Here is a 182,317-nt window from a genome sequence, read left to right as displayed (position 1 = left end):
CACCGCAATCGGAACCTCGCGGGCGATGGCGCGCCATCCCGTCCAGCGATGGAATTGCGCCAGATTGTCGCTCCCCATCACCCAGATGAAGTGCGTCCTGGGGTAACGGCGTTTGAGCGCGCGCATTGTATCGATCGTGTAGCGCGTGCCGAGCCGCGCCTCGAACGTGCTCGGCCGGATCGGCGCCCGCCGCGCCATCCGGCGGGCGGACGCGAGCCGTGCGGCCAGCGGGTAGAGGTAGAAGTCGCCGAGCTGTTCGCGCGCTGCGCTCTCGGTGCCTGTCACGGTCCGCGTCGCCCGCCGCCGCCGCCTCCACCGGAGGACCTCGGCGACCTGAAGCTCTACCGAGTCCCGGCACCCACCACCGTGGCCGCGCGCGCGCAGAAGCAGGTGGCGCTGCTGGCGCAAGGGCCGGTGCCGTTCGAGCGGCGGTACCGGCGACCGATCTATCCAGGCGAGCGGGTCGACGCCGCGCCCACGGCGATCGTGTTGGTGCTGAAGAACGAGAAGAAGAATGGCCTGGGTGTGCCGCTGCCTGCCGGCAGCACCGCGCTTTATGCCCGGCGCGGTGGCGAGCGGCTCTTGCTCGGGCTAGGGGCGATCACGGACCGCACCGTCGGCGAGACCTTCCGCTTCGCGGCTGGCGTGAGCACCCAAGTGACGGTGACGCAGGTGAACGCAGCTCCGCGCGAGCCGGTTCTGGTGACCCGCACCGCTGCAGGTTCGCACGAGGCGATGCTGACGGCGAGCAACGCCAATCCCTTTGCGGTGACGCTCGACGTGCCGATCGGCACCGCGGGGCAGAAGATCGAGGCCGAAGGCCAGGAGGTCGCCCATATGGACGGGATTGCCACCTGGTCCCCGACGCTGCCGCCGGGCGGCCGGGCCGAGCTGCGCTACCGTTATTAGATCACGTAGGACACGGGCATAGCGCTTGTTCACCGACGGTGCGGCGGCTGGGTAGCCGTTGCGAGTGACCCTATGACGGTCGTTCGTGGCCGGATCACCGCTTCCCGGAAAAGCGGACGTTGGTTCATGCGCGTCGCGATCTCGGCGGCGCGTCGGCGGTCCGCAGGCGCCGGACGTCTTGCGCCCCGGTCCTTGCGCGTCCAAGCCTCGCGGGACGGCCTGCAAGAGGCCCGCACAGGAGGAACGATGCCGAGTTTGTACGAGATCACCGTGCCGGTCTTCACCCGCATGTTGGGCAACCTCGACCATCTGCTGGCCAAAGCGGCGGAGAGCGGCGTGGACGAGCAGAGCCTGCTCGACGCGCGGCTGGCGCCGGACATGCTGCCGCTGACCAAGCAGATCCAGATCGCCTGCGACACCGCCAAGCTCGCGGTGACTCGGATCGCGCAGGCCGCGCCCCGCCCCATGCCGGATGAGGAAACGAGCCTGGCCGAGCTGCGCGACCGCATCGCCCGGACGATCGCCTATCTGCAGGAAACCGACCCCGCCGCGTTCGAGGGCCGGGAAGCGGCCGAAATCACGCTCAACTTCCCGAACATGGAGATGACGTTCACCGGTCAGAGCCTCGTCACCGACTTCACGCTGCCCAACTTCTTCTTCCACGTCACGACCGCCTATGGCCTGTTGCGGATGAAGGGGGTCACGATCGGGAAGATGGATTACCTCGCGGGCGACCGGACCGAGCGCTGATCGGGCGGCGGACGTGAGCGACGATACGGCCCTGCCCCCTGCGGCGTTCGCCAAGGACGATCGCGGCGACGACCGCGCATTCTACGCATCGGCGCGGCTGGTCACGCACGTCGACGACGACGCGATCGCGGCGCTGACCCGTCTCTACCGCGATCGGCTACCGGTTGGCGCGCGCGTGCTCGACCTGATGTCCAGCTGGGTCAGCCATCTTCCCGACGACCGGCGCTACGCCGAGGTCGTGGGCCACGGCATGAACGCGGACGAGCTCGCCGCCAATCCGCGGCTGGATCGCTGGTTCGTCCAGGATCTCAACACCGATCCCGCGCTGCCGCTCGACACGCGGGCCTTCGACGCCGCCCTCTGCTGCGTCGGCGTGCAGTATCTGCAACAGCCCTATGAGGTGTTCGCCGAGGTCAGGCGCGTGCTCGCGCCCGGCGCGCCATTCATCGTCAGCTATTCGAATCGTTGCTTCGCGACCAAAGCGGTCGCGGTCTGGCGATCGCTGGACATGAACGGGCAGGCCTCGCTGATCGGCCACTATCTCACGCATGCCGGCTTCGGCGAGATGGAGGCGCGCCTGCTCGCCGACGGCGCGCGCGGTGATCCCCTCATCGCCGTGGTGGCCCGCGCCTGACGCTCGGCCTTCGGCAGTGCGACGTGCTGCCGTTGGATCGACCCCCCCCCCGCAGAGGGCGCCCCCGTCCGCCGCCTCCCCGGACAGGCATGCCTTAATTCGATCCACGCCCCCGCGCGGAGGGCGACAGCCGGGGCGCCGTCGAGGTTATTTCCCTGCCGCTGTTTCGATCCACGCCCCCGCGCGGAGGGCGACGCCACGCCTCTCGGGATCGCCGCTGCGACGATGGTGTTTCGATCCACGCCCCCGCGCGCAAGCAGATCAAGACGACCACTGATCGGAAAGATTGCTTCATAACGGACACGCAACCCTGTCCGTCACCATGCACAGCGCCGATCCGGGTGGCGGTTCGCTGCTGTTTGCGCCCGGATCGCGCCCACGTCCTGGTAGGCTAGGGCTGCCCGATCAGTTCAAGGTCGCGATCAGCAGCTCCGCCGTATCCGCAGGACAGATCGACGATATCCTCTATCTGAACGGCTCGAAGCCGCGACGCGGGGGACTGGCGGCCTGCGTGTGAAGATGCTGGAACGCGTCGCGCCGACCGTGCGTGTCGAAGCTCGATGCTCACCGCTTCCGCTCGAAGACAGTGCTTGCTGATTTGGATCCGACGGCAAGACCGCCGTCGTGTATCGCCGCTCAGTCTCTGCAAGAATTGGTCGGGGCGACAGGATTCGAACCTGCGACCCCCACACCCCCAGTGTGATGCGCTACCAGGCTGCGCTACGCCCCGACCGAGGGCAGGCCGACGCCGTCGAACCTGCCCGAGCGGCGCGCACTACGCGCAGGCACCGCGCGATGCAAGCCGTTCCGTTCGTCGGCGATCCCGTCCTCTTTCGCCCGATGCCCACGTCGCAGCAAACATTGCGCAGGCGACCAACCGATGATAGCGGGCGAGCCATCCGCGCGGGCGTAGGCCGTCCGCCGACCAGACACGTCGGGATCCCATGCTCATTTCCCCCGCCTACGCCCAAGCCACGGGCAGCACCGCCGCCGGCGGCGCCGCCGGCATGATCCAGTTGTTCGCGCCCTTCGCGCTGATCTTCGTGGTGTTCTATTTCCTGATGATCCGCCCGCAGCAGAAGCGGCAAAAGGCGTTCCAGGCGATGCTCGCCGCGGTGAAGAAGAACGACACGGTCGTCACCGCCGGCGGCATCGTCGGCAAGGTCACGCGCGTCGAGGATGCGCATGTCGAGGTGGAGATCGCCCCCAACACGCGCGTCCGCGTGGTGAAGGCGACGCTGACCGACATCGTCGGCGCCAATTCCGCCAAGCCGGCGAACGACTGAACCGATGCTCGATTTCCCCCGCTGGAAGGTCGCGTCCATCATCGGCCTGCTGGCCGTGCTGTGCGCGCTTGCGATCCCGAGCTTCCTGCCCGAATCGGTCACGAACCGCTGGCCGGTCCACCCGCGGATCAACCTGGGGCTCGATCTGGCGGGCGGCAGCTATCTGCTGCTCGAGGCGGATACGAACGATCTCGCCAACGCGCGGATCGAGACGATGCGCGAGCAGATCGCGACCGAGATGCACCGCGGCACGCCCGACATCGCGATCGGCGACATCTCGACGCGCGGCGGCCAGCTCTCGTTCCTGCTGCGCGACCCCGGCCAGGTGGATGCGGCGCGCGAGCGGCTGCTGACGATCACCGGCAGCGGCGCGGGCATGTCGGGCCAGCGCGAATGGGACATCAGCGTCGTCGACAGCTCGCGCTTCGTGCTGCGCCCCACCGCGGTAGGCCTGACCCAGGCGATCGAGACCGCGATGAAGGACGCGACCGAGGTCGTCCGCCGCCGCATCGACGAACTCGGCACGCGCGAGCCGACGATCGTCCAGCAGGGCACCGACCGGATCGTCGTCCAGGTGCCGGGCCTGCAGAACCCGCAAGCGCTGAAGGACCTGCTCGGCAAGACCGCGAAGCTCGAATTCAAGCTGGTCGACCAGAGCGCCGATCCCGCGCAACTCGCCAAGGGCATCGCCCCGATCGGCAGCCAGGTGCTGCCTTATCCCGGCAACCCGCAGGGCATTCCCTTCATCGCGGTGAAGCGCGCGACGATCATCTCGGGCGACCAGTTGACCGATGCGCGCCAGGAATTCGAGCCGCAGACCAACGCGCCGCAGGTGTCGATCACCTTCAACAGCCAGGGCGGCAGCCGCTTCGCGCGGGTGACGCAGGCGAATACGGGCAAGCCGTTTGCGATCATCCTCGACAACAAGGTGATCTCGGCGCCCAACATCAACGAGCCGATCCTCGGCGGCCGCGCCTCGATCTCGGGCAACTTCACGGTCGAGAGCGCGAACCAGCTCGCGATCGCGCTTCGCTCGGGCAAGCTGCCGATCGCGCTGAAGGTGATCGAGGAATCGACCGTCGGCCCCGATCTCGGCGCGGATTCGATCCATGCCGGCATCCTCGCCTCCGCGGTCGCGGTCGCGCTGGTGGTGGCGTTCATGCTGCTCACCTATGGCCGCTTCGGCGTCTATGCGAACCTCGCGGTCGTCATCAACGTCTTCGTGATCCTGGGCGTGCTGGCGCTGCTCAACGGTACGCTGACGCTGCCGGGCATCGCAGGCTTCGTGCTGACGATCGGCACCGCGGTGGACGCCAACGTGCTCATCAACGAGCGGATCCGCGAGGAGCGGCGGCGCGGGCGCAGCGTGATCCAGTCGGTCGAACTCGGCTACAAGGAGGCCTCGCGGACCATCTTCGAGGCGAACATCACGCACGGCATCTCCGGCGTCATCATGCTGGTGCTCGGCTCGGGCCCGGTGAAGGGCTTCGCGGTCGTGCTGCTGATCGGCATCGTGACCAGCGTGTTCACCGCCGTCACCTTCACGCGGATGATGGTCGTGCTGTGGATCCGCAAGAACAAGCCGAAGACGATCAACATATGACCGGCCTTACGTCACCCCAGCACAGAAAGACCCCAGCTTGCGCTGGGGTGACGGGGATTTGAAATGAAGCTCCTGAAACTCGTCCCCGACGACACCAACATCGACTTCGTCGCCCTGCGCAGGATGGCGTTCGCGCTCACGCTCGCGCTGTCGATCGCCGCGGTCGCGCTCGTCTTCGCGCGCGGGCTCAACTTCGGCGTCGATTTCGCCGGCGGGCTGATGATCGAGGAGAAGTTCCCCTCGCCGCCCTCGGTCGATGCGGTGCGCAGCGCGGTCGACCGGCTCGGCGTCGGCGAGGCGTCGCTCCAGCAACTGGGTGGCAACAATTCGGTGACGATCCGCCTGCCAACGCAGAAGAGCGCCGACGAGGGCGCGACCAACGCCGTCGTCAAGAAGGTGGAGACCGCGCTCGCGCAGCAATTCCCCGGCGCCACCTTCTCGCGCTATTCGACCGTATCGGGCAAGGTTTCGGGCGAGCTGGTGCAGCACGGCCTGCTCGCGGTGTTCCTCGCGATCCTGGGCATCGGCCTGTTCGCGATCTTCCGCTTCGAATGGCAGTTCGGCGTGTCGACCATCGTCGCGATCATCCACGATCTGCTGATGACGCTCGGCTTCTTTGCGCTGACGCACCTCGAATTCGACCTCAACATCGTGGCCGCGGTGCTGACGATCATCGGCTATTCGATCAACGACAAGATCGTGATCGACGACCGGATCCGCGAGAATATGCGCCGCTATCGCAAGATGGACATGCGCCAGATCATCAACCTGTCGGTGAACGAGACGCTGCCGCGTACCGTCATGACCTCGGCGACGATCCTGCTGGCGCTGGTCGCGCTGCTGCTGCTCGGCGGCCATGTGCTGCGCGGGTTCACCGCGGCGATGATCCTGGGCATCTTCGTCGGCACCTATTCGTCGATCTACGTCTCGTCGTCGCTGCTCATCACTCTGGGCCTGCGCGCCGAGCCGAACCGTGCCAAGCCGGGCACGCTCGACAATGCGGAGCGCGTGGGGCCGCGCGAGAAGCGCTGATGCGGATGGAGCGGGGCCCCCGCACCGACGGCCCGATGATCCAGGCGATCGGGCCGCAGGGGTTCAAGGTGGACGAGGGCTATTATCCCGCGCTGCTGCTGACGCCGACGCGCGCGGACGGGTGGACGCCGCCGCCGATCGCCGCGCTCGAGATCGCCGCGCTCGAACCGATCCTCGGCGCATCGCCCGAATTCGTTCTGCTCGGCACCGGGCGCACGCTCGTCCAGCCGGCACCCGCGCTCCGCCGGGCGCTGGAGGCGCGCGGGATCGGGATCGAGGCGATGGACAGCCGCGCCGCCGCGCGCGCCTGGGGCGTGTTGCGCAGCGAAGGCCGCGGGATCGCGGCGGCGCTTTACCCGCTCTGACGCGCGGCCACCAGGCCGGCGAGATGCGCGTGGAGCCCGGCCGCATTCGTCGCCCAGGAATAACCCGCCGCCGCCGCCTTCACGGCCTGGGTGCAGGGCGGCGCGCGTAGCAGATCGGCGATCGCCGCGGCAAAGGCCGCCGGGTCGCGCGCGACCACGCGCCCCGCCTGCTCGTCGCTCAGCAGCTCGCGTGCGCCGCCGGCATCGGTGACGACGATCGGCGTCCCCGCCGCCAGCGCCTCGACCCAGGCATTGGCCAACCCCTCCGAGGCCGACGCCAGCGCCATCACATCCGCCGCCGCCAGCAGTCGCGGCAGATCGTCATGCGCGACGCCGCCGAGCAGCTGCACCCGGTCGCCGATCCCGGCGCGGGCGATGTGAGCCTCAAGACGGCCGCGCTCCGGCCCCTCGCCCGCGATCCACAGGGCGACGCCCGGCAGCCGCGCCACCGCGTCGATCACCACATCATGCCCCTTGCGCGGGATCAGCGCGCCGACCGCGACGATCAGCGGCCCCGTCACGCCGAGCGCTGCGCGCGCCACCGTGCGGTCGACCGCGCCGAACCGCGCATGATCCACCCCGGTGCGGTGAACCCGGATCGCTTCGGCGGGCATGCCCAGCGCGATCATGTCGCCCCGCATCGCCGCCGACACCGCGAGCAGCCCGTCCGCGCCCTGCCCCGCCTGCGCCACCTGCCGCGCGGTGGCCGGTGCGCGGCCCCAATGATGGACATCAGCGCCGCGCGCCTTGATCGACACCGGCACGCCGTAGCGCCGGCCCAGCCGCACCGCCGCCACGCCGTCCGGGAAAAAAAAGGAGGCGTCGATCACGTCGAACGCCAGCGCATCGAGCACGGGCACGATCGCACGTTCCATTGCCCGCGCATGGAAGCGACCGCCGGTGAACGGCAGCGCGGCGAAGCGCGGCCGATGGACGTCGAGGCCATGCCACCGCTCGCGCAACGGCAATCGCCCGAGCGCGGCATGACGGGCGCCGCGCGACAGCGGCCAGAGCGGCATCCCGATTGGAGCGACCACCGTGACGGCAACGCCCGGCAGCGCGGCGAGCGCCGCCGTCTGTCGCTCGACGAAGACGCCGAAATTGGGCCGCGTCGCGTCGGGAAACAGCGTCGAGAGGGTCAGCACGCGGAGCATGGTGCGCAGGGCTAGCGGGAAAGGGTAAAGGACGCGCCTATTTCACCCCTCCCCGACCATTATCCGCCCGCCCGCATGACCGATTCAGATCCGCTTCGTGCCGGGATAGGCGAACAGCATGTCCGCATCGTCGCTGGCGCTCACCGTTTCGCGGCCCGTCACGGTCGCGCATTCGCCGGCCTTCACGCTCACGCCGGCGACCTCGCCCGATCCCTTGATCGGCACGATCCAGCCCGTCTTGCCCTCGGGCAAGCTTACCGCGTGGCTGCCGCCCGTCCAGCGTTCCAGCACGAACTTGGGCCCTTCCACCAGCACGGTGCGCTCGGCCTCCACCCGGCCGGGCGACACGATCGGTACATAGGGCACCGGGTTCGCCACTGCGATGCCGTCGTCGAGGTGAAGCTCGCGGTCGCTGCCGTAATCGTAGAGGCGGTACGTCGTCTCGGAATTCTGCTGCACCTCGATGCAGGTGATGCCGCCGCCGATCGCGTGGATCGTGCCGCTGGCGCAGTACATGAAATCGCCCGCCTTCACCGGGTGCCAGTCCAGCAGATCCTCGATGCTGCCATCCTCGGCCGCCTTGCGCAGCGCGTCGCGTTCCACCGGCTGCTTGGTGCCCACCGCGATCTTCGCATCGGGCGTGGCGGCCAGGATCGTCCAGCATTCGTCCTTGCCGCGCGGCAGGCCGCGGGCATGCGCCTGGTCGTCGTCGGGATGGACCTGCACCGACAGCTTCTCGCCGGTGAACAGATATTTGATGAGCAGATCGGGCGTGGTGTCGCCCGGCTCCTGGAACCACACCTCGCCCACGGGCGGCGCGTCCTTCGCCGGATCGGGGAAGCCCGGCCACAGATCGTGGCGGCCCCAGGGTTTTTCGACGCGGTGGGTGTGGAGCAGCGTGGCGGGCATGCGGGATCCTCGGAAAATGGGTGATGGCGAACGACGCCAACGCCCCACCCTGCCCCCGCGATCCCTCCGGCGTAAAGGGGCCGACGCCTGTTTGAAGGGGCCAAGGCGGGTGAGGCGCCAAGCTGCGTAAGGGGATTGTTCGTGGGCGGCCGCTTACGCTAAGGAGCGATCCGATGCGTATCCCCCAGTCTCGCGCGATCACCCTCGCGCTCCTCGCCGCGCTTGCGCTCCCCGTCGCCGGCTGTGCGCGCAACAAGGCGAAGGGCGACACGCCCTACATCGCGCGCGATGTGGGAACGCTGTATTCCACCGCCAAGAAGCGGCTGGATCAAGGGCGTTACAAGGAGGCAGCGGTGCTGTTCGACGAGGTCGAGCGCCAGCACCCCTATTCGATCTGGGCGCGCCGCGCGCAGCTCATGAGCGCGTACAGCTATTATCTCGATCGCAGCTACAGCGAATCGATCCAGTCGGCACAGCGCTTCCTGGCGGTGCATCCCGGCAACCACGACGCGCCCTATGCCTATTATCTGATCGCGCTCGGCTATTACGAGCAGATCAAGGACGTGACGCGCGACCAGAAGATCACCCGCCAGGCGCTCGACGCGCTCGGCGAGCTGACGCGCCGCTATCCCGACACGCGCTATGCGGCGGATGCGCGGCTGAAGATCGATCTGGTCAACGATCACCTCGCGGGCAAGGAGATGGAGGTCGGCCGTTTCTACGAACGGCGCGGGCAGTGGCTCGCCGCGACGCTGCGCTTCCGCACCGTGATCGACACCTATCAGCAGACGACGCACACGCCCGAGGCGCTGATGCGGCTGACCGAGACCTATCTGTCGCTGGGCGTGCCCGGCGAGGCGGAGAAGGCGGCGGCGGTGCTGGCGCGCAACTATCCGGGCAGCGACTGGTATGGCCGCGCCTACAAGCTGATGCAGGCGCATCCGTTCAAGCCGGTGCCGCCGCTCGCGCCGGGCCAGCTGATCGTGCCGCCGGGAACGCCGGGGTCAGTCGCCGCGGGCGCGCCGGGCTCGACGCCCGCCACCCCCACCCCGGCCAAGGCCGATGCACCGGCCACGCCCAAGGCGGAAGCGCCGGGCACGCCGACGCCCGCCTCGCCGGGATCGGCCGTGCCGGGTTCGCCGGGTGGCGGCACGACGGGCACGCCGACGCCGACCACGACGGGATCGACGCCGGGCTGATCCGACCTTCAAACGGTCCGGGTTCTCACACCGAACATCGGGCGTGATCCCTGCGCTTTCCACCCTTCATGTTCCCCGGCGGAGGCCGGGGCCCAGTTGGGGAGCGATGGCGAGGAGCGTTGCGCGTCATCACATGAGTTCTCCCAACTGGACCCCGGCCTCCGCCGGGGAACGAAGGTGAGCGAACGCCGCCCGCTACCCATTTGAGCCGGACCGGTTTTGTTCTAAGGGAACGGCCATGCTGACCGCTCTCTCCATTCGCGACGTGGTGCTGATCGAGGCGCTGGATCTCGATTTCCGCGCCGGGCTGGGCGTGCTGACCGGGGAGACGGGCGCGGGCAAGTCGATCCTGCTCGACGCGCTGGGACTGGCGCTGGGCGCGCGCGGCGACAGCGGGCTGGTGCGGCACGGCGCGGCACAGGCCGCGGTGACGGCCACCTTCGATCCGCCGCCGCCGCCGCTCGCCGCGCTGCTCGACGAGAATGGCTATGAGGTGGAGCCCGGCGAGCCGCTGATCGTGCGCCGCATCGTGAAGGCCGATGGCGGTAGCCGCGGCTTCGTGAACAGCCAGCCGGCATCCGCCGCGCTGCTGCGCGAGATCGCGCCACAACTGGTGGAGATCCACGGCCAGCACGACGATCGCGGCCTGCTGGCGCCCGCCGGCCACCGCGCGTTGCTCGACATGTTCGGGCGCATCGACTCGGCCGAGGCGGCGCGCGCCTGGGCGGTGCTGCGCGAGGCGGAGGCGGCGCTGGCGGCGGCGCGTGCGGAGATCGACGCCGCCGCGCGCGACCGCGAATGGCTCGAACACACCGTCGGCGAACTCACCGCGCTAGCCCCCCAGCCGGGCGAGGAGGAGACGCTCGCCGACACGCGCCGGTCGATGCAGCGCGCCGAAAAGGTGGCATCCGAGCTGACCGCGATTGACGATTATCTCGACGGCTCCGACGGCGGTCTCGCGCGGCTGCGCCAGGCGGCGCGCGTGCTCGAGCGGATCGCCGGGGAGCATGACGGGCTGGCAGAGGCGCTCGCCGCGATCGATCGCGCGGTGATCGAGGCGGCGGTCGCCGAGGAGCGGCTGCGCGACGCACGCGCCGCGCTCGCTTATGATCCCCGCGCGCTGGAAGAGGACGAGGCGCGGCTGTTCGAGCTGCGCGCCATGGCCCGCAAGCACCGCGTCCAGCCCGACGATCTCGCCGCGCTCGCGCAGGAGCTGCAGGAGCGGCTGGAGCGGCTCGAGGCGGGCGAAGGCGGCATCGCGCTGATCGAGGCGCGCGTCGCCGCTGCACGCGCCGATTACGACGCCGCTGCCGGGATGCTGAGCGAACGCCGCCGCGCCGCCGCCGCGCGGCTGGACGCCGCCGTGGCGGGCGAACTCGCGCCGCTGAAGCTCGATGCGGCCCGCTTCCGCACCGATATCGGCCCGCTTGGCGCGGAAGGCTGGTCGGGCGCGGGCAAGGACCGGGTCGAGTTCGCGATCTCCACCAATCCCGGCGCGCCGTTCGCGCCGCTCGCCAAGATCGCCAGCGGCGGCGAGCTGTCGCGCTTCATCCTCGCGCTGAAGGTGGCGCTCGCCGAGACCGGCGGCGCGGCGACGATGATCTTCGACGAGATCGATCGCGGCGTGGGCGGCGCGGTGGCCAGCGCGATCGGCGACCGGCTCGCGCGGCTGGCCGATCGCACGCAGTTGCTGGTCGTCACGCACAGCCCGCAAGTGGCCGCGCGCGGGCGGCAGCATCTGCTGATCGCCAAGGCGCATGACGGCATCGTGACCCGCACCGGCGTCCGCACGCTGGACGAGGCGGAGCGGCGCGAGGAGATCGCGCGCATGCTGTCGGGCGCCACCGTGACCGACGAGGCGCGCGCGCAGGCGGCCCGGCTGCTGGTGGACTGAGCGAGACGACGTTGGTTCGTCCGATCTTCGAAGCCGTTCGCGCCCGACCCTGCCGAAGCACGCTCGCCGCAGTCGACCTTGGCGGCGGAAAAGGCCCTTCGACAAGCTCAGGGCGAACGGAGCGACCTAAGATCATAAGCCTTTAAACCCGCGTGCATCCCGCCCAAAGCCGAGCGACAAGCGGCCTGGGCGCGGCTATGCTGGGGGCGCCCGTTCGGATCGGGCGCGGAACACAGGAGAGCGACGATGGGCTTGTTCGACGGATTGCTCGGCCAGATCGCCGGAAGCACGGACGTGGCGAATCTCGCGGCCAAGGTGGGGCTCACCCCCGAACAGGTCGAACAGGCGATCGCCGCACTCGGCCAGCAGCACACCGCCCCCGGCGACACGGTCGCGGGTGCGGCGGATCAGACCGGATTGCCCACCGATACGCTGCAACAGATCCTCGGTCATCTCGGTGGCGAGGGTGCGCTCGGCAAGGTCGCGGCGATTCTCGGCGGCGGCGAACTGGGTGGCGCGGAACAGGGCGGCATCGGCGGGATCCTGGGCGGGCTGTTCGGCAAATCCTGAGCCGTCCGCGTCCTAGTATCTCACGCGCAGGCCGGTGTAGGCGGCGCGGATGATTCGAAGGAACGCGCGATGACCGGCCACGCCCACCATCATGGCCATCAGCATGACGGTCACGACCACGCCCATGGCCATGGGCATTCGCACGGGCATGGCCATTCGCACGGCCACGGCCATGTCCATGCCCCCGCCAATTTCGATCGCGCCTTCCTGATCGGGATCTCGCTCAACATCGCCTATGTGCTGGGCGAGACGATCGTCGGCCTGCACGTCTCGTCGGTCGCGCTGCTGGCGGATGCGGGGCACAATCTGTCCGACGTGCTAGGGCTCGCGGTCGCCTGGGCGGGCGCGACGCTGGCGCGCTCGGCGCCCTCCAAGCGCTTCACCTATGGGCTGAAGGGTTCGACGATTCTCGCCGCGCTGATGAACGGGCTGCTCCTGCTGGTTGCGCTGGGCGCGATCGTGCTGGAGGCGGCGCAGCGGATCGGCGACCCGCATCCGACGGCGGGGCTCACCGTCTCGGTGGTCGCTGCGGTGGGCATCGCGGTCAATCTGGGCACCGCGCTGCTGTTCGCGCGCGGGCGCAAGGGCGATGTGAACGTGCGCGCGGCGTTCCTCCACATGGCGGGCGATGCCGCGGTGTCGGCGGGCGTGGTGATCGCCGGCATCGTCATCTGGCGGACGGGGCTCGGCTGGATCGATCCGGTCGTCAGCATCGTCATCGCGGTGCTGATCTTCTGGCAGACCTGGGGGCTGCTGCGCGAGACGGTGGAGATGACGCTGGCCGCGGTGCCGCGCGGCATCGATTTCGACCGCGTCGAGGGCGCGCTCGCTGCCCTGGCGGGCGTGGACCGCGTCCACGATCTCCACATCTGGCCGATGAGCACCACCGAACCCGTGCTCACCGCGCATCTGGTGATGCCCGCCGGCCATCCCGGCGACGATTTCCTGCGCGCGGCCGAGGCGCTGCTGCACGATCGCTTCGGGATCGGCCATGCGACGATCCAGGTCGAATGCGGCGACTGCGCGCTGGCGGCGCCCGGCACCGTCTGAGCGGTCAGAAGGCGTTGCGGTGGAACACGACCCCCGCCGTGCCGATCAGGATCCGGATGTCGCGCCAGATCGACCAGCCGCGCATATAGGCGACGTCGGCGCGCAGGCGGTTCTGCAGATCGCGTTCGGCGACGGTGGCGCCGCGAAAGCCGTGGACCTGCGCGAGGCCGGTGATGCCGGGCTTGATGGCGTGCCGATCCCAGTAATGCGGATCGACCTCCCAGAACAACCGATCGCCCGCCAGGCTGCCCAGCGCATGCGGCCGGGGGCCGACGATGCTCATGTCGCCGATCACGACGTTCAGCAACTGCGGCAGTTCGTCGATGCTGGTCGCGCGGATGATCCGGCCGACGCGGGTGATCCGCGGGTCGCCGCGCTCGGTCGATCGGTCGCCCGCGCGGTCGCACAGATCGTCGCGCATGCTTCGGAATTTCAGGATCGCGAACAGCCCGTTGCCGCGGCCCATGCGCGGCTGGCGGAAGAAGATCGGCCCCGGGCTGTCGATCCGGATCGCGACGGCGACCACGAGCAGCAGCGGCCACAGCAGCGCCAGCGCGGCAAGCGCGACGGTCAGGTCGAACGCGCGCTTCAGCAGGCGGTTCATCGTGTCGAGCGGGCCGAGCGATACCACCGCCGTCGCGCATTCGCCGAAGCGCGAGGCGCGCAGCATGCCGATCGCGGCGAGTTCGGGCAGCACGATCTCGCCCTGCACGTTCGCGCCCTTCAGCGCCGCGGCCCAGGCTTCGCGCCGCGCGGGCTGGCATGCCACCACCACGCGCTCGGCGCCGCCGATCGCCGCGCACAGCCGGTCGAGCGCATGAGGATCCTTCAGATCGGGGCGCAGATCGTAGAGCGCGGCGTCGATCACCGGCGATCCCGCGGGCGCGTCGATCGCGACGCCATCGACGAGCATCATGGTGGCGATCGGCGGCCCGCTGGCGATCGCCTCGGCCAGTCGGCGGAGGGCCCAGCGGCTGGTCACGAGCAGGACGCAGCCGAACGGACCGGCAAGCGGCACCACGCTGCGCGAGATCGGCGTTTCGGCATGGATGTACACCGCCACGAACATCGCGACCGCGATGGCGGTCACGAACGCGGTGATCGAATCGCGTGCGGTGCGGCGCCAGTCGAGAAAGAAGCGCGCGCTGTACGGCTTTCGCTGGACGACGATGCCGTAATAGATCGGCAGCATCACCACCAGGCTGATGAGCGCCGAGGGGTCGACCACCGGACCGAACCGAACAAGATCGCCGAGCAGAAAGGCGAGCGCGAGCGCGAACCCGTCGCCGAGTGCGAGCAGCGCGTAGATCGCGATGCGCCGCGTTCGCGGCGCGGAGCCGCGCCTGCTGGGATAGGACAACGCCACCGCATCGACGGTGGTAGGCGGCCGATCGGGTCTCACGCGGCGGCCCGGCACGACGGCGCGACGCGGGGCGGCAGCGGGCTCGGCACGCAGGCGCGCTCGCCATGCGCGTCGATCGCGGCCTTCATCACGGCGACGCTGAGATCCGCATGGCGGCGACGCACCGACACGCCGTTGAAATGATGATCCGCGCGGTCGAGCAGCACCATTCGCGCGGGCGCGAACGCCGCCAGCCGACGCGCCTTGCGGCCGAACTTCATGCTCATCTCAGGGAGGCCCGGATCCTCGTCGCTGAAGACGAGCGTGGAATGCACGCCACGCTCGGCCAGCGTGCGCATCTGCGCGCGGACGATCGCGATCTCCGAGTCGGGCGCAGGCGGCAACAGGCTGCGGAGCGCGTGCGCCGCCCGCAGACCACCGCGCTTGGCGAGCACGCGCGCGATCCCCTTCAGGTCCGCCTCGCCCGACAGCGCGCGGCGCCATTCGCCGGGATTGCGCATCGCGCGCAGATACGCCTTCAACGAGCGCTTGTTGTCGCGCACCGCGACGCGGATGTCATCGCCATAATGCCAGACGAACTTCTGGAGGTTGACCACGAAATTGCCGACCACGCGGCGGTCCGCCAGCGTCACCTGCAAGGCGGTGTGCGCACCCGAGCACAGCCCGAACGCCACCACGCCGGCAAAGCCCGCCTCCGCCAGCCGGTCGATCCCGGCGACGCCCTCGGCGATCCGCTCGGGGTCGTAATGGGGGTGACGGGCATTGTCGCCGGCCGGGCTGTCGCCCATCCCTGTCAGGTCCATGCGCAGCGAGGCGGTCCCCTCCCCTGCCATCCGCCGCGCGAGCGCGACATAGGCGCCGCCATTGCCGATATGATGCGTGCTGCCCTCGTGCAGCAGCAGCGCGGCGATCGAGGCCGCCGGCGCGGCGCGCGGCCGGCACAGGATGCCGAACAGCACGCCGTCCGCACCGAAACGCACCGGCTCCTCGACGAAGTCATCCGCCTCGAGCACCGGGGTGACGGCGACGGCCGCAGCGCTGCGGCCGGACGACACCGGCATGGCATGCTCCACCAGCCACGCCGCGATCGCGGCGAAGCTCGCCTGCGGGATCTGGCTGGTGGTGGGATCCTGCATCCAGCCTTCGTAATCGGCGAACGGCCGCTCGGTGACGGCCATGCCCGCCGCGCGCCATGACGTGGCAAGCTTGGCGGTGCGGCGGTCGCCGCGTGCCGGGTTCATCATCACCGGGCAGGCGGGCGGCGCCTGAAGGTCGATCGCGGCGACCGCGCGCTGGAACGCGGCGGGCCAGTGAAAGCCGTTGGTGTTGAGCGCGTGGTCGCTTTCGATCGGCATCACCGGATCGAGCCCCGACAGGCTCGCGACCGCGGCCGCCGCGCGCGTCTCGCGCAGAAAGGCCTGGCCCGACAGCACCGGCGCCATCAGCACCAGCGCGCTCGCCTCGCCCATCCGCTCCGCCGCCAGCGTCGCCACTGCCGCACCGAGGCGCAGGCCGACCATCGCGACCGCCTCCACGCCGCAGCGCTGGCGCAGGCAATCGGCCGCGCGGACCGCGTCGTCCACCAGCCCGTCGAGCGTCGCTTCGGCCGCCACGCTGTCGCCGGTGCCGCGCGGATCGAAGCGGAGGGTGGGGAAACCCGCCGCCGCCAGCCGTTCGGCCAGCGCCATCATCCCGTAATGGGTGCACACCTCTTCCTGCGCGAAGGCGGGGCACAGCACCACGCCGGGACGCGCGGCACCACCCTGCGCTTCGTGCAGCCAGCCGAAACAGCCGTCGAAATAGATCGGGGTCACAGCGCCACGCCCGCGCCGGCCCGGATCAGTCGAGCCCAAGCGTCGCGCGGACGCTTGCGGGCCAGTCGGACAGTTCGAAGCCATGATGGCGCAGCATCGCGAGCACCAGCCGCTCCATCCCGAAGGCGCAGCATGCGGTCTGCGCCGGCTGGCCGTCCGGCGTGCGGATGTCCCAGGTGTCGCCGAAATAGCTCATATGATAGTTGAAGCTGAGGCACGCGGTCGGCCCCGCGCCGTCGTTCACCGGCACCAGCAGCTCGAATTTCAGGTTCTGCATGCGCTGGCTGTCGGCCATCAGCTTGCCCGCGCGGCCGAAGAACGGATCGTTCGCCACGTCCACCTCGAACGGCAGCCCCAGCGAGCGCGCGAACGCCTGACCGCGCTCCATCCAGTCCTCGCGAAAGGCGAGCACCTGTTCGGGCGTACCGATGCGGACATATTCGCGCATCCGGAAAAGCTGGAGTCGGGTCGGCTCCAGCGACGGTTCGTGGCGGAAGCAATAGGAGGCGACATCGACCAGATGCCCCTCCGTCGCCAGCACGCCGCGCTGCGCCACGATCGGATAGACCGAGTAGCAGGCGGCCGGCGTCAGCACGAGATCGGCGGGCTGCTGATTGCCCATCCAGTCCTCGCCGCGCTCCATCTGGCCGAGCAGCGCGTGGTGCGCGCGGTCGTCGCCGCAGAAGCAATGCACCGTCCCCGCGAAATGCGGGAAATTCTTCATATAGCCGCTCTTCTCGAACGTCTTCTGCGCCATGGCGGGCGGAAAACGCATCACCTCGGGCGCATCGGCGAGCCCCGCGCGCGTGATCGCGCGATCGATCCCGTCATGGATCGCCTCGAAGACGCCGTTGCGCCCCCACAGCCCGTCCACCCCGGTCGGAAACAGGATGCCGGCCGCGACCAGCCGCGATCGGAAACTCGTCTGCATATCCATCACAAGGTCCCCAATTCGGTGCGTTGCGCGAGCAGCAGCGTGCCGGTGTTCGCGGCAATCCGGTCGTTCGAGATCATGAGCTGCGCCGACAGGATGTCGCGCAGCATGCGGCCGATGCTGAATTCGGTGCCGTTCTTATACCCGGCCATGCCGCAGATCAGCAGCGCCTGGAGCACCACCTGGTGGCACATCTCCGACACGTCGTGCTTCAGCGTATTAAGCGTGGCGGCGCGCGCCATGCCGGCCGGCCATCCCGCCTCGTCCGCGCCGACGACCGTGCGCTCGCTGCCGAGCGTATGACAGGCATCGAAGCGGCCGATCAGATCGTGGAGCCGCGCCTGCATCAGATCGAGCTGCCCTGCCGCGCGCATCAGCCGCGCCGCACCCGGCAGGACGACGCCCGGCTGGCGCCGCGCCTGCGCGCGCAGGAACTGGCGCGCGCGAGACAGCGCCTCGACCGCAATCCCGGTCCACACCGCGCCCCAGAGCAGGTGCGAGACGGGCACCATCGAATCGGCGGCGATCTCGGCAAACGGCACGGGCAGGATCTGCGCCGCCACGCCGTCGCCGGCGAAGGTGAAGGCCGTGCTGCATGTGCCGCGCATACCGAGCGCATCCCAGTTGCCCGTCGCCTCGACGCGGCTCTGCGCCTTGAGGATGGTGACGAGTACCTGATCCGAGGCGGGCGCCTCCGCATCGCGGCGTGCGGTGACCAGATAGGCATCGGCCTGCTCGCCATAGGAGACGGTCGGCGCCTGTTTGACGATCGCCACGCGGCCGTCGACGGCGGGCGCCGCGCACAGGCTGGAGCGCATGTCGCCGCCGATCCCCACTTCGGAGGTGATCGAGGCCAGCAGCAATCCCTCGGCGGCGATCCGGCCGGCGAAGTCGCGGTGCCAGGGCTGGTCCAGACCGTGCGCGACGATGCACGCCACCTGGATCTGGTGCATCGCATAGATCATCGCACTGGACGAACAGGCGCGGCCGAGCCGCTGCGCCTGATGCGCGATCGTCGCGAGCGTGGCGCCATGGCCGCCCAGATGCACCGGCACCATCGCGCCGAGCAGCCCCTCCTCGCGCAACGCCGCGATCGCCTCGGCCGGGAAGCGCCCTTCGCGATCCACCGCATCGGCATGGTCCGCGGCGATCCGCGCCACGCGCTCGATCCCCGTCAGCGGCACTTGCCCGGGCAGACGCGTGTCATGCAGCACGCGACTGGGCTCCCAGACCCGCGATCACGGCAGAGAGCGAAGCGATGCTCTGAAAGGTGGAGCGCACCAGCAGCGCATCGGGAAAGGCGACGTCGAATTCATCCTCGATCGCCAGCATCACGCCCACCGTCGCGAACGAGGTGAGCCCCGCGGCGAACAGGTCGTCGCGCGGCGCGAGATCGGCCGCCGGCTTCGACAATCCCGCCACTTCGTCGAGGATCGTGCGCAGTTGCTGTTCCAATGGACTATCCTCAAGGCTCGGTCGGCGCCCGGATTAGGGCTGTCGGGGTTAAGATCGGGTAAGGAGGTCAGCGGCCGCGCAGATCGGCGACCGCCGCGCGCAGGAAGCCGAAGGCGCTGGGGCCGTAGCGGCGCAGCATCCGCTTGGGCTCCAGCGCGATGCGCCACAGCCATTCGAGGTTCAGCCGCACCATCAGCGCGGGCGGCGGGGTCGTCTGGCCGAGGATCAGCCGGAACGACTGGCCGACGCACAGCGCCCAGCAGGGCGGCAGCAGCGCGCGGTGACGGTGCACGAACAACTCGCTCTTGGGCGCGCCGATGCACAGGAACAACAGGCTGGCGTCGAAGCTGCGGATCGCGTCGGCGAGACCGATGCCATAGGCCAAGTCGCGGTCGAAGCCGAACGGCGGCACATGAGTCTCGCACGCAAAGCCCGGCAGCGTTTCGGCCCCCCAGGCGGCGATCGCCGCCGCGCTATCGGCGCTGTCGACCACGAAGAAGCCGCGATGCCCGATTAGCGCGGCGGGATTGGCGAACATCGCCTCCACCACCTCGCGCCCCGTCACCCGGCCGGGCAGATCGAGCCCGCGCAGCCGGGCGAAGCGATAGACCGGAAAGCCGTCGGCCACGACGATCTGCGCCCCGCGCAGCGCGGCGGCGAATTCGGGATCGGCGTTCGCCAACGCGACGTGCTGGATATTGGGGGTGGCGAACAGCCCGACGCCCTCGGCCGCGCTGCGCCGGACGGACAGCATGCGCTGTGCGCTCTGCGCGACGTCGAGATCGCCGATCCGCATCCCGAACACGGGCTTGCGCCGCCGCCGTTCGATGCCGCCGTGCTGGAGGTCCATGCCGTTTCGTCTCCTCGGCCGCCGGCTACCCGCTCGGCGTTAACATCCCCTCACCGCGAAACTGCGCGTGCGTTAACCGACGTGAAGCGCTTGGCCGCTATGCCCGGCGCGTGATCCTGAGCGCGCAAGACCTAACCGGCCCCGAGGCCCTGTCCGCCGACATCTGCATCGTGGGCGCGGGCGCGGCGGGCATCGCGCTCGCGCTCGCGCTCGGCGATGCGGGCCGCGACGTGCTGCTGGTGGAGGCGGGCGGCACGCGGCACGACGCCGCGGTGCAGGACGCCTATCGCGGCACCGTGACCGATCCCGCGCTTCACCCGCCGCTCGACGAATATCGCGAACGCCGGCTTGGCGGCAGCACCACGATCTGGGGCGGGCGCTGCATGCCGCTCGACCCGATCGATTTCGAACCGCGCAACTGGATTCCCGAAAGCGGTTGGCCGATCGGGCCCGAGGCGCTGGCGCCCTATTACCCGAAAGCCAACGCGCTGTGCGAGGCGGGCGCGTTCGATTATCGCGCCGACACCGCGCTGCGCCCTGGCGCACGGCCGATGATCGCAGGCTTTCGCGGCACGCATTTCTCGACCGACCGGCTCGAACGCTTCAGTTGCCCGACCGATTTCGGCACGCGCTACCGCGACCGACTCGCCGCCTCGCCGCGCATCCGCCTGCTGCTGGATGCCGCGGTCGCCGATATCCGGCTCGATCCGGACGGCACTTGGGTGGAAGCGCTCGACCTGCGCCGCCGCGACGGCACGCCGATCGCCGTATCGGCACGGCAGTTCGTGCTCTGCGCCGGCGGACTGGAGACCGCGCGGCTGCTGCTCGCCAGCCGCACCGTTCACCCGAACGGAATCGGCAACCATCATGACGTGCTCGGCCGCTATTATATGAGCCATCTGGCGGGCACGATCGGCAGCTTCGTGCCCGCGGGCGGCCGCGATGCGGTCTGGCACGGCTATGACGTGGCCGAGGACGGCACCTATTGCCGCCGCCGCCTTGCGCTCGCCGAGGATGCGCAGCGCGCGCACCGGATCGGCAATTTCGTCGCGCGCCTCCACCATCCGCGCATCGCCGATCCGTCGCACGGCACCGGGCCGCTGTCGGCGCTGATGCTTGGGAAGGCACTCGTGCCCCGCCGCTACCGCGCGCGGCTGGCGGACGATGACGGGGACGCAGGCCTCGGCCGGCTGCTGCACCACGCGCTCAACGTCGCTCGCCAGCCGCTGGCGGTGGCGCGCTTCGCGACCACCATGCTCGTCGGCCGCCGGTTCGCGACTCGCAAATATCCGTCCGTCGTGGTGGTGCCGCGCAACGGGCGCTACAGCCTCGACTTCCATGCCGAACAACAGCCGAACCGCGACAGCCGGGTGTATCTGGGCACCGATCGCGACGCATGGGGCATGCCGCGGCTCGTCGCCGACTGGCGCCATGCGCCGGGCGATATCGAGACCGTGCGCGTGGCGCTCGCACTGCTCGCCGAGGATCTCGAACGCTCGAGCTGCGGGCGCTTCACCTATGATCCCGATAGCGTCGCGGCGGAGGTGATGCGGTACGGCGCCTATCCCGGCCACCATATCGGCACCGCACGGATGGGCACCGATCCGCGCACGAGCATGGTGGACGGCGACGGCCGGGTCCACGGGATCGCCAATCTCCACCTCGCCGGCGCGGCGGTCTTCCCCACCTCGAGCCAGGCCAACCCGACGCTCACCGCGGTCGCGCTGGCGCTGCGGCTGGCGGATCGGCTGGCGGCGGCGTGATGCAGGTGCTGGTGCTGGGCGCGGACGGGTTCGTCGGGCGCCGAGTCGTCGCCGCGCTGGCGCTGGCGGACTGGGCGACGCCGATCGCGGGCGTGCGCCGCGACGGATCCGCCACCCGCCGCGTGCTCGACGCCACCGACGAAGCCGCGATCGCGGGCGTGCTGCCGGGGATCGATGCGGTGGTGAACTGCGTCACCGGCGACCGCCGCACGATCGTCCGCAACGCCGCCGCGCTGTTCGCCGCGGCGCGCGATCGCCGGATCGTGCATCTCAGTTCGATGGCGGTCTATGGCGCGGCGACCGGCCGGATCGACGAAGACACCCCGCTTTGCGGCCGATCGGACGGCTATGCCGCGGCCAAGATCGCGGCGGAACGGCTGGCGCGCGGCATACCCGACACCGTCCTGCTGCGCCCCGGCTGCATCTATGGCGCGGGCAGCACGCAATGGTCGCTGCGCATCGCGCGGCTGCTCGCCGAGGGGCGGATCGGCGATCTGGGCGCGGGTGGCGACGGCTGCAGCAACATCGTCCATGTCGACGACGTGGTGGCCGCGATCCTCGCGGCGCTGGCGGACGCCGAGCAGCGCGGGCCGTTCAACCTGGCGATGCCCGACGCGCCGCGCTGGAACGGCTATTTCCGCGCCTTCGCGCACGCGCTCGGCACGGTGCCGATCCGCCGCATCCCGGCGTGGCGGCTCGATGTGGAGGCCAGAGCGCTCGCGGTGCCGCTGAAGCTCGCCGAGTCGCTCACCCGCCGCGCGCCGCCGCCCATCCCGCCCTCGCTGGTGCGGTTCTGGCGGCGCGACGCGACGCTCGATTCCGCCCGCGCCACGCGCGCGCTGGGGGTCGGCTGGACGCCGCTCGACACCGGCGTCGCGGAGGCGGCCTATTGGTGCGCGACGCGGCTCGGGCGGCGCCACGCACCGTAGAGCGCGCCGAGCGGCACGAAGCCCAGCTCGCGGCGGCACACCAGGGTCACGCCGATCGCGTTCACCACCATCGTCGCCGCGGTCGCCAGCGCGGCGCCGTTCGCTCCCAGCGGCCGTGCGAAGCAGACCAGCCCCGCGATCAACGTGAAGAGCGCCAGCGCGTTGATCCGCAACAGCGATCGCGCATAGCCGGTCATGCCGAGCAGTTCGGGCGTGGTGGTCGTCAGCGTCGCGGCGAGCTGCCCCACCAGCAGGATGCGCAAGGCGGGCGCGGCCGGCTCGAACTGGCTGCCGAACAGCATGAGGATGCGCGCGGGCTCCAGCGTGACGAGCAGGATGGGCACGATCGCCAGCGTCAGCGCAAAGCCGATCGCACGGCCCGCCTCGCGCACCAGCCCGGCGCGATCCTCCAGCACATAGAGGCGGGCGAAACGCGGCGACACCATCGAGGCCACGCCGCTGACGAACATGTAGATCACGAGCACCACGCGCCACGCGATCGCATACAGGCCCACCTGCTCGGCCGACGACAGCGCGCCGAGCACGAAGGGCGGCGCCGCGCTGATCGCGAGCTGCACCAGCTCAAGGCTGAACAGCGACAGGCCGGTGGCGAGCAGCGGCGTCGGCGCGGGCTCGGCCTGCCCGGCCACGCCGTTGCGCCGTGGCAGATCGCGGACGAGCATGATGCCGCCGATCAGCGTCGCCAGCGTCATCGCGACCGCCACCGCCGCCAGCGCGTGCGCCGCGCTCAGCGGCAGCAGGAAGGCGGTGACGCAGAACAGGCCGGGCCACAGCCAGGTATAGACGATCTGGCTCTGCGTGACGCGGTGCAGCCCCGCCAGCGCGCCGGCGATCGCATTGCCCATGTTCTGCGGCACGATCAGCAGCGCGCCGATCAGGAACAGCGGAACCATGTCGGGCTTGTGCATCACCCACATCGCCAGCGGCCAAGCGGCGGCGGCGGCGATCGCGGTCAGCCCCAGCGACAGCGCCAGCACCACCGCGAACGCACGGATCATCGACGCGCGGGCGGAGGCGGCATCGCCGCCCGCCAGCACGCGTGCCATCTCGCGGGTGAGCGCGCGGTCGATGCCCAGCCGCCCCAGTCCCGACAGCAGCAGCATCGTGCCGAAGACGATGTAGAAGGCCCCGACCTGCGCCAGCGGCAGGCGCAACGCGATCATCAGGTGCATGCCGTATCGGCACGGCACGTCGATCAGCCGCGTGCCGGTGGTGACGAGCGATCCGCCATATTGGCGGCGCAGCCGGCCCAGACGATCAGCGCGCATCGGGGTTCAACGCGAACAGCGTGACGCTCTGCGGCGGCAGGACCGCATCGGCATGGCCGCCGGCATAACGGGCCGGTGCGAGCGGAGCGAGCCGCCCGGCGGCGAGCCGCGTCCCCGACAGCGTGCCGGACGCGCCCAGATGGGTCAGCGCCAGCGTCACCGGCGCCGCCGCATCCGCGCGCTTGTTGATCGCGATCACCGTCAGCACCCGGCCGCGCAACGCGGCGAAGGCGGAGACGGTGTCGGGATCGGGCACCCGCGCCGCGACGCTCGTGTCACCGAAGCCGCCGCCGCGTCCGTCCGGATTGCGGAAGAGCTTCATCGCCAGATAGACGGGACTGCCCGGCGGCGGCGTCATCCAGCGCGCCGCCATATCGAGCCCCTCGCGCCCGAAGATACCCAGGATATCGGCTTCCGCCGTCGCGCCGTTCATGTGGTTCGGCGCCCCCCAGTCGTATTCGGTAATCGCGATCGGCGTGCCCGGATCATAATAGCGCGTCACCCATCCGCGCAGCCGCGGGATCAGCGCGACGCGATCCTTGATCCAGCTTTCGTCGATATAATCGGGGTCCCAGAGCGACCGGGTCGAGCGGTTGCGCCGCGCCTGCATCGCGGGCGACACATCGTCGTCGCCACCACCGCGAAACTCGCCGCCCTGCGGATAGACATGCACGCTGACCACGTCGACCGGGTGGCCGGCGCGCTTCCACTGCATCAGCAGCCACGGGATCAGGTCCATGCCGCCGGTTTCGCGCGTCCGGTCGGGCAGGTTCGCATAGCCATGCGCGTCGCCCGCCTGCTGGTCGAAGCCGCTGTAGCGATAGCCGCCCCAGCCCCAGGCCTCGGGTGCCACCGTCTTCGCGGACGGGTCTATCGCCTTCACCATCCGCGCATAGTCGATCGTCAGTCGCGCCTGCTCGCTGGCGTGCAGCCCCACGGGATGAACGTCGCGGTGGATGTCATGCCAGCGCGTCGGCTCGTTATCCATCAGGTAGAAGGGAATGCCGCCCCGCGAGGCGGGGCCGAAGCGGGCGACGAGGCCGCGCACCCATTCGCGCCGTTCGTCGATCCCGGCCGGGCGTGCGGCGTCGCGCGGATCGTTGCCGGCGACGGGCGTTCCGTCCGCGCGCACGCCATTGCCCGCATCGGGCAAGCCCGCCGCGTCATGGTCCGCCTGCGCGCCGTAACGCGAGACCGCGAACGCCGCCTGCTTGCCGCCGCGGGGCGCGAGCGCCGCGGCCCAGCCGATCATCGGCACGCTGACCATCGGCGCGGCGCCGCCTGCCCGCGCGGACTCGACGAAGCGCGCACCATATTGGGCGGGTTCGTCGGCGCCGATCGGCATGCTTTCGAAATACCAGTCGCGCCCGGCGCCGCGCGCCTCGGTGCGCGGATCGTAGAGCGAGGCGCTGTTGCCGCCCGATCGGTCGAGCGCGAGGCGCAGGTCGCGCGCCGCCACCGGGCCGGCGAAGCTCGCGCCATAGATCAGCGGGCTGATCGGGTGACGGTCCGCGCCGGCGTCGATCGCGATCCGGACGACCCCGTCGCCAGGCGCGGGCGAACCCGCCAGCGCTGCCAGCGACAGCGCGCCCGCACCCACGACGGCGATGCCGAGAAGAAGCGCGTGCCTCACCACCGGACTGCCCGCGATGCGGTGGCCTCTTGCCGCAGATCGGCCAGCCGGTGGGCACCGACCGCCAGGATCAGCGCGAGTTCGCCCGGCGCCATCGTCATGGGAAACATCTCCGAGATCAGGATCGCATAGACCAGATAATCCTGCAGCGCGGCGACGAAGGGGTCGTCGCGCATCCGTCGCAGCACCGCGAAGATCAGGATCCCGCGCACCGGGATCGCGAGGATCAGAAGCGCCCCCACCAGCCCGAATTCGAACAGGATCCCCATCCAGGTGATGTCGGCCAGGAAGAAGAAATGGTTGAAATAGGTCATCATGCCCGCCGGATCGACCGGGCTGATCGAGCCCACGCCGAAGATCCAGCGGAGCGGATCGGTGCCGAGGAACGCGATCGCCTTGACGGTGGATATCCAGCGCACGTCGAAGGCGAATGCCTTGTCGGTGCTGAAGATCGACGCCATGAACGGCACCGAAAACACCGCGGCGACGGCAAACGGCAGCAAGCCGACCAGGATGATCTTCATCCGCGGGCTCGCCGCCAGGAAGATGTTGATCGTCGCCATCAGCATCAGCCCGAAGATGATCGACCGCATCCGCACCAGCGCGAAGATCAGGCCGAACCCCGCGCCCCAGGCCGCCAGCCAGCCCGGCCGCCAGTGCGCGAGGAAGCGGCGATAGGCGTAGAGCAGCCCGACGATCCCGAAGAACATCGGCAGGCGGATCCGGTTGCCGCGATTGTCGGCGCCGAGCAGCGGCGCGTCGCCCGCCACGTAATGCGCGGCATAGGCCGATTGCGGCGCGAGCGCCCAGATCACCAGCAACAGGACGAAGCTGACGACCGCGCAGACCAGGAAGCCGGCGGCGAGTTCGCGCATCGTCGGCCGCAGCCAGCGCAGCAGCCCCAGGAACGAGAAGAAATAGAGCAGAGGCAGCAGCTTCACCTGCGAGGTGAGCGCGACGAAGAAGGTCTGCTGAAACGTGCCGAGCGCGATGAACGTCGGCACCAGCGCCAGCCACAGGAAGCTCAGCAGCATCTGCCGCGCGCCCACCGGGCGCGCGCCGGCGAACAGGAACAGCGCGAGCGGCAGCGAGATGATCGGAAACGCCTTGGACATCGCCCACAGCGCCGGCACCGTCTTCACATAATGGAAGCTCTGCCCGAACAGCGGCAGCAGCAGCGTGAACACCAGCACCCGCATCCAGCGCAACTCGCGTAGCGCCTGCCACGCGCGGCGCACCGGCACGGACGCGAGGTCAGGCGCCGCGGCGGCGGGTCGCAGCGGACCGGACGCGATCCGCGTTGCCACCTAGCGCCCGATGACCGCGTTGGTGCCGAGGCTGTAGTTGAGGCTGCGGCTGAACGGCAGCAGCTTGTTGATATGCTGGTCGATCCACAGATCGGCCTCGGCGATCGAGGAGCGCGGCACGAACACGATGTCCTGCGGCCGAAGCGCGATCCCGGTCCCTACGCCGCCATGCGCATAGGCGCGCAGATCGGCATAGGATTGGACGATCGTGCCGTCGGAGTTGCGATGGATGACGACGATCCGCTTCGACTTGGCGGTCTCGAGCGCACCGCCCGCGCTGATGACCGCCTGCAGCGGATCGAGCGAGCCATTGAGCTTCACCGCACCCGGCGTCTTCACCTCGCCGCCGACATAGACCACCGCGCCATATTGGCGGATCGCGACGGTCGGCCGCGCATCCTCAACCACGCCCTCGCGGCGCAGCGTCGCGGAGATCAGCGCCGCGGTCTCGTCGATCGTCCGGCCGCCCAGCGCCACGTTGCCGACGATCGGGATCGCGAACCGGCCGTCCGGCCCCACCGGCCCGGCATGATCGAGTTCGGGATTATAGGGAAAGGTGACGGACACCTCGTCGCCCGGGCCGATGCGATACGCGTCGCCGGCCTGCGCGCCCGCTGACCCGGCGCAGGCCAGCAGCGCGGCGGCACCGGCGATCCGCATCTTCGCCATCATCGCTGTCGTCGCGCCGTTCGGCATCGCGGGTTCCTGTCCGTGGTTCGATGATCTGCGCCTAACTCCCAAGCCTTAATGGAACGGTAAGAGCATCGGCGGATAAGCGGCGCCACGCCACGATCGGTGCGCGGACATGGGGACGGTGCAACCGCGATGCTCGATTTCACCGCCCGAACGGCGGCACATGACGGCACGATCGCGACGGGCCCGTTCGCGTTGCGCGACCTGCTGAACGGCCTGTTCTATTACCGGCGCGCCGCTGCGATCGTGGCCGGCACGATCGTCGCGATCGGCGTCCTCGCCGCCCTGCTGATGCCGCCGACCTATAGCGCGGAGGCGCGGCTGCTGCCGCTGAGCGCTGGGATCTACAACGTGACGGACGCAGGCGCCGCGCCGCAGCCGGGCCAGGTGCTCGACCCCGCCGCGGTGGTGAACGTCGAATTGCAGCTCCTCGACAGCCTCGAACTCCACCGCAACGTCGTCCGCCGCCAGCTCGGCCCCGTCGCCACGCCGGCGCAGGTTAACGCCGCGCTCGATTCGTTCGAACGGCATCTGCACGTCACCAAGGCGAACGAGGCGAACGTCATCGAGCTGACGTTCACCGCCAACGACCCGACCGTCGCGGCGAACGCGCTCCACGATCTGATCGGCCAGTATTTCGAGAGCCGCGCGAACGTCCTCACCTCGGGCCGCGTCGCTTTCCTCCAGGAGCAGCGCGACAAGGTGAAGGCGCAGCTCGACCGCGCGAACGCCGCGATCGCCGTCTTCCAGCAGCAGAACGGCGTGCTCGACATCGCAGCGCAGGTGGCCGGCGCGGTCGCGCAGGACGATCTGCTCCACCGCAACCGGCTCGAGACCGAGGCGACCTTGGCCGATGGCCGCAAGAGCCTCGCCACGCTCGGCAGCGAAGCGCATGGCGTGCCGAGCGACGTCGTCCTCTACAGCGACAACACCGAGGCCGCGCGCGCGCTGGGCGAGATGCAGACGCAGTTGCTGACGCTGCAGGCCAAGCGCGCCGATCTCGCCTCGCGCTTCATGAAGACCTCGCCGCAGGTGGGTCAGGCGGACCGCCAGATCGCTGCGTTGCAGGCGACGATCCGCCAGCAGCAGGGCACGCTTGTCACCACGCGGCGCACCGGGCGCAACCAATTCTTCGATTCGACGCGCGACCGGCTGGCGCAGGCCCGCGCCGGGGTGGAGGGCGCCGCCGCACGCCGCGCCGAACTCGACGCCCAGATCGCCGCCTCGGGCGCGCGGCTGAAGCAGCTGACCGCGGTGGCGGATCAGCTCGCCGCCATGAAGCTCGATCGCGACGTGCTCGCCGACAGCTTCAAGTCGCTCTCGGCCCAGGTCGAGCAGGCGCGCGTGCAGCTCAACCAGACCACCGATGCGGGCAGCCCCAACGTCCGCATCATCGAGGCGCCGACGCCGCCCGCCAAGCGCAGCAACCCGCCGCTGCTACTGATCGCCGGCAGCATCGTCGCCGCGCTGCTGATCGCGGGCGCGACGCTGTTCGTGCTCGACAGCTTGCGGGAGGTGTTCCTGTCGCCGGTCGAGACCGAGCGCGCGCTGGGGGTTCCCGTGCTGTCCGCGCCGCTGGAGGATCCGGACGACGGCGGCGGGATCAGCGCTTCGACGCGGCGCGAATATGGCCGGATGATCGCCGCGATCGATTCTAGCGGCGTCGGCGGCACGCATGGCGGCCGCGCCGTCCTGCTGCTCGCCCCCGATTCGCGGATGAGCCTGCAAAAGGCGGCGCTGGGCCTGGGCCGCGCGATCGAACGACGGGGGATCGGCCGCGCGGTGCTCGTCCGCTTCGGCGACGACGCTCCCCTCCCCGCGCCCGACGGCACGATCGCGATCGAATATCTGGGCGAACTGGCGACGACGGTGATCGCGATGGCCGCCGCGCGCGGCATGCCCGGCGAAACCGATCCGATCGCCGCGCTCCGGTCGCATTACGACTATGTCGTCGTCACCGCCCCGCCGACATCCGAAGGCTATGAGAGCATCGAGCTGGCCACGCTGGTCGACCTCGTCGCGCCCGTCGTGGAAGCCGAGCGCACCCGCCGTCCCGTCATACGCAGCCTGTTGAAGCAACTGGATGAGATCGGCGCGCGGACGCTGGGGCTCGTGCTGCTGGAACGCCGGTCGCACATTCCGGGGTGGCTCTACCGGCTCCTCATCGAACGGCGCTTCGCCCGAAGCTGAGCATCAGGCGCCGACATCCTCCACCTGCGCCACGTAATCGCCATAGCCCTGCGCCGCCATCTCGTCGCGCGGCACGAAGCGGAGCGAGGCCGAATTGATGCAGTAGCGCAGACCGCCACGATCGCGCGGGCCGTCGTCGAACACATGGCCCAGATGGCTGTCGCCATGTTTCGAGCGCACCTCGGTGCGCGTCATGAACAGCGAGCGATCGGTGAGTTCGGCCACGTTGGCCGGCTCGATCGGCTTGGTGAAGCTCGGCCAGCCGCAGCCCGATTCATATTTGTCGGCGCTGGCGAACAGCGGTTCGCCCGAGACGATGTCGACATAGATGCCGGGCGCCTTGTTGCCCAGCAGTGCGCCGGTGCCGGGGCGTTCGGTGCCGTTCTGCTGGGTCACGCGGCGCTGCTCGGGCGTCAACGCGGCGATGGCTTCGTCGGTCTTGCGATAGATGGTCATGATGTCCTCCGGTTCGCCCGGAGATGGGGAGCGCGGCCCGCACTGTCGAGGCCGGTGCCACGACGGTTGACATCGCAGGCCTGCTGACTAACGAGGCCGGTTCGCAAACCCCAATACCCCAATGGCGCGACATCGGCGCTCCGCCGGCTCGCCGGCGCGGGTCGAAGGCGGCAGGGCTCGCCCGGACAGGATGCCGGACACGATGCCCGCCGACGCTGCGACCAAGGATTTCGAGGACCGTTCATGACCATGACCAGCCGAACCCCGACCCGCATCCCGGAACAGGCGGCGTTCCAGACGGTGGAGGTGCGCTGGGTGCGTCACTGGAACGAGCATCTCTTCAGCTTCGCCGTCGAGCGGCCGGCGAGCTTCCGCTTCCGTTCGGGCGAGTTCGTCATGATCGGCCTGCCGGGCGAAGGCGACGGCAAGCCGCTGATGCGCGCCTATTCGATCGCCAGCCCCGCCTGGTCGGACGAGATCGAGTTCCTGTCGATCAAGGTGCCCGATGGCCCGCTGACGTCGCGCCTTCAGGGCGTGCAGGCCGGCGACCAGCTCTATATGGGCCGCAAGCCGACGGGAACGCTGGTGCTCGACGCGCTGCTCGGCGGGCGGCGGCTGTTCCTGCTGTCGACCGGCACGGGCCTGGCGCCCTTTCTCAGCCTCGCGCGCGATCCCGATGCCTATGCGCGCTTCTCGCAGGTGGTGATCGTCCATTCGGTGCGCCGGGTGAGCGATCTGGCCTATCATGACGAGCTCGCCGCGCAACTGGCGGACGATCCGCTGGTGTCCGAACAGGCGCTGGAGCAGTTCCACTATGTGCCCACCGTCACCCGCGAGCCGTTCCGCACCAACGGGCGGATCGAGGCGCTGATCGCGGACGGCCGGCTCTTCGCGCCGCCCGTGGTGGGCGAACCCCGCTTCGATCCCGAGCATGACCGGGTGATGCTCTGCGGCAGCACCGCGATGATCCGCGAAACCGCCGAGATGCTCGACGCGCGCGGCTTCACCGAGGGATCGAACGCCAATCCCGGCCAATATGTGATCGAGCGCGCCTTCGTCGGCTAGCGGCGCGCAGCGCCGTCGCCGTCGCCGTCCCCGCCCAAGGGCTCTTGCAGGAGAGCCGGCGCCGTGGAATCATCCTCCGGGGAACGATGTTCGGGGGGACGACGGATGGCACGCGTGGCACGAAACGCATTCAGGACGGCCGTGCTCGCCGCCGCTGCGCTGGGCCTCGTACCCACCGCGACGCATGCGGCGCAGTGTCATCTGTCGAAATATGTCGACATTCCGGTGACGATGGCCGGGCGGCGGCCGGTCGTCACCACCCAGATCAACGGGCGCGACGCGCGCTTCATCCTCGACAGCGGCGCGTTCTTCAGCACGATCGCCAAGGCCAACGCGCTGGAATACGGCCTGAGCATCCGCGAGCTCGGCGGCGGTGGCGCGCGGCTGAAGGGCATCGGTGGCGACAGTTCGCTGGGCGTGACCACCGCCAAGGAGTTCCGGATCGCGAACATCCCCATTCCCCGGATCGAGTTCGCGGTGGGCGGCAGCGACACCGGCTATGCCGGGCTGATCGGCCAGAACATCCTGGGCCTCGCCGACGTCGAATATGATCTGCCGCACGGCTTCGTCCGGCTGATGAAGGGGCAAGGCTGCCGCGGCGAAGCGATGGCTTATTGGGCGGGCACCAAACCGATGACGCTCGTCCAGCTCGAGCCGATGGGCGTCGGCCAGCGCCACACGATCGGCACCGTCCATATCGACGGCAAGCCGATCCGCGCCGTATTCGATACCGGCGCCGAGGGATCGATGCTGACCCTGGCGGCGGCCAAGCGCCTCGGCATGGCGCCGGGCGACGACGCCCATGGCTATTCCTACGGCCTGGGACAGAAGCGCGTCCGTTCCTGGCGGATGCGCTTCGCCTCGATCGACATCGGCGGCGAGGCCATCGCCAAGCCGTGGATCGAGGTGGCCGACGACACGCTGGACGGGCCCGACATGCTGATCGGCATCGACTTCTTCCTCACCCACCGGATCTATGTCGACAACCAGAACCACCGGATGTTCATCACCTACGAGGGCGGCCCGATGTTCGGCCTCAACCCGAAAGGCGCGGTCGACAACAAGGGCAAGGGGCTGGACCTGACCGACCATAGCGGCGAGCCGACCACGGCTCTGGGCTACAGCCAGCGCGGCGCGATCCTCGCCACCAACGGCCGCTTCGACAACGCCATCGCCGATTTCGACAAGGCCGTGGCGCTCGCGCCGGCGGACCCGCATTATCTCTACCAGCGCGCGATGGCGCGGCTCGGCAACCACCAGCCGTTACTGGGCGCGGCCGATCTCGACCGGGCGATCGCACTGGCGCCGACCGACGCGGAGGCGCACCTCGCGCGCGCGCGGCTGCGGCTCGGCGCACACGATCAGGATGGCGCCATGGCGGATCTGAAAGTGGCCGACGCCGCGCTCGCGCCCTCTTCGGACATGCGCAAAGGGCTGGCATCGATGTACGACGCCGCCGGGGTGCCCGAAGCCGGGCTGGCGAGCTGGGACGCATGGCTGAAGAGCCATCCCGAGGATAACGGCCGCGCCACCGCCTTCAACGGCCGATGCTGGGCGCGCGCGCTGATGAACACCGCGCTCGACAAGGCGCTGGCCGATTGCGACTCGGCGCTGCGCCTCCATCCCGGCGAGGCGGCGTATCTCGACAGCCGTGCGCTCGTCCGGCTGCGTCGCGGCGAGTGGGATCGCGCACTGGCGGATTACGACGCCGCGCTGGCGGTGCAGCCGCGCAACGCCTGGTCGCTTTATGCCCGTGCCATCGTCGAACAAAAATTGGGTAAGGCCGCGCAGGCCGACAGCGATCGCGCCAAGGCGTTCGCAATCGATCCGCATGTGGAGGATCGCGCCAAACGTTACCATGTCGGGGCATGAAGCGGTTGATTGCAAAAACTGCAATCGCGGATGTCGGTCTTTGCAGTTGCGAGAGTTCGTGATGCAGTGCAAAAAAACTGTGCCTTTCAGGCATCCTCTCCTAAAAACTTATCGGCCGGTCTCTGACCGGCCTTTTTTTGTGCCCCGTCTTCGGGCATGCCGCTCGCGTTGACGTCGCCGGGCATAAAGATATGCGCAGGAGCGGAGCCGCCGGTCGAACCGGCACCCGGTCGGCGGTTGCGTTGGGGGATCGAGCGGGCATCGCTCTCCCCCAATTGCCGTTAGCCCGCACCCGCCGCTTCGGCCTTCAGGGCCATCGAGTCATTCGCGCCGTTCGAAGACCAGCAGCGTCGAGGTGGCCGAGGCGCACAGCCGCCCCTCGCCATCGAACAGCTTCGCTTCGGCAAAGGCCACCCGGCGGCCCATCGTGACGACGACGCCCTCGGCCCGGACGCGTCCGCTCCGGTCGCTCAAGCCGCGATGATAGGCCACTTTGAGTTCGAGCGTCGTATAGCCCTGCCCCACCGCGAGCCGCGAATGCACCGCGATCCCGCACGCGCTGTCGAGCAGCGTCGCGGCATACCCGCCATGGACCGACCCGATCGGGTTGTAGACGCTGCGCCCCGGCTCGCCTTCGAACACCGCGCGGCCAAGCTCCACTTCGGCCAGTACGAAGCCAAGCGTTTCCCCGATCGGCGGCTGCCGCCCCGATGCCTGCATCGCACGGAGTTGCGCCAATCCATCGAGCGCGGCGAAATCGCTGTCGGTCATGGCATCACTCCGGGGCTTGCAGAGGTTGGATCGCGGTGAACCCACCGATACGCTGCCATCGATCAGCGGGCCAGCGGCGACGCGTCATACTCGGCCAGCAACGCTGCGACACCGTCATAGATCGCCACCGCACCGGCCAGCGCATCGTCCGAAAAGCCGCCCGACCGAACCGCGACCGTCGCCGCGCCGGCCTTGGCCGCGGCCTCCACGTCATAAGGCGTATCGCCGACCGCCAGCACCACCGCGGGCGGGATCGACCCCAATTTGGCGATGGCCGCCGCGAAGATGTCGCCCGCGGGCTTCGACGTGGCGACGTCGTCGATACTCGTCTGCGCATCGAGGATGTCGGCGATGCCCAGCAGCCGGGCATAATGTTTCAGCTCGCGGCGCTCGGCGGAGGAGGCCAGCACCACGCGCTGCCCGGCATCGTGCACCCGCCGCACCAGCGCCGATGCCCCCGGAAACGGACGGACCCGATCGAGATAGCGGGTGTGGAAGATCTCGCCATGCGCCTTGGCGATCGCCTGCTGCACCGCCTCGGGCGCATGGGGCATGAGCGCGGGGACGAGCAGGTCGCCGCCCTTGCCGATCTGGCCGCGGATCACCGCGCGGTCGATCGGGTGATCGGCGTCGCGAAACGCCTCGTCCCAAGCCTCGACATGATAGTCGTTGCTGTCGACCAGCGTGCCGTCGAGATCGAACAGCACGGCCTGGATCCGGCCCGGCGCCGGCGTGCGCTGGCGGGTGAGCCACGCCGCACCCGCCGCGCAGGCCAGCAGCGCCATCCCCGCACGCGCGCGGCCGCGGCGGCGGATGAGCGCCAGGCCGATCGTCGCCACGCCGGTTTGCAGCATCCCGGCCTCGCGCAAGCCCGCGACTCGTGCCGTCACCCGGCCGGCGGCATAATACGCCGCCAGGGAGTGACGGGGCTTCGCGGCTTCGGGCACGATCCCGGGAGCGGGGGCAGGCGTCTTCTGCACTTCGAATTCGGCATTCAGTTCGGCGCCGAACAGCAGGATATAGCTGGAAAGATACAGCCAGGTGAGCAACACCACGACCGCGCCCAGAGACCCATAGGTCGCGTTGTAATTGCCAAAATTGGCGACGTAGATGCCGAAACCGAGCGTCAGCCCAAGCCAGAGCAGCGCGGCGAGCGCCGATCCCGGCGTCAGCCACACCCAGCGCGTCTCGGCGCGCGACGGGCCATAGCGGTAGAGCGTGGCCGCACCCGCCGCCGCTGCCAATGTGAGCACCACATAGGAGATCACCTTCCCAATCGCGATCAGCACAGCCGGGGCGCCCGGTACCAGCGCGCGCAGATGCCCGAGCGACGCGACCGCGACCAGCGCGAGGATCGCAATCATCACCGCCACCGCAGTGATCGCCAGCGCGAGCAGGTTCACGCGCACGAAGCTGCGCGTCTCCGTCTCGTCATAGGCGATGTTGAGCGCGGTGACGACCGCCCCCGCGCCGTTGCGCGCCCCGAACAGCGCGAGCGCGAGCGCAAGCAACAGCCCCAGCCCTTTCTTGCCGTCCGAAGTGTGGACCACGTTCAGCAATTGTTCGCCGATCAACCCGGCCGCGGCGTGCGGCATGATGGCGGTGAGCGCGTTTACGTCGTGCACCACCGTGACGGGTTCGGCGACTAGCCCATAGATCAGCACGATGGCGCCGAGCAGCGGCACGAGCGCGAGGAAACCGTAGAAGGCGACGCCCGAAGCGATGAGGCCGATATTGTCCTTGCCGGTGTCGTTCCACGCGCCGACGAACGCGGTCTTCCACGCCGCGAGGCCGAGCGACCAGGGATTGGATGCCCCATGCGGGCCCGATGCGCGTCGATCGATGGCGTTGGTCATGCGGCGTGCCCCCTTGCGGCGACAATGGCGCGCGCGAACCTAACCCGCCGGGGGCGAAGGCGTTCCGATCCGCACCGCCTCGACGATCCACGACGCCGTCCGCCGCCCCTCGCCCACCGCGAACTCGCGGCCGATCCCGGCCAGGAACCGGCCATGGATGCCGGCGGCGTGCTGCGCGAAATCATAATAATCGATCCGGTGATGCGCCAGGACGAGGCGGCCGCCCGGCCGCAACGCGCGCCCGACATCCGCCGCGAGCGCGGCCATCGCACGCGGCGTCAGATAATAGAGCAACTCCGCCACCACGATCGCGTCATAGGTGACGCGCGGAAACCGCCCAGGCAGCGCCAGCACCGAGGCGCACGCACGGGGCCAGCGCGCGATCGCGCGCGCGGTGAGGCGCGTGCCCTCCTCGGTGCCCTCGGTCGCGTCGAGCCGCAGTGCGCGTGGCGCGATCGCGGCGCTGTTCGATCCGTTCCCGCTCGCCAGTTCCAGCACGCGGCCGATCGGACCGGGGCCGAGCGCATGCAGGATCGCCGCGCGCTTCGTCGCTTCGTCGCGACCCGCGAACGTGTCCCAGGGATCCCCGTCCGCCGCGAATTTGGCGGCGAAGCCATCGAGTCCGATCGCCGTCATGCCCGCACCACCGCGAACCGCTCGACCGGGCGCGCGAAGGCGGCGAACTCATGGACCGCTATCGCGAAGCCCGCCGGGTCGTCGGCGATCGCGCCCATTTGCGTCCGATAGCCACGGATGATCGAGGCGCGCGCCAGCCGGGCATGCGGATGCGGCAGCAGCCGGTCGCCCGCCGCTCCCGTCCGCGTCGGCGGCCAGACGCGATAGGCGAGCCGCCGCCCGGCAAAGGGGGCCGCCGCCAGCGCCTGCGCCACCATGCGGTGATCGGGATGCGCGTCGTCCGCGACCGGTCCGACCAAGAGATCCAGCCGCGGCCGGCGAGCGACCGCGCGCCGGATGGCGGACCGGCAGGCGGCCGGCGATGCGGACAGCGCACCGTCGGGCAGCCCCAGGAAATGCACCCGCGTCGTCGTCAGCCCCAGCCGGCGCATCGCCCGGCGCGTCTCGCGGCGCCGTTCCGCGACGAGGCGCGTGCGTGGCCAGCGAAGGCTGTTCGGATGCGACGCCGCGCCGTCGGAGACGACCAGCACGTCGACGCGCACGCCGCGCCGCCGCAGCGCGCCGATCAGCCCGAACGCGCCGATCGCCTCGTCATCGGGATGCGGCGCCACCACCAAGGCCGCGCGCGGATGGCCGATCCCGAGCCTCACAGGTCGACCGTCAGCGCGCCGTCCGCCACCGCCGCGCCGACGCGTAGTCGCTGCGCATCGGGCCCGGGCTGGCGCAGATACACCGCGAGATCGGACAGTATCGCCGCCAGCGGGTGCGCGACGAACATCCCGCTCAGGCCCACCGCCTCGCGCGCGATCGTCAGCGCGCGCTCGGCCGCATCGAGCACCGCCAGCCGCGCCGCCGCCACCTCCGGCAGGCGAGTCGCATCGGGCGTGGCGAACCATCCCGACGCGGTGTCGCGCACCACCCCCGCCGCCCGCGCCGCCAGCATGTGGAGCTCGGCCAGCCGCGCGGCCTGAAACGGATCGGCGGCGCGCGCCGTCTGGCCGAGATGATCGCGCGTGCGGTCGAGCAACGCCGCGACGCCGCCCGCCTGCACCGCCACGAAGCGGAGAGCACCACCGCTGAACCACGGCTCGCGCGCATAGTCGCCAGGCTGGCCGATGCAGTCGTCGGGTTGGATCATGGCATCGTGCCAGCGGACGAGATGAGTCTCGGAGCGCTGCATCCCCGTCATCCGCCACCAGGTCCGATCGATCGCGGGCACCACGCGGTCGAGTGGCAGGAGCAGCAACTGCGCACCCGCGCCGCCGTCGGCCGTGACCAGCGCATGGGTCAACACGCCAGCGCCCGAGGCATAGGCCTTGCCCCCCGACAGCCGATCGCCACCGAGGCGCAGCGGCTCGCCCGGCAGCCCGGCATTCCACACCCCGAGCATCGCGCCCGCACCGATCGCTGCCGCAAGCCCGGCACGTTGCGACGCATCGCCATAGCGATGGACGATCTGCACCGCATCGACATGCCCCTCCAGCAAGCGCCCGAGCGGCAGGTCGAGGCGCCCCGTCGCGTAGAGCGCGCGAAGCAGCGCGTGCAGGTCGTCGCCGTTCGAAGGATCCGCCATGCCGATCCCCGATGCGCCCAGCCGCTCGATGGCGGCACGCAGATCGGTCGCCATGTCCAGGCTCATGCCGCTTCCTCCATCGGCGCGCGCTCCAGCACCGCAAGCGCCTGCTCGGCGACGCCCAACGGCACCGGACGCTCGCCCGCGGGGCAGGCCGGCACGATCCGCATCGCGAAGGCCTCGGCATTGGGGCAATCGCGCGCGACGCCCAGCACGTGATCGCCCGACAGGCCGATCATCCGCCCGAAGCCCGACCGCGTCGCGGCCGAGGCCCGTCGGGCGAACGCCCGGCGCGCGGCGGCGTGCGCACGATATTGCCACGCCGCGCCTTCGGGATGCGCGACCACGGTCTCGTCGCCATCATCGGCCCGCCGCAGATCATGCGCCAGACCGCCCGGCGCGCGCCCGATCCGGCGCGACGACGTCTCCACCACCATCGCGCGCGCGCGCCGCACCCGCATCCCCGCGCGCCCCGCCGCGTCGATCAGCGCGGCATCCTCGCCCGAGGGGAGCGGCGCACATCCGCCAAGCGCGGCATAGCCGTCGGCACGCATGGCGAGATTGGCACCCCCGGTGAAATGATGCCCCTCGTCCGGCTCCCACACGACCGGATCGATCCGCCGCCGCAGTCGATAGAGCCGGTCGTAATAGGCCTCGATCCGGTCCTGCGGCGCGTCGCGCGCATCGCCCGGCCGCACGATCAATCCCGCGGCGATCTCCACCGCGCCGAGCGCGGCGGCGGCGGCGCGCACCCAATCGGGCGCGGGCATGCTGTCGGCATCGGTGGTGAGCAGCAGCGCGCCCGGTGCGCCGGCGACGCGCTCCAGCCCGATCGCCAGCGCATCCCGCCGGGCGGCGCCCGCATTGCTGGGCCGCACCGCCGTGCTGCGCGCAACGGACCATGGCAAGTGCGACCCGCCAAGCGTGTTTTCGATCACCGCCCCGCTGTCGTCGGTGCAACTGTCGAGAAAGAAACAGGCGTGAAAAGGCGGGGCCGCCTCCTGCGCCAGCAGCGCGCGGAGCAGACGTGGCAGGACGGCCTGTTCGTTCCGAACGGGCACGCAGACGGCAATAACCGGATTAGGCAGCCCAGTCTCCCTTCGAACCCTGTTCTTGTCCGACCGCCGACCCTAACATGGTGAGAGGCCGCCGCCTTGCGCTCGATCAATCGCCGGGTCGCAGCGCCGGTAGCACGCCGTGGCCGCCGATCCATCCCGATTGCGGCGCGCCCGCGCTTGGTGCACATGGTCAGAATCGCTTACCCTTACCGCCGTTCGGCCCTGGAGACCTGCCTGTGACGATGCGCCTCGTGCTGATGACCTCCGTGTTCGCGCTGGGCGCGGCGATGCCGCTCGCCGCGCATGAACCGCATGCCTGCCTCGACGATGGCTGCACCGTGCAGTCGATCGTTCCGCAGGACGCAGGTGCCGGCGCCGATGCCGCCACGGCGACCCATTATGGCCGCTGGGGCTTCGACCTGACGGGCATGGACCGCAGCGTGAAGCCCGGCGACGACTGGTTCGATTATGTGAACGGCACCTGGGCGAAGAACACGAAGATCCCGGCCGACCGATCCTCCTATGGCGCGTTCGCGGTGCTGCGCGACTTGTCCGAGGCACGGCTGCGCACGCTGATCGGAGGCTATCGCACCGACGATGCCGCACACCCCGATCGCGCCAAGGTGGCGACGCTGTACGACGGCTTCATGGACACGGGGACGATCGAGCGGCTCGACGCGGCACCGCTGACGCAGCGCCTCGCGGCGGTGAAGGCGGTGACGACCAAGGACGAGATGGCCGCGCTGATGGGCCGGTCGATCGGCGGCTTCGGCGCGAGCTTCTTCGGATCGGGCGTCAGCGACGATGCCAAGCAGCCCGATATCTATGCGCTCTATCTGCGCCAGTCGGGCCTGGGGCTCGGCGACCGCGACCTGTATCTCGACGCCAAGTTCCACCCGCAGGTGGTGCGTTATCAGCAATATGTCGCGCAGATGCTAGGGATGGCGGGCTGGCCCGATCCGGAGGGCGCGGCGGCGAAGATCGTCGCGATGGAAACGCGCATCGCCGAGGCGCATTGGACGCGCGCGCAAAGCCGCGATCGCGACAAGACCTATAATCTCACGACGCTCGCACAGTTGCAGGCGCAGGCGCCGGGCTTCCCCTGGGCGACCTTCTGGAACGCCGCCGGCATCGCCAGGGCCGAGCGCGCGATCGTGGCGCAGAACACCGCCTTCCCCAAGATCGCCGCGGTGTTCGCCGCGACCGATCTCGACACGCTAAAGGCCTGGGAGGCGTTCCGCACCGCCGACGACATCGCGCCGCTGCTGTCGAAGCGCTTCGTCGACGCGCATTTCGATTTCCGCAGCAAGTTCCTGAACGGCCAGCCGCAGCAGCGCGACCGCTGGAAGCGCGGCGTGGCCTATGCCGAAGGCGCGATGGGCGAGGCGATCGGCCGCGATTATGTCGCGCTCTATTTCCCGCCCTCGTCCAAGGCCAAGATGGACCAGCTCGTCGGCAATCTGCGCATCGCGCTCGGGGGCCGCATCCGCAATCTCGAATGGATGGGCCCCGCGACCAAGCAGGAGGCGCTGGCCAAGCTCGCCAACTTCAACGTCAAGATCGGCTATCCCGACAAGTGGCGCGACTATAGCGCGCTGCAGGTGGTGCCCGGCGACGTCGTCGGCAACGAGGAACGCGCGCAGCGGTTCGAATGGGATTATCACCGCAACCGTATGGGCAACCGCGTCGACAAGGCCGAATGGGGCATGACGCCGCAGACCGTGAACGCCTATTACAACTCGGTGAAGAACGAGATCGTCTTCCCCGCCGCGATCCTGCAGCCGCCCTTCTTCGATCCCGATGCCGATCCCGCGATCAACTATGGCAGCATCGGCGGCGTGATCGGGCACGAGATCAGCCATGGCTTCGACGATCAGGGCCGCAAATCGGACGGTCACGGCGTGTTGCGCGACTGGTGGACGCAAGCCGATGCCGCCAAGTTCGAGGTGCAGGCGACGAAGCTCGGCGCGCAATATGAAGCCTACAGCTTCGAGGGGCTGCCCGGTCTCCACATCAACGGTCGTGCGTCGATGGGCGAGAATATCGGCGATCTGGGCGGCGTGCTGATCGCGCTCGACGCCTATCACACCTCGCTCGGCGGCAAGCCCGCGCCGGTGATCGACGGCTTCACCGGCGACCAGCGCTTCTTCCTCGGCTGGGGCCAGGTGTGGCGCACGCTGTTCCGCAACGAGGCGCTGCGCCAGCAGCTCGTCAGCGATCCGCATTCGCCGGGGCAGATCCGCGCGGTGAACCCGCTGCGCAACGTCGATGCCTGGTACAAGGCGTTCGACGTGAAGCCGGGCGACAAGCAATATGTCGCGCCCGAGGACCGCGTGCGCATCTGGTGAACGGCCAGCCGGATCGGTGCCCCCGCGCGCCGATCCGGCTGGAACTGCCGCGCCACTTCGCCTATCCGCCCCGGATGACCGACCCCCGCGTACCAAGCCGCGTCTTCCCGCGCGCCGCCGAGGATGCCCAGTCCGCCAAGGACTCGGTTTCCACGCCCCAGACCGAAAATCCGGCCTATCGGCTGGCGTTTCAGGACATGGATTTCCTGCTGCGCGAAGACCTGCGCCCAGTGCGTTTCCAGCTCGAATTGCTGAAGACGCAGTTGCTGCTGGACGAGGCGAACATCGCCTCCACCTTCGTCTTCTACGGTTCCGCGCGCATCCCTGAGCCCGCCAAGGCGCAAGCGATGCTCGAGCTCGCCACCGACGACAAGAGCCGGCGCATCGCCGAGCGGCTGGTCGAGAAATCGCGCTATTACGACGTCGCGCGCGAACTCGCGAGCAAGGTCAGCGTGCTGCCCCGCGACGAGGCGGGCAAGCGCCAGTTCGTGGTGTGCTCGGGCGGCGGCCCGTCGATCATGGAGGCGGCCAATCGCGGCGCACACGATGTCGGCCAGGAATCGATCGGACTCAACATCGTCCTGCCGCACGAGCAGGCGCCCAACCCCTATGTCACGCCCGCGCTGTCGATGCAGTTCCACTATTTCGCGCTGCGCAAGATGCACTTCCTGCTCCACGCGCGCGCGCTCGCGGCGTTTCCGGGCGGGTTCGGCACGTTCGACGAGCTGTTCGAGCTGCTGACGCTGATCCAGACGGGCAAGATCGATCCGATCCCCGTCCTGCTCGTCGGCCGCGCCTTCTGGGACCGGGTGGTGAATTTCCAGGCGCTGGTCGAAGAGGGCGTGGTGAGCGAGCGCGACCTCGGCATCTTCACCTATGTCGAGACAGCCGACGAGGCGTGGGACGCGGTGCAGCGCTTCTACCGCGAGCGCGCCGCCAAGGAAGACGCCGCGGGCTGATGGTCCGTCCCGCCGCCATCCCGCACGATGGGGATGGCGGCTAACGGCTTATTTCGTCGTGCTGCGCGCGCCCTTGCGGGCGGCTTCGGGATCGACCGAAGGCGCGCCCGATGCGGGCGTGCCGGTGTTGGCGATGTTGTTGGTCGGCGCGCCCTTCGTCGCGGCGGCAGCGGCGGCATTGGCGGTGGCCGGCTGGCCCTTGGCGCCCGTGGCGGCGGGCGCGGCTCCGGCGGCGGGTGCCTTGGGCAGCGGCAGGTTGGAGCCCTGCTGGTTGAGATAGAGGATCACGTTCGCGCGGTCCTGCGCGTTCGACAGGCCGGCAAAAGTCATCTTGGTGCCGGGCGCGAACTTGCGCGGCGAGGTCAGCCAGGCGTTCAGCTTGTCGAAGTCCCAGGTGCCGCCCACCGCCTTCAGCGCATCGGAGAAGGCGAAGCCGCCCTTGCCCTGCGCGATCCCCTCGCCGACCGTGGCGTACAGATTGGGGCCGATGCCGTTCGGGCCGCCCTGCGCGATGGTGTGGCAGGCGGCGCATTTCTTGAAGACCTCGGCGCCCTTGGCCGCGTCGGCGGTGGGCAGCAGGGTCGCGATCGGCACCGCGGCCGCCTCGCCGCCGCCCGCCGCATCCTCGACGCCCTCGATCGCATAGCCCATCTTTTCGGGGCGATGGCCCTCGAACACCATGCCGCCGACGATCGAAAGCCCGAGCGCCGCGCCGCATCCGGCGAGCACCCAGCCGGCGATCGTGTTGGTCCGATTGTCCATGATGCGACCCGCCCCCGACTTATGATTGCCCCTGCAATAGAATAAGCCGGCCACCCTCTGCAAGCACGCTTGCCGAAGCCCCCTGCGCGATCCTATCGCAGCCGCCATGCAAGCCTTCGCCGCCCCCGCCCAGGCGCTCGTCGCCCGGATGACCGCCGCCGCCGCCGCCGAACCGCACCGCGCCGTCGCCTTCCAGGGCGCGCCCGGCGCCAACAGCCATGTCGCGGCGAACGAGGCGTTTCCCGACGGCCTGCCGCTACCCTGTTTCGATTTCGCCGACGCGATCGACGCGGTGAAGGACGGCCGTGCCGATTGCGCGATCATCCCGATCGAGAATTCGCTCCACGGCCGGGTGGCCGACATCCACTTCCTGCTGCCCGAATCCGGCCTCGTCATCACCGGCGAACATTTCCTCACCATCCGCCACGCGCTGATGGGCACGGGTACGCGCGACGCGGTGCGCGAGGCCATGAGCCACCCCCAGGCGCTGGGCCAATGCCGCCACTGGCTGCGCGCGCACGGCATCCGCCCGGTGAACTATCCCGACACCGCGGGCGCCGCGGCACTGGCGGCGGAACGCGGCGATCCCGCCGTCGCCGCGCTCGCCCCGCCGGGCGCCGCCGCGCTCTATGGCCTCAACCTGCTGGCCACCGACATCGCGGATGCGGACCACAACACCACCCGCTTCGTAACGCTGGCGCGTGGCGGCCGGCCGCCGGTCGGGCCGGGGCCGTGGATGACGACGCTGATCTTCGCGGTGAAGAACGTGCCCGCCGCGCTCTACAAGGCGATGGGCGGCTTTGCGACCAACGGCGTCAACATGACCAAGCTGGAAAGCTACCAGGCCGGTGCCAGCTTCGCCGCGACCGAATTCTATGCCGATGTGGAAGGCAAGCCCGGCGATCCCGGCCTCGACCGCGCGATCGAGGAACTCGGCTTCCACGCAAAATGGGTCCGCGTGCTTGGCACCTACGCCTGCGCGCGCGAGCGGGGCTGAGGATTAGCCGATCGGGCCGCGGCTCACCTCTCCCCCACCCAAGCGTTCAGCAGCGTATAGGCGATGGCGTAGGGCGGGGGTGGCACGAACGGGCCCTCGCCGCCCGCCAGCACCTGGGCCACGATCGCGCGGGGCACCCAGATCGCATCCTCCAGCTCGTTGGTGTCGAGCGTGATCGCGTCGTCCTCCGCCTCGGCGATGCAGGCCAGCATCAACTGGGCGTGGGGAAAGGGCCAAGGCTGGCTCGCGACATAGCGCACGCCGCCGACGCGCACGCCGGTTTCCTCGGCCACTTCGCGCGCGACCGCCTCCTCGATCGATTCGCCCGGTTCGAGAAAGCCCGCTAGCGCCGAATAGCGGCCCGCGGGCCAGCCCTTGCCGCGGCCGATCAGCGCGCGGCCGTCATGTTCGGCGATCATGATGACGACCGGGTCGACGCGGGGGAAATGCTCGGCATGGCAGTGCGGGCATCGGCGGCCCCAGCCGGCACGGAAGAGCGCGGTGGGCGTGCCGCAATTGGCGCAGTGGCCGTGGCGCGCATGCCAGTGAAGCACGCTGCGCGCCGCCGCATAGATCGCCGCCTCGCCCGGCGCCAAGGCGGCGAGCGCCGCCATCAGCGCGGGGCTGCGCATCGCCGGCGCGGTGTCGGTGCGCAGGCCGGGAATCGCCGCCGCGAAACAGGGCCGGCCATCGTCGAGCCCGAGCAGCACAGGCTCGGCACCGTCAGGCAGGTCGGCCATGCTCGTCCAGGCGAGGCGGCCGTCGTCGGTCGTGCCGGGCATCAGCCCGTCCAGCCGCAGCAGCCGGGCGCGCCAGTCGACCGTCGCGGCGGCGAGCGCCGCGGCATCGTGGCGCAGCGCATCGGCGCGGTCGAGCGGGTTTCCGGTGAAGCCGATCACCGGGCGCGTGCCCGGTCGCGGCGCAGGGCGGCGGGGATCTCGGTGCGAAGCGGCCATTGGTTGGCGGGAAAATAATTCACCATCACCGTGCCGCGGGTTCGAAGACCGGGATTGACCCAGGCGAGCGTGCCCGCCGCGCCGGACCATCCATAGGTTCCCTTGGCCGGTCCGCCCGGCATATCCGCCAGGACGACCGATCCGCCCGCGCCGAACCCCATCGGCGCCGTGGCGTCCGGGCTGCCGAAGGTGACGCCCGCGGGCAAGAGGTTGGACGTCATCAGCGCGATCGTCGCGGGGCTGGCGATCCGCACGCCGCCCAGGCTGCCCCCGTTCTGGATCATGTGCAGAAACCGGTCGTAATCGCGCGCCGACGATACGAGGCCGGCGCCGCCATAAGGGAAGCTCGGCCGCTGGAGGAACACCGATGTCGCGGCGGGATCGAGCGGGGTGCGCGTGCTGCCGACGATCGCGTAGTTGCTCGCCAGCCGCGAGGCGGCATCGGCGGGCACCTGCCAATAGCTGGACGTCATCCCGAGCGGTGCGAAGATGCGCGTATTTACAAACCGGTCGAAGGGCTGGCCCGACGCCACCTCGACCACGCGGCCCATCACGTCGAGCCCGATCGAATAGCTCCATTTGGTGCCCGGATCGGCGATCAGCGGCAGCGTCGCCACCCGATCGGCAAAGGCCGCCAGCGTCGCGGGGCGCACCTTGCGCATCTGCACCTCCAGCGGCGCGTTCACCGCCGCGGGCAGGATGCCGAGCCGCTCATATTCCTTCAGAAGCGGCCCCTTGGTCACGATGTTGTAGCCCAAGCCCGCGGTATGCGTCAGCAGGTTGCGGATCGTGATCGGGCGCGCGGCGGGGCGGCTGGCCAGGCTGTGCTCGGGATCGGTCAGCACGCGCATGTTGGCGAAGGCGGGGATATAGTTCGAAACCGGATCGTCGAGCCGGATCCGGCCTTCCTCGATCAGGATCATCGCCGCCATCGCCGTCACCGGCTTGGTCATCGAATAGACCCGCCAGAGCGAATCGGCGCCGGCGGCAGGCGCGTTCGGCTCGTCGCCGATCCGGCCGGCGGCGACGAACAGCGTGGGCCCGTCGCCGAACCCGAAGGCGCCGACGATCCCCGGCATCTTGCCGCTCGTGACATAGGAATCGAACAAGGCCTGCGTGTTCGGCAGCAACGCCGATACCGGAATCGGCATCCGGGGAGAGGAACGCAGCGTCGGCTGCGCTTGGGGTGCCGGCTGGCTCTGCGCCGCGAGACCGGTGCCGAGCCCGGCGAGCGCAACGGCGCAAACGAGAGAGACGCGCTTCATGAACTGCTCCGTATCGCGGCGGCGGCCTTGGCGAACAGCGTCGGCAGCCCGGCCGAGGCGAGGTCCGCGATCGGCCACCATGAGCCGGGGTGATGCGCGTCCACGCGCGCTACCGCAAGCGCGAGTTCGAGGTCCATATGCGTGAAGCCGTGCGTGACGGTCGTGGCGAGCAGCCGCCAGTCGGCCTGGACGGGCGCGCCTTCCAAACCTGGTGCCTGCTTCTCCCAGGGCCCCGTCGGCAGCGCGCGCATGCCGCCCAGCAGCCCGCTGTCGGGCCGGCGGACGAGCAGCACGTCGTCGCCGCGCTCCAGCCAGAAGATCGTACCGTAGCGCTGCTTGCGCGCCGCCTTCTTCGCCTTCACCGGAAACATCTCGGGCGCACCGGTCGCGAAGCCGGCGCAATCCATGCGCAGGGGGCAAAGCAGGCATTTGGGCGCGCGCACGGTGCACAGCCCCGATCCCAGATCCATCATCGCCTGCGCGAAGTCGCCCGCCCGTTCGTCGGGGGTGATCGTGTCCGCCGCCGCGCGGATCGTGGGCCGCGCGGCCGGCAGCGGCGTGTCGATCGCGAACAGCCGCGCGACGACGCGTTCGACATTGGCGTCGACCACCACCGCGCGCCGCCCGAACGCGATCGCCGCCACCGCCGCGGCGGTATAGGCGCCGAGCCCCGGCAGCGCGCGCAATTGGGCTTCGGTGTCGGGAAAGCGCCCGCCATAGTCCGCGGCGACGACGCGCGCGGTGGCGACCAGGTTGCGCGCGCGGGCATAATAGCCGAGCCCCGCCCAGGCCGCCATCACGTCCGCCTCGTCCGCCGCCGCCAGGCTCGAGAAATCGGGCCAGCGCGCCGTCCAGGCGGCGAAGCGCGGCGCGACCGCGGCCACCGTGGTCTGCTGGAGCATCACCTCGGACAGCCACACGCGATAGGGATCGGCGGGCGTGCCCGGCGGCGCGCGCCACGGCAGCGCGCGGGCGTGCACGTCGTACCAGCCGAGCAGCCGGTCGGCGACGGTCGAAGAGCGCTTGGCGTCCATGGGCGCGCTATGCCATGGAGGGCGCCATGAGCAAGCGCGGCCGCGCCCCCGAAGAACCCCAGCGTGCGAACCGGTCCCGTGCCGTCGCCGAGCTGCTGCCCGCGATCGGCGGCGCGGCGTTCCGGCGATTCGGCTTCGTGCAGGGCGCGATCGTCAGCCGCTGGCGCGAGATCGTCGGCGAACGCTATGCCGCGGTCAGCACGCCCGAATCGATCCGCTTTCCGGTGGGGCGCAAACAGGACGGCACGCTGACGCTGACGGTGGCGGGCGCACACGCCCCGATGATGCAGCATATCGCGCCCGAGATCGTCGAGCGCGTGAACCGATTCTTCGGCTATGCCGCGATCGTCCGCGTGACGATCCGCCAGGGCGAGGTCGCCACCCCCGCGCCGCGCCGTGCGCCGCCCTCGATCCGCACCGTGCCCCATGAACTCGGCCAGAGCCTGAAGACGATCGCCGATCCCGAGCTGAAGGCGGTGCTCGAATCGCTTGCCGCCGGTGTCGCGGCGACGCGCGGGCTGCCCCGGATAGGATGACGATCCCGATGATCCGCCCCCTTCTCGCCCTGATCGGCATCGTGCTGCTGACCGCCGCCGCGCCGGTGCGCGACTGGTCGTCAGTGGTCACGCGGACGCCCGCGGGCACGTTCCTGATCGGCAACCCCGCCGCGCGCGTGAAGCTGGTCGAATATGCGAGCTACACCTGCCCCCATTGCGCTGCCTTCGCCAAGGAATCGGAGCCGGTGCTGAAGGCGCAGATGATCCGCTCGGGCTCGACCAGCCTCGAATTCCGCAACCTGATCCGCGACCGGCTCGATCTCGCCGCGTCGCTGCTTGCGCGGTGCACGGGCGTGCGCGATTTCGCCGGCACCAACGCCGCGATCTTCGCCGCGCAGGGGCAATGGCTCGAACGCGGCTTCGACTATCAGGAAAGCAACGGCGCACGGCTCGGCATGTATCCGGTGCTCGCACAGCTTCGCGCCTATGCCGACGGCGCGGGGCTGACCGCCCTGGTCCAGGCACGCGGCCTGTCGCCCAAGGCGATCGACGCGTGCTTCGCCGACCAGGCCGAGGTCGACCGCATCCTCGCCATCTCGTCCGCGGTGCCCGCCGGCGTCGCGGGCACGCCCGCCTTCTTCGTCAACGGCAAGGCCATCCCCACCGCGGCATGGGCCGGGCTCGAACCCGCGCTGCGCGCCGCCGGCGCCAAGTGATTCCTATGGAGACCTCCCCCATGAAAGCGTTTCTCGCCCTGCTGGCCCTTCCGCTCGCCCTCGCCGCCTGTTCGAAGGGCGATACCGGCGGCAATGCCGCACCGGCCGGCCCCGTTGCCGCGGCGGCGGCACCGGCGGGCCAGGACTGGACGCAGACCGTCTCGACCACGCCCGAACATGGCTATGTGATGGGCAACCCCAATGCGCCGATCAAGCTGGTCGAATATGGCTCGCGGCTGTGCCCCACCTGCGGCGCCTTTGCGAACACGGGCATGAAGCCGCTCGAGAACAGCTATGTGAAGAGCGGCAAGGTCTCGTACGAATTCCGCGACTTCATGGTGCACGGCGCGCCCGATTTCGCGCCCGCGCTGCTCGGCCGCTGTGCCGGCACCGCACCGTTCTTCCCGTTGCTCGAACAGATGTTCGCCGCGCAGCCGACGATTCTGCCCAAGCTGGAGAATGCGCAGAGCTTCAACGCCTCGCTGCAGGGCAAGCCGCCGACCCAGGTGTCGACCGCCTGGGCCGAATATCTCGGCTTCATCGATTTCGTGAAGCAGCGCGGCATCCCCGAGGCGCAGGCGCGTGCGTGCCTGGGCGACATGAAGCAGAACGAACTGCTCGCCACGATGACCGACGAGGCCGGCCGCGAGAAGAACGTGACCGGCACGCCCAGCTTCTTCCTCAACGGCCGCAAGCTGGACGCGGTGTCGTGGCCCGATGTCGAGGCGCAGTTGAAGCAGGCCGGCGCCTGATCCGCCGCTGCGCCGGGCGGCCGATCCCGTCTTGCGGAGGAATGCGGTGCGCGGTGACGTGACCGGGGCGGAGGATACCGGGCCCGGCGCCGCGGGCATGCAGATCAAGCGGCTCCGGATCACCGGGTTCAAGAGCTTCGTCGAGCCCGCCGATCTCCGCATCGAGCCGGGCCTGACGGGCGTCGTCGGTCCCAATGGCTGCGGCAAGTCCAACCTGCTCGAGGCGCTGCGCTGGACGATGGGCGAAGGCAGCGCCAAATCGCTGCGTGGCGCCGGGATGGACGATGTGATCTTCGCCGGCACCGCGACGCGGCCGCCGCGCGATTTCGCCGAAGTGTCGATCCTGGCCGAGGTGAACGGCGACGAGACCGAGATCGTCCGCCGGATCGAGCGCGGCGCCGGCTCCGCCTACCGGATCGACGGGCGCGACGTGCGCGCAAAGGACGTGGGGCTGCTCTTTGCCGATGCCGCCACCGGCGCGCATTCCCCGGCCCTCGTCAGCCAGGGTCGGATCGGCGCGGTGATCGCCGCCAAGCCCGCCGACCGGCGCGCGATGCTCGAAGAGGCGGCGGGGATCGCCGGCCTCCACGTCCGCCGCCGCGACGCCGAGCAGCGGCTCCACGCGACCGAGGCCAATCTCGCGCGGCTGGGCGAATTGATCGCCGAACAGGATGTCCGCGCCGCCGCGCTGCGCCGCCAAGCCCGCGCCGCCGATCGCTATCGCACGCTGTCCGAGCAGATCCGGATCGCGGAAGCCCGGATGATCTTTGCGCGCTGGCGCGAAGCTGCCGCTGCGTCCGATATCGCCAAGGCCGAGGCGAAGGCGACCGAAGCGGGCGTCGTCGCGGCCACCGCCGCCGAACGCGTCGCCGCCGAAGCGCAGGCACACGGGGTGGAGCGGGTGGCCGCCGCCCGCGCCGCCGCCCGAACCGCGCGCGACCGCGCCGGCGAAGCCGGGCACGCACTGGCCGCGCTGCGCACCGAACGCGCCAATGCGGTGCGCCGCCAGACCGACCTCGCCGCCACCGCCGCGCGGATCGTCGACGATCGCGCGCGCGAAGACCGGCTCGCGCGCGACGCCACCGACGCCATTTTGCGGCTGGGCGCGGAGGCGAGCGCGCTGGCCGCGGCGATCGAGACCGCGAGCGGCACGGCGCCTGCGCTCGACCGGACGCTGACCGACGCGGAGCGCCGCGCGCGCGATGCCGAAGTGGCGCTCGCCCGCATCCTCGCCGAACAGGCGGGCGAGGCCGCCGACCGCCGCATTGCCGCCGCCGCCATCGCTGCCGCGCGCGCGCGGATGGATCGCGCGGATCGCGACGCGGCGCAGGCACTGGCCGCGCTCGCCGCGCTTCCCGACCCGACCGGGCTGCTGGCGGAACGCGACGCGGCAGCGGCCGCGCGCGAGGGGGCGCTGTGCGCGGCGACCAAGGCGGCCGATGCGCTCGCCTGGGCCGAGGCGAGCGGCACCGAAGCGCGCGAGGCCCGCGGCCCGGCCGAAGCCGCGCGCGCCACCGCCATCGCCGCGCTCGCCGGGCTCGACGGCGAGATCGCGGCGCTCACCCAGGCGAACGCGCGCGGCGACGGGCGTTTGCTCGATTCGATCAGCGTCGTGCCGGGCTTCGAACGCGCGCTCGCCGCGGCGCTGGGCGACGAGCTGCAATCGCCGCCCGACGCCTGGACCGGCTCGCCGATCGCGCCGCACGATCCGCCGCCGCCTCCGGGCACGCTGCCGCTCGCCGAGCGGATCACCGCGCCGCCCGCGCTCGACCGCCGGCTGGCGCAGATCCTGCTGGTCGAGGTCGATTCGGGTCAGGAGCTGGCGGTCGGCCAGCGGCTGGTCACGCGCGAGGGCCGGTTGCGCCGATGGGACGGCTATACCGCCGATGGCGGCGGGGCGGCCGCGGCCGAGCGGCTGGAACGCGCGAACCGCCTCGCCGCGATCGAGGCGGAGCGACCTGCCGCGCAGGCCGCGGTCGACCGCGCCGAAGCCGCGCGCGCCACGCTCGACGAACGGATCGCCCGCGCCGCCACCGCCGCGCAGGGCGCGCGCACGCTGCTGCGCACAAGCGAGGGCGAGGGCCGCGACGCGCAACGCCGCGAGGATCGCGCCGCCGCCGCGCTGGAACGCGTGGAGGCGCAGCGCAGCGAAGGCGAGGCGCGCCGCACCCGGCTGATCGCCGAACGCAACACCGCGGCGGACGAACTGGCGCGCGCCGAAACCGATGCCGCCGCGCTTCCCGACGGCCGCGCGCTGGCCGCGACGCTCGCGACGCTCCAGCACCAGGCCGAGGATGCCCGCGCCGCGGTCGCCACCGCACGTGCCGCACGTCTCGCCCACGACCGCACCCTGGCCGCCAGCCGCGAACGCCGCGCCGCGGTCGAGGCGGAGCTCGGCACCTGGCGCGCACGCGCCGGCGATGCCGCCGGCCGTATCCGCGACATGGGGCAGCGCGAGGCGGAGCTGGCGGGCGAAACGGACGCGCTCGCCGAACGCACCACCGCGCTCACCGCCGCGATCGCCGCCGCCGAACGCGACTCGGGCGAGGCTCGCCTGGAGGCCGACACGCGCGCCGCCGCCGAAGCCGCCGCCGAAACCGTGCTGCGCGGCGACGAGGCCGCGCACCGCGCCGCCGCCGAGGCGCTGTCGCTGGCGCGCGAGGCGCGCGCGGGCGCCGTCATCCGCGCCGAACATGCCGAATTGCGCCGGATCGAACTGGGCCGGGTCTCGGGCGAACGGTTCGAATGCCCCGCGCCCGTGCTGCCCGAACGCACCGGGTTCCTGGCCGCCGAGGTCCGCAGCCCTGCCGAGGAATCCGCCGCGCACGAACGGATGGCGGCGGAGCGTGAGCGGATCGGGCCGGTCAATCTGGTGGCCGCGCGCGAACTCGCCGAATTGGAGGCGGCAAGCGGCGGCAATGCGGCCGACCGCGACGAGCTGGCAGAGGCGGTGCACCGCCTGCGCGGATCGATCGGCACGCTCAATCGCGAGGGTCGCCAGCGGCTGCGCGCGGCGTTCGAGGCGGTCGATGCGCATTTTCGCACGCTGTTCGCCACGCTGTTCGACGGCGGTGCGGCGCACCTGGCGATGATCGATTCGGACGATCCGCTCGAGGCGGGTCTCGAGATCATGGCGCAGCCGCCGGGCAAGCGGCTGCAATCCCTCACGTTGCTGTCGGGCGGCGAACAGGCGCTGACCGCGGTCGCGCTCATCTTCGCGCTGTTCCTCACCAACCCCGCGCCGATCTGCGTGCTGGACGAGGTGGATGCGCCGCTCGACGATGCGAATATCGAACGCTTTTGCGACCTGCTCGACCGGATGAGCCGCGACACCGCGACTCGCTATCTGGTCGTCACGCACAACGCGGTGACGATGAGCCGCATGCACCGCCTGTTCGGCGTGACCATGGTCGAACGCGGAGTCAGCCGGCTGGTCTCGGTCGACCTACGCGCCGCCGAGGGCATGGCGCATTAAAATCAGGCGACGTTATCCTGCTCCGTTCGCCCTGTGCTGGTCGAAGGGCTTGCGCTGAATGCGAACGTTCGCCAGCGGAGAGCGTGCTTCGACAAGCTCAGCACGAACGGATTGGGCGGCCAGGTCGAACGGACGCCATCCCCTCTCCAGGCGCTTTACGCCGGCCGCTGCCAGGCCGGCATCGCGTTCAGCGCCTGGCCGACACACAACAGGCACAATTGGTGATGAATGGCGGCGACCTTCGCTTCGCTCGCCTGAATTGCGCGGATCGCCTCCTGTTCGGAGCGGCGGAGCCAGTGCGCGGTCTCGTGAGTCATGGCGGAACGTCCTTCTCGTCGATCCCCTGCCCCATCTTCTACACCGCAGATGTTGCAGCGGTGCGTCGGCTCAATGTCGATTTCGTCAGCTTTCTCTGCGTCTTCGTAAACCTCGATCACTCGACGGCGCAGGGTGCGGAACGTATATCGAACGCATGGCCCAACTCGACACCCGGCAGAAGCTGGCGATCCTGGCGGACGCCGCGAAGTATGACGCGTCCTGCGCATCGTCGGGCACCGCCAAGCGCAACAGCCGGGACGGCAAGGGGCTGGGCTCCACCGAGGGCATGGGCATCTGCCACGCCTATGCGCCCGATGGCCGCTGCATCAGTCTGCTCAAGATCCTGCTGACGAATAGTTGCATCTTCGATTGCCATTATTGCATCAACCGCAAGAGCTCGAACGTCCGCCGCGCGCGCTTCACCGCCAAGGAGGTGGTCGATCTCACCATCGCCTTCTACAAGCGCAATTATATCGAGGGGCTGTTCCTTTCGTCCGGGATCATCGGCTCTTCCAATTACACCATGGAGCAGATGGTCGAGGTCGCCCGCTCGCTGCGCGAGGATCATCTTTTCCGCGGCTATATCCACTTGAAGACGATTCCCGATGCCGATCCCGAACTCGTCCACCGCGCTGGGCTGTTTGCCGATCGCGTCTCGATCAACGTCGAGCTGCCGACCGCCAGCGGCCTGAAGCGGCTGGCCCCCGAGAAGGACGGCGCCCGCATCGAAACCGCGATGCGCGAGGTGAAGGCGTCGATCGTCGACGGCAAGGACGCGCGCGCCAAGTACAAGTCGGCCCCGCGCTTCGCGCCCGCCGGTCAGTCGACGCAGATGATCGTCGGCGCGGACGCCGCGACCGATGGCGATATCGTCACCAAGGCGTCGACCCTGTACGACCGGTTCGGCTTGCGACGCGTCTATTATTCGGCGTTCAGCCCGATCCCGGATGCGAGCGCGGTGCTGCCGCTTCAGCGACCGCCGCTGATGCGCGAGCACCGGCTGTATCAGTCCGACTGGCTGATGCGCTTCTACGATTATACGCCCGCCGAAGTGATCGCCGCGGCGGACGATGCGACGGGCATGCTGCCGCTCGACATCGATCCGAAACTGGCCTGGGCGCTGAAGTTTCGCGCCAGCTTTCCCGTGGACGTGAACCGCGCGCCGCGCGAGATGCTGCTGCGCGTACCCGGCCTGGGGGTGAAGGCGGTGAACGCGATCCTGCGCACGCGCCGCTGGCGGCGATTGCGGCTGGACGACGTGGCGCGGCTCACCGTCTCGGTCGCCAAGGTCCGCCCGTTTCTGATCGCGGAGGATTGGCGCCCGATCGCCCTGTCCGACGCCGCCGAACTGCGCCCGATCGTGATGCCCAAGCCCCGGCAGATGGAGCTGTTCGCGGCTTGACGCGCCGGAACAACCCCGTGTCGGCGGAGTAGGGCCAGGATGCGCGTCGTAACCTTGTCCGAACCCGATGACTTCGACGGTTGGCGCGATGCGGCGCGCGGGCTGATGACGCAGGGCGTGCCGCCCGAGGACGTCGTGTGGCAGGTGGGCGACGCGCCCGGCGATCTGTTCGCCGCCGTCCCAGCCTCCGCCGCTCCCGTACCCGCCCTTTCGGCACCCGACGCCCCCGCTTTGTCGGTCCCCCGCGCCTTTCTCGATCTGGCGCGCAGCGCCATCCTGGCGCGCGATCCCGAACGCTTTGCCCTGCTCTACACGCTGCTCGCACGCCTGCGCCGCGAACCCAAAGTCGTCGAGGACCGCGCCGACCCGCTCGTCCGCCGGCTGGAGACCATGGCCAAGGACGTGCGCCGCGACATCCACAAGATGCGCGCCTTTCTGCGCTTCCGCGAAGTGGCGGACGAGGACGGCACGCCGCGCTTCGTCGCCTGGTTCGAGCCCGACAACCACATCGTCCGCGCCAATGCGGCCTTCTTCGTCAACCGGTTCGCGAGCATGCGCTGGTCGATCCTGACGCCCGCCGTCTCGCTCCACTGGGACGGCGCGACGCTGGCGCAGGGCCCCGGCGCGGAAAAGGCCGACGCGCCCGACGGCGATCCCACCGAAGAGGTGTGGAAGACCTATTATGCCAGCATCTTCAACCCGGCGCGCGTCAAGATCGGCGCGATGCTGAAGGAGATGCCGCGGAAATATTGGAAGAACATGCCCGAGACCGCGCTCGTCCCCGCGCTGATCGCGGGCGCACAGGCGCGGGAGAGCGGCATGATCGAGACGGCGCGCACGGCGATGGGCGGCAATGCGCAGGCGGCCTGGGCGGCATTGCGCGACGAAGCCGCGGCATGCACGCGCTGCCCGCTCCACGCCCCCGCCACGCAGACGGTGTTCGGCGAAGGGCCGGTCGATGCCGCGATGATGTTCGTCGGCGAACAGCCGGGCGACCAGGAGGATCTGGCCGGCCACCCGTTCGTCGGCCCCGCCGGGCAGATGTTCGATCGCGCCATGGCCGAGGCGGGCGTCGACCGGTCGCGCGTTTACGTCACCAACGCGGTGAAGCATTTCAAGTTCGAACAGCGTGGCAAGCGCCGCATCCATGCCAAGCCCGGCGGACCCGAGATCGACGCCTGCCGCTGGTGGATCGAACAGGAACAGGCGATCGTCCGGCCCAAGGTGACGGTGGCATTGGGCGCGACCGCGGCGCGTTCGCTCTTCGGCCGGGTGATGACGATCGGCCGCGAACGGGGCCGCGCACTCGAACTGCCCGGCGGCGGCGGGGAAGCGTGGATCACCGTTCACCCGAGCTACCTCCTCCGCCTGCCCGACAAGGCCGCAGCCGAGGCGGAATATGCCCGCTTCGTCGAGGACCTGCGAACGGCAGCGGCGCGGGTGGAGGCGTGATCCGGGGTTAGCGCAGTCATGCGCCCCCAAGGAGTGGCTGGTTCGGGCGAAGACGCGAAGATGAGAGCAAGGACGGTCGCGCGGAGGCGCGGAGTTATAGTGGCAGGGCGCAGCGCTCGATCGGCGGATCATGATAATGACGGCGTCTGCGGTCGAACGCTCCGACTCCGCGCCTCCGCGCCTCCGCGTGAAATGCTTCTTAGCGTCTTAGCGCAAACGGTTACGCCGCCGCGATCGCGCACTCTCCAAAACGATCGGGAAAGCCGCCCTCCTCAAAGCTCGCGAGGATCCGGCCCGATCCGGCCATCGGGAGCGTCCATCGCATCGATCGCCGCGACGTCGTCGGCATCCAGCGTCAGGTCGGCGGCGGCGAAATTGTCGGTCAGGTGATCGGCGTCGCCCGCCTTGGGGATCACCGACAGCCCCTTGGCGAGGTGCCAGGCGATGATGACCTGCGCGGGCGAGCGGTGGTGGCGGTCGGCGATCGCGACGATACGGTCGTCCTTCAGCGTCGCGCCCTGGCCAAGCGGGCTCCAGCTTTGCGTCACGATGCCGTGATCGGCATCATAGGCCTGCACATCGCGCTGCTGGAAGCTCGGGTGGAGCTCGATCTGGTTGACCGCGGGCGTCACGCCGGTGGCGTCGATGATCCGGTCGAGATGCTCGGGCAGGAAGTTGCACACCCCGATCGAGCGCGTCTTGCCCGCGTCGCGCGCCGCGATCAGCGCCCGCCACGCCTCGACATAACGGTTCTCGCGCGGGATCGGCCAGTGGATCAGATACAGGTCGATGCTGTCGCGCCCCATCAGCGCCAGACTCTCGTCTAGCGCGACGGCGGCGTCGCCATGGCGATCGTTCCACAGCTTGGTCGTCACGAAAGTGTCCGTGCCGTGCACGCCCTCGCCCACGCCACGCTCGTTGCCGTAGAAGGCGGCGGTGTCGACGAGGCGGAAGCCGATATCGATCCCCTTGCGGACGATCGCCGCGGTCTGCGGCTGGGGGATCTTGTACACGCCCATGCCGAGCTGGGGCATAGTGCGGCCGTCGTTGAGCGTGAGGTCGGTCATGCGCGTGTCAACCGCCGCATGGCGGTCGGGGTTCCGGTTGACGGCTTCCCCGGGCTCGCGCAAGCGCGGTCGCCATGATCGAAACCATCCTCGGCGCGCTCGCCGCCATCCTCTTCGGCGTGATCGCCAACGGCGGCTATCTCGGCGTGGCGCTGCTGATGGCGATCGAGAGCGCATGCATCCCCCTCCCCTCCGAACTCATCATGCCGGCGGCAGGCTATCTCGTCTCGACCGGCCGGTTCGACCTGTATCTGGCGGCGACGGCGGGCGCGATCGGATGCAATCTGGGATCGATCGTCGGCTATGAGATCGGCAAGCGCGGCGGCCGGCCGGCAGCCGAGCGCTGGGGCCGGTATCTGCTGATCGGCCCCGGCGAACTCGACGCCGCGGACCGGTTCTTCGCGCGATTCGGCGGCGCGGCGGTGCTGATCGGCCGGCTGCTGCCGGTGATCCGCTCGTTCATCGCCTTTCCCGCGGGCGTCGCGCGGATGCGGCTGGTGCCGTTCCACCTCTACACCTTTGTCGGATCATGGCCGTGGTGCTTCGGCCTGGCATGGCTGGGCATGACGCTGGGCGATCGCTGGCACAGCGATCCGCGCGTCAAGGCCGCGTTCCACCGCGCCGATCTCGCCATCGGGGTCGTGCTGGTGGCACTCGTCGCCTTCTATGTGTGGCACCGGCTACGCGGGCTCAGGCGCTGAGCCGGTCTGCCCGGCATGCCGCGCGCGCGAGCAGCAGGAGCGCGGGCACGGCAAGGGCGACGTAGAGCGCGAACCCGGTCCATGGCGACCACCCGAGCCATTCGCTCGGCCAGGTGCGCATGTCGCCCTGCAGGAAACGGTCGCGGATCACTGCGCTCCAGATCGGGAAGGTGAATTGCGGCGGGCTCAGGATCTCCGCTGCCGCGATCACCGCGTTGAGCACGATCGACAGCCCCATCACCGCCAGCGCGGCGATCCGCGCGCCCCTGCTCCGCAGCGCCGCCCAGAACGGCGCGAATCCGATCGCCAGCGCGCCGATCAGCGGCATCGCGTGGCGCGGCCCCGTCGCGTTGCCGCCATCCCAGTAGTAATAGGCCGCGTTCACCAGCAGCACGATCGCGACGACCGCCGCCGCCGTGCGCGCCAGCCCTTGCGTCGCGGTGCAGCGCTCCAGCATCGCAAGGCCCCGCAGCGCCATCAGCAGCGCGGGGGCGATCCAGAACAGCCCCTTGTGCACGCCGAAGGTGATCTCCCACAGCAGCACCGGCCGCGGCAGGCCCAGCCCGAACAGCCCGTGGCGCATGCCCTCGTAACCGACCACGCCCGAATAGCCGATCCGGAACACCGTGCCGAAGGCGACCCCGTTATACGCCGCGATCGGCACCGCCGCGATCAGCCCGCCAAGCAGCATGGCGGCATAGAGCCGCCAGTGCGCCGGCCGGTGCCAGGCGCGCCACACGATCCAGATCCCGATCGCGGCACCCGCCAGCACCGCCTGATATTCGATACCCACGGCCCAGCCAAGCGCCAGCCCCGCGCAGAAGCCATGGCGAAGGCGTGGTCCCTGCCAACCAGCCCACAGCGCCACCACATAGAGCGCCGCGACGGAGGAATGGCCGAACACCGTCGTCGACCACCCCCAGATCGGCGCGCCGAGCGCATAGCCGATCGCCGCGAACAGCCCCGCCGCCGCGCTACCCGTAATTGCGATGCCGATCTCGTACAGCAACACCGCGGCAAGCGCGGTGAGGAGCGCCGGCCCGGTCGCCACTGCCAGCCGCAGCCGCAATCGGTAGTAGCGCGCCAGCCCGTGATCGTTGACGTCCGCCGGGTGTGCCGCCTCGCGATCCTGCGTAAGCGCATCCGCCAGCGCCACCGCGGGGAGCGCCATCAGCGTCATGCCCGGCGCCTTGTCGAGATAGAAATGCGCGCCGAAGCGCGACTTGTCGATCGTCGTCGCCGCCATCCGGTCGATCGCCGCCGATCCGCGCTCGACCAGCCCGACGCTGGCGAACAGCCGAGTCGCGTTGTTGGGATTGAACTCCCAGGATCCGAACCAGCAGCACGATGCCCAGACGAACAGGAACAGCGCCACCCGCATGCGGGCGCGGGTCATGCGCGCCCCCCCTCGCTCATGGCGCGCACCGCCGCCGCACGAAGCCGGGCGTCGCGATCGGGCGCGGCGCGCGCCGCCATGGCCCTGAACCGCGCGACGGCCTCGCTACCCGCGCGTTCCGGAGACCCCGAGTCGAACGGCGGCGCCGGATCATATTCTAGCCTTAGCTGAAGCAGACGCGCATGCGCCTCGCCGCGGATCGCCGCGACCAGCGCGAGGCCAAAATCGATCCCCGCTGTCACACCGCCTCCCGTCACCCGATCGCGATCGAACACCACGCGCGCGTGCACCGGGATCGCGCCGAACGCGGCGAGGTGATGATGCTGCGCCCAGTGGCATGTCGCGCGGTAGCCGCGCAGCAATCCCGCCGCCCCGAGCAGCAGCGACCCGGTGCACACGCTGGTGATCCAGGTGGCGTGATTGGCGGCCCGCGCCACCCATGCCATCGTCTCGCCATCCTCTATCGCGTCGGTGATGCCCATGCCGCCCGGAATGCAGAGAATGTCGGGCATCGCCGCCTCCGCGAAGCTCGCGGTCGGCAGCAGCGCGAAGCCGGCATCGGTGGCCACTGGCGCGCGACTCCCCGCAACGAGATCGATCGTCGCATCACCTAGCCCCGCCAGCATCTGCGCGGGGCCGGTCAGATCGAGTTGGGTGACGTTCGGAAACAGGAGGAACGCGACGCGGATCGGCGATGGCTGGGGCATGCGGGTCTCCTTGGCATAGCGGGTACCCAGGCGAGCGGCATGGTCGTGCGACGCTCCCCCGTGGTGCTCCACGCTTCGCCAGTCACGTCGGGCGCAAGGCTAGTCGGCTCGGCCGGCCACCGCAAGCACCGGTAGCCCTACTGCCCCTCGGTCTGCGCCGCCTTACGTTCCGCGTTCTGCGCGCGGGTCGCGCGGCCCTGCACGGCGAAGCAGCCCGACTGGCCGCCCGCACCCACCGCCGAGCAACTGCCGACGCCGTTCACGCCGGTGCCGACGTCCAGCGTAGCCTGTGCCTTGGCCGCCCAGGCGGCATTTTCGGGCGTCACCTGGAAATTGCGCAACTCCTTGGGAACGCGGAACTGTTCCGACGCGCTGCGCCGCTCGCACACAACGACTTCGTCACCATCGGTATTCGTCGGGCAGCGCTGGTTGCCATAGAGGACGAGCACGCCGTTGACCGGCGCTCCCTTCGCCATCTCGGCCGGCGGCATCACCGGCTTGGGTCTGGCGGCGCCCGGCAAGGCGACCTGCTGCGCGAGGCCGGGCGTGGCGACCATCGCCAGCCCCATCAGGATCAGGTTCCGCATGTTCACTCCATCACACTCGCTTGGCCGCTCCGATCGCGACCTTGCAGCCGAGCCGGATCAGCGCGCTGAGCACGGGATAGCCCGGCGTGTTCTCCGCGCCCGCGGCCAGCGCATGCTCGCGGTGCTCCACCTCCTCGGCCTGGAAATCGGCGATGGCCGCGGAAAGTTCGGGATCGCTGTCGCCCAGCGCGACGATCTGTTCCTCGTAATGTTTGTCGATCTCGGTTTCCACCGCCGCGGTGCAGGCCATAGCGGCATCGGGACCGAAGGCCGCGGTGACCGCGCCGAGCGCGAAGCCCGCCACCGTCCAGAATGGCTGGAGCAAGGTGGGCCGAACGCCGCGCCGCACGATCATCGAATCGAAAAACGCGCGGTGGCGTTCCTCCTGACCCGCCATATGATGGATCGCACGCGCCGCGGGATGCCGGTCGCCCAGCACCGCGAGCTGCCCCGCATAGATGCGCGTCGCACCATATTCGCCCGCCTGATCGACGCGGATCATCGCATCGGTCGGCTCGCGCCGGTCGCCGGGGCGCCAGCGGTTCATCGTGGTTTCCTCAAGAGCGACGCGATTACCGCAGCCCCACCCAGCGACAGGATAGCGTTGAACCCCGCCAGCGAGATGCCGAAGAGCGTCCATTGCGGCACGTCGCAGCGGATCACCGGCGCGGCCATCAGCGACGCCAGCCGCTCGGCCGCAGTGGCGCCGACGATCGGCGCGGTCGCGGTGCAGGCGGTGTGCAGCGTCCACCAATGATATTCGCCGCCCGCCTGATAGACGCCGATCACGCCGCTGATCGCGATCAACACGGCAGCAGCGAGCACCAGGAAACGACCCGGCCGCGGCCAGGGGGCAGCCAGCGCCAGCAGCGCCACGACGAGCGCGGCATAATGCGGCCAGCGCTGCCAATGGCACATCTCGCACGGGATCAGCCCGCCGAAGAGCTGGCCGCCCCAGGCGCCCGCGAGCAACGCGGCCGGGAGCAGCAGCGCGAGGCCGCGCGCCGTTCGCTCATTGGCGGTCACTTGGGCACCACGGGCGAGGCGACCGGCGGCTTGGTCGCGGCCGCGACCTGCGCCGCGCCGCCGAGCCGCGCGACCGTCTTCAGCGCATAATAGAGCTGGAAATCGACGATGCCCGCCTTCTTCAACTGATCGGCGGTCTGCGAGAAGCGCGGATCGGTCTTCGCGTCCTCCTCCAGCACCGCATTGTCCGGCTTCATCTCGTTGATGAGATGCCGGCGCAGATCGGCCTCGCGGAACACCGGCTTGGTCTTGAAGTCCGGATCGCTGATCTGCGGCACCGCGATGTCGGGTTCGATCCCGCCTTCTTGCACGCTGCGGCCCGACGGCGTGTAATAGCGCGCCGTGGTCAGCCGCAGGACGGTCTCGGGGCCGAGCGGCAGCAAGGTCTGCACCGATCCCTTGCCGAAGCTGCGTTCGCCCATCACGAGCGCCCGGTGCTGGTCCTGCAGCGCGCCGGCCACGATCTCGGACGCGGACGCGGTGCCCGAATCGGTCAGCACCACGACGGGCAAACCGTGCGCATCGTCACCGGGATGCGCATAGTAACGCTCGATATCCGTCTTCTCGCGGCCACGCTGCGAGACGATCTCGCCATGATCCAGGAACGCGTCGCTCACCTCGATCGCCTGGCTCAGCAAGCCGCCGCCATTCTCGCGCAGATCGAGCACGTAACCAAGCGGCCGATGCCCGAGCGACTTGTCGATCGCCATGATCGCGGCGCGGGTGTCGGCGCCGGTCTGTTCGGAGAAGGTGTTGATGTCGATATAGCCGACATCGCCGCGCACCTCCCACTTCACCGGCTTCTGCACGATCACCTCGCGAGTCATCGTCAGGTCGAGGGGCTTGTCGCGACCGGGGCGGACGAGGCCCAGCGTGATCTTGGTGCCCGCCTTGCCGCGCATCAGCGCGATCGCCTCGTCGAGCGACTGGCCATAGATCAGCTTGCCGTCGATATGCGTGATATAGTCGCCCGACTTCACGCCGGCTCGCGCGGCCGGCGTCCCCTCCTGCGGCGCGATCACCTTCACCGCACCGTCTTCCATGGTGACGGTGAGGCCGAGGCCGCCATAATTGCCCTCGGTCATGATCTGGAGGTTCTGGTAATCGAGCGCGTCGGCATAGCTCGAATGCGGATCGAGGCTCGCGAGCATGCCCTGGATCGCGCCCTTGATGAGCGTCTTGTCGTCCACCTTGTCGACATAGTTCGCCTTCACCCGGTTGAAGACGTCGATGAACTGATCGAACTCGCGATAGGTGTCGGTATCGGAAGCGGCCATCGCCGCGGTGGCGAGCGGAACGAGGGCGAGCGCGCCGACGATCGCGGTGGCGGCAAGCAGGGGACGGGGCATCGACTTCGGTCTTGGCACAAGGGAGTCCTGGACAGGCGGGATGGCGTTCGCCCTCCCTAGCCGCTTTGGTCGGTGCGATCAAAGCAGCCTCGGGGTGAACGGGCGATGAGCAGATCAGCCAATCAGCGCGGCGATATCCATCGGCCGGCCGCGGCGGCGCAGCTCGACGCCCACCTGCGGATCTGGGCCCGTGCCGGCATGGCCGACGATCTGGCCGGCGCGGACGATGGCACCGGGCGCGACGCTCGCTTGCGACAGGCCGGTCAGCAAACTGGTCCAGCCATCGCCGTGATCGAGGATCAGGATCGTCCCATAGCCGCGGAACACGCGCGCGTAACGCACCCGCCCCGCTGCCGGCGCGACGACCGGCGCGCCAGCCGCGACCGAAAAGCTGAGCCCACGCGCGCGATAGCCGGCGTCGGCGATCTCGTCGAACCCCGTCAGCAGCCGCCCCGTCACCGGCAGCCGGTACGCGCCCGCGGGCCGCGGCGGCGGCACGACGCCCCGCGCGACGGGCCGCGGCAATGGTCCCGGCAGCGTCTCCAGCGTGGCGATGGCCGCCTGGGCGCTGCCCTCCTCCTCGAGCCGATCGACCAGATCGCGGGCCTGTTCGCCCAGTGCCAGTGCGCGGTCCGATTCCCCGATCGCGCTTCGGCCCAACGCCTGTGCCCGGCCGCGATGCCGCGCCTCGAGCGACGCCAGCGCGGCGCGTTCGCGCTCCAGGCGGCCATGGCCATCGCGTAGCACCTGCGCCGCCAGCGCGGCGTTGGCCTGCAGGCGCCGCGTCTCGGCCAACTCGGTCCGCACCCCTTGCGTCTTTATCCTGACGGCCGGCACGGCGCTGCCGAGCACGGCACGGACATGGACGAGGTCGTCCACCGATCCGGGCTGCGCGACCGCGGCGATCATCGGCCGGGAGGCGAGCGATTCGAGCGCGGCGAGCAACCGGGCGATCGGCACCTGCGCTGCGCCCAGCCGCGCGCGCTGATCCGCGAGCAGACGGTCCGTCACCGCCACGCGCGCGCTCGCCGTGGCGAGATCAGCCTGGGCGGCGTCGACCCGGGCCGCCAGCGCCTCTTCGTCGGCGCGCGCCTTGCGCGCCGCGTCGCGCTCGCCGGCCGCCTGGCGTTCAAGCACTGCCGCCCGCGCCGCTGCGGCAGCTCCGTCGCGGCGGGCGATGGCGAGGCGCCGCTGTTCCTGGACGAGTGGCGATTGTGCGATGATCGGCATGGCCGACACGAGCGCCGCCGCCGCGCCGATGGCCGCGATCGCGGTGCGGAGCCGCCCCCGCCCGCCGCTGCCGAGCTCCGGACGATCGGCGGAACGACCTTTCCGGTCGCTGATGGCCGCGTCCATCACCCCTCGCGGTGATAGGGATGGTTGGCGAGGATGCTGACGCTGCGGAAAAGCTGTTCCGCCAGCATCGCGCGCGCCAGCAGATGCGGCCAGGTCGCGCGGCCGAACGACAGCAGCAGATCGGCTTCACCGCGCGCGGCATCGTCGAAGCCGTCCGCCGGCCCTAGCTCGAACCGCGCTTCGCGGACGCCGTCGTCCCGCCAGCGCCCGATCAGGCGCGCCAGTGCGGTCGAGGACAGCGTCTCGCCGGTCTCGTCGAGCAGCACGCGCCTGGTCTGCGGCTCGACCGCCGGCACCTTGCCGCCGGCGTCGGGCAGTTCGGTCAGCTTCGTCGGCCACGCGATCCGCTTCATGTAGCGGGCGACCAGTTCGCCTTCGGGCGATCGCGCGATCCGGCCGCGGGCGACGATGTGCAACAGCATCGCCGGCTGCGCGTCAGGCTTGCGAGATGGCCGCCGGCGCGGGCGGCGCATCGCCGAACGCCCACATCCGCTCCAGATTGTAGAAGGAGCGCACCTCGGGGCGGAACAGGTGAACGATCACGTCCCCTGCGTCGATCAACACCCAGTCCGCGGTGGGCAGGCCCTCGATCCGCGTCTGGCGGTGCAGTTCGCCCTTGATCTTCTCGGCGAGCTTGCCCGCCATCGACGCCACCTGACGCGTCGAGCGACCGCTCGCGATCACCATGTGATCGGCGATGCTCGATTTGCCCGCGAGCGGGATCGAGATCACATCCACCGCCTGATCGTCGTCGAGGCTTTCGAGCACGAGGCGGTGAAGCGCCTCCACCTCGGCCGGGTCGGTCGCGCGGGGGGCATTGGGGGAAGTGGCCAAGAGATCTCCTAGGGTGGTGCGTCGGGCAGAAATTGCCGGAACCAGGCAGGATTTCCGGCCCGAACCTGCGTGGCGGACATGGGGTCGGGACGGAAACGCAACAGCACGAAGGCTGGCAACTCCCACGTCGTCCACCGGTTCGCCTGGCCTGCGGGTCGCCGGAAACGCCGCAGCCAGCCCGCCGCTGGTGAGGCGGAGGCGCGGCCTTCATAACCCGGCCGCGCAATCACCGCAATCGGAACCTCGCGGGCGATGGCGCGCCATCCCTTCCAGCGATGGAATTGCGCCAGATTGTCGCTCCCCATCACCCAGATGAAGTGCGTCCTGGGGTAACGGCGTTTGAGCGCGCGCATTGTATCGATCGTGTAGCGCGTGCCGAGCCGCGCCTCGATCGTGCTCGGCCGGATCGGCGCCCGCCGCGCCATCCGGCGGGCGGACGCGAGCCGTGCGGCCAGCGGCGCCATGCCCTGTTCGGGCTTCAAGGGGTTACCGGGCGATACCAGCCACCACGCCTCGTCCAGCGCCAGCGCGTGGATCGCGGCCAGCGTGATCCGGCGATGCCCGGCATGCGCGGGATTGAACGATCCCCCGAGAAGCCCGACGCGCGTCACGCGCGATCCGATGATCCATGGTACGGCACAGGGCGGCGCGCGTCAGCCGCGCACCTGACCGCTGCCCCGGCCGATCCATTTGTACGTCGTCAGGCCCTCGAGCGCGACGGGGCCCCGCGCATGAAGGCGCCCGGTCGCGATCCCGATTTCCGCCCCCAACCCAAACTCCCCGCCATCGGCGAATTGCGTCGACGCGTTCCACAACACGATCGCGCTATCGACACCCCCCAGGAACCGCTCGGCCACCGCAGCATCCTCCGCCACGATCGCATCGGTATGATGCGAACCATGGCGTGCGATATGCGCCATCGCCCCCTCGACCCCGTCGGTGATCGCCACCGACGCGATCGCGTCGAGATATTCGGTGTCCCAATCCGCCGCTTGCGCCGCCGCCACATCGGCCATGGCGCACACCGCGGCGTCCCCGCGCACCTCGCACCTCGCCGCCGACAACGCCGCGATCAACGCCGACGCATGCGGATAGGCGCGATCGATCAGCAGCGTCTCCATCGCGCCGCAGACGCCGGTGCGCCGCATCTTGGCGTCGACCACGATCGCCGCCGCCATCGCCGGATCGGCCGAGGCATCGACATAGACGTGATTGATCCCGTCGAGATGCGCGAGAACAGGCACGCGCGCCTCGGCCTGGACGCGCGCGACGAGGCTCTTGCCGCCGCGTGGTACGATCAGGTCGATCGCGCCCTCCGCCGTCAGCATCGCGCCCACCGCCGCGCGATCGGTGATCGGCACGAGTTGCACCGCATCGACGGGCAGACCGGCCGCTGCCAGCCCTTCCACCAGCGCGGCGTGGATCGCGCGGTTGCTGCGCACCGCCTCGCTTCCGCCGCGCAGGATCACCGCGTTGCCCGAACGAACGCACAAGGCCGCCGCATCGGCCGTCACGTTGGGCCGGCTTTCATAGATGATCCCGATTACCCCGATCGGCACGCGGGTGCGCGTGAGGATCAGCCCATTGGGCCGCGTACGCGTGTCGATCACCTGACCCACGGGATCGTCGAGCGTCGCGACCGTCGCGATCGCGTCCGCCATCGCGGCGATCCGCGCCGGATCGAGCGTCAACCGGTCGCACAGCGCCGCCGACAGGCCGGCCGTCCGCGCCGCCGCCACATCCTCGGCATTGGCGGCGAGGATATCGGCCGCCGCGACGCGCACGCGACCGGCCGCCGCCTCGAGGCCGCGCGCCTTGGCCGCGTCGCTCATCGTCGCGAGCACTGCCGCAGCGATGCGCGCGCGCTCGGCCATGGCGGCGATCAGTTCAACGGCGTCCACATCCATCGTGCCGGGCTAGCATGACCCATGCCGTCCGCTCAATGGCAGGGATAGGTCTTGGCCAGGACCTTGGCATAGCCGTCCTTCAGCGGCAGCCGCTTTTCGGCCGGCGACAAGGCGGCAAGGCCGTCGAGCATCTGCATGATCCCGATCGACTGACCTTCCGGCGGGCAGGCGATCGGCGGCTTGCCCGCAGCCTTGCGTGCATCGCGCTCCGCCTTGAGCTGCGCGGTGGCCGCCTGCGCTTCGCCTTTCAGGACAGGAAAGTCGGGCGCCATCAGCGCCATGGGGCCTTGCGCCTTCAACGCATCGGCGCGGGTCAGAAAGTTCTGCACCGTAATCGCCGCGCTCGCGGGCGCGGCAGCCAGAACGAGCGCAAGCCCCGCGATACCCATCATCTTCATCGAAAACACTCCACCTCGGTTTCGGCAGTGATTACCGAAACCGAGGTGTCGCCGCCATGAACGGCATCACGCGCCGGCGGGCGCCGGGTTGCCGAACGGCCCCTGCGGACGGCGGGTCTTCGGGATCGACGTGCCGGCCGCCGGAACCGAACGCGTCGTCGCACCCGGATCGGGACGGCCGATGTCCTCGCCAGCGATGAGGCGCTTGATCTCGTCACCCGTCAGCGTCTCGAATTCGAGCAACGCACCGGCCACCGTATGAAGCTGGTCGATATGATCGCTCAGCAACTGCTTGGCGCGGTTGAGGCCGCCTTCGACGATCGTCTTGATCTCGTCGTCGATCAGTTGCGCGGTCTGGTTCGACATGCGCACCGGCTGGCTGGACGAATAGCCGAGGAAGGACTCGCCTTCCGGCTGCGCATATTCGACCGGCCCGACCTTGTCCGACATGCCCCATTTGGTGACCATGTCGCGCGCCAGACCCGTGGCATATTGGATGTCGGACGACGCGCCGCTCGACACCTTGTCGTAACCGAAGATCACCTCTTCGGCCACGCGCCCGCCCATCGACACCGCCAGATTGGCGTACATCTTGTCGCGGTGATAGCTGTAGCTATCCCGCTCGGGCAGCCGCATCACCATGCCGAGCGCACGGCCGCGCGGAATGATCGTGGCCTTGTGGATCGGATCCGATGCGGGCTCGTGGATCGAGACGATCGCATGCCCCGCCTCGTGATAGGCGGTCATCCGCTTCTCGTCGTCGGTCATCACCATGGAGCGGCGTTCCGCGCCCATCATGACCTTGTCCTTGGCCTCTTCGAACTCGGCCATCGCGACCAGGCGCTTGCCCTTGCGTGCCGCGGTCAGCGCCGCCTCGTTGACGAGGTTGGCGAGATCCGCGCCCGAAAAGCCGGGAGTGCCGCGCGCGATGACGCGCGCATCGACGTCCGGCGCCAGCGGCGTCTTCTTCATATGAACTTCGAGGATCTTGATCCGGCCCTCGATATCCGGACGCGGCACCACGACCTGGCGATCGAAGCGGCCCGGGCGGAGCAAAGCGGGATCAAGCACGTCGGGGCGATTGGTCGCCGCGATGATGATGATGCCTTCGTTCGCCTCGAACCCGTCCATCTCGACCAGCAACTGGTTGAGCGTCTGTTCGCGCTCGTCATTGCCGTTGCCGAGCCCCGCGCCGCGATGCCGGCCAACGGCGTCGATCTCGTCGATGAAGACGATGCAGGGTGCGCTCTTCTTGGCCTGTTCGAACATGTCGCGAACGCGGCTCGCGCCGACGCCGACGAACATCTCGACGAAATCCGAACCCGAAATGGTGAAGAACGGAACGCCCGCCTCGCCCGCGATCGCGCGCGCCAGCAGCGTCTTGCCCGTACCGGGCGAACCGACGAGCAGCGCACCCTTGGGGATCTTGCCGCCCAGCCGCGCGAACTTGGTCGGGTCCTTGAGGAACTCGACGATCTCCTCCAGTTCCTCGCGCGCCTCGTCGATACCGGCGACGTCGTCGAAGGTAACCTTGCCCTCCTTCTGCGTCAGCATCTTCGCGCGGCTCTTGCCGAAGCCCATAGCGCCCGAGCCCGAATTCTTCTGCATCTGCTTCAGCACGAAGAAGGCGATGCCGAGGAACAGCAGGAACGGCAACGACTGGTAGAGCAGCACCATCCAGATCGACGGGACATCCTCGGGCTTGGCCGAGATCGACACGTTCTTCTCGCGCAGCTTGGGCACCAGCCCGGCGTCGTAGATCGGATAGGCGCGGAACTTCTCGCCCGACGACAGCGTGCCGGTGATGATGTCCTTGGAGATGTTGACGTCCTTGACCGTTCCCTCGTCCACCTTATCGAGGAAGGCCGAATAGGCGATCGTGTTGCCGCCGGCTGTCGCCGAGCGTCCGTCGAACATCGTGACGAACATCGCCAGCGCAAGCAGGATTCCCACCCAGATGAGCAGGCTCTTCATCCAGGGATTGCCCCCGCCGCCGCCATTGTCGCTCGAGCCGGGCTTGTCGTTGTCGTTCATGGAGTACCTTTCCGAGCACCCAAGATAAGCGCGCGCAGGTTAATGGCAATGGAACAGATGCACGCGCCCGCCACTCAATGCGCCCGACGCGGCGGGGCAACGCGGAAGCGCCACGTCTCGCCGCGCGTGCTCGCCACGAGCCCCGCCTGCGTCGCCTGGCTGCCGCGTTCCAGCGCGTCGAGCAACGACTCGATGTTGGCGGCATCGGACCATTCGGGACGCAGGATGCCATGGGCGGCGCGAACCTCGCCGATCGCCCGGCGGACGAGCCGGCGGCGCAGTTCGCGCGGCAGGCCCTCGACCGAAAGCCGGACGTCCTCCCGCCCCTGCGCGCGCGTCGACCACAACCATTGGGCCACGGCCCGCAGGTCGGCATCCGCCTCCGCGAGCGCGGCGGCGGACCGCGCCAGCCGTGGCGGATCGAGCCACTCGTTCGCATCCAGCAGCGCGCGGAATCGGGTGCGGTCGTAGCGGAGATCGTGGTTGGACGGATCGTCGATGAACGGCAGTTCCGCGCGGCGCACGATCGCGCGCAATTCGGCGCGGCGCCATTCGAGTAGCGGGCGGACGACGGCGATCCCGTCGATCGGTGTGCGGGCGCGAACGCCGGCCAACCCCGCCAGCCCCGCCCCGCGCGCCGCTCGCATCAGGAACGTCTCGGCCTGATCGTCCGCATGATGCGCGGTCGCGATGCACGCCACGCCGATCGCGCGCGCCTGCGCGGCGAGCAGCGCATAGCGGACGGCACGCGCCTGCGCCTGAAGGCTGGCACCCTCGATCGGGGCATCGGGGACGAGCGTCGCGTGAGGCAGCCCCAGCGTCGCGCATTGCGCCGCGACCATCGCCGCCTCCCCGACCGACTCGTCGCGCAGCCGGTGGTCGACCGTCGCGACCGTTATGGCCGGCACGCCGGCACCGTGCGCCAGCGCCAGCATCGCCATGCTGTCCGGGCCGCCCGAGACGGCGAGAAGCAGACCCGTCGGCATTTCACCGCACACCCGCGTCAGATCGGCAAGGAAGCGGTCGGTATCGGTGCTCACGCGCCTCGCCTTCAGGTCAGCCGCACTTGGCGGCGGCGCGTCCCTTGACCATGTCCGCCTTCATCGCGGCAGACAGCTTGGCGCCATACACATCGTCGAGTTCGCCATAGACCTTGCACGCATCGGCGGGCTTCTTCAGCGTCATCAGCGCCTTGCCGAGATACAACAGGCTCTCGGGCGCGCGCTCGCCATCGGGCATCTTCTTGTAATTCTCATAGAAGGCCATCGAAGCGAGGCTGGGCTTGCCGTCATCGAGATAGCTGCGGCCGAGCAGATTCTGCGCATAGCTCGCGCGGCGGTTCTTCGGATAATCCGTCACCACCTTCTTCAACTGCGCCTCGGCCTCCGGGTAGAGTTTGGCCTGCCAGAGACGATAGCCGTAGAGATATTCGTCCTCGGGCGTGTCGCCGCTGGATGGCCGCTCCACCGCATCGACCAGTTTCGCCCGCGCCGGCGTGGTGGAAACGGGTGTCGGCCGGGAGGCCGCGCCGGTGGCGCGCGCGGGCCGGTCGATCGCCGAAGGCGCGGCATCGTCCCGCGCCGGTGCGTCCCGTGTGGCGCGCGGGCTCGCCGAGCGCGGCGTGGGCATGTCGCGCGGCATGGGCGAGTCGGGCGAGGAAAGCCCCGCCGGCCCGGCGTCGGGCGAAGCGCCGGCCGCGAGCGTCGCCAACCGGGCATCGGTGGCGCGGCGATAGGTGTCGAACTGTTCCTGGAGCAGCCGGAGCTTGTAGCCGTTCTGCTCGCTCTGCCCGGTCAGCGTCGCCATCTGCTGTTCGAGCGAGGTGACGCGCGCGGTCACGTCGGCCAGCGGGCTCGAGGCGGGCGTGCCGGCCAGATCGCCGCGCGGACGATCGGGGGCGACGATCTCGGGCTGGAGCGTCTGCCCCGCGCCGCCCGGAAACACCTTGCGCTGCACCGCGCGCATCTCGCTCTCGAGCTTGCCGACACGGCCCTCGACATTGGATTGGGCGTTCGCCGCCACCGGCATCAGCGCGGTTCCGGCCAGCAGGACGATCGAGAATACGCTACGCATGGGATACACCCCCCGGTGTCGATGAGGCCATCGCTATAGCGACAAGCCGATGCCTGTCGCCAGCCTTTACACGTCCTAGACCCTCAAGGCGTCGAAGCGTTTCCAGGCGGTGGTGGCGATGCCGCCGCATCGAGGTTCGCGCGCTGCGTTTCGCTCAGCTTGGGCTTGGCGGGCGCACTCCGCTTCGCGGTCTTCGTCCGCCCGGCATCATGCGTCGGAGACGACGTAGCGGTGGGCGTCGGCGATGCGCCGGATGTCGGCTGCGCCGCACCGGCGGCGCGCGCGGCGATGGCGGCGCCACTCACCTTCACGTCCTTGATCGCATGCTCACCCGTGCCGAGCGGGGCCACCGCTGAACCGTTCAGCGTTACGGTCAGCTTGTCCGCCCGGCCGACGTTGATCATCGGATCCTTGGCATCGGCGGGCACGGTGTAGGATTCGCCCTGCTTCATCGTGCCGAGGTACAGCGTCTTGTTGTCGGCATCATAGACGCGCATCCACACTTCGTCCCGGGCGGTCAGCACCACCTGGCCGCCGGTGGGCGCGATGGGACTGGGGCGCGCGGCGGGAACGGGCGCCACGACGGCAGGTGCACTCGCGACCGAAGCCGGAGCCGATGCGCCTTGTCGGAACAGGTCGGTTCCATACCAGAGTCCCACCAGGATCAGCACCGCCAGCGCCAGGCCCAGCCCGACGATCGCCACGCCGCGCGACGGCACCCGCGCGGGATCGGCCATCTGATAGGGTTCATATTCGGGAATGCGGCGACCAAGCAGATCGACCTCGGCGCGCACCATCGCCCCGATCGCGACCGCATCCGCACCGACCGCACGCGCATAAGCGCGCGCAAAGCCGACCGCATAGGTGGGCGACGGCAGACCGACATAGTCGCCCGCCTCGATCGCTTCGAGATGACGCAGGGGAATGCGGGTGCGCTGCCCGACCTCGGCGATGCTCAGCCCCTGGGCTTCGCGTGCCTGGCGCAGCAGGTCACCGGCGCGCACGGGCGGCGCGCCCGGTATCGGCTCGCCGGGTTCGACCTCGTCCATTCCTGTCTCCGCTCGCGCTCTCGTGGCCACGTCTCCCAGAGCACCGGGGGCGTGTCAACGCGCTCTACAAACCTTTGGTCGCGCTTCAGGCGGTCTCCACCCCATTCTCCGCCGCCCATGCCGCAAGCGCGGCTCGGGGATCGCGCGGCGGGGCGGCCAGCAGAGTCGCCATGAAGCCACGAAGCGCACCGCGATCGAGCGACCGCACCATTGCCTTGATCGGCCCGATCGCCGCCGGCGTGATCGACAGGCGCTCAATCCCGAGGCCGATCAACGCCATCGCCTCCAGCGGCCGGCCGCCCATTTCGCCGCACACCGCAAGCGTGACGCCCGCGTCGCGGCACGGCCCCACCAGCCGTGCGAGAAAACGCAGGATCGAGGGGCTGAGCCAGTCGTAACGCTCGGCGAGCTTGGGGTTCGCGCGATCGGCGGCGAACAGGAACTGCGTCAGATCGTTGGTGCCGACCGACAGGAATTGCAGCTTGGGCAACAGGATGTCGAGCTGCTCCGCCAAGGCGGGCACTTCGAGCATCGCACCATAGCGGACCTCCGCCGGGCCCTTGCCTCCGCGCTGCGCCATCCAGGCACGCTGCGATTCGAACAGCGCCTTGGCCTCATCGAATTCCCATGGCTCGCTCACCATCGGGAACATGACGTTCAATGTCCGTCCGGCCGCCGCCTCGATCAGCGCGCGCGCCTGCACCTTCATCAGCCCGTCGCGCTCCAGGCTCAGGCGCAGCGCCCGCCAGCCCATCGCCGGGTTTTCCTCGACGCCCGATTCCTCCTTCAGATAGGGGAGCGCCTTGTCGCCGCCGATATCGACCGTGCGGAACACCACCGGCCGGTCCCCGGCGGCATCCAGCACCTCCTTGTAGAGACGCTGCTGGCGCTCGCGCTGCGGCAGCGTCGCCGAAACGAGAAACTGGAATTCGGTGCGGAACAGCCCGATCCCATCCGCGCCCGTCACGTCGAGTGCCGCGACGTCGTCGCGCAACCCCGCATTCACCAGCAGCGTCAGCCGGTGCCCGTCCTTCGTCACCGGCGGCACGTCGCGCAGCGCGGCAAACGCAGCCTTACGCTTCTGCCGCAACTGCAGACGCGCCTCGAACGCTTCCTCCATCGCGAGCGATGGGCGCACGAACACATTGCCTTCGATCACGTCGAGCAACAGCAGGTCGCCCTCCGCGATCAGCCGCCGCACGTCGCGAACGCGACCGAGCACGGGAACGCCCATCGCCCGCGCGACGATCGTGACATGCGCGGTCAGCGATCCCTCTTCCAGGATCACGCCCTTCAGACGGCGCTTGTCATATTCGAGCAGTTCGGCAGGGCCCAGATTGCGCGCGATCAGGATCGTATCCTGGCGCAGCCCCAATTGGGCGGCGGTGCCCATCTGGCCCGAGACGATCCGCAACAGCCGGTTCGACAGATCCTCCAGATCGTGCATCCGGTCGGCGAGCAACGGATCGTCGATCTGGCGCATCCGCTGGCGGGTGCGCTGCTGCACGCGCTCGATCGCCGCCTCCGCGGTCAATCCGGAATCGATCGCCTCGTTGATCCGCCGCGCCCAACCCTCGTCATAAGCGAACATCTTGTAGGTCTCGATGACCTCGACATGCTCGCCCGCCACGCCGAATTCGGCCTCGCGCGCCATCTTGTCGATGCCCTGGCGCATCTTGTCGAACGCGGCGTAGACGCGGTGGCGCTCCGCATCGATGTCCTCGGCGACGGTATGTTCGATCGTGATCCGCGGCTGGTGGAACACGGCATGGCCCGAACCCATGCCGTCGACCAGTTTCTGCCCCGCGATCCGGACGGCGGCCGTGGACTGGACGCGGTCCTGCCCGCTGGCGGCGGTATCGATCAGCCCGGCATTGGCAATGAGTTCGGAGAGCACCATCGCCACCGTCTGCAACGCCTCGATCTCCACATCGGCATAGCGGCGCGGATCGCTGTGCTGCACCGCGAGCACCCCCACCGCGCGTTCGCGACGGATGATGGGGACGCCGGCGAAGCTGTGATAGCGATCCTCGCCGGTTTCGGGTTTATAGGCGAAATCGGGATGGCTTGCCGCCTCGTCGAGGTTCAGCACCTCCACCTGCTCGGCGATGGTGCCCACCAGCCCCTCGCCCAGCGCCAGCTTCGTCACGTGCACCGCGTCCTGATCGAGCCCGCGGGTGGCGAAGAGTTCGAGCACCCCCTCGCGCAGCAGATAGATCGAGCAGACCTCGCTGCCGATCGCCTCGGCGATGATGCCGACAACCGAATTGAGCTTGGATTGCGCCGGGCTGCGCGCCGCCATCACGTCGTGCAGACGGACGAGGATCTCGCGGGCGGAGGCAGCGGCGGATACGGGCATGAGGGAAGCGTAGCAGGCGCGCGGGCGCAGTGTCATGCGGATTTGGATCGATACGCGCGTGAAAACGGGCAGCGCGGTGAAGCGCGCCGAAGCGACCCACCGGCCGATCCTCGCGATCGATGCCGGTGGGTCAAACTTACCGGATCATGCCGCCTCGCGAAGCTCTTCGGACGGCGCTTCGATACGGTCGTTCGTCGCCGATCCATCACGAATCGCGATCTTGCGCGGCTTCATCGCCTCGGGGACGACGCGCTTCAGCTGGATGGTAAGCAAGCCGTTTGCGAAACCGGCCTCTCCCACCTCGATATGATCGGCAAGCTGGAAACGCCGTTCGAACGGACGCGCGGCGATCCCGCGGTGGAGATACTGGGCCTTGTTCTCGTCGTCGGCACGCTTGCCGATGACGGTGAGCTGATTCTGCTGCGCGACGATTTCTATATCGTCCGGGCGAAAGCCTGCCACCGCCAGCGTGATCCAGTAACGGTCCGTGCCATCCGTCGCAATGTCGAACGGGGGATAGCCGTCCGCGGTTTCGCCGCGCGCACCCGTTTCGAGCAGATCGAAGAGATGATCGAACCCCACGGACGAACGCCGATAGGGCGTGAAGTCAAATCCGGTTCTCATTTCCAAACCCTCCTGATGAAGCAATCTGGGCGTGAGAAGCGCCGGAGGGAGCCGGCACCCTCTATGTCCCACCGGGCCCACCAGCGGCGCCCGGCAGAAAAAATCTAGGTTTGCGATCGCCCCGGTCAAGCATCCCGACCGCTTTTTTCGCTGTCTTAGTCGAACAGTCCATCCTGCGATCCGGCGGGTGGATTGAGCCCGAGATGCTTCCAGCCGCCCGCGTTCAGGCAACGCCCGCGCGCGGTGCGCGCGACGAGGCCGAGCTGGATCAGATAGGGTTCGATCACCTCCTCGATCGTGTCGCGCGGCTCGCTCAGACCCGCGGCCAGCGTCTCCACGCCCACCGGCCCACCGCGATAGATGTCGGCGATCATCGTCAGATAGCGCCGGTCCATCGCGTCGAGCCCAAGCGCGTCGACCTCCAGCCGGTTGAGCGCGGAGTCGGCAGCCTTGGCGTCGACCACATCATGCCCCGCCACGCTCGCGAAATCGCGCACCCGCCGCAGCAGCCGCCCCGCGATCCGCGGCGTACCGCGCGATCGCCGCGCGACCTCCACCGCACCGTCGGGAGCGATGGCGAGCCCCAGCAGCCCCGCCGCCCGCGTCACCACGCGCGTGAGTTCCTCGATGGTGTAGAATTGCAACCGCACGGGAATGCCGAACCGGTCGCGCAGCGGCGTGGTGAGCAGCCCCTGCCGCGTGGTCGCGCCGACGAGGGTGAAACGCGGCAGGTCGATCCGCACCGACCGTGCGGACGGCCCCTCGCCGATCATCAGATCGAGCGCGCGGTCCTCCATCGCGGGATAAAGCACCTCCTCGACGGCGGGCTGGAGACGGTGGATCTCGTCGATGAACAGCACGTCGCCGTCTTCGAGATTGGTCAGCAGCGCCGCCAGATCTCCCGATTTGGCGATGACGGGCCCCGATGTCGCGCGGAACCCCACGCCCATCTCACGCGCGACGATCTGCGCGAGCGTGGTCTTGCCGAGGCCGGGCGGCCCGAAGAACAGCACGTGATCGAGCGCATCGCCGCGCTCGCGCGCCGCCTGGATGAACACGCGCAGATTCTCTCGCGCCGCCTTCTGCCCGACGAATTCGTCGAGCGATTTGGGGCGAAGCGCCGCGTCGACATCCTCGGGCTTGCGGGCGGCGGTCAGGAGGCGATCGTCGGTCAAGGCCTGTCCCGAAACGCACGAACGACGTCGCGTGCGTGATGGATGATACGAACGATCAAAACATTTTCCTCGTCGTCGATGCGGTAGAATATCCGGTGCGGATGGTGCGACAAGCTGAGGATATCGTCCTGATGGAATTCGGGGCGCTCCTGCCTCGCCCGAGGATTGTCGCGCAACAGCCGGACGAGGCGTTCGAAGCCACTCACACGCGCCGCGGACGCCGTTGCACCATGATCCCGAATACCGATGGTCCTGATCTGCCGCAGATCCCGCGTCGCCACGGCGGTCAGCCGAACCCTACCCATGCGGGTCGGCGATCTCCGTCACGATGTCCCGCAAGACATCCTCAGGCTCGCGATCGATGATTCCCGAAGCGATACCTTCGTCGATCAACGCCTGGACCCGCCGAACATCCGCCTGATAGAGACCCTGATCGCGTTCGACCAAGTCGCGGAGATAGGCAGCGGGGTCCACGAACCCCTCGGCGGATACGCGGCCATCGACGTAGCGCTGAAGTTCAGGCGGAAGGGAGACGTGGAGCAGCGCCATGTTCCCGATATAGTCCCCCGTGCATGGGCCGTCCAGCGCGACTACTTCGCCGCCTTGCGAAGCGCCAGCCGCACCAGCGCATCCAAGCCGGTGCCCGCGCCCAGTTCCTCCTCGGCAGCCGCCACGGCATTCGCGGCCTCGGCCGGGCGGAACCCCAGGTTCAGCAGCGCCGAGACCGCATCCGCCGCCGCACTGCCTACAGGCGCCACGACACTCGCCCCGGCCGGGCCGATCGCGATGCCGCCCACCTTGTCCTTCAACTCACGCACGATCCGCTCGGCGAGTTTAGGGCCGACGCCGTTCGCGCGCGCCACCGTCGCCTTGTCCTGCGCCATCACCGCGCGACCGAGATCGGCAGGCTCCAGCGCGGACAGGATCGCGAGCGCGACTCGCGCGCCCACGCCCTGCACGCCCGTCAACAGGCGGAACCAGTCGCGCTCACCCGCGCTGGAGAAGCCGACCAGGCGCAGGAAATCCTCGCCCACCAGCATCTCGGTATGCAGCATCACCGCCTCGCCGACCGGACCGATGCCGGCGAGCGTGCGGCTCGATGCACCGACCAGATAGCCGACGCCGCCGACATCGATCACGGCATGGTCGATCCCGGTCGAATCGAGCCGCCCCTTCAGATGCGCGATCATGCGGTCACCCGCGCGCGCCGCGCCATGCCCTCGGCGCTGGCGAGATGATGCGCGTGGCAGATCGCCACCGCCAGCGCGTCCGCCGCATCCGGCCCTGCCAGCTTCGCACCGGGCAGCAGCACCCCCATCATCGCCTGGATCTGCCTCTTCTCAGCGCCCCCTGTGCCGACCACCGCCTTCTTCACGGTCGAGGGATGATATTCGCCGATGTGCAGCCCCGCCCCCGCCGCCGCCAGCAGCACCACGCCGCGTGCCTGCCCCAGCTTCAGCGTCGATTGCGCGTTCGAATTGCCGAGCACCTCTTCCACGGCCGCGCCCGCCGGGCGCTCGGCACGGATCACGTCGATCAGCGCGGCATAGAGCGCGGACAGGCGACGTGGCAGCGCCATCGACGGATCCGTCCTGATCTGGCCGTTGGCGACATGCGTCAGCCGGTTGCCCTCGGCCCGGATCACGCCCCAGCCCGTGGTGCCGAGACCCGGATCGAGGCCGAGGATCATCACGCGGCCGTCATTCCCGCCAACGCTCCGACCCGCGTCAACCCAGCTTCTCCATCACCGCATCGGGCACTTCGTAATTGCCCCATACGGTCTGCACGTCATCGTCGTCGTCGAGCACGTCGATCAGCTTGAACAGCGTGGCGGCGTCGTTCTCGTCGACCTCGACCATCGTCTGCGGGCGCCAGGCGAGCTTGGCCCCCTCCGCCTCGCCCAGCACCGGCTCGAGCGCCTTCGAGACTTCGTGGAGATCGCCGACCGCGGTCCAGATCTCGTGCCCGTCCTCGCTGGACGTCACGTCCTCGGCACCGGCTTCCAACGCGGCCTCGAAGACCTTTTCCGCATCGCCGGCACGCGCCGGGTACGAGATCAGCCCCATCCGGTCGAACGCGTGGCTCACCGAACCCGGCGCGCCGAGATTGCCGCCGTTCTTGGAAATCGCGGTGCGCACGTTGGTCACGGTGCGGTTGCGGTTGTCGGTCAGCGTCTCGACGATCAGCGACACGCCGCCGGGGCCGAATGCCTCGTAGCGGATTTCCTCGTAATTCTCGGCATCGCCCTTCGACGCCTTGTCGATCGAGCGCTGGATATTGTCCTTGGGCATCGACTGCGCCTTGGCGGCGTTCACCGCAGCGCGCAGGCGCGGGTTCATGTCGGGATCGGGCAGGCCCATCTTGGCCGCGACGGTGATTTCGCGGCTCAGCTTCGAGAACATGCCCGAACGTTTCTTATCCTGCGCACCCTTGCGGTGCATGATGTTCTTGAACTTGGAATGGCCTGCCATCGACGCCTCTTTGAATGATGGCCGGCTTTAGGACGTGGGCGGGGATTTCGCCAGAGCGTCGATCTTGGCCTCCAGCGCGGCAAGCCGGTCGAGCACGATATGATCCAGCTTCTCGTGGACGCGCAGGATGTCGAGCTCCGATCGCAAGTTGGTTTCGTAGTCGAGGCTGGCGGCCAGCCGGTCCTTCGCCGATTGCCGGTTCTGGCTCATCATGATAACCGGCGCCTGTATCGCGGCCACGGTCGAGAGCATCAGGTTGAGGAAGATATAGGGGTAGGGGTCGAACGCCGCGCCGAAATGCGCGAGCACGTCCGAATTGAGCAGCATCCAGCCGAGCAGCACCACGGTGAAGGCGATGATGAAGCCCCACGAACCGCCGATCGCCGCGACCTTGTCCGACAACCGATCGCCGAAATCGGAGCGTTCATCGGCGACGTCAGCGGCGTCGCGGCTGACGGTGCGCCCCGACTCGATCCCGGCGAGGACGCGGCGCTCCTCCTCGTCGAGTTCGGCGGGCTTCTTGCCGAGCAGGCGATGCGCCATCTCCGCGAGCGCGGTGGCCGATATGCGGACGGCCGAGGCCATGGCGTTTCCCCTGATCGCGTGTCTCGCCGCCCCTTAGGACGGCGTCAGCGCGCCGCAAACCCCTTGCCCGCCCGGTCGCCGGCCTGCAAACGCACCCCCATGACGGTAAGCGTGGACATGGGGAGCGACGAGCGCGGTGGTTCGGTGCCGATCGACCTGGAGGAGCTGCTCGCGACGCGCCTGCTCGTCCAGGGTAATTCCGGATCGGGCAAATCGCATCTGCTGCGCCGCCTGCTCGAACGCTCGGCAGGCCAGGTTCAGCAGGTCGTGATCGATCCCGAGGGCGATTTCGTGACGCTCAGCGGCGCTTACGGCCATGTCGTGATCGAGGCGGGCGATTACAGCGAACGCGAGATCGCGCGGTTCGCCACACGGCTGCGCGAACATCGCGCGTCGGTCGTGCTGAGCCTCGAAGGGCTGGAGGTCGAAGGGCAGATGCGCTGTGCCGCCGCCTTCCTGTCGGCGATGTTCGATGCCCCGCGCGAACATTGGTACCCAGCCCTCGTGGTGGTCGACGAGGCGCAGCTCTTCGCGCCGGCCGCCGCGGGCGAGGTGACCGAAGAGGTGCGCCGCGCATCGCTGTCGGCCATGACCAACCTGATGTGCCGCGGGCGCAAGCGCGGCCTTGCCGGCGTGATCGCGACGCAGCGCCTTGCCAAGCTGGCCAAGAACGTCGCCGCCGAGGCCTCCAATTTCCTGATGGGCCGCACCTTTCTCGACATCGACATGGCGCGCGCCGCCGATCTGCTCGGCATGGATCGTCGCCAGGCGGAGACGATCCGCGATCTGCAGCGCGGCACCTTCCTGGCGCTCGGCCCTGCGGTGTCGCGGCGGCCGATCACGGTGCGGATCGGCGCGGTCGAGACGTCCGCGCGCAGCGGCAGCCCCAAGCTCACGCCCCTGCCCACCGCGACCCCGCCCGAGGACATGAAGGACCTGCTCTTCGCGCCCGAGCCGGTGGTGGATCAGCCCGGATTCGCCTTCGACAGCCGGCCGATGGCGGTGCCGCCCGACCGCGTGATCGCGCAGCTCGGCCGCAGCGTTCCCGAGCCGCTCACCGCCACCGAGCGCGACCCGCAGGAGGTGGAGGCGATCGTCGCGGAGGTGATGCGCGCGATCGTGGCCGATGCCGAGGCGGCGCTCCGGCCGCCCTCGGTGCTGTTCCAGGATTTCCAGGTGCGCTGCCGGATGGCCGATCTGGCGCGGCCGCCGCTCGATCTCGCGGGCTTCACCCGGCGGCTCAGTTGCGCGCGGGCGGGCATCTTCGATCTGGCGGACGAAGCATGGACCACCGCGCTCGACGTGGCGGGCGGCCTGCCCGACGATATGCTGGGCGCGTTCCTGCTGGTCGCCCGTGCCGCGCGCGAGGGCGCACCCTGCCCGTCCGACGCGCAGATCGCCGAGACCTATGGCACCAGCTCGCTCGGCCGCGTGCGCCGCCTGATCGGCTATATCGAGCAGCGCGAGCTCTTCGTGTGCCGCACCGACCTGACCGGCAAACGCTCGATCACGATCCCCCGGCTCGGCTGGACGACGCAGGCGGCCGAAGCGGCCTGAGGGAAGCCCGCGCACGGACGATTTGCCAGCCTGCCCGCGCCATGCTTCAACGTCCGCCACCATAGGACAGGAGCAGGACAATGGATGCGAAGGACACGAAGGTGTCACGTAGAATGGTGGTGGCCGGGGCGGCGGTGGCGGGTATCGCCGCGATGCTGCCTTGGGCGCAAGTGGCCAGGGCACAGGACGGTTCGCTCTACGTGATCGCCGAGCTGGTCGCCAAGAAGGGCCAGGAGGCGGCGCTGCGCGACGCGTTGATCCCGTTCGCGCGAGGGGCGACGCAGGATCGGGGCTGCCTGTCCTATCATTTGCACGAGGACATCGCGCATCCGGGCCGGTTCCTCACCTTCGAGAGCTGGACGAGCGAGGCGGATCTGGCGGCACACCTCTCCTCGCCGGCGATGGCGGCGGCGCGGCCGACCATGGCCAAGCTGCTCGGCAAGCCGTTCGCCTTCACCCGGCTGCGGCGGCTCGTCTGACGATGCGGGGGCGCCCGGCCCGCGTAGCGGCCATCGCGGCGGTGCTGCTGCTCGCCGGGTCCGGCGCCGCCGCGGCGCTTACCTCGCCGCCGGGATTGTTGAGCTTTCTCGATGGTTTGGAGGGTGGCGGCGTGGGCGCGGACAGGGTCGCGCGCGCGGTGCCGTTCGGCGATCATGGGCAAGCGCTCGACGTCTGGCGGCCGGCAGGCGCGCGGGCGAAGCCGCTGCCGGTGGTGATCTTCTGGTATGGCGGCGGCTGGGTGAACGGATCGCGCGGCGCCTATGCCTTTGCCGCGCGCGCCTATGCCAAAGCGGGCTTCGTCGTGGTGGTGCCCGATTACCGCAAGGTGCCGCAGGTGCGCTTCCCCGCCTTTCTCCAGGACGGCGCGCAGGCGGTGAAATGGACGCGCAACCATGTCGCGTCCTATGGCGGCGATCCGGCGCGGATCGCGCTCGCCGGGCATTCGGCAGGCGCCTATACCGTCGCGATGCTGACGCTCGATCCGCGCTGGCTGCGCGCGGAGGGCGTCGATCCGGGGATCGTCAAGGCGGCAGTGGGGCTGTGCGGCCCCTATGACTTCTATCCCTTTACCGTGAAGCGATCGATCGATGCGATGCAGGGCGTCGCCAATCCCCAGATGACCCAGCCGCTGCATTTCGCCCGCGGTGATGCCGCGCCGATGCTGCTGATCTCGGCCGGCGACGACGTGCAGGTCCATGCGCACAACGCCGTCAACCTCACCGCGCGGATCGCGCAGCTAGGCGGGCGGGTGACTCATATCGATTATCCCGGAATCAGCCACGAGAACGTCGTCATGGCGCTATCCGTGCCATTTCGCGGAAAGGCCCCCGTACTGCGCGACAGCGTGGCGTTCCTCGATCGCGCAATGCCCGCGCCCCGGTAACCCCGCTCGCATCCACCGCCCCGATCGCGGCGGTGCCGGCTTGTTCGCCAGCTTATTCGGGCGTGTTGGCCAGCGTGAAGATCCCGCGCGGATCGGTGGGCCCATGCTGCGCCAGCACGACGGGCGCGTCGAGATCGCTGCCCTTGGGCGCATGGCCCGAATAGATGAAGCCGTTGGTCGGATAGGCGCTCGTGCCCAGATCGCCCTGCGGCGCATACCAGACCTTCACCATCGACCAGTCGCCATTGGTGGACACGTCGACCGCACGGACGTCGGTTTCGACCTTGCCGGGGCGCGACCAGTTGGCGTGGGTGAGAAGCACCTCATGGTCGTTCACGATCTTCGACACCATCGCGACATGGCCGACGCGCATCCGGTGGCTGGCGGCAAAGGCGAGAACGGCGCCGACTTTGGGCGCATGGCCACGATCGTAGCGGCCGGCGGCCTGGCCCCACCAGGTGTTCGCGTTGCCGCGGATATCGATCCCCGAAATCTCGCGGGCATAGGGCGCGCACTGCCAGAACTGGGCGGCAGCTGGAGCGGCCGTCATCAGGCCGCACGATACCACCAGCGCAAAACGCGCTGCCAAAGCCTTGAAATTCATGGACCCCCCGAAAGGTCGGTGAAAGCGATGAATTTTGGCTAGAGGCGCGCGATTTTTTTGGAAAGCCCCGCGGGAACCTTATCCGACGAAGCGTGTTTGCGGGGCGATGGCCGGGTTGAAATGAGGCGGGTGACCGTTGTTTCGGGGTATCGCCGACCCGCCGAACCGGTCGAATCTCAGCGGATGCTCTCCAGAATCGAGAAGAGCGAAGGCTGGCTGGCATCCCAGCTCGCGCGCGTGCCGATCGTCAGGCCGCCGTCGATCACGATATGCGTTCCCGTCACGAACGACGCATCGTCACTCGCCAGATAGGCGACCGCGGCGGCGATGTCCTCAGGGCGGCCGGTGCGGCGGATCGGCTGCGCGTCCGCGGCGACATGCGCGATGACGCCGTCCGCCCTGGCCTTGCCGGCGGCGTCGATGCCCAGCGCGCTGGTGAAGATGTTGGTGGCGATGAAGCCGGGGACGACGGCGTTCACCCGGATCGCATGCCTGGCCAGATCGGCCGCCGCCAGCCGCGTCAGATGGAGTACCCCGGCCTTGGCGGTCGAATAGGCGGTGGGCGCGTAGCCGCTGCCGAGCGCGGACACGCTGGAGGTGTTGACGATCGCCCCGCCGCCGCGCCTGGCCATCAACGGTGCCGCGTGGCGGATGCCGAGCGCCACCGAGCGCAGCAGCAACGCCTGCGTCCGATCCCAGTCGTCGGCGGAGATGGTATCGATCGGGTCGCGCGATCCGCCGGCGCCGGCATTGTTGAACAGGATGTCGAGGCCGCCCGCCGCGTCGGCCAGTGCCAGCAGCGCGACGATGTCGCCTTCTTGCGTCACATCGGTGCGGTGGAAGACGATCCGGCCGTTCGATTCGTCGGCGAGCGCCTGCCCCGCCTCCGCATCGATATCGCCGACGAAGACCTGCGCGCCTTCGTCGACGAAGCGGAGCGCGGTGGCGCGCCCGATGCCCGATGCGCCGCCCGTCACCACCGCGTTCCTGCCCGACAACCGCATTCCACTCTCCTCGCTTTTGCCAATCATAGTATGGCATGTCTGCCGGTCAATCGGCGGTCGTTCGAACGTGCGGTTTGGCTTGCGGGCAATCCCGCAGCGCTCTACCCACGCCCTGGAACATCGTCACGGAACCCGCCATGCCCCTTGATCCCGAAACCTTTGACGCGCTGATCGATACGGTGCGCCGCTTCGTCGCCGAACGGCTCCGCCCGCTGGAGGCGGAGGTGGAGGCGAACGACGCGATCCCCGCCGCGGTGATCGCCGAGATGCGCGACATGGGGCTGTACGGGCTGTCGATCGCCGAAGATTATGGCGGCCTGGGGCTGGCCATGATCGAAGAGGTACGCGTTGCGATCGAACTGGGTCGAACGACGCCCGCTTTTCGTTCCACTTTCGGCACCAATGTGGGCATCGGCAGCCAGGGCCTCGTCATGGCGGGTACGCCCGAACAGAAGGCTGAGTGGCTGCCGCGGATCGCAAGCGGCGAGATCATCACCAGCTTCGCGCTTACCGAGCCCGATGTCGGGTCCGATTCCGGATCGGTGAAGACGCGCGCGGTGAAGGCCAAGGATGCCCAAGGCAACGACGTCTATCGCCTGTCGGGCACCAAACGCTACATCACCAATGCCGACAAGGCGGACCTGTTCACGGTGATGGCGCGCACCGGCGACGCGCCGGGCGCACGCGGCGTGTCGGCATTCCTCGTGCCCCGCGATCTGCCGGGCGTGTCGATCGGCGAGCCCGAAAAGAAGATGGGGCAAAAGGGCGCGAAGGTCGCAGACGTCATCTTCGACGACGTGGCCGTCCCCGCTGCGAACCGGCTGGGCGCAGAGGGTGAAGGCTTCAAGATCGCGATGCGCGTCCTCGATCGCGGCCGGCTGCACATCGCGGCGGTGTGCGTGGGCGTCGCCGAGCGGCTGATCGCGGACTGCGTCGCCTATGCGAGCGAGCGCAAGCAGTTCGGCAAGCCGATCGCCGAGCATCAGCTGATCCAGGCGATGATCGCCGATTCCAAGACCGAGGCGCTCGCCGCGCGCGCGCTGGTGCTGGAAACCGCGATGGCGAAGGATGCGGAGCGCGACGTGGTGCTCGAATCCGCCGCGGCCAAATATTACGCGTCGGAGATGGTCGGCCGCGTCGCGGACCGTGCGGTGCAGATCTTCGGCGGGGCGGGCTATATCGCCGATTACGGCATCGAACGGCTGTACCGCGACGTGCGGCTGTTCCGCATCTACGAAGGCACCAGCCAGATCCAGCAGATCATCATCGCCCGCGAAACCATCAAGCGCGGCGGCTAAAGGAGCAACCATGGACACGACCAATCTCTTCCGCCTCGACGGCCGGGTCGCGCTCGTCACCGGCGGTTCGCGCGGGATCGGCAAGATGATCGCGGCGGGCTTCATCGCGCAGGGCGCGAAGGTCTATATCTCGTCGCGCAAGGCCGCCGCCTGCGAGGAAACCGCCGCGCAGCTCGGGCCGAACTGCATCCCCCTGCCCCAGGACGTCTCGAGCGTCGCCGGCTGCAAGGCACTGGCCGAGCAATTCGCGGCGGTGGAGGACGGGCTCGACATCCTGGTCAACAATGCGGGCGCGGCCTGGGGCGAGCCGTTCGAGAATTTTCCCGAGATCGGCTGGGACAAGGTGATGGACCTGAACGTCAAATCGCCCTTCTTCCTGACGCAGGCGCTCTACGCGCCGCTGAAGGCGGCGGCGTCGCGCGAACGCCCGGCCAAGGTCATCAACATCACCTCGATCGACGGCCAGCGGCTGAACCCGTGGGAGACGTACAGCTATCACGCCTCCAAATCGGCATTGATCTACCTCACCAAGCGGATGGCGGCGCGGCTGGTGCAGGATTCGATCAACGTCACCTCGATCGCCCCCGGCGCGTTTGCCAGCGAGATGAACAAGGCCGCGCGCGACCACGGCGAGACGATCGCCAAGGGCATCCCCGCCAAGCGCATCGGCGTGGACGAGGATATGGCCGGCACCGCAATCTTCCTGGCGAGCCGCGCGGGCGATTATGTGGTGGGCGACACGATCACCGTCGATGGTGGCCTGGTGAACGCGGCGCTGGGGACAAGTATCGACGCGTGACGGTCAGCGGGCGAGCAGGCGCACGTCGAGACCAAGCGCCTGCCCGGCCGCTGCCATCGGGCCGTCGAGCGTCCACAGCGTGGCACCCGCATCGGCGGCGATCGCCAAGTGCAAGCCGTCCGCAGCACGCAGCGGCTTCGTACTGCGGGCGAGCAAGTCCGCAGCCGACGCGAAATGCCGTGGTTCGACTGAAATCAGAGTCATAGTGTCGCGCAACAGACTGCGTACGATCATCAACAGCCGCTGCCGTTCGGCAGGAGCGATGATGCCAGCCCGCGTCTTGGCTCGCAGCGCCGACGCCATCTCCGTTTCACACCAGAGACTGGCCATCATCTCTTCATCGGCCGAGGAACGAAGCCAATTCTCCGCAACCTCCGAATATAGTTCTTCGGTGTACGCGCTGACGAGGATCGACGTATCGGGATAAAGCGGCATCAAAGCTGATCTTCGAGGCGCATCCGCGAGACGAACGAGAGACCGTCGGGATCGACATAAGGCTTGGACAGTGCGCGCACCCGCCGCATCTCTTCGAAATCGATCGGTTTGCGCGGGGGCGTCTCCGGGACCAGCCGAACGACCGGCTTGCCGCGCTTGGTGATCGACACGGTCTCACCCGCCTCGACGCGCTCGATCAGCTCGCTCAACCGTGCCTTCGCGTCGGCCAATGCCACTGTCACCATCACCGCTTCCTGACCAATTACCTAGTCAGATATGGATCCGTGACCGTCACCGCGCAATCCCGCCTGCGGCGAGCACCGCGAGCGTCACCAGCTCGCTCGCCGTGCTGGTCATCGGCGCGACCTGGACGGGCTTTTCCATGCCGATCAGCATCGGCCCGATCACCGAATCGCCGCCCAATTCGCGCAGCAGCTTGGCCGAGATATGCGCCGACTGGAGGCCGGGCATGATGAGCACGTTGGCGGGCCCCGACAGCCGCGCGAACGGGTAGTTGGCGAGCTGCTTGGGATTCAGCGCCACGTCCGGCGCCATCTCGCCGTCATATTCGAAGCTCACGCGGCGCCCGTCCAGCACACCCACCGCGTCGCGCACATTGTCGACCCAGAAGCCCTTGGGGTTGCCGAAGTTGGAATAGCTGAGGAACGCGACGCGCGGCTCGTGGCCCATTCGGCGTGCGACCGCGGCGGTCTGCTCGGCGAAATCGGCGAGTTCCTCGGCGCTCGGCCGCTCGTTGATCGCGGTGTCGGCGATGAAGACGGTGTGGCTCTGCCCCACCAGCAGGTGGATACCGAACGGCGCCTTGCCGCGCACCGGGTCGATCACGCGTTTGATCTGGCGCATCGTCTCGGCATAGGTGCGGGTGATGCCGGTTATCATCGCATCGCCTTCGCCGAGCTGCAGCAGCAGCGCGCCGAAGATGTTGCGATCCTGGTTCACCATCCGCTCGCAGTCGCGGCGCAGATAGCCGCGGCGCTGCAGTCGGGCGTAGAGGAAATCGACCATCCGCGGCACCAGCGGCGAGACGCGGCTGTTGTGCAGCTCGAAGCTTTCGGGATCGGTGACGCCCAGCGCGCGCAGCCGATCGGGCACGTCGTCGCGGCCGACCAGCACGGGCGTGCCATAGCCGCCCTCGCGGAACGCGATCGCGGCGCGCAGCACCACCTCCTCCTCGCCCTCGGCGAAGATCACGCGCTTGGGATGTGCGCGCGCACCCTCATAGGCGAGCGTCAGCACCGATGTCGTGGGGTTGAGGCGCGCGCGCAGCGACTGGCGATACGCCTCCATGTCGAGAATCGGCTTGGTCGCCACGCCCGAATCCATCGCCGCGCGGGCCACCGCCATCGACACGACCTCCATCAGCCGCGGATCGAACGGTGCGGGAATGATATAGGCAGGGCCGAAGCTGTGGCTGACGCCATAAGCCAGCGCGACCTCCTCGGGAACGCGCTCGCGCGCCAGTTCGGCGATGGCATTGGCGGCGGCGATCTTCATCGCATCGTTGATGCCCGTCGCGCGCACGTCGAGCGCGCCGCGGAAGATGAAGGGAAAGCAGAGCACGTTGTTGACCTGGTTCGGATAATCCGAACGGCCCGTCGCCACGATCGCGTCGGGGCGTGCAGCCATCGCCAATTCGGGGCGGATCTCGGGCTCGGGATTGGCCATCGCGAAGATGATCGGTGCATTGGCCATATCCTTGACCATCTCGGGCTTGAGCGCACCGCCTGCGGACAGGCCCAGGAACACGTCGGCGCCTTCCAGCGCCTCGGTCAGGGTGCGACGCGTGGTCGCGGCGGCATGCGCGGATTGCCACTGGTTCACGTCGTCGCGGCCCTGATAGATCACGCCCGTCTTGTCGCACATGATGACATGATCGGAGCGCACGCCCATCGCCTTCACGAGCTCGGTACAGGCGATCGCCGCCGCGCCCGCGCCGTTCACCACCATCCGGATCTCGTCGAGCCGCCGCCCCGTCAGGCGGCACGCGTTGATGAGCCCGGCGGCGACGATGATCGCGGTGCCGTGCTGGTCGTCATGGAAGACCGGGATGTTCATCCGCTCGCGAAGCGACTGTTCGATGATGAAACATTCGGGCGCCTTGATGTCCTCGAGGTTGATGCCGCCGAAGCTCGGCTCCATCAGTTCGACCGCGTCGATGAAGCGATCGACATCCTCCGTCTTCAGCTCGATATCGATCGAATCGACGTCGGCGAAGCGCTTGAAGAGCACCGCCTTGCCCTCCATCACCGGCTTGGACGCCAGCGCGCCGAGATTGCCCATGCCCAGGATCGCGGTGCCGTTCGAGATCACCGCGACCAGATTGCCCTTGGCGGTATAATCATAGGCGGTCGCAGGATCGTCGGCGATCGCGCGCACCGGCACCGCAACGCCCGGCGAATAGGCGAGCGCCAAATCGCGCTGCGTCGCCATCGGCTTGGATGCGATGATCTCGATCTTGCCGGGGCGGCCCTCCGAATGGAACAGCAACGCCTCGCGTTCGGAGAATTGCAGGTTGTTTTCGTCGGACATGGGGCCTCGCACGGCTGGGGAGATGAACGGTCTTTACGGCGCGCACCCCGCTTCGTCACCCTTGCTGAAGCCGTAGCGGCGGTGGCGGGTTGAACGACGGGGCGGGCGATGTATCAGCGGGCATGGCCTCCCCTCCCCCCACGCCGATGATGGCCCAGTATCTGGCGTTGAAGGCCGAGGCCGAGGATTGCCTGCTGTTCTACCGGATGGGCGATTTCTTCGAACTGTTCTTCGACGATGCCCGCGTGGCGGCCGCCGTGCTCGACATCGCGCTGACCGCGCGCGGCGAACATGACGGCGAGAAGATCCCGATGTGCGGCGTGCCCGTCCATGCCGCGACCGCCTATCTCCAGCGGCTCATCAAGGCCGGCCACCGCGTCGCGATCGCCGAACAGACCGAAAGCCCGGCGGAGGCCAAAAAACGCGCCGGCAAGACGCTCGTGTCGCGCGCGATCGTGCGCGTCGTCACCGCCGGCACGCTGACCGAGGAGGCGCTGCTCGATTCGCGCGCCGACAATTGGTGCGTGGCGATCGGCGAAGCGGCGGGCGGCGTGGCGATCGCCGCCGCCGACGTTTCCACCGGCCGGTTCGAGATCGTCGAGACCGATGCCGGCGGCCTCGACGCCGAACTCGCCCGGCTGGGTGCGGCGGAGGTGATCGCCAGCGAAGGCGGCATGGGCGCGGACCGTGCCACCACGCTTCGCCCGCGCGCCGATTTCGACAGCGGCCAAGGCGAGGCACGGCTGTTGCGGCTGTACGGCGTGGCGACGCTCGACGGCTTCGGCCAGTTCGGCCGCGCTGCGCTGTCGGCGGCCGGCGGGCTCGTCGCCTATCTGGATCATACCGCCAAGGGCGCGCTGCCCTTTCTCCGCCCCCCGCGCGCGGCACGCACGGCGGAGGTGATGGCGATCGACGCCGCGACGCGCGAGAGTCTGGAGCTGACCTGCACGGTCGGCGGCACGCGCAAGGGCAGCCTGCTGGATGCGGTCGACCGCACCGTGACGGGTGCGGGCGCGCGGATGCTCGGTGGCGACGTCGGCGCGCCGCTGATGGACCGGGCGGCGATCGAGGCGCGGCTCGATCTCGTCACCTATCTCCACGACGATGCGGGCCTGCGCGAGCGGCTGCGCACGACGCTGCGCACGCTGCCGGATATCGGCCGCGCGATCGGGCGGATCGCCGCCGGTCGCGGCTCGCCGCGCGATCTCGGCCAGTTGCGCGATGGGCTGGACGGCGCCTGGGCGCTGGGCGAGCGGCTGGACGGGGTCGCCGAACCGCCGGCACTGCTGCGATCGATCGTCCCCCGGCTGCGCGGCCATGGCAGCCTGATCGACCTGCTCAAACGCGCGCTCGTACCCGCGCCGCCGATCGACGCGTCGGACGGCGGCTATATCGCCGGCGGCTATGACGTGGCGCTCGACGATTTGCGCGACACCGGCGCGGGTGGGCGGCGGGCGATCGCGGCGCTCGAGGCCGAATTCCGCGCGAACACCGGCATCGCGGTGCTCAAGATCCGCCACAACGGCGTGCTCGGCTATCATGTCGAGGTACCCGCGCGCGCCGCCGATGCGCTGATGAAGCCCGATAGCGGCTTTACCCACCGCCAGACCCTGGCCGGCGTGGTGCGCTTCAACACGCCGTCGCTCCACGACGTGGCGGCGCGGGTGGCGCAAGCCGGCGCGCACGCGCTCGCCGCCGAGGCCGCGCATCTGGAGGATCTGGTCGCCGCCGCGCTGGCGAGCCGCGAGAGCATCGCCGCCACCGCGGATGCGCTCGCCCGGCTCGACGTCGCCGCGGGCCTCGCCGAACGGGCGACCGAAGGCGGCTGGGCTCGCCCGGCTCTGGTCGATCACGCCTGTTTCGACATCACGGGCGGGCGCCACCCGGTCGTGGAGGCGGCGGTGGCGCGCAGCGGCGGGCGTTTCGTGGCGAACGACTGTATGCTGTCCGAATCGTCGCGGCTGTGGCTCGTCACCGGACCCAATATGGGCGGCAAATCGACCTTCCTGCGGCAGAACGCCTGCATCGCGGTGCTGGCGCAGGCGGGCAGCTATGTCCCGGCCGCCAGCGCGACGCTGGGGCAAGTCGATCGCCTGTTCAGTCGTGTCGGCGCGTCGGACAATCTCGCACGCGGGCGCTCCACCTTCATGGTCGAGATGGTAGAAACGGCGGCCATCCTCGCACAGGCGACGCCCAGATCCTTCGTGATCCTGGACGAGGTCGGCCGCGGCACCTCGACCTATGACGGGCTCGCCATCGCCTGGGCGGTGGTCGAGGCGATCCATGAGGACAATCGCTGCCGCTGCCTGTTCGCGACGCATTATCACGAACTGACCCGGCTGGCCGAGCGCTGCGACGCGCTGTCGCTCCATCACGTCCGCGCGCGCGAATGGAAGGGCGAGCTGGTGCTGCTCCACGAACTCGCCGAGGGGCCCGCCGATCGCAGCTATGGCATCGCGGTCGCGCGGCTGGCGGGAATGCCGCCCGCGGCGGTCGCCCGCGCCAAGGCGGTGCTCGCCAAGCTGGAGGCGGGGCGTGCCAAGACGGGCGGCCTCGCGGCGGGGCTGGACGACCTGCCGCTCTTCGCCGCAGCGGCGCAGGCGGTCGAGAGCGCGCAGGCCGAATGCGACGCGATCCGCCGCGAGGTGGAAGCGCTGGATATCGACGCCCTCACCCCGCGCGAGGCGCTCGACACGCTGTACCGTCTGAGGGCGCTCGCCCGGGACGAATGACCCCGCCATCGCCCTGCGGGGTGACGGGCAGACATAATCGTGGTTAAGCCCGTTGACGCGTTGGATGACGCCGATAAGGCGCGCGCCGACGCTCTTTCAGGATTGCAAGCCGATGGACACCTATCTTCAGGCGCTCGACCTGATGCTGCGCGCATCCGACCTGATGGAGCAGCGCGGCGAAACCGCGCTCGTCGCGCATATGGCGATGCCGATCGCGTTGCTGTCGGAACGCGTGCGCGGGGCGAGCGGCTATCCGCAGCCCGCCTGACCGGGCGATTAGACGCCGGGCGCGGGAGCCTCTATCGCAGGGCCATGCCGCTTCGTTTCGATCCGATCCCGAACCGCCGCGCGATCATCGATCATCGCGCGCTGGCCGATACGCTCGCCGCGCTGGATGCGCCTGGTAGCGTCGCGCTGCGCCGGGCCGCCGTGCCGGTGCTCAAGACCGCGCTCGACGCCGGCCGCGCCGAGATCGCGCGGCGGCTGATCGAACATCCCTCGCGCGGGCTGGAGATCGCGGGTGCGCAGGCCTATCTCACCGACCGGCTGCTGCGCGCCGCGCTCGACTTCACGCTGGCCCGTCTCCATCCACTCGCCAATCCCACGCGCGGCGAGCGGCTGACGCTGATCGCGGTGGGTGGCTATGGCCGCGGCGAGATGGCGCCGCATTCGGATGTCGACATCGGCTTTCTCACCCCCGGCAAGCAGACGCCCTGGGCCGAGCAGGTGATCGAGTCCCTGCTCTACACGCTGTGGGATCTGGGGCTGAAGATCGGCCATTCCAGCCGGTCGCTGGACGAGATGATCCGCCAGGCGAAGGCCGACATCACGGTGCGCACCGCGCTGCTGGAGGCGCGCTACGTCTGGGGCGACCGCGATCTGTATGCCGACGCCGCACGTCGCTTCAAGGCGGAGGTGCAGGCCGACACCGCCGGCAAGTTCATCGCCGACAAGCTGGCGGAGCGCGACGTGCGCCATCGCAAGATGGGCGACAGCCGCTATGTCGTCGAACCCAATGTGAAAGAGGGCAAGGGCGGCCTGCGCGACCTGCACGCGCTGTTCTGGATCGGGAAATATATCTATGACGTGCAGCGCGCCGCGCAGCTCGTCGAAACCGGGCTGCTGACCAAGGCCGAATATCGCCTGTTCCACCGCGCCGACAATTTCCTCTGGGCGGTGCGCTGCCACCTTCACGCGCTGTCCGGGCGGGCCGAGGATCGGCTGACCTTCGACATGCAGCGCGAGATCGCCGATCGGATGCGCTTCTCCGATCGGCCGGGCAAGTCGAAGGTCGAGCGGTTCATGCAATATTATTTCCTGCAGGCGCGCGCCGTGGGGAATCTGACGGGCGTGTTCCTCGCGCATCTGGACGAGAAATTTGCCAGCCGCGGGCGGCGCTTCGGCCTGCCGCACCGGCAACGCGCGCCGGGGCGGCTGAACGGGTTCGTACTTGATCGCGGGCGCCTTGCCCTGCCCGACGACGGCTTCTTCGCCGCCGATCCCGTCCGGCTGATCGAGCTGTTCGCGCTGGCGGACCGCTACGAGCTGGAGATCCACCCGCTCACGATGCGCGCCGCCGCGCGCGATGCCAAACTCGCCGACGAGATCCGCACCGATCCACGCGCGAACGCGCTGTTCCTCGACGTTCTGGCATCCCCCCGCGATCCGGAAACGGTGCTGCGCTGGATGAACGAAGCCGATGTGTTCGGCCGCTTCGTGCCCGATTTCGGGCGCGTCGTGGCGCAGATGCAGTTCGACATGTACCATCATTACACCGTGGACGAGCACACGATCCGCGCCATCGGGCTGCTCAGCCGGATCGAGCGCGGGCTGCTCTGCGACGATCATCCGCTCGCGTCCGATATCTTCGGCCAGATCGTGTCGCGTCGGGTACTCTACGTCGCCGTGCTGATCCACGACATCGCCAAGGGACGGGGCGGCGATCATTCCATCCTGGGCGCGGAGGTCGCCTGCCGGCTCTGCCCGCGGCTCGGCCTGACCGCGGCCGAGACGGAAACCGTGTCATGGCTGGTGCGCCATCACCTGCTGATGTCGGCGACGGCGTTCAAACGCGATCTGTCGGATTTCAAGACGATCCTCGATTTCTGCGACGTGGTGCAGAGCCCCGAGCGGCTGCGGCTGCTGCTGCTGCTCACCATTGTCGACATCCGCGCGGTGGGCCCGGGCGTGTGGAACGGGTGGAAGCGCCAGCTTCTTGCCGATCTCTACGAATCCGCCGAAGAGGTGCTGCGGCTGGGGCACAAGCAGCGCGGGCGCAGCGAACGGGTGGCCGCCAAACAGGCCGCGCTCGCACAGGCGCTGGGCTGGGACCCCGAGCGCTTCGCCGCGCTCGTCCACCGCCTGCCCGAGCCCTATTGGGTCGCCGAGCCGGACGACGTGCTGGTGCACAATGCCCAATTCATGGCGCGCGCAGGCGACGCGCCGCTCGCGATCGACGTGCAGGTCTATCCGCAGCGCGGCGCGACGCTGGTGACGATCCATGCCGCGGATCATCCCGGCCTCTTCTACCGGATCGCGGGCGCCATCCATGTCGCGGGGGGCAACATCATCGATGCGCGGATCCACACCACGCGCGACGGCATGGCGCTCGACAATTTCCTCGTCCAGGATCCGGTCGGCCGCCCGTTCGACGACACCGCGCAGCTCGAACGGCTGCAGACCGCGATCGCCGATGCGCTCGCCAATCGCGGCAAGCTCGCCGACCGGCTCGTCGCCAAGCCGCTGCCGCGCAAGCGCGCCGAGGCGTTCGACATCGTGCCCAACGTGCTGATCGATCCCCGCGCCTCGAACCGGTTCACGGTGATCGAGGTGAATGCCCGCGACCGGCCCGCCCTGCTCAGCCAGCTCGCCAACGCGCTGTTCCAGTCGAAGGTGACGATCCATTCGGCGCATGTCGCCACCTATGGCGAGCGCGCGGTCGACACCTTCTACCTGACCGACCTGACCGGCGATCCGATCGTCGCGCCGGCGCGGCTCAAGACGCTGGAGAAACGGCTGCTGGAGGCCGCCGCCGGCACGCCGCCCGCGCTCGCCGCCTGATCCGGGCGGCGAGCGCGCGTCGCATCAGAACCGCCCGCGCAGCGTGATGCCATAGGTGCGCGGCTCGGCGAGGAAGGCCGAATAAAGCGCATTGCCGGTGCCGCCGAACGCCGCGACGTTCGCCGACGATCCCGCACCCTGGAACGGGGTGTTGAACGCCACCTGGATATAGTTCTGGTTGAACACATTCTGCGCCCAGACTTCGAGCGCCCAGATCTGGTTCTTGCCGCGCAGGCCGATGCGCGCATTCACGATCGCGAAGCCATCCTGCTTCTTCTCGGGCGCCAGATCCGAGCCCGTGTTATAGTCCGACGTCAGGCGGCTATCGACATAGAGCAGCCCCGAAAGGCCGTTATGGCCGAGATCGGGCGTCCACGCGAACGAGGTGGTGACGACATTGTCGGGCGCGTTCGACAATTGGCTGCCCGGCAGCAGGAACAGCGCACGGTCGAGCGGTTCGCCGGTGGTCGAGCTGCCGACCAGATTGCGGCTGAACCGGGCATGCGAATAGGTGTAGCCCGCGGTGAACTGCACCTGGCGGATCGGGCTGATCGTCGCCTCCAGTTCCACGCCCTGCGACACGACGCCCGGCTTGTCCGACCGGTTCACGGCACAAGCGCCGGTCTGTGCGCCGGTTACCGGGTTGAAGCCGTTGTCGCTGTCGGCGCCGTTCAGGCTGTCCTTGCACGCCTCGATATTCTGCACGACGAAGATCGAGCCGTTGAAGGTGTTCAACTGGAAATCCTTGAACTCCTCGCGGAACGCCGCGACGTTCAGCGTGAAACCGGGCGTGTTGAACTTGGCGCCGATCTCGTAATTGTTCACCTTTTCCGAATTGAAGCGCAGGCCCGGCGCGTCCGCATTGGACCGCCCCGAAAGCACGCCGTTCACGCCGCCCAGATCGGACCGGTCGAGATTATAGCCGCCCGCCTTGTAGCCCTTGGCATAGGACACATAGGTCAGCAGCTTGGGCGTCGGCTTCCACGACAGCACCGCGGTGCCCGTGAATTCGCCGTCGCCGAAGCTGTCGGACGGATTGAGCGCGTTCAGCGCCGAACTCGAATTGCCCGTGCAGGTGAGCGTCACGATGCCTTGCGCGAACGCGGTCGCGCCGCTCTGCGACATGGTGAGCGGGGCGAGTGCGGCCTGCTGGATCGGGCAGACGGTGTTGTTGTTGTTGAACTTCGCGCTGAACGCCTTGCGCTCGTGCGTGTAGCGCAGCCCCCCGGTGATCGACAGCGTGTCGGTGATGTGGAGGATGTTGTGCGTGAAGAACGCATAATTCTCACTGTCCTGCCGGTAGATCGAGCCCGAATCGCCGACATTGTTCACGCCGCCGCCGAGGCCGGGGCCACCCGTCAGCCGGTCGAGCGCCGAGGTGATGAGCCCGCCCGCCGCGCCGAACGCGCCGGTGAGCGTCGCCCGGCCCGCTGCGCTGAGGCAGCCCGGCGCGTTCTGGTTCTGGAGCGCCACCACGGGGCTGACTGTCGCCACGAGGCGGCAGGCCGCGAACTGACCATATTGCGAACCGAAGACCGCATTGTCGACGAGCTTCAGATTCTCCTTCGAATAGAAGCCGCCGACGAGCCAGTCGAGCTTGCCCGAGAACAGCGAACCCTGGAGCCGCGCCTCCTGCGTGAACGTGTGGAACTGGCGATACGCATTCCCGTCCGCGGCGCGGTGCGTGAGATCGATATTGGTGTAGTCGATGTCGCTGGCGTTGCCGGCCTTGTATTCGCGGTAGGCGGTGATCGAAGTGAGCGTCGCGCCGCCCAGATCCCAATCGGCCTGCACCGATCCGCCATAATCCTTGGTGACGTTCCGATAGGTCTGGCCGGGCGTCACCGCGACCTCGCGGTTGAACGGGTTGCTGGTGCTGCCGGCCAGCGGGTAGGCCGCGCCCTGGCGGCGCAGGATGTCGACGATGCGGTTCGACGCGTTGGTCACCACCGCATGGTCGGCGTTGGTCGTGGCGAAATAGGGCGCGACGCCCGCGGCGTTCGCGGTCGGGTCGGTGGTTTCCGCCTGGCTGTAATAGACCGCGCCGCAGCAGCTTTCGTTGCGCCGCGAATAGTCGCCGATCATGCGGAAGCTGAGCGAGTCCGTGGGTTTGAAGAGCAATTGGCCGCGGACGAAATAGCGGTTGCGATCGTTGATCCGGGCCTCGCTGCCATTGGCGGCGGTGACGTTGCGGTAGAAGCCGTCGCGGTTGACGGCCACGCCGTCCAGGCGGAACGCGAGCACGTCCTTGATGATCGGCCCGGTGATGCCGGCGGCCTCGCGGAACTGGTTGTAGTTGCCGTAGGTGAATTCGCCGTTGCCGTGCCAGTCGAACTCCGGCGCGCGCGTGATGATGTTGATGAGGCCGGCCGATGCATTGCGGCCGAACAGTGTGCCCTGGGGCCCGCGTAGCACCTCGACCCGGTCGATCTCGCCCAGCTCGTTGAGGCCGACGCCGGTGCGGCTGCGATAGACGCCGTCGATGAACACCGCGACCGAGCTTTCGAGGCCGGGATTGTCGCCGACGGTGCCGATGCCGCGGATGCGCGCCGATGCATTCGATTCGCTGCCGGTGGACGAGATCAGCAGCGACGGCGCGAGCTGGTTCAGCGAGCGGATGTCGTTGCCGCCCGAATTCTGGAGCGCCGCCTGGCCCACCGCGGACACTGCGATTGGCACGTTCGACAGCCGCTCGGACCGGCGTGTCGCGGTCACGATGATGTCCCCTTCGTTGACCGAACGCGACGGCGCGGCGGGGTCGACATTGCCGGCGGTCGTCACGTCGGTGGGCGACACGGGCTGCGTCTGCGGCTGCGCCGGCGACGAGGGAACGTCTTGTGCGAAAGCCGGTACGGCGATCGCCATCGTGGCCGCAGACAGAAGAAGGGCGGTCGTTCGCATCGTTTCAGGCTCCCCGGGATTTTTTGAATTATCGGTTTGGAGAGACCCTGACCACGCCAGCCCAATTAGTCCATGACAAATACTTCATGAAGTCGTCATTTCCCAGCCATTGTTGCAAGGATGCAACATCCGGCCGCCAAACGCGAAAAACCCGCGGCACGCGCGCGCCGCGGGTTTTTTCGTCCATCACAACAAAGCTTTGCAGGCCCGCGGCGAATCACCGCAGGGCCGGCGTATCACTTGGGCGCGAGCACCATCAGCATCTGACGGCCTTCCATGCGCGGATAGGCCTCGACCTTCGCGACCTCCGCCACATCGTCCTGCACGCGCTTCAGCAGATTCATGCCGAGCTGGCCGTGCGAAAGCTCGCGGCCGCGGAAGCGCAGGGTGATCTTCACCTTGTCGCCTTCGCCGATGAAGTCGTTCACCTTCTTCATCTTGGTGTCGTAATCATGGTCGTCGATGTTCGGACGCATCTTGATCTCCTTGATCTCCTGCGTCTTCTGCGACTTGCGGGCGAGATTCGCCTTTTTCTGCGCCTCGTATTTGAACTTGCCGACATCGAGGAACTTGGCGACGGGCGGATCGGCGTTGGGCGACACCTCGACCAGGTCCAGGCCGTGCTCGGCCGCCTGCTCGATCGCCTCGCGCGTGTACATCACGCCCAGATTCTCACCCTCGTGATCGATCACGCGGACTTTGGGGCTGACGATGAATTCGTTGAATCGCGGGCCGTTCATGGCAGGGGCCTGCATCGGCCGGCGCATCATGGGAGGACGTATGGGTTCTGCTCCTGTGGTTGTTCACACTGGTATTTGGGCGCAGCCATAGCCGAAAACGGGCGCTCCGGATAGCCGCGCCGTCGCCTCATCGCATATCGGGGGCGCGGGCCTCGTCCGCAAGGCGCGCCGTCGCCGCCGCGAGCGTCAGCATCTCCTGCCCCTGGCTGCCCAGCCGGCGCACCGCGACCGTTCCCTCGTCCGCCTCGCGCTTGCCGACCACGAGCAGCACCGGCACCTTCGCCAGGCTGTGCTCGCGCACCTTGTAGTTGATCTTCTCGTTGCGCAGATCGGTTTCGACGCGCAGCCCCGCCGCGCGCAGCTCGGCCGCCACCTGCCCGGCATAATCGTCCGCATCCGACACGATCGTCGCCACCACCACCTGCACCGGCGCCAGCCAGAGCGGGAAGCGCCCGGCATGATGCTCGATCAGGATGCCGATGAAGCGTTCGAACGTGCCGAGGATCGCGCGGTGCAGCATCACCGGCCGATGCCGCTCGCCATCCGCGCCGACATAGCTCGCATCGAGCCGTTCGGGCAGCACGCGATCGGACTGGATCGTGCCGACCTGCCATGTCCGCCCGATCGCGTCGGTCAGGTGGAATTCGAGCTTGGGCGCGTAGAAGGCCCCCTCGCCCGGCAGTTCCTCGAACTTCGCCTTGATCGCGTCGGACAGGTTGGAGCCCTGCACCGCCTCGCGCAGCTCGGCCTCCGCCTTGTCCCACATCGCCTCGGAGCCGAAGCGCTTCTCGGGGCGCAACGCCAGCTTCACCGCATAATCCTCGAAGCCGAGATCGCGATAGACGCTGTCGAGCAGCTCGCAGAACGCCTGCACCTCGCCGACGAGCTGGTCCTCCGCGGTGAAGATGTGCGCGTCGTCCTGCGTGAACTGGCGCACGCGCATGATGCCGTGCAGCGCGCCGTGCGGCTCGTTGCGGTGGCAGCAGCCGAATTCGGCCAGGCGCAGCGGCAGGTCGCGATAGGATTTGATCCCCTGGCGGAAGATCAGGACGTGCGCGGGGCAGTTCATCGGCTTCAGCGCCATCAGATCGGCGTCGCCGGTCAGGATCGCACCCTCGTCCTCGGGATTGGGGATCTCGTCGGGAACGACGAACATGTTCTCGCGATATTTGCCCCAATGGCCAGACTGTTCCCACTGGCGCGCGTCCATGAGCTGCGGCGTCTTCACCTCCTCATAGCCCGCAGCGTCGAGCCGGCGGCGCATATAGGCCTCGAGCTGGCGCCACAGGACGAAACCCTTGGGATGCCAGAACACCGAGCCCTGCGCCTCGCTCTGCAGGTGGAACAGGTCCATCTCCTGCCCGATCTTGCGGTGATCGCGCTTGGCGGCCTCCTCCAGCATCGTCAGATGCGCGTCGAGCTGCTTCTTGTTCAGCCAGCCGGTGCCGTAGATGCGGCTGAGCATCGCGTTCTTCTGGTCGCCGCGCCAATAGGCGCCGCTGACGCGCGTCAGCTTGAACGCCTGCGGATCGAGCTTGCCCGTCGAGACCATATGGGGGCCGCGGCACATGTCGAGCCATTCGCCCTGGCGGTAGATCGTCAGCTCCTCGCCCTCGGGCAGCTCGGCGGCCCATTCGGCCTTGAAGCGCTCGCCCTGTTCGGTCCAGCGGTCGATCAGTTGCTGCCGGCTCCACACTTCGCGCACGAAGGGTTCGTTGCGGGCGATGATCGCGCGCATCTCCGCCTCAATCGCGGGCAGATCCTCGTCGGTGAAGGGGCGGTCCTTGGGGGCGAAGTCGTAATAGAATCCGTCGTCGGTCGCCGGGCCGAAGGTGATCTGCGTGCCCGGAAACAGATGCTGCACCGCCTCGGCCATGACGTGCGCCAGATCGTGGCGGACGAGTTCGAGCGCATCGGCCTCGTCCCTGGCGGTGACGAGCGCGAGCTGCGTGTCGCCCTCGAACGGACGGTTCAGGTCGCGCACCTGCCCGTCGATGCGCGCGGCCAGCGCGGCCTTGGCGAGCCCCGGCCCGATCGCGGCGGCCACGTCCGCCGGGGTGGTTCCCGGCGCCACTTCGCGGACGGAACCGTCGGGCAGCGTGATGCGGAACAACTCGGCCAATTGGGCGGACATGACGGACTTTCGTGATCGGGATTGCGGTGCGGCCAGATGCCGCGGGGTCGTATACGCAAGGATTGCCGCGCGGTCACGACCCCAAGCGGAGGACGCGAAGTGGAGGAAGTGGAGGCGTGGAAACGGTGTTTCCACTTCGCGCGGGCGGGGCGGCGGCGGGAAGGACTCGGTAGGGGCTCATGGGTGGAGCCTGACGCAAACCCGGCGTGTAGGACAGGGCCGATCCATCGTTCCCCGGCGAAGGCCGGGGCCCATCTGGGGGACATGATGTGTCTACGGGCGCGCTTCGTCACGATGGCCTTCCCAACTGGGCCCCGGCCTTCGCCGGGGAACGGTTGCGCTGGCGCCCCCTTAGAGTCCGATGACGTTACTTCGATCCGTTCGCCCTGAGCTTGTCGAAGGGCCTGCACCGACTGCGAAGGCACCCGCGGGGAGCGCGTGCTTCGACAGGCTCAGCACGAACGGATTTGATGATCCGATCAAGCTAATGTCATGTCGCTCACGCCACCCCGAACGGCACCACCCGGTTGATGTTGCTATGCCCCACCACCGCGCTCCTCAGAAACGGCACGCGCATCTCGGCGCACCAGCGGCGGATCATCGTCTCGGGCGTCTCGGCCCAGGGCGGGTCGTTCGCCACCACCTCGCTGATCGCGCCCAGCCGCACGCCGGCGATCCCCTTCAACTGCGTCGCATGCGCCATCGTGAACAGCATCCGGTCGATGCGGTACAGCGGCTCGGATACCTCTTCGATCAGCAGCACATGGTCGGTCAGGTCGGGCAGATAGGGCGTGCCGATCAGCGCGGCGAGGATCGACAGGTTGAATGCCGCCGCCGGCCGCGTGCCCAGCCCCGGCTCCAGCCCCTGCCGGTCGCGCGCGGTCAGCCAGCCAAGCGCGCGCGCCAGACACACATCGCCGCCGTCGCGATCGATATCGACCGGCATCGGCCCGTGCACCGGCCGACCGATCCGCGCGGCATAGAGCGCACCGAGCAGGAACCCCATGTCCGAATAGCCCATATAGGTCTTGGTGCGCGCCGCCGGCCCCAGGCGCGGCATGACCTCGGCGAGGATGCGGTTCGACCCGTAACCGCCGCGCGCGAACCAGATCGCGTCGAAGCCCGGATCGTTCGCGTATTCGAGAAAGGCCGCGGCGCGGCGCGCGTCCGGGCCGGCGAAATGGCCGCCGTCGCTTTCGAAACATTGCGGGTGGAAGACGATCTCCGCGTCGGGACAGGTGATCGCGGCGAACGCCAGCGTGCGCGGTTCGACGATCGGCAGGATCGCCTTGGCGGGCGCGACGATGCCGATCCTCATGTCACCATCCCCACGACTTGCCCGCGCCCCGGCCACGCGATAGCGCAGCGCGATGCATGACGGCAATCTTTCCGGCACCTCCTGTTTCCTCGTCGGCATCGGCGGATCGGGGATGATGCCGCTGGCGATGATCCTGCGCGCGCGCGGCGCCGTCGTCGCCGGATCGGACCGCGGGCTCGACCAGGGGCGCGTGCCGGCCAAGTTCGACGCGTTGCGCGCCGCCGGCATCGCGCTCTTTCCGCAGGACGGCAGCGGCGTGGCCTCGCCCGACCAGCGCGTGATCGCCTCCGCCGCGGTGGAGCCGAGCGTGCCCGACATCGTCGCCGCGGACGCGCTCGGCTGCGCGCGCGCGACCCGTGCCGAGACGCTGGCCGCGCTGTTCGGCGCGAGCGCGCTGCCGATCGGCGTGGCGGGCACCAGCGGCAAATCGACCGTCACCGGCATGATCGGCTGGATCCTTCACGCCGCCGGCCGCGATCCGACGGTGATGAACGGCGCGGTGATGAAGAATTTCGCGAGCGCCGACGCGCCGTTCGCCAGCGCGCTCGTCGGCCGGGGCGAGGCGTTCGTCAGCGAAGTGGACGAGAGCGACGGATCGATCGCGCTCTACCGTCCGACGATCGCCGCGCTCAACAATGTCAGCCTCGATCACAAGGGGCTGGACGAGTTGCGCCAGCTCTTCGGCGATTTCGTTCGCAAGGCGGCGGTGGCGGTGGTCAATATCGGCGACGCGGAGGCCGCGCGGATCGCGGAGACGGTGGCCGCGGAGTCGCTGGTGAGCGTGGCGATCGACGCGCCCGCCGATCTGGTCGCCGAACGGCTCGTACCGGCCCCGTTCGCGATCGCGTTCGATCTGGTCGCCGGGGACGAACGGCACCGCGTGACGCTTGCGGTGCCCGGCCGCCACAACGTCGCCAACGCGCTGGTCGCGCTGGGCGCGGCGCGCGCGGCGGGCGTGCCGCTCGCCGTGGCGGTCGGCGCGATCGCGGGGTTCACCGGGCTCCGGCGGCGGTTCGATCATGTCGGCGATGCCGGCGGCGTGTCCGTGATCGACGATTTCGGGCATAATCCGGACAAGATCGCCGCGACGCTCGCCACGCTCCACGCCTTTCCCGGCCGGCTGCTGCTGCTGTTCCAGCCGCATGGCTATGGCCCGCTGCGCACGATGCGCCGCGAGCTGGTAGCGACGTTCGTGGAGGGGATGGCGGCGGGCGACCGGCTGGTGCTGCCCGATCCGGTCTATCAGGGCGGCACCGTCGCGCGCGACGTGACCAGCGCGGACATCGCCGCCGATATTACGGGCGCGGGTGGCGACGCGCGCCACATCGCGGACCGCGCCGCCGCCGCCGCCGCGCTGGTCGCCGCGGCGCGGCCGGGCGACCGCATCGTGGTGATGGGCGCGCGCGACGACACGCTGCCGCTGCTGGCGGCCGACATGCTGGCCGCGCTTGCCGCGAAGGGTGGCGAATCCGCGCATCCGTGATAGGGTGGCGGCCCGCCAACGAAAGGGTCCGCCGATGTTCCGCCGCCTGTTCCTCGACCATCCGGAAACCGTCGGCGAGACCTTCACCGAACATTTCATGGTGGCGAGCGGCTTCGGCGCGAAGATGATCGTCGGCGGCGCGGGCGCGCTGCTCCACGCCTTCGTCCCCGCGCTCTGCAAGACGAGCGGCAGCCGCACCGTCGCCGAACTCCACGCCCGCATGGTCGCCAAGCGCGGCGCGGTGCGCGCCGACCAGACGCAGATGAAGACGGTGGAATATATCATCTGACGGTGGAAAGCCTGCTTGACTGACAAGCGTGCTTGACTGTAAAGCGTCCTTCACAACGAAGGAGGCCGTGATGCGCTTTTCCCCCGCCCAGCGACGCTATAATCAACGTGTGCTGCTGCTCGGTCTCATCTATGTCGCGCTGCTGTTTCCCGCCATCTATCTGATCGGCCACGGGCTCGTCGCGGGGCCGATCGCCTATGTCGTCGGCGTGCTTCCCGCCCTGGCGGTGTCGGGATTCTTCTGGCTCATGGCGCGCTATCTGGTCGAGGAACGCGACGAATATCTCCGCATGCTGCAAGCACGCCAATTGCTGATCGCCACGGGCATCGCGCTGACGATCTCCACCATCTGGGGCTTTCTCGAAGGATTCGCGCTGGTTCCGCACCTGTACGCCTATACCTGGCCAATCATCTGGTTCGCAGGGCTCGGGATCGGTGCGGGGATCAACATCGCGATCGAGCGACGCGCGCGATGACCAATCATCTAAAACAGCTCCGCGGCGATCGCGGCTGGAGCCAAGGCGACCTGGCCGAACGGCTCGATGTGTCGCGCCAGAGCGTCAACGCGATCGAAACGGGGCGCTACGATCCCTCGCTCCCCCTCGCCTTTCGCATCGCCGAACTGTTCGAGCGGCCGATCGAACAGGTGTTCGTCAGCCCCTCGGCGGCGGGCTGACGATCGGCTAAGGGCGGCTGCATGACCGACACGCCCCGCCCCCGCCTCGCCTATCGCCTCACCCCGGGCACCGGCCCGACCGTGATCTTCCTGCCGGGCTATGCCTCCGACATGCAGGGGGCGAAGGCGCTGGCGCTGGAGGCCTGGGCGAAGGCCGAGGGGCGCGCCTTTCTGCGCTTCGATTATGGCGGCTGCGGGCAGAGCGAGGGCGATTTCGCCGACCAGACGCTGGCGGGATGGCGCGACGATGTGCTCGCGGCGATCGACGAACTCGTCGAGGGGCCGGTGGTGCTGGTCGGATCGTCGATGGGCGGGTGGCTGATGCTGCTGGCGGCCAAGGCGCGCCCCGAGCGGATCGCGGCGCTCGTCGGGATCGCGCCCGCGCCCGATTTCACCGATTGGGGCTTCACCACCGACGAGAAGATGCGGCTGCTGACCGAGGGGCGGCTCGAACGCGAGAACCCCTACGGCCCCGAGCCGACGCTCTACACCCGCGCCTTCTGGTCGTCGGGCGAGGCGAACCGGCTGATGTTCGGCGACATCGCGTTCGACGGTCCGGTGCGGCTGCTCCAGGGAATGCAGGATCGCGACGTGCCCTGGGCGCGCACGGTGCGGCTCGCCGAGATGATCCGTTCAGCCGATGTGCAGACGTGGCTGGTCAAGGACGGCGACCACCGCCTGTCGCGCGACGCCGATCGCGCGATGCTCATCCGGGCGGTCGAGGATGTGACGCCGCGCCCATGATATTCCCGATCCTCGCCGCCGCCGCGCTTCAGGCGGGTCCGCTCGCCACCCATGCCGACCGGTACGAGCGCTGCGTCGATCTGGCGCGGACCGATCCCGCCGCCGCGCGCGCCGAGGCGCTGCGCTGGCGGGCGAGCGGGGGCGCCGCGGCCAGGGGCTGCGCGGGGCTCGCCTATGCCGCCGAGAAGAACTGGGCGGCGGCGGCGGCGGAATTCGAAGCGGCGTCCGATCTCGCCAAGGACGCCCGCACCGCCACGTTCCGCGCCGAGGCGGGCAATGCGTGGCTCGCGGCGGGCGCGCCCGACAAGGCGCGCGCCGATCTGAACACGGCGCTGGATGCCGGCACGCTGACCGGGCTGGCATTGGGCGAGGCGCAGCTCGATCGCGCGCGCGCGCTGGTCGCCGCGAACGATCCGGAGGCCGCGCGCGACGATATCGACCGCGCGCTGGTGAACGCCGGCGACGATCCGCTGGCTTGGCTGTTGTCGGCCACGCTCGCGCGGCGGATGGACAATCTGCCGCGCGCCAGGGCGGATATCGCGCAGGCGCTGCGCCGCGCCGCGGACGACGCCTCGGTCCAGCTCGAGGCGGGCAACATCGCCGCGCTCGGCCATGACGAGGCGGCAGCGCGCGAGGCCTGGGCGCAGGCGGCGCGGATCCAGCCCAACGGCCCCGCCGGGCGCAGCGCGGTGGTGGCGCTACGCCAGTTCGACGTGCCCGCGGCCACCGCCGCGAACCCCGCGCCCGTCGCTCCCGCAACCGCCGCGACCCCCGCGGCCAAGCCCAAGGCGACGCGCTGAGCACACAAAATCCGCGCTGCTCGCTGGCATCGCACCCCCGCGCTCCCTAACTCCGGGTTCGACCAACCGGAGTTCGTGCATGAAATATCTCCACACCATGATCCGCGTCACCGATCCGGACGCGACGATCCGCTTCTTCACGCTGCTCGGGCTGAAGGAGGTGCGGCGGATGGAGAACGAGAAGGGCCGCTTCACGCTGATCTTCCTCGCCACGCCCGAGGACATGAACGCGCCGGGCGAGCGCGCGAACGCCGAGGTGGAGCTGACCCACAATTGGGACCCCGAACGCTATTCGGGTGGCCGCAACTTCGGCCATCTGGCGTACCGCGTGGAGAATATCTACGAGACCTGCCAGCGGCTGATGGACGCCGGCGTGACGATCAACCGTCCGCCGCGCGACGGCCATATGGCGTTCGTCCGCACGCCCGACGGCATCTCGATCGAGCTGCTGCAGGACGGCGTGCTCGAACCCGCCGAGCCCTGGTCGTCGATGCCCAACACGGGGGAATGGTGATGGCCAAGGATCTGGAGATCGTCCGCGTCCCCGTGCTGGCGGACAATTATGCCTGGCTGATCTACGATCCGACGACCGCGGATGCCGCCGTCGTCGATCCGGGCGACGCCGGCCCGGTGCTCGCCGAGGCCAAGGCGCGCGGCTGGCACGTCTCGCAGGTGTGGACGACGCATTGGCACCCCGACCATACCGACGGCAACGCGGCGATGAAGGCGGCGGGCGCCACCGTCACCGGCCCGCGCGCCGAGGCGGCCAAGATCCCGACGCTCGACACGATGATCGGCGAAGGCGATGTCGTCCGTCTCGGCACCTTCACCGGCAAGGTGATGGCGGTGCCGGGCCACACGGCGGGGCACATCGCCTTCCATTTCGAGGAACTCGGCGCGCTGTTCACCGGCGACACGCTGTTCGCGATGGGCTGCGGCCGGCTGTTCGAGGGCACGGCCGAGCAGATGTTCGCCAATTTCCAGCGCTATGCCGCGCTGCCCGATGACACCAAGGTCTATTGCGGGCATGAATATACCGCCTCCAACGCCGCCTTCGCGGTGACGGCGGAGCCCGACAATGCCGCGATCGCCGAACGCCGGATCGCGGTCGACGGGATGCGTGCCGAGGGCGAGGCTACGATCCCGACGACGATCGGGCTGGAACGCGCGACCAATCCGTTCCTGCGCGCGACGACGCCCGAGCGATTTGCCGAGCTGCGTGCAGCCAAGGACGACTTCAAGGGTTGAGCGCGAGGGGGAACAGGAGTTTGCGATGAAAACCATGGTCTTGCTCCCCCTTCTCGGCCTCGCGGCCTGCGTCCAGACACCCGGCGAGCGCGCACGCGCCGCGCAGGATCAGGCAGCGCAGCAGCAGAAGCTCGCGACCGCGCTGGCGGGCCTCACCCCCGGCGAACCCACGAGCTGCATCGACCAGATCCAGTTGCGCTCGGGCAGCAACGTGCAGGCCTATGGATCGACGCTCGTCTACACGGTCAGCCCTCGGTTGAAATACCGCACGGATACGGCAGGCGGCTGCGAGGGCGTCGGCAACGACGACATCCTCATCACCAGCACGCCCACCACCCAATTGTGCCGCGGCGACATCGCCCGCACCGTTGACCGCACCAGCCGCTTTCCGAACGGCAGCTGCAGCTTTGGCGCGTTCATCCCCTATCGGCGGTGACGTTCAGAGCGGTACGAGGTTCGTTTGATCCCCTGACCTCCGTTCGTGCCGAGCTTGTCGAAGCACGCTCTCCCCGGTGGAGCCTTATCCTGCAACACGGGCTCAGGGCGAACGGAACAGGGTGACGTGATCCCATCCTAGAGCACGAAGCGGCTGAGATCGGTGTTGCGCGCGAGGGCGGCGAGTTGCGCGTCGACATAGGCACCGTCCACCGTCACGTGCGTGCCCTGCCGGTCTTCGGCATCGAAGCTCACCTCCTCGAGCAGCTTCTCCATCACCGTCTGCAGCCGGCGCGCGCCGATATTCTCGATATCGGCGTTCACCTCGGCGGCGATGCGCGCGATCGCGGCGATGCCGTCCTCGGTGAAATCGACGCTGACGCCCTCGGTCGCGATCAGCGCCTTGTACTGCGCGGGCAGCGACGCTTTGGTATCCGACAGGATCGCCACGAAATCGCTCTCGGTCAGGCCCTTCAGCTCGACGCGGATCGGCAGGCGGCCCTGAAGCTCGGGCAGCAGGTCGCTGGGCTTGGCGACGTGGAACGCACCGCTGGCGATGAAGAGGATGTGGTCGGTCTTCATCGGCCCATATTTGGTGGCGACGGTGGTGCCCTCGATCAGCGGCAGCAGGTCGCGCTGAACGCCCTCGCGGCTGACCGATCCGCCGCGCACGTCGCTCACCGCGATCTTGTCGATCTCGTCGAGGAACACGATCCCGTTCGCCTCGGCATCGGCCAAGGCGGTGCGCGCGACATCGTCCTGGTCGAGGCGCTTGTCCGCCTCCTCCTCCACCAGCTTCTCCCACGCCGAGGGCACGGTCAGCTTGCGGCGCTTCAGCGGCTGGCCACCGCCGAACGACTTCATCATCTCGCCGAGGTTTATCATCTGCGGCGCGCCGCCGGGGATCTCGAACGGCGTGGACTGGGCCTGTTCCACCTCGATCTCGATCTCGGTCGAATCGAGATGACCGTCGGCGAAGCGCTGCTTGAAGCTCTCGCGCGTGGCGGCGCTCGAATCCTTGCCGACCAGCGCGTCGAGCAGCCGCTTCATCGCCGCCTCCTCCGCCTTGTCCTTCACCGCGGCGCGGCGGCGCTCGCGCTCAAGCCGGATCGCTTCCTCCACCAGGTCGCGCGCGATCTGCTCCACGTCGCGGCCGACATAGCCGACCTCGGTGAACTTGGTCGCCTCCACCTTCACGAACGGCGCGTCGGCGAGCTTCGCCAGACGGCGGCTGATCTCGGTCTTGCCGCAGCCGGTGGGCCCGATCATCAGGATGTTCTTGGGCGTCACCTCGTCGCGCAGGTCGGCGGAGAGCTGCTGACGGCGCCAGCGGTTGCGCATCGCGACCGCGACCGCGCGCTTGGCGTCGGCCTGGCCGATGATGTGCGCATCGAGCGCGGCGACGATGGCCTTGGGGGTGAGGGCTTCGTTCATCAGATTACCGTTCGTTTCGGGCGAGGTCGGGAAATCGCGGCAGGCGCTCCGCCCCGATGCATCGGCATCGACGGACGAAGGCCGCTGACCGGGGGAAAGATGTCAGGTCACGCTGTCCAGCGTTTCCACGGTCAGGCGGTCGTTGGTATAGACGCACACCTCGGCGGCGATCGCCATCGCCTTGCGGCAGATCGTCTCGGCCTCCGCCTCGTAATCGACCAGCGCGCGGGCGGCGGCGAGCGCGTAATTGCCGCCCGAGCCGATCGCCGCCACGCCCGCCTCGGGCTCCAGCACGTCGCCATTGCCGGTCAGGATCAGCGTCACGTCCTTGTCGGCGACGATCATCATCGCCTCCAGGTTGCGCAGATATTTGTCGGTGCGCCAATCCTTGGCCAGCTCGACCGCGGCGCGCAGCAACTGGCCGCGATGCTGTTCCAGCTTGCGCTCCAGCCGCTCGAACAGCGTGAACGCGTCCGCGGTCGCGCCGGCGAAACCGCCGATCACGCTGCCGTCGCCGAGCCGCCGCACCTTGCGCGCATTGGGCTTCATCACCGTCTGGCCCATCGAGACCTGGCCGTCGCCGATCACGACGACCTTGCCGCCGCGCCGGACCGACAGGATGGTGGTGCCGTGCCAGACGGGCGCGGCATGGTTGTTCTCACTCATGCCCCGCGATGTAGGACGCGCCCGCCGCCGTGCAACACCGCGTCACTTCTCGGCGCCCACCGCCTTCCCCCAGGTCCGCGCCACGGTATAGCCGAGATAGCCGGTGCCGAAGAGCGCATAGAGCGGCTCTGGGATCGCCGCCCAATAGGCCGCCATGCCGCGCGCGATCGCCGTGGCCATGGCGGGACGCACCGCGGCGACGAGCCCCATCGGGATCGCCCAGAGCAGCAGCGCGTACATCACGTAGAGAAAGCTCGGCCGCGCGCGGCGGGTCCAGCGATCGGTGTCGGCGGGGTCGGTATCGTCCATCGTCGGACCTTTCGGACAGGGGTGAAGTGGAGGAAGTGGAGGAAGTGGAGGAAGTGGAGGCAGGATCGCTATCCCATCCGGTTCGCGAGCCAGCCATAGAGGAACGCCTCGTCCGCCGGCCGCTGCTCGGCGAGCGACACGTAGCGCGCGCCCTTCAGCGCCTCGACCGCCTTGCCGAGCACCGCCGCCCCGCCCGTGCCGCGATGCGCGAGAAAGCCGTCGAGCGCCGCCAGCGTCGCTGGCCCCAGTTGGCCGTCGGGTGCGACGTCGGGATAGTCCGCCGCGCCCCGGTTGAGCGCGTTCAGCGCACGTTGCAGGAAGCCGATCGCGACGGCCACGCCCATGTTGACCGCCGTGTCGAACAGCGTCACCGCCAGATCGGGCGCGCGCGTCGCCACCCGGTCCAGACCCGGCCGCGACCAATAGAACGTCCGGTAGATCGCCACCGCGGTCTCGCGCGGCAGCACGCGCAGGTCGCCGGCATAGCCGCAGGCCCGCGCGGTCGCCTGGGTGATGCCGAACCGGGTCGCGCCGCCCCGGTCGCGCGGGTTGTTCCCATAACCGCCCTCACGCGCGATGATCGCGTCGATCGCCTGATTCACGTCCATGGCCTGTCTCCTACAAAAAACCGGTCATGATGAACCATATCGGTTCGCTGTAGGACAGGGTGAATTATCCGTCATCCGGCACCGCCCACGAAACCGCGCCGCGCGCGGATCGTTACGATGGTCAAACGAGGAGATGATGATGGCTGGCAGGTGCGTGGTGGTGACGGGGGCGGAATCGGGGATCGGCGCGGGATGTGCGACCGCCTTCGGTGCGGCGCAGGACGATGTCGCGGTGCTCTACCATTCGGACGACAAGGCTGCCGACGTCACCGCGGATGCGGTCCGCGCCGGTGGCGGCCGCGCGATCACGGTGCAGGCGGACGTGAACGACGAACATTCGGTCGAGCAGGCCTTCACCGTGGTGGAACAGGCGTTCGGCCCGGCCTCGGTGCTGGTCAATTCCGCCGGGCTGAACATGGCGGGCGTGAAGGTGCGCGACATGACGCTCGCCCAGTGGCAGCGGATGCTCGACACCGACCTGACCGGCGCGTTCCTCACCTCGCGCCGCTTCATCACCGCGCGCAAGCCCGATGTCGCGGGTTCGATCATCCACATCTCGTCGATCCACGCCTATGCGGTGCGCTCGGGCGGGGCGGATTATTGCGCGGCCAAGGGCGGCCTCACCAACCTCGTCGAGACGATGGCGATCGAGGAGGCGCCGAACGGCGTGCGCGTCAACGCGATCGAGCCGGGCATGATCCTGACGCCGATGAACGAACGCGCGATGACCGACGCCGCCTATCGCCAGTCGCTGGAGGCGAACATCCCGATGAAGCGCGCCGGCACCCCGGCCGAGGTCGCCGCGCTGGCGGTGTGGCTGTCGTCGGACCAGGCGACCTACATCACCGGCGCGCGCATCGTGATCGATGGCGGCCTGTCGCTGATGCAGGCGCTGGGCGCATGAGCGTCGATTTCAACGCCGAGGCGATCGAGCCCGTCACGCTGCTCGGGCCGCCCGCGCTTCTGGAGCGCGATCACATGAGCCCGTTCGTCTGGGCCGAACCCGACGGGCGGCTCGGCATCATGGTGCGCGCGGTGCCCTCGGCCACGATGGCGCGCACCGACACGGGCGTGATCTGGGCGGGCTGGAGCCAAGACGGCCGCACCTTCCAGATGGACGACGCGCCGTGCATCGTGCCCGGCCCCGAGCCGGTGGACATCGGCGGCGTCGAGGATCCGACCGTGCTGCGCCGCGAAGACGGCTCCTATGCGGTGCTCTACACCGCGGTGACCGCCGACATGGCGCATGGCGAATTGTCGCGCGCCGAGGGGCCGGACATCCATTCGTTGACGAAGACCGGCGTGGCGCTCGCCTCCAGCGATTCGGAGGGCAACACCAAGGAAGCGACGCTGGCGCAGGCGTCGGACGGATCGTGGCGGCTGTTCTACGAATATGCCGCGGACGAGGCGTCGCGCGTCGGCATGGCGACGGGCGCGGGCGTCGGCGAGGCGTGGACCGAGCAGACGCCGCCGTTCCAGCCGCGCGCGGATTCGTGGGACGACTGGCATCTGTCGACCGGGCCGATGCTGATGAGCGATCCCGAGATGCCGGTGATGTTCTACAATGGCGCGACGCGTGACGCGCGCTGGCGGATCGGCTGGGTGGCGTTCGACCGGGACATCACCAAGGTGGTGGCGCGCGGGCTGCAACCGCTCATCACCCCGCCGCCCGCCGCCGATCGCGGCGCCACCGACATCGCCTTTGCGGCCTCGGCGATCGTCACCGACGGGACGACCTGGCTCTATTATTCGCTGGAGGACCGCAAGCTGGCGCGGGCTTCGGTGCGGCGGAGCTGACGCGGGCGGTGCGGGTTGCGGGGTGTTCGCGCGAAGACGCCAAGAGGTTAAGTTTGGAAACCTTCCCCTACTCCGTTCGCCCTGAGCTTGTCGAAGGGCCTGTCTCGCACACGCACGTGAGACTGCGGAGAAGGTGCTTCGACAAGCTCAGCACGAACGGCCTGAGGGGTCATCATGCTCCAAGATGATGTGACGACCCCCATGCCGCGTTCCCTCTTCGCGTCTTAGCGTCTTAGCGCGAAAACCCCTCCGCCGTCCGGCACCCCATCGTAGCGGCTCCGCGCGACAACCAAGGTCACGCTCCTTCGCCCGCGATCGCGGTGCGCCGCTGCACGCCCCACCCGCCGCGGCCCGTCAGGAACGCGTGCCAGCCCCACACCGCGCCGGCATGACGGAGCAGCTGGAAGCTGAACGGCTCCAGGATCGCGGCGATCAGTGCCGCGCCGATCCCCAGCCCCTCGCGCTGCCCGGTCCAGCGCTTGTAGATGCCGAGCGACCAGAGATGGAAGGTCAGGTCGACCGCGATCTTGGCGATCATCACCAGCAGGATCGGCAGCGCGATCGCGAAACGCCCCGTCACCACCAGCCCGATCAGGATCGCAAAGGCGGCAAGGCCATAGATGGGCTGGAGCGTGTCGAGCGTCTTCACCGGCATCATCGCGGTGCCGAGCGCGCCGAAGCGGCGATCGCCGACCATGTCGCGGTTCCAGTGCTGCGTCTGGAGGAACCCGCCGAACCAGCGGCGGCGCTGCTTCAGGAAGGCGGGGATGCTGGCGGGCGCATCGGTCCGCGCGAGCGCGCCGCCCACCACGCGCACGCGCCAGTCGAGCCGCGCCTCGGCCGCGTGGCGGTGCAGCCGGTGGATCAGCTCGTAATCCTCGACGAGGCAATCGGGATCGAACCCGCCGACCGCCACCACCGCGTCGCGCCGGAACGCGGCGAACGCGCCCGAGATCAGCAACAGGCAGCCGGGCTGTTCCCAGGCATGGCGCGACAGGAAGTTGCGGACATATTCGAAGCTCTGGAACCACTGGAACAACCGGCCCGACAGATGCGGCCCGCAGATCGGGGCGAGCACGCCGGTGGCGGCGACGAGTTCGGGTTCGGCGGCGAAGGCGGCGCGCATCGCGGCGATCGCGCCGGGCTCCAGCAGTGTGTCGGCATCCACCGTCAGCACGATCGCGGCGTCGGTGGCGAGCATCGCCGCGTTCAGCGCGCGCGCCTTGCCGCCATGGCGCAGCCGCAGCCAGACGAGGCTCGGCTCGGTGCCCCCGCGCATCGTCTCGCCATAGCGCGGGGTGGCGAGGCCATAGCGGCTGGCGAAGAGCTGCGGCGTGGCGTCGCTCGAACCGTCGTCGGCGATCAGGATGGTATCGGGCGCCTCCGCCTGACCCGCCAGCCGCGCGATCGTGGCGGCGAGCACGCCCGCCTCGTTATGCGCCGCCACGATGACCGCGAGCGTCGGCCGCACCGCCGCCGCCGAGGCGCGCGCCGGCAGGCCGTGGCGCAGCGGCGCGATCTTCACCGCGGTAAAGGCGAGCAGCGCGGTGTCGTAAAGGATATAGACGATGCCGATCGACCATACCGCCAACCCCTGGCGCAGGAACGCCTGCACGATCAGCGCGCAGAACAGGATCGGCCCCACCGCCCCGATCAACCGGCTGGCGAGCGGCACCGCGGGCGGCGAGTGGCGCGGGGATCGGGCGTGAAGCGTGGCGGCGAGGCTGGTCATCGGCGCGCTGTACCATTTCCTGCTGAACCCGGTATGGCTGGCCCTTAGCCGCCCCGGCCATGGGGCGCCAGCGAGGGGCAGCGATGACGGACGGACGCTACACACGGATCGCGATGCTGTTCCACTGGGTGATCGCAGCCGGGATCGTCGCCAACGTGACGCTCGCCTGGGTGTGGCCGTATCTCGGCGATTCGTCGGTGCGGCCGGCGATCGACACGCACAAGTCGATCGGCATCACGATCCTCGGCCTTGCGATCCTGCGCGTGCTGTGGCGGCTGACCCATGTGCCGCCCGCCTTTCCCACGCGCTATCAGGATTGGGAGCGACGCGTGTCGGGCATCGTGCACGGCGCGCTGTATCTGCTGATCTTCGTGATGCCGCTCAGCGGGTGGATCATGGATTCGGCCTATAAGGATGCCGCCACGCATCCGATGGCGCTGTTCGGGCTGGTGCCGTGGCCGCGGATCGGTGCGGTCATGGCGCTCGATCCCGCGACCAAGCTGCGCGTCCACGACCTGTTCGGCGCGACTCACTCCTATGCGGCATGGGCGCTCTATGCGCTGGTCGGGTTGCATGTCGCGGGGGCGCTGAAGCACCAGTTCGTCGATCGCCACCGCGAACTGCAGCGGATGTGGCCGGGGCGCGAGCCGATCCTGTGAGGCATCGGCGCTTCGCATTGCTGCTTGCCGGCGCCGCGCTTCCCGTCGGCGCGACCGCGCAGGCGCCGCCCGTCGCCGGCCCGGCGCCGGTGGTCGCCGCGCCCGCCGCATCGTGGCAGTCCGCCGGCAGCGACATTCCCGCCGATCCGGCGTGGCGCACCGGCACGCTCGCCAACGGGCTGCGCTATGCGGTGCGGCGCGGCACCACGCCGCCGGGCAGCGTCTCGGTGCGGGTGCGGATCGATGCCGGCGCGCTGATGGAACGCGATGCGCAACAAGGCTGGACGCACCTGCTGGAGCATATGGTGTTCCGCGGCACCGGCCATTATCCCGATGGCGAGGGCATCCGGCTGTGGCAACGGCTGGGGGCAAGCTTCGGCAGCGATACCAACGCCTTCACCACGCTTGGCGCGACCACCTATTTCCTCGATCTGCCGAAGGCCGATGCGCGCTCCTACGGCCGGGCGATGGACGTGCTGGCCGAGATGATGCGCAGCGCCACGATCGATCCCGCGCTGCTCGCGACCGAACGGCGCGTCGTGCTCGCCGAACTGGCGCAGCGCAAACCGCCGCTCGCCATGAAGATCGAGGCGGCGAGCCAGCCCTTGCTCTTCGCCGGCACCAAGGCAGCGACGCGCGACGTGGGCGGCACCGCGGCCACGCTCGGCGGCGCCACCGCGCCCGCGCTCAAGGCCTTTTATCGCACCTGGTATCGGCCGTCGCGCGCGGTGGTCGTGGTGGTGGGCGATGCCGATCCCGCATTGCTCGAACAGGGCGTGCGCGACGCGTTCGGCGGCTGGGCCGCCGCCGGACCGCCGCCTGCCGAGCCCGATTATGGATCGCCCATAAAACCGCCCGCGCCCGCCGCCCTGGTGTCCGATCCCCAGGCGCCCAACAGCGCCGCGATCGTCTATGTGACGCCGCATGACGCCCGGCCCTGGACGGTCGCGCGCCAGCAGCGCCAATATCTCGACGCGGTGGCAGCGGGCGTGATCCGCCAGCGCCTGGGCGCCGCGGCGCAGAGCGGCGGTGCGCTGATCGGCGCGTCGGTCGGCCTGTCGAGCCGGTCGCATGTCGAGGATCAGCTCGGCATCGCGATCACGCCGCGGCCCGGGGCGTGGAAGGCGGCGCTCGACGAGACGATGGGCGTGCTCAACACGCTGGCCGCCAGCCCGCCCGATCCGGCCGAGATCAACCAGCAGGCGATCTCGCTGATGGGCGTGCTGAACCAGTTGGTCGCGACCGCGCCGACCATCGGTTCGGCCGCGCTCGCCACCGGCTTCGTGAACGACGTGGATGCCGGCGACGTGAGCGGCCCGCGCAGCTTCTACCGCGACCTGTTCGCGGCCGAGCGCCGCACGCTCACCCCGGATGTGGTGGGCGCGGCGATCCGCCGGCTGCTCGCGCCCGATCCGCGGCTGCTGCTCCTGTCCTCCACGCCGGTAACGGGCGGAACCGCGACGGTGGTGCAAGCGCTGGCCGCCGCGCGCGCGGTGGGGCCGGTCGCGGCCGAACGGCTGCGCCCGGTGTCGCTCGACGATCTCGTCCTCACCGGCACGCCCGCGACCGTCGTTTCGTCCACCATGATCGCCGATCTGGGCATCGAACGCGTCCGCTTCAGCAACGGCGTGACGCTCGACATGAAGAAGACCGCGTTCGAGAAGGACCGGATCCGGCTCGACGTGCGCGTCGGCCACGGGTTGCTCAGCGATCGCCCCGGCGACCCCGGCCTGTTCTGGACGGCGCCGGCGCTGCTGGCCGGCGGGATCGGGCCGTTCAGCGCGGACGAACTCGCGCGCGCCACGGCGGGGCATCAGGTGGGGTTCGGGGTCCAGCCCACCGCCGACGCGCTGCTGCTGTCGGGACCGACGCAGCGCAGCGAGCTGCGCCAGGCGCTGAAGCTGGTCGCCGGGTTCCTCACCCAGCCCCGGTTCCGCGCCAATCCGGTCGAGCGGCTGAAGGATGGGCTGACCGCAAGCTACCAGACCGCGTACAGCCAGCCGGCGAGCGTCTTCGGTGCGTTCGGCACCGCCGATCTCTATGGCGGCGACGCGCGCTTCCGCGGCCTGCCGTCGCCCGCCGAGATCGCGGCGCTCGACCTGCCCGCGTTCGAACGATTCTGGACGGGCGCGTTGGCGCAAGGGCCGATCCGGGTGAGCGCGGTCGGCGATCTGGACCGCGACGCGCTGGTGGCCGCGGTGGGCGCGACGCTCGGGCGGCTGCCGCCGCGCACCGACGTGCCGCTCCCCGGTCCCGCGATCGTGGCCAAGGCGCCGCCGGGCGCACCAATCGTCCTTCGCCACCGCGGCGCGGCGGATCAGGCGTTCGTCGCGCGCGCCTGGCCCACCGCCGGGTTCCTCGACGACGTGCCGACCGCCCGCGCGCTCGATCTGACCGCCACGATCGTCCAGACGCGGTTGACCGAGGAATTTCGCGAGCAGCAGGGCGGCACCTATTCACCCTTCGTCACCCATTCGCAGCCGCCGGCGCTCGCGCATTATGGCATGATGATCGCGGGCGCGCAGCTTCAGGTCGGCCGGATCGCGGATTTCGAGGCGGCGCTGGCGCGGATCCTGACCGACATCGCCGTGCATGGCCCCGGCGCCGACCAGATGGCACGCGCAAAGGCGACCAGCGTCAGCGCTGCGGAACGGGCGATGACCGACAATGCGCGGTGGCAGGCGGTGTTGCGCGGCGATCTGGACGATCCCGCACGGCTGGCGGCGATCCGCGGCTACGTCTCGTCCCGCGCGGCGGTGACCGCGGCGCAGGTCCAGGCGGCGGTGGCGCGCTATCTGGTGCCGCTGCGCAGGAGCTTCACAATCCGGGTGCTGCCCCAGAGCGCGAAATAGGGCGCGGGCGGCGTTCCCCGACGGACCGGATGCCCGTCGGGGAACAGGCGCGTCAGACCCCGCGACGCCCGGTGATGAACTGGAAGATCACCACGACCACCGCGATCACCAGCAGGATGTGGATCAGGCCACCGGCGACGTGGAACGCGAAGCCCAGCAGCCAGAGGATCAGCAGGATAACGGCAATGGTCCAAAGCATCGGATTGCTCCCCTTTTACGCCGGGCGACCGCGCCGGGCTCTCGGAACAAACGCCAGCGATGCGGACACGTTCCGCAGGTGACACGATAGCGTCACATCGGCGCGGACGATCCCGGCGCGGCGCGGCGCTCACATCATGTGGATCGTCTTCGTGACGAGATGCGCGGCGACGCCCTCGGGCCCGTCCTCCGAACCATGGCCCGAATCCTTCACGCCGCCGAACGGGCTGTCGGGCCAGCTCAACCGCACCGAGTTGATCGCCACCATGCCCGCCTCGATCGAATCGCCGAGCAGGTTCTGCCGCCGGCCATTCTCGGTAAAGCAATAGGCGGCCAGGCCGAAGGGCAGCCGGTTGGCCTGTTCGATCGCGTCGTCCACGGTGGCGAAGGGGCGCAGCAGCGCGATCGGGCCGAACGGCTCCTCGTTCATCGCCAGCGCCTCCAGCGGCACGTCGGCCAGCACGGTGGGCGAGAAGAAGAAGCCGCCCTCGCTCCCGTTCTCATGCCCGTTTCCGCCCCTGTCCGTCTCGCCACCGGCCAGCACGCGCGCGCCATGCCCGCGCGCATCGGCCACCATCGCCGCGATCGCCTCGGGCCGGCGCGGATTGGCCATCGGGCCCATCTGCGTCTCCGCGCGCAAGCCGTCGCCGACGCGCAGCCGCTTCGCCCGCTCGGCAAAGCCTTGCGCGAAAGCGTCGTAGATCCCCTCCTGCACATGGAAGCGCGTGGGCGCGACGCACACCTGCCCGGCGTTGCGAAATTTGTGCGCGACGAGCGTGTCGAGCGTCTTCTCCAGATCGCAATCGTCGAACACCAGCACGGGCCCGTGCCCGCCCAGCTCCATCGTCGTCGCCATCATCGTATCCGCGGCCATCTTCGCCAGATGCTTGCCGACCGGAACCGATCCGGTGAAGCTCAGCTTGCGCGTCACCGGCGAGGCGAGCAGCCGGCGCGACACCATGTCCGGCACGCCGAACACGCATTGCGCGACGTCGCCCGGCAGCCCCGCATCCTGGAAGCAGCGCAGCACCTCGACCGCGGAACCCGCCGTCTCCTCGCTCGGCTTGATGACGATCGAACAGCCTGCCGCGAGCGCCGGCGCGATCTTGCGCACCACGTTCATGATCGGAAAGTTCCATGCGCAGAACGCCGCCACCGGGCCGACCGGCTGGTGCAGCACCAGGCTGCGCGTGCCCGCCGGCCGCTGCAGCACGCGGCCATAGATGCGCTGCGCCTCGCCCGCGTGAAATTCGAGCAACTGCGCCGCGAACGCCACCTCGCCCTTCGCCTCGGCGAGGATCTTGCCCTGCTCCAGCGTCGCGATCCGCGCCAGCCGGTCGCCGCGCTCGCGCAGCAGTTGCGCGGTGCGGATCAGCACCGCCGCGCGCGCGTCGGGCGCGGTCGCGCGCCAGGCGCGAAAGCCGCGGTCCGCCGCCGCCAGCGCCGCATCCAGATCCGCCGCATTTGCCAGCGGCAGATCGGCGAGCGTCTCGCCGGTCGCGGGATTGCGCACGGGCTGAGTCTCGCGGCCCTCCGCGCCCAGCCATTGGCCCGCGATATAGAGGCCGAGCCTCGCATCATATGCCGTCATGATATCCTCCGGTCGCCCCTTCGCCGCGCCTCATAGCCGCTGCGGGGCGCCGCGTCAGGCGGGATCGGCGCGCGGCGCTTCCGCCTCCGCATCGGCGTGGCGGTCGCCGGCCGGGATCATCGCCAGCAGCCAGTCGAGCCCCTCGCCCGCCGCCGCCGCCAGCATCTGCGCCTCGACCGCGCGGTACGTCTCGAGCAGCCGCCGGCCGAACGGGGTGAGCCGCGCGCCGCGCTTCGATCCCTCGCCGTCGCGCGTCTCCACCACGCGCTCCATCCAGTCATGGTTGAGACTGTCGACCAGCAGCCAGATCCGGCGATAGCTCATGCCCAGATCGCGCCCCGCCGCCGAGATCGAGCCGGTGTGCGCGATCGCCTCCAGCACCATCGCCTTGCCGGGCCCGATCGCGGGCGCGGCGCCGCGCAGGATCTGGACGTTCAGCTTCAGCGGCCCGGCGATCATGGCGCGACCGCCAGGAACGGGGCACGGGCGCACCGCATGGTCGCCCGCCCCGCGCGCTCAGCCGGCGGGCGCATGGCGCACCGCGAGCGGCACGTCGCACACGTCGACGCCGCCCAGCCCCACCATCGGCGGCTTCGGGTTCGCGCGCGCGGCGATCATCGCGGCGAAGCGCGCGTTGTCGGCGGCGCGGTACTGGAAATGCGGCCGCTCGGCCGCCGGCATGTCGCTCGCGAGCCGCACCGACAGGATCGGCAGCCGCTCGGCGGCGCTGGCGTACATGCCCAGCGGCGCGTCGCTGCGCGGCAGGCCGGAGAGCCATTGCGCGCCCTCGATCACGCGACCGACGATCGTGTAGTTGCGATCGAGCCGCCGCGCCGAACCGCCGATCGGCATGAACAGCTCGGCGCCCGTCCCCGTATCGGGCGACGTGTCGCGCGCCACGCCCACCGTGCCATAGCAATGCGGCATCCACACCGTGCCCCGGCCGTCGGTGGCGATCGGCCAGCCATCCGCGGTGATCCCGCTGGCCGCCGCATAGGCGTCGCCGCGCGCCAGCCGCTGCGCCGGCGCGAACGCCGCCGCCGCGTCATATTCGGCCGCGGGCCGCGCGGCGACGCCGGCGGGCATCGGCTTGGCCTCGCTCTGGTCGCCCCACTGCGTCACCCAGTTTTCCTGCACGCGGTACACGCTCAGCCCGTCCCACCAGCGCGCCTTCGCCAGCGCGCGGACATTGGCGACATGCGCCGGCGCCTGCCGCGGCGCCAATCGGATCGCCACGCTGCGGTTCCCCGCCAGCGTCATCATCAGCAGTTCGTCATCGGGGATCGCCACCCAATCCGCCCCCACCGGATCGGCGGGCGTCGCGGCGGCGACCGGGGGCGTCTGGACGGGCGGCGGGGCGGGTGCGGCCGCGGCGGTGATGGCCGTGACGGCCGCCGTCGCGCCACCGATGGCGGCGGCGGCGGTGACGACCGCGGCGGCGGCGAGCAGGCGGGGATGGATCATCCGCGCAACCTGCCCCACCCACGCCCCCCAAGCAACCGCTTGCGCCCGGCGACCGCCCGCTCTAGGTGCGCCCCTTCCGGGCATGACAATGCGGAGCGGTGGCCGAGTGGTCGAAGGCGCTCGCCTGGAAAGTGAGTATACGCCAAAAGCGTATCGAGGGTTCGAATCCCTCCCGCTCCGCCATTCATTTAGCTTAAGCGATTAATTTTGCTCGACTTTCTTGGCTAGACTGAAATGCTATCCCTCAGATTATCCCTCGGGCATGGTGAGTTAGTGGCGATCAAAGGCGAACACAGCCGTACGATACAGCCTCAAAAAGCATAGGTGGTGCCTCACACCGCCGGTGCGAAGCGGACCACCGTTTCTGCGATGCGACAAATTTCGCCTGTTTTTGGTGGAAAGCCGACCGTCCGCTTTGTGATACGGAATGTGGATTGCGGACGCTCGTTGGTAGCGTAGGTTGCCTGAATGAGCGACCAAGTGATGCTGACGTCGATCGACGGGCGGATGCTGGCCGAGGCATTTCCCTCTGAATATCAGTCTGCGGCAATGTTGGCGGGCAATGCTGCGGCTTGCCTGCTTACGAAACGGCAGTGGACCGAGCGGTTTCCTGTCCAGGTTGGGGCTCAACGTGTTCTCATCCCGGCACGGTTACATTTCACAGCCGATCGACTTTCTCTGACGGAGAGTGAAGAGGCGTGGCCTTTCGCTCGTGCTTTGCAGACACGCAGCAATGATGGGTTTGAGCGCCAGCGTGCCGCCCGTGATTTGCTCGCAGATTTGCAGCCTTGGGGTGCCCCCTTCATCGTGGCGCTTATCGGAGAGTATGTCGTTGAGATTTTGGACGACATATTGGCGGCGCTGACGCCTGATCTAGCGCGCACCCTTGGAGCTTTCGTCATCGGCAACCAAGCCTATTGGAATACGACCAAGCGACGGGTCACAAGCTACTGGAACGTCTACTATCGGGCGAGATGGCTTAACGAGCACGGGCGCGCGGAGCGACGCGATGAGTTCGTCGGGTTCAGATTGCTACAGCAGCTGGAAACGGCCAGTTTCCGCGCCGCGCCGACGGCCAACGAATGACCACAGCTTGACGGAAGCGGCTATGATCCGGCCACAGGCAGGTCGACCTTCACGGCGTGCGTCTGGATCGGCGTTACCAAGAACACCACTGAGCTCAGCAGGCCAATAATGCCCCACCCATACCTCCGCGCGCGGAGGTCGATGACCGCCTTCGCTACGCAATAGATGCCGGCCGCCAGGGCCGCGATGTTCCAAAGAAGCAGTGTCCACATGGCGAGAAGCTATGTCGCGCCGCTCGTATCGGCAATGTCCGGTTTCGGGCAGCTCGGATTGCCGCCCGAATGGCGGAAACTGGGCGTTTGCGGAACGGCAGCTTGCGGCGTCCGCTTCCCCGATCGCGAACGGCGTGACGTGGTGGAGAGCGGAAGGACGGCTTTTCGGCTGCATGTGCCGGTTAGCCGTCGCTCCCGCGATTGCGCCCGAAGTTGCTGCCAACGAATTGGACGACCAACCCGGCCGTTCCACAGAAGGCAACCACAACAAGCAAATTGATGAGCTTCATCCAGCCCCAACTTATCGCACACGGCGGCCCGATATGCATGTCGCAAGATCGCTCGCCCAACAGCATCAAGATCAGCAGCGGCACGCCAAAAAATGCGAATAGCAGGGATGAAACAGCGCAGCCTGAAAAGCCTGGACGTCGGTATGCCATTACCTAGCCTGGCCCGTGCGCAGCGTCTTGGCAACGTCCGGTTTTGGGAACGGCAAGATCGACACATGACGGCAATAATTGAGCGTTAGCTGCCGATCGGCCAGGCCGGGTACCGGCGACGGCCGATGCGGGTACCTGACGATCTAAACGCGCTGGAACTCTGCCGCCAAGGCGGAGGTGATCTCCGCAGGGACGGCTTGAAGAAGGCTGTTTCCCTTGTCATATCTCGTTCATGATCATATTCCTTCTTCTCCTCGCTATGCAGTTCGGAGCCGACGAAGACGCCGTTCGGGGTGCCACGTCGGTAGGCGACCAACTGAGCGCCGGTCCATCTTTCCGGCGGGAGGGGCACACGTCTGTCGAATTCGCAATAGGAGCATCGCTTCAGGCTTGGCTAAATGCTTCCGTTGCCGTCGAACGTGTTGCAAAGCACACCAACGATCCCGCTCAAATAGCAGCCATTTGCTCACAGGAAGCTGACGATTTCCAGACTTTAGGGATCTATGCTTCCGGAGTTAACCCGTCCGTTGCTGTTATGCAGGCAGGCCTGCCGTCGCGCGTTGCCTCTGATTGGTACCGCCGTCGGCGGGGCAAACCGAAAGAGTGTAATTGATTGCCTAAACTGGCATCTTCCTCTTGGCGCTCTGATCCTAGCTGACTAAGAACACGTTCAGGAAGGGGCGCTGCGGGCTGCGGTAGCTGGTCGACCTGTGGACGCCGAAATTTCACGGGCGAGGCAGAGGTCCTCTCCGCCGCGGCCGACGCGATCGGGAATGTCGCATTCTGGTGGTGAGCAGCCAGGCCGCTTTGGGGCGAGATCCGCTGCGAATGCTCGTTCGTTCATGCGGCTGGGCGCCCTGCGCTGGCGCTTGTGTGCTGGCGATCCCTCCCCATCTCCTGGTTAACAGGGATCAAGCGAACGGGGCCGAACATGACGATCAACGCGCACAGGGCTTTCCACCGCGACGGGGCCGAGGACAGCTGGCTGCGATCGCTCACCGTCGACCCCCCGCGCGTGGCGCAGCTTCGCGCCGCCCGCGATGAGATCCGCGAGACCCTGAAGGCGGGCTTCGCCGACTGGAACGACCATCTCGATCAGCGTGCGCTGTTCGAGGACGCCGCCCTTGAGGCGTTCGAGGCCGAGCGCCCACTCCGTCCCAAGTTCCGGATGCAGGGCAGCTTCTCCTACGACACGTTGAACCGCGCTACGCAGCAGCCGCCCCAGCAGATCGACCTCGACGACGGCGTCTTCCTTCCCACCTCGTTCTTGACCCGCGACGGCGAGGTCCATCCCGCTCTCGTCAGCAGCGCCTACTTCGACATCGTCGAACGCATCCTGCTCCCCCTGCGCCGGGCGCGCGGATGGGATACCGAGCAGATGCGCTCTTGCGTGCGGGTTCTGCTCGGTGACGACGCGCACGTCGACCTCGCCCTCTACGCGATACCCGACGGGGAGTTCAGGGTCTTGGTCGAGAAGGCCGACGCCCGACGCGGCGGCGCCGGGCTGGAGGCGCGCGACTCGGGCATGGCGCTCGACGAGCAGGCTCGGTTCGAGCGCGACGTCTATCCCGAATTGCCTGCCGACCGCATCATGCTAGCGCACCGCGAGACCGGATGGCAGCCATCCGATCCGCGCAAGCTCGAGGATTGGTTCCGAGCGGCCATCGCCCGTCACGGTTATCAGCTGCGCCGCGTCTGCCGCTACCTCAAGGCTTGGCGGGACCATCGCTGGGACTGCGGTGGCCCGAGCTCGATCGCGCTGATGTCCTGCGTCGTGGCGGCGTTCGACGCGGGGATCGTCGGCGACGACGACGCGAGGGACGATCTCGCGCTGCTGCGGGTCGCCGAGGATCTCCCGGGGCGGCTCGAAGGCCGGCTCGCGAACCCCGTCGTCGTCGACCAGTGGCTCGACGACGGCTGGTCCGCCCATGCCCGCCGGGAATTCGTCGACGCCGCCCGCGTTCTAGGGCGTGCTGTGCGCGCGGCGCTTGGAGGGACCTCGCCGAGCGTGGCCCGCGACCGGCTCTGCACCGAACTCGGCCCCTATATGCCGCAGGACGAGGACCTCTACGTGGTCGATCTCGGCGGGGCGCCGGCGGTTCTATCGACCGGGATGCTCAAGGAAATTGCCGAGGACGGCGGTCGGCGCGAGGCGGTGAAGGTGGGCGGCGACACGAGATATGGCTGAACCGAAGCCGCTCGGCGTCGACCGGGCGGCGGCAGTCGGAGAGATCGGCGACTGGCTCGTCTCGCGCCTCGGCGCCATGGCGATCGCGCCGCCGATCGCCGCCGGCGCCGAGACATCGGACTTCACCGATGCTTGGCGCCTCCCAGCGATGGCGACATTGCGCGACCCGGTGACCCTCGACGTCCTAGTCGACGCCGACTTCCCCCATACGTCACCCCGTATCCGCTGGTTCGACGCGCCGCCGTTCCCGAGCATTCCGCACGTCGAGCGCGACGGCCTACTCTGCCTGGTTCCCGGGGAGGGCGAGGTCGACCCGGCAATGCCGATCGACGTCCTCCGCGGCCTTCTCGTGGACGCGGCCGATCTGCTGGAAGCGGGATTGTCCGGGGCGAACGCGGACGACTTCCTGACGGAGTTCCTGTCCTACTGGAACCCATCGGCCGACGGGCCGGTCTTCACGAGCATCGTCGATCCCTGCGGCCCGTCCCGCCCGATCGTCGTCTGGCGGGGCACCAGCATGGTCGTCGTGGCCGAGGACGCACAGGCGCTGCGGCAGTGGCTGGCGAGACGCATCGGGAAGACCGTGGTCGCGGACGTCACGATCCGTCAGGCGGCGCTCCTCTGGCTCGACGCCCCGCTCGCGCCCCCCGACTATCCGCGGTCACTTGACGACGTGCTCGCGATCGCTGCTGCGGCGGGCGGTGCCGCACCCGACTTGCTGCAAGGTCTGATGGCCCGCCCCGGCGAAATCGTCGCGATCTTTGGCGCGGACGTCACCGGCGGCGCGGTTCTCGCTGCGGCGACCGCGCGGGCCCTGCCGCCGCCGGGGTTCCAGGGCAGGCGCGGTCGCGGCCGCAGGGCGCCCGTAGCCGGTGTCCAGGACTGGAAGCGGAGCAGGGTCGAGCGTTCCGCGGTCTCGCGCGCCGACGCGTGGTGGGTCCATGGCCGCGACGCCAATCCGGACGTCACGGCCTTGAGGACGGCTACAGTCGGTATCGTCGGCTGCGGATCGCTCGGATCAACGACGGCGCGCCTGCTCGCCCAGGCGGGGGTGGGTCGACTGAGGCTCGTCGATCCAGAGACGCTGACGTGGGCGAACACTTGCCGGCACGCGCTCGGTGCGCGCGAAGTTGGCGGGAACAAGGCCGAGCGCCTCGCCCATCGGCTGCGCGGCGACTTCCCGGACACGCCGGTGGAGGCCTTTGCCTCGCGATGGCGGGCCTTGGCGGGTGCCGATCCCGCGGCGCTCGAAACGTGCGACCTCCTCGTGAGCACAATCGGCAGCTGGGGCCAGGAGGGCGGTCTCGACGCATGGTGCGAAGCCGACGGCCGCTCTATCCCGGTGGTCTACGGCTGGGGGGAGGCGTTCGGCGTGGGCGGGCACGCGGTGCTGATCGGTGCGGGATCGGGCCGGCTGGGGTTCGGTCTCGACCGCTTCGGCACGCCGTCGTTCCTCGTGGCGTCGTTCGACGGGGATACGCTTGCGCGGGAGCCGGCTTGCGGCTCCTTCTTCCAGCCCTACGGTGCCGGGGACATCGAGGCGGTCGCGGTCCTCGTGGCCAGCCTCGCGCTCGACGCGCTGCTCGAGCGGGCGGCGCCGGGCGCACACCGAATGCTGGCCGCCCCGCTTCGGCAGGTCGAACTCGCAGGCGGCCGCCTAACCGACGATTGGATTGCGCTTTCCGGCGGCAGGACCGGCGGCGGCAACGTCGAGGAGCGGACCTGGCCGGACGCGCCCGGCGACGCGGCCGGTGCGGATTGACGCTGGCGTTCCCCATAGGTCGATCGGGCCAGTTGGTAGAGCTGACTTCCGGCGTGCTGAACCATCTGGCGGCCCATCGTCAGACGCGCTGGTGGCAGCGCGAGGCGGGCGGACTGCTGTTCGCCGAGATCGCCGGCGGAGCGATCCGCGTCGTCGAGGCGACCGGGCCGGGAAGTGGCGATCGCCGGTCCCGCTTCTCCTTTGGAATGTCGCTCGCCCGCCAGCAGTCGCTGATCGACGAGCGGTTCGACAAAGGCCTCGACTACGTCGGGGAGTGGCATTCGCATCCCGAGCCGGTCCCATCGCCTTCCGGTCGCGACCACAGAACGATGGCGAGCAGGGTGGGGTTTTCGACCCACGGCTACAACGGTCTGCTGTTCGCGATCATCGGTACGGCCCCGCTTCCCGGAGGCCTGACGCTTCTGCTGCACGACGGCGAGCGCGCGCATCGGCTGACCGACGCGCCCTCGCTGTCACCGAGACGAGCGTGTGACCTCGATGAGACCCGCGGTGTTGAGACCTGAACGCCAACGCCGCCGAGTCCAGTATTCGCCGATCAGTGTAGGAGGCTTGCTCGATCCGTCCAGACGCACGGTGGCAGCCCCCACATGGGATCCCTCGTCGGTGTCGACCGGCTGCGGCGTGTCCTGCCGATACACGTAGTCGAGCCGCCAGGCGTCGCGATTCTCGTCGCGCGAGACGCGCACCGTGGTCGAATGCGATGAGCCGCCGGTCCGCCCGAGTTCGCCGGCGATGCGCAGGGCAAAGAGCGACGCCTTGATTGTCAGCTTAATGGACCCCTCCTCGAGCGGGACCGCCGCCAGCGAGGCGCGGTCGAGTACGACCGCTCCTTCCGCCGCCTGGAGCATTAGGTGGTGGACGGGCCAGTTCGACTTGGTCGTCCCAGTCCAGGTGCCATTGAGGTCGGGGAAGACGGCGTCCAGCGCCGGCAAGACCCGCCAGACGAGACGCCAGGGCGCCCACCATGCCGAGGGGCCGAATGCCGCCGCCATCACCAGCCCCCAATAGGTCAGCGACTTCTCGGTCAGCTCGAACCATCCGTGTAAATCGTCCGGCATGCCCGATACGCAGATAAGCGCCACGAGAACGACGGCGAATGGCCACAGCAGCAAATGTGCTAGGCGGTCCAACGGCAGGGCAGCATACACGGGTCAACCATACGCCCCGCGTGTAGTCCTTCGCAAGGCCGCCCCGTATGATACCCGTGGCTTAGGGCTGCGACCTGCTTACCGTCGTTAAGGGGAAAATACCGCGTTGATGTCGCTAGTAAGTCTCGAGATCTAGCGGCGTGGCTAATCTGCAGTCCACCGCATTTTAACGACCTGATCCATTCATACTGACCGAGAGGGTGGTCTGAACGAACGACCAGAATCTGAGCGCCAAATGGGCGCCCCGTACGGCCGTTTTTGGGTCGCCGCGAAGGCGATGGCCGGTGATTGGGCTTTGCGCCATGCCGCCGCGCGTCCTATTCCGGGTGCGACATGACCGAGCGTATTTCAACTGCCGAGGAGGGCGTCGTCGCCGAACTCGTCCGAAAGGGCGTAGACGCGGCCCAGGCGCGCGCTGGCACCTTGCTGGCAACGCGCGGCTACGCGCGGCCGTTCGACGACATCGTATCGACGCTACAGCAGTATCCCGGGCTGCATGACGCCGCGGTCGTCGGCACCGCGCTCCGCGCGCTGCTACGAGAAGGGCTACTCAGCGACAGCCGGACGACGCTCGGCCACGAGCTTGTCGTGCCCGCCGCAAACATCTGCGAGAGGCTCGCCACCCTAGCGACGAGGCCGGGATTGGCGGGCGAACTGCTTGGGCTGCGCGAGCGCCGCGATGCGTATGTGGAGATGGTCGGTCCGCTAGCCGACGCCCGGGCCTACGAGACGTACGTCGAAGCCCTACGCACCGCCCGTAACGACATCGTCATGGCGGTCGTGAATACCGATCCCGAAACCCTGCAGTCGGTAAAGGTGCTGGAGGAACGTGCGCGGGAGGGGGTGCGGGTCCGGATACTCGGTGCCGGGCCGAAGGTCATCGAGCGGCTGCGCGGCGCGGCAGCGGTCGCGGAGGGGGAGAAGCGCATCGAGGCCTGGCATCGTCTGTCCCGGCGGAACAGGGGGATCGAATATCGGCTGAGCGACCGCGTCCAGGACATGCTCTACGCGACGTCGGTCCAGATCGACGGCGAGCTGCTACGCCTCGTCGTCTACGATCCGTTCAGCGTCCGTAGCAAGGAGGGGCAGGTCCTCCAGCTCGCGTCGTCCTCGGGTACGAGGGCGAACGTGATCCGCGACTTCACTGCAAGGTTCGACGTCGCTTGGAGACACGCACGCCGCCCCGGACCGCTCGGCATCGCCCTCTCGCGGCTAGGGTCCGGTTGGCAGATGATTCTGGGCTTCGCGCTCCTCGTCCTGCTAGCGCTGATCGTGGACCCGGCGCGCGGTCTTGGATGGGTGTTGGGACCGCGCCTGCAGCCGACTGCCTTTAACGTGCTTGCCTCCGTGGCGGCCACGCTGCTGGTCACCGGCATCGCAACGATCCGTCGTCGGTACGTGGAGCTTCGCGACATCACGGGTAGCGCCCGGTGACCACGCCGCCGCCGATCCTCAAGGCCCACTGGGAGGCGTGGGACGCGTGCAATCTGCACTGCGGGTTCTGCTATCGCACGACCAAGCCGCCGCTCGCCGCCACCGAGGCGGAGATGATGATCTCTAGCCTCGCTGCCGCCGGGATCGAGCAAATCGTGTTCGCGGGTGGCGATCCCTCGCTGCGGCCGGACATCGCGGAACTCGTCGGGCTTGCGAGGCGGCTTGGCATGAAGGTTGAGGTACAGACCAACGCCCATCTGTTCACCCGCGTGTTCGCGCCCGTTCTTAGTCAGGTCGACCTGTTCGGCTTCTCGCTGGATGCTGGCTACGCGGCGGCGCATGACACTCTGAGGGGTACGCGGGACAACTTCCGGCGGGTCGTCGAAGCGATGGATATGTGCGATGCGGCGGGGAAACCCTACGTGGTTCGGACGGTCTGCTCGGCACGCAACGCGGATGTATTCTGCGATGTCGGCCGCCTCCTAATCGGACGCGGGTCGCTGCGGAAGTGGTCGGTCGTCCAGTTCAGCGCTATCGGCGAGGGCTATCGCAACAGGGGGAGCTACGAGCTTTCGGAGCTGGCTTTCCGACAGGTTGTCGCGGACGTGCGGCTGCATCTCCCCTCAGTTCCCCTGGAATCTTACGGCAACGCCGAGAAGGGAGGAGTCTACTTCCTGATCAAGCCGAACGGGGACGCTTACACCACGACCACGGACTTCGCGGGCGAGGAATACGAGAGCGTCGGCAACGTTTTGTCGGACGGTGTGGAGGCCTGCCTTGCGCAACTCAAGATCGACGCAGCCGCGCACCAGCGTCGATACCGGACCCTGATCTAACGCGCCGCACCGTGGCTAGGTCCGACGGGCTGTACTCACCACTACCATGATGCTGCAAGCGCGGACGTCATGAGGACTGTCGCTGCATACCAGCCGGAACACCACGTCGGACATGAAGCGGCAGACGAGGTTGAGCAGGTTCGCGTAGCAGCGGGTCGCGAGCGGTCAGCGCCTTGGCGATCCCGGCGACCGGAGTGCCGCCGCCCACTCTTTGGTCAAACGAGTATCCCGTTCGCACGCAGCGTGCTGCCTAGGTATCGATGTGCTCGGCGACCTGGGTCGCTACACGCGATGAATGAGCGACCGCTTTCCGGAAGAGGCGCGATGCCGCTGAACGTCCGAAATTGGGTCCTTTCCACGGCCGAGCCGCAAGACGAGTTCCCGCTCCACAGAGCACGCTTGAGTCCCAGCTGATGCGGTTGGGGAGCCTGTGCGATCCCCACTGGCCTGAAGCAGGTATCCGTATTTGACCCGGTCGCTTAAGCGCACCCGCATGCACATCTCTCAATCGCATGCGCGGCCGCTCGTGCTCGCCTCCGTCATGGCCGCCTCATTCATGATCGCGATCGAGGCAACGATCGTGTCCACCGCCATGCCGCAGATCGTCGGCCATCTCGGACGGCTCGAACTCTATGCGTGGGTGTTCTCATCATTCCTGCTCGCGCAAACCGCGACCACGGTGGTGTTCGGCAAGCTTGCCGACCTCTACGGGCGCAAGTCGGTGCTGCTCGTTGGCATCGCCATCTTCCTCGTCGGCTCGCTGCTGTGCGGCGGCGCTTGGTCGATGCCGTCGCTAATCGCGTTCCGGCTGGTGCAGGGGGTTGGCGCGGGCGCGATCCAGCCAGTGTCGATCACCGTTATCGGCGACCAATATGCCGCTCACGAGCGTGGCCGCGTCCAGGGCTATCTCGCCAGCGTATGGGGTGTTTCGTCGGTGATCGGGCCGCTTGCGGGCGGACTCATCATTCAGCATTTGAGCTGGGCCTGGATCTTCTGGATCAACGTGCCCGTGGGATTGACCGCCGCAGCAGGGTTCCACTTCTTCCTGAAGGAGACCGTGTCGCGCGAGAAGCGTGACGTCGATGTGGCGGGGGCCGTGTTATTCACCGTCACGATCGCCGCGCTAATGCTCGCGCTGACCGAAGCGGGCGACGCGGGATCGCGGACATCGTTGGTGGCGGCAGCAATTTGTCTGGTGGCCGGCGTCCTGTTCGTCGGGCAGGAGCGCCGCGCGCGTGATCCGATGATGGCATTCGGCCTGTGGTCACGTCGCCCGATCGCGACCACCAACGCCGCTACGCTGTTGAGCGGCATGGCGGTGATCGGGCTGACGACGTTCCTGCCGATGTACGTGCAGGCGGTGCTCGGCTACTCAGCCCTGGTGGCAGGGTTCACGCTAACCGCGATGGTGCTTGGCTGGCCGATTGGGGCGACGTTGGCCGCGCGCAACTTCGCGCGGTTTGGGCTGCGGCCTACGCTGGTGTTCGGTGGCGCGCTTCTGCCGGTCGGCGCCGTGGCGTTCGTAGTTCTTGCGCCAGCCATGTCGCCGTGGGTCGCGGGCGTTGGGTCGCTCGTGATGGGGTTCGGCATGGGGTTCCTCAGTACCGCTGCTATCGTCATCATCCAGGACAGCGTCGGTTGGACCGAGCGCGGCTCTGCGACTGCGTCAAACCTGTTCGCCCGCAATCTTGGGAGCACGCTGGGCGCCACCGTACTCGGCGCGGCGCTGAACGTCAGTCTCGCTCGCAGCGGTACTATTTCGACCGAGCAGATCCGACACCTGCTGGATCACGGCGCCGCGGCCGTTGGCGGAAGCACCGCCCGCGCGGCGCTCAACCACTCGCTTCACGTGACGTTCTGGGGCGTGATGGTGATCGCGCTCCTGACTGCGCTGGCGACGCTGCTGGTCCCTCCGATCAAGTTGGATCAAGGACTGCGTGACGTTAGCTAAGGCGGACCGCCACCTCCTCAATCTCGCCGCTGCCAGACCGAGGACAGTTGCCGTTGAAGATGAAGGAGCGTCCGGTCTAGGAGAGCCCCCGAGCCTGACTAAGCGTCCGGATGTGGGTCATTGAGCAAGTAATCCGAGAGCTTCGAGAAGAGGCACAACGGTCGATGCCGTGCAAGCTGACACTGAAATATATTGCCGCTCTCAATAGGAGCAGGCTATGTCGGCAAATGTCGTTCCCGCCGTTTTTACTATCTCCGATTTCGTTTCATGGTCCCGGATCGGTCGCACGCGTACCTACGAAGAAATTGGCTCCGGCCGCTTACTCAGCTTTATGGTCGGTCGTCGCCGGTACATCCGTGTTACCGATGCCCAAGCTTGGCTTGCACGTCACGCGTGCCCTTTGGCTGAAGGTTAAGGCCATAGCCATGAGCAAGAACAACGTGATCAAACTGGCGACTGCTAGCCGTTCGCCAAAGTCCCACAAATCAGCTCCAACCGTTGATCTTCCCTTCGACCTAGAAGCCGGTGGCGTTGCAATCGCCGCAATGGACATCGCGGTCTCGTGGCTAACAGCCGCATCCATACCCTTCAAAGTAGCGGCACCGCACCAGATCAAAATCGGTAATTTGTCTTATTATCCGAACACCGGTTCTTTCAATCTTGATCGACGACCGAAAGAGCCAGGCCAAGGCCTTTCGGCGTTGAAGCGCTATCTCGAGACCGCGACCGGCAAGCGACTTCCACCCGCGCCGTGAACGCTGTGCCACTTGACGCTTTATGCAATGCAGAAACAGTACTAGAATGTCTATTTATTATAGCAACTTGGACTTGTGACTTGAACTTTAACTCTACCTCCCCCTTCCGCTCCGGAGAAATCCATTGATTAAGCATGCCTTCGCCGATGCCCTCAGCCAACAGACCCCACCCTTCGTCCCGCCCCCGCCGTTTGACTACCCGTTGTCCAAACTGGGCAGTCACCACGCCGCTGCCATCGAACGCGCTATTCGTTCGGGCGCCATCCCGGAGGTCCACGCCTACATCGGCGGCGGCGATTTTTGGGTCGTTCGTTCATCCCTTCAAGACCTCTGTGCACCAGGCCACTGCACCTTCGATCCCAACGACGACTGCTGCTTCATCCCTTAACGACACCAGGCCCAAACCCGGCCGCTCCGCAGAGGCCGCTTGCGGAAATAGCCGTGTAAATCTCCTCACGGAAATTAGGCCAAGATTCTCAACGGGTTAGGTTGACCTGAGATCAAACGATCCACCGAAATACGTCAATTGACGTTTATGCTATTCTGGAACGCTCAAAAGTTGGGCATGCAGTTCGTCGCCGCGCTTGCGCCAGCTATATGCCTCAAGGTGGGCTGGGCTGAGCGTGTCCTCGAAATAGCTGGGTTGCTTGAAGCCCGCGGCCTCTTGCGCGGCCCCACTCAGGTTATCTGACCAGCCGACCGGACGGTTCGTAAAAAACGAGTGTGAGCAGCGGTCATGCGGGAGGCCGAGCACGTCGTGCAACTGGCGCGATGCTCCTTGCTTATCAATCGTCCCGCAAGCGGCGACGGTCTTGATGATGTATGAGACCATTCGCGCCTGTTCGGCCACACGATCCGCCGCCGCACGCGGACGGGGGTTCATCGAGAAATGTGTCGCCGCGGGATTAGTGCCCGGATATGCGCGCCGCTGCCACTTCGTGATCCAGACGGCCAGTTCTGCACGGAGACCATCGGGCGCGACGATAAGTTCGTGCACGTGATGGCCTAAGTCTCGAGTACTCTCGTGGGCATAAACAAAATAATGATCGGTACCTTCGACGATGCCATGGCGGTCTGCATAGCGCTTCAGCCGCCGACCGATACTGACGTTCAGCTTCGTCAACGCTTCGGACTTTTCACGCGGCTTTTGCAGGCCAAGCTGATCGAAATTCAGCGTCAGAACGGCATTGAATGTCAGCCCGAAATTAGCGTTCAAGAACGCCGTTGCGTCTAGCAGCTGAGATACTTTCTTCGCGGGTAAGTTGCGCATGTTACTACTCCCAAAAAAAGCCGGGCACCGTGCACGGCTTCTTGGGGCGGATCATCGCGCCTTCCGCTTCGCCATCGGATACGAGCGTTTGCACGCATCGCCCGCGATCGATGCCGATCTTCGAACGCTATCAGACGCCCATGTGAGCCGCGCTTCGGCAACCTGCCAACGAACACCGCTCAAGCCGCGCTCATAGCCGTCTTGACATCAAAGCGCTATAAGGAATATTCCTTATCGTTGTGATATAAGGTGCCGGTATGCCCGCGAAACATCCTCTCATGGTCAATCTCTCAGCGGAGGGTATGACCCAGCTGCAAGTCTGCGCTGCTGCCGCGGGGCTCACGCCGACCAGCTACGCTAAGCAGCTTCTCGAAGGCCTTCTTTCGAGTAAGCCAGCGGCAACCGCCGCCCAAGCGGACGCTGAGCGCTATCTCATGCAGTGGGTTCACCGGATCGCCTCCGAATACCGCGTCACGGGCCAATGGCAGCCGGACATCACGCTGACCATATTCGAGCGCATCCGTCTGGAGATTCCTGAGCGCCACGCCGCCGCGGTGATTCATGGCCGTCGCACCACGGTTCACCGCGCGATTGGTAGCGAAATCAGGCGCGCGCTCGGTGCCGTGACTCATGTGGTCGACGGCAAGCTGGACACCGGTCACGTACCCCGTGGTCAAGGCTATCTCATCGCCAGTTACACCTGCCTCTATCCGCCCGAGAAGTAGGTGGCAGCGCTCGCTTCATCGGTCGGCCATGCGCTTACTGACGCGACCAGGCCCTCCGAGTTCAAGCATATAGCAGCGCGAACGACGCCGAATAGGATCCGCCTTACGCCTGATCCGATCTGGATCGCGAGTTGGTATGAGCATGCGGAACGCGAAGCTCGCGCTGTCGCGGCTGGCAAGCATCTTGCTTACGGCATTACCTACATTGAATTTGTAAAAGCTTACGAGTTCGTCGCCACAGCGAACACGCATGGTCTAATCTTGGATCAATGCCTAGATGTTACGTGGTCGACCATCGGTATCGTTGGCGAAGCTGCCGTGGCGCGTGCTCAGTCCTTATTAATTGGTCATATCGAAAGCTGGTTTAGTCAGCATCGCACACCGTTTGCAATGATCGCAGTCTTGGAGGTCGGCGCTCGCTTTGGATTGCATAGTCACTTCATTATATCAAACGTGCCGGGCAGCCAGCTAGAATTCCGAAAAGGTTGCTTCAATTGGCTTTGGGATATTGCTAGGCATCGCCCAGTCTACAGCGATGCTATCAAAACGTTCCGACTTGCGCTCGAAGAGCGGGGGCACCTCGTTCAGTGGGGACGCTTTCGCTATATGATGAAGGGACTCAGCCCTTGGGCCACCTTGCTGCATGACGAGAGCGTTGGCGGCCTTATTCCTCTTTATCGCTTCGCGGCTATCAATATCAAATACGAAGGCGAGATCGGCATTCCTCGCCTGACTACATGGCGTAGTGCCTTTGCTATGTCAGTAACAGAGGTGTTATCGTTGTACTTAGACCATTCGTTTAGCGTTGATGGTTACCAGCTTTACGGCGACCAGTTTCTACAAGACCGCTATCTCGCGGTTTCAGAAAACCCGTCATATTGGGATTTGGCTAGGCGCAACGCCGCCGCCTATATTATACAAGCCCCCGCAACAATGATTTGTGGCAGCTAGCAACATAGCAGCGCGATAAGTGAGTTAATCCTGTCAACAGGAGCAACTTATGCATTCGCCTACCGCTCAAAACACCTTGCCGCTCATTCCGGCCGCGGCACTAAAACAGCACCGCGTCCACGAGCCGAACGACACTCGCTTCCGCGCCGCCGCTCGTCTGCTGCAGGCGTTATGGCGGGAAGCACAAAGATTGCCCCTGGGTTCAGTGGTGCGACGCGATGGCTCATCGCGTCGGCTGGGATCGCGACTCAGCATCGCTGCCGCCGCCGCTGGCCGTAATTTCCTTACCCCCGCGATTGCCGCTTGGGCGCGGCACCAGCTCGCCTATCGTCAAAACGGCGCGCTGATCGACGAACGGCGACTGTTTGGGAACCTGCTCACCTCGATGTCGCTCGCGGTCAATCTCTTCGCTCCACTTGCCCTAGACCGGCAGCTGGCGGCGCGGCTGCTGCGTAGCCTAATTCCTGATCTGCCGCTCGTCCGCATCGCCGATGTCATCCTGGAATATTCGCCCGGACGGCTCGACGCCGATCTTACCGCCGATCGGACAGCATTCGATGTCGCTGTCATATACGATCGACCGGACGGCCGACGAGGTCTTGTTGCGATTGAGGTGAAATACAGCGAAGCCATGACCGACAACGCCCCGATAGCTGACGCCACGCTGCTGATCGAACTCGCCCGGTCGTCAGGCCTCTTCAAGAATCCCGACCACGGCTTTCTTCGGGTCAACCCGCTCCAGCAGCTATTTCGTGAACACCTTCTCGCTCATGCCGCGGTCGCTCGTCGCGATTTCGCCTCGGCGCATTTTTTGCTCGTTGCGCCGGCGCACAATCATCTCGTCCAGCGCGCGAGCGGGCAGTATGCCGCTCAGCTTAAGGATGCATGTGGAGGGTCAGTCCCTTTCCTGAGCATCGAGCTGGAACAGATGATCGAAGCATTCACCTGGCAAGGCGAAGCCGATTATGCCTGGGCTCTACACGACCGCTATCTGGCATGGGACAAGTTGCATCGCATCGTTTCAGCTGCCTTGACGGCGCAGCAGACGAAGTGGGCCCCCATTGCCCCGGTCGGTCCGGCCGTTCGCCGCCTTGAGCGTGCCGCATGAGCCCTGCCTCTATCATTCCTGGGTCGATCGAAGATCGTGCCGTCGGTTGCCTCCTCGGCGGGGCAATCGGCGACGCGCTCGGCGTAACAAACGAGTTCGTCGAAGGCTGGCGGGTCACACCCCTCACGCGCATCGTCGGGGGCGGCTGGCTCAAGCGCAAGCCAGGCGAATGGACAGACGACACCGCTATGTCCATCGCCTTGGCAATGAGCCTAGCAGACTGCGGCGGCCTGCACGAAGAGGACTTCCTCGACCGGCTACGGCGCTGGCTTTACTATGGCGATTACAGCTGCACGGGTAAGTGCGACGACGTCGGCTTACTTACCCGCGCCGCCATCACGAACTTTAGTCAAACACGCAAAGTCCGTGCAGGACGTACTGACATCATGTCCGCCGGTAACGGTTCACTTGTTCGTATGGCGCCCATCGCGATCCGGTTCCAGCACGATTTACCCGAGATGCTCGTAGCCGCCGACTGCCAAAGCCGCTGCACCCATGGCGCGCCCGAAGTCATCGACGCCTGCCGCGCCTTCGGCACCTTGCTCGTTGAAGCTTTAAACGGCGGCGGCCGTGGCGTTCTAGAACCGCGCGCGTGGGACGGCACAAAGAACGTCAGCCGCGTTCTCGCCGGTTCCTGGCGTGGCCGCGAGCGCAGCCAAATCGATCCGTCAGGTTGGGTCGTCGCAACGCTCCTAGCGGCCATCTGGAGCGTAGCTACGACGCGGACATTCGAGGATGCTGTACTCCGGGCCGCCAATCTTGGCGGCGACGCCGACTCCATCGCTGCAACCGCCGGGCAGCTTGCCGGTGCGATCTACGGTGCATCCGCAATCGGCGAGTCATTGTCAGCTCCGATCGCTTGGCGCGACCAAGTTATCGCCTTGGCACTTCGCCTCGCCGCCGACGGTACGCACGATGTCAATGATTAGCGAAGATCCGGCGTTGTCGCGGTAACCGCTGCAATACAGGTGCGGGTATCGTTCGTCTGCACCACCGGCGGCGGCGCGGATGTCGTTCGCGACCCGTGGGCTGCATGAGACGGGGCCTCTCTAAGCTGGGCTTCGCGCCGTTTTAGACGGCAGCTTCTGCGTCGATTGCGACGTGAGTGTCACGATCCGGTCGGTTGTGAGGCACCGATAAGTCAGAAACAAAGGCAGGAAAAGCTGCCGGTCTGAAAACGCCCAAAAGCAGACATTCAAGGTCACTGATTGCGAATGAAATGAGAGCCGACGCCTACTGCTACCATCGCAACAAAAGCGAAGAAGCAAACTGCCCCTGCTAGTCCTGCTGTAAAAGTAGTCTGTCCGGCAACCATACGCGCGAAAGGTCGCGCCTCTAGTTTAGGTTTCATCTTGGAAACGGTGACGGCAACAGCGCCGAGACATCCGCTGATCGCACCAAGCCAAACCCACGGCTGGTCCTTGAACGGTATGGATAGGAGCGCGCCCGGTAAGATCGCGACCCCACAGACCAAGCCTGTGACTAGACGTGCCGCCAACGGCGCGAACCAGCCGATACGTGTTGTTCCATCGCTGAACCGGTTCATAAGAGTAGCATGACAGCGCGTTGGAACCGGGACAAGTCAGCGCACCCGAGCGGGCAGCGACCAGTCGCTCCTCGAAAGCCGCCTTTCCGCTTTCCACCACGTCGCGACATTCGCGATCAGCGAAGCGGAAGCCAGAAGCCGCCGGGCTGCAAGCGCCCAGTTGCGGACGATCCTGAGCGGGGTAAACTGGACTTATGACGCAGGTAGCTCCCACTCCCCCGGCGCAGAAGGGCGGAACAGTTCAGTCGGCCTACCTTCACCCATATGCGTGCTTCCGGTGCCGTAAGAGCTTCAAACGTGCTACGCGGGCGGAAGCCGTCCTGCCCTGTCCTGAATGCGGAGGCCCAAGCATCGGGCTAACTCGCAAGTTCAAGCCGCCAAAGCGATCCGATGAAAAGCAGTGGAGGAAGGTGGAGGCTCTGGTGCGCCATGGCTTCTTGTTCTGGAGTGTTGGGGAGCCTTACCCCGATACTCTCCAAGAGGTGGAGGCGTTCGCGCTTCGTCATGCTGGCGAAATTGGCCAAGCGCGGGCACGAAGCCCCGAAGGCTACCGTCAGATTGAGGAAGCGCTGAAAGTTCGGCTTTGATAGCGCACGGCAACTATCCACCACATCGCGTCATTCGGGGCCAGCGAAGCGGCCACCAGGATTTGCCGGACGGCAGACTCCCAATTGCCGACATTCTCCGCGCATGGCATTCATGGTTTATGGAACGGGACTTTGAAGGCGAATTTGAACGAGCGTTTGTCGGACGGGCTTGCTCGATTGAACGTGAGCCGCCATTCTGGCGTGCAGACTTTGGCGATCAAAATACAATACTGTTCTGCGTTCCATGGCGTATAGCTGCGGATGGTCGTGTTGCATTTGGTGATAATGACGACGGGCAACTGTTTGGGCTTCCTTCGCCGGTCGATGGAGTGGAGCGCTCAGCAAATCTACTACGCAATAGAATTGTCGAAAATGTTCAGCTAGACCGGCAGACAGGGGATCTGCGCATCATATTCAGTTATGATACGCGCATCGATGTCTTCAACCATTCATGTGGTTATGAAGGGTGGTACGCCTATTATTACGCCAATGGCGAGCGGTGGAGCATGATCGCGATGGGTGGGGGCGAAATCGCCGTCATACCTGACGGTTAAGCTATGTCTGCTTCCTATAACGTCGCGTCGATCGGGATCGACAAAGCGGACGGGCTGCAAACGCCCAGATATTGACGTAGAGGGTTGGAGCGCGCTTTCCCTAAAGCCGTCGCTGGACAGCGTTTAGGAGAGGGTCGATGCGCGGGTGGGTAATTCCTCTATTAGCTTGGTCAACGGCAATTCCGGCAACAGCGAACCTACCACAATCTCGGGACAGGGATCAGCACGAGCGACCAACAACAGCTATCGAGTACGATGATCCTAAAGACGCAATAGTTTTGAGCGATAAACGACGAGTTCACTTAGTTTGCCGGGGATCGGGTTCACCGACAGTTATATTGACGGCAGGCATAGGCAATTGGTCGGAAGTTTGGGGTAAGGTGCAACCAGCCCTAGCGCAGCGAAATAAGGTATGTGCATGGGATAGGGCTGGGTTCGGGTTTAGCGACGCAAGCAAAATCGCTCAAACGACATCTGCCACGACGGACGATTTAGAAAATGCGCTGCATGCGGCACACGTTGTCGGCCCATACATCTTGGTCGGGCATTCAATGGGATCTTATGAGTCGCTGATGTTTGCCGATCGGCATCTTGCCGACGTTGCGGGTATGGTTCTAGTGGACCCCAGCATACCTAATCAGTTCCAGAGATTGGCAGTAGCAGCTCCCTCCGATGAAGCGCAGTTAGAGCAGCAAAACGATGCGATCGTTCAAGGATCGCGTAAATGTGCAACTGCGCTAAGGACCGGTCAACTGACCCTTACCTCTCCTGACCCAGATGGCTGCCTGCAATACTCCCCGCGCTATTCCAAACGACTCAAAGATGAATTGGCAAAACGAGACTTAAATCCAGCGAGATTTGACACGACCGCTTCCCTTTTTTCGGAATTTCCGTCAAATGCCCGCGCCGTCGAAAAGCCGAGAAGAAACTATAATGATATCCCACTAATTATCCTATCTGCGTTTGTTCCGAGTGGCAATAATAGCGATCATCAACAACCCGCAAATGTCGTATCGCCGTTGCAACGAGAATGGCTGACCGCACATCGCGATTTGATGCATGTTTCGCGGGCGGGCACTCAGTGGGAAGTCCCCGGGGCAGGGCATTTCATCCAACTTAGCAACCCAGACGCTGTGATCGGTGCTGTTGATGCCGTTATAGATGCTGCCGATCAAAATAGCGCCCCGAAATAGGCCTAGCGGGAATCGCTGATACCCGTCGGTCCGTTCTGCAATCCTGCCATCCTCAAAGCCGCCGTTCCGCTGTCCACCACGTTGGGCCGTTCGTTGTCGATAGCGGAGGAGACGCCGCCCCAAACCGGCTGGGCAGCTATCAGGCGGTAAAGCGGACAGGCGGCAATCGCCCGATTGTGTTGAAGAAGTCGGGTGTTGGCTTGGTGCAAGCGGCAGAGGGTTTGTGCTGAACAGGGCTGACCGGCTCAGGCCGGTAGCGGCTGCGTCGGCATCGGGATGAGCTTGGCCATCTTGCGGAGGTTCTGGGCGGTGGCTGCCATATGGAACTCGTCCCTGGCACCGTTTGGACCGCGCAGGCGCAATCGGTCGAGCTTCAGGATGCGTTTGAGGTGCGCGAACAGCATCTCGACCTTCTTTCTCTGGCGCCGCGAAGTGACGTAGGCGTCGGTGGTGGCGATATCGCGGGCAAGGTCGCGAGCCCCTTCGTGGATCGAGCGGGTGACCTTGCGCGCCGGCATGTTGGGCGTGCAGCGTTCCCGCAGGGCGCAGCCGCCGCAGTCCTGCTGTCGGGCGCGATAGCGGATGAAGCCGTCCTGGCCGACATCGCCCCGGGCGGTTGCGAAGTTGCGGTTCCTCGGGCGCAGGCGCTTGCCACCGGGGCAGACGTAGCTGTCGTCGTCACGGTCGTAGGTGAAGGCATCGCGCTCGAACGTGCCGTCGCGGCGGGCGGACTTGTCGAACACCGGGATGTGCGGCTGGATGTCGCGCTCGTGGACCAGCCAGGCGAGCATCTCCGCCGAGCCGTAAGCGGTGTCGGCGGCCAGCCGCTCGGGCCAGACGCCGAAGCGGTCCTGCACCCGCGCGATCATGCGCTTGCACGCGGTCACCTCGGCCTGGCGCACGGCGGTGCTCGCTTCCACGTCCATGATGACGGCGTGGTCGAGGTCGATGAGGTAGTTGGTCGAATACGCATAGAAGGCCGGCCCGCGATGCGCGCTGGTCCAGCGCGATGCCGGATCGACCGGTGCCAGATACTTCGGCACCACCGGTGTCGCTGCGCCGAATGCGGCATCGTCGAGAACGGCCAGATACTCGCGCACCGCACGGCTGTCGGCGTCCGGCGGCAAGCCCTCGCTGCCCGGACCGCCGGTCTGACGATTGGCATCGGCGCGGATCAGGCTCGCGTCGACCGCGAACCCTTCGCCGCCCACCAGCCCCTCGGCCATGCAGCGCGCGACCGTCGTCTCGAACAAACGGCGCAACAGATCGCTGTCGCGGAAGCGCCCGTGGCGGTTCTTCGAGAAGGTCGAATGGTCCGGCACGTCGCCGTCCAGCCCCAGCCGGCAGAACCAGCGATAGGCCAGGTTCAGATGCACCTCGTCGCACAGCCGTCGTTCGGACCGGATACCCATGCAATAGCCGATGATGAGCATCCGGATCATCAACTCCGGATCGATCGAGGGGCGACCCGTGTCACTGTAGAAGGGCTTCAGCTCCTCGCGGATGCCTGACAGGTCCACGAACCGGTCGATTGAGCGCAGCAAGTGATCCGCCGGCACGTGCCGCTCCAGGCTGAAGCTGTAGAAGAGCGCCTCCTGCGCTACCGTCCGCTCGCCCATCATCGGCCCGTCTCCGCTCACCTCGCGGCAAGTGAATCAGACCACCAACACAACTGCAAGCCCGTCTTTTTCAACACAATCGCCCAAAAGCGGACAGAGCCGCGCCTAGCTGGATTGTTCTGATACAGCGGAAGTCCGGGACAAGATCACGATCTTATCCGGGTTATGATCGCCATGTTGCGCTTGTGCCTCGGAACGATATCGTTCCAAATGCTCTCGAACGTACGCAATTGCCTCGTCCCGACTTACAGCGCGACCTGCGTCCTTGGAGACGTACGGATCAGGGATGAACACGTAACGGTCTACGCCGCCCCATGTTGCGGTAAACCGGATCTCTCCATCGACAGCATCAACCGTTCGCATCGAGATCCTGCCTCCTCCTCAGGCCAGCACATTGTTACGCTACGTCCAACACCATGCACTGCTTAGCCCGCGCATATCGATGTCCGCAATCCACCATGTCGCGGTGCTCCCGATCGGCAGAGCGGAAGGCAGAAGCCGCCGGGCTGCCAGCGCCCAATGCCGGTCATTCGTCTTGCGCACGGAGGCCACCTGATAGCTGCCGTTGACGGCCTTCGATGATCGGAGACATCATTCGCCGTGACGTTCGGCTTACGGAGTTAGATATGGCAGCGACCTACGATGATTTTGGACGCGAAACCGATGAGATGGGGCACATTTTGGACCCCGCAGAACGGTATCAGCAGATCATGCTCCGGCTGTACGACCTACTCGCGGATACCGGTGACTACGGGTATTCGCCCGATGCGTGCGCGCGATTGAACGAAGCACGCCTCATGTTCATGGATGAGTTTCAGCAGCGCCATCCCGGGTACGGCAAGGGCCGCGCGATTTGGCCTTAGGTTTGTGAACTATGGGATCGCCGGTGCGCCCGCTACTGCCCGAATTGCGCATGAACTCGTTTGGGTTAAGCTAACGCTGATGGAGGATGGATATCGATCCAGTGGCACGGTGGGAGGCAAGTGGGGTTGCGGTTTGGCCGCGCTAGTCGGTTTGCCGTTGGTCGGCTTTGTGATCCTCTTGAGCGCGCTTGGTGACTGCGTTCCCGGTGACCCCTGCCATCATGGTTTTGATTGGCCGCTGATCGGAGCCGCACTTGGGATTGCCGCTCTCGTTGGCTTCGGCAGCCGTGCCGCGATCAACGCAATTATTCGCCGTTGAGATAACGACAGCTAGCCATCAAGGTCAGCCGACTGACACGGGCAACTCGAACGCCAAGGTCCGAAAAGCGGTCGGACAGTTCACCACCACGACGCGCCGTTCTCGATCGGCAGAGCGGGAGCTAGAAGCCGTTCGGCGGCAAACGCCCAGACCCGGACATTCCCGCCGTCTCCATCGTTTCCCGATTGCGGACATTTGAGCGTCGGTGTTCAAGGGCAGCGATGGATGAGAAACCAACTGACCGCGTGATCGATCAGCGGCTCCGCAACCGGATCATGGAAGCCGTCTCTACGCTCGCAGATGGCGATAACGGCGTAAGGCGAGAGTGGCCAGACGAATATTTTGAGATGTTCTACGACCAAATTCCCCATCGCCAAGATGGTAACATGCGGCCCAACAGCGCAATCACGCCTCGAGAAAAGCAGCACCTATTGGAAGTTAGCGCGATCTTGGACGATGCATGTGACGCCACACCGCAGAACATGATCCCGGATCAATTCATCGAAACTGGGTGGCCAAAGCGCATCCAACCTATTGCGCAACGCGCACTTGAGGTCCTCTTAGAACGTGGTCGGTTTGCCGAGAATCGAGAAGAGGATGAGCCACCACAATCTGGCACGTAGGCGTTGGAGCAGCGTCCGTCATGCGCGTGATCTCCCCATAAGTGGTATTTCCGCTTACCAACCCTCGCTGCTTCAAAGCGGTCGTTCCGCTCCCCACCACGTTGCGACGTTCGCGATCGACGAAGCCGCCGCCAAAAGCCGCCAGGCCGCAAACGCCCACTATCAGTCGTTCCGACAACCACCGCGCTTGCGTGCGAGCAGGCGGTCATGCAGCTTGGCAGACAAGCCCAAGGAACAGTTCGATGAGTAAACGTACGTTCGCAATTTCGGCGGCTACTATCGCCTTGGCCGCAGGCTGCACCACTGATCCGCACCATAGGCCGTTGCTGACAGATCGTGCATTGAGTCGCGCAGCGGCCACGTGTCACGTTGAGTCGCTGGGGCTTCATCATTCCATTCGAAACGAGTTGCCTTACGGTGATTACCTTCTTCCCGCTGCTGAAGCCAATGCGGACGAGGACACTCGCCAAAGCTCGGAATGTATGGCGCGCGCCCTCAAGCGCTACCGTTTCGATTTCCTCGGGCAGGTAGAACATAGGGCCGCGAAGTAGGAAAGCGGACGGACAGCTGTCCACCACGTCGTGCCGTTCGCGATTAGCGATGCGATCGCAATGAGCCGCCGGGCGGCAGACGTCGACAGCGTGACATTCGCTAGGCAGGTAGGTAGAGCCGCTACCTTCCTGCGGTCATGCAAGGATTGTGGCCTCTCCGGCATGATCGGCTACCAATACAGCAGGGGTGGCTCGTCACAGGCTGTAAGCTCGAAAGCTCGATAATTTCAATTCTCAGGCGTGGTCTTCGTGAGCTCATCAAGCGCCTGCCACACCACTGGCGCGATATGGCTCAGTTCGAACGCATGGTAAGCCTCGCCCGCGATCGGCACTATGACGGCCCTGCCCCCGGCGGCCGCTCGCAGTTTTTCAGCAGCGGCAAACGGTACAACTTCGTCCTTCTGCCCATGCATGATCAGGATCGGCATACGCAGCTGCCGGATCGCAGAAAGGTTGTCGAAGCTATCCTTATAGAAGGGTCGCTGCGCCGCGGGAGCAAGGCTGCTGAAGCGGTCGAAAGCGCCGAGGGTGACCACGGCATCTACGGGCTCACCCACCGCGGCATGAAGGGCCACAGCCGCCCCCAGTGCGTCGCCAAACAAAAACAGTCGTCCATGTGGCTGCAAATGGCGAGCCAAGCGAACGAACGCTCTGCCGTCATCATAAAGACCGTGTTCGCTCGGCGTGCCCCGGTTGTCGCCATATCCCCGGTAAGAGGCAACGAGGACTCCGTGTCCGCCTTCGGCAAACGCCTGAGCACGTAACGCGGCGGTGTCCCGGTTCCCTGCCCGACCCGGCATGTAGACGATCAAGTCTTCGTCCTTAGACGTCGCCGGCCAATACCAACCGGTCAGCTCGACGCCATCCGCGGTGATGGTTCGAACAGCGACAGGTGTCCTTCCCGACCACGTGAGCCGACTTCCACCTATCGGCGAGGGCTGATAGAGTTTGTTGCTGACCGGGTTCACGCAAGCTGAGGGCAGGCTCGCAAGAACGACAGCGGCGGCGTAAAGCATCCAGTCAACCGGTTTCCGGTCTCGTCGACGCGCAAGAGGGCGCACGACATGATCGTAAGAAGTGCTCACAAACTTGATGTCCTGCAATTTCGGCGATCGTGCATGCTTGGCTTAAAGAAGTCGAGAATATATCGCTTACAAGTGTCTCGATTAGAGACGGCGTAGACGGTACGATTTCAAACCGGATTGCTCGGGCAGCTCGCAGTGAAGGCGTCCTGCAACCTACCATCGTGTCATTGTGCGCCGACGCTACGAGCTTCGAGTGAGGATCGGCACAGCTAACCGCGAACGGAGCGATCAGAAAGACGCGAGAGATCGACTCGATCCGTTGGCTCAACTACCATCATCACCAAGCCAATATTCGGACAATTTTCAACGGGTTGGGTCCAACAGCGATCGGGAAGCATTCTGTTTCCGACGCCCCCTGACACGAAGGTCGGTGCGGTACGTCAGGAGAGAGTCACATGATTAAGATGATGATCGCTACCGCTGCCGCGATGACTTTGACCAGTGCCGCTGGCGCGCAGATGATGGCTGGCAACTCAAGCGCCATGCAGAGCAGCTCGATGTCCACCTCGAGCGGCAAGATGCCGGCGAAGCACATGATGTCGCATAAGAAGACAATGCATAAGAAGTCCATGCATAAGAAGACGATGCCAAATACAGACTCCTCGATGGGGTCGTCGAACAGCGATAGCCCTATGGGAAATAACATGTAATGGGACGCTGAAGGTGTGGTGGCGGAATCAACTTCCGCCGCCCGCTTCCTGCATCACCCTGAATGCTAGGTTCCAACTAGGTGTTTGATCCCACGGTTTGCTGGTGCGATCCTTTCGTTTGAATGGAAGGAAGCCATATGGGGCAAGTACGTCACGGGAGCGCCAAGACCACGCACGCCGTCAGAGCAGCAATACAGCGATCGCAAGCTTCGCTCTCGACGCTGAGCCGAGAGCTGGGGATCAACCCGAAGACGGTCGCGAAGTAGCGTAAGCGGGCGGCGCTCGAGGATCTGAAGACTGGGCCGAAGGCCCCTCATTCAACGACCCTGACCCAAGCTGAGGAGGCGGCCGTCGTCGGGTTCCGGCGTCACACGCTCCTGCCGCTCGACGACTGCCACTACGCATTGCAGCCGTCGATCCCTCATCTGACGCGCTCAGCGCTGCATCGATGCCTCCAGCTGCCCGGCATCTCTCGCCTGCCGGACATCGAGGGTGACAAGCCGAAGCGCCAGCGCTTCAAGCGCTATCCGATCGGCTTCTTTCACGTCGATATCGCGGAGGCGCAGACCGCGCTACGTCAGCCACAGGGCTGTCAGTACTTGGGATCAGCCATGCCAGTACTAGGCCACGTGGACAAAGGGCAGCCACAGCGTAACTGATGCGAGCGCGACGAAGCCGAGATAGGACTCTGCGGTCTTGTCATAGCGCGTTGCGACACGGCGCCAGTTCTTGAGCTTGCTGAACAAGCGCTCGACGAGATTGCGCCAACGGTATTTCTCGCGATCATGCGGGATCGGTATGCGGCGGTTACTTTTGGTTGGAATGACCGCCTCGACATCCGCCTTGGCGAGTTCCTGGCGGATGGCATCGGCGTCATAGCCCTTATCGGCAAGCAGAGCCTCGATCCGGTCAGCCAGCATCCCGAACAAGGGCCCGAAACCCTTCACGTCGTGAGCCTGGCCCGGCGTCAGGACGAAACATAGCGGTCGCCCCTGACCATCACAGCGGGCGTGCAGCTTGGTCGTGAAGCCGCCTCGCGAACGGCCGAGCCCCTCGAATTTCTGATCCCCTTTTTTAGCCCGACGGCGCAGTGGTGCGCCCGGACTACGGTGCTGTCGATCATGTCGGCGCTGACATCCCGCTCGACGACAGCGGCCAGGGTCTCCAGCATGGCTTCGAACACGCCCGTCACGACCCAGCGACGATATCGCCGGAACACGCTGTTCCACTTGCCGTATTCATCCGGCAAATGCCGCCATTGCGCGCCTGTCCGCGCCATCCACACCATGCCTTCGAAATAGGGCCGGTTGTCTCCCGCGGGTCGGCAGCCACGTCCTCGCTCCGACGGCAGCAAGGGGCCGATCAGAGCCCACTCATCATCCGATATCCCAATCCGCTCGCCCAACGCCGCCTCCAAAAGACAGCCTTGAATCAAGCGATCAGACGCGCGTCAACCTTTGTCCACGTGGCCTAGGCCGTTGCGATCGCAGCCGGAGGCGCATCGTGCGGAGACGGGTTCGCGTTAGACTGACAGCACCCAACACGCTCGTCGCGGCATGGAACGCGGTCGTCGGCATGGACGACGTCGTGTGGCACTTGGGGGACGTCGCGCGGCGTCCGGGCGACGTGGCGGCACTGCTCTCCCGTCTCAACGGCACCAAACACCTGATCCGCGGCAGCAACGACCCCGTGGCGACTAGCGACGCCGAAGGCTGGGCAAGCGTGGGCGACTATGCCGAGCTGACAGAGGACGGCCACCGGCTGGTTCTCTGTCACTACCCGTTCAGGAGCTGGAACGGCCAGCACCGCCGCGCGATCAACCTTCACGGCCACAGCCATGGCAGGCTCAAACCGATGCTCCGCCAGCACGACGTGGGCGTCGATGCTCGGGGCTTCCGACCGGTCCGTCTGACTGAGTTGCTCGGACGCTCATTTGTCCCTTCGCCGCCGTTGAGGCAGGAAGCACCATGATGACGAACGAAGCCGACTGGATCCACATGGCCACGAGCGCGGTCGAGATCGTCGGCACCGCCATCATCGTCGTCGGCGCGTTCGGAACGCTGGCGGCCTTCCTGGTCGGGCTCATCAAGGGTATGACGAGCCGGGCAACGCTTATCGCCGACTTTCGCTCGGGGCTCGGCCGATCGATCCTGCTCGGCCTGGAATTCCTGGTGGCCGCCGACATCATCAACACGGTGGCGGTGGATCCGACGATCGAGAGCCTCCTCGTCCTGGCCGGCATTGTTCTCATCAGAACGTTCCTGAGCTTCTCGCTCGAAGTCGAGATCGACGGGCGTTGGCCGTGGCAGAAAGGGCGATCGGACGACCAAGCGCCACGCGACGCGGAGCGGGGACGCTGACGCAGATCGTCGTTTCTCGGTCTGGGACGATCTACATGCGATCGCTTGGCGTGCCTCCCTCATTGCCCGATTCTCGATTTTATACGCGTCAGCCAGGCGGCCGCATTGACGTTCAATCATCATAACGGGGCGTCGGCGATTACAGCCCGACATGGGCAACAGCTCGTTGACCAGCCGATCAGCGTTGCTTCTTCGTGATCGTCGCGGTGAAGTCTGGATCCTTCTTCGCCACCCAATCCACGAATTTGCGCATGTTCGGATGATCGAGAATGCCCACCACCTCCATACCATGCCGCTGCAGTTCGGAATTGGTGAAATTGGCAATCAGGGTCTGCTGGCAGATCGGATGCATGGGCACGACCTCCCGGCCACCGCGGCTTTTGGGTACGGGATGGTGCCAGACGATAGTCTGGCCGGTCGGCCGGCCGCAGAGCCAGCAGGGCACCGGCGCGGCGGGCGCCACGTCTTCCTGCGGAAGATGATCGTAGGGATCATGTTTGGAACGTCTGGCCATATCTCGATGTAAGTGCCTCGATTGCCCCCCGCCTGTAGCGAAGCGGACCGCAGCATCATATGGAAAGCCGCCACCAAAAAACCCCCTCGCTGCAGGACAATCGGAAAAAGCGATGACGAAGCCGGCGAAATCATGGGATGCGACGCAGGTTCGCAATTGGCTGAAGCGCCGATCCGAGGCATCGCGGATGGATCAAGCGGCGGCGGACAGGCGCGGCTATGAGGCCAGAGACGAATTCGACATGGCCGCGGCCGAGGAATGGTCGTGCCGCGCGCTCCAGGGCGCCGACTGCACGAACGATCAAGCCGCGTTCGCCGACCGCCTCAAGGAGCTGATCGGCAAGGACGAATACCCCGCGACAGGCATCCACGACGATGTCCGGTTCGAACGGCATGTTCGAACGTATCTGCGGAGATTGGCCAGAATGACGAAGGCGAATGAAGGCTTCGAGAAGACCCTCCACCATCAGTAAGGGCGGTGGCGCGCTTGACCATCAAGGACCCAGTCGTGGGCGGCCGGAGCCGCTTTGCCGTTCCTCGAAACCTGCCGTTCGTTCATCATGGTTGCACCCATTGATTGAACGTGTGTCTAGGTCGAACGGTAGAGCCTCCGAAGGCGACCTTCCTACAATCCAGCTTGGTCAATCATTGAAGCAATCTCGGCCGGCAATACGGACTCTGACTTGGGCAGGAACCGGTTAAACGCAGTCTGCACTCGCTTGCGTGCTACCTGGTACGCCTTGTGTCGGATCGCGCGCATCGCATTCGTCCGCCATGATGGGCTCTCACCGAGCAGCGCCTCCCACCTAGCCTCCTCTGCCTCCAGGATCGACAGCGCGAGGCGCAGTCCATCTCGCCGGCCGCGTGCATAATCTTCGGACATCGCCAGCTTTTCCGTCATGCGCGCAATGTTGGTCTTGCGGCCGATCCTGGCAAGGCGGCCCCCGCTCAGGTAGCCGTCCCAGGTCGAACCCAAACCCGAAAGCCGCCATTTAGAGCCGTTCCGCTGCTCCCGGACGTTCGCCGTCGGTTCACGTCCGCTTGGCAGGCATTCGTCGTCCCTTCCTTGATCCAGACTCTCATAGTCGATGGACCACTCAGAAGGGGGCCGCTCAATCGAAATCATTAACGTCCGTTTTCGGCCGCCAGCCGCCGCCTCAGATTGGCGAGCACCTCCGCGGACGGGGATTCCAGCATGCCGCGATAGCTGGCGGGAATATGCGCCGCGGGGTCGCCATCGTCGCGGAAGACATAGTGATCGAACAGCACGCGCCAGCGGGCCCGCTCATCGGCGGGCATGCCGCCCGTCGTCATCAGCGCATGCAGGAGCGACAGAAGGGGCGAGACCTGCTCGGCAGCGGGTCCGTCGCGCCACCAGAAATTCACGAGGCCGCCGACATCGTCCTCGCTGCGCACCGCGTGCCACCATAGGCTCGGCAGATACAGCACGTCGCCCGGTTCCAGCTCGGCGACCAGCGCCGCCCGCTGCGCCTCGACAAAGCGGGGAAAGCGCGCGAGGTCCGGCGCGTCCACATCGACGAGGCTGGACGGTTGCCCGGCAATCGTCCGGTCGAGCGGGCCGACATAGAGGTTGCCCACCTGCTCGATCGGAAACAGCGTGAAGCGTCGCCGCCCGGCGACCACACAGGCGAGATTCTGCGGGAGATCCCAGTGCGCCGCGGTCGAGGTGCGGTTGCCGAGCCACAGCGACACGAGCATCTCGCGCGACGGATCCAGCAGCGGCATCGGATTGGCGGCACGAAAGCCCCGCAGATGCCGATCGACGGGCAGCGCGCCGGCATAGATCGACCACGCGTCCGCCGAGCCCCTTTGGCGCAGGAGCAGATCGAGCAACTGGGCGACATTCGCCATCTTGCGATCATGGTTGTAGCCGGCGAGATCGTCGGTGAAGCCGAACCGCCCGTCGATGGAGGGCGGCCCGAACCACACGGGCGCGGCCTCGGCCGTGGCGTGCGCGTTCAACCAGTCGGCGAAGCTTTGTGCTCCCGCGCGGGCGGCGCGCACGAGCGGCCAATCGGCGACCAGCCCACGCAAGATCGCCGGTCGGCCGCGCGGTACGATCTCGTCTTCGAAGCGCGTGCGATCGACGGCGTGAAACTCGGCGACATACTCAGTCATCGGACGAAGATAGAATGGGCGGGGCTGCCGCGGCAAGCGATCGCGGCCAAGTCGATCGATGAACCGCGCGGCGCGGGCGTCATCGACGCGCCGCATCCTCGCGGGGGTCGCCCACCCGCACCATCGCGACGGCGGCGGCCGCCATCACCGCCGCGGCGACCGCCATCGTCCAGACCGGCTCGCGCGGAAACCAGACCTTCAATACGCCACCCATCAGCGTCGCCACGATCAGCTGGGGCAGGACGATGAAGAAGTTGAAGATACCCATATACACGCCGAGCTTTTCGCGCGGCAGCGCATTGGCGAGCAGCACATAGGGCATCGTGAGAATCGAAGCCCAGGCCACGCCGATGCCGATCATCGGTATGACGAGTGCCGTCGCATCGGTGATCGCGAAGAGCCCGAGATACGACGAGGCACCGATCGCGAGGCACGCCATATGCGTCCGCGCCGCACCGATCCTGCCGGCGAGCGCGGGCAGCGCGAAGGCAGCCAGCGCCGCAACGCCCGAATAGATCGCGAACAACACGCCGACCCAACTGCTCGCCGCGTTATAGGCGGCGGAAGCCGGATCGATCGTGCCATAGGCATGCTGCGCGACCACCGGCGTGGCATAGACCCACATGATGATGAGCGCCCCCCAGGTGAAGAACTGGACCAGCGCGAGGCGCTTCATCATCGGCGGCATCGCGGCAAGATCGCCGACGATATGGCTCAACACATTGTCGCCACGGCCCGAGCGGACGAGCACGCGCGAGACGATCTGCCCGAACCCGAACACCATGATCGCGCCGGCGACGAGATAGGCATCCTTCGCCGACGCCAGCCAGCCGCCACGCTCGGCGAGGAAGATCAGCAGCGCCAGCGCGCCGCCGCCGGCGATCCAGGCGGCGCCGTGCACCGGGACGGCGGCGGGAGCGCGCGCCTGGACGGCGGTGCGTTGCGGTTCCAGCGGGGGTTCGCGGGTCGTCAGCACGGTCCACGACACGGCCGCCAGCAACGCGGCACCGCCGAACCAGAAACCATAGCGGACGCTGTCGGGCACCTGCCCCGGCGCCGCCAGGTTCGAGACGCCGAAGCCATGCTCCAGGATATAGGGCGCGAGGCTGGCGACCACCGCGCCCGCACCGATGAACGCCGTCTGGAACGCAAAGCCGGCCGGTCGCTGTTCGGGTTCGAGCATGTCACCGACAAAGGCGCGGAAAGGCTCCATCGAGACGTTCAGCGACGCGTCGAGCATCCAGAGCGTTACCGCCGCCACCCAGATCGACGGCGCCACCGGCATCGCGAACAGCGCGAGCGTCGACAGGATCGCACCCGCGAGAAAATAGGGCCGGCGCCGTCCGAAGCGCCCCCGCGTACGATCGCTGAAATGACCGACGAGCGGCTGCACGAGCAGGCCGGTCAGCGGCGCGGCCACCCACATCAGGCCGAGCCCCTCGATCGGCGTGCCAAGCGCCTGGAAGATGCGGCTGGCGTTCGCGTTCTGGAGCGCAAAGCCGATCTGCAATCCGAAGAACCCGAACGACATGTTCCAGAGGCCCGCGAAACCCTGTCGTGCCCGTCTCGCCATCGTCATCCCCTCCCCGGTCGCACTCGCCGCGCCGGCGGCGCCTCGCAGGTCCGGCGGGGCACGATCAACACCCCCGTCGCTCGAAGACGCCGGCCGCATAGCCGCCGAGCATACCGGCCTCGATCGCTCCCGTCGCGAGCAGCAAATCCCAGCCATGCGGATCGGCTGGCGACCACGCCACGGGTCGGGCGGACAGATTGAAGACGCAGAGCAGCCGGGTCTCGCCATAAGTCCGCTCGATCGCGAGCACGGCATCGTCCGCCTGCACGATGCGGATCCCGCCGCTTTTCAGCGCCGGCCGCGCACGCCGCAACGTCAGCACCCGGCGGGTCCAGCCCAGCATCGAACCGGCATCGCGGCTTTGCCGATCCACCGCCAGCGCGGCGTGATCGTCACCGAGCGGCAGCCACGGCTTGCCGCGGGTGAAGCCGAGTGCGGGTTGGTCCTCCGCCCAGGGCATCGGCGTGCGGGCTCCGTCGCGCGACAGCGTTCGCGGCCAGTTGGCGATCGCCTCGGGATCCTGGAGATCCTCGAACGCGATCGGCACCTGGGTGAGGCCCAGTTCCTCGCCGTAATAGATGATGATGCTGCCACGCAAACAGGCGAGCAGAAGCATCTTGGCGCGGGCGAAGGCGTCGCGGTCCGCAGGGGCGACCCAGCGTGACACCGCGCGGGGCGCATCGTGGTTCTCAAAGGCCCAGCTCGGCCAGCCGACGCCCGGTGACTCGGGCCACGCCGCGATCGCCCCCGCGACCAGCCGCGGCACGAGCGCGTCGGCATAGAGGAAATCGAAGCCATAGGCGCTGTCGAGTCGCGTGCCGCCTGCGGTGAACAGCTTCATCTCGCGATCGCTGTCCGCGCCGCCGACTTCGGCCACGGTGAAGCGGCCGCCATAGCCATCCAGCACACCGCGCACCCGCTCCAGAAAGGCGGGAATGTCCGCATGGCCCTGATTATACGTGTGGACTTGAAAATCGAATGGCCGGGTGCGCGGCGTGCCGTCATCGGCTGCGGGCGGATTGTCCTGGAGCGAGGTCTCGTGCATCAGGAAATTGATCGCATCGAGGCGGAAGCCATCGACCCCCCGGTCGAGCCAGAACCGGGCGACGTCGAGCAAGGCCGCCTGCACGCCGGGATGATGGCCGTTCACCTGAGGCTGGACGCTCAGGAAATTGTGCAGGTAATATTGCCCGCGCCGCGCATCCCAGGTCCATGCCGGGCCGCCGAAGACGGATTGCCAGTTGCTCGGCGGGCTGCCGTCGGGCTTCGCATCCGCCCAGACATACCAGTCGGCGCGCGTGTTGGTGCGGTCCGCGCGGCTTTCCTCGAACCAGGGATGCCGATCCGAGGTGTGCGACCAGACCTGATCGATCAGCACCTTCAGCCCCAACCCGTGCGCGCGCGCGACGAGCGCGTCGAAATCGGCGAGCGTACCGAAGATCGGATCGACGTCGCGATAATCCGCCACGTCATAGCCGAAATCGGCCATTGGCGAGGTGAAGAAGGGCGACAGCCAGATCGCGTCGACGCCCAGCGACGCGACATGATCCAGCCGCGCGGTGATCCCCGGCAGGTCGCCGATGCCGTCGTCGTTGCTGTCGGCGAAGCTTCGCGGATAGATCTGGTAGATCGCCGCGCCGCGCCACCAGACGGCGTCGTCGCTCATCGCGCGCCACCGATCGCGCAGACCGCATAATCGAGCGGCGCCAGCGCGATCCGCAGGCTGCCGGGCGCGCTGGGCCGGGCTGCGCACCCCGTGCCGGCGAGCGACGCGACGGTCGTGCCGGCCACGCCGATCTCCACCTGCCGCGCGACCGGCGTGGTGGACGTGTTGAACACCAACAGGATCTCGGCGCCGGTGACGGGATCGAACCGCGAGATCGCGAGCAATCCCGGCTTGTCCTCGCGAAGGCGCAACACCTGCCGCCCGCGGGTGAGCGCGGGATGCGCCAGCCGAAGCCGCGCCAGCGCCGCGATCTGGCGGAACAGCGGATTGTCGTGGCCGAAATGCGCGGTCGCGGTGGTCGTCTTCGTTCCCAGCAACCGGTTGTCGTTATAGTCGGCCACGCGGCTGGCGAACATATCCTCGCGCGCATCCTGATCGCCGGCATCGCCCACGAAACCCTGCTCGTCGCCCGAATAGATCGTCGGCACGCCCCGCAGCGTCAGCAGCATGGCGTTGCCGAGCAGGGTACGCTTCAGCACCTCGTCATCGCTTGCCTGCCGAAAGGCGCGGCGGACATAGGTGGAGAAACGCCCGTCGTCGTGATTGCCGGTGAAGGTTGGCAATTGCACCGCGGTGTCGAAGCCATGCTCGTACAGCGCGTCACCGTCGAACAGCGTCTCGAACGCATCGGTGCCGCGCGTCCCCGCCACGGTCTCGATCACCGCCTGGCGAAACGCGAAGTCGAGCACCGCCGGCAGCTTGTCGACGCGGGTATGCTCCGCCTGCCGCGCGGGCGCGACGTCGTGCGACGACACCTCGCCGAAGATGTGGAAATGCGGAATGCCCTTCGCCGCCGCCCGCGCCTGCATCGCCGGGACGAACGCCTGCCAGAATTCGGGGTTCACATGGCGTGCGGTATCGATGCGAAAGCCATCGATCCCGAACCGATCGATCCAGCCGCCGAAGATGTCGATCATGCCGGATACCACGCGCGGGTTTTCCGTCATCAGATCATCGAGGCCGGAGAAATCGCCCAGCGTCGCGCTCTCGTTCTCGAACGTCGTATCGCCACGGTTGTGATAGAGCGTCACGTCGTTCAGCCATGCCGGCGATTTCGCATGCTCGTCGCCCGCCGGGATATACGGCGTATAGGCATAGGTCGGGTCGGTGAGCCTGGCGAAATTGGCCGCCGTCGATACCCGGTCGCCCTGGAACCCCGGGTTGATCGGCGTTCCGGCGACACCGCCGCGCCGCTGATAGGGATAATCCCCGCGCGACCGATAGGGACAGGCGCGCCCGGCGCCGCATTCGCGATACTGGATCACGTCGGCGGTGTGGTTGACGATGATGTCCATATACACCTTCATCCCGCGCGCATGCGCCGCGGCGACGAGCGCGCCGAAATCGGCGTCGGTGCCCAGATGCGGATCGACATGGCCGAAATCGGTGATCCAATAGCCGTGATAGCCTGCCGATTCGTGGCCGGGCGCGCCTTGCACGGGCTTGTTGCGGAAGACCGGGCCGACCCAGATCGCGGTGGCGCCCAACGCCTGGATGTAATCCAGCCGCCGCCGCAGCCCCTTCAGATCGCCGCCGTGATAGAAGCCCTTGGCGGTCGGGTCGTAGCCGGTGACGAGCCGGTCGCCATGCAGGCCGCCGCGATCGTTGGCGGGATCGGCATTGTCGAACCGGTCCGGCAGCGCGAAATAGATCACCTCGTCCTGCGGCAGCCGGTCGCGAAAGGTCTGCGCCATGAGCGGGGCCGCTCCCGCAGCCATCGCCAATGCCATCGAAGCCAAACGTAGAGCGCGCCGCATCCATCCTCCCGAAACACCCGACGATCTGTGCGCCGCCGCCGTTCGCCCCGTACCTGACCGGGCCGCGCGGCAAAGCCAACCCCCGGAGATCCCGTCACATACGTATTCAGTCGGGCGCTTCCCACGTCCCTGCAACGGCGCTAGGCCATGGGCGCGACCGGCGGACCGGCCGAGGCAAGGACGGGTGGCCATGGCGGCCGGCGAGAAGACCACTTCCTTCGATATCGCAGCGCTGGCGGGCGTGTCGCAGCCCACCGTGTCCCGTGCCTTGCGCGGTGACAAGACGGTCAGCGAAAAGACGCGCATGCGGATCGAGGCGATCGCGCGGCAGCTCAACTACACCGTCGATCGCGCCGCCTCGTCGCTGCGTGGCGGCCAGGCGAACACGCTGGCGCTGTTGTTCTTCGAGGATCCGCTGCCGGACGGATCGTATATCAACCCCTTCTTTCTTTCGATGCTCGGCTCCATCCTGATGACCTGCGCCAAGCGCGGCTATGATCTGCTGACGTCGTTCCAGCAGCTCTCCGCCGACTGGCACGTCGACTACGAGGACAGCCGCAAGGCGGACGGGATCATCCTGCTCGGCTATGGCGACTGGAAGGTCTATCGCGCGCGGCTCGAACAACTGGTGAAGCAGAAGACGCATTTCGTGCGCTGGGGCTCGGTCGAACCGCATGGCCTGGGCACCGTGATCGGTTGCGACAACCGCGAGGGCGGCCGGGATGCGGGGCGGCATCTGATCGCGACGGGCCGGCGGCGGGTGGCGTTCATCGGCGACGCATCGGATCATTATCCCGAGTTTCGCGATCGCTATCATGGCCTGTGCGATTCGCTCAGCCAAGCGGGACTGGCGGTGGATCCCGGCCTGCACGTGGATACGCTGTCGATCGAACAGGGCGGCCATGACGCGACCCGACGCCTGATCGCGCGGGGCATCCCGTTCGACGCGATCTTCGCCGCCTCCGACCTGATCGCGCTGGGTGCGTTGCGCGCGCTGGGCGAGGCGGGGCTGGACGTGCCCGGCGACGTGGCGCTGATCGGCTTTGACAACATCCCCGCCGCCAGCCTGACGCGCCCGCCCCTCACCACGATCGCGCAGGATTATCAGCTTGCCGGCCCGATGCTGGTCGATGCGCTCGTCCGCCAGATCAACGGCGAGACGACCGAGAATACCAAATTGCCGGCGCGGCTCGTGGTGCGCGCCTCGACCTGAGACGGCGCGCCGCCGCCCTCACGGCGCCGGCCTGGCCGCACAATGGCGCGCGATGGTTTCGGCATGGCCGGGATAGCGCGCCGCCTCCCGCCGATACAGCGCGCCGATCGTCTCCATGAATTCCTTCAGGTCGGCGGGTGCGATACCGTCGGCCAGCGGATGGTAGCGCGACCCCGTCACCCCCTGTCCCTCGAAGACCTGAAGCCAGGCGACTTCGGTGAAAAGCTCCTCGCCGTCGCGCACGATCTGTCCGGTCTCGCGATACAGCGCGATCCGCCCGGCGAGCGAGCCGGGCAGCGGCGTGGCGCGCATCGCTTGCCAGAATGGTTCGTCGCGTTCGTTGGCATGATAGTGGAGGATCAGGAAATCGCGGATGGCTTCGATCTCGGCGTCGGTCTGCCGGTTATATTCGCGTGCCAGCGCCTCCGATCGGCCACGCCCGGGCAACAGCTTCAGCAGGCGCGAAATCGCCGATTGGACGAGATGGATGCTGGTCGATTCGAGCGGCTCGAGAAAGCCGCTCGACAGGCCGATCGCCACGACGTTGCGCACCCAGGCCGCGCGCCGCCTACCGGTGACGAAGCGCAGCGGCCGAGGCTCGCCAAGCGGACGCCCCTCCACGTTCGCATGCAGGATGGCGGCGGCCTCGTCGTCGCTGGTGAAGGCGCTCGCATACACGTGCCCGTTGCCGGTGCGGTGCTGGAGAGGGATGCGCCATTGCCATCCGGCCTTCCGCGCAGTGGCGCGGGTATAGGGGATCGGCGCCGCGACGGCCTCGGTCGGCATTGCGAGTGCCCGGTCGCAGGGCAGCCAGCGCGACCAATCCTCATAGCCGGTGCCGAGGGTCTCACCGATCAACAGGCCGCGAAAGCCGGTGCAATCGACGAACAAGTCGCCCGCGATCCGCTCCCCCGATTCCAGGACGAGCGCGGTGACGTCGCCGCTCTCGCCGTCGCGCGCGACGGTCGCGATTGCCCCCTCCGTACGCGCGACGCCGCGGCGTTCGGCGAAGCGGCGCAGCCACGCCGCGTAGAGCCCGGCATCGAAATGGAACGCGTAAGGCATCGCGGGAATCGCGGCGCCGGTGAGCGGCGCGCCGCGGTGCATGCGGCCGGCGGACGCGGCGATCTCGTTCAGCGAATAGGCGTCGAGCCCGGCGGCCAGGCCCAGCGTCCTCGCGCGCAGCCAATAATGCTGGAACGCGATCAGCCCGACGTCGCGGCCGACATCGCCGAATGCATGCATGTAGCGCGCGCCCGGCCGCCGCCAGCCGTCGAATTCGATGCCCAGCTTGAACGTTCCCTGCGTGGCGCGAAGGAACGCGTCCTCGTCGAGGCCGAGCGCCTGGTTGAACAGGCGGATCTGCGGGATCGTCGCCTCGCCCACCCCGACCGTTCCGATCGCGTCGGATTCCACGAGGCGGACATGATAGCCATGTTCGAGAAAATGGCCGAGCGCCGCGGCGGTCATCCACCCGGCGGTGCCGCCGCCTGCGATGACGATGGTGATCGGCTCGGCAGACATCGGCTTCTCCCTACGCGAACGGCCGCCGTCACGCGAATGACGGCGGCCTTCCGGTCGATGGCGGTCGGATCAGAACTTGTACGTCACGCCCAGATAATAGTCCCGGCCGTAACGCTGATAGTCGATGACCTGGCGCGGATCGTTGTTCTGATAGGTGATGAACGGACGGTCGGTCAGGTTCTTCGCCTGCGCCAGCACCGCGAGCCCCTTGAGGAAGCCCGACTGGAACTCGTATCCGATCTGCGCATCGACGATCGCCTCGGCCTTCACGTTGCGGAAGGTCGGGCTGGCCGACAGGCCCGAGACTTCGCCGAGGAAGGTCGAACGATAGCGATAGCTGCCGCGGATCTGGAAGCCGTGCTTTTCGAAATAAGCCTCGCCGCTGGCGACATAGGCCGACAAGCCCGGCAGCGTGATCGCCTGGGTGGGGTTGCTGCCGAGGCGGATGTCGCTCTTGGTATAGGAACCGCTGGCGAACACCCCGAACCCGTCGAGCTTCGACGTAAACAACGTAAACGGCAGCGACGCGGTGATTTCGGTGCCGAGCAGATAGCCGTGGCCGTCGTTGTTCGGCTGGCTGTTCAGCCCGATCAGGTTGCCAGCGGCGACCGTCGATCCCGCGGGCAGCAGCCCGGCGAACGAGGTGAAGTCGTACAGCGCCGATGCGCCCGAATCGACATAGTCGGTCAGGTGCTTGAAATACCCTGCGGCTGAGAGATAGCCGCCCTTGGGAAAGTAATGTTCGACCGACAGATCGATGTTGGTCGACTGATAGGGCTTCAGGTTGACGTTGCCGCTGGTAATGCTGAACGGCCGGTTGGTGATCGGCTGCGCCACGCTCACGTTGATCGCGGAATTCAGGTCAATCTCGCTGTTGACCCGCTCCTGATCCATGCGCGGCCGCACCAGCGTCTGCGACGCACCCATCTTCACGTAGAAATTGGGCTCCAGCTCGACCGACATCGTCGCGCTCGGCAGGAAGTTGGTATAGGTCGTGCCGCCGTTCACGCCGTAGACGGATACGATGCCCGTCGCCGCGTTGAAGTTCGAGGCGGTGCCCGTCGAACGCTGGTAGGTATGGACGACCTGCGCGCCGAGCGAACCCTTCAGGTTCTTGCCGCCCACGACGCCGTCGATCGTGATCTTGGCATAGCCCGTATAGACGTCTTCGGTCACGACATTGTCGCGCACCAGCGCGCTCGGCCGCCCGTCGAGTACGCTGTTATAGGCGTTGTTGTAGAGGTACAGCGGATCGAGTGCGAGGATCGCCGGGACCCCCAGATAGCCGAGCGGGATCGTGCCGAGCACGGCGGCACTGGGGATCGCCTCGCTGGTGGGCGTGCCGCTCGCCACGGTGCAGTTGGTGCCGGCGCCCTTGGGGCAAAGGAAATATGACGTATAGTCGCTTTCCTTGCGCCGGCGGGTGAAGTTGCCGCCGACTTCCCAGCCCTTGAGGACGCTGTCCTCGAACTCGCCGTTGAAGCTCGCGCGGAGCGCCTTCAGATCGTCGGTGAAGCTCGGGCGGTTGAGGAAGCCGGCCTGCACCACGGGCTGCGTGCCGTTATAGCCCCATCCGCCCGGATCGGTGATCTTGATGACGTTGGTGTTGGTATAGTCGAGCGTCGGGACGATGTTGAACGTGCCGTTGCCGTTCTGCGTCACGCGCACCGGGCCCTGCGTGCCGGCGCCGTTATAGCCCGTGCCCGAATAATTCTCGAGCAGGAAGTCGGTGCGCTTGGCGTGCGACCAGGATGCGTCGACGTTGAAATGGACGCGCTCGCCGATCTTGAAATCATTGTTCCAGCCGAGCGAGAACATGTCCGACTTGCGCTGGCTGTAATCGTTGCGCTGCACGGTGTAGGTCGGCGTGAACGTCGCCGCGGTGACGAAATTGTTGGTGACGGTGGCGTTCGATTCCGCCGCGCCGCCGAACGAGAACGGAAATTCGATGCCGCGCAGATGCTGCGTATCCTCGAAATGCGTATAGAGCGCATCGAAGGTCGAATGGAAATTCTCGGACGGCTGATATTCGACCGTCGCCACGCCGCCGAACCGCTTCAGCAGGTCGGACTGGACATAGGGCTTGGCGCCGCCGAGCGTATAGGGATCGCCGGCGGTGCCGGTGCCCGAATAGCCCCATGCATTGTAGCGCTCGTTCTGCGTCGGCGCCTGCGTTGCGGCCACGCCGAGCGCGATGCCCAGCGTGTCGTCGGCGAATTTGTCGACATAGGTCGCCGAGGCGCGATAGCCGAGCCGCGGGGAATCGGGGTTGAGCGAGGGGATCTCGTTCATCTCGCCGCGCGCCGATACCGCGATGATCCGGTTGGGCTGGCTGAGCGGACGAAGCGAGCGCAGATCGACCGTGCCGGCGATGCCGGCCGCGATCAGCGAGGCGTCGGCGGACTTGTAGACGTTGACGCTGCGGAAGAATTCGGAGGGGTATTGATCGAATTCGACACCGCGATTGTCACCCGTGGTCACCTGTTCGCGGCCGTTCAGCAGCGTGGTCGAGAAATCGGGACCGAGGCCGCGGATCGACAGCGACTGGTCGCGTCCGTCGAGCCGCTGCGCGGTGACGCCGGGCAGGCGCGCCAGCGAATCCGCGATCGAGACGTCGGGCAGCTTGCCCACATCCTCGGCCGAAACCGAATCGACGATCAGCGTGGAATCGCGCTTGGTGCGGGCCGCGCTGGCGAGACCGGCGCGGATGCCGGTGACGACGATGTCCGCGGCGCCTGGGGCCTCGGCCTCCTGCGTCGCCTGTGCCTGTTGGACCTGGTCGGCGTTCGGCGTCGGCAGCCCCGGCGAAGGCGGCGCATCCTGCGTCGCCTGCGCGGTGGGATCGGCGTTCGGCGTGTTCGGCGGCGTCGCCTGCCCGGCCTGTGCGAAGGCGCTGCCGGCGACAATCAGCGTTACGCCGCTCAGCGCGATGGCGCTGGTGCGCAACGCGAGGCGCGCACGCGCCGAAAACGAAGCAGTCGTGTGAAGGTCTTCCATATATCCCCCCAAAGCCGTCGCTCCGCTCAGGCGGGTGATCGGCGAGTTATAGGGCGCCATTAGAAGGGCGTGGCGGGGAGTGCCTAGGAAGCCACATACGTATTCACGGGCCTAGTCACACAAGCGTCATACAGCGTGACATTCACGCCACACCCGCGTTCGGGCCGCACCCGCGTTCAGGGTTGCCGATCGAGAAAGCTGTTGATCGTCAGACGGCCGCAATCGGGATCGGCGTCTAGCGCCATGTCAGGCGGGATCGCGGCGCAGTGCAGCGTGTTCGACCGATACAGGATGGCGCGGTTGAACCGGCCGATATGAAGCGCGACCTGTTCGAAGATCGGGGTGTCGCCAGCGATATAGGCGGGATCGGGCAGGCCGTGGCGTCGCAGATCGGCATCGAGGCGGTGGCGATAGAGCGGATATCGGTCCGCATCGACGCTCTCGAACCCGGTATCGCGGTGGCGGAAGAAGGCGGTGCCGCTTCGCTCGTCTTTCGCAAGGTAGTGAAGCAGCGCGAGCCGGGTCGGCGCGAGTTCGTCGAAATGCGGCAGCCGCTGGATGGGGGCGAGCGCCGCGGGTGGCGTCGTCACCAGCGAATAAAAGGCATCCACCACCCTGAGCGCGCCCGCGCCGAACGTATCGGCGGCGACGGGCGCCAGCGCGGCCAGCAACGGGCGCAGCACCGCCGGCGCCATCGGTGCGCGGATGCCCGGATAATGCTCGCCCATCGGCCGAAACGCGAGGAAGCCCGCATCGTCCAGCAGCGCGTCCGGATCGGGGGCGAAGCCGTCGATGACCACCACGGGCTGGCGCTCATGGCCCTGATGGACGACCGAGACCGACCAGCCCGCAGCCATCGTCATCGGCCGTGCGCCACCATGATCTCCGCGGCGCGCGGCTGGTCGGGAACGGTGAAGGCGATCGTCTGCGCATCCGCGTTCGCCGTCGTCGCCACCTCGCCATGGCCTTCGTTCACGCGCGCGCCACCGCTCCAGCCATGGACGGTAACCGCGATCTGCCGCCACCACGGCTTGAACCGGCCCTCGCGCGCGGCGAAGGCGAGCCGCACGCCATCGGGCGTCACCGTGCAGCGCAATTCCTGGCGCAGATAGCCGCCTCGCGAAAACGCCATGCTGTGGCCGTCATCGTCATAGAGCGTGCCCGCGCAATCCTCGCCCGGATAGACGTCGATCGTCAGCGGGCCCGCCGGCGTCTCGCCGGTGCTCTGCACCACCGCCTGGCGCGGCAGGATGGTGCCTGCCCGCACGAACACCGGCAGGCTGTCGAGCCGCGGCGTCACGCGGAGCCGGTCTCCTTTGGCATGCGCCTCGCCGGTCGCCTGGGTCGCGGATTGGATCGGGCCAGCGGTCGTCGCTTCGGGCGTGCCCGCGCGCAGCCCGGTCCAATAATCATACCAGCCGCCCGCCGGCAGGCAGATGTCATAGGCTTGCGGGCTTTCGGGCGACGGCGGCGGCGCGACGAGCAGCGCCTTGCCGACCGTGAAGCTCCACGACTGGTCGCAGCTCATCCGCAACGCCGCGGGATAATCGTAGAACACCGGCCGCAGGATCGGATCGCCCATCCGCGCATTGCGGTCCGCCAGCGCATAGAGATAGGGCATCAGCCGGTAGCGCTCCTCGACGAAGCGGCGGCGGATCGCGAGATGCTCGGGGCCGTCGACCCATGGCTCGACGCGCGGCGTGCCCGTCGCGCTGTGATCGCGGAACACGGGATAGAAGGCGCCGATCTCGAACCACCGAGTCAGCAGGTCCGCGCTCGGGCCGCCGGCAAAGCCGCTGACGTCCGCCGCGCTGTAGGAAAAGCCGGACAGGCCGAGATTGACGATCTGCTGCACCGAAAGCTTCAGATGATCCCAGGTGGCGCTGTTGTCGCCCGTCCACGTCACCGCATATTTCTGGCCGCCGGCATAGCTCGCGCGCGTCATCACGAAGGCGCGTTCGTCGGGCGCGAGGCGGCGCAGGCCGTCATAGGTCGCGCGCGTGTTCTCCATGCCATAGATATTGTGCAGCTCGGCATGGGTGGCGGTGCGCGGCGCGAAATCGTCGGTGGCGATCCGGTGCACGGTGTCGAGCGGCATCGTCTTGGTGGGCGTATCGAAGACCGCGGGCTCGTTCATGTCGTTCCACGATCCCGCCACGCCCATCGCGACCTGATCCTTGAACAGCCCGCCCCACCAGTCGCGCGTGCGCGCCACGGTGAAACCGGGAAAGACGGACGGCCCCGGCCAAACCGGCGCGACATAGGTGCTGCCATCGGGATTGTGGACGAACGCGTCGCGTGCCGCGCCGCTGTCATAGGGCGGATAGCTGCCCTTCGGCCGGTTGGCGGCGACATGGAGATCTGTGATCGTCACCACCTTCATGCCCTGGCGCCCCATATCGCCGATCAGGCCCTTCAGATCGGGGAAGGTCTGCTTGTCGACCGTGAAGGGCGTGTTCTTGTCGAGAAAGCCGATATCGAGCCACAGCACGTCGGTCGGGATCCGCTCCTGCCGGAGCCGCGCGGCGACGTGGCGCAGTTCCTCGGCCGAGCCGTAGCTGTAGCGCGACTGCTGGTAACCGAGCGCCCATTTGGGGGTGAGCGGGGCATGGCCCGTCAGATCGGCATAGCGGCGGACGACCTCGGCCGTCGTCGGGCCGGCGATCAGATAATAATCGATCGGCCCGTCGGGACCGCCCAGCGCCAGCACATTGTCCTCACGGTGGCCGAAATCGAACCAGGTGCGCCGGCTGTTGTCGAGGAACAGGCCATAGCTGCCGCCATCCCCGCCCACGCCGAGGAAGAACGGGATCGATTTGTAGATCGGATCCTGGCTGCTGGAAAAACCGAACGCATCGGTGTTCCAGTCGACATAGCTATAGCCGCGCCGGTCCATCCCGCCGGTCTTGTCGCCCAGGCCGAAATAATGCTCGCCAAGCGGCATCGCCTTGCGCAGCGTGAAACCGCGGCCGTCGAGCTTCAGCGGCTCGACCGTGTCGGCCGAGATCACCTTGCCCGCGCGGTCCTCGACCACCATCCGCAGCGTCGCCGGATCGATCCGCACGCGCATCGCCGACGTGGAGAAACCGTCCGCCTGCGGGGTCACCGCCACATGGCGGGCACGCGTCGCGGCGGACACCGCCCAGCTCGCATCCTCGGGCAGCACGCCGCCGGGCGCGATCCGCACGCGGATCACCGCATCGTCGAGCGCGGTGATCCGCATCGTCAGGGTGCCGCGGCGAACCTCGATCCCATCGGGTCGGGGCGAGATGGCACCGGCGCCCGCGCGCTCCACCTCCTGCCCCCATGCCGGCGCCGGCACGAACGGCGCGACGGACCCCAGAATGGCCGCCGCGGCAGCCCCGATCCGTTTCACTTTTCTCACCGGCACCTCCCGTCTCCGGCCGTCTTCGGACGGCATCTCACGATCCCCGGCTTTCGCTGGAAAGCCCCCTCCGCGTCCAGTGGCTGCGGCGCTACCCATACGTATTCATGCGTCTTCTTCCTCGACCGATCCAAGTTCGGCCCGCTCGATCGCCTCGTTGATTTGGTTCCTGAAGTCGCTATGTGAACGCCGTGGGCTCTGTCAGACGAACGTGGCGTGCGAGCCAGTGACTTGGTAGCAGTCGGACATGGGCCGCAAATCACGGGCGCTGCCGCCGTCGCCGCCCCACCGCTTTAACTCGTCACCGGATGTAATCCGGCTGGTGATGATGTACGTGCGCATCCGGCTGTCGCCCAGAAACGTCGAGGACCTGCCGGTCGAGCGCGGATCGACATCAGCCATGAGACGGTCAGCATATGGTGGAACCGATTTGACCCGCTGTTCGCAGGCGACATCCGCCGCCAGTGGGTGAGCCGGCGCTGTCAGACCAACGTGGCAGTCAGGGCAGGAGGCTGGTAGCGACCACTGATGCCCCGCCGTTCTCGTGCCCTGCCCCCAAGCCCGTTCCGCCGTTTCAACTCGTCACCGGAGGTGATCCGGCTGGTGGTGATGATGTACGTGCGCTTCCCGCTGAGCTTGCGGAACGTCGAGGATCTGCTCTTCGAGCGCGGGATCGATGTCTGCCACGAGACGGTGAGGATGGGCCACCGAGCGCCTCACGTTCCTGCGCGATGTGTGGCCGCGGCAGCTGGCCGTGAAGAGCCCGCAGGCCAGTTCCGCCCTAGCGGACCTCGCATTAGAGGCGGGCGACGACACTCCGGTCGTAACCGCCGCGGTCCTGCCGCTCCTTACCCGTATCGGGGGAGCGGGACCAACGAGCCTTCAATGGCTGTTGAGGCGGGACGGTGCCGTAGAGGCCCACCCGGAGGAGCATCTGGCCGTCCTATTCGCGATACTGCCCGAGCGCGTAGCGGAGTGGCCGTATGGGATGATCGCACTTGTCGACCGGTTGTACAGCGTCCCGACTCTCGCGGACGATCCAAGATTAGCTGAGCTGCGTCGAAGGGTGGCGGCACGGTAGTCGAGAACGCGCGAGCAGGATGAAGGCGGTCAGGCGCGGGCGCTTTGAAGGGCGCGAAACAGCGCCTTCTAATGCGTCGCTTCTGTCCGTCGTCCCGATTAACGAACGACTGGTTTCGGGGAAACCGTTGCTCGGCCTGAGCGACCGGAAGTGGGTCAAGCCGAAAGCAGGCCCCCTCATTCAAGGTTTCGATTGGCTCTTCGCACGAACGTCGAGGCCGACAATTGGTGTCCAGACTTGCACTTCGCGATCGAATGAGCTTGTTTCGCTTCTGCTGATGTCATCCCGCCACGGTGTTTTGCTCAAGCGTTTGGGGATTGCACCATCGACGGGAGGCACCTTGTCCCAATTGGTTATGTAGTAGGTAAGGATAATCTCCGCGCGCCTGCGCGTCTCCTGAATCTCCGGCAGGACTAGAAATATCGCAATGAGAAATATGACAATAGCGATGCCACCGAAGATTAATGGTATCCACAATGGTTTCACGAAATCCATTGCATTCACGGCAGCCACTACCAAAGCGACACAAGCCGCCAGCATGGCCAAAAGTATCTGCCGCCAGTCTCGGGCGCGTGAATCCAAAAGCGTGTAAATCTGCTGCGGGGAGAGGCATTGACGCTCCGTAGCCGCTGTGTATTTCGGCTTGGCAATTTCCTTATATTTCAACCGCTCGAACACATCCACCCCCGATTTCGGACGTTTCCTAAGGTCGTTTTGATTAACATTTCGATTCGGGCCGACGTGACTAGCGGCCCTCGGTTGGGCCGCGGCCATCCATCGTAGCTCGCGTCGATCGCCCGCCGCAGGGGTGGACGGATGGCTCCTCTTAAGGCAGCGTTTGTTAGCGCCGGAGGGGCCGCCGCGGGGGAAGAATATTGGCCGGGATCAGTGGCGCGACGCTTGGTGACGACGAGTTCGCTTTTCACTTCGAAACGCCACGCGGGATCGACGCGCAGCGACTGGGTGTTTTCCTCCAGCGGGCCGCAAAGGTCGCTCGAGACAACGGCGCCGATCTTCGCATCGTTGCCATCGAGGCAGGTAGTCTCGACGTTGTGGCCCGCGTTACGAAGGCGACTGCCCGGAAGGTCGGCGCAGAATTTGCCGCCAATCCGGTCAAGACGACGGCCGCCAGCTCCGTACTGGTGGGCGTGATCGTCAAGGGTCTCGCGATGGTTATGTCGCCGGCGGAGAACGGGGCGACCCCGCTGGCGAAGGCTGGCGCCGAGATCGTCGAGAAGGACCCGGTTCAAAGCATCACGATTGTGTCTCAGGGCGGACAGGTGATCGTGATGGATCCGGTGATTGCTGGCCAAGTGCGCCGAGCCGAACGCCGCTATCAAGCGCCGGGGCTGCCGAGCTACCGCGAGACGCAGCGAATGATTGCGGACGGGGGCGAGTTGTCCGGCTCGGTCGCGGAAATGGATGGCGACCTGTACTTCCGCCCGGACGGGCACCGCTTCGCCGTCCCGATCGACATGCAGACGAGCGAGGCGGCCGACGCATTATACCCGGGAGCACATTTTCGAGTGCGCGGCGAGCTGATCCTTCGGCGTGATCGCCCCTACGCGCTCATCGTCTCATCGGCAACGCGCGTCTAACGATCGGCGCAACTTCGCGCAACTCCACGATTGCGATCACTTTGGTGAGTTCAGCGCCGATCAGATCGCCATAGACGTAGGTGTACGGGACGCGCCGTCGCGCATCACCGCGAACAAGTCTCTAAATTCTCAATGATCCATGGTGGCGAAGCTGGGACCATGAGGCGGGTTGCTTGGCTCCCATTCCGACACTCACATCAATGGGTCTCATCCTAGGTTGAGTTGCGGCATTTGGGAGCCGGCGGACGGGTATCAAAACCTTTTATCGCGAAGATGAACGGCCGACGGAAGTTGGGAAGCGGTGACGATGGCGCGAGTGACCACAACTGGGTCTTGGCGGCCAAGGGTCCGGGCACCCGTCGATGCTCACGGGCAGTCGTCCGGATTATGACAGCCGAGCCAAGAGGTGCCATTCAGTCAGCCAGGTTCCTGCGGTGCCGCCGCGATGCTCGACAGATGGGTCGCAGCGTTGATCGGCACTCCGGCGTTCTTCCGCTCCGAATACCGGTCGACCAGTTGGGCCGTGTGCGGTCGCAGCAGTATGGTGAAGCGGATCAGTTCCTCCATCACGTCGACGATGCGATCGTAGTAGCTGGACGACTTCATGCGTCCTGCGTCGTCGAACTCCTCGAACGCCTTGGCGACGCTTGACTGGTTCGGGATCGTCACCATCCGCATCCAGCGGCCGAGGACGCGCAGGGTGTTCACGCTGTTGAACGACTGCGATCCGGCTGACACCTGCATAACGGCGAGGGTTCGACCCTGCGTCGGGCGCATCCCGCCCATCGACAGCGGCAGGTGGTCGACCTGCAGCTTCATGATGCCGGTGATCTGGCCGTGTCGCTCGGGGCTGCACCACACCTGTCCCTCCGACCACATCGACAGCTCGCGCAGCTCGTGGACGGCCGGTTGGTCGTCGCCGGGCACCTGATCCGGCAACGGCAGGGTCGACGGGTCGAAGATGCGCGTCTCCGCGCCGAATAAGCGCAGCAGGCGCGCCGCCTCCTCGACGCACAGCCGGGAGTAGGACCGCTCGCGCAAAGATCCGTAGAGCAGCAGGATGCGCGGGGACGGGTCGCCCGCACCCAGCCCCAGAGCGGGACGATTCAGCGCGTAGCGGCGATCGAGCGCGGGCAGATGGTCTGGGTCGGTTAGGGTGTGGAGGGGCATCAGTTGGGGTTTCCGGTGGTGTTCAGGGGGTTTTCACGGCTCACTGCGCGCTGATCCGGAGCGCGAGTGCGGCGAGCGTCACCATCAGCACCGGGACGGTCAGAGTCGCTCCGATCCTGAAGTAGTAGCCCCAGCCGATCCGGATGCCCTTCTGGCCGAGGACGTGTAGCCACAGCAGCGTCGCGAGTGAGCCAATCGGTGTGATCTTGGGGCCGAGGTCGCAGCCGATCACGTTGGCGTAGACCATCGTCTCGCGGACAGCGCCCGTGGCGTGAGTGGCGTCGATCGACAGGGCACCGACCAGGACCGTCGGCATGTTGTTCATCACCGACGATAGCAGCGCGGCGATGATGCCGGTAACGAACGCCGCGCCCCAGACGCCACCCTGGGCGGCACGGTCGAGGAGACCGGCGAGATGGTCGGTCAGGCCGGCGTTCCGCAGGCCGTAGACGACCAGATACATGCCGAGCGAAAAGATCACGACCTGCCACGGTGCGCCGCGCAGGACCTTGCGGGTCTCAATGACGTGCCCGCGCGCGGCGACGGCGAGCAGCAGGACTGCGCCGGCAGCAGCGACGGCGCTAACCGGAACGCCGATGGGTTCGAGCAGGAAGAAGCCGGCCAGGAGAGCGGCGAGGACGACCCAGCCCGCCTTGAACGTGGCGCGATCTCGGATCGCGTCGACCGGCGTGCGGAGCTGTGCGACGTCGTAGCTCGTCGGTACGTCGCGGCGGAAGAACAACAGCAGCACGACCAGCGTCGCGGCGATCGATGCGAGGTCCACCGGCACCATCACCGAGGCGTAGTCGGCGAATCCGATGCGGAAGAAGTCGGCCGACACGATGTTGACTAGGTTGGAGATGATCAGCGGCAGGCTGGCGGTGTCGGCCACGAAGCCGGCCGCCATGACAAACGCCAGCGTCGCCCGGTCGCGGTAGCCGAGTGCCCGCAGCATCGCGATGACGATCGGCGTCAGGATCAGCGCCGCGCCGTCGTTGGCAAACAACGCCGACACGGCTGCGCCGAGTAGGACGATCAGGACGAACAGCCGCCGGCCGTTCCCGCCGCCCCAGCGCGCGACATGCAGCGCCGCCCATTCGAAGAATCCGGCCTCGTCCAGCAGCAGGCTGATGATGATGATCGCGACGAACGTGGCGGTCGCGTTCCAGACGATGCCCCAAACCACCGGGACGTCTGAGAGCGAGACCACCCCGACGAGCAGCGCCACGGCCGCGCCGCCTATCGCGCTCCACCCGATGCTGAGGCCTCGGGGCTGCCAGATGACCAGCGCGATGGTAACGACGAAGATGGCGAGGGCGAGAAGCATTAGGCGATGCGCTGCCCGGAGGCGTCCACCACCTGTTCGCCGTCCTCCTTGGCGAACGCACCCAGTTGCGGTTCGGGCAGCAGATCGAGGACGGCCTCGGACGGACGGCAGAGCCTGACGCCGAGCGGCGAGACGACCAGCGGCCGGTTGATCAAGACCGGGTGCGCGATCATGGCGTCGAGCAGCGCGTCGTTGGTCAGCGAGGCGTCGCCGAGGCCGAGCTCGGCGTAGGGCGTGCCCTTCTCGCGCAGCAGATCGCGGGGCGTGATTCCGGCACGGTCGATCAGTTCGACCAGCAGGGCGCGCGAGGGCGGGGTCTTCAGATACTCCACGACGTGCGGCTGGATGCCGGCGTTGCGGATCATCGCCAGCGTGTTGCGCGACGTGCCGCAGGCGGGGTTGTGGTAGATCACGACGTCGACGACCATGGCGCGTTCCTTCAGCAGCAGGTGAGTTCGGCGACGAGGGGCGCGCACAGCTCGGGCGACCCGGCGCAGCAGTCCTTGACCAGGAACAGCGTCAGCGCGCGCAGGCCGTCAAGGTCGGCGCGGTAGATGATGGACCGGCTGTGCCGCTCGGATCGGACGATTCCGGCGCGCGCGAGGATCCCGAGATGCGCCGACATGGTGTTCTGCGGCACGTCGAGCTCGCGAGCGATCTCGCCCGCCGCCATGCCAGTCGGCTCGTGCCGGACCAGGAGGCGGAACACGTCCAACCGGGTGCCCTGCGCGAGCGCGCCCAGGGCGGCGATGGTCGAATCATTATCCATGTATCCAGCATAGCGGATATAAACAGCTTAGCCACTGCCGCATTCGAGCACGCCTTGGATATTCTGTCATATCAAGACGATGAACGGGCGTCCAAAGTTGGGGAGCGGGAAAGGGGGCGTGAACGTCTGACTATGGGTCATTCCGCGATTTCAGCAGTGTCGCGTCGTTCAACGCAGAGGGCGGTGGGTGCATGACGACCGGGTGCAAGCTTTCGCCGCGGAAGGCTGTGGAGGTCGGGATCGGCCTCCACAGCAACGCCGCTCGCTATTCCTCACTCAGCGGCAATGCCCGAGTGATTGGGCAATCCCGCCTTGTCGTTGGCGGCTGGACTGTTCAGCATCGCCATGCCCTTTTCCGATAGCAGCATCCCGATCAGCGCCTGCAGCGAGCCGCCACCGCCTTCTCCGGCTGCGACTGATCCGCTGTTGATCTGCACCCGTGGTACGATGTCGACGCCCGACTTCTCCAGCGCCTCGGCCAGCCGCTCAATTACCTGCCGCGTTAACTGGTACTGCGCGCCGCCCGACGCCGCGGCTTGTTTCTCGATCGTCTCGGCGGTGGCAAGACCGGTCTTCGTAATGCGGTCTGCCTCAGCGCCTGCCAACGCGACGACCTTCGCGGCCTCGCCCTCACCGATGATGCGGATGCGGTCGGACTCTGCCTTTGCGAGGGTGCGGGTCTGTTCGGCATCCTGGGTTGCGCGCTTCAGCGCTGCCTTGCCTTGGTTCTCCTGCACCGTGATCGACAGTTCGGATTCCGTGATCGACGTCTGCTGGTGCGCGCGTGCCCGCGACTCCAGCAGTTCTTTCTCGCCCTCGGCGGCAATGCGCTGCTTGGCGTACGTGGTCACCTGCTCTTCGGCTACCTGCCGCTCGCGCAGTTGCTGCAGCACCTTCTCGATCTGGTCGTTGCCGCCCACTGCACGAGGCGTGCCGATCAGAACTTCCTGCAGTTCGAGATTATAGGCGGTGAACCGTGCACGCATTTGCTCGCCAGCTTGTTCCTGGATGTCCGAACGCTCCTGCAGCAGTTCGATAAGCGTCTTCTTCTGCGCGACGTTTTTGAAATAGGCGGAGACCATCGGGTCGAGCGTCTGCTCCACCAGCTTCTTGATGTCGCCGAATCGCTGGATGACGAGCGGCGCCTTGCGATAATCGATATGCACCACGACGGAGAGCGGCAGCGTTGGCTCGAACGCGTCGCGGGTGATGAGTGACACCTCCGATAGGTTCTCGTCCAGCTTGTGTTGGCCCGTGGTGTCCTGGTCCCATTTCAGGATGAAGTTGGTGGTCGGCACCACGACGATCTTGCCGGCATAGGTGTTGAATGCATATTTGCCCGGCAGCAACGGCTCGCTCCATACGCCGCGCGTTCCCCGGTCCACCAGCTCGCCATGGCGGTAATCGTCGCCCGAGGTGTCGGCGCCGCTGTCGCCTGTATAGCTGATGACGACCCCTACATGGCCGACCTCGATGACCGTCTTGGCGACCATCTCGACGGTCGCGAACAGGCGATTGATGAAGTAGCTGCCCTCGACGAGCACCTGCAGCTGTCGGCCGCGGCGACCACCGGCGGCGATGAACTTCTCCGGATCCTGAAAGCTGTTGTGGAAGGTCGCGCTGTCGTTCTGGTCGGTCCCGACCTCGGGCGCGATGATCTGGTCGGCGGTCAGAGCGGGGCCGTCATGGACCGTCACTACGCCGATCTGATCGTTTGCATCTTTGATGACGACCGCGTCGAAGCCGCCGCGCTGGGCGATGACGCTCTGCATCTCGGCAAACAGCGGGCCGTCATTGGCCTCGAGCATCAGTCCATGGATTTGCTCGCGGGTGATAACCACGAACTGGGCGAGGTTGATGGCATAAGTGCCCTCGCGCAAGATCGTCCGCTGCGGTCCCTTCTGACCGCCGTTCGACAGGAAAGCCCGTACGTCGAGGAAGTCGGCGGTGCGCACGTTGCTTGCCAGCGTCTGGGTCGGGCCGAGCGGCGCACCGTCGCGGGCGAAGATGTAGCCGATCTGCCCCTGCGGGATGGTCACCAATGGCTGGGCGTGGACGCGGTATTGGAAGGGAATGAAGAAGTGATAGCCGCCGCGAAGAACGATTGGTTGATATCCCGCCTCGTCGTTGAGCGCGATCAGGCCGCCGGCGATGGAGCCGTTGCGGCTCCACATTTTCTCGACGATGGCGACGCGGTTGTTGCCGACGTATCGAACGCAGCGCGAAGCAATGAAAAGCACGACGACAATGAGAGCCACGGCGATCGCTGCGCCGAGCACGTACAGGTTTGTCATGTGGTGAGGTGTCCTTGGGACCTATAGACGAACGCCCCCTGAGCGTTCCCCATCTGATTACGCCTCACTGCACCGAGTCGCTAGCGTAATCGGATGGCGGATAGCGACTGTCGATGTAGCGGGCGACAGTGTGCAGGTCGCCTTCGTCAACCCGGCCGCGTCGTTCTTGCAGGTCGCAAAGGACGGCGACGATGCGGGTCAGCGTTGCTGTCGTGACGGTCGCGAGTTCTTGCTGACGCTGCGGTGTTGCCGTGGCCATCGCGGCGACCGAGGTCCTAACAACTTCGCTAAGGTCGGCCGATATCGACTGAAATGCCGGCTCTGCATGCTGCCAGGTTATGGCGGCGATATCGTCAAGCGCTAACACAGCGTCACCATCCAGCCGTGCTCGCCCCTCCGCCAGCGCGCACACCAGGTTGCGCCGCGATTGCCGCTCGGCGGCCCCGGGATCTCGTCCGGCACGGCGTTGTCGGCGTCGGCGGAGAGGTGGGTCGAGCACCGCGGCCACCGCCGTCGCGATCACCGCCAGGATCAGGTAAGCGACGGCGAACCGGATGCTGTACGGCAGCGCCCTCGCGACAAGATCAGGCGGAGTCAGTCCGGCGAGAAGCCCCGCCGCACCGCAGGCGAGCCCGATGAGCAGGTAAGCCGGAAGCGCGAAATGAAGGAACGCGCCCGCGACGATCGGCCACGGTAGCACCGGACGGTCGGTGGCATTCTTCCACGACGGTTGGACCTTGCACATCTGAACGTTGTGCCATGATGTTCGCTGAGCGTCATCAACGCTTGGCGTGAAGCCGGATCGATGAACAAGTGTCCGGTTCCGGGGAGCTGATTAATCGGGTGAATGGCCGCATCTGGGTCTCTTCGGTCCTCAGCGGGGTAGGGCAGCTTCACGGCGTGGTCGCGCCAAAAGCTGCCTGTCGGCAATCGCCCAAATCCGGTCGTTCAGTCTGTACGCGCACGATCCTGAGACCTGCCGTTCGAGCCGTCATTAGATTCCCGTTTTTCCATGTCCGGCAGGCAATTTCGGGAAAACCCAACCGGGAACAGATTTTGGGAAAGCGGCACGTTTGGCGACGATGAAACCACTGTCGCACCACGCCTTTCCCGCTGTACCTTCCCAATCAGGAACGGCGATCGAGCCTCACTGGCAGTCTTACGTGCCAGGTTTCCAACCACTATCGTTGAGGATCGCTGCCGGGTCTTTCAAATCGAGCAGCGTTCTGAGGGCGGCACGCTTGTTTGCAGCTCTGTCGTAATACGCCTTCGCGATGCGATAGCCCACCCAGTATCCCAAATCGCCGGGCTTTTCTGGCGTGCCAACGCCGTTGTATAGCCAAGCTGAAATATCCTTCTTATTGGCGTCATCAATAAACCGCTGATCGATTTCTTTGGCGTGACCTGCTGTCCACTTCTGAAGATGAATATTGCTAACCTGCCCGGAGGTTAACTGAGCTACCAGTTCAGCAACGCCCTCAACAAGCGATGCCTTCAAAACCGTGGTGTCGTCGCTATCCGCGTCTAGCTCCGGTGACTGCTCGACATGTCCGTACTCGTGAGCGATAAGATGATAAAGGCGCTCCGTTAAATCAGGTTGTAGCCATGAGGATCGGCATACTACTTCCAGTCCGATCAGAACCCCGGATTTTCCTATGGTGCCACCGCTATTATTCCGACCAATGAGTATGGTGACTGGTGGAAATTTTGCTTGCGGATCAAGGGCAGCCAATCGGCGGAAGGAGCCGCGTAACTTGGCCTTAACGGCTGGAAGAACTTCCATGCATGATCGAGCTTGCCGATAGACAAGCTCTTCTTTGCTAATTTCCTTAGCAAGCGCTTCGCCGGAAATGATGCGATAAGGCACGAACTGGCGCACGCCGTCTGTTCCCTTATCTATATAATCTTCTTGGAGTGGGCTGGCGGACGGTTTGCCGTTGGCGGCATCGTACAGCCGGTAGAAATTGGTCACATCGGACGTGCGAACCTCAACGGCCTGTCGAGTGCTTGCAGATGCAGCCACGGCGACCACAATCAACGCTACCCCGAACCCCCACTTGCCATCCATGCTGCATTTCCCTGGTCGCTTTTAGCAGTTCGTATCCAAATCCGGTCGCGCTGGGTAGATTCCCATTTCTCGATCCTTTTCGGGAACGGTAGCTATCGCCAGCCGCCTCCTGAAAGCTGCCTGTCCGTTCCCACCACCTACCGCCGTTCGGAAGCCGCGAGCGGGAGGATGATCGCTGAAAGCGGGCCGGCGGCTTTCGGGCGGCAAAGCTGCCGGTCCGTTTTCGCCCAGTTGCGGACGACAGAGGCGCCATGCGATCATCCCCAAATGCGACGTTCGTTCAGGCATTTGATCGGTGCGGCAATAGTCATCGGGGCGAGTGGGTGTCATCGCGAAGAGCCGCCAATCTGTCGCACAACCCCGCCAGATGATCCCAGCTACTACCAGCGATGGGCCGACGACGTGACCGCCGCCGACTGCAAAAATCTGCGACCCGACCCACCCGCACCATCGCCGGCCAAGGTAAGACGAGCAGGCGGTTAGCGCCCACTTGCGGACTTTCCGCTGGTGAGGGAGCGCGTTGCGGCGCAGGGTCAAGACGAGCAGAAACGAGGGGACGATCATGATTGCGTTGCTGATGCTAGCGCTGCAGGTGGTGGGGCCGGTCGAGACGATCGACGCACCAATGCCATCCGGGTTCAAGGTCGGCTTCAAGGCAGCGCAGGCCAACCAAAGCATTGAGGAGCGTGTTCCGACGGGCGAAACGGTCGAAGCCTGGACGCAGATGGTAACTGTGCAGCGTTTCGGCGGACTGGCCCAAGTTGGACCCCACGCCTTCGCTGAGCGGCTTGGTAGCCTGATGGGGCGGGCTTGTCCGGGCGCAATACTTGGGCCGATTGTAGATGGTCGCGACGGCGCGGTTGCCATCGCTACAATGCGGCTCGACTGTCCGCTCAATCCTGCGACGGGCAAGCCGGAAACGATGTTCGGGCGCGCCTTTGCTGGACAATCTGACCTGTATGTCTCGCAATACGCGGTCCGCGCCAAGGTCGATGCCGCGATCACGGCGACGGCCGGGGCCTATCTTAATTCGGTGCATCTCAGAAAATAGGCAGACCCCAGCCGACGCACACCTCGGTTCCGACCTCGATCCAGCGCGCGCATCTCCTGAAAGCCGACCGGCAGCTATTGAGCGGGAAAGCTGTCGGGCAGGAAGCGCCCACTTGCGGACACCCAATGTGTCCTGCACTCTCCTAAAAAGCCGCCGAGGTGACGTGCGCGGATAGGTGATGCGGTCAAGCTGAGCGCACCATGCAGGAATTTGATTATGCAAAAGTGGGTGAGAACGACCACCATGCTGATAGCTTTGTGCGCAACCAGTGTGGTGGCTGCGCAGATGCCCCCCAAAGCGGAGGTGCCCGACGTCATAGTTACGGCGCGCAGAGTGGAGGAACAGAAGCGTGAGGCGCGTGATTTTGTGCGCAGCCTCTCGGCCACGCCGGTCAACGGGCAGTTTGCACGTTGGCACACCCCATTGTGTCCCATGGTGTCGGGCGTCGCAGCCAACATTGCGGCGCGCGTTTCCGACCGCATCCGCGCTGCTGCGTTGGCGGCGGGGGCGCCGATAGGCAAGGCGGGGTGCAAAGCCAATGCGATCGTGGTTTTTACTCCGAGCGCACATGCGTTGCTCGCGGCGATGGAGCGTCGCGAGCCATTGCTACTTCATGACCTGCCGCTTCCCGACGCCCGTGCTCTGCGCGCAAGCAGCGCCCCTGTGATATGGTGGTACGGAACGCTCACCGAGGGTGCAGACGGCAGCCAGTTGCAATCTACGCCAAGTGCGGCCTTCGGGGCCAATGGAACGGGCAACTCGCCCGTACCGCAAAATGATCAGACACGCTATCTCGACAGCTATCGCTCCAGCTTGATCTCCAGTCCAACCCGCGTGGCGATCCAATGCGCAGTCGTGCTTGTCGATGTGCCGCTCAGCAGGGGACGGCGGCTTGACGCGGTGGCCGATTATGCCGCCTTCGCAATCCTGGCGAGGGTGCGCTCGAACGCGCCGCAGGGCACCGCGCCTACGATCCTAAAGCTCTTTACTGCCGAAGAGGCCGATCGACCGGCGACGCTTACCGATCCAGATCGAGCCTATCTGACCGCGCTATATACCGTCGCGCCAGACAGATCTGCCACTGTCCAAGCGGCCCGCATCATTGATGCGGTGAAAGGCAGATGACCTGCATCCTTACCCGTAAGCTGCCCTTCGGCTTACCACCAGGACGCGCCGTTCGCCATCGGCAAAGCGGACGCCGATAGCCGCCGTGCGGCAAACGCCCACTTGCGGACGTTTAAGCGCCCGCAATCACCGCAGCACCGGGGCGGCGCTCGATGGTATCAAGCGCTTGCGCAAGGAGGCACGCGATCAACGTCTCGCCTTGGCCGTCCGCTTCCGCCAATGCCGCCATGATCAGCGTTTTAAGCTTGTCGGCACTCATAGGGTCGTCCATTGCGCACGTCCGATCTGAGCTGGGTCGGTGAGACTGATACTTACTATCAGGATTTGCACGGGGTGACTATTGCCCCGGAATGAGATCGATATGGCAAGCTTCGATAGCCCGCTCGATATGGCAAAAACGCAGGTGGCCCTCAGGGCTCTTCGTTATGGACACTTTCCGGCGGACATATTCGATGAATACGCGTGGGATATGATGCTCCACATGTACATTGCTGCGTTAAGAAACCAGACGATGTATGTTGACAACATAGTCAACTTAACATCAAAAACTAAATTAGTTGGGGATCGCTGGATTGCCTTCTTGATTAAGGAGGGGATGGCGACTCGCGAAGAAGACGCAATAGCTTTGTCGCACAGTAGCTTTGAGCGAATGGATAGCTACCATCGTCAAGCGCTAGAACTTTTGGAGCCGTAGGAACGGCCGCGCCGAGTGGCAGATTACAGCCGGAAAGCAGACGGACGGCTAGCCACCACCTCAAGCCGTTCCGCAGTCCCTTTCGAACGCCTGATACCGGACGTTGAACCGACATGAACGGGCGACTGGAGTTGGGAAGCTGAAGACGGGTCGCGAACGGCCGGAACTGGGTCGAAGCCTCGTTCGAAGGCTCACTAGCGGCGTCGCCGATCCACAGCTTCTATCTTTGTGGCCTAGGGATCCATCAGCGTTACGGCTACGCGGCCTGTGTGCGGCACGTCTGCTAATATTGGTTTGCTGATCGTCGCTTCGATCTCGTCGTGGAAGTCGCGGACTGCCGCACCGAGCAGGCGCACACCGTCGCCGGCCGCTGAGATCGTTGCGAGCAGTTCCGCCGAATAGTTGCTCGCGGTCGATGCGTCGCCGGCCATGGCCCTGGTCTCGTCGTCCAGCAGCGTGTTGAGCTCGACTGCAGCCTTGGATTGCGTGGTGACGGACTGAAGCAGACTCTGCTGTGCGGCGATCGCCTCGTCGACTGAGGCCATGACCGCCGGCATCGTGCCGAAGGTGGTCCGCACGGTCGACACGCCGATTGTCACGTCGCGGATCGCCCGTTGGATGGCCCCGACTTCCAAGGCAACGTCGGTTGCCGCGACCTTCGTCTGCTCGGCGAGGCGCTTGACCTCGCTCGCGACGACGCCGAAGCCGCTGCCAGCCGCGCCGGCCCTGGCCGCCTCGATCGAAGCGTTCAGGGCTAGCAGGTTGGTCTGCGTCGCCAAGTCCGCGATGAGCGCGACGATTCTATCAACGACGAGCGCGCGACGCGCCAGCGTGATGGAAGCGGCCTCATTCGTGTCGAGCTCAGCTTCGATCCGCATTGCCTTCTGTGTCTGCTCGCGCATGCCCGTACTGACGCGTTCCAGCATCTGGTTGAGGGCGATTGCCCCTGTGGCCAAACAGTCGTTGCCCGCCGCGATCTCGCGTGCTCGCGGCACGAGGCGCGATGCGCTGGCGACGCAGCGGGCGGTGCCGTCGGTGAGCGCCTGCGCGATCGTGAAGCCGCGTTCCGCTTTGAGGGCAAGGTCCTGGGCGACCGGTCGAACGGTGCTTTTAAAGGTCTGCGACAGTGATCCAAGCTCCGCGTTGCGCACCACTGCCATCTCGCGTTCCGCAGTCGCGCTGCGCTCGCGTACGTCCGACGCCAGTCGTTCCGCCCTTGCAGCCGCCTCTTGGTCGGCTGACGCCGAGGCTGCCTTCGACTGTTCGCGTTGCACGGCTGCCAACATCGCCGCATCGCTGATGTTGCGGTACTCCCTGGCGAGCCGCGCTTGCTCGAGGACGGTCCTCGTCAGCAGCACGATGAACAGGCACAAGAGGCCGAAAACCGCGCCGGGCAGGCCGATGACTAATGCGTACAGGACGATGGACACGAACCCCGCCAATATGAAGGCGAGGCTTGCGAGCGGAACCGCAGCGTAGCGCATCGCGCCGGCCGATAGGACGCCAAGCATCACGCAGTCGATGAGTTCGCGTTGACGCCCGCCGCTTGCCATACCTACGGCGGCAAGCAGCACGTACCAGGAGACTGCGGTCGCGATCGCCTGAACCACTAGCTTTCGCTGCGCGATTCCACAGTCAGCGATACACCATCCCGCCCGCCGACCGGCCATCCAGCTTCGCAAGGTGACCAGGCTTACCAAGGTCAAGGACGACGAACCCAGCAACATCGCGCGCAGATCGCTTCCGGTCCTGCTCGTGAGCAGCAGGATAGCCACCACCATCATGGTCACGCAGAAGGTGGCTGGATAGCCAACGCCGACCGATCTGATCTGAGCGGCTCGAACGTCGCTCGTCATTGCACCCAGGCGAAGATGTAGGATGCTCGGCATTCTCGCGTCGTTTGCTGAAGGTACGTCTTTCTTCTACTCTCTTGAGATGAAAATTACGTTAACCGACGCGATGCGCTATCAGCGACAGCGACGTTGGCCTTAGCGCACCGCTTGAACGAACGACCACTTCTCGGACCCGAGCTCCAACCCAAAATGTCGCCTTTTGGGTCATTGCTTCGTCCAGCCAAGGCGCCGGAAGAAGCAATAATGCGGTTGAGCCGTGCGGGCACATGAACACCTTGATGATGCCGTCCTGCTTGTCACACATCTTGGCGCGCATCTCAGGCGCGTCCTTGAGGCTGCCCGGCTACGCTGACCTCACGCGAAATCGTCCTACTCAAGGCCCGCCGGCCCGCGCATCCCCGGCCAGTCGGAGTAGCCAACCGAGCCTCCACCATACCAATATTGTTTGGGAGCCTCGGCAAGCGGGGCGCCGGTGCGCAGGCGCTCAACGAGATCGGGATTGGCGAGGAACGGTCGGCCGAAGCTGAACAGATCGGCGTCGCCATTGGCGAGCGTCTCCTCGGCGAGGTCGAGCGTGTACTGGTTGTTGGCGATGTAAGCGCCGGAGAAGCGCTTGCGTAGCGCCTGAAAGTCGATGCCCTCGGGCACGTCGCGCGTCTGCTGGGTCACGCCTTCGATGTCGTGGATGTAGAGCAGGCCGATCTCGGACAGGGCGTCTACGAATGCGTCGAAGGTCTGCGCCGGCTGGCTGTCGAGCGGCGTCTTGCCGGGCTCCGTCGTCGCGGGCGAGATGCGGATGCCGACCCGGTTTGCGCCCCAGATATCGACCACAGCACGGACTACATCGAGGGGGAAGCGCAGGCGGTTCTCGATCGAGCCGCCATAAACGTCGGTGCGACGATTGGTGCTGTCGCGGATGAACTGCTCGAGGAGGTAGTTGTTCGCGGCATGGACCTCGACGCCGTCGAAGCCGGCCGCCTTCGCTTGTGAGGCGGCGTGGCGGTAATCCTCGACGATGCCGGGGATCTCGTCGGTCTCCAGCGCACGCGGGATGACGAAGTCCTTCATGCCGTCGCTGGTGAACGCCTGTCCCTCCGCCGCGATCGCGGAGGGAGCCACGGGAAGCTCACCCCCATGCAGGTCGGGATGCGAGATGCGGCCAGTATGCCAGAGCTGAAGGAAGATCAGGCCGCCGCACTGGTGCACGGCATCGACGATTTGGCGCCACGCGGCAACCTGCGCGTCCGACCAGATGCCGGGAGTCATCGCATAGCCGCGTGCCTGCGCTGAAATGTTGGTCGCCTCGGTGATGATCAGACCCGCGTCGGCGCGCTGGCCGTAATAGTCGGCGGCGAAGCCGGGCGGCACACCGTCATCGTTCGATCGGCTGCGTGTCAGCGGCGCCATGACGATGCGATTTCGTAGCTGCAGATCACCGATCGTGACCGGTTGCAGGACGCGGCTGGTAGATGGGTCGGACAAGAGATGATCCTCCGTGGGAGCGACGAGACCCCAAGCGAGGCAAGATCTACAACGCGCGAGCGCCGGCTTTCTCCCAAGTAAAGGGGATCAGATCCTACCGATGGGCGTGCCTCATCCGACAGTTTACCGCACCGCGGTCGCTGAACGC

At 67.3% G+C, this 182,317-nt stretch carries 168 protein-coding genes, 2 tRNA genes, 4 pseudogenes and 1 riboswitch; of the genes and pseudogenes, 75 read left to right on the top strand and 99 right to left on the bottom strand.

Annotated features, from left to right (window positions below; genetic code table 11):
- Positions 1-285: pseudogene (locus tag OXQ95_RS09890) on the bottom strand (hypothetical protein); the annotation flags it as partial.
- An 81-nt stretch (positions 286-366) separates the two neighbouring features.
- Between OXQ95_RS09890 and OXQ95_RS09885 the strand changes: the two are divergent.
- The 3 genes from OXQ95_RS09885 (at position 367) to OXQ95_RS09875 (ending at position 2,293) form a co-directional block, all read left to right on the top strand.
- A complete protein-coding gene (locus OXQ95_RS09885) occupies positions 367-909 on the top strand; it encodes a hypothetical protein (RefSeq protein ID WP_267381380.1) in 543 nt (180 codons plus the stop codon).
- Between the two features lie 246 nt (positions 910-1,155).
- Entirely contained in the window at positions 1,156-1,659 is a 504-nt protein-coding gene (locus tag OXQ95_RS09880) for a DUF1993 domain-containing protein (protein ID WP_267381379.1), read from the top strand.
- Positions 1,660-1,672: 13 nt separating this feature from the next.
- A complete protein-coding gene (locus tag OXQ95_RS09875; RefSeq protein ID WP_267381378.1) occupies positions 1,673-2,293 on the top strand; it encodes a methyltransferase domain-containing protein in 621 nt (206 codons plus the stop codon).
- Positions 2,294-2,946: 653 nt separating this feature from the next.
- Here OXQ95_RS09875 and OXQ95_RS09870 read toward each other — a convergent pair.
- Positions 2,947-3,023 (bottom strand) — tRNA-Pro (locus OXQ95_RS09870).
- A 214-nt stretch (positions 3,024-3,237) separates the two neighbouring features.
- Between OXQ95_RS09870 and yajC the strand changes: the two genes are divergently transcribed.
- The 4 genes from yajC (at position 3,238) to OXQ95_RS09850 (ending at position 6,579) form a co-directional block, all read left to right on the top strand.
- Positions 3,238-3,579, top strand: a complete 342-nt coding sequence (gene yajC / locus OXQ95_RS09865) for a preprotein translocase subunit YajC (protein WP_242098366.1) — start codon at positions 3,238-3,240, stop codon at positions 3,577-3,579.
- A gap of 4 nt (positions 3,580-3,583) precedes the next feature.
- The gene (secD, locus tag OXQ95_RS09860) at positions 3,584-5,182 is read left to right on the top strand and encodes a protein translocase subunit SecD (RefSeq protein ID WP_267381377.1); all 1,599 of its coding nucleotides are present in this window, start codon (positions 3,584-3,586) and stop codon (positions 5,180-5,182) included.
- Positions 5,183-5,245: 63 nt separating this feature from the next.
- Positions 5,246-6,214: a protein translocase subunit SecF gene (gene secF / locus OXQ95_RS09855; RefSeq protein WP_267381376.1), complete on the top strand. Its 969-nt coding sequence runs from the start codon at positions 5,246-5,248 to the stop codon at positions 6,212-6,214.
- The gene (locus OXQ95_RS09850; RefSeq protein ID WP_242098363.1) at positions 6,214-6,579 is read left to right on the top strand and encodes an Mth938-like domain-containing protein; all 366 of its coding nucleotides are present in this window, start codon (positions 6,214-6,216) and stop codon (positions 6,577-6,579) included. Before secF ends, OXQ95_RS09850 begins: the two co-directional genes overlap by 1 nt.
- On the opposite strand, the gene OXQ95_RS09845 is transcribed toward OXQ95_RS09850, so the two are convergent.
- Positions 6,567-7,733: a glycosyltransferase gene (locus tag OXQ95_RS09845; protein ID WP_267381375.1), complete on the bottom strand. Its 1,167-nt coding sequence runs from the start codon at positions 7,731-7,733 to the stop codon at positions 6,567-6,569. The genes OXQ95_RS09850 and OXQ95_RS09845 overlap by 13 nt on opposite strands.
- Positions 7,734-7,817: 84 nt before the next feature.
- A complete protein-coding gene (locus tag OXQ95_RS09840; RefSeq protein ID WP_267381374.1) occupies positions 7,818-8,642 on the bottom strand; it encodes a phosphoheptose isomerase in 825 nt (274 codons plus the stop codon).
- A gap of 173 nt (positions 8,643-8,815) precedes the next feature.
- Here OXQ95_RS09840 and bamD point away from each other — a divergent pair, with 173 nt between their 5' ends.
- The 4 genes from bamD (at position 8,816) to OXQ95_RS09820 (ending at position 13,355) form a co-directional block, all read left to right on the top strand.
- A complete protein-coding gene (gene bamD, locus OXQ95_RS09835; protein ID WP_242098360.1) occupies positions 8,816-9,841 on the top strand; it encodes an outer membrane protein assembly factor BamD in 1,026 nt (341 codons plus the stop codon).
- A gap of 238 nt (positions 9,842-10,079) precedes the next feature.
- Positions 10,080-11,735, top strand: coding sequence for a DNA repair protein RecN (recN, locus tag OXQ95_RS09830; RefSeq protein WP_267381373.1), 1,656 nt, complete (start codon positions 10,080-10,082; stop codon positions 11,733-11,735).
- Between the two features lie 246 nt (positions 11,736-11,981).
- Positions 11,982-12,305 carry a hypothetical protein gene (locus tag OXQ95_RS09825; protein WP_267381372.1) on the top strand — a complete coding sequence of 108 codons (324 nt, stop codon included), beginning with the start codon at positions 11,982-11,984 and terminating at the stop codon, positions 12,303-12,305.
- A gap of 69 nt (positions 12,306-12,374) precedes the next feature.
- Positions 12,375-13,355, top strand: coding sequence for a cation diffusion facilitator family transporter (locus OXQ95_RS09820; protein ID WP_242098357.1), 981 nt, complete (start codon positions 12,375-12,377; stop codon positions 13,353-13,355).
- 4 nt (positions 13,356-13,359) lie between these two features.
- Here OXQ95_RS09820 and OXQ95_RS18810 read toward each other — a convergent pair whose 3' ends face one another.
- From OXQ95_RS18810 to OXQ95_RS09790, 6 genes are all read right to left on the bottom strand, one after another.
- Positions 13,360-14,757 carry a sugar transferase gene (locus OXQ95_RS18810; RefSeq protein ID WP_267381371.1) on the bottom strand — a complete coding sequence of 466 codons (1,398 nt, stop codon included), beginning with the start codon at positions 14,755-14,757 and terminating at the stop codon, positions 13,360-13,362.
- Positions 14,754-16,532, bottom strand: coding sequence for an alpha/beta fold hydrolase (locus tag OXQ95_RS09810; RefSeq protein WP_267381370.1), 1,779 nt, complete (start codon positions 16,530-16,532; stop codon positions 14,754-14,756). The genes OXQ95_RS18810 and OXQ95_RS09810 overlap by 4 nt, the downstream gene beginning before the upstream one ends.
- 25 nt (positions 16,533-16,557) lie before the next feature.
- The gene (locus OXQ95_RS09805) at positions 16,558-17,469 is read right to left on the bottom strand and encodes an amino acid--[acyl-carrier-protein] ligase (RefSeq protein ID WP_267381369.1); all 912 of its coding nucleotides are present in this window, start codon (positions 17,467-17,469) and stop codon (positions 16,558-16,560) included.
- Entirely contained in the window at positions 17,469-18,680 is a 1,212-nt protein-coding gene (locus tag OXQ95_RS09800; RefSeq protein WP_242098353.1) for an acyl-CoA dehydrogenase family protein, read from the bottom strand. The genes OXQ95_RS09805 and OXQ95_RS09800 overlap by 1 nt, the downstream gene beginning before the upstream one ends.
- Positions 18,670-18,921 carry an acyl carrier protein gene (locus OXQ95_RS09795; protein WP_267381368.1) on the bottom strand — a complete coding sequence of 84 codons (252 nt, stop codon included), beginning with the start codon at positions 18,919-18,921 and terminating at the stop codon, positions 18,670-18,672. Before OXQ95_RS09795 ends, OXQ95_RS09800 begins: the two co-directional genes overlap by 11 nt.
- Before the next feature lie 67 nt (positions 18,922-18,988).
- Entirely contained in the window at positions 18,989-19,771 is a 783-nt protein-coding gene (locus OXQ95_RS09790; RefSeq protein ID WP_267381367.1) for a WecB/TagA/CpsF family glycosyltransferase, read from the bottom strand.
- Positions 19,772-19,881: 110 nt separating this feature from the next.
- On the opposite strand from OXQ95_RS09790, the gene OXQ95_RS09785 reads away from it, so the two are divergent.
- Positions 19,882-21,534, top strand: a complete 1,653-nt coding sequence (locus OXQ95_RS09785; RefSeq protein ID WP_267381366.1) for a GMC family oxidoreductase — start codon at positions 19,882-19,884, stop codon at positions 21,532-21,534.
- Positions 21,534-22,463, top strand: coding sequence for an NAD-dependent epimerase/dehydratase family protein (locus tag OXQ95_RS09780; RefSeq protein WP_267381389.1), 930 nt, complete (start codon positions 21,534-21,536; stop codon positions 22,461-22,463). The genes OXQ95_RS09785 and OXQ95_RS09780 overlap by 1 nt, the downstream gene beginning before the upstream one ends.
- Here the strand turns inward: OXQ95_RS09780 and OXQ95_RS09775 are convergent.
- Genes OXQ95_RS09775 through OXQ95_RS09760 form a run of 4 tightly spaced genes read right to left on the bottom strand, consistent with a single transcriptional unit; the run spans position 22,421 to position 27,388 of the window.
- On the bottom strand, positions 22,421-23,752 hold the full coding sequence (locus tag OXQ95_RS09775) for an oligosaccharide flippase family protein (protein ID WP_242098348.1): 1,332 nt from the start codon (positions 23,750-23,752) through the stop codon (positions 22,421-22,423). The genes OXQ95_RS09780 and OXQ95_RS09775 overlap by 43 nt on opposite strands.
- On the bottom strand, positions 23,742-25,385 hold the full coding sequence (locus OXQ95_RS09770) for a glycoside hydrolase family 44 protein (RefSeq protein ID WP_267381365.1): 1,644 nt from the start codon (positions 25,383-25,385) through the stop codon (positions 23,742-23,744). Before OXQ95_RS09770 ends, OXQ95_RS09775 begins: the two co-directional genes overlap by 11 nt.
- Complete coding sequence (locus OXQ95_RS09765) at positions 25,382-26,692, bottom strand: hypothetical protein (RefSeq protein WP_267381364.1); 1,311 nt, start codon at positions 26,690-26,692, stop codon at positions 25,382-25,384. Before OXQ95_RS09765 ends, OXQ95_RS09770 begins: the two co-directional genes overlap by 4 nt.
- Positions 26,693-27,388, bottom strand: coding sequence for a polysaccharide biosynthesis/export family protein (locus OXQ95_RS09760; RefSeq protein WP_267381363.1), 696 nt, complete (start codon positions 27,386-27,388; stop codon positions 26,693-26,695).
- Between the two features lie 129 nt (positions 27,389-27,517).
- Between OXQ95_RS09760 and OXQ95_RS09755 the strand changes: the two genes are divergently transcribed.
- On the top strand, positions 27,518-29,575 hold the full coding sequence (locus OXQ95_RS09755) for a hypothetical protein (protein ID WP_267381362.1): 2,058 nt from the start codon (positions 27,518-27,520) through the stop codon (positions 29,573-29,575).
- 3 nt (positions 29,576-29,578) lie between these two features.
- On the opposite strand, the gene msrB is transcribed toward OXQ95_RS09755, so the two are convergent.
- Positions 29,579-30,031 (bottom strand): peptide-methionine (R)-S-oxide reductase MsrB, encoded by a 453-nt coding sequence (gene msrB / locus OXQ95_RS09750; protein ID WP_242098343.1) that lies wholly within the window; start codon positions 30,029-30,031, stop codon positions 29,579-29,581.
- Between the two features lie 243 nt (positions 30,032-30,274).
- Here msrB and OXQ95_RS09745 point away from each other — a divergent pair, with 243 nt between their 5' ends.
- On the top strand, positions 30,275-31,096 hold the full coding sequence (locus tag OXQ95_RS09745; RefSeq protein ID WP_267381361.1) for a ferredoxin--NADP reductase: 822 nt from the start codon (positions 30,275-30,277) through the stop codon (positions 31,094-31,096).
- Positions 31,097-31,210: 114 nt separating this feature from the next.
- Entirely contained in the window at positions 31,211-32,968 is a 1,758-nt protein-coding gene (locus OXQ95_RS09740; protein WP_267381360.1) for an aspartyl protease family protein, read from the top strand.
- 321 nt (positions 32,969-33,289) lie between these two features.
- Here OXQ95_RS09740 and OXQ95_RS09735 read toward each other — a convergent pair whose 3' ends face one another.
- From OXQ95_RS09735 to OXQ95_RS09710, 6 genes are all read right to left on the bottom strand, one after another.
- Positions 33,290-33,739, bottom strand: coding sequence for a PaaI family thioesterase (locus OXQ95_RS09735; protein WP_267381359.1), 450 nt, complete (start codon positions 33,737-33,739; stop codon positions 33,290-33,292).
- 62 nt (positions 33,740-33,801) lie between these two features.
- On the bottom strand, positions 33,802-35,595 hold the full coding sequence (locus OXQ95_RS09730; RefSeq protein WP_267381358.1) for a YhjD/YihY/BrkB family envelope integrity protein: 1,794 nt from the start codon (positions 35,593-35,595) through the stop codon (positions 33,802-33,804).
- 39 nt (positions 35,596-35,634) lie between these two features.
- Positions 35,635-36,231: a class I SAM-dependent methyltransferase gene (locus OXQ95_RS09725; protein ID WP_267381357.1), complete on the bottom strand. Its 597-nt coding sequence runs from the start codon at positions 36,229-36,231 to the stop codon at positions 35,635-35,637.
- Positions 36,228-36,881 (bottom strand): PIG-L family deacetylase, encoded by a 654-nt coding sequence (locus OXQ95_RS09720; RefSeq protein WP_267381356.1) that lies wholly within the window; start codon positions 36,879-36,881, stop codon positions 36,228-36,230. Before OXQ95_RS09720 ends, OXQ95_RS09725 begins: the two co-directional genes overlap by 4 nt.
- Positions 36,878-37,870, bottom strand: a complete 993-nt coding sequence (locus OXQ95_RS09715) for an acyl-CoA dehydrogenase (RefSeq protein ID WP_267381355.1) — start codon at positions 37,868-37,870, stop codon at positions 36,878-36,880. Before OXQ95_RS09715 ends, OXQ95_RS09720 begins: the two co-directional genes overlap by 4 nt.
- Positions 37,867-38,877 carry a glycosyltransferase gene (locus tag OXQ95_RS09710; protein WP_267381388.1) on the bottom strand — a complete coding sequence of 337 codons (1,011 nt, stop codon included), beginning with the start codon at positions 38,875-38,877 and terminating at the stop codon, positions 37,867-37,869. The genes OXQ95_RS09715 and OXQ95_RS09710 overlap by 4 nt, the downstream gene beginning before the upstream one ends.
- 227 nt (positions 38,878-39,104) lie before the next feature.
- Between OXQ95_RS09710 and OXQ95_RS09705 the strand changes: the two genes are divergently transcribed.
- Both OXQ95_RS09705 and OXQ95_RS09700 read left to right on the top strand, forming a co-directional pair.
- Positions 39,105-41,210 carry a M13-type metalloendopeptidase gene (locus OXQ95_RS09705; protein ID WP_267381387.1) on the top strand — a complete coding sequence of 702 codons (2,106 nt, stop codon included), beginning with the start codon at positions 39,105-39,107 and terminating at the stop codon, positions 41,208-41,210.
- A gap of 74 nt (positions 41,211-41,284) precedes the next feature.
- Entirely contained in the window at positions 41,285-42,169 is an 885-nt protein-coding gene (locus tag OXQ95_RS09700; RefSeq protein WP_267381386.1) for a TIGR00730 family Rossman fold protein, read from the top strand.
- 48 nt (positions 42,170-42,217) lie between these two features.
- On the opposite strand, the gene OXQ95_RS09695 is transcribed toward OXQ95_RS09700, so the two are convergent.
- A complete protein-coding gene (locus OXQ95_RS09695) occupies positions 42,218-42,931 on the bottom strand; it encodes a cytochrome c family protein (protein ID WP_242098334.1) in 714 nt (237 codons plus the stop codon).
- Between the two features lie 106 nt (positions 42,932-43,037).
- On the opposite strand from OXQ95_RS09695, the gene OXQ95_RS09690 reads away from it, so the two are divergent.
- The gene (locus OXQ95_RS09690) at positions 43,038-43,928 is read left to right on the top strand and encodes a prephenate dehydratase (RefSeq protein ID WP_267381354.1); all 891 of its coding nucleotides are present in this window, start codon (positions 43,038-43,040) and stop codon (positions 43,926-43,928) included.
- Between the two features lie 23 nt (positions 43,929-43,951).
- Here the strand turns inward: OXQ95_RS09690 and nudC are convergent, their stop codons facing one another.
- The 3 genes from nudC to OXQ95_RS09675 form a co-directional block, all read right to left on the bottom strand.
- Complete coding sequence (nudC, locus tag OXQ95_RS09685; protein ID WP_267381353.1) at positions 43,952-44,827, bottom strand: NAD(+) diphosphatase; 876 nt, start codon at positions 44,825-44,827, stop codon at positions 43,952-43,954.
- A complete protein-coding gene (locus OXQ95_RS09680) occupies positions 44,824-46,035 on the bottom strand; it encodes a serine hydrolase domain-containing protein (RefSeq protein ID WP_267381385.1) in 1,212 nt (403 codons plus the stop codon). Before OXQ95_RS09680 ends, nudC begins: the two co-directional genes overlap by 4 nt.
- 110 nt (positions 46,036-46,145) lie before the next feature.
- On the bottom strand, positions 46,146-47,183 hold the full coding sequence (locus tag OXQ95_RS09675; protein WP_267381352.1) for an A/G-specific adenine glycosylase: 1,038 nt from the start codon (positions 47,181-47,183) through the stop codon (positions 46,146-46,148).
- A gap of 14 nt (positions 47,184-47,197) precedes the next feature.
- Between OXQ95_RS09675 and OXQ95_RS09670 the strand changes: the two genes are divergently transcribed.
- The 4 genes from OXQ95_RS09670 (at position 47,198) to OXQ95_RS09655 (ending at position 52,623) form a co-directional block, all read left to right on the top strand.
- Entirely contained in the window at positions 47,198-47,719 is a 522-nt protein-coding gene (locus tag OXQ95_RS09670) for a DciA family protein (RefSeq protein WP_242098328.1), read from the top strand.
- A gap of 8 nt (positions 47,720-47,727) precedes the next feature.
- A complete protein-coding gene (locus OXQ95_RS09665; RefSeq protein WP_267381351.1) occupies positions 47,728-48,396 on the top strand; it encodes a thioredoxin domain-containing protein in 669 nt (222 codons plus the stop codon).
- Positions 48,397-48,416: 20 nt separating this feature from the next.
- Positions 48,417-49,148 carry a thioredoxin domain-containing protein gene (locus tag OXQ95_RS09660; protein ID WP_267381350.1) on the top strand — a complete coding sequence of 244 codons (732 nt, stop codon included), beginning with the start codon at positions 48,417-48,419 and terminating at the stop codon, positions 49,146-49,148.
- 97 nt (positions 49,149-49,245) lie between these two features.
- On the top strand, positions 49,246-52,623 hold the full coding sequence (locus OXQ95_RS09655; protein WP_267381384.1) for an AAA family ATPase: 3,378 nt from the start codon (positions 49,246-49,248) through the stop codon (positions 52,621-52,623).
- Positions 52,624-52,778: 155 nt separating this feature from the next.
- Here the strand turns inward: OXQ95_RS09655 and OXQ95_RS09650 are convergent, their stop codons facing one another.
- Positions 52,779-52,940: a hypothetical protein gene (locus OXQ95_RS09650; RefSeq protein WP_242098258.1), complete on the bottom strand. Its 162-nt coding sequence runs from the start codon at positions 52,938-52,940 to the stop codon at positions 52,779-52,781.
- Positions 52,941-53,095: 155 nt separating this feature from the next.
- Between OXQ95_RS09650 and OXQ95_RS09645 the strand changes: the two genes are divergently transcribed.
- Both OXQ95_RS09645 and OXQ95_RS09640 read left to right on the top strand, forming a co-directional pair.
- Positions 53,096-54,343, top strand: coding sequence for a putative DNA modification/repair radical SAM protein (locus tag OXQ95_RS09645; RefSeq protein ID WP_267381349.1), 1,248 nt, complete (start codon positions 53,096-53,098; stop codon positions 54,341-54,343).
- Between the two features lie 39 nt (positions 54,344-54,382).
- Complete coding sequence (locus tag OXQ95_RS09640; RefSeq protein ID WP_267381348.1) at positions 54,383-55,795, top strand: UdgX family uracil-DNA binding protein; 1,413 nt, start codon at positions 54,383-54,385, stop codon at positions 55,793-55,795.
- Positions 55,796-56,067: 272 nt separating this feature from the next.
- On the opposite strand, the gene OXQ95_RS09635 is transcribed toward OXQ95_RS09640, so the two are convergent.
- Positions 56,068-56,862 (bottom strand): aldo/keto reductase, encoded by a 795-nt coding sequence (locus tag OXQ95_RS09635; protein ID WP_267381347.1) that lies wholly within the window; start codon positions 56,860-56,862, stop codon positions 56,068-56,070.
- A gap of 74 nt (positions 56,863-56,936) precedes the next feature.
- Between OXQ95_RS09635 and OXQ95_RS09630 the strand changes: the two genes are divergently transcribed.
- Positions 56,937-57,563 carry a DedA family protein gene (locus OXQ95_RS09630; protein ID WP_267381346.1) on the top strand — a complete coding sequence of 209 codons (627 nt, stop codon included), beginning with the start codon at positions 56,937-56,939 and terminating at the stop codon, positions 57,561-57,563.
- On the opposite strand, the gene OXQ95_RS09625 is transcribed toward OXQ95_RS09630, so the two are convergent.
- The 25 genes from OXQ95_RS09625 to OXQ95_RS09505 form a co-directional block, all read right to left on the bottom strand.
- Entirely contained in the window at positions 57,553-58,959 is a 1,407-nt protein-coding gene (locus OXQ95_RS09625; protein WP_267381345.1) for a hypothetical protein, read from the bottom strand. The two genes, OXQ95_RS09630 and OXQ95_RS09625, sit on opposite strands and share 11 nt — an antisense overlap.
- Entirely contained in the window at positions 58,956-59,666 is a 711-nt protein-coding gene (locus tag OXQ95_RS09620; protein WP_242098252.1) for a DJ-1/PfpI family protein, read from the bottom strand. The genes OXQ95_RS09625 and OXQ95_RS09620 overlap by 4 nt, the downstream gene beginning before the upstream one ends.
- Before the next feature lie 17 nt (positions 59,667-59,683).
- Positions 59,684-59,762: riboswitch (ZMP/ZTP riboswitch) on the bottom strand.
- 41 nt (positions 59,763-59,803) lie between these two features.
- Positions 59,804-60,253 carry a hypothetical protein gene (locus OXQ95_RS09615; protein WP_242098251.1) on the bottom strand — a complete coding sequence of 150 codons (450 nt, stop codon included), beginning with the start codon at positions 60,251-60,253 and terminating at the stop codon, positions 59,804-59,806.
- 10 nt (positions 60,254-60,263) lie between these two features.
- The gene (locus tag OXQ95_RS09610; RefSeq protein ID WP_242098250.1) at positions 60,264-60,800 is read right to left on the bottom strand and encodes a demethoxyubiquinone hydroxylase family protein; all 537 of its coding nucleotides are present in this window, start codon (positions 60,798-60,800) and stop codon (positions 60,264-60,266) included.
- A complete protein-coding gene (locus tag OXQ95_RS09605) occupies positions 60,797-61,279 on the bottom strand; it encodes a disulfide bond formation protein B (protein WP_242098249.1) in 483 nt (160 codons plus the stop codon). The genes OXQ95_RS09610 and OXQ95_RS09605 overlap by 4 nt, the downstream gene beginning before the upstream one ends.
- Positions 61,276-62,628, bottom strand: a complete 1,353-nt coding sequence (locus OXQ95_RS09600) for a S41 family peptidase (RefSeq protein WP_242098248.1) — start codon at positions 62,626-62,628, stop codon at positions 61,276-61,278. Before OXQ95_RS09600 ends, OXQ95_RS09605 begins: the two co-directional genes overlap by 4 nt.
- A 114-nt stretch (positions 62,629-62,742) precedes the next feature.
- Positions 62,743-63,984 carry a peptidoglycan DD-metalloendopeptidase family protein gene (locus tag OXQ95_RS09595; RefSeq protein ID WP_267381344.1) on the bottom strand — a complete coding sequence of 414 codons (1,242 nt, stop codon included), beginning with the start codon at positions 63,982-63,984 and terminating at the stop codon, positions 62,743-62,745.
- A complete protein-coding gene (locus tag OXQ95_RS09590; RefSeq protein ID WP_242098246.1) occupies positions 63,984-64,406 on the bottom strand; it encodes a 23S rRNA (pseudouridine(1915)-N(3))-methyltransferase RlmH in 423 nt (140 codons plus the stop codon). The genes OXQ95_RS09595 and OXQ95_RS09590 overlap by 1 nt, the downstream gene beginning before the upstream one ends.
- 13 nt (positions 64,407-64,419) lie before the next feature.
- Positions 64,420-64,818, bottom strand: coding sequence for a ribosome silencing factor (gene rsfS / locus OXQ95_RS09585; protein ID WP_242098245.1), 399 nt, complete (start codon positions 64,816-64,818; stop codon positions 64,420-64,422).
- Between the two features lie 8 nt (positions 64,819-64,826).
- Positions 64,827-65,429 (bottom strand): nicotinate-nucleotide adenylyltransferase, encoded by a 603-nt coding sequence (locus tag OXQ95_RS09580; protein ID WP_267381343.1) that lies wholly within the window; start codon positions 65,427-65,429, stop codon positions 64,827-64,829.
- A gap of 42 nt (positions 65,430-65,471) precedes the next feature.
- The gene (locus tag OXQ95_RS09575) at positions 65,472-66,725 is read right to left on the bottom strand and encodes a glutamate-5-semialdehyde dehydrogenase (RefSeq protein WP_267381342.1); all 1,254 of its coding nucleotides are present in this window, start codon (positions 66,723-66,725) and stop codon (positions 65,472-65,474) included.
- A gap of 32 nt (positions 66,726-66,757) precedes the next feature.
- Positions 66,758-67,123 carry a hypothetical protein gene (locus OXQ95_RS09570; RefSeq protein WP_242098243.1) on the bottom strand — a complete coding sequence of 122 codons (366 nt, stop codon included), beginning with the start codon at positions 67,121-67,123 and terminating at the stop codon, positions 66,758-66,760.
- Between the two features lie 66 nt (positions 67,124-67,189).
- On the bottom strand, positions 67,190-69,157 hold the full coding sequence (gene ftsH / locus OXQ95_RS09565) for an ATP-dependent zinc metalloprotease FtsH (protein WP_276588998.1): 1,968 nt from the start codon (positions 69,155-69,157) through the stop codon (positions 67,190-67,192).
- A 74-nt stretch (positions 69,158-69,231) separates the two neighbouring features.
- Positions 69,232-70,197 (bottom strand): tRNA lysidine(34) synthetase TilS, encoded by a 966-nt coding sequence (tilS, locus tag OXQ95_RS09560; RefSeq protein WP_267381341.1) that lies wholly within the window; start codon positions 70,195-70,197, stop codon positions 69,232-69,234.
- Between the two features lie 16 nt (positions 70,198-70,213).
- On the bottom strand, positions 70,214-71,230 hold the full coding sequence (locus tag OXQ95_RS09555; protein WP_267381340.1) for a hypothetical protein: 1,017 nt from the start codon (positions 71,228-71,230) through the stop codon (positions 70,214-70,216).
- An 83-nt stretch (positions 71,231-71,313) separates the two neighbouring features.
- Positions 71,314-72,279, bottom strand: coding sequence for a helix-turn-helix domain-containing protein (locus tag OXQ95_RS09550; RefSeq protein ID WP_242098240.1), 966 nt, complete (start codon positions 72,277-72,279; stop codon positions 71,314-71,316).
- A gap of 85 nt (positions 72,280-72,364) precedes the next feature.
- On the bottom strand, positions 72,365-74,638 hold the full coding sequence (gene ptsP / locus OXQ95_RS09545) for a phosphoenolpyruvate--protein phosphotransferase (RefSeq protein ID WP_242098239.1): 2,274 nt from the start codon (positions 74,636-74,638) through the stop codon (positions 72,365-72,367).
- A gap of 144 nt (positions 74,639-74,782) precedes the next feature.
- The gene (locus OXQ95_RS09540) at positions 74,783-75,262 is read right to left on the bottom strand and encodes an Hsp20 family protein (RefSeq protein WP_267381339.1); all 480 of its coding nucleotides are present in this window, start codon (positions 75,260-75,262) and stop codon (positions 74,783-74,785) included.
- A 155-nt stretch (positions 75,263-75,417) separates the two neighbouring features.
- Positions 75,418-76,437: a Holliday junction branch migration DNA helicase RuvB gene (gene ruvB, locus OXQ95_RS09535; protein ID WP_242098237.1), complete on the bottom strand. Its 1,020-nt coding sequence runs from the start codon at positions 76,435-76,437 to the stop codon at positions 75,418-75,420.
- Complete coding sequence (locus OXQ95_RS09530) at positions 76,434-76,742, bottom strand: type II toxin-antitoxin system RelE/ParE family toxin (RefSeq protein WP_267381338.1); 309 nt, start codon at positions 76,740-76,742, stop codon at positions 76,434-76,436. Before OXQ95_RS09530 ends, ruvB begins: the two co-directional genes overlap by 4 nt.
- Positions 76,735-76,986 (bottom strand): type II toxin-antitoxin system ParD family antitoxin, encoded by a 252-nt coding sequence (locus tag OXQ95_RS09525; protein ID WP_267381337.1) that lies wholly within the window; start codon positions 76,984-76,986, stop codon positions 76,735-76,737. Before OXQ95_RS09525 ends, OXQ95_RS09530 begins: the two co-directional genes overlap by 8 nt.
- A gap of 41 nt (positions 76,987-77,027) precedes the next feature.
- Complete coding sequence (gene ruvA / locus OXQ95_RS09520) at positions 77,028-77,627, bottom strand: Holliday junction branch migration protein RuvA (RefSeq protein ID WP_267381336.1); 600 nt, start codon at positions 77,625-77,627, stop codon at positions 77,028-77,030.
- Positions 77,624-78,130: a crossover junction endodeoxyribonuclease RuvC gene (gene ruvC / locus OXQ95_RS09515; RefSeq protein ID WP_267381335.1), complete on the bottom strand. Its 507-nt coding sequence runs from the start codon at positions 78,128-78,130 to the stop codon at positions 77,624-77,626. Before ruvC ends, ruvA begins: the two co-directional genes overlap by 4 nt.
- 34 nt (positions 78,131-78,164) lie before the next feature.
- Positions 78,165-78,908: a YebC/PmpR family DNA-binding transcriptional regulator gene (locus OXQ95_RS09510; protein WP_267381334.1), complete on the bottom strand. Its 744-nt coding sequence runs from the start codon at positions 78,906-78,908 to the stop codon at positions 78,165-78,167.
- Positions 78,909-78,935: 27 nt separating this feature from the next.
- Entirely contained in the window at positions 78,936-79,493 is a 558-nt protein-coding gene (locus OXQ95_RS09505) for a DUF1003 domain-containing protein (protein WP_267381333.1), read from the bottom strand.
- Between the two features lie 99 nt (positions 79,494-79,592).
- On the opposite strand from OXQ95_RS09505, the gene OXQ95_RS09500 reads away from it, so the two are divergent.
- The 3 genes from OXQ95_RS09500 to OXQ95_RS09490 all read left to right on the top strand — a co-directional run bounded on the left by OXQ95_RS09500 (position 79,593) and on the right by OXQ95_RS09490 (position 82,434).
- A complete protein-coding gene (locus OXQ95_RS09500; protein ID WP_242098230.1) occupies positions 79,593-81,050 on the top strand; it encodes an ATP-binding protein in 1,458 nt (485 codons plus the stop codon).
- An 80-nt stretch (positions 81,051-81,130) separates the two neighbouring features.
- Positions 81,131-81,529 carry a putative quinol monooxygenase gene (locus OXQ95_RS09495; RefSeq protein WP_267381332.1) on the top strand — a complete coding sequence of 133 codons (399 nt, stop codon included), beginning with the start codon at positions 81,131-81,133 and terminating at the stop codon, positions 81,527-81,529.
- 2 nt (positions 81,530-81,531) lie between these two features.
- The gene (locus tag OXQ95_RS09490) at positions 81,532-82,434 is read left to right on the top strand and encodes an alpha/beta hydrolase (protein WP_267381331.1); all 903 of its coding nucleotides are present in this window, start codon (positions 81,532-81,534) and stop codon (positions 82,432-82,434) included.
- Between the two features lie 52 nt (positions 82,435-82,486).
- On the opposite strand, the gene OXQ95_RS09485 is transcribed toward OXQ95_RS09490, so the two are convergent.
- Together OXQ95_RS09485 and OXQ95_RS09480 are read right to left on the bottom strand one after the other, a co-directional pair.
- A complete protein-coding gene (locus OXQ95_RS09485) occupies positions 82,487-83,038 on the bottom strand; it encodes a CHAP domain-containing protein (protein ID WP_242098227.1) in 552 nt (183 codons plus the stop codon).
- Between the two features lie 176 nt (positions 83,039-83,214).
- Positions 83,215-84,042 (bottom strand): SDR family oxidoreductase, encoded by an 828-nt coding sequence (locus OXQ95_RS09480; protein ID WP_242098226.1) that lies wholly within the window; start codon positions 84,040-84,042, stop codon positions 83,215-83,217.
- Positions 84,043-84,179: 137 nt separating this feature from the next.
- Between OXQ95_RS09480 and OXQ95_RS09475 the strand changes: the two genes are divergently transcribed.
- Positions 84,180-85,340, top strand: a complete 1,161-nt coding sequence (locus tag OXQ95_RS09475) for an acyl-CoA dehydrogenase family protein (RefSeq protein WP_267381330.1) — start codon at positions 84,180-84,182, stop codon at positions 85,338-85,340.
- 10 nt (positions 85,341-85,350) lie between these two features.
- Entirely contained in the window at positions 85,351-86,139 is a 789-nt protein-coding gene (locus tag OXQ95_RS09470) for an SDR family oxidoreductase (RefSeq protein ID WP_242098224.1), read from the top strand.
- 3 nt (positions 86,140-86,142) lie between these two features.
- On the opposite strand, the gene OXQ95_RS09465 is transcribed toward OXQ95_RS09470, so the two are convergent.
- The 3 genes from OXQ95_RS09465 to OXQ95_RS09455 are packed head-to-tail and all read right to left on the bottom strand — an operon-like array spanning position 86,143 to position 89,124.
- A complete protein-coding gene (locus OXQ95_RS09465; RefSeq protein WP_267381329.1) occupies positions 86,143-86,574 on the bottom strand; it encodes a type II toxin-antitoxin system VapC family toxin in 432 nt (143 codons plus the stop codon).
- Positions 86,574-86,819, bottom strand: coding sequence for a type II toxin-antitoxin system prevent-host-death family antitoxin (locus OXQ95_RS09460; protein WP_267381328.1), 246 nt, complete (start codon positions 86,817-86,819; stop codon positions 86,574-86,576). The genes OXQ95_RS09465 and OXQ95_RS09460 overlap by 1 nt, the downstream gene beginning before the upstream one ends.
- Before the next feature lie 46 nt (positions 86,820-86,865).
- Positions 86,866-89,124, bottom strand: a complete 2,259-nt coding sequence (locus tag OXQ95_RS09455) for an NADP-dependent malic enzyme (RefSeq protein WP_267381327.1) — start codon at positions 89,122-89,124, stop codon at positions 86,866-86,868.
- A gap of 146 nt (positions 89,125-89,270) precedes the next feature.
- On the opposite strand from OXQ95_RS09455, the gene mutS reads away from it, so the two are divergent.
- The 3 genes from mutS (at position 89,271) to OXQ95_RS09440 (ending at position 94,916) form a co-directional block, all read left to right on the top strand.
- Positions 89,271-91,856: a DNA mismatch repair protein MutS gene (mutS, locus tag OXQ95_RS09450; protein WP_267381382.1), complete on the top strand. Its 2,586-nt coding sequence runs from the start codon at positions 89,271-89,273 to the stop codon at positions 91,854-91,856.
- A 112-nt stretch (positions 91,857-91,968) separates the two neighbouring features.
- The gene (locus OXQ95_RS09445; protein ID WP_242098220.1) at positions 91,969-92,124 is read left to right on the top strand and encodes a hypothetical protein; all 156 of its coding nucleotides are present in this window, start codon (positions 91,969-91,971) and stop codon (positions 92,122-92,124) included.
- 44 nt (positions 92,125-92,168) lie between these two features.
- Complete coding sequence (locus OXQ95_RS09440) at positions 92,169-94,916, top strand: [protein-PII] uridylyltransferase (protein WP_267381326.1); 2,748 nt, start codon at positions 92,169-92,171, stop codon at positions 94,914-94,916.
- A gap of 24 nt (positions 94,917-94,940) precedes the next feature.
- Here the strand turns inward: OXQ95_RS09440 and OXQ95_RS09435 are convergent, their stop codons facing one another.
- From OXQ95_RS09435 to OXQ95_RS09420, 4 genes are all read right to left on the bottom strand, one after another.
- Complete coding sequence (locus OXQ95_RS09435; RefSeq protein WP_267381325.1) at positions 94,941-97,817, bottom strand: TonB-dependent receptor; 2,877 nt, start codon at positions 97,815-97,817, stop codon at positions 94,941-94,943.
- A gap of 236 nt (positions 97,818-98,053) precedes the next feature.
- On the bottom strand, positions 98,054-98,587 hold the full coding sequence (gene infC / locus OXQ95_RS09430; protein ID WP_242098217.1) for a translation initiation factor IF-3: 534 nt from the start codon (positions 98,585-98,587) through the stop codon (positions 98,054-98,056).
- Between the two features lie 97 nt (positions 98,588-98,684).
- Positions 98,685-100,691: a threonine--tRNA ligase gene (gene thrS, locus OXQ95_RS09425; RefSeq protein WP_267381324.1), complete on the bottom strand. Its 2,007-nt coding sequence runs from the start codon at positions 100,689-100,691 to the stop codon at positions 98,685-98,687.
- Positions 100,692-101,190: 499 nt separating this feature from the next.
- A complete protein-coding gene (locus OXQ95_RS09420; protein ID WP_267381323.1) occupies positions 101,191-102,009 on the bottom strand; it encodes an LD-carboxypeptidase in 819 nt (272 codons plus the stop codon).
- 52 nt (positions 102,010-102,061) lie between these two features.
- Here OXQ95_RS09420 and OXQ95_RS09415 point away from each other — a divergent pair, with 52 nt between their 5' ends.
- The 9 genes from OXQ95_RS09415 (at position 102,062) to OXQ95_RS09375 (ending at position 107,684) form a co-directional block, all read left to right on the top strand.
- Complete coding sequence (locus OXQ95_RS09415; RefSeq protein ID WP_267381322.1) at positions 102,062-103,492, top strand: Mur ligase family protein; 1,431 nt, start codon at positions 102,062-102,064, stop codon at positions 103,490-103,492.
- Positions 103,493-103,526: 34 nt separating this feature from the next.
- Positions 103,527-103,781, top strand: coding sequence for a DUF6356 family protein (locus OXQ95_RS09410; protein WP_242098213.1), 255 nt, complete (start codon positions 103,527-103,529; stop codon positions 103,779-103,781).
- 70 nt (positions 103,782-103,851) lie between these two features.
- Positions 103,852-104,256: a hypothetical protein gene (locus tag OXQ95_RS09405; RefSeq protein ID WP_267381321.1), complete on the top strand. Its 405-nt coding sequence runs from the start codon at positions 103,852-103,854 to the stop codon at positions 104,254-104,256.
- Complete coding sequence (locus OXQ95_RS09400) at positions 104,253-104,456, top strand: helix-turn-helix transcriptional regulator (protein ID WP_267381320.1); 204 nt, start codon at positions 104,253-104,255, stop codon at positions 104,454-104,456. The genes OXQ95_RS09405 and OXQ95_RS09400 overlap by 4 nt, the downstream gene beginning before the upstream one ends.
- Positions 104,457-104,477: 21 nt before the next feature.
- Positions 104,478-105,200, top strand: a complete 723-nt coding sequence (locus OXQ95_RS09395) for an alpha/beta hydrolase (RefSeq protein ID WP_242098210.1) — start codon at positions 104,478-104,480, stop codon at positions 105,198-105,200.
- Positions 105,197-106,000, top strand: coding sequence for a tetratricopeptide repeat protein (locus tag OXQ95_RS09390; RefSeq protein WP_267381319.1), 804 nt, complete (start codon positions 105,197-105,199; stop codon positions 105,998-106,000). Before OXQ95_RS09395 ends, OXQ95_RS09390 begins: the two co-directional genes overlap by 4 nt.
- Before the next feature lie 79 nt (positions 106,001-106,079).
- Positions 106,080-106,514: a VOC family protein gene (locus tag OXQ95_RS09385; RefSeq protein ID WP_267381318.1), complete on the top strand. Its 435-nt coding sequence runs from the start codon at positions 106,080-106,082 to the stop codon at positions 106,512-106,514.
- The gene (gloB, locus tag OXQ95_RS09380; protein WP_267381317.1) at positions 106,514-107,248 is read left to right on the top strand and encodes a hydroxyacylglutathione hydrolase; all 735 of its coding nucleotides are present in this window, start codon (positions 106,514-106,516) and stop codon (positions 107,246-107,248) included. Before OXQ95_RS09385 ends, gloB begins: the two co-directional genes overlap by 1 nt.
- Before the next feature lie 25 nt (positions 107,249-107,273).
- The gene (locus OXQ95_RS09375; protein WP_242098206.1) at positions 107,274-107,684 is read left to right on the top strand and encodes a hypothetical protein; all 411 of its coding nucleotides are present in this window, start codon (positions 107,274-107,276) and stop codon (positions 107,682-107,684) included.
- A 137-nt stretch (positions 107,685-107,821) separates the two neighbouring features.
- Here the strand turns inward: OXQ95_RS09375 and hslU are convergent, their stop codons facing one another.
- The 4 genes from hslU to OXQ95_RS09355 form a co-directional block, all read right to left on the bottom strand.
- Positions 107,822-109,117 (bottom strand): ATP-dependent protease ATPase subunit HslU, encoded by a 1,296-nt coding sequence (hslU, locus tag OXQ95_RS09370; protein ID WP_267381316.1) that lies wholly within the window; start codon positions 109,115-109,117, stop codon positions 107,822-107,824.
- A 102-nt stretch (positions 109,118-109,219) separates the two neighbouring features.
- Positions 109,220-109,783 (bottom strand): ATP-dependent protease subunit HslV, encoded by a 564-nt coding sequence (gene hslV, locus OXQ95_RS09365; protein ID WP_267381315.1) that lies wholly within the window; start codon positions 109,781-109,783, stop codon positions 109,220-109,222.
- Positions 109,784-109,825: 42 nt separating this feature from the next.
- Positions 109,826-110,092, bottom strand: a complete 267-nt coding sequence (locus OXQ95_RS09360) for a 3TM-type holin (protein ID WP_267381314.1) — start codon at positions 110,090-110,092, stop codon at positions 109,826-109,828.
- A 68-nt stretch (positions 110,093-110,160) separates the two neighbouring features.
- Positions 110,161-110,700, bottom strand: a complete 540-nt coding sequence (locus OXQ95_RS09355) for an N-acetylmuramidase (RefSeq protein WP_267381313.1) — start codon at positions 110,698-110,700, stop codon at positions 110,161-110,163.
- A 136-nt stretch (positions 110,701-110,836) separates the two neighbouring features.
- On the opposite strand from OXQ95_RS09355, the gene OXQ95_RS09350 reads away from it, so the two are divergent.
- Both OXQ95_RS09350 and OXQ95_RS09345 read left to right on the top strand, forming a co-directional pair.
- Positions 110,837-111,604 (top strand): SDR family oxidoreductase, encoded by a 768-nt coding sequence (locus tag OXQ95_RS09350; RefSeq protein WP_267381312.1) that lies wholly within the window; start codon positions 110,837-110,839, stop codon positions 111,602-111,604.
- Positions 111,601-112,497 (top strand): glycosidase, encoded by an 897-nt coding sequence (locus tag OXQ95_RS09345; protein ID WP_267381311.1) that lies wholly within the window; start codon positions 111,601-111,603, stop codon positions 112,495-112,497. Before OXQ95_RS09350 ends, OXQ95_RS09345 begins: the two co-directional genes overlap by 4 nt.
- Positions 112,498-112,792: 295 nt before the next feature.
- On the opposite strand, the gene OXQ95_RS09340 is transcribed toward OXQ95_RS09345, so the two are convergent.
- Positions 112,793-114,229: a glycosyltransferase gene (locus OXQ95_RS09340; RefSeq protein ID WP_242098199.1), complete on the bottom strand. Its 1,437-nt coding sequence runs from the start codon at positions 114,227-114,229 to the stop codon at positions 112,793-112,795.
- An 83-nt stretch (positions 114,230-114,312) separates the two neighbouring features.
- Here OXQ95_RS09340 and OXQ95_RS09335 point away from each other — a divergent pair, with 83 nt between their 5' ends.
- Positions 114,313-114,888: a cytochrome b gene (locus tag OXQ95_RS09335; RefSeq protein WP_242098198.1), complete on the top strand. Its 576-nt coding sequence runs from the start codon at positions 114,313-114,315 to the stop codon at positions 114,886-114,888.
- Positions 114,885-117,740: a M16 family metallopeptidase gene (locus tag OXQ95_RS09330; protein WP_267381310.1), complete on the top strand. Its 2,856-nt coding sequence runs from the start codon at positions 114,885-114,887 to the stop codon at positions 117,738-117,740. The genes OXQ95_RS09335 and OXQ95_RS09330 overlap by 4 nt, the downstream gene beginning before the upstream one ends.
- A gap of 52 nt (positions 117,741-117,792) precedes the next feature.
- On the opposite strand, the gene OXQ95_RS09325 is transcribed toward OXQ95_RS09330, so the two are convergent.
- From OXQ95_RS09325 to OXQ95_RS09310, 4 genes are all read right to left on the bottom strand, one after another.
- Positions 117,793-117,939 (bottom strand): lmo0937 family membrane protein, encoded by a 147-nt coding sequence (locus OXQ95_RS09325; RefSeq protein WP_242098196.1) that lies wholly within the window; start codon positions 117,937-117,939, stop codon positions 117,793-117,795.
- 129 nt (positions 117,940-118,068) lie between these two features.
- A complete protein-coding gene (locus OXQ95_RS09320) occupies positions 118,069-119,529 on the bottom strand; it encodes an NAD-dependent succinate-semialdehyde dehydrogenase (protein WP_267381309.1) in 1,461 nt (486 codons plus the stop codon).
- Positions 119,530-119,583: 54 nt separating this feature from the next.
- A complete protein-coding gene (locus OXQ95_RS09315; RefSeq protein ID WP_267381308.1) occupies positions 119,584-119,988 on the bottom strand; it encodes a LysR family transcriptional regulator in 405 nt (134 codons plus the stop codon).
- A gap of 57 nt (positions 119,989-120,045) precedes the next feature.
- Positions 120,046-120,993 (bottom strand): peptidylprolyl isomerase, encoded by a 948-nt coding sequence (locus tag OXQ95_RS09310; protein ID WP_267381307.1) that lies wholly within the window; start codon positions 120,991-120,993, stop codon positions 120,046-120,048.
- A 92-nt stretch (positions 120,994-121,085) separates the two neighbouring features.
- Between OXQ95_RS09310 and OXQ95_RS09305 the strand changes: the two genes are divergently transcribed.
- The 5 genes from OXQ95_RS09305 to OXQ95_RS09285 all read left to right on the top strand — a co-directional run bounded on the left by OXQ95_RS09305 (position 121,086) and on the right by OXQ95_RS09285 (position 127,205).
- Positions 121,086-121,176, top strand: a tRNA-Ser gene (locus OXQ95_RS09305).
- 285 nt (positions 121,177-121,461) lie between these two features.
- The gene (locus tag OXQ95_RS09300; protein WP_267381306.1) at positions 121,462-122,079 is read left to right on the top strand and encodes a hypothetical protein; all 618 of its coding nucleotides are present in this window, start codon (positions 121,462-121,464) and stop codon (positions 122,077-122,079) included.
- Positions 122,080-123,662: 1,583 nt separating this feature from the next.
- Positions 123,663-124,919 carry a CBASS cGAMP synthase gene (locus OXQ95_RS09295; RefSeq protein ID WP_267381305.1) on the top strand — a complete coding sequence of 419 codons (1,257 nt, stop codon included), beginning with the start codon at positions 123,663-123,665 and terminating at the stop codon, positions 124,917-124,919.
- Positions 124,912-126,681, top strand: coding sequence for a ThiF family adenylyltransferase (locus OXQ95_RS09290; protein ID WP_267381304.1), 1,770 nt, complete (start codon positions 124,912-124,914; stop codon positions 126,679-126,681). Before OXQ95_RS09295 ends, OXQ95_RS09290 begins: the two co-directional genes overlap by 8 nt.
- Positions 126,678-127,205 carry a Mov34/MPN/PAD-1 family protein gene (locus tag OXQ95_RS09285; RefSeq protein ID WP_267381303.1) on the top strand — a complete coding sequence of 176 codons (528 nt, stop codon included), beginning with the start codon at positions 126,678-126,680 and terminating at the stop codon, positions 127,203-127,205. The genes OXQ95_RS09290 and OXQ95_RS09285 overlap by 4 nt, the downstream gene beginning before the upstream one ends.
- On the opposite strand, the gene OXQ95_RS09280 is transcribed toward OXQ95_RS09285, so the two are convergent.
- Positions 127,155-127,850 carry a hypothetical protein gene (locus OXQ95_RS09280; RefSeq protein WP_267381302.1) on the bottom strand — a complete coding sequence of 232 codons (696 nt, stop codon included), beginning with the start codon at positions 127,848-127,850 and terminating at the stop codon, positions 127,155-127,157. The genes OXQ95_RS09285 and OXQ95_RS09280 overlap by 51 nt on opposite strands.
- Before the next feature lie 333 nt (positions 127,851-128,183).
- Between OXQ95_RS09280 and OXQ95_RS09275 the strand changes: the two genes are divergently transcribed.
- The 4 genes from OXQ95_RS09275 (at position 128,184) to OXQ95_RS09260 (ending at position 132,826) form a co-directional block, all read left to right on the top strand.
- Entirely contained in the window at positions 128,184-129,284 is a 1,101-nt protein-coding gene (locus tag OXQ95_RS09275; RefSeq protein WP_267381301.1) for a hypothetical protein, read from the top strand.
- Positions 129,281-130,120 carry a radical SAM protein gene (locus OXQ95_RS09270; RefSeq protein WP_267381300.1) on the top strand — a complete coding sequence of 280 codons (840 nt, stop codon included), beginning with the start codon at positions 129,281-129,283 and terminating at the stop codon, positions 130,118-130,120. The genes OXQ95_RS09275 and OXQ95_RS09270 overlap by 4 nt, the downstream gene beginning before the upstream one ends.
- A gap of 493 nt (positions 130,121-130,613) precedes the next feature.
- Positions 130,614-132,071: an MDR family MFS transporter gene (locus OXQ95_RS09265; RefSeq protein ID WP_267381299.1), complete on the top strand. Its 1,458-nt coding sequence runs from the start codon at positions 130,614-130,616 to the stop codon at positions 132,069-132,071.
- Positions 132,072-132,496: 425 nt separating this feature from the next.
- Positions 132,497-132,826, top strand: a complete 330-nt coding sequence (locus OXQ95_RS09260; protein WP_267381298.1) for a hypothetical protein — start codon at positions 132,497-132,499, stop codon at positions 132,824-132,826.
- A gap of 538 nt (positions 132,827-133,364) precedes the next feature.
- Here the strand turns inward: OXQ95_RS09260 and OXQ95_RS09255 are convergent.
- Positions 133,365-134,096 carry a hypothetical protein gene (locus OXQ95_RS09255; protein WP_267381297.1) on the bottom strand — a complete coding sequence of 244 codons (732 nt, stop codon included), beginning with the start codon at positions 134,094-134,096 and terminating at the stop codon, positions 133,365-133,367.
- Positions 134,097-134,398: 302 nt separating this feature from the next.
- On the opposite strand from OXQ95_RS09255, the gene OXQ95_RS09250 reads away from it, so the two are divergent.
- The 6 genes from OXQ95_RS09250 to OXQ95_RS09225 all read left to right on the top strand — a co-directional run bounded on the left by OXQ95_RS09250 (position 134,399) and on the right by OXQ95_RS09225 (position 140,760).
- A complete protein-coding gene (locus OXQ95_RS09250; protein WP_267381296.1) occupies positions 134,399-134,821 on the top strand; it encodes a hypothetical protein in 423 nt (140 codons plus the stop codon).
- Positions 134,822-135,772, top strand: a complete 951-nt coding sequence (locus OXQ95_RS09245) for a hypothetical protein (protein ID WP_267381295.1) — start codon at positions 134,822-134,824, stop codon at positions 135,770-135,772.
- Positions 135,773-135,821: 49 nt separating this feature from the next.
- Positions 135,822-136,880: a hypothetical protein gene (locus tag OXQ95_RS09240; protein WP_267381294.1), complete on the top strand. Its 1,059-nt coding sequence runs from the start codon at positions 135,822-135,824 to the stop codon at positions 136,878-136,880.
- Positions 136,877-137,809: an ADP-ribosylglycohydrolase family protein gene (locus tag OXQ95_RS09235; protein WP_267381293.1), complete on the top strand. Its 933-nt coding sequence runs from the start codon at positions 136,877-136,879 to the stop codon at positions 137,807-137,809. The genes OXQ95_RS09240 and OXQ95_RS09235 overlap by 4 nt, the downstream gene beginning before the upstream one ends.
- A 1,323-nt stretch (positions 137,810-139,132) precedes the next feature.
- Complete coding sequence (locus OXQ95_RS09230) at positions 139,133-139,567, top strand: hypothetical protein (RefSeq protein WP_267381292.1); 435 nt, start codon at positions 139,133-139,135, stop codon at positions 139,565-139,567.
- Positions 139,568-139,704: 137 nt separating this feature from the next.
- A complete protein-coding gene (locus tag OXQ95_RS09225; RefSeq protein WP_267381291.1) occupies positions 139,705-140,760 on the top strand; it encodes an alpha/beta hydrolase in 1,056 nt (351 codons plus the stop codon).
- A gap of 245 nt (positions 140,761-141,005) precedes the next feature.
- Here OXQ95_RS09225 and OXQ95_RS09220 read toward each other — a convergent pair whose 3' ends face one another.
- Positions 141,006-142,382 carry an IS1182 family transposase gene (locus OXQ95_RS09220; protein WP_267381290.1) on the bottom strand — a complete coding sequence of 459 codons (1,377 nt, stop codon included), beginning with the start codon at positions 142,380-142,382 and terminating at the stop codon, positions 141,006-141,008.
- 623 nt (positions 142,383-143,005) lie between these two features.
- Between OXQ95_RS09220 and OXQ95_RS09215 the strand changes: the two genes are divergently transcribed.
- The 3 genes from OXQ95_RS09215 to OXQ95_RS09205 all read left to right on the top strand — a co-directional run bounded on the left by OXQ95_RS09215 (position 143,006) and on the right by OXQ95_RS09205 (position 144,735).
- Complete coding sequence (locus OXQ95_RS09215) at positions 143,006-143,242, top strand: hypothetical protein (RefSeq protein ID WP_267381289.1); 237 nt, start codon at positions 143,006-143,008, stop codon at positions 143,240-143,242.
- Positions 143,243-143,782: 540 nt separating this feature from the next.
- Positions 143,783-144,184, top strand: a complete 402-nt coding sequence (locus OXQ95_RS09210; protein WP_267381288.1) for a hypothetical protein — start codon at positions 143,783-143,785, stop codon at positions 144,182-144,184.
- A 242-nt stretch (positions 144,185-144,426) separates the two neighbouring features.
- On the top strand, positions 144,427-144,735 hold the full coding sequence (locus tag OXQ95_RS09205) for a hypothetical protein (protein ID WP_267381287.1): 309 nt from the start codon (positions 144,427-144,429) through the stop codon (positions 144,733-144,735).
- Positions 144,736-144,962: 227 nt separating this feature from the next.
- Here OXQ95_RS09205 and OXQ95_RS09200 read toward each other — a convergent pair whose 3' ends face one another.
- Both OXQ95_RS09200 and OXQ95_RS09195 read right to left on the bottom strand, forming a co-directional pair.
- Positions 144,963-145,838 carry an alpha/beta hydrolase gene (locus tag OXQ95_RS09200; protein ID WP_267381286.1) on the bottom strand — a complete coding sequence of 292 codons (876 nt, stop codon included), beginning with the start codon at positions 145,836-145,838 and terminating at the stop codon, positions 144,963-144,965.
- Between the two features lie 373 nt (positions 145,839-146,211).
- A complete protein-coding gene (locus OXQ95_RS09195; protein ID WP_267381285.1) occupies positions 146,212-146,466 on the bottom strand; it encodes a hypothetical protein in 255 nt (84 codons plus the stop codon).
- A 141-nt stretch (positions 146,467-146,607) separates the two neighbouring features.
- On the opposite strand from OXQ95_RS09195, the pseudogene OXQ95_RS09190 reads away from it, so the two are divergent.
- A pseudogene (locus tag OXQ95_RS09190) lies at positions 146,608-147,042 on the top strand (IS481 family transposase); the annotation flags it as partial.
- Between the two features lie 48 nt (positions 147,043-147,090).
- On the opposite strand, the pseudogene OXQ95_RS09185 reads toward OXQ95_RS09190, so the two are convergent.
- Positions 147,091-147,824: pseudogene (locus OXQ95_RS09185) on the bottom strand (IS5 family transposase).
- Between the two features lie 221 nt (positions 147,825-148,045).
- Here OXQ95_RS09185 and OXQ95_RS09180 point away from each other — a divergent pair.
- Together OXQ95_RS09180 and OXQ95_RS09175 are read left to right on the top strand one after the other, a co-directional pair.
- Positions 148,046-148,441, top strand: a complete 396-nt coding sequence (locus tag OXQ95_RS09180) for a metallophosphoesterase (protein WP_267381284.1) — start codon at positions 148,046-148,048, stop codon at positions 148,439-148,441.
- On the top strand, positions 148,438-148,830 hold the full coding sequence (locus OXQ95_RS09175; protein ID WP_267381283.1) for a DUF1622 domain-containing protein: 393 nt from the start codon (positions 148,438-148,440) through the stop codon (positions 148,828-148,830). Before OXQ95_RS09180 ends, OXQ95_RS09175 begins: the two co-directional genes overlap by 4 nt.
- Positions 148,831-149,008: 178 nt before the next feature.
- Here OXQ95_RS09175 and OXQ95_RS09170 read toward each other — a convergent pair whose 3' ends face one another.
- Entirely contained in the window at positions 149,009-149,344 is a 336-nt protein-coding gene (locus OXQ95_RS09170) for a hypothetical protein (protein WP_267381282.1), read from the bottom strand.
- A 112-nt stretch (positions 149,345-149,456) separates the two neighbouring features.
- Between OXQ95_RS09170 and OXQ95_RS09165 the strand changes: the two genes are divergently transcribed.
- On the top strand, positions 149,457-149,816 hold the full coding sequence (locus tag OXQ95_RS09165) for a hypothetical protein (protein ID WP_267381281.1): 360 nt from the start codon (positions 149,457-149,459) through the stop codon (positions 149,814-149,816).
- A gap of 152 nt (positions 149,817-149,968) precedes the next feature.
- Here OXQ95_RS09165 and OXQ95_RS09160 read toward each other — a convergent pair whose 3' ends face one another.
- The 5 genes from OXQ95_RS09160 to OXQ95_RS09140 all read right to left on the bottom strand — a co-directional run bounded on the left by OXQ95_RS09160 (position 149,969) and on the right by OXQ95_RS09140 (position 156,538).
- Complete coding sequence (locus tag OXQ95_RS09160; protein WP_267381280.1) at positions 149,969-150,469, bottom strand: hypothetical protein; 501 nt, start codon at positions 150,467-150,469, stop codon at positions 149,969-149,971.
- Positions 150,469-151,482 (bottom strand): cupin-like domain-containing protein, encoded by a 1,014-nt coding sequence (locus OXQ95_RS09155; protein ID WP_267381279.1) that lies wholly within the window; start codon positions 151,480-151,482, stop codon positions 150,469-150,471. The genes OXQ95_RS09160 and OXQ95_RS09155 overlap by 1 nt, the downstream gene beginning before the upstream one ends.
- 79 nt (positions 151,483-151,561) lie before the next feature.
- Entirely contained in the window at positions 151,562-153,055 is a 1,494-nt protein-coding gene (locus OXQ95_RS09150; RefSeq protein WP_267381278.1) for an MFS transporter, read from the bottom strand.
- A gap of 64 nt (positions 153,056-153,119) precedes the next feature.
- Positions 153,120-154,721, bottom strand: a complete 1,602-nt coding sequence (locus OXQ95_RS09145) for an alpha-glucosidase family protein (protein ID WP_267381277.1) — start codon at positions 154,719-154,721, stop codon at positions 153,120-153,122.
- The gene (locus OXQ95_RS09140) at positions 154,718-156,538 is read right to left on the bottom strand and encodes an alpha-amylase family glycosyl hydrolase (protein ID WP_267381276.1); all 1,821 of its coding nucleotides are present in this window, start codon (positions 156,536-156,538) and stop codon (positions 154,718-154,720) included. Before OXQ95_RS09140 ends, OXQ95_RS09145 begins: the two co-directional genes overlap by 4 nt.
- Positions 156,539-156,728: 190 nt before the next feature.
- Between OXQ95_RS09140 and OXQ95_RS09135 the strand changes: the two genes are divergently transcribed.
- Positions 156,729-157,751 carry a LacI family DNA-binding transcriptional regulator gene (locus tag OXQ95_RS09135; protein ID WP_267381275.1) on the top strand — a complete coding sequence of 341 codons (1,023 nt, stop codon included), beginning with the start codon at positions 156,729-156,731 and terminating at the stop codon, positions 157,749-157,751.
- A gap of 18 nt (positions 157,752-157,769) precedes the next feature.
- On the opposite strand, the gene OXQ95_RS09130 is transcribed toward OXQ95_RS09135, so the two are convergent.
- From OXQ95_RS09130 to OXQ95_RS09110, 5 genes are all read right to left on the bottom strand, one after another.
- Positions 157,770-159,275, bottom strand: a complete 1,506-nt coding sequence (locus tag OXQ95_RS09130) for a tryptophan halogenase family protein (RefSeq protein ID WP_267381274.1) — start codon at positions 159,273-159,275, stop codon at positions 157,770-157,772.
- 69 nt (positions 159,276-159,344) lie between these two features.
- Positions 159,345-162,272 carry a TonB-dependent receptor gene (locus OXQ95_RS09125; RefSeq protein ID WP_267381273.1) on the bottom strand — a complete coding sequence of 976 codons (2,928 nt, stop codon included), beginning with the start codon at positions 162,270-162,272 and terminating at the stop codon, positions 159,345-159,347.
- A gap of 176 nt (positions 162,273-162,448) precedes the next feature.
- Positions 162,449-163,135, bottom strand: coding sequence for a DUF6445 family protein (locus OXQ95_RS09120; protein WP_267381272.1), 687 nt, complete (start codon positions 163,133-163,135; stop codon positions 162,449-162,451).
- Positions 163,132-165,657 carry a TIM-barrel domain-containing protein gene (locus OXQ95_RS09115; RefSeq protein ID WP_267381271.1) on the bottom strand — a complete coding sequence of 842 codons (2,526 nt, stop codon included), beginning with the start codon at positions 165,655-165,657 and terminating at the stop codon, positions 163,132-163,134. The genes OXQ95_RS09120 and OXQ95_RS09115 overlap by 4 nt, the downstream gene beginning before the upstream one ends.
- A gap of 201 nt (positions 165,658-165,858) precedes the next feature.
- On the bottom strand, positions 165,859-166,059 hold the full coding sequence (locus OXQ95_RS09110) for a hypothetical protein (protein WP_267381270.1): 201 nt from the start codon (positions 166,057-166,059) through the stop codon (positions 165,859-165,861).
- Positions 166,060-166,185: 126 nt separating this feature from the next.
- Here OXQ95_RS09110 and OXQ95_RS09105 point away from each other — a divergent pair.
- Positions 166,186-166,353, top strand: a pseudogene (locus tag OXQ95_RS09105) (IS6 family transposase); the annotation flags it as partial.
- Positions 166,354-166,918: 565 nt separating this feature from the next.
- Here the strand turns inward: OXQ95_RS09105 and OXQ95_RS09100 are convergent.
- Positions 166,919-167,422 (bottom strand): hypothetical protein, encoded by a 504-nt coding sequence (locus OXQ95_RS09100; protein WP_267381269.1) that lies wholly within the window; start codon positions 167,420-167,422, stop codon positions 166,919-166,921.
- A gap of 191 nt (positions 167,423-167,613) precedes the next feature.
- Between OXQ95_RS09100 and OXQ95_RS09095 the strand changes: the two genes are divergently transcribed.
- The gene (locus tag OXQ95_RS09095; RefSeq protein WP_267381268.1) at positions 167,614-168,336 is read left to right on the top strand and encodes a hypothetical protein; all 723 of its coding nucleotides are present in this window, start codon (positions 167,614-167,616) and stop codon (positions 168,334-168,336) included.
- A gap of 417 nt (positions 168,337-168,753) precedes the next feature.
- On the opposite strand, the gene arsH is transcribed toward OXQ95_RS09095, so the two are convergent.
- The 7 genes from arsH to OXQ95_RS09060 form a co-directional block, all read right to left on the bottom strand.
- Entirely contained in the window at positions 168,754-169,506 is a 753-nt protein-coding gene (arsH, locus tag OXQ95_RS09090) for an arsenical resistance protein ArsH (protein ID WP_267381267.1), read from the bottom strand.
- Positions 169,507-169,546: 40 nt separating this feature from the next.
- Complete coding sequence (locus tag OXQ95_RS09085) at positions 169,547-170,833, bottom strand: arsenic transporter (protein ID WP_267381266.1); 1,287 nt, start codon at positions 170,831-170,833, stop codon at positions 169,547-169,549.
- The gene (arsC, locus tag OXQ95_RS09080) at positions 170,833-171,261 is read right to left on the bottom strand and encodes an arsenate reductase (glutaredoxin) (protein WP_267381265.1); all 429 of its coding nucleotides are present in this window, start codon (positions 171,259-171,261) and stop codon (positions 170,833-170,835) included. The genes OXQ95_RS09085 and arsC overlap by 1 nt, the downstream gene beginning before the upstream one ends.
- An 11-nt stretch (positions 171,262-171,272) precedes the next feature.
- On the bottom strand, positions 171,273-171,602 hold the full coding sequence (locus OXQ95_RS09075) for a metalloregulator ArsR/SmtB family transcription factor (RefSeq protein WP_267381264.1): 330 nt from the start codon (positions 171,600-171,602) through the stop codon (positions 171,273-171,275).
- 272 nt (positions 171,603-171,874) lie between these two features.
- Positions 171,875-173,896 carry an SPFH domain-containing protein gene (locus tag OXQ95_RS09070; RefSeq protein WP_267381263.1) on the bottom strand — a complete coding sequence of 674 codons (2,022 nt, stop codon included), beginning with the start codon at positions 173,894-173,896 and terminating at the stop codon, positions 171,875-171,877.
- 64 nt (positions 173,897-173,960) lie between these two features.
- Complete coding sequence (locus OXQ95_RS09065; protein WP_267381262.1) at positions 173,961-174,641, bottom strand: hypothetical protein; 681 nt, start codon at positions 174,639-174,641, stop codon at positions 173,961-173,963.
- Between the two features lie 414 nt (positions 174,642-175,055).
- A complete protein-coding gene (locus OXQ95_RS09060; protein ID WP_267381261.1) occupies positions 175,056-175,964 on the bottom strand; it encodes a DUF2268 domain-containing putative Zn-dependent protease in 909 nt (302 codons plus the stop codon).
- Positions 175,965-176,526: 562 nt separating this feature from the next.
- Between OXQ95_RS09060 and OXQ95_RS09055 the strand changes: the two genes are divergently transcribed.
- Together OXQ95_RS09055 and OXQ95_RS09050 are read left to right on the top strand one after the other, a co-directional pair.
- Complete coding sequence (locus OXQ95_RS09055) at positions 176,527-177,015, top strand: hypothetical protein (protein ID WP_267381260.1); 489 nt, start codon at positions 176,527-176,529, stop codon at positions 177,013-177,015.
- Positions 177,016-177,231: 216 nt separating this feature from the next.
- Positions 177,232-178,140 carry a hypothetical protein gene (locus OXQ95_RS09050; RefSeq protein WP_267381259.1) on the top strand — a complete coding sequence of 303 codons (909 nt, stop codon included), beginning with the start codon at positions 177,232-177,234 and terminating at the stop codon, positions 178,138-178,140.
- 112 nt (positions 178,141-178,252) lie between these two features.
- On the opposite strand, the gene OXQ95_RS09045 is transcribed toward OXQ95_RS09050, so the two are convergent.
- Positions 178,253-178,399, bottom strand: a complete 147-nt coding sequence (locus OXQ95_RS09045; RefSeq protein WP_267381258.1) for a hypothetical protein — start codon at positions 178,397-178,399, stop codon at positions 178,253-178,255.
- 102 nt (positions 178,400-178,501) lie between these two features.
- On the opposite strand from OXQ95_RS09045, the gene OXQ95_RS09040 reads away from it, so the two are divergent.
- On the top strand, positions 178,502-178,834 hold the full coding sequence (locus OXQ95_RS09040; protein ID WP_267381257.1) for a hypothetical protein: 333 nt from the start codon (positions 178,502-178,504) through the stop codon (positions 178,832-178,834).
- Positions 178,835-179,067: 233 nt separating this feature from the next.
- Here OXQ95_RS09040 and OXQ95_RS09035 read toward each other — a convergent pair whose 3' ends face one another.
- The 3 genes from OXQ95_RS09035 to OXQ95_RS09025 all read right to left on the bottom strand — a co-directional run bounded on the left by OXQ95_RS09035 (position 179,068) and on the right by OXQ95_RS09025 (position 182,169).
- Complete coding sequence (locus OXQ95_RS09035; protein ID WP_267381381.1) at positions 179,068-180,618, bottom strand: methyl-accepting chemotaxis protein; 1,551 nt, start codon at positions 180,616-180,618, stop codon at positions 179,068-179,070.
- Between the two features lie 163 nt (positions 180,619-180,781).
- On the bottom strand, positions 180,782-181,003 hold the full coding sequence (locus OXQ95_RS09030) for a hypothetical protein (protein ID WP_267381256.1): 222 nt from the start codon (positions 181,001-181,003) through the stop codon (positions 180,782-180,784).
- A 53-nt stretch (positions 181,004-181,056) separates the two neighbouring features.
- A complete protein-coding gene (locus OXQ95_RS09025) occupies positions 181,057-182,169 on the bottom strand; it encodes an alkene reductase (protein ID WP_267381255.1) in 1,113 nt (370 codons plus the stop codon).
- Between the last annotated feature and the right edge of the window lie 148 nt (positions 182,170-182,317).

The sequence above is a fragment of the Sphingomonas sp. GC_Shp_6 genome (assembly GCF_026540835.1).
In the GTDB taxonomy this organism is placed as follows: domain Bacteria; phylum Pseudomonadota; class Alphaproteobacteria; order Sphingomonadales; family Sphingomonadaceae; genus Sphingomonas.
Note: the sequence above shows the minus strand (reverse complement) of the source record. Positions and strands in the feature narration are given on the sequence as shown.

Coding starts and splice junctions, on each gene's coding strand:
- thrS (WP_267381324.1), bottom strand. CDS start 100,691: ATGTCCGCCCAATTGGCCGAGTTGTTCCGCATCACGCTGCCCGACGGT.
- OXQ95_RS09315 (WP_267381308.1), bottom strand. CDS start 119,988: ATGATCGCCGGGCCGCTGAAGCTGAACGTCCAGATCCTGCGCGGCGCC.
- OXQ95_RS09495 (WP_267381332.1), top strand. CDS start 81,131: ATGGATGCGAAGGACACGAAGGTGTCACGTAGAATGGTGGTGGCCGGG.
- OXQ95_RS09310 (WP_267381307.1), bottom strand. CDS start 120,993: ATGATCCATCCCCGCCTGCTCGCCGCCGCCGCGGTCGTCACCGCCGCC.
- OXQ95_RS09850 (WP_242098363.1), top strand. CDS start 6,214: ATGCGGATGGAGCGGGGCCCCCGCACCGACGGCCCGATGATCCAGGCG.
- infC (WP_242098217.1), bottom strand. CDS start 98,587: ATGATGCGCCGGCCGATGCAGGCCCCTGCCATGAACGGCCCGCGATTC.
- OXQ95_RS09600 (WP_242098248.1), bottom strand. CDS start 62,628: ATGCCCCGTCCCCTGCTTGCCGCCACCGCGATCGTCGGCGCGCTCGCC.
- OXQ95_RS09510 (WP_267381334.1), bottom strand. CDS start 78,908: ATGGCAGGCCATTCCAAGTTCAAGAACATCATGCACCGCAAGGGTGCG.
- OXQ95_RS09130 (WP_267381274.1), bottom strand. CDS start 159,275: ATGTCTGCCGAGCCGATCACCATCGTCATCGCAGGCGGCGGCACCGCC.
- OXQ95_RS09055 (WP_267381260.1), top strand. CDS start 176,527: ATGATTGCGTTGCTGATGCTAGCGCTGCAGGTGGTGGGGCCGGTCGAG.
- OXQ95_RS09230 (WP_267381292.1), top strand. CDS start 139,133: ATGGAACGGGACTTTGAAGGCGAATTTGAACGAGCGTTTGTCGGACGG.
- OXQ95_RS09445 (WP_242098220.1), top strand. CDS start 91,969: ATGGACACCTATCTTCAGGCGCTCGACCTGATGCTGCGCGCATCCGAC.
- OXQ95_RS09240 (WP_267381294.1), top strand. CDS start 135,822: ATGCATTCGCCTACCGCTCAAAACACCTTGCCGCTCATTCCGGCCGCG.
- OXQ95_RS09195 (WP_267381285.1), bottom strand. CDS start 146,466: ATGTTATTTCCCATAGGGCTATCGCTGTTCGACGACCCCATCGAGGAG.
- OXQ95_RS09040 (WP_267381257.1), top strand. CDS start 178,502: ATGGCAAGCTTCGATAGCCCGCTCGATATGGCAAAAACGCAGGTGGCC.
- OXQ95_RS09320 (WP_267381309.1), bottom strand. CDS start 119,529: ATGACGGCATATGATGCGAGGCTCGGCCTCTATATCGCGGGCCAATGG.
- OXQ95_RS09505 (WP_267381333.1), bottom strand. CDS start 79,493: ATGGCCTCGGCCGTCCGCATATCGGCCACCGCGCTCGCGGAGATGGCG.
- OXQ95_RS09405 (WP_267381321.1), top strand. CDS start 103,852: ATGCGCTTTTCCCCCGCCCAGCGACGCTATAATCAACGTGTGCTGCTG.
- OXQ95_RS09650 (WP_242098258.1), bottom strand. CDS start 52,940: ATGACTCACGAGACCGCGCACTGGCTCCGCCGCTCCGAACAGGAGGCG.
- OXQ95_RS09375 (WP_242098206.1), top strand. CDS start 107,274: ATGAAAACCATGGTCTTGCTCCCCCTTCTCGGCCTCGCGGCCTGCGTC.
- OXQ95_RS09145 (WP_267381277.1), bottom strand. CDS start 154,721: ATGAGCGACGACGCCGTCTGGTGGCGCGGCGCGGCGATCTACCAGATC.
- OXQ95_RS09265 (WP_267381299.1), top strand. CDS start 130,614: ATGCACATCTCTCAATCGCATGCGCGGCCGCTCGTGCTCGCCTCCGTC.
- OXQ95_RS09700 (WP_267381386.1), top strand. CDS start 41,285: ATGACCGACCCCCGCGTACCAAGCCGCGTCTTCCCGCGCGCCGCCGAG.
- OXQ95_RS09210 (WP_267381288.1), top strand. CDS start 143,783: ATGGATGAGAAACCAACTGACCGCGTGATCGATCAGCGGCTCCGCAAC.
- OXQ95_RS09275 (WP_267381301.1), top strand. CDS start 128,184: ATGACCGAGCGTATTTCAACTGCCGAGGAGGGCGTCGTCGCCGAACTC.
- OXQ95_RS09485 (WP_242098227.1), bottom strand. CDS start 83,038: ATGAATTTCAAGGCTTTGGCAGCGCGTTTTGCGCTGGTGGTATCGTGC.
- OXQ95_RS09590 (WP_242098246.1), bottom strand. CDS start 64,406: ATGCTGTTGCACATCGTCGCCCGCGGCCGGATCGCGCGATCGCCCGAA.
- OXQ95_RS09595 (WP_267381344.1), bottom strand. CDS start 63,984: ATGGACGCGGCCATCAGCGACCGGAAAGGTCGTTCCGCCGATCGTCCG.
- OXQ95_RS09780 (WP_267381389.1), top strand. CDS start 21,534: ATGCAGGTGCTGGTGCTGGGCGCGGACGGGTTCGTCGGGCGCCGAGTC.
- OXQ95_RS09620 (WP_242098252.1), bottom strand. CDS start 59,666: ATGCCCCAGCCATCGCCGATCCGCGTCGCGTTCCTCCTGTTTCCGAAC.
- OXQ95_RS09335 (WP_242098198.1), top strand. CDS start 114,313: ATGACGGACGGACGCTACACACGGATCGCGATGCTGTTCCACTGGGTG.
- ruvA (WP_267381336.1), bottom strand. CDS start 77,627: ATGATCGCGCATCTGAAGGGGCGGCTCGATTCGACCGGGATCGACCAT.
- OXQ95_RS09160 (WP_267381280.1), bottom strand. CDS start 150,469: ATGATTTCGATTGAGCGGCCCCCTTCTGAGTGGTCCATCGACTATGAG.
- OXQ95_RS09680 (WP_267381385.1), bottom strand. CDS start 46,035: ATGCCGATTCCGGTATCGGCGTTGCTGCCGAACACGCAGGCCTTGTTC.
- OXQ95_RS09085 (WP_267381266.1), bottom strand. CDS start 170,833: ATGCTTCTCGCCCTCGCCATCTTCGTCGTTACCATCGCGCTGGTCATC.
- OXQ95_RS09060 (WP_267381261.1), bottom strand. CDS start 175,964: ATGGATGGCAAGTGGGGGTTCGGGGTAGCGTTGATTGTGGTCGCCGTG.
- OXQ95_RS09250 (WP_267381296.1), top strand. CDS start 134,399: ATGACCCAGCTGCAAGTCTGCGCTGCTGCCGCGGGGCTCACGCCGACC.
- OXQ95_RS09640 (WP_267381348.1), top strand. CDS start 54,383: ATGCGCGTCGTAACCTTGTCCGAACCCGATGACTTCGACGGTTGGCGC.
- OXQ95_RS09695 (WP_242098334.1), bottom strand. CDS start 42,931: ATGGACAATCGGACCAACACGATCGCCGGCTGGGTGCTCGCCGGATGC.
- OXQ95_RS09140 (WP_267381276.1), bottom strand. CDS start 156,538: ATGCGGCGCGCTCTACGTTTGGCTTCGATGGCATTGGCGATGGCTGCG.
- OXQ95_RS09675 (WP_267381352.1), bottom strand. CDS start 47,183: ATGGACGCCAAGCGCTCTTCGACCGTCGCCGACCGGCTGCTCGGCTGG.
- OXQ95_RS09475 (WP_267381330.1), top strand. CDS start 84,180: ATGCCCCTTGATCCCGAAACCTTTGACGCGCTGATCGATACGGTGCGC.
- OXQ95_RS09555 (WP_267381340.1), bottom strand. CDS start 71,230: ATGCGTAGCGTATTCTCGATCGTCCTGCTGGCCGGAACCGCGCTGATG.
- OXQ95_RS09410 (WP_242098213.1), top strand. CDS start 103,527: ATGTTCCGCCGCCTGTTCCTCGACCATCCGGAAACCGTCGGCGAGACC.
- OXQ95_RS09165 (WP_267381281.1), top strand. CDS start 149,457: ATGACGAAGCCGGCGAAATCATGGGATGCGACGCAGGTTCGCAATTGG.
- OXQ95_RS09400 (WP_267381320.1), top strand. CDS start 104,253: ATGACCAATCATCTAAAACAGCTCCGCGGCGATCGCGGCTGGAGCCAA.
- OXQ95_RS09070 (WP_267381263.1), bottom strand. CDS start 173,896: ATGACAAACCTGTACGTGCTCGGCGCAGCGATCGCCGTGGCTCTCATT.
- OXQ95_RS09660 (WP_267381350.1), top strand. CDS start 48,417: ATGAAAGCGTTTCTCGCCCTGCTGGCCCTTCCGCTCGCCCTCGCCGCC.
- OXQ95_RS09570 (WP_242098243.1), bottom strand. CDS start 67,123: ATGAAGATGATGGGTATCGCGGGGCTTGCGCTCGTTCTGGCTGCCGCG.
- bamD (WP_242098360.1), top strand. CDS start 8,816: ATGCGTATCCCCCAGTCTCGCGCGATCACCCTCGCGCTCCTCGCCGCG.
- OXQ95_RS09350 (WP_267381312.1), top strand. CDS start 110,837: ATGATGGCTGGCAGGTGCGTGGTGGTGACGGGGGCGGAATCGGGGATC.
- OXQ95_RS09225 (WP_267381291.1), top strand. CDS start 139,705: ATGCGCGGGTGGGTAATTCCTCTATTAGCTTGGTCAACGGCAATTCCG.
- OXQ95_RS09805 (WP_267381369.1), bottom strand. CDS start 17,469: ATGGATATGCAGACGAGTTTCCGATCGCGGCTGGTCGCGGCCGGCATC.
- OXQ95_RS09120 (WP_267381272.1), bottom strand. CDS start 163,135: ATGACGATGGCTGCGGGCTGGTCGGTCTCGGTCGTCCATCAGGGCCAT.
- OXQ95_RS09345 (WP_267381311.1), top strand. CDS start 111,601: ATGAGCGTCGATTTCAACGCCGAGGCGATCGAGCCCGTCACGCTGCTC.
- OXQ95_RS09690 (WP_267381354.1), top strand. CDS start 43,038: ATGCAAGCCTTCGCCGCCCCCGCCCAGGCGCTCGTCGCCCGGATGACC.
- OXQ95_RS09825 (WP_267381372.1), top strand. CDS start 11,982: ATGGGCTTGTTCGACGGATTGCTCGGCCAGATCGCCGGAAGCACGGAC.
- OXQ95_RS09540 (WP_267381339.1), bottom strand. CDS start 75,262: ATGAGAACCGGATTTGACTTCACGCCCTATCGGCGTTCGTCCGTGGGG.
- OXQ95_RS09235 (WP_267381293.1), top strand. CDS start 136,877: ATGAGCCCTGCCTCTATCATTCCTGGGTCGATCGAAGATCGTGCCGTC.
- msrB (WP_242098343.1), bottom strand. CDS start 30,031: ATGACCATCTATCGCAAGACCGACGAAGCCATCGCCGCGTTGACGCCC.
- gloB (WP_267381317.1), top strand. CDS start 106,514: ATGGCCAAGGATCTGGAGATCGTCCGCGTCCCCGTGCTGGCGGACAAT.
- OXQ95_RS09075 (WP_267381264.1), bottom strand. CDS start 171,602: ATGGATAATGATTCGACCATCGCCGCCCTGGGCGCGCTCGCGCAGGGC.
- ptsP (WP_242098239.1), bottom strand. CDS start 74,638: ATGCCCGTATCCGCCGCTGCCTCCGCCCGCGAGATCCTCGTCCGTCTG.
- OXQ95_RS09170 (WP_267381282.1), bottom strand. CDS start 149,344: ATGGCCAGACGTTCCAAACATGATCCCTACGATCATCTTCCGCAGGAA.
- OXQ95_RS09790 (WP_267381367.1), bottom strand. CDS start 19,771: ATGGACCTCCAGCACGGCGGCATCGAACGGCGGCGGCGCAAGCCCGTG.
- secD (WP_267381377.1), top strand. CDS start 3,584: ATGCTCGATTTCCCCCGCTGGAAGGTCGCGTCCATCATCGGCCTGCTG.
- OXQ95_RS09300 (WP_267381306.1), top strand. CDS start 121,462: ATGAGCGACCAAGTGATGCTGACGTCGATCGACGGGCGGATGCTGGCC.
- secF (WP_267381376.1), top strand. CDS start 5,246: ATGAAGCTCCTGAAACTCGTCCCCGACGACACCAACATCGACTTCGTC.
- OXQ95_RS09395 (WP_242098210.1), top strand. CDS start 104,478: ATGACCGACACGCCCCGCCCCCGCCTCGCCTATCGCCTCACCCCGGGC.
- OXQ95_RS09455 (WP_267381327.1), bottom strand. CDS start 89,124: ATGTCCGACGAAAACAACCTGCAATTCTCCGAACGCGAGGCGTTGCTG.
- OXQ95_RS09525 (WP_267381337.1), bottom strand. CDS start 76,986: ATGGCGCTGCTCCACGTCTCCCTTCCGCCTGAACTTCAGCGCTACGTC.
- hslV (WP_267381315.1), bottom strand. CDS start 109,783: ATGAGTGAGAACAACCATGCCGCGCCCGTCTGGCACGGCACCACCATC.
- OXQ95_RS09220 (WP_267381290.1), bottom strand. CDS start 142,382: ATGATGGGCGAGCGGACGGTAGCGCAGGAGGCGCTCTTCTACAGCTTC.
- OXQ95_RS09155 (WP_267381279.1), bottom strand. CDS start 151,482: ATGACTGAGTATGTCGCCGAGTTTCACGCCGTCGATCGCACGCGCTTC.
- OXQ95_RS09470 (WP_242098224.1), top strand. CDS start 85,351: ATGGACACGACCAATCTCTTCCGCCTCGACGGCCGGGTCGCGCTCGTC.
- OXQ95_RS09180 (WP_267381284.1), top strand. CDS start 148,046: ATGGACGACGTCGTGTGGCACTTGGGGGACGTCGCGCGGCGTCCGGGC.
- OXQ95_RS09655 (WP_267381384.1), top strand. CDS start 49,246: ATGCAGATCAAGCGGCTCCGGATCACCGGGTTCAAGAGCTTCGTCGAG.
- OXQ95_RS09760 (WP_267381363.1), bottom strand. CDS start 27,388: ATGCCGAACGGCGCGACGACAGCGATGATGGCGAAGATGCGGATCGCC.
- OXQ95_RS09440 (WP_267381326.1), top strand. CDS start 92,169: ATGCCGCTTCGTTTCGATCCGATCCCGAACCGCCGCGCGATCATCGAT.
- OXQ95_RS09880 (WP_267381379.1), top strand. CDS start 1,156: ATGCCGAGTTTGTACGAGATCACCGTGCCGGTCTTCACCCGCATGTTG.
- OXQ95_RS09755 (WP_267381362.1), top strand. CDS start 27,518: ATGCTCGATTTCACCGCCCGAACGGCGGCACATGACGGCACGATCGCG.
- OXQ95_RS09625 (WP_267381345.1), bottom strand. CDS start 58,959: ATGACCCGCGCCCGCATGCGGGTGGCGCTGTTCCTGTTCGTCTGGGCA.
- OXQ95_RS09050 (WP_267381259.1), top strand. CDS start 177,232: ATGCAAAAGTGGGTGAGAACGACCACCATGCTGATAGCTTTGTGCGCA.
- OXQ95_RS09615 (WP_242098251.1), bottom strand. CDS start 60,253: ATGCGGAACCTGATCCTGATGGGGCTGGCGATGGTCGCCACGCCCGGC.
- OXQ95_RS09715 (WP_267381355.1), bottom strand. CDS start 37,870: ATGAGCCTGGACATGGCGACCGATCTGCGTGCCGCCATCGAGCGGCTG.
- OXQ95_RS09030 (WP_267381256.1), bottom strand. CDS start 181,003: ATGCGCGCCAAGATGTGTGACAAGCAGGACGGCATCATCAAGGTGTTC.
- OXQ95_RS09730 (WP_267381358.1), bottom strand. CDS start 35,595: ATGACCAACGCCATCGATCGACGCGCATCGGGCCCGCATGGGGCATCC.
- OXQ95_RS09775 (WP_242098348.1), bottom strand. CDS start 23,752: ATGCGCGCTGATCGTCTGGGCCGGCTGCGCCGCCAATATGGCGGATCG.
- OXQ95_RS09705 (WP_267381387.1), top strand. CDS start 39,105: ATGCGCCTCGTGCTGATGACCTCCGTGTTCGCGCTGGGCGCGGCGATG.
- OXQ95_RS09575 (WP_267381342.1), bottom strand. CDS start 66,725: ATGGATGTGGACGCCGTTGAACTGATCGCCGCCATGGCCGAGCGCGCG.
- OXQ95_RS09500 (WP_242098230.1), top strand. CDS start 79,593: ATGACGGTAAGCGTGGACATGGGGAGCGACGAGCGCGGTGGTTCGGTG.
- arsH (WP_267381267.1), bottom strand. CDS start 169,506: ATGCCCCTCCACACCCTAACCGACCCAGACCATCTGCCCGCGCTCGAT.
- OXQ95_RS09735 (WP_267381359.1), bottom strand. CDS start 33,739: ATGACCGACAGCGATTTCGCCGCGCTCGATGGATTGGCGCAACTCCGT.
- OXQ95_RS09110 (WP_267381270.1), bottom strand. CDS start 166,059: ATGGCTGATGTCGATCCGCGCTCGACCGGCAGGTCCTCGACGTTTCTG.
- mutS (WP_267381382.1), top strand. CDS start 89,271: ATGATGGCCCAGTATCTGGCGTTGAAGGCCGAGGCCGAGGATTGCCTG.
- OXQ95_RS09630 (WP_267381346.1), top strand. CDS start 56,937: ATGATCGAAACCATCCTCGGCGCGCTCGCCGCCATCCTCTTCGGCGTG.
- OXQ95_RS09610 (WP_242098250.1), bottom strand. CDS start 60,800: ATGAACCGCTGGCGCCCCGGCGACCGGCGCGAGCCGACCGATGCGATG.
- OXQ95_RS09465 (WP_267381329.1), bottom strand. CDS start 86,574: ATGCCGCTTTATCCCGATACGTCGATCCTCGTCAGCGCGTACACCGAA.
- OXQ95_RS09290 (WP_267381304.1), top strand. CDS start 124,912: ATGGCTGAACCGAAGCCGCTCGGCGTCGACCGGGCGGCGGCAGTCGGA.
- OXQ95_RS09840 (WP_267381374.1), bottom strand. CDS start 8,642: ATGCCCGCCACGCTGCTCCACACCCACCGCGTCGAAAAACCCTGGGGC.
- OXQ95_RS09035 (WP_267381381.1), bottom strand. CDS start 180,618: ATGATGGTGGTGGCTATCCTGCTGCTCACGAGCAGGACCGGAAGCGAT.
- OXQ95_RS09135 (WP_267381275.1), top strand. CDS start 156,729: ATGGCGGCCGGCGAGAAGACCACTTCCTTCGATATCGCAGCGCTGGCG.
- OXQ95_RS09360 (WP_267381314.1), bottom strand. CDS start 110,092: ATGGACGATACCGACCCCGCCGACACCGATCGCTGGACCCGCCGCGCG.
- arsC (WP_267381265.1), bottom strand. CDS start 171,261: ATGGTCGTCGACGTCGTGATCTACCACAACCCCGCCTGCGGCACGTCG.
- OXQ95_RS09845 (WP_267381375.1), bottom strand. CDS start 7,733: ATGCTCCGCGTGCTGACCCTCTCGACGCTGTTTCCCGACGCGACGCGG.
- OXQ95_RS09435 (WP_267381325.1), bottom strand. CDS start 97,817: ATGCGAACGACCGCCCTTCTTCTGTCTGCGGCCACGATGGCGATCGCC.
- OXQ95_RS09205 (WP_267381287.1), top strand. CDS start 144,427: ATGAGTAAACGTACGTTCGCAATTTCGGCGGCTACTATCGCCTTGGCC.
- OXQ95_RS09340 (WP_242098199.1), bottom strand. CDS start 114,229: ATGACCAGCCTCGCCGCCACGCTTCACGCCCGATCCCCGCGCCACTCG.
- OXQ95_RS09385 (WP_267381318.1), top strand. CDS start 106,080: ATGAAATATCTCCACACCATGATCCGCGTCACCGATCCGGACGCGACG.
- OXQ95_RS09665 (WP_267381351.1), top strand. CDS start 47,728: ATGATCCGCCCCCTTCTCGCCCTGATCGGCATCGTGCTGCTGACCGCC.
- OXQ95_RS09045 (WP_267381258.1), bottom strand. CDS start 178,399: ATGAGTGCCGACAAGCTTAAAACGCTGATCATGGCGGCATTGGCGGAA.
- OXQ95_RS09550 (WP_242098240.1), bottom strand. CDS start 72,279: ATGGACGAGGTCGAACCCGGCGAGCCGATACCGGGCGCGCCGCCCGTG.
- hslU (WP_267381316.1), bottom strand. CDS start 109,117: ATGAACGAAGCCCTCACCCCCAAGGCCATCGTCGCCGCGCTCGATGCG.
- OXQ95_RS09325 (WP_242098196.1), bottom strand. CDS start 117,939: ATGCTTTGGACCATTGCCGTTATCCTGCTGATCCTCTGGCTGCTGGGC.
- OXQ95_RS09065 (WP_267381262.1), bottom strand. CDS start 174,641: ATGTGCAAGGTCCAACCGTCGTGGAAGAATGCCACCGACCGTCCGGTG.
- OXQ95_RS09645 (WP_267381349.1), top strand. CDS start 53,096: ATGGCCCAACTCGACACCCGGCAGAAGCTGGCGATCCTGGCGGACGCC.
- OXQ95_RS09530 (WP_267381338.1), bottom strand. CDS start 76,742: ATGGGTAGGGTTCGGCTGACCGCCGTGGCGACGCGGGATCTGCGGCAG.
- OXQ95_RS09175 (WP_267381283.1), top strand. CDS start 148,438: ATGATGACGAACGAAGCCGACTGGATCCACATGGCCACGAGCGCGGTC.
- OXQ95_RS09215 (WP_267381289.1), top strand. CDS start 143,006: ATGGCAGCGACCTACGATGATTTTGGACGCGAAACCGATGAGATGGGG.
- recN (WP_267381373.1), top strand. CDS start 10,080: ATGCTGACCGCTCTCTCCATTCGCGACGTGGTGCTGATCGAGGCGCTG.
- OXQ95_RS09150 (WP_267381278.1), bottom strand. CDS start 153,055: ATGGCGAGACGGGCACGACAGGGTTTCGCGGGCCTCTGGAACATGTCG.
- OXQ95_RS09420 (WP_267381323.1), bottom strand. CDS start 102,009: ATGAGGATCGGCATCGTCGCGCCCGCCAAGGCGATCCTGCCGATCGTC.
- OXQ95_RS09490 (WP_267381331.1), top strand. CDS start 81,532: ATGCGGGGGCGCCCGGCCCGCGTAGCGGCCATCGCGGCGGTGCTGCTG.
- OXQ95_RS09820 (WP_242098357.1), top strand. CDS start 12,375: ATGACCGGCCACGCCCACCATCATGGCCATCAGCATGACGGTCACGAC.
- yajC (WP_242098366.1), top strand. CDS start 3,238: ATGCTCATTTCCCCCGCCTACGCCCAAGCCACGGGCAGCACCGCCGCC.
- OXQ95_RS09745 (WP_267381361.1), top strand. CDS start 30,275: ATGACCATGACCAGCCGAACCCCGACCCGCATCCCGGAACAGGCGGCG.
- OXQ95_RS09480 (WP_242098226.1), bottom strand. CDS start 84,042: ATGCGGTTGTCGGGCAGGAACGCGGTGGTGACGGGCGGCGCATCGGGC.
- OXQ95_RS09125 (WP_267381273.1), bottom strand. CDS start 162,272: ATGGAAGACCTTCACACGACTGCTTCGTTTTCGGCGCGTGCGCGCCTC.
- OXQ95_RS09390 (WP_267381319.1), top strand. CDS start 105,197: ATGATATTCCCGATCCTCGCCGCCGCCGCGCTTCAGGCGGGTCCGCTC.
- OXQ95_RS09295 (WP_267381305.1), top strand. CDS start 123,663: ATGACGATCAACGCGCACAGGGCTTTCCACCGCGACGGGGCCGAGGAC.
- OXQ95_RS09260 (WP_267381298.1), top strand. CDS start 132,497: ATGAGCAAGAACAACGTGATCAAACTGGCGACTGCTAGCCGTTCGCCA.
- ftsH (WP_276588998.1), bottom strand. CDS start 69,157: ATGAACGACAACGACAAGCCCGGCTCGAGCGACAATGGCGGCGGCGGG.
- OXQ95_RS09460 (WP_267381328.1), bottom strand. CDS start 86,819: ATGGTGACAGTGGCATTGGCCGACGCGAAGGCACGGTTGAGCGAGCTG.
- OXQ95_RS09355 (WP_267381313.1), bottom strand. CDS start 110,700: ATGGACGTGAATCAGGCGATCGACGCGATCATCGCGCGTGAGGGCGGT.
- OXQ95_RS09670 (WP_242098328.1), top strand. CDS start 47,198: ATGGAGGGCGCCATGAGCAAGCGCGGCCGCGCCCCCGAAGAACCCCAG.
- OXQ95_RS09415 (WP_267381322.1), top strand. CDS start 102,062: ATGCATGACGGCAATCTTTCCGGCACCTCCTGTTTCCTCGTCGGCATC.
- OXQ95_RS09635 (WP_267381347.1), bottom strand. CDS start 56,862: ATGACCGACCTCACGCTCAACGACGGCCGCACTATGCCCCAGCTCGGC.
- OXQ95_RS09255 (WP_267381297.1), bottom strand. CDS start 134,096: ATGCGCAACTTACCCGCGAAGAAAGTATCTCAGCTGCTAGACGCAACG.
- OXQ95_RS09725 (WP_267381357.1), bottom strand. CDS start 36,231: ATGACGGCGATCGGACTCGATGGCTTCGCCGCCAAATTCGCGGCGGAC.